The sequence below is a fragment of the Dactylosporangium sp. NBC_01737 genome (assembly GCF_035963215.1).
Classification (GTDB): Bacteria; Actinomycetota; Actinomycetes; order Mycobacteriales; family Micromonosporaceae; genus Dactylosporangium.
Map to the genome: position 1 here is coordinate 6223808 of NZ_CP109153.1, position 229188 is coordinate 6452995.

The following is a 229188-nucleotide window of genomic DNA, read 5'->3' on the forward strand; positions in this document are numbered from 1 at the left end:
TGTCCGCGCAGGCCAGGCACGCGATGGTCGGCAGCAACATGACCGACTCGATGCGGCTGCTGCACGCCGACCTCGGGCTGCCCGCGAGCGTCAGCACCGACGCGAGCGTGGTGTGGCTGGAGACGAGGGTCAAGGAGCTGTTCCACGGCGGCGTCGAGTGGCGTCCAGGAGCCCAGGAGCTGCTCGCGGCGTTGCGTTCGGATGGTATACCCCTGGCGCTGGTCACCGCCACGCACCGGCACCTGGTGGACGTGGCGCTGCTGACGATCGGCGCCGACAACTTCGACGCGGTCGTCGCCGGGGACGAGGTCGACCGGACCAAGCCGCACCCGATGCCGTACCTGACGGCGGCGCGGCTGCTCGGCGCGACCGCGCCGCAGTGCGTCGCCGTGGAGGACTCGCCCAACGGTGTGCTCAGCGCCCGCGCCGCCGGCTGCGCCGTGCTCGCCGTGCCGTGCGAGGTGGCGCTGGACCCGCAGGGCGTCACGCTGGTCGACTCGCTGCTCGACGTCGACGTCGCCTACCTGCGCAAGCTCGTCGCATGACACAGAGGGGCGTCCTCGCGGACGCCCCTCTGCACATGGTCAGTCGTGCGAGATCGCCTGCAGCACGTTGACCCGCGAGGCGCGGATCGACGGCAGGACCGCCGCGACGACCCCCACCAGCGCTGCCAGGAGCAGGTAGGTGGCCATCTGGCTCCACGGGAACGCCAGCTTCGTGAAGCCGTCGTCCTTCAGGGCCCGCACCACCGCCGCGCCGAGGCCGGTGCCGACGCCCAGGCCGAGCAGGGCACCGAAGGTGGAGATGACGACCGCCTCGACGGTCACCATCCGCATCGTCTGCGCCCGCCGCATCCCGATCGCGCGGAGCAGCCCCAGCTCACGGGTCCGTTCCAGCACCGACAGCGCCAGGGTGTTGACGATGCCGAGGACCGCGATGAGGATCGCCAGCGCGAGGAGCACCTGGATCATCATCAGCAGCTGGTCGAACTGCGCGGCCTGCGCGTCGACGAACTCGGCCCGGTTCGCGACCGACACCTCGGGGTTGTCGACGAGCAGCTGGTCGACCTGCTTCTGGATCGTGTCGACCGAGGCGCCCTCGCTGACGCGCAGGTAACCCCATGACGGCTGCGCGGTGCGGAAGTCCTTCACCACGTCGCCGGAGACCACGAGGCCACCCATGACGTCGCTCTTCTGGTACAGCCCGACGATCTTCACCTGGTGCGGGTCGCCACGGGTGAACTGCATGGTCATCGTCGAGCCGAGCGTCAGGTTGCGCTTCTTGGCGTTCTCCACGTCGATGACGGCCTGGTTGTCACCGGTCCAGGCGAGCGTCCCCTCGGTCGCCTGGAGCTTGAACATGCCGGCGTAGGCGGCCATGTCCGGCGTGGCGGAGATGCCCCGGCCCTCGCCGTCGACCTGCGCGAAGTCCCAGTACTCGCTGGCGGCGCTGGACACGCCGGGCAGCTTCGCCGCGGCCGTCATCACGGCCGGGTCGAACTTCGCCGGCCCGTTGTCGTCGCCGTCACCGGAGATGATCAGGTCCACGGTCACCTGCGTCGACGCCTGCGAGGACAGGCTCTGCTTCGCCGAGGCGAGGATGACGTTGACGCCGGTGATCAGGGCCAGACCCACCATGAGCGCGGCCGCGGTGATCGCGGTGCGCCGCGGGTTGCGGCCCGAGTTGAGCCGGCCCAGCTTGCCCGGCACCGACCAGGAGAACAGCCGGCCGAGCAGCGACACCACCGGGCGGGCCAGCAGCGGCGTGAGCAGCGCGACGCCGATGAAGCTGACCAGGACGCCGCCGAGGATCAGCCACAGCGTGTTGTCGCCCTGCCCGGCCAGGCCGAGGCCGAGCATCGTGCCGCCGGCCGCGCCGATGAGCGCGCCGCTGACGGTGAGCTTGGTCAGCGGCCGGTCCGGGGTCGCGACCTCCTGCAGCGCCGCGATCGGCGGGATGCGTGAGGCCCGCAGCGCCGGCAGGACCGCGGCGACGACCGTCACCAGCAGACCGACCACGAACGCGCTGATCACCGCGGCGGCGGGGACGCCGACGCTGGCGAGGGCGACGCCGCTGACGTTGCCGAACACCCAGGCGAGCAGGACACCGACGCCGATACCGGCGGCCAGGCCCAGGACCGAGGCGATGAGACCGATGGCGACGGCCTCGATGATGACGGAGCCGAGCGTCTGGCTCCGGCTGCCGCCGAGGGCCCGCATCAGCGCCAGTTCCCGCGTCCGCTGCGCGACGATGATCGAGAACGTGTTCAGGATGAGGAAGGTACCGACGAACAACGCGACACCGGCGAACCCGATGAGGACGTTGTTGAAGAACGCGAGGCCCTCCCGGAACTCCTTGGTCGTCTCGTCCGTCAGCTGCTGGCCGGTCTTGACCTGGAAGTCGGCGCCGAGCGCGGCGGCGACGTCGTCGCGGAGCTTCTCGTGCGACACACCCGCCGCGGCCTTCACGTTGATGCCGCTGTACACGTCCTTCTCGCCGAGCATCAGCTCCTGCGCGACGGGCGTGGTGAACAGCACCTCCAGGGAGCCGCCGAGGGAGTCGCGGTCGCCGCTGTAGCCGAAGATGCCGACGAGCTTGAAGACCTGCTTGCCCGGCTGCAGGGTGAGGACACCGACGTCGTCGCCGACCTTGAGCCCACCGGCGCTCTTGGCCGTGGTCACGTTGACGACGATCTCGTTGTCGGCGGCCGGTGCGCGGCCCTCGCGCAGCTGCAGCAGGTCCGACGTGCCGATCCAGTTCCCGCCGAGGCGCGGCGGGCCGAACGTGGTGACGACCTTGCCGTTCTTGCCGATGACCCGGGCGCCGTCGGCGGTCGCGTCGCCGGTGACGCTCGCGACCCCGGGCACCGCGCGGATCCTGTCCAGCGTCGCGGCCGGGATGTTGCCCTGCTGCGACGGGCCGAAGTCCTGGTCGCCGACCTTCGGCTTCTGCGTGACGTTGACGTCGGTGCCCTCGTACACGGAGGCGAACAGGCTGTCGAAGGAGCGGCCCATCGTGTCGGTGAGCACGAACGCCCCCGACACGAACATCACCCCCAGCACCACGGCGAGGCCCGACAGGACCAGCCGCAGCTTGCGGGAGAGCAGGCTCTTGAGTGTGGCGCGCAGCATCGTCAGACCGCCTTGTCGAGGCGCTTGAGACGGTCGAGGACGGCGTCGGCGGTCGGCGCGTACAGCTCGTCGACGACGTGGCCGTCGGCGAGGAAGATGACCCGGTCCGCGTACGAGGCGGCGTTCGGGTCGTGGGTGACCATGACGATCGTCTGCCCGAAGTCGCGGACCGAGTTGCGCAGGAACGACAGCACCTCGGCACCCGACTTCGAGTCGAGGTTGCCGGTCGGCTCGTCGGCGAAGATGACCTCCGGCCGCGACACCAGCGCCCGGGCGCACGCGACCCGCTGCTGCTGGCCGCCGGACAGCTGGCTCGGCCGGTGCTTGAGCCGGTCCCGCAGCCCCACGGTGTCGATGACGGTGTTGAACCAGGCCGCGTCCGGCTTGCGGCCCGAGATCGACAGCGGCAGCAGGATGTTCTCCTCGGCGGTCAGCGTCGGCAGCAGGTTGAACTGCTGGAAGATGAACCCGACCTTCGTGCGGCGCAGGTTCGTCAGCCCCCGGTCCGACAGGCCGGTGATCTTCGCGTCGCCGATGTAGACCTCACCGCGCGACACGGCGTCCAGGCCCGCGAGGCAGTGCATGAGCGTCGACTTGCCGGAGCCCGACGGACCCATGATCGCGGTGAAGCGGCCCTTCTCGAGCTCCACGGACACGCCGCCGAGCGCGTTGACCTGCGCCTCGCCCGAGCCGTAGACCTTCCATACGTCGACCGCCTTCGCGGCCACCTCGGTGCGCGTCGCAACCGATGCAGTCATGATTCCCCCTGGTGAATGGTGTGCCTTCATCCTCGGGGCTTCCTGAGCGCGTCTCGTCCGCCCGCAGGGCGAGCTGACCACCGGTTTTTCGCCGGGGAATGGCCCGGAGCCGATCTCAGGGTGAACCCTTAGCCCACTTTCTCAGCCTTCACAGAAAGGGCCCCGGGAAAGCAGAAAACCGGCCGGGGACGACCCCGACCGGCTGTATCTGTCTGCTGTTCTGCCTATTCGTAGGCGATGGCGTTGAGCACGTTGAGCCGTACCGCCCGGATCGCGGGGATGAGACCGGCGACCGCGCCGACGATGACCGCCCCGATGATGTAGGCGATCATGTACCCCCACGGCAGCGTGACCGCGCCGAAGCCGATCACCGACTTGAGAGCGGTGACCGTCGCCGCGCCGAGCCCGGCACCCACGACGAGCCCGAGCACCGTGCCGAACAACGTGATCACCACGGACTCGATCGTCACCATCGACCACGTCTGCCGCCGCCGCAGGCCGATCGCCCGCAGCATGCCCAGCTCCCTGGTCCGCTCGATCACCGACAGCAGCAGCGTGTTGATGACCCCGAGCACCGAGATGCCCAGCGCGATGAACAGCAGCACCTGCACGATGACCAGCGCCACGTCGAACTGCTGCTGGCTGGAGCCGACGAGCTCCTCCTTGGTCTGCACGCTGACCTCGGGGTTGTTCTTCAGCACCCCCTCGATCGCGGTTTTCGCGTCGCCGATCGCGACCCCGTCCTTCGCCTTGACGAGAGCCTGGATCGGTTGCGGGAACGAGAACCCGGCCTGCGCGTCGGTGTTGGAGACCACGACGCCGTTGCCGTTGACGGTGGAGTTGGTGATGCCGACCAGCGTCAGCGTCTTCGTCATGCCCTTGGCGAACGTCACCTGGATGGTGCTGCCCACCGTGTACTTGCGGTCCTTCGCCGTCTTCTCGTCCGTCGTGAACTCGCCGCTGTCGACGTGGTCGATGCGGCCCGCGACGGCGTGCAGCTTCAGCACCTGGATCACGGCCGGCACGTCGTCGTAGGCGAGCACGAAGTCCTGCTTGCCGTTGAGCGACACGACGTCGTAGGTCACCGACGCCACCGTCTGCAGCTGCGGCAGTGCCTTGATCTGCTTGAGCTCGTCGGGCTGGATGATCGGTGGCACGTCCGACGTCTGCTGCCCGTAGATGATCAGGTCGGCCTGCAGGTCCTTCTCCACAGAGTCGCCGATCGCGGTCGACAGCGACGAGAAGATCGTGCTGATCATCGTGATGATCGCGATGCCGACCATGACCGCGCCGGCGGTGATCGCCGTGCGCCGCGGGTTGCGCGACGAGTTGCGCCGGCCCAGCTTGCCCGGCACCGACCAGGAGAACACCGCGCCGAGCCCGGCGACCAGCGGCCGGCTGACCAGCGGGGCGAGCAGCGCCACCCCGATCAGCGTCAGCAGCACCCCGCCGAACACCAGCAGCAGCGTGGCGCTGCCGGCGCCGGCCAGACCCCACGACAGCGAGCCGACCCCGATCGCGGTGACGACCCCACCGGCGATGGTGATGCCGGTCAGCGGCTTGTCCGTGGCCGCCGCGTCCCGCATCGCCGCGATCGGCGCGACCCGGGCCGCCTTGATCGCCGGCAGGACCGCCGAGATCATCGTGACCAGGATGCCGATCGTGAACGACGTCACGATCGCCGCCACCGGCAGGCCCAGCCCGGCGGAGTCCATCTTCGCCAGGGACGTGAACGCGCTCGCCCCGAGCGCGCCGAGCCCCATGCCGACCAGGAACCCGAACAGCGACCCGACGATGCCGATGAGCAGCGCCTCGATGAGTACCGACCGGATGATCTGCCAGCGGCTCGCGCCCATCGCCCGCAGCAGCGCCAGCTCCTGCGTGCGCTGCGACACGATGATCGAGAACGTGTTCAGGATGAGGAACACCCCGACGAGCAGCGCGATCGCGCCGAAGCCCAGGAAGAAGTAGTTGAAGTACTTCAGCAGGCCACGGATCGCCTCGCTGGACTCCTTCGACAGCTCCTCACCCGTCTGCACCACGTACGACGGGCCGAGCGCGGCCTTGACGTTGTCGCGCAACTGGTTGTCGGAGACGCCGGCCTCGCCCTTGACGTCGATGAGGTTGAACACGCCGGTCTCGCCCAGCATCGCCTGCTGCGCGGTCGCCACCGTGAACAGCACGGTCGTCTCGCCGGCCATCGAGTCACGGTTGCCGGTGTACTGCATGATCCCGGCGACCTTGTACGTCTTGCGTGCCTCCGACCGGGCGATGACGTCGATGGCGTCACCGACGGCGAACTTGCCCTGCTTGGCCAGCCCGTTGTTGATGACGACCTCGTCGGCCGCCGACGGCGCCGCACCGGCGATCAGCTTGGTCGTCTCGTCCTCACCGTTCCAGCTGCCGCCGAACTGCCCGGACTGGCTGACCACGATCTTGCCGTTCTTGCCGACGACCCGGGCGCCGGTGACGAACACCGCCCCGGTCGCCTTGCGCACCCCGGCGACGCCGGCGACGCGCTCCACGTCCGCGGCCGGCATCGGCAGGGCCACGGCAGGGTTGCCGGACGCGTCGTTGGCCGTCTCCGACTTCGCCGTCACCTGCACGTCGGTGGAGCTGTAGATGTTGGAGAACACGTTGTCGAACGTGCGGCCCAGCGTGTCGGTGAGCACCAGCGACCCGGACACGAACATCACCGACAGCACGACGGCGAGGGTCGACAGGATCAGCCGGAGCTTGCGCGCCAGCAGGCTCTTGAGGGTCGCGCGCAGCACGGCTCAGCCCGCCCGCTCCGCGTCGGCGGCGCTCTCGACCTTGGCGTCCAACCCCTTGAGCTTGTCCAGCACCGCGTCCGCGGTCGGCGCCAGCAGCTCGTCGACGACCTGACCGTCGGCCAGGAAGATGACCCGGTCCGCATACGAGGCGGCGTTCGGGTCGTGGGTGACCATGACGATCGTCTGCCCGAACTCCCGCACCGAGTTGCGCAGGAACGACAGCACCTCGGCACCCGACTTCGAGTCGAGGTTGCCGGTCGGCTCGTCGGCGAAGATGACCTCCGGCCGCGACACCAGGGCCCGGGCGCACGCGACCCGCTGCTGCTGGCCGCCGGACAGCTGGCTCGGCCGGTGCTTGAGCCGGTCCCGCAGCCCCACCGTGTCGATCACGGTCTCATACCACTTCGGGTCCGCCTTGCGGCCCGCGATCGACAGCGGCAGCAGGATGTTCTCCTCCGCCGTCAGCGTCGGCAGCAGGTTGAACTGCTGGAAGATGAACCCGACCTTGGTCCTGCGCAGGTTGGTGAGGTCACCGTCGGACATCCCCGTCAACCGGGTGTCACCGATGAAGATCTCACCGCGCGTCACCGAGTCGAGCCCGGCGAGCGTGTGCATCAACGTCGACTTGCCGGACCCCGACGGGCCCATGATCGCGGTGAACTGCCCGCGCTCCAGCTCGACGCTCACCCCGTGCAGCGCGATGACCTGGGCCTCGCCGCTGCCGTACACCTTCCACACGTCCACCGCGCGGGCGGCGACCGCCTGCCCGGTCGTGACTGTCGTGGTCACGCTCGATCCCCCTCTGGTTTCGTGAATGTCCTCACGCTACGGGGTGATCGTGGGCGTGCCGTCCTCCCGGGGTGCCGGTCGGGGCTACTCCCTGCGAAGGATGGCTACGACCCCGGTCGGACCAGACCGGTCTCGTACGCGAGGACGACGGCCTGGACCCGGTCGCGGAGACCGAGCTTCGTCAGTACGTGCCCGACGTGGGTCTTCACCGTCGTCTCGCTCACCGACAGCGCCCGCGCGATCTCCGCGTTGGACAGCCCCCGGGCCAGATGGACGAGGACCTCCCGCTCCCGGTCGGTCAGCACCCGCAGGTCCCGCGGGGGAGCCGCGTCCGGGTCCGGCAGCGCGTCGGCGAACTTGTCCAGCAGCCGCTTGAGGATCCGAGGCGCCACGACCGCCTCACCGGCCGCCACCGTCCGGATCGCCGTGACCAGGTCGTCGGCGGGCACGTCCTTCGCCAGGAACCCGCTGGCGCCGGCCCGCAACGCGCCCACCACGTACTCGTCGAGGTCGAACGTGGTCAGGATCAACACCCGCACCGGCAGTTTCGCCTCGACGATCGCCCGCGTCGCGGCGACCCCGTCCATCCGCGGCATCCGGATGTCCATCAGCACCACGTCGGGCAGCAGGCGCCGGGCCAGCTCGACGGCCTCGACCCCGTCACCCGCCTCGGCGACGATGTCGAGGTCGGTCTCGCCGCCGAGCACCATCCGGAACCCGGTGCGCAGCAGCGGCTGGTCGTCCACGAGCAGGAGCCGGATCGGCCTCGGGTTCAAGCTGGCTGCCTTTCCGTCGTCGACGGTGAGGTGCTGTCGACGTGCTGTTCGATCGGGATCCTCGCGTGCACACGGTAGCCGCCACCCGGGCGCGGACCGGTGCGCAGTGTCCCCCCGTACAACATCACGCGCTCCCGCATCCCGAGCAGCCCGTGTCCGATGGCGGCGGTGCCCAGCTGCGGCCCGCGGCCCGTGTCGCACACCTCGACGACCACGTCCTGCCGGCTGAACACCATCCTGACCTCGACCGTCGCCGCGCCGGCGTGCTTCAGCGCGTTCGTCAGCGCCTCCTGCACGATCCGGTAGATCGTCAGCGCGATGCCCGGGTCCAGCGGCCCCGGCACCCCCTCGACCTTCAGCACCGCCTGCAGCCCCGCCTCGCGGATCTGCTCGACCAGCCCCTCCACACCCGCCAGCCCCGGCTGCGGCGCCAGCTCACCGGCCGGCTCCGCCTCCGTGCGCAGCACCGTCAGCAGCCGCCGCATCTCCCGCAACGCGGTGCGACCCGTCTCCTCGATCGTGGCCAGCGCCTCGTCCGCGGCCCCCGGGTCCCGCTGCAGCATCCGCCGCGACCCGGTCGCGAGGACCCCCATCACGCTCACGTGGTGCGCGACGACGTCATGCAGCTCCCGGGCGATGCGCCGCCGCTCGTCGGCGACCGCCTGCTCCGTCAGCGCCCGCTGGCTGGTCTCCGCGGTCCTGGCCCGGTCCTCCAGGGCCGCGACGTACGCCCGTCGCGTCGCCATCGTGCGGCCCACCGTGAAGCACACCAGGGCGCTCATCGCGTTGAACAGCAGGAAGATCCGTGGCTCCAGCACGAACGGCTCGTCCTCGGTGCGCCCCATCACCGTGGCAAGGGCCATCGCCGGCGCCCAGATCAGCAGCCCCGCCACCACCGCCTGCCGCAACGGCAGGTACGCCGCCGCCGTGTAGGTGATGACGATCACCGCGAACCCGCCGTTGGCCAGCGGGAACGTGCCGAGGAACGGCACCACGGTGTGCGCGGCGGTGAACCACACCGCCACCCACAGCCACTTCCGCCGCACCGCCACCGCCGCCAGCCCGACCGTGTCGAAGATCAGCTGCAGCGTCAGGTTCCTGGTGCCGAACTCGTCCTGCGCGACGGCGGTCGCGCTCGCGCTGACCACCGCGAGCACGACCGCGAGGGCGATGTCCTGCACCAACGGGTCCGCTCGGCGGCTCAGCACGCGCTTCAGCACACTCCGAACGGTATCGGCTCCGCGACCCCGCGGATTCGTCGCCGCGTCCGAGGTCCACCTCATGCTTGAGGATGAGACGCGCTCACCGGCGTAGGCTCGCGACATCGGAGCCGGAGAGGAGCCGAAATGATCGAATTGCCAGACGGCGGCACGGAAGTCCGTTTCAGCTACCGGACCCACGCCAGCACCCAGAACGCGGTCGGCGTCATCGTGCGGGAACAGTCACTGCCGGTCGGCATGGCGATCAGGAACCCGGACGGCGCCACCCTGTTCATCCCGTGGCCCCAGATCACGTCCCTGGTGCTGTCCACCGGCGCCTGATCAATGAACCGATCCGGCCACCCCAGCGACCCCGCGGCGACTTCGATCACGGAGACAAGATCGAACCCGGGTGCACACGTGCATGAAGGCCGCCCGTTCCGGCCGGCGTCCCGGGGTGCGCACGCCCCATCACCGTGATCACAGAACTTTCGGTGGCGCCCGGCCCCAGTGACAGATATCGATGACCGGACCTGGAAGAACCACGTGCCGGACGGTGATCTTCCGCCCCGGCGCATGATCGAAGGACGGCCCTGGCCGTCCAGACAACCATCCCGGTCCTTCGATCATGCGCGCGGACGGGTGGATCCTGGCGCGGGCGAAGCCAGCACCGCGATGTGGGTGATTTGTCGTTCTTTTGAACCAGCGGTGGTGTGGCACCACCGAATGACGACCGCGACGGCGCCGGATCATGTGAGCGCGGACCTGGCTTGGCATCACCGCAACTACGGCAGCCGCGCCACCCGTCGCGCAGCCGCCGGGCCGCGCGGAACCACAAACGGCCGCAGCCGTGCCGGATTTTCTATTACGGGCATGCCAAACCCGCACGCGAACCGCGACACAAGGCAACCAGCGCACCGGCAAACCGACGACGGATCAGCGAGCGCCCGCCGGCCGAGCGCCCGCGAACCCCTACTCGTCCCGCCCCGTCGCCGGCTCGGCCTCCGTCGACAGCGGCGGCGCCGGCACCGCGGCCGGCTCCGGGAACGGCGGCGGCGTCCCCCCATACGCCGGGCACAGCGCCTGATGCGCGCACCACCCGCACAGCCGGCTCGGCTGCGCCCGGAAGTCCCGCTCCGCCGTCGCCCGCTCGATCGCCTGCCACAGCGCCAGCAGCGTCCGCTCGAACCGCTCCAGCTCCTCCGCGTCCGGCGAGAAGTCGCAGACCTCCCGGTCCTTCAGATACATCAGCCGCAGCACCCTGGGCACGACGCCGCGGGTGCGCCACAGCACCAGGGCATAGAACTTCAGCTGGAACATCGCCCGGGCCTCGAACGCCTCCCGGGGCGCCCCGCCGGTCTTGTAGTCCACGACCCGGATGTCGCCGGCGGGGGAGACGTCGAGGCGGTCGATGTAGCCACGGATGACGAGCTTGCCCTCGACCTCCGCCTGGACGAACGCCTCCCGCTCGGCGGGCTCCAGCCGGTTGGGGTCCTCGATGGCGAAATAGCCGCCCAGCAGCTCACGGCTGGACTCCAGGAACGCCTCCGTGTCCGCGAACAGCTCGGCGAGGCCCTCCTCGGTCTCCACCAGGCGCTGCCACTGCGGCGCGACGAGCGCGGCGGCACGCTCGGGGGTCCGGGTGCCGCTCGGCTCCTCGAACAGCGCCTCGAGGACGGCGTGCACGAGGGTGCCCCGCATCTGGTCGGGCGTCGGGCGCTCAGGCAGGCGGTCGATGCTGCGGAACCGATACAGCAGGGGGCACGTCTTGAAGTCGGCGGCGCGCGACGGCGACAACGTAGGAAGGGTGGTGATGGTCTCCGTCATGCGTGGAAGGTTAGGGCACAGGTACGACAGTTTTCGCCGACCGTCGTCCCGGCGCGGACTACCCGTAGCATCATGGGCAATGGACGACTACCGCTCGGCACCCGCGCCGGCGTCGTCGGCTGCCCGGACCCGGCCGCCTGAGCGCGGTTCCGGGATCCCGCTGGGTCGGCTGTTCGGCGTCCCGATCTTCCTTGCACCGTCCTGGCTGCTGCTCGCCGCCCTGATCACGCTGACGTATAGCCAGTTCCTCACCTCGCGCCGGGAGGAGCTGCCGCTGAGCACCGGGTTCGCGGTCGGCTTCGGGTTCGTGGTGTGCCTGCTGGTGTCGGTGCTGCTGCACGAGCTGGGGCACGCCATCACGAGCCGGCAGAGCGGCATCGGTGTGAGCGGCATCACTCTGGAGATGCTGGGCGGCTACACCGAGATGGAGCGGGAGGCGCCGCGGCCCGGGGTCGAGCTGTTCGTGTCCCTCGCCGGGCCGGTCGTGTCGCTGCTGCTCGGGCTGCTGTCCGGCGCCGCCGCGCTGATCCTCCCGGCGGGTGGGATCGCCGAGACGTTCGCGTTCCAACTGGCGTTGAGCAACATCGTGGTCGCCGTGTTCAACGCGCTGCCCGGCCTGCCGCTGGACGGCGGGCGGGCGCTGCAGGCGATCGTGTGGAAGATCAGCGGGGATCCGAATCTCGGCCGCCGGGTCGCCGGCTGGTCCGGCCGGCTCGTCGCGGTCGCCACCGCCGGCACCGTGATCGTGCTGTTCATGGGGGGCGTCCTGGACGGATACTTCGGGCTGATCTTCACGCTCCTGGTGAGCATCACGATGTGGGTCGGCGCGGGCCAGGCGATCCGGCACGGCAAGGTCGCCGCGAGCCTGCCGCCGTTCAACGCCAGAGAGCTGGCCAGGCCGGTGGTCGCCGTCGCGGCCGCCACGCCCCTGGCCGAGGCGGAGCGGATCGCGACCGAGCGCGGCCAGCACCTCGCCGTCGTCGACGGCGCCGGGGCGATGCTCGGGTTCGTGCACGGCGCGTCCGCGCGGGCGGTGCCGCCGGAGCGCAGACCGTGGGTGCCGATCGGCGACGTGACCCGCCGGCTGGACGAGCACCACGTCCTACCAGGCGATCTTCGGGGCACCGACCTGCTGCACGCCATCCGTGACGACCCGGGCGGCGACTACCTGGTGGTCACGGGTGAGGATGTGCACGGCGTCCTGCGCGGCGCCGAGCTGCTCTCGCTCGTCGAAACACGCCGACCCGACGGCCGGCCCACCAGAAGGAATCGCACGTGACTGTGTCCCTCGACCTGCCAGCGACCCGCAGGGGACCGTTCCAACCGGGTGACCGGGTCCAGTTGACCGACCCCAAGGGCCGGATGCACACGATCGTGCTCGAGGCGGGCAAGGAGTTCCACACCCACCGGGGCGCGCTGCCGCACGACGACCTGATCGGCGCCCCGGACGGCAGCGTCGTCACGTCCGCCGGGGGCACCGCGTATCTCGCGCTGCGGCCCCTGCTGTCCGACTACGTGCTGTCGATGCCGCGCGGTGCGCAGGTCATCTACCCGAAGGACGCCGCGCAGATCTGCGCCATGGGTGACATCTTCCCCGGCGCCCGGGTCCTGGAGGCCGGCGCCGGGTCCGGCGCGCTGACGTGTTCGCTGCTCAGGGCGGTCGGACCGGCCGGCACGGTGACGAGCTACGAGATGCGCGAGGACTTCGCGGCCATCGCCCGGCGCAACGTCGAGGCCTTCCTCGGCGGCCCCGTCGAGGGGTGGACCTTGCGGGTAGGTGACGTAGCCGGCTGCGAAGATGTCGGTTTTGATCGGATAATCCTAGACATGTTGACCCCCTGGGAGATCCTGCCGCTCGTCTCGCGGGCGCTGATCCCCGGCGGGGTGTTCATCGGCTACGTGGCGACCACGCCACAGCTGTCGGAGCTGGTGGAGGCGCTGCGCGAGGACGGTGGCTACACCGAGCCCCGCGCCTGGGAGAGCCTGGTGCGCGACTGGCACGTCGAGGGACTCGCGGTGCGCCCCGATCACCGGATGATCGCGCACACCGCGTTCCTGGTCAGTGCCCGCAAGCTGGCACCCGGGGTGACGGCGCCGCCGCGGCGGCGCAAGCCGAGCAAGGGCGCCGAAGCATATGCGGCGCGGCGGCTGGCGGCCGCCGCGGTCGCACGGGAGGAGGAGGCAAAGGATGAGCCGTCCGAGCTTCAGTGACCTACCTGCCGTTTTTCCGGACTGGTCGCCCTATCCGGACCTCGAGTCGGCGGCCAGGGCCTACCTGCGCGACCCCGACATCGCCCTCGACGCGATGGCCGGGGTCCTGCGGGGGCAGAGTGTGCTCGGTTTCACCCTCGAACGGTTCGTCAACGACGTCAACGGGGTCTGGCAGGAGGTCGTCGTCTGCGACGGCACCCGGCTCATCCTGTGGCACGGCGAGGACATCCCGCCGGAGGAGGCCCCGCCGGGCTCGATGACGTCGTCGCTGCGGGTGGTGGCGCTGTCCGCGGTGACCGAGGTCGGCTGCCGCCGCCGGCTCAGCCGCAACCCCAACGGGCACGCCCGGGTCGACAGCGTGGACGTGTACCTGCTGCTGACCTCGCTGGACGAGGCCAACGTCGCCGCCGAGGAGGCCGGCTCGGTGATCCGGCACGACGCGCTGCGCTTCGGCAAGACCCTCGACGACGGCGGCGCGGGGCAGATCGCCCGTTTGGAGGAGTTTGCCCGGCTCGTCTCTTCTCTCGTGGGCAAGCCGATGCTGTGACGAATCAGTCGGCGTTGGGTCCGGCGACAGGCACGCCGTCGGCCGCCCGGTGCACGTGGATGCAGTCACCGGGGCACTCCTTGGCCGCGTCGATGACCTCGAGCCGGAGGTGTTCTGGCACGTCGACACGGCTGCCAGGGGCCAGTAGGAGCTCTCCGTCGGGCTGCTTCACGTAGGCCAGGCCATCGACGTCGAACTCGAAGACCTCAGGCGCGTACTGCACGCACAGGCCGTCGCCAGTGCACAGGTCCTGGTCAACCCACACCTCAAGAGCGCTCACGCTGCAACATTACAGGGCTGGTGGAAAGTGCCTCCAGGCCGCACGATTTGTAAAAGCCCTGTGGCGCACGGGTTCGAAGGGGCCCAGACCGGCGAACAGCAGTTAGTGTTAGAGCACAACGTTCAAAGCCCCCGGGGAGGTGGGACGTGGCACGCAGCGACGACGCGGAGACGCGCGCCGCACGATGGGAGAAGGACGCCCACGATCTCTCCACGCAGGTCGCCTTCCTCCAAGAGGAACTCGCCCTGGTGCGGCGCAAGCTGACGGAAACCCCGCGACACGTGCGACAGCTCGAGGAGCGGCTCGCCGCAGCGCAGGCGCAGATTGCCCGGCTGACCGAAAACAACGAGCGGCTCGTGGCCACCCTCAAGGAGGCCCGCGCCCAGATCGTGACGCTGAAGGAGGAAGTTGACCGCCTGGCACAGCCGCCGAGCGGTTACGGCGTCTTCCTCGCCCGCCACGAAGACGGCTCTGTCGACGTCTTCACCGGCGGGCGCAAGCTGCGCGTCGCGGTATCCCCGGCCATCGAGGTCGAGGAACTGCGCCGAGGCCAGGAGGTCCTGCTCAACGACGCCCTGAACATCGTCGACGCGCTCGGGTTCGAGCGCTCCGGCGAGGTCGTCATGTTGAAGGAGATCCTGGAAGGTGGTGACCGCGCACTCGTCATCTCGCACGCCGACGAGGAGCGGATCGTCCACCTGGCCGACACCCTCACCGACGCGCCCCTGCGCGCCGGCGACTCGCTCATGATCGAGCCCCGCTCGGCGTATGCCTACGAGCGGATCCCGAAGAGCGAGGTCGAGGAGCTGGTGCTGGAGGAGGTGCCCGACGTCGACTACACCGACATCGGTGGCCTCTTCTCGCAGATCGAGCAGATCCGCGACGCCGTGGAGCTGCCCTTCCTGCACGCGGAGCTGTTCCGCGAGCACCTGTTGCGCCCGCCGAAAGGCGTCCTGCTCTACGGCCCTCCCGGCTGTGGCAAGACGCTGATCGCCAAGGCGGTCGCCAACTCGCTGGCGAAGAAGATCGCCGAGCGGCGTGGCGAGGAGCGCAAGACCAGCTACTTCCTCAACATCAAGGGTCCCGAGCTGCTCAACAAGTATGTCGGCGAGACCGAGCGGCACATCCGGCTGATCTTCCAGCGCGCCCGTGAGAAGGCGAGCGAGGGCACCCCGGTCATCGTGTTCTTCGACGAGATGGACTCGGTGTTCCGCACCCGTGGCTCGGGGGTCTCCTCCGACGTCGAGAACACGATCGTGCCTCAGCTGCTGAGCGAGATCGACGGCGTCGAAGGCCTGGAAAACGTCATCGTCATCGGCGCATCCAACCGGGAAGACATGATCGACCCGGCCATCCTGCGCCCCGGCCGGCTCGATGTGAAGATCAAGATCGAGCGACCGGACGCCGAGGCGGCCAAGGACATCTTCTCCAAGTACATCCTCACCACAGTCCCGCTGCACAAGGACGACGTCGCCGAGCACGGCAACTCGCCCGACGCGACGGTCGCGGCCATGATCGACGCGGTGGTCCTGCGGATGTACTCCGAGACCGAGGAGAACCGGTTCCTCGAGGTGACCTACGCCAACGGCGACAAGGAGGTCCTGTACTTCAAGGACTTCAACTCCGGCGCGATGATCCAGAACATCGTCGACCGGGCCAAGAAGATGGCGATCAAGGACTTCCTCAGCAACGGCCAGAAGGGCATGCGCCTCCAGCACCTGCTCGACTCCTGCGTTGACGAGTTCCGCGAGAACGAGGATCTGCCCAACACCACCAACCCCGACGACTGGGCCCGCATCTCCGGCAAGAAGGGTGAGCGGATCGTCTACATCCGCACGCTCGTCTCCGGCGGCAAGGGCGCTGAGGCCGGCAGGTCGATAGAGACCGCGACCAACACCGGCCAATATCTGTAGGACCGCGACACTGGCGGGCGGTGGCCTCAGGGCCGCCGCCCGCTTCGCGTTGCGAACAAGGGCAAGGGCAAGGACAAGGGCATGACTCGGGTCCGTCGTGGGCGCGACCGCCGCTCCCGCCAGGCACCGGTCAGGCCGTGAACGGCCTTCCCTGCCACCTCCGCCGACAGTCACCCTCCGCGGCCGTTGCCGGCCGCGCCGCGACCTCCGGCCGCGACAAACCAGGTACCCCACCGCGTCCGGACGCCGATCTTCGAGCCGCGCCCATGATCAAAGGACGCCCGTGGCCGCCCGGACGACCACCCCGCTCCTTCGATCACGAGCGGACGCCGTGGACGTCAGGACGCGCGCAGCGCGGCCTCGACCAGGACGGACTCAAGCGTCATCAGTACCGTGGACGCCTCGGCCAACGAGACGTGATGGGTATCGGCGTAGCACGTCAGGACCGTCGCGCCCGCAGCGTCGTCGGCGTGCACGAACACCCGGCTCGACGCCGTGTCCTTGAACGGCATCCAGTCCAGCGACCGCCGGGCGAGCGCCTGCGACAGCGTCCCCGCCACCACCGGCAGGTCCGGACCGCGCCGGTCGTTGAGGTGGAAGTCGACCCGGAACTGCGGGCCACGCTCGGCGGCGACCCGCGCCACCAGGGACTCCTTGCCGGCCGTGTCGTAATACGCGTGCTTGTACGCCGCCGTCGCCGCACGGCGCGCCCCCTCCAGTACACCGGCGAAATCGGCGTCGGCGACGTCCACGAGGCACAACCCCGGCTGGGCGACCGGCGCCACGACCTCCGAGAGCCCCGAGCGGAACCGGTTGCTGGTCACCAGCAGCATCGGCACCGGATCGACGCCCGCGCACCGGCGTACCGCGACCGCGAACGCCGCCAACAGGGTCGTGGCCGGGTCCGCGCCGGAGCGCTCCACCAGCATCCGGGTCGCGAGCGGGATCGCGGGGGAGACCAGGCGGCCCTTCCAGTGCCGGGGCCGCTCGCGCCGCCGCGACGCGACCGGCCACGGCGGGGGCATCGCGCGCAGGACCCGCTCCCAGTGCCGCAACGCGCTGCGGCTCTGCCGGGCGCCCGCCTCCGACGCCTGCCAGCCGGCCTGCTCCAGCGGCTGCATCCCGGTGACCGGGTCCTGGACCCTGGCGGCGACCTCGCGCAGCATCACCGCGGCCCCGGACCGGTCCATCGCGAGGTGCCAGATCACCGCGCACAGATGGGTGGGCCTGCCACGGTGACGCACGACACCCATCCGGATCGGCCAGTCGCCGGTGAAGTCGACGGGTTCGCGGCGGTACCGCGCCAGCACGCCCGCCGCGTCCTCGTCGTCGACGACCTCCAGGAAGGCCGTGCCGGCCGCCGCGACGACCTGCCGGGGCGACCCGTCATCGGCGAACCGCAGACGGGTCCGCAGGACCTGGTAGCGGCTCATCAGATACCGCAGCTCGCCGGCGACGTCCTGCACGGTCGCGCCGGCCGGCAGCGGCGTCACCCCACCGAGCGGCAGCTGCTCGCCGAACCTGGTCATCGACGCCCAGATGTCCTGCTGCCCCCACGTCAGCGGCGCCTCACCCGCGCCGGCACCCTCAAAAGCGACAGCGATCTGCATTCGTGGATGTTACGGGCAGCAACCGCCTCACAACAATCGGACATCATGTAAACCTGGCGCGCCGCGGTGGAGGCAGACTGTCGTACCTTGCGACTAGGGTTGTGGGCATGAGTGTGCGGCGCGTGATGGGCACTGAGGTCGAATACGGCGTGTCTGTGCCCGGCCAGCCGGGAGCCAACCCGATGGTGACGTCATCCCAGGTGGTCAACGCTTATGGCGCACGGCCCGAGCTCACCAAGGGCGGCCGGGCCCGGTGGGACTACGAGGAGGAGTCCCCGCTGCGCGACGCGCGCGGATTCACCTACTCCGGCGCCCTCTATGACCCCGCAGAGGCCCTGGCGGACGAGGATCTCGGCCTGGCCAACGTCATACTGACCAACGGCGCCAGGCTCTACGTCGACCACGCCCACCCCGAATACTCCACCCCGGAGTGCACCAACCCGCGCGACATCGTGTTGTGGGACAAGGCCGGCGAGCGGGTGATGGCCGAGGCGTCCCGTCGCGCGGCGACGATCCCGGGGACGCTGCCGATCCATCTGTACAAGAACAACACCGACAACAAGGGCGCCAGCTACGGCACGCATGAGAACTACCTCATGCGCCGGCAGACCCCGTTCGCCGACATCGTCATGCATCTCACCCCGTTCTTCGTCACCCGCCAGATCGTGTGCGGGGCGGGCCGGGTCGGCATCGGGCAGGACGGCTCCGGCCCCGGCTTCCAGATCTCCCAGCGCGCCGACTTCTTCGAGGTCGAGGTCGGCCTGGAGACGACGCTGAAGCGGCCGATCATCAACACCCGCGACGAGCCGCACTCCGACGCCGACAAGTATCGGCGCCTGCACGTCATCATCGGCGACGCTAACCTGTCGGAGATCTCCACCTACCTCAAGGTCGGCACCACCTCGCTCATCCTCGCGATGATCGAGGACAAGGCGCTCTCCGCCGACCTGGGCATCGCCGACCCGGTCAGCGAGCTCAAGGCGGTCAGCCACGACCCGTCCCTGCAGCACCTGATCCGCATGCGCGACGGCCGGCGGCTGACCGCGCTGGACATCCAGTGGGCGTTCTACGAGCGGGCCCGCGCCTTCGTGGACTCCCGGCAGGGCTCCGACGTCGACGAGCAGACCGCCGACGTGCTGGAGCGCTGGGAGAGCGTGCTGGACCGGCTCGGCCGCGACCCGATGCTGTGCGCCGGCGAGCTGGACTGGGTCGCCAAGCTCCGCCTGCTCGAGGGCTATCGCGAGCGCGAGTCGCTGGGCTGGTCCTCGCACAAGCTGCAACTCGTGGACCTGCAGTATTCCGACGTCCGCGCCGAGAAGGGCCTCTATCAGCGCCTGGTCGCCCGCGGTTCGATGGCGACGCTGTTCACCGAGGACGAGATCCAGCGCGCGATCGTCGAGCCGCCGGACGACACCCGCGCCTACTTCCGCGGCCGGTGCCTGGCCAAATACCCCGCCGAGGTGGTTGCGGCGAGCTGGGACTCGGTCATCTTCGACGTGGGCCGCGAGTCGCTGGTGCGGGTGCCGATGATGGAGCCCGAACGAGGGACCAAGAAGCACGTCGGTGCACTCTTCGACAAATGCCCGAGCGCGAAGGATCTGCTGGAAGCGATCACTTCCGGGTAAGTTCGATGCAGCGGTTGTTTGGTGGTCCCCCCGAGGAGGATGAGACATGGCTACGAGGGATACGGGCGGGCAGTCCCAATCCGGTAAGTCCCGGCGCGACGAGGAAGAGGAAGTCGCCGCGCCCGAGGTCAACCCGGAGACAGCCGAGCGGGTCGAGCAGTTGGGTGAGGACGTCGACGACCTCCTCGACGAGATCGACTCGGTGCTCGAGGAGAACGCCGAAGAGTTCGTCCGCGGATACGTGCAAAAGGGCGGCCAGTAACCGTCACTGAGAAGGTCCCGTCGGTCCGGACGCATCCGGGCCGACGGGCGTATTGTTTGGTCAACTACAGTCGATCATCCTGTGAAGGGAGCTCCGTTGCCGACGGGTCTTGACCACCTTGGGCGTCTGCCGGCCGCGTTCCACGCCGCGGGGACCTCGTCGTTCACCGAGTTCCTGTCGGCGGTCGCGCCCGAGATGCTCCCGGGTCGCCGGCCGTTGCCGCCGGGGATGGCCACCGAGGTGAGCGCGCACGCCACCACGATCGTCGCCATCACCTGCTCCGACGGTGTGCTCATGGGTGGCGACCGGCGCGCCACGATGGGCAACCTGATCGCCCAGCGCGACATCGAGAAGGTCTTCGCCGCCGACGCGTATTCACTGGTCGGCATGGCCGGCACCGCGGGCTTCGGCCTGGAGATGCTGCGCCTGTTCCAGGTCGAGCTGGAGCACTACGAGAAGATCGAAGGCACGATGCTCTCCCTGGAGGGCAAGGCCAACCGCCTCGCCACCATGGTCCGCAACAACCTCGGCGCCGCCATGCAGGGTTTGGCCGTGGTGCCGCTGTTCGCCGGGTTCGACGTGCACGCCAAGTCCGTCGACAAGGCCGGCCGCATCTTCAGCTTCGACGTCGCCGGCGGCGTCTACGAGGAGCGCGGCTACGACTCGATCGGCTCCGGCTCGCTGTTCGCGAAGTCGTCGATGAAGAAGCGGTACAAGCCCGGCATCACCACCGGCGACGCCGTGAAGATCGCCGTCGAGGCGCTCTACGACGCCGCCGACGACGACACCGCGACCGGCGGCCCCGACCTGCTCCGCGGCATCTTCCCGGTCATCATGACCGCGACCGTCGAGGGCACCCACCGCCTCACCGACGAGGAGACCCGCGCGGTCGCCGAGGCGGTCATCGCTGAGCGCGCCGACAACCCCGGCGTCTGAGCCCCCTGCCCCCTGCCCTCCGCCCCTAACACCAAAGCCGAAGGAGAACCCGCCCCGTGGCCATGCAGTTCTACGCCTCGCCCGAGCAGATCATGCGGGACCGCTCGGAATACGCGCGCAAGGGCATCGCGCGCGGTCGCAGCGTCGTGGTGCTCAGCTACGAGGGCGGCGTGCTCTTCGTCGCCGAGAACCTGTCGACCGCTCTGCACAAGGTCAGCGAGATCTACGACAAGATCGGGTTCGCCGCCGTCGGCCGCTACCCGGAGTTCGAGAACCTGCGCTCGGCCGGGGTCCGCCTCGCCGACCTGCACGGCTACTCCTACGGCCGCCGCGACGTCACCGGCCGGCAGGTCGCCAACATCTACGCCCGCACCCTCGGTGCGATCTTCACGCAGGAGCAGAAGCCGTACGAGGTGGAGATCTGCGTCGCCGAGGTCGGTGCCACCGCCGAGGACGACGAGCTCTACCGCATCACCTACGACGGCTCCGTCCAGGACGAGCCCGGCCTCGTCACCATGGGCGGCCAGTCCGACACCATCTCCGGCGCCGTGAAGACCCGCCTGCGCCCCGACCAGACGCTCGCTGAGGCGTTGAAGCTGGCGGTCGAGGGTCTGAGCAGCGTCGGCGGCGAAAACGGCCAGCCGCGGAAGCTGGCGGCCAACCAGCTGGAGGTCGCGGTCCTGGACCGGCACCGCCAGGGCCGCACGTTCCGCCGCCTGACGGGGCTCGCCCTCACCGCGATCCTCGAGGACCCGGCGAAGGCCACGGCCCCCGAGGAAGGCCTCGAGGACAAGCCGCAGCCCCCGTCGGCCCCGAACACTCCGGCCGACAACGCCAGCGGCCCGACCCCCAGCGGCGAGGGCGACAAGCCGGCCGACGAGAGCGACAAGCCCGCCGAGGGCGACAAGCCCGCCGAGGGCGACAAGCCCGCCGCGGAGTAACGCGCCCCGCTGCCGCCCGGCTTTTGTCCGGCGCGGATCGGCGCAGGTCGCGGGGGAGTACAGCAGGACCGGACGATCGGGCCGGGGTTCAGCGATCCGCTGACCCCGGCCTCGTCATGTCAGCCGGCGCTTCCCACCGCAGGCGCGGCCCAGATCGAGCACCGGCAAGGCGCACGCGCTCGTCACCGTGATCGCAGAGCTTGAAGCGACCGGCAACAGGTCAGGATCGCGCGTGCTGGGCGCCTCGAAGTGAGCACCTGGGCCCGCGCCCGTCTGCCGATGTCCGGTCCGGCGCTTTGTGGGTTGCTTGTCTTGCACGTCGGATCTTGCGGTTGATCGAAGTCGTGGACTGGTCGCGTGGACGGCCATCCGGCGACTTCGATCACGGATGGCAAGATCGAACCCGGGTGAGCGCTGGGGCGCATGCCTGTCCGGGGGGAATTTTGGTGGCGTCCCAGCGCCCGGTCGTGGGGGGTGTCCGTGGTGCGGAGGCGCCCGTGTCGCGCCGGAGGTCGCCGCGTAGGGCTCAGGCGGGCGGGGCGCCGGGAGCGCCGTACGCCAGGTAGCGCAGCAGCAGGATCACGCCGAGCGCCTGGAACGTTCATACGCGCCAGGGCCGGAGCCGTACCGTTGGCGGTGCGCCCGCACGGTCCCTGACCGGTGACGCATCGGTGTTGCCGGGGGCGGATCGTAGACGGAAGTCTTACGCGCGTCGTACATTGGAGTCATGCCGTACCGCTGGTGGCCGGCAACGCTCGCAGCACTCGTCGGGATCACCGACGCCGAGGTGCTCCAGGCGTTGAACGCCGAACGGCGACGCCCCCTTCCGGGCTTCGCGCTCGGCATCCCGGCTCTCAGCATCTGGGCACGCACCGACACGGGACGACCTCTCATCGTCGTCGTGAAGCAAGAAGGCCAGTTCAGCTGGGGCATCCTCGGAGCACGGGACATGACCCCCGACGAGCTCGCCGAGTATGAGAAGTGGGAGGCGAGCGCAGCATGAACACCGACCCGCTCACCGAGCAGCAGATGGACGCCATGGTCGCGGCCGTCGCCGCCGGAGAGTTCACGTTCGACCGGGCGGCGCCGGTCCCCGCGCTGCCACCGAAGCCCGACGCGGAGGTCATGGCCGTCTATTCGATGCGGCTGCCGTCCGACGTGGCGCAGCGCCTCGCCGCGGTCGCGAAGAGCAAGGGCGTCAAGCCCTCGACGCTGATGCGGCAGTATGTCGAGTGGTGTCTCGCCACGGAGGTCAGCGACCGCCCGATCTCCCTCACCGACGCGGTGCGCGCCCTCACCCAGCTGCGCCCCGCAGCCTGACCGCCGGCGCCGGGGCGCGGACCCCGGAGGATCCGCGCCGCCGACGCGAGGGTCAGGTGCGGATCAGCGCCAGGAGCAGCACGATGCCGGCCCGGCCCAGGTAGATCGTGGACTTCATCGGTGAGTTGCTGGGCGTGCCCGCCATGCGGGGGCGCATCGCCACCGGGATCTGCGTGATCTTGTAGCCGGAGCGGGCGACCCGCACCAGCACCTCGATCGTGTCGCCGAGGTACTCCGCGGGATACCAGTGCGCGAAGAACTCGATGAGCCGGCGGTTGCAGGCCCGGTGCCCCGACGTGGTGTCGGTGAGCTTCGTCCTCGACAGGCGCGACAGCACCGCCGACAGCATCCGCATCGCCCACTTGCGGGGGCCGGTGACGCTGTAGCCGCCCTCGCCCGCGAAACGGGCGCCGATGACCAGGTCGTGCTCGTCGAGGGCGTCGACGAGCTTCGGGATGTACCGCGGGTCGTGCTGGCCGTCCGCGTCGACCTGGATCGCGACGTCGTAACCGTGGTCGCGGGCATACCGGTACCCGGTGCGCATGGCACCCCCGACACCGAGGTTGAACGGCAGCCGGGCCACGATCGCGCCCGCGGAGGCGGCCCGCAGGGCGGTGTCGTCGGCGGAGCCGTCGTCCACGACGATGATGTCGACGCCGGGCAGCTCGCCGTGGACCTCGCCGACGACGTCGGCGATCGAGGCGGCCTCGTTCCACGCCGGGATGATGATCAGGACCTTCTTACCGTTGATCATCAGGCGCCCGTTCAGGAAGGTCCGACGAGGTGGGGGCGGGCACCGCGGAGGAGTCGCGGGGCCGGCCGAGCTCGCTGCGCAGCAGCGCCAGGTCCTCCGCGAGGGTCCGCGTCTCCTCCTCCAGCCGGCTCACCTCCCAGCTGAGGTGCACCGTGACGAGCAGCAGGAACACGATGCCGAGGAAGAGCACGAGGCTCACCCCGGACGCGATCCCGATCGCCTCGGCCACGTTGTCCGTCAGCTTCGGGAAGAACGCCATCGGCACGATCACGATGCTGACGAGCAGCCAGAGGATCGCGTACTTCTCCTGCAGCTGCCGCCGTCGCAGCAGCTCGACCATGAAGACCAGCAGCGCGATGGCGGTCAGCCCTGTGACGATGGTCAGTTGTGTCACCCGGCACCCCCCAGGACGGCTGCGAACGCTGGGTCGTGCAGCGCCGCGGTCAGCATGGTATGCCAGTCCCGCATCGGCGCCATCCCCGCCGCCGCCCACCGGTCGTGGCCCAGCACGCTGTAGGAGGGCCGGGCGGCCGGTGTCACGTAGGCCGCACTGGTGGTCCGGCGGACCCGCTCGGGGTCCAGTCCGCTGAGGGCGAAGACCGCCTGCGCGAGCCCGTGCCACGTGGTCTGCCCCGACGCGGTGCCGTGGTACACCCCGGCGGGGGCGTCCGAGTCGGCCAGTTCGACCAGCCGGGAAGCCAGATCCCGCGACCAGGTCGGCTGACCCACCTGGTCGTCGACCACGTCGAGGAACTCCCGGGTGGCGGCGAGGCGCAGCATCGTCTTGACGAAGTTGCGGCCCTGCGCGCCGTACAGCCACGCGGTGCGCACCACGTACCCGGAGTCCGGCAGCACCTCCAGCACGGCCTGTTCGCCGAAGAGCTTGCTGTGCCCATAGGCGTTCAGCGGCGCGGTCGGCGCGTCCTCCGGATACGGCGAGGTCCCGGCGCCGTTGAACACGTAATCGGTCGAAACGTGCACAAGCCGCGCACCCTTGGCGCGGCATGCCTTGGCGAGCACCGCCGGGCCCGTGCCGTTGACCGCGAGCGCGGACTCGTAGGCGGTCTCCGCGCCGTCCACGTCGGTCCAGGCCGCCGCGTTGAACACCACGTCGTGACCGTCGACCAGCGCGTGGACCGCGTGCGGGTCGGTGATGTCCAGGTCGGCACGCTTCGCCGCGGTCACCGCACGGCCGTCCAGCGCCGCGAGGAGGTCCTGGCCGAGCATCCCGCCCGCGCCGGTGACCAGATACCGGGTCACAGCGCCGCGCGCGTCTTGAGAGGCTCCCACCAGGAGCGGTTGTCCTTGTACCAGGCCACCGTCGCCGCGATGCCGTCCTCGAACGTGACCGCGGGCGCGTAGCCGAGCTCGTTGCTGATCTTCTCGTGGCTCAGCGAGTACCGCCGGTCGTGGCCCTTGCGGTCCTCGACGGGGCGCACCGCGGACCAGTCGCGGCCGGTCGCCTCCAGGAGCACCTCGGTCAGCTCCCGGTTGGTCAGCTCACGGCCGCCGCCGATGTTGTAGACCTCGCCGGCGCGGCCCTTCTCCAGGGCCAGCTGGATGCCGGCGCAGTGGTCGGAGACGTGCAGCCAGTCGCGGATGTTGCCGCCGTCGCCGTACAGCGGGACCTGCAGCCCGTCGATGAGGTTGGTGACGAACAGCGGGATGACCTTCTCGGGGAACTGGTAGTGCCCGTAGTTGTTGGAGCACCGGGTGACGACGACCTCCATGCCGTGGGTGCGGTGGTAGGCCAGCACCAGCAGGTCCGAGCCGGCCTTCGACGCGGAGTACGGCGAGTTGGGCTGCAGCGGCCACTCCTCGGTCCAGGAGCCCTCCTCGATCGAGCCGTACACCTCGTCGGTCGACACGTGCAGGAAGCGCCCCACGCCGGCCCGCCGCGCAGCGTCGAGCAGGACCTGGGTGCCGATGACGTTGGTGGTCACGAACGGCCCGGCGCCGAGGATCGACCGGTCGACGTGCGACTCGGCCGCGAAGTGCACGACCGCGTCGTGGCCGGGCATCAGCTGCTCGACCAGGTCGGTGTCGCAGATGTCGCCCTCGACGAAGGTCAGAGCGGAGTCATGGGCAACGGGCGCCAGGTTGTCCCGGTTGCCGGAATAGGTGAGCTTGTCGAGCACGGTCACGGCCGCCCCGGCATGGGCCGGGTAACCGCCTCCGAGGAGGGTGCGGACGTAGTGGGAGCCGATGAACCCGGCACCGCCGGTGACGAGGATTCTCACGGGATCGGGAGTCTAGTCCACCCGGGAAGGCGCTGAGTCGACCGAGGGTGTCCACAACCCGTAAGGTGGCCGGGTGCGTGGCATCATCCTCGCCGGTGGCACCGGCTCCCGCCTCTGGCCGCTGACGAAAGCGGTGTCGAAGCAGCTCATGCCCGTCTTCGACAAACCGATGATCTACTACCCGCTCACCACGCTGGTGATGGCCGGGGTCCGCGAGATCCTCGTCATCACCACCCCGGAGGACCAGGACCAGTTCCAGCGACTGCTCGGCGACGGCACCCAGTGGGGCCTGGAGATCAGTTACGCGGCGCAACCACGCCCCGAGGGGCTCGCCCAGGCGTTCATCATCGGCGCCGACTTCATCGGTGACGACACCGTCGCGCTGGTGCTCGGCGACAACATCTTCCACGGCGCGCTGCTCGGCCAGCGCCTCGCCGACAACGGCGAGCTCAAGGGCGGCCGCGTCTTCGCCTACCCGGTGGCCAACCCGCAGGACTACGGCGTGGTCGAGTTCGACGACGACGGCAAGGTGCTCTCGATCGAGGAGAAGCCGACCAGGCCGAAGTCGCGGTACGCGGTGCCCGGGCTGTACTTCTACGACAACCGGGTGGTCCAGATCGCCCGCGAGCTCAAGCCCAGCGACCGCGGCGAGCTGGAGATCACCGCCGTCAACGCCGCCTACCTGGAGCGCGACGAGTTGCACGTCGCGATCCTGGATCGCGGCACGGCGTGGCTGGACACGGGTACGTTCAACACGATGGTCCAGGCCGCCGAGTTCGTCCGCGTGATCGAGGAGCGGCAGGGCCTCAAGATCGGTTGCGTGGAGGAGGTCGTGTGGCGTGCGGGCTTCATCGACGACGCACAGCTGCGGGCACTGGCCGAGCCGTTGCGCAAGAGCGGCTACGGCGAGTACCTGATCCAATTGCTGGATTGGGAAGGCTAGGCACCGCCCCCACAATGAGCCGACCGAGCAATACAACGACATCGCGACGGGTGGGGCCGCACACGTGAAGTTCCGACAGCTGTCGATCGCCGGTGCCTGGGAGATCACCCCGGTGCAGCACGGCGATCCCCGCGGGCTGTTCCTGGAGTTCTACCGATTCGAGCAGCTCAGCGCCGAGGTCGGCCACCCGCTGCGGCTGGCGCAGGGCAACCTGTCGGTGTCCGCGCGAGGGGTCGTGCGGGGCATCCACTTCGCCGACGTGCCGCCGGGCCAGGCGAAGTACGTCACCTGCACCAGGGGCGCAGTGCTCGACGTCGTCGTCGACATCCGGGTCGGATCCCCGACATTCGGCCGCTGGGAGGGCGTGCAGCTCGACGACGTCGACCGCCGGGCCCTCTACCTCAGCGAGGGCCTCGGGCACGGGTTCTGCGCGCTCACCGACGACGCCACGATCACCTACCTGTGCTCCGAGAGCTACAACCCGACGGGGGAGCACGGCATCCACCCGCTCGACCCGGACCTCGGCATCGTGTGGCCCGTCGACGACCCGCAGCTGTCCGCCAGGGACGCCGTCGCGCCGTCGTTCGCGGAAATGCGCGACGGCGGGCGGCTGCCTGACTTCGCCACCTGCGAGGCATACAGGCAAAGTCTGGGCACGCAATAGGGTCGGATCGGCGTTCAGGCGGCTAATGTTCCTACATGGACCGGCGAATTTTCGGCCTTGAGACCGAATACGGGGTCACGTGCACCTATCGGGGACAGCGCCGCCTGTCACCCGACGAGGTCGCCCGCTATCTGTTCCGGCGCGTCGTATCGTGGGGCCGTTCCAGCAACGTGTTCCTGCGAAACGGCGCGCGCCTCTATCTGGATGTCGGCTCCCACCCGGAATACGCGACGCCCGAGTGTGACTCGGTGCCCGACCTGGTCGTGCACGACCGGGCCGGCGAGCGGATCCTCGAAGGCCTGCTGGTCGACGCTGAGCGCCGGCTGCACGACGAGGGGATCGCGGGCGAGATCTACCTGTTCAAGAACAACACCGACTCCGCCGGCAACTCGTATGGCTGCCACGAGAATTACCTGGTCAGCCGCCATGGCGAGTTCGGACGTCTCGCCGACATCCTGATTCCGTTCCTGGTCACCCGCCAGCTCATCTGCGGCGCCGGCAAGGTGCTGCAGACCCCGCGCGGCGCCGTCTACTGCCTGTCGCAGCGCGCCGAGCACATCTGGGAGGGCGTCTCCTCGGCGACCACCCGGTCCCGCCCGATCATCAACACCCGCGACGAGCCGCACGCCGACGCCGAGCGGTACCGGCGCCTGCACGTCATCGTCGGCGACTCCAACATGAACGAGGTCACCACGCTGCTCAAGGTCGGCACCGCCGACATCGTGCTGCGGATGATCGAGGCCGGCGTCGCCATGCGCGACCTGTCGCTGGAGAACCCGATCCGCGCGATCCGGGAGGTGTCCCACGACATCACCGGCCGCCGGCGGGTCCGCCTGGCCAGCGGCAAGGAGGTCAGCGCGCTGGAGATCCAGCAGGAGTACTACGACAAGGCCACCGAGTTCCTCGACCGGCGCGGCGCCGACGCGGCGACCAAGCGGGTCATGGAGCTGTGGGGCCGGGTCCTCAGCGCCGTGGAGAGCGGCAACCTCAAGGAGGTCGAGCGGGAGATCGACTGGGTCACCAAGCTCGGTCTGATCGAGCGCTACCAGAGCAAGCACGACCTGCCGCTGTCTCACCCGCGGGTCGCGCAGATGGACCTCGCCTACCACGACCTGCGCCGCGGCCGGGGGCTCTACGGCCTGCTCGAGCGCCGCGGCAAGGTCGACCGGGTCGCCACCGACCTCGACATCTTCGAGGCCAAGGAGACCCCGCCGCAGACCACGCGGGCCCGCCTGCGCGGTGAGTTCATCCGGCACGCGCAGGAGCGCCGCCGCGACTTCACCGTCGACTGGGTCCACCTGAAGCTCAACGACCAGGCGCAGCGCACCGTGCTGTGCAAGGACCCGTTCCGGGCCTACGACGAGCGCGTCGACCGGCTCATCGCCAGTATGTGAACGTTGGGTTAGGCTGGCCGGCGCTATGGATGACATTCCCGCCGGCCAGCCCGCCCCCAAGCCCAAGGCGAGTGACAACCCGGACAAGCCGCGGTCCAACCGGCACGGCCGCCGGTTGCAGCGCATCCGCGAGGAGATCGAGCGCAACCGCACCGACGGCCCGGCGATCCCGACCTGGGTCCTTGCGCTCATCCTGGTGCTCATCATCGCCGCCGTGACCGCGCTGGCGGTGTTCTCATGATCCTGAAGAAGGCCGCGATCGGCGCGGCCGCCCTGATGCTGCTCGCCGGCTGCACCGACGACGGGGAGCGCCGCACCCCGATGCCCGTCGCGCCCACCGCCACCGGCGAGGCGCAGGCGCTGCCGCTGCCCTCGCCGAGCCTCCCGCCGGTCGTCAACTCCGACGGCTGCCAGGGCCTGGTCACCGCCGCCCAGGTGCAGAAGGCCACCGGGCTGTCCGTGCAGGCCAGCGCGGGTGACGGCGCCGCCGCGGTCGCGCAGTACGGCCAGGCGGTGCAGAGCCTCGGCCTCAACGCCCGCGCCCGGATGTGCCCGTTCGGCAACGGCGGCGGCGACCAGGTCACCGTGGTCGCGCTGACGTTCCCCGACGCGGCCCAGTCGCAGAAGCTCTGGACGACGATCAAGTCCCTCGAGGCCGTCGGCGGCGTCGGTGAGGCCGCGCTCAGTGACAAGACCAAGACGCTGCTGGCCCGCCGGGGCAAGGCGATCGTCGCGGTCTACCTGGTCGCCGCCGCCGCACCCGACGCCAACCACCTCGGCCAGCTACAGTCCGTCGCCAACGCCGCGCTCGCCAAGGCCTGACGCGGCGACCCGCCCGGCGGCCGCCGCGCTGAGGAAGTAGGCCCGGTCCTCGGCGTAGCCGCGCCCCATCGTCGACAGCTTCACCGGCAGGGCCAGCAACGCCTGCTCCAGATCCTGCGACGGGGCCGTCACGATCCTGTGCGGCGGGCAGATCTTCCGCAGCTTCTCGTGTACGTCCAGCGAAAGGCCGGCCGGCAGATCCGACGGCACGACCAGGTCCGCCGGCGCGAGGGCGACCCGCCCGAACGCGGTCATGCTGTGGTGCGACACCCCGCGGTGCCGGGGCCGGGGGTCCGCGTCGGAGATGCGGGGCGCGGCGACCGGCCGGCCGGCCAGCGCCGCGACCGCGTTGACCGCCTCGCCCGCGGCGACCCCGGAGAAGCCCCACGACGTGCCGGTGCCCAGGTTGCCCGGGCCCTGGGTGACGATCGCCAGGTCGGCGCCGAGACCGTGGCGGGCGGCGAGCAGGCCGCTGTGCACGTTGGTCGACTCCAGGTCGCCGCCGAACGCCTGGCCGGTGGTGACCGTGCCGGCGAGCAGCGGGCGCAACGCGTCCAGGGTGCGGGAGAACCAGGCCGGCAGCGCGCCGCCGTCGGTCATCACGTACGCGACCCTGGCGTCCGGCCGGTCGGCGAGGACCCCGGCGAGGATGGCGGGCAGCGCCGAGTGCAGGTCGGCGATCACCACCGGCATACCCGAGACGTCGGTCCTGTCGACGAGGGCCGCGCGCAGCGGTGACGCCTCCTCGTCGGCGGCCAGGACGACCGCCTGCAACGGCGTGTAGCGCGCCTTGACCACGTGTCCAGGAACGTCGACGTCGTCCGGCAGGCGATCCGGAATGGCGACGATCAAGGCGTACCCCCCGGTGCCCAGGCCCAACGCGAGCGCGTTGACGTTGAGCAGCACCCGGTCACCGACCTGCGGCGTGCCGACCAGCGCCGGATGGGCCAGGGCGCGCACCTGCTCCGGATCGTCCGGCCGGCGCGCGTCCACGGCCACCTGGACCTCGACGCTGCCGTGCCACGAAGTGCGGGGCGCGACGACCGTCCCCCAGCGCCAGCGGATCATCGGCACAACCTATCGCGTCAGCTTCCCGTGTTCGCGCTGTGACGCTACGTTCGGTCACCGAGTGGGCGACGCCATTTGGGCGTTCGGGCTGGTAGGTTCGCTGGCGTGTCGCGCATCCGAACCGAGCGCCTGGTCAATCTGGTGATCTGCCTGCTCTCGACGCGCCGCTTCCTGACCGCCGGTCAGATCGCCACGATCGTGCCCGGCTACGAGCACGACCCCGAGGACGAGCGCGACCACGAGGCGTTCCAGCGCAAGTTCGAGCGGGACAAGGCCGAGCTGCGCGAGCTCGGCGTGCCCCTGGAGATCGGCACGCCGTCGGTGTGGGACAACGAGCCCGGCTACCGCATCGCCCGCCGTGAATACGCGCTGCCCGACATCCCGCTCGCGCCGGACGAGGCGGCCGCCGTCGGCATCGCCGCGCGGCTCTGGCAGCAGACCGGTCTTGCCGCCGCCGCCTCGTCGGGGCTGGCGAAACTGCGCGCCGGCGGCATCGACGTCGACCCGCACGCGACCCTCGGCGTCGAGGCCGTCGTCACCGTCGACCCGGCGTTCGAGCCGCTCACCGCCGCCGTCCGCGACCGGCAGGCGGTCACCTTCGACTACCACGTGCCCGAGCGCGACGCCGCCCGCACCCGCAAGCTCCAGCCGTGGGGCGTCGTGTGCTGGCGCGGCCGGTGGTATGTCGTCGGCCACGACCTGGAGCGCGGCGCGGAGCGCTGCTTCCGGCTGTCCCGGATCGTCAGCGGCATCCGCCGGGTCGGCCGGCGCGGAGCCTACGAGCCGCCGAAGGTCGACCTGATCGCCTACGTCGCGAAGACCAGCGGCCCGGTCGAGCGCACCAGCCGCGCCACCGTCCTCGTGCGGCCCGGCCGCGCCGCGGGGGTGCGCCGCTGGGCGGAGACGTGCGTGCCCGGCCCCGGGGGCGACCGGCTCATGCTGCGCTACGCCGACGTCGACTTCTTCGCCGGCTGGCTGGTCGGCTACGGCGCCGACGTCGTCGTGCTCGACCCGCCGGAGCTGCGCGAGGAGGTCGTCAAGCGGCTCAAGGCGATCGTCGCCGGCGCGCCGTCGTTCACCGGGCCCGACGTCGCCTCGCCGGACCGGACCGAGGTGGCGGTATGACCAACTCCGTGGACCGGCTCGGCCGGCTGCTCAACCTGGTGCCGTATCTGCAGGCCCGGCCCGGCATCACGCTCGCCGAGGCGGCGTCCGACCACGACATCACCGAGCGGCAGCTCCGCGACGACCTCGAGCTGCTGTGGCTGTGCGGCCTGCCCGGCTACGGCCCAGGCGACCTGATCGACATGGCGTTCATCGGCGACGGCGTCACCGTCACCTACGACGCAGGCATCGACCGGCCGCTGCGCCTCACGCCCGACGAGGCCCTCGCGCTCATCGTCGCGCTGCGCATGCTCGCCGAGACCCCCGGCGTCGCCCAGCGCGACGGCGTCCACCGTGCCCTCGCCAAGATCGAGCACGCGGCCGGCGACCTTGCCGACGCGCCCGTCGCCGTCCGCCTGCCCGGCAACGCCGACCGCCTCGAAGAGCTCCGCGGCGCCGTCGAGCGCCGCCACGCGCTGCGTATCACGTACTACACAGCGACCCGCGACGAGACCTCCGAGCGCGTCGTCGACCCGATGCGGGTCCTCGTCGTCGGCCGCTGGGCCTACCTGGAGGCATGGTGCCGCCGTGCCCTGGCGGTCCGGCTGTTCCGCGTCGACCGCATCGACGCGTCCACCGAGCTGGATGAGCCCGCCCGCGTGCCCGTCCAGGCCCAGCCGACCGACACGCGCACCGGCACCCTCTTCCGCCCCACGCCCGACCTGCCGCTGATCACGCTGCGGGTCGGCCGGGGCGCCCGGTGGATCACCGAGCAGTACCCGTGCGAGGAGGTCGTGCGGGGGCCTGGGGAGCACTGGACGGTCTCGCTGCGCGCCTCGGACCTGGACTGGGCCCGCAGGATGGTGCTCGGCCTCGGCGCCGAGGTGTCGGTGGTGTCGCCGCCGGAGCTGGTCGCGTCGGTCGCCGACACGGCCCGGGCCGCCCTGGCCGCCTACGACGCCCCGGTGCCCGCCCTGCCCTGAGCCCGGCTGCCGTGCGCCGCGCTGCTGGGAGGATCGGGGTGGACTAAGGTCGGTGCGTGCTCTGGTGGATCTCGGGCGGCATCGTCCTGCTCTCGCTCATCGTCCTCGGCGTGGCCGTGATGTCGACGGCGGCGCGAGTGCGTCAGTTCGGTAACACCGCACTGTCGCTGCAGCGGCGCCTTCTCGACGGCGAGAAGCGACTGCAGCCCCATCTGGCCCGCCTGCAGCAGACCGCGGAGGCGATGCAGCCCCGCCTGGAAGCCATGCAGGAGCAGGCACTGATCATCCAGGCGCGCCGCGGCGAGCTCGAAGACGCTGATCAGCGCCCCGCCACCAGGTAACAGTTAAGAAACTTGGCGGATCAACCGGGCAATTAACGCCTTTGTCCGGACGGATGGTTGACGATCGGGCAGTCCAGCGTCAACACTCGTCAGGACTTCAGCGGCCGGACCCCTTCCCGCAACCCGGCCTCTGCCCGTCACCCGATGTCACCAGTACGATGGGTCGGGCAATACAAGACTGTGAGGTGGCTTCACATGGGTGCACTCAAGCCGTGGCACATCATCGTGCTGGTGGTGGTGCTGATCCTGCTGTTCGGCGCCAAGCGTCTGCCCGACGCGGCGCGGTCGCTGGGTCGATCGCTGCGCATCATCAAGGCAGAGACGAAGGGTCTCGCCGACGACGACGTCGACGCCAAGGCCGAGGCCCAGTCGGGTCGCGCGCCGCTGTCCGGCACGATCGACGACAACAAGCCGTCGCCCGCGCCGACCGTCGACCCCGTCAACCGCGTTCACGAGCGCTGAGGCACTAGAGCGTCGTGAGCATCCTCGCCGGGCGGCGCCGCAACAAGGCGCCGTCGCAGTTCGAACGCGCCGCAGACGGCTCCATGACCCTCATGGAGCACCTGCGGGAGCTGCGCAGCCGCCTTTTCAAGGCGTGTCTCGGCCTGGTCTTCGGGTTCGGCATCGGTTACTGGCTGGCCGACCGGGCGATCGTGCTGGTTCAGCAGCCGGTCTGCAAGGTGATGAAGTCCCGCGGCCGCGAGTGCGACTTCGTGCAGCTGGGCGTGGCGGACTTCTTCATGCTCGAGCTGAAGGTCGGCCTCTGGCTGGGCCTGCTCATCACGGCGCCCTGGTGGATGTATCAGCTGTGGGCGTTCATCGCTCCCGGCCTGCACCGCCACGAGCGCAAATATGCCTACATCTTCATCTCGATCGCGGCACCGCTGTTCGCGCTCGGCGCGTTCCTCGCCTGGTTCGCGCTCGGTCACGGCCTGGAATACCTGCTGCCTGAAGAGGACGTCGTCCACACCTCGCTGGACATCACGCGCTACGTCAACTTCATCACCACCGGCATGCTGGTGTTCGGCGTCGCGTTCGAGTTCCCGCTGGTCGCGATGATGCTCAACTTCGCCGGTGTGCTCAGCGGGCGCAAACTGCTCGGCTGGTGGCGCACCGTCGTGTTCATCTTCTTCGCCTTCGCCGCCGTTGCGACCCCGACCCCGGACCCGTTCACCATGTCGGGCCTGGCGGTGGCGATGTCGCTGCTGTATTTCGCCGCGGTCGGCGTTGCGCTCATCAACGACAGGCGCAAGGGCCGCAACCGCTCCGTCTACGCCGACGTCGCCGACGACGAGATCTCCTCGCTCGACGACTACACGCCGGAGCCCGTCGCCGCCGCGACCTCCGTCGGCGGCTACGACCCCGTGGAGGCGCCGACCCCCGTGGACGGTCCGACCCCGGTGGAGCGACCCAGGTCCCTCGACAGCCGCTACGACGACATCACCTGACCAAGAAGCGACCGTCACCGCGCCCGCCGCAGCGAAAGCCCGGCGGGCGCGGTGCTGTCCAGGCGCCGAACCGCGAGCGCTCGTCAGCCGGTGTCCAGTCTGGAGCTCTTCGCGGGGTTGCCCCGCGCTGGGAGCGGACCTTTCAGATCGAAGTCGCGGGCTGGCCGCCCGGACGGCTGGCCGCGGCGCAGCCGCGGGGTGGTGGCCCGCGCATGGGAGTTTCCTGCCGGTGGCCGCGGTTCGGTGCCGCCGGACGATCTTGCGGGCGTGATCAAAGGACAGCAGTGGCCACCCCGGCGACCACGGGCGTCCTTCGATCAAGCGGTGGACTGAAGATCGGCGACTTCGATCACGGCAGCAGGAACGGCGCATGCCCGTCTCCGGGATCACGGAACTTCGGCGGTGGCCCAGGCCCGCGAAGTTCCGTGATCACGAGACGTCGTGCGCGGCGGCGGGGTGCTGTTCGCGGCCCGGTGCAGGCCCTAGCATCCAGCGCGTGAACATTGCGTTGCTCGCCAACCCGACCGCCGGTAAAGGGCGCAAGGCCGCACTGCTGCCAGAGGTCGTGACGCGGCTGCGGGCCGGCGGGCACACCGTCGACGTGGTCACCGCCGGCACCCGCGACGGCATGGTCGAGCAGGGCAAGGCGGCCGTCGCCGAGGGCAGGGCCGTGGTGGCGATGGGCGGCGACGGCACGGTCCACCTCGGCCTGCAGGCGGTCGCCGGGACCGGGGCGCCGTTCGGGATCGTGCCCGCCGGCACCGGCAACGACTTCGCGGTCAGGCTCGGACTGCCCGGGGACACGCTCCAGGCCGCGGACGCGATCGCGGCCGGCGTGGGAACAAGAGATGTGGACCTCGCGCGCGTCCAAGGGGCAGACGGGACGACGGCGTGGTTCGGGGCGGTCATGGCCGCCGGGTTCGACGCGTTCGTCAACGAGCGGGCCAACCGCATGCGCTGGCCACGCGGCCCGCAGCGCTACAACCTCGCCATCGTCGCGGAGCTGCTGGCGTTGCGCAGCCGGCGGTACACCATGAGCCTCGACGGCAAACAGCGCGCCTTCGACTCGGTGCTGGTCGCGATCGGCAACACCGAAAGCTACGGCGGCGGCTTCCGGATCGTGCCCGGCGCCGACCCCACGGACGGACTGCTCGACGTGGTCGTCGCCGAGCCGCTCGGCCGGGGCACCCTGATGCGGCTGCGGCCGAAGGTGTTCAAGGGGACCCACGTGCTCGACCCGCGGGTGTCGACGTTCCGGGCCACGACCGTCGAACTGGCCGCCGAAGGGGTCACCGCATACGCCGACGGGGAGCGGATCTGCCCGCTCCCCGTGACGATCACCTGTGTGCCAGGCGCGCTGCGGCTGATCGGTTAGGCGGCGTTGTGGATCCGCACCGTGACGCCGTTGGCGGACGGGGTGGTGGAGACGTCGGACTCGGTGACGCCGTCGGGCAGGGAGAAGCTGCGGCTGAACGAGCTGGAGCTCGACGAGCTGGAGCTGAACGTCGCGCCGCCCTCGGAACGGTGCTCCGAGGTGCTGGTACCGCCGCCGCCCTTGATCGTGAGGCGGCCGCCGGAGACCTGGACGTGGACGTCGGACGGGTCGACGCCGTCGACGGTGATGACGAGGTCGTCGCCGTCGGTGCTGGTGTTGACTGAGGCTGAATGGGCGTGGGACGCGGCGTTGTCCACCTCGGACTCGATGCGGGCGAGGGCGTCCGACGGGTTCCAGCGGCTTAACGGCATGATGATCCTCCGGGAAGTCAACGGTCTGTGTCTCTGCACTGTCGCCGCCTGGCGGGGAGCCGACAAGCGCACAGGCGGTGTTGCGACAGTGGTTCCCACCGACGGCAACATTTAAAGCAGGCGCAGCACCGCGCTGAGGCCGTGAACCTTGCCAGGGTCACTCTCAGGCAGGACAAGGACGCTGCAGCCGGCCGCGGCGGCGCCGGCGTCCGCGGGGCTGTCACCGACCATCAGGGTCCGCTCCGGGTCGGTGCGCAGCGCCGCGCACGCCTTCCAGAAGATCGCCGGATCCGGCTTGCAGCGGCCGACCTCGTAGGAGAGCACGAACTCGTCGACCAGGTCGGCGAAGCCCAGCTGGGCGGCCAGGTCGCGCAGGTCGAAGCCGATGTTGGAGACCACCGCGACCGGTACGCCACGCGCACGCAGCGCCTGCAGGGTGGGGATGGTGTCGGCGTACAGCTGCCAGCCGTCGGCGATGAGCAGCCGGTCGTAGAGGGCCTCGGCCAGGTCGGCGTCAACGGTGGCGGCGAGTCCGGAGTACGCGGCCCGGTGCGCCTGCATGGACAGGTCCCGGTCGGCCCAGACCTCGGCGAGGTGCGCCGGCACCCGGTGCGGCTTCGGCCCGCCGGCCCGGCCCGCGGTCGTGAGCCGGTCGGCGAGCACGGTGGCCCGGCCCCGGTCCAGGGTGGCGCCGAGGCTCGAGGCCGCTGACGTCACCCACCTGACGGGGTCCTCCACCTGCGCGATCGTCCCGTGGAAATCCAGGAGCACGGCCTCGACGGGCCGCCATGTACTTGGTGGTTCAGCGCTTTCCGGCACGCCAGCACGATACCCATGAGCGGATCCGGGCATCTTTCGCCTAGCCTTGGGGTCATGACCACCCCCGCCGAGCGGTACGAAGCGGCCCAGAGGCGGGCTGAGCGTCCTGCGCTGACCGACTTCGTCGACGAGCTGGACTTCGTGCTCGATCCGTTCCAGGCCGAGGCGTGCGACGCCCTGGAGCGCGGCACGGGTGTGCTGGTGTGCGCGCCGACCGGTGCCGGCAAGACCGTCGTCGGCGAGTTCGCCGTCCACCTGGCGTTGCGGCAGGGACGCAAGTGTTTCTACACGACGCCCATCAAGGCACTGTCGAACCAGAAGTACAACGACCTCGTCCAGCGCTACGGCGCCGAGCGCGTCGGCCTGCTCACCGGCGACAACGCGATCAACGGTGACGCGCCCGTGGTGGTCATGACCACCGAGGTCCTGCGCAACATGCTGTACGCCGGCTCAGCGACCCTCGAGGGCCTCTCCTTCGTGGTCATGGACGAGGTGCACTACCTCGCCGACCGGTTCCGTGGCGCGGTCTGGGAAGAGGTGATCATCCACTTGCCGGAGTCGGTGACGCTGGTCTCCCTCTCCGCGACCGTGTCCAACGCGGAGGAGTTCGCCGACTGGCTCGTCACCGTGCGGGGCGAGACCACGGTCGTGGTCAGCGAGCACCGGCCGGTGCCGCTGTGGCAGCACATGCTGATCGATCGGCGGATGTTCGACCTGTTCCACGACGCCGAGGCGGCACAGAAGCACGACGTGCATCCGGAGCTGCTGCGGTACCACCGCGAAATGCTGCGCCGCGCCGAACTGGCCGGCAACCGCAACGGGCGGCGCAAGGGCCCCTACCGCCCGGAGATCGTCGAGCGCCTCGACCGGGAGGGGCTGCTGCCGGCGATCCTGTTCATCTTCAGCCGCGCAGGGTGCGACGCCGCCGTCCAGCAGTGCCTCGCCGGCGGGCTGCGCCTCACCGCGCCCGACGAGCGGGTCGAGATCCGCACCATCGTCGAGTCCCGCACCAAGCACATCCCCAGCGAGGACCTGCAGGTCCTGGGGTACTGGGAGTGGCTCGACGGCCTCGAGCGGGGCCTCGCCGCGCACCACGCCGGGATGCTGCCGGCGTTCAAGGAGGTCGTGGAGGAGCTGTTCGTCCGCGGCCTGGTGAAGGCCGTCTTCGCCACGGAGACCCTCGCGCTCGGCATCAACATGCCGGCCCGCTGCGTCGTCCTGGAACGGCTCGTCAAGTACAACGGCGAGGCGCACGTCGACCTGACCCCGGGGGAGTACACCCAGCTGACCGGCCGCGCCGGGCGCCGCGGGATCGACGTCGAGGGTCACGCGGTCGTGGTCTGGGCGCCGGAACTCGACCCGCGGCACGTGGCCGGGCTCGCCTCCACCCGCACGTATCCGCTCAAGTCGAGCTTCCGGCCGTCGTACAACATGGCGGTGAACCTCGTCGGCAGCGTCGGCGTACCCGAGGCCAGGGAGCTGCTGGAGAGTTCGTTCGCCCAGTTCCAGGCGGACCGCTCGGTGGTCGGGCTGGCTCGGCAGGTGCAGCGCAACGTCGACACCATCGCCACCTACGGCGCGGAGACCACCTGCCACCTCGGCGACTTCGACGAGTACTTCGGCTTCCGGGTCGCCATCGCCGAGCGGGAGCGCGCCATCGCCCGGCAGGGCGTCCAGCAGCGCCGCGCGGCGGCCCTGGAGTCCCTGGAGCGGCTGCGCCCCGGCGACGTCATCCGGGTGCCCACCGGCCGCCGGGCCGGCCTCGCGATCATCATCGACCCGGGCGTCGGCGGCCGCGGCTTCGGCGAGCCCCGCCCGCTCGTGCTCACCGAGGACCGCTGGGCCGGGCGCATCTCCGGCGCCGACTTCACCGCCGCCGTCGAGTCCCTCGGCCGGGTCAGGGTCCCCAAGCAGTTCAACTACCGCTCCGCCCAGGACCGCCGCGACCTCGCCGCGCAGCTGCGCCGCCTCGACCTGGACCCGCCCTCCCGCGGGCGGGCACGGAAGTCCGCGGTCGTGGACGACCACGAGCTGGACCAGCTGCGCGCCTCGATGCGCCGGCACCCCTGCCACCAGTGCCCGGAGCGTGAGGAGCACGCCCGCTGGGCGGAGCGCCGGTGGCGCCTGGAGCGCGACACGGAGGCGCTGCGCGGCAAGGTCGCCAACCGCACCGGCTCGCTGGCCCGCACGTTCGACCGGGTCTGCGGCCTGCTCACCGACCGCGGGTACCTCTCCGCCGGCGGCACCGTCACCGACGCCGGCCGGATGCTGGCCCGCATCTGGTCCGAGACGGATCTGCTCGTCGCCGAGTGCCTGCGCAAGGGCGTGTGGGACAAGCTCGGCGCCGCCGACCTCGCCGCCGCCGCCAGCGTCCTGGTCTACGAGGCCCGCCGCGAGTCCGACGACCGCGCCTCCATCCCGCGTGGCGAGGTCTCCGACGCCATCGACGCCACCCTGCAGCTGTGGTCCGAGGTGCGCGAGGACGAAGACTCGCGGGGCCTGCAACTGACCCGGGAGCTGGACCTGGGCTTCGTCTGGCCGGTGTACCGGTGGGCCCGCGGCGAATCCCTCACCAAGGTGCTCGGCAGCGTGCACGGACTGGAAGGCGACATGCCCGCCGGGGACTTCGTGCGCTGGTCCCGCCAGGTCCTCGACCTGCTCGGGCAACTCGCCGACGCACCCGGCGCCTCCGACACCGTGCGCCGCACCGCCCGCCAGGCGATGGCCGCCATGACCCGCGGCGTTCTGGCGTACAGCGTCATGGCGTGATCACGCAGCGATTTTTCACCCCATCGGATTAGAAAAATTCGTTTGGATCCGCAATGATGCTCTCGCCGGTAGGGCGTTTCCGGCGCGGGAGGAAGCATCGTGGGAGAGCTGCACCACTTCACGTACGGTCCGATCACCCCGATCTTCGCGTACGCGATGTCGTTCCTGGGTTCCCTCCTCGGTCTGGTGAGCACGGCCCGTGCCCGTGCCGCTACAGACACCCGCCGCCGAGCGTGGCTGCTGGTTCTGGCCGCGTGGGCGATCGGCGGCACCGGCATCTGGGTCATGCACTTCATGGCCATGATCGGCTTCAGCGTGACCGGTTCGCCGCTGCGCTATGACGTCGGCATGACCGTCGCGAGCTTCTTCATCGCCGTGATCATGGTCGGCATCGGCCTGTTCATCGTCGGCCTGGGCAAGCCGTCGATCGCGAAGGTCCTCATCGGCGGCCCGATCACCGGCGTCTCCGTCGCCTTCATGCACTACACCGGCATGGCCGCGATGCAGATCAACGGCTCGTTCGACTACCAGAGCAACCTCTTCTACGGCTCCTACGCCATCGCGGTCGTCGCCGCGACCGTTGCCCTCTGGTTCACCGTCGTGGTCCGCGGCATCCCCGCCACCATCGCGGCGGCCGCGGTGATGGGCGTCGCCGTCTGCGGCATGCACTACACCGGCATGGCCGCCATGCACGTCAACATCACCACCGACAACATCGCCACGGTCCCCGGCGTCGACGTCAACTGGTTCCTCGCCCCGATCGTCCTGTTCGTCCTGGTCGTGGTCATCGCCCTCGCCAGCGCCGTGATGGCCGTCCCCTCGGAGCGCGAGCAGGCCGAGGCCGCCGCGGTCCGCGACAAGATCGCCGCCGGCGAGGCCCTCCGCACCGCCACCGCCGGCCCGGTCTTCGGCGGCGGCTCCAACACCACCCCCGCCGCCCCCGGCACCGGCCAGGCCTTCTCAGCCCGCGCCGCCAACGGCATCGCCGACGCCCGCCGCCAACGCGGCCGCTGACCCCGCTCGCACTCCGCTGCCGCCGGCCTTCTGCCCGGCGGCAGCGCTGTTTCCAGGCGTTGCCGGTGTGGTCGTCCGCGGTGGCTCCGGCAGCATCCTGGCTGCCCCAGGCTTTTGGCCAGCGCCTCGGCCTGCACCGACGGCGTCCGCGGACGCCCGCCGCCAACGCGGTCGCTGACCCCCTGCTCGCCCTCCGCTGCCGGCCCTTTCGCCCGGCGGCAGTGCTGTTTCCAGGTGTTGCCGCGGGTGTGGTCGCCGGCGGCATCTTGGCTGCCCTGGGTTTTGGTCAGGTGTCTCGGCTTGCGCCGACGGCGTCGCGGACGCCCGCCGCCAACGCGGCCGCTGACCCTGCTCCTCCGGTGCCGCCGGTCTTTCCGCTCGGTGGCAGCGCTGTTTGCAGGTGTTGCCGGTGTGGTCGTCCGTGGCGGCTCCGACATGATCTTGGCTGCCCTGGGTTTTGGTCAGGTGTCTCGGCCTGCGCCGACGGCGTCGCGGACGCCCGCCGCCAACGCGGCCGCTGACCCCGCTCGCCCTCCGCTGCCGCCGGTCTTCCGCCCGATGGCAGCGTTGTTGCAGGTGTTGCAGGTGTTGCCGGTGTGGTCGTCCGTGGCGGCTCCGACAGCATCCTGGCCGCCCCGGGCTTCGGCCAGGTGTCTCGGCCTGCGCCGACGACGGCGCGGACGCCCGCCGCCAACGCGGCCGCTGACCCCGCTCCTCCGCTGCCGCCGGTCTTCCGCCCGATGGCAGCGTTGTTGCCGGTGTTGCCGGTGTTGCCGGTGTTGCCGGTGTGGTCGTCCGTGGCGGCTCCGACGGCGTCCTGGCTGCCCCCGGGCTTGGCCGGGCGTCTCGGCCTGCGCCGACGACGGCGCGGACGCCCGCCGCCAACGCGGTCGCTGTTCGTCCTTCGGCTGCGGCCAGCCATCTGCATGGAGCCATGCTGACCTCGCGGAGCAAATCGCCACAAAGCGCCCACCGTGCGTACCGGGCCAACCGCCGCCGTCCGGGCCGATGTGTTGCGACGGCCCGCGCCCACCTGTTGATGTCCGGGTTTGGGCTCTTTGTGGTTTTGCTCATCCCGGGAGTAGATCTTGCTTTTGATCGAAGTCGCGGGCCGGCCGTGTGGACGGCCACTGGGCGACTTCGATCACGGCAGCAAGATCGAAACTGCCCGCTCCCGTGATGGAGTCGATGGCTGGACACAGGCACTGCGAAGGCGGACGCGATCGTGCGGCGAAGATCGGCCTCCGACGCCTGGCGTGCCTCGGTCATCGGTGCCGATCGTTGCTCCGTGACCACCGAGACAGGCATGCGGAGAGGATCATGTGGTAATGAAACTGCATAAAGTGGGATTATGTGCCCCTGCAGCCGGGCGGAGTGGTGAGATCTCGGGAGACAGTCGCTGCGGGGTGATCGGCTGGCGGATACTTGGCGGGTGACCGAGGCAAGGCCCCGACTCAGGCGCACTGTCGGCGACTCGCTCGAGGACTTCGAGCGGGACCTGATATCCAACCTCTACTACCAGCGTGGCACGACGATCGAGTCGGCCAGCGGGCCCGACGGGTTTCACACCCTGGCGGTGACCGTGCGGGATCGGCTCGTCGATCGGTATGCGCGCACCGCGGCGGCGCACTACGCGGCCAACCCCAGGTTCGTCTACTACCTGTCGGCGGAGTATCTGCTCGGGCGGCAGTTGCGGCAGAACCTGCTGTACACCGACACCGAACGCTGGGTCAGGCCGATCGCCGAGGATCTCGGGGTGTCGCTCGAGGCGCTCGAGGTGTACGACGTCGAGCCCGGCCTCGGCAACGGCGGGCTCGGACGGCTGGCGGCATGCCTGCTGGACTCCATGGCCACGCTGGACATCCCGGCCGTCGGCTACGGGATCCGCTACGAGTTCGGCATCTTCAAGCAGACGTTCCGCGACGGCAGGCAGGTCGAGCGGCCCGACGACTGGACGTTCTACGGCAACCCGTGGGAGTTCCCCGCCCCGGACGACCGGCAGCTGGTCGGCTTCTACGGCTCGACGGCGCCCGATCCGAAGGACCCGACCGGGCTGAAGAAGCACTGGGTGCCGGGGGAGACGGTGCGGGGCGAGCCGAGCCACATGCTCGTGCCCGGGTACGGCACGCAGACCGTGAACATCATCCGGCTGTGGCAGGCGCGGGCCAGTCGCGAGTCGTTCGACCTGGCGCGGTTCGGGGTCGGGCAGTACGTGGAGGCCGTCGACGACATCGTGAAGGCCGAGAACATCAGCAAGGTGCTCTACCCGGACGACAGCACCGAGCTGGGGCGGGAGCTGCGGCTCAAGCAGCAGTACTTCCTCGTCGCGTGCTCGCTGCGGGACATCATCCGGCGGTACCGGCTGCGCAACAGCGGCTGGGAGGGGTTCGCCGACAAGGTGGTGATCCAGCTCAACGACACGCACCCGGTCATGGCGATCACCGAGCTGATGCGGCTGCTCGTCGACGAGCACGGGGTCGGGTGGGACGAGGCGTGGACGATCACCCGCCGGACGTTCAACTACACGTGCCACACGCTGCTGCCGGAGGCCCTGGAGACGTGGCCGGTGCCGCTTCTGGAGCGGCTCCTGCCCCGGCACATGGAGATCATCTACGCGATCAACCACTTCTTCCTGGAGGAGGTGCGGGCGGCGTACCCGGGCGACGTGGACGTGCTGCGCCGCATGTCGATCATCCAGGAGGGGGACGAGCGGCGGGTCCGCATGGCGCATCTGGCGGTCATCGGCAGCACGGCCGTCAACGGGGTCGCGGAGCTGCACACGAAGCTGCTCGCCGAGACGACGCTGCACGACTTCGCGACGCTGTGGCCGGAGCGGTTCCACAACGTCACCAACGGCGTCACCCCGCGGCGGTTCATGCGCATGGCCAACCCCCGGCTGTCGACGCTGATCACCGACACGCTCGGCGACGAGGGGTGGCTCACGGACCTGGAGCGGCTGCACGGGCTCGGCACGGCCGCCGACGACCCCGCGTTCCGCGCCGCGTGGCGTGACGTCAAGCGGCAGAACAAGGTCGAGCTCGAGGCCGCCGTCGAGCGCTCCACCGGCGTCCTCATCGACCCCGGCGCCCTCGCCGACGTGATGATCAAGCGGTTCCACGAGTACAAGCGGCAGCAGCTGAAGCTCCTGCACGTGATCACGATGGTCAACCGGATCAGGGCCGACCCGCAGGCGACCTACGTGCCGCGCACGGTGCTGTTCGGGGGGAAGGCGGCGCCGGGGTACCACGCGATGAAGCTGCTGATCCAGCTCGTCAACGCCGTGGCGGACGTGGTCAACACCGACCCGGTGCTCGCCCGGCACCTGAAGGTGGTGTTCCCGCCGGACTACAACGTGACGAAGGCACAGTTCGTCATCCCGGCCGCGGACCTGTCGGAGCAGATCTCCCTGGCCGGCAAGGAGGCGTCCGGGACCGGCAACATGAAACTCGCCCTCAACGGCGCACTCACCATCGGTACCCTCGACGGCGCCAACATCGAGATCCGCGACCGGGTCGGCGCCGACAACTTCTTCCTGTTCGGGATGGACGCGCCGGCCGCGGCCGCACTGCGGCGGTCCGGGTACTCGCCGCGGTCCTACTACGAGTCCGATTTCGAGCTGCGCCTGGCCGTGGACACGATCGCGTCGGGCACGTTCGCGAAGGGCGAGCGCAGCGTGTTCGCCCCGATCGTCGACGCGATGCTCGGCCGCGACGAGTACATGGCCCTGGCCGACTACCGGGCGTACGTCGACTGCCAGGACACGGTCGCCGAGGTGTGGACGGACACCGAGCGCTGGACCAGGATGTCGATCCTGAACACCGCCCGGTGCGGCTTCTTCTCCTCCGACCGCACGGTCCGCGAGTACTGCGAGCAGATCTGGAAGGTGGACCCGGTCCGCGTCAGTTCCTAGCGTGACGCTCCTGCGCTTCGAGGACCGCGTCGCCGTACCGCAACGCCCAGGCGCCCATCGCCCGCATCGGCTCCAGCAGCGCCGCCCCGGCCTCCGTCAGCTCGTAGTCGACGCGGGGCGGCGCTTCGGCGTACCGGCGTCGCTGCACGAGGCCGTTGCACTCCAGGCGGCGCAGCGCGTCGTTGAGGACCTTCGGCCCGATCCCGCCGATGCGCTCGGCGAGCACCCGCGGGCGGGCCGGGCCGCAGTCGGCGAGGGTGAAGACCACGACGCTGTCCCAGCGGTTGGCCAGGACCTCGAAGGCGACCCGCGCCCGGCAGTCGGCGGTGTACATGGCTGCCATCCTGCCCGTCCCGACGCACACCGTGTGGTGTGCATCGGCCCGCCTACCGTGGCGTGGCAGTCGGAGACGGGAGCGGGACGATGCGCATCGGCATCCTTGGCACGGGCAACATGGCGGCGGCCCTCGGCGGCGCGTGGGCCGGCGCGGCGCACCAGGTGCTGATCGGCGGGCGTGACCCGGCGAAGGCGGCCGCCGTGGCGCAGCGGATCGGCGCGGCCGGGCACGGCACCTCGCGGATGCGGCGCGCTTCGGCGACGTCGTGCTGGTCGCGGTGCCGGCCGGCGCGGCCGTCGCGGTGACCGCCGCCCTCGCCGGGCATCTCGCCGGCGGGACGGTCGTCGACTGCACCAACCCGCTGCAACCGACCGGCGACGGGCTCATGGTGACGGCGCCCGTCGCCCACCGGCTCGCCGGCGCCGCACCCGCCGCGCATGTGGTGAAGGCGTTCAACCTGTGCCACGAGAGCATCTGGACACTGCGGCCGCCGGTGTACGAGGACCGCCCGCTCGTCGTGCCGTTCTGCGGCGACGATCCCGGCGCGGTGGCGACGGTGCGCGACCTGATCGCCTCGATCGGCTGCACCCCGGCGCACTGCGGCGGCCTGGCCCGCGCGACCTACCTGGAGGCGACGGCGGCCCTGGCGATCGGCATGTGGTTCGCCGGCGCCGAGCCCCGCTGGGCGTTCCCCGCGCCGGCAGCAGCGCCGGCGGAGGCTTAGGCAGCGGCCAGGGCGTCCACGATGCGTTTCGTGGCGCCGGCGAGGCCCCAGCGCTCGGCGAGGGCGAGCAGCGCGTCCGGGTCGGCGGGGGAGGCCGGCAGCTTCGTCTCCAGGTCGCCGAGCGGGATCGTGCGCGCCACCGCCACCACGTCGCGGGCCGAGGTCAGGTACTCGCGGCCGGCGACGATCTTCGCGCGCAGGCCAGGGGCGAAGCCCGACGCCGGGTCGTCGAGGGCGGCGAGGATCCCGTCGAGGTCGCCGTACCGGTCGACGAGCCGCGCCGCGGTCTTCTCCCCGACGCCGGCGACGCCCGGCAGGCCGTCGGACGGGTCGCCGCGCAGGGCCGCGAAGTCGGCGTAGCCGGCGGCCGGCACCCCGTACTTGGCGTGCAGGGCGGCGTTGTCGAGGACCTCGAGCTTGGCGACGCCGCGGCCGCAGTACAGCACGGTCACCGCGCGGGCGTCGTCGATGAGCTGGAACAGGTCGCGGTCGCCGGTGGCCACCTCGATCGGGCCGGGCTCGCGGGTGGCGAGGGTGCCGATGACGTCGTCGGCCTCGTAGTCGTGGGCGCCGACGGCGGTGATGCCCAGCGCCGCCAGGAACTCCAGGATGATCGGGACCTGGACGGACAAGGCGTCGGGGACCTCCTCGCCGCCGGCCGGGGTGAGCCGGTGCGCCTTGTACGACGGCAGCAGCGCCACCCGCCACGCCGGGCGCCAGCTTTCGTCGAGCGCGCAGACCAGCCGGTCGGGGCCGCGGCCGCGCACCAGGGTCGACAGCATGTCGAGGAACCCGCGCACCGCGTTGACGGGGGTGCCGTCCGGGGCGAGGGCGGCCTTCTCGGGTACACCGAAGAAGGCGCGGAAATAGAGGCTGGCGGAGTCGATGAGCAACAGGGGACGGGCCACCCGGCCAGCCTGCCATGAACCAGCGATCTAGCGCAGCACGTGCACGCGGGTCGTGGTGCCGGTCTGGCTGGTGTGCCGCTGGACCAGGTCGGCGAGGAAGTGCACCATGACCAGCCCGCGCCCGTCGCCACTGCCGTCGGCGGGGCGCAGCCGGCCGGCCATCACGTCGGTGAGGCTGCCGAAGTCGCGGACCTCGCAGACCACCCGCGCGTCGTCGCGCCAGGTGCGCAGCGTGCCGGAGCCGCCGGCGTGCATGATGCTGTTGGTCGCCAGCTCGTTGACCGCGCTCTGCAGGTCGCTGATGCGGTCCGGCGGCAGGTCCGCATCGAGGCCGAGCTCGACGACGGTGCGGCGGACCTTGACCAGGTCGCCGACCTCGAAGCGCAGCGTGGTCGCGCCGAACGGCGGCTCGGACAGCGGCACGTTGTAGACGTCGGTGACGCCGTACGGGTCGTAGCCGTCGCTGGCCGCCTTGCCGTTGGCGTCGACCACGATCGGGTGGGTCGCGTAGGAGTCCTTGACCATGTGCGGCTCAAGAAGGCTGGTGTCGTAGGGGCACAGGATCGCCGCCTCACGGCCCGTGAACGCCACGTTGATCATCGCCTCGTGCTGGACGCAGGCGGGATACTCGTCCTCGGAACGGCCCTTCCAGATCGGCTCGCCGATGATGCGGACCCGGCGGCCGGGGTGCGCGTCCATGAACCTCGACAGCACCCACGGGATGATCCGGCCCGGGTTGCGGCCCGCCTCGGTCATGTCGTGAAACGTGACGACCTCGGCGAACGCGCCGAGGCGCTCCCGGATCAGGCGCACGTTGGCGGGCGGCGCGGCGACGGCGACGGGCTCACCGAGGGCGACGCCCTCATAGATGAAGTTCATCGTGCCATCGAGATACGTGGCATGGTCGTGATAAAGCAACGCCTCATGGACGAACGGCTCGTCGGGCCGGCCGCCGGGCGTGGAGTCGCTGCGGGCGCTCATGAGATGCGCTGCTCATCTCGATTCGGAAACAGCTCGGGTCCTGGCCTTTACTCAAGCTCCGCTTGCAGACTACGCCACGCCACGCCACGCCGGGTCGGCCGACACCCTGTCCGTTGGTATCGACGCCACGCGGTCGACTCAAGACCCAAACGAACGTTAAGCTTGCTCACGTGTCCCAGAAGGAACAGCGACTCCGTGCCGCGCAGCTCGCCGCCACCGCGGCCGGGCTCGACGCGCTGCTCATCCCGCCCAGCGCTGACCTGCAGTATCTCACAGGTTACGACGCGCACGCACTGGAGCGGCTCACGCTGCTCGTGCTGCCCGCCGACGGCGAGCCGACCCTGATCGTGCCGCGCCTGGAGCGGCCCGCCGCCGAGGCCGCCGATCCGCGCGGCGTGCGGATCGTCGATCACGCCGACGGCTCAGACCCCTACGACCTCGTCAGCGCCGCGCTGGCCGGCAAGCCCGAGACCGTCGGGCTCGGCAACCGGATGTGGGCCGAGCAGGTCCTCGCGCTGCGCGCCGCGCTGCCCGGCGCCGAACAGCGCCTTGCCGGCGCCGTCCTGGCCGCGCTGCGCGTGCGCAAGTCACCCGACGAGGTCGAGGCGCTGCGCCGCGCCGGGCAGGCCATCGACGCCGTGCACGCCCAGATGGGGCAGTGGCTGCGGGCCGGGCGCACCGAGAACGAGGTCGCCGCCGACATCGCCGCCGCGATCCGTGCCGCCGGGCACGCAACCGTCGAGTTCACCATCGTCGCCGCCGGCCCCAACGGCGCCAGCCCGCACCACGGCACCTCCGACCGGGTCATCGGTGCCGGCGAGCCCGTCGTCGTCGACATCGGCGGCCGGATGCCCGACGGCTACTGCTCCGACTCGACCCGCACCTACTGCGTCGGCGAGCCGCCCGCCGAGTTCGCCGACTACTACCAGGTGCTGTTCGAGGCACAGCGCGCCGCCGTCGCCGCCGTGCGGCCGGGCGTCACCGCCGCGTCCGTCGACGCCGTCGCCCGCGACCTGATCGCCGCCGCCGGCTACGGCGAGGCGTTCCTGCACCGCACCGGCCACGGCATCGGCCTGGACGGGCACGAGGAGCCGTACATCGTCGCCGGCAACGACACCCTCCTCGAAGCGGGCATGGCGTTCTCGATCGAGCCCGGCATCTACCTCGCCGGCCGCCACGGCGCCCGCATCGAGGACATCGTCGTGTGCACGCCCGGCGGCGTCGACCGGCTCAACACCGTGCCGACCGAGCTGGTGATCCTGTGAACCGCGTGGAGCGGGTCCTGCCGACCGAGGAGGCCGCCGACCTCATCGGCCTGGTCCGCGAGATCGCCGACGGCGAGCTGGCGCCCCGCGTCGACGACTTCGAGGCCCGCGCCCAGTTCCCCCGCGAGCTGTTCCGGCTGCTCGGCCGCGCCGGGCTGCTCGGCCTGCCGTTCGACGTCGAGCACGGCGGCGGCGGCCAGCCGTACGAGGTCTACCTGCAGGTCCTCGAGGAGCTCGCCGGTCGCTGGCTCGCCGTCGCCGAGGGCGTCTCCGTGCACAGCCTCGCCTGCTACCCGACCGCCGCGTTCGGCACCGAGACACAGCGCAAGCGGCACCTGCCCGACATGCTCGGCGGGGAACTGCTCGGCGCCTACTGCCTGTCGGAGCCGCAGAGCGGCTCCGACGCCGCGTCGCTCACCACCCGGGCGGAGCCTGCCGGCGACGGCTACACCGTCAGCGGCACCAAGGCCTGGATCACCCACGCCGGCAAGGCGGACTTCTACAACGTGTTCTGCCGCACCCCGGAGGGCATCTCGTGCCTCCTGATGGACGCCGGCACCCCCGGGCTGCTGCCACAGGCACCCGAGCGGACCATGGGCCTGCGCTCCTCCACCGTGGCGCAGATCGTCCTGGACGGCGCGCACGCCCCCGCCGACCGGCTCCTCGGCGAGGCCGGCGGCGGATTCAAGATCGCGATGAGCGCCCTGGACGGCGGCCGGCTCGGCATCGCCGCCTGCGCCGTCGGCCTCGCCCAGTCCGCGCTCGACTACGCCGTGCAGTACGCCAAGGACCGCGCCCAGTTCGGCCGGCCGATCCTGGAGTTCCAGGGCGTCGGCTTCATGCTCGCCGACATGGCCACCCAGATCGCCGCCGCGCGGGCCCTGTACCTGTCCGCCGCCCGGCTCCGCGACGCCGGCCGCCCGCACAGCGCCGAGGCGGCCAAGGCGAAGCTGTTCTGCACCGACACCGCGATGCGGGTCACCACCGACGCCGTCCAGGTCCTCGGCGGCGCCGGTTACGTGGCCGACCACCCCGTGGAGCGGTACATGCGCGAGGCCAAGGTCCTGCAGATCTTCGAAGGCACCAACCAGATCCAACGCCTCGTGATCGCCCGATCGCTCTGAGGATCACGCCTGCGACGAAGTTGCCGGGCAGGTTAGGGTTCCAGCCGTGGAAGAGACCGATCGCGCGATCGTGGCGGCCCTGGCCGTCGACGGACGCCTGTCATACACCGACCTCGCCGAGCGGGTCGGGCTGTCGGTGTCGGCGGTGCACCAGCGGGTGCGCCGCCTCGAGCAGCGCGGCGTCATCAAGGGCTACGCCGCACGGCTCGACCACGACGCGATCGGGTTGCCGCTGACGGCGTTCGTGGCGATCCGGCCCATCGACCCGTCGCAGCCCGACGACGCGCCCGACCGGCTGGCGAAGCTGCCGCAGATCGAGTCGTGCTACTCCGTCGCCGGCGACGACTTCTACCTGCTGCTCGTCAGGGTCGAGAGCCCCCTGGCGCTGGAGCGGCTGCTGCAGGAGATCCGCACCGCCGCCAACGTCATCACCCGCACCACGGTCGTGCTGTCCACGCCCTACGAGAACCGGTCACCCAAGATCTAGGCCGCGGCGCGGGCGACGGCCTCGACGACGCCGGCGGTGTCGGACAGGTCCGGCAGGACCACGTGCGCCCCGGCCTGCTCCAGCACGGCGACCGAGTAGCGGCCCGTCGCCACCGCCACCACGCCCGCACCCGTCAGCAGCGCCGCCTCGACGTCCAGGGGCGTGTCACCGACCAGGACCGTCCGCCGGCCCTCGAACGACCGCTCGTACCGCTGCCGCGCCGCGCCTCTGGCGATGTCCACCAGGTTCGCCCGCACGGCGTGGCTCCAGCCGTAGGCGCCCGCGTCCAGGTCCAGGTGCTCGACCAGGCCGAACGGCCCGAGCTTCACCTCCGCGATCCGCCGCAGGTTGCCGGTCAGCACCGACTGCACCCCGGCCACGGAGGTGAGCGCGTCCAGGGCACCCGGCAGCGCCCGGCCCCGCACCGGCAGCAGGTGCGCCAGCTCGTCGAACGCGGTCTCCGCCGCGGCCCGCAACGCCTCCAGCTGCTCCTCACCGGCCGGCGCGCCGTTGAGGTGCAGCACGTCGTGGGCGATCGCCCGGTCGGTGCGCCCGGCCATCGGCGGCTGGTGCACGATCGGCCGGCCGAACCGGCGCAGGAACGCCAGATCGTACGCCTCACGACCGAGCCCATCGACGTCGACGAGTGTATGGTCAACATCCCAGAGCACCAGAACCTCGTCCACGAGACGCACTGTAGCGAAACGAGGCAGAATGAGGCGGATGGGCGACATCGTGGTGGTGCGGCACGGCCAGACCGAGTGGAGCGCCAATGGGCGCCACACCTCCAGGACCGATCTCGACCTCACCCAGGAGGGTGAGGAGCGGGCCCTCGCGCTGAGCCGCGCGTTCGTGACGGCGGGGTTCGTCGCCGTCATCAGCAGCCCCCGCAAGCGGGCCCTGCGCACCGCCGAGCTCGCCGGCCTCACCGTCACCACGGTCGACGCCGACATCGCCGAGTGGGACTACGGGACCTACGAAGGGCTCACCACGGCCGAGATCCGGGCCGAGCAACCCGACTGGGACCTGTGGACCGACGGCTGCCCCGACGGCGAGTCCCCGCAGCACGTCACGGACCGGCTCGACCGGTTCCTGGCCAGGGTCGCGCCGATGCTCGTCCTCGGCGACGTCGCCGTCGTCAGCCACGGCCACGCGTCGCGGGCCCTCGCCGCGCGGTGGATCGGCGAGCCGGTCACGTTCGGCGCGCGGCTCAACCTGGACACCGCGACCGTGTCGATCCTCGGCCACGAGCACGACCGCCAGTCGATCCGGACCTGGAACGCGACCGTCCACTGAGGACCCGGTACCCCCGCGGGGGTACGGCCGCCGCCCCGCCTGACCCCGGACTGGCCCGGCTGAGCGGCCGCGAGCTGGAGGTGCTGCGGCTCATCGGCGAGGGCCACAACAACGCGGAGCTCGCCGACCTGCTCGGCATCGCCGAGTCCACCGCCAAGACCCACGTGAAACGCATCCTCGCGAAGGTCGACGCCCGCGACCGCGCCCAGGCCGTCGTCATCGCCTATCAAAGCGGCCTCATGAGAATTCGATAAATAGGGTTGTCGTCGTCGCGGACGCGGCCTATCGTATTCAACAACACCGGATGAAACACGAAGCGACAGGAGACAGGCCATGAAGCGGCTCCCCTCGAATGCACCGCAGCGGCGCCAGCCGCTCGGCGGCGGGGAAGCCGTGCTCGAGGGCGGTTTCCTCGGCTATCGCGGATGTCGTCTTGAGCGACTTCTGGAGCACCAGGGCAGGTGGAGCGGCTAGCGTCCCGCTGGCAGCGCACCCACCGCCCTTCCCGAACCGGGAACCGGGCGGTTTTTCTTTGCCCCTCCTCGGCGGTTGAATGCTGTTCTTTGAAAACTCCAGAGTGGATGACGCACGTCTATATGACGTGCAATTTATCGCCCGTGAGGCTGAGGAAGGTAGACCACCGGACTCTCAATCCGGCAGACCGGGTTCAACCCCCGGACGGGCGACGAACCTGTCGTGCACCTGTGCGACGGGGGTGAGCCGGACGTTTCAACGATCGGGATGCGGGTCGCAACTGCCGACGGGGGAGTTCGCGATCGCGAAGTGTGGTCATCTGCGCGCGGTAGTCGTCCAACAGGTAGGACACCTGCCTTCCAAGCAGACCGTTGACGGGGTTCGAGTCCCCGCTACCGCTCCGGGTGCCGGGGCGCCGACAGTGCCGGGGGGACTGTCAGCGTCCCGCTCCACCCCCCGCACGTCCAGGCAGTGCTCAAGGAATGTCCATGCGGTTGTAGCTCAGTCAGGTCAGAGCGTCGCCTTGCCATGGCGAAGGTCCCGGGTTCGAATCCCGGTTGCCGCTCCGTTCTTCCGCCCGGGTGGGCCATCACCCCGCCCGGGCCCTTGCAGGCTGGTGTAACCCGGCAACACATCCGGCTCTGAACCGGACATTGGGGGTTCGAATCCTCCGCCTGCAGCGCGGCCCCGGCAGGGGCGGCCACGCCCTCGTGGTCCAAAGGTAGAGGCACGGCGTTGAGGTCGTCGTAGGTGCGCGTTCGAATCGCGCCGAGGGCACGCACAGCACGTCTTCGTAGCTCAGTGGAGAGAGCGCCAGGTTGCGGACCTGAAGGTCGCTGGTTCGAGTCCAGCCGAGGACACGTAGGTACATGTGCCGCTAGCTCAACTGGTAGAGCTGCTGACTCTTAATCAGCGTGTTCGGGGTTCGAGTCCCCGGCGGCGCACAACGGGGTAGAGGAGTTCGGTCGTCCTCATCGGTCTCATAAGCCGAAGATCGTGGGTTCGAATCCCACCCCCGTAACGATGGCGCGGTGGACGAATTGGGAGAGTCGCCCGGCTTTCACCCGGGACACTGTGCGGGTTCGAGGCCCGTCCGCGCTACGCAGAGAGCCGATCCGGCGTCGCCCAACTGGCAGGGCACACGGCTGTTAACCGTCCAGGTCCCGGTTCGAATCCGGGCGCCGGAGCAACACCACCATCATGCGGGTGCGCCGACGTCGGAGAGTCGGGCTTGGCTGTAACCCAGGTGCCATCGCGCTCAGGGGGTTCGATTCCCTCCACCCGCACGCACGTCACACGCCTTCGTAGCTCAGTGGAGAGAGCACCAGGTTCCGAACCTGACGGTCGCTGGTTCGAGTCCAGCCGAGGGCACGCTCGTGATCAGCCTTGTGATCAGCCTTGTGATCGGCCCGGTCGAATGCCCGAGAGGCAAGGGGCCCGCCTGCAAAGCGGTATACGCCGGTTCGAGTCCGGCTTCGGCCTCAAGCACACGTCATCCACTGTGGAGCAGCTTCGCACCGACCACGCCGGCGTGGTCGGTGCGAAGATCGTTGTGCTGGGCGTGTCGAAAACGCCGGGCCGGCTCCGTTCCCATGGTGACTGCGCCCGCCGGTGCGCAGCGTGACGTGAGGAGACGGGGGATGGCGAAGTACCTGCTGATCGTGGACTACAACGGTGGTGTCGTGGACACGCCGATGGAGCAGTGGGCGCCGGAGGAGATCAGGGCGCACATGGACTACTACGCGGCGCTGCGGCAGGAGCTGCTCGACAGCGGCGAGCTCGTGGACCAGCACGCGCTGACCGGGCCGGAGCACGCGAAGGTGGTCACGTCCGACGGGGTCGGCGCGCCGGTCGTCACCGACGGGCCGTTCGCCGAGTTCAAGGAGATGCTGGCCGGGTTCCAGCTGGTCGACGTCGACTCCGAGGCCAGGGCGATCGCGATCGCCGCGAAGATCTCCCAGGTGCCCGCTGCCGGTGGGGTCCCGCAGCAGCAGCCGATCTGGGTCCGCCGGGTCATGGACGCGGCCGACTTCGAGCTGCTGACCTCCGAGGTCTGAGCCGGTGGCCGACCGGGTCGAGGATCTGCTGCGCGAGCTGGCGCCGCAGGTCCTCGGTGTGCTCGCCCGCCGGTTCGGTGACTTCTGCGACGCCGAGGACGCCACCCAGGAGGCGCTGCTCGCCGCCGCCACGCACTGGGACGCGGTCCCGGACAACCCGCGGGGCTGGCTGATCCAGACGGGGTCGCGCAAGCTGCTCGACCAGCGGCGCGCCGATCGGGCGAGGCGACGACGGGAGACGCTCCCGATGGAGCCGCCGCCGGTGGTGTACGACGAGGACGACACCCTGATGGTGCTGTTCCTGTGCTGCCATCCGGGGCTGGGGGAGGCGTCCGCGATCGCGTTGACGTTGCGGGCGGTCGGCGGGCTGACCACCGGCGAGATCGCCAGGGCGTTCCTGGTGCCGGAGGCGACGATGGGTCAGCGGATCAGCCGCGCGAAGCAGCGGATCCGCACCCTGGAGGCGCCGTTCCGGATGCCGGAGCGCCCGGAGTGGGCCGACCGGCTGCGCTCCGTGCTGCACGTGCTGTATCTGATCTTCAACGAGGGGTACGCCGGCAGCTCCGGCCCGCTCGTCCGCGTCGACCTGTCCGGTGAGGCGATCCGGCTGGCCCGGATGCTGCACGCGCTGCTGCCCGGCGACGGCGAGGTCGCCGGGCTGCTGGCGTTGATGCTGCTCACCGACGCCCGCCGGCCGGCCCGCGTCGACGACGACGGCGACCTGGTGCCACTCGCCGAGCAGGACCGCGGGCGGTGGCTGCGGCCGCTGATCAGGGAGGGCACCGCCGTGCTGGACGCGGCGTTCAGTGCCGGGGCCGTCGGGCCGTACCAGCTGCAGGCCGCGATCGCCGCCCTGCACGACCGGGCCGCCGGCGTGCAGGACACCGACTGGCCGCAGATCCTCGCCCTGTACGGGCTGCTCGAACGCATGACTGGTAGCCCCGTCGTCGCACTGAACCGGGCGGTCGCGGCGGCGATGGTGCACGGCCCGGCGGAGGGGCTGCGCCTGCTCGACGCCCTCGACGACCGGCTCGGCGCGGGTCACCGGCACGACGCGGTCCGCGGGCACCTGTGCGAGCTGGCCGGTGACGCGCAGGCCGCGGTCGTGCACTACCGGGCCGCGGCGGCCCGCACGGCGAGCACGCCGGAGCGCCGGTACCTGACGATGCGGGCGGCCCGGCTCAACGGCGGAATTGTCGTACCCCCGTCGTAGCGTGTGTGCATGGCTGACACGAACATCACCACGCCGGGCGACGGCGACGTCGGCGCATTCGTCGACGGGGTCACCGACGAGCGGCGCCGCGCCGACGCCCGGCATCTCGTCGAGCTCATGGGCGCCGTCACCGGGCAGCCCGCGGTCCTGTGGGGGCGGGCGATCATCGGTTTCGGGTCCCGGCACTACCGCTACGAGTCCGGCAGGGAGGGCGACGTCCCCGCGGTCAGCTTCTCGCCCCGCAAGGCGCAGACCGTGCTGTATCTCAACGGCGGCCTGGACGCCTATCAGGATCTGCTGGACCGGTTAGGCCCGCACACGACCAGCAAGGGCTGCCTGTATCTGAAGCGGGTCGGTGACGCCGACGACGCCGTCCTGCGCGAGCTCGTCGGCCGCTCGTTCCGCATGACCTTGTAACAAGGGGTTCACCAGACATTCATACCCTGATATACGTCGATGCGTGGCGTTACCCGCCACGGATGGACCCAGTCAGGGAGGGCCAGTGAGAAAAAGCATCGCGGCGCTGATCGGCGCCGCGCTCGTCATGCCTGCGACGGCGACCGCCGCGTTCGCGGGACCCACCGTCGAGGTGTCGGGCAGTGCGGTCACCGTCGCCGACCGGGCGCTGCGGCTGCACGCCGCGGACGCGAAGGTCGCGGGCGGCGACGCGTTCCAGGTCTACCGCACCGAGGTCGACGCGACCGGCGCGGCCCACGTGCGCTACACCCGCACGTATCACGGCCTGCGCGTGTATGGCGGCGACGTCGTCGTGCACACCGACAGCAGTGGCGGCTACGCGGGCACCTCCAACAGCCTCGACGCGCCGCTGCAGCTCAGCGTCGCCCCGGCCGTCGCGGCCGTCACCGCGCAGCGCGCCGCGAAGGCGGCCTTCGCCGGCCAGGTGACCGCCACCCGCTCGCCGCAGCTCATGGTCGACGCCTCCAGCGGCACCGGCCGCCTCGCCTGGGAGAGCGTGGTCGAGGGCTGGGCGCCCGACGGGCAGACCCCGTCCGTGCTGCACGTCGTCACCGATGCGACCAGCAACGCGGTCCTCGGCTCCTGGGACGAGATCGAGACGGTCGCCGGCACCGGCAGGACCATCTACTCCGGCAACGTCAGCATCGACACGACGCTCAGCAGCGGCACCTACCGGATGAGCGACCCCTCGCACGGCAACAACACCGCCTGCGACATGAACAACCGGACCTCCGGCACGTGCACCGTCTTCACCGACGCCGACAACACGTGGGGCACCAACGCCAACGGCAACCGGCAGTCCGCCGGCGCGGACGCCTACTTCGGCGCGGCAAAGACGTTCGACTACTTCAAGAACGTCCACGGCCGCAACGGCATCTTCGGCAACGGTGCCGGCGTGCCGAGCCGCGTGCATTACGGCAACGCCTACGTCAACGCGTTCTGGGACGGCAGCCGCATGACCTACGGCGACGGCTCCGGCAACGCGCGGCCCCTGGTCTCCCTCGACGTCGCCGGCCACGAGATGAGCCACGGCGTCACCGCCAACATCGTCTCCGGCGGCCTCACGTATTCCGGCGAGTCCGGCGGGCTCAACGAGGCGACCAGCGACATCTTCGGCTCGATGGTCGAGTTCTACGCCAACACCGCCAGCGACCCGGGCGACTACCAGATCGGCGAGAAGATCAACATTCGGGGCAACGGGACGCCGCTGCGCTACATGTACAACCCCTCCCTGGACGGCTCGTCGCACAGCTGCTGGTCCTCCAGCACGAAGAACGTCGACGTGCACTACTCCTCGGGCGTGGCCAACCACTTCTTCTTCAACCTCGCCAACGGCACCGGCAGCACCTCCTTCGGCACGTCGCCGGTGTGCGGCTCCGCGCCCGCGGTGGTCGGCATCGGCCGGTCCAAGGCGGAGCTGATCTGGTTCCGTGCCGTGAACCTGTACTTCACGTCCAACACCTCCTACGTCAACACCGCCAACCCGGGCAACACCGCCCGCGCGTACTCGCTGCGCGCGGCGTCCGACCTGTACGGCAACTGCTCGACCGAGTACAAGGCGGTCAGGGCCGCGTGGACCGCGGTGAACGTCGCCGGCAGCGACGCCGCCTGCCCGTGACCTTGCTCCAGTGACGCATTGCCCGGCCACACGTATGGCCGGGCAATGCGTGTCCGGGCCATGTGTGTGGGCGTTCGGCCCGGGGAGCCGATTCCGCCCGTCCGTGCGGCGCCGCGGTGCAACGTCGCCGGCAGCGACGCCACCCGCCCGCAGGCTGTTCCAGCGACGCGGAGCCCGGGCAGGTGCGCGGCCGGATCATCCCGTGGGTGGCCGTTCGATCGGGTAGCCGATTCCGCCCGTCCGTCGGGGCGGTACCGCAGATGATCACCGGTACCGTACGCGCATGGACGGTGGCGGTGCGACGCTCGGGGTCGACTTCGGTACGTCGCACACCGTCGCGGTGCTGCAGCGGGAGCGGTTGGACACGCTGCTGTTCGACGCGTCGCCGCTGCTGCCGTCGGGTGTGTTCGCCGAGTCCGACGGGCGGCTGCTCGTCGGGCGGGACGCGCAGCGCAGCGCCCGGCTCGACCCGGCGGCGTACGAGCCGAACCCGAAGCGCCGCATCGACGAGACCGCCCTGCTGCTCGGCTCGGCGGAGCTTCCGGTCGTCGATGCCGTCGCGGCCGTCCTGGGCCGGGTGCGGGCCGAGGCGGAGCGGGTGCTGGGCGCCGCGCCCGCACGGGTCGTGCTGACGCATCCGGCCGGCTGGGGCGGCCACCGGCGCGGGCTGCTGGTCGACGCCGCCGCGGCGGCCGGCCTGCCGGCGGTGACGGCCGCTCCCGCCGTTGCCGCACCTGCCCCGGGAACGGCGCCGCCGAGTGCGCCACCGTCGGCCCCGCCGAGTGCGCCACCGTTGGCCCCGCCGAGTGCGCCGCCGTCGGCGCCGCTGGTCACGGCGCCGGTTGCCGCGCCTGAGCCCGCCCTGGCCCCGCCGCCGGTGACCGAGCCGTTGTGGCCGCAGGACGCCCACGTGGTGCTCGGTCCCGTCGCGGAGTCCGGCCGGCTGTTCCGTCGCCTGCCCCCTGCCGCCCGAGGCCGCGCGGAATCAGCCGGTGTGTGGCTCCTCGCCGCCGTGGTGCTGGTGACGGCGCTCACTGGTCTCCTCGCCCCTCTCGTCGGCGGACCGGACAACGACATCCTGGTTCTCGCGTTCTTCACGGCGCCGTCTGCGATCGTGCTGGCGTATCGGCTCGCCCGCCGGCGCTGGTCCGGCAGGTGGATCGTGGACGCGGTGGTCGTGCTCCCTGTCATCGGACTGCTGGTGTTCGCAGCCGGCACCTCCTTCGACGCCGCGAACGGCTACGTCGACCCGGCGCTTTCCACCGGCATGGCCGTGACGGCCGCGCTCACCGCCGCCGCCGCCGGTGTGTGGGGTACCAGGGCGGTGCGTGACCTGCATCGCTGACAGCACATATCGTCTGTGTGGCAGAATATCTGCATGACCGACTATGGCCACGAGTTGCGCTTCGGGACGTTCCTGCCGGCGGAGGCCGCGACCGCCGGTGAGACGGTCCGGCTCGCCGTGCTCACCGAGGAGCTCGGCCTGGACCTTGCCAGCGTCCAGGACCACCCATACCAGGCGCGGTTCCTGGACGCGTGGACGCTGCTGTCCGTCATCGCGGCGCAGACCAGCACGCTGTCGGTGTTTCCGAACGTCGCCAACCTACCGCTGCGCCCGCCCGCCGTCCTGGCCAGGGCCGCGGCCAGCCTCGACGTGCTCACCGGCGGCCGGGTCGAGCTCGGCCTCGGCGCCGGCGCCTACTGGGACGCGATCGCCGGCATGGGCGGCGACGTCCTCACCCCCGGCGCCTCCGTGGAGGCTCTCGAGGAGGCGGTACAGGTCATCCGCGCCCTGTGGAGCACCGAGCGCAGCGCCCGCGTCGACGGCACCCACTACCGGCTGCGCGGCGCCCACCCCGGACCGCCCGCCGCCCACCCGATCGGCATCTGGATCGGCGCGCTCAAGCCCCGGATGCTCCGGCTCGTCGGCCGCGTCGCCGACGGCTGGCTGCCCAGCGCGCCGTACGTGCCCCCGCCGCAGCTCGCCGACAGCAACCGCCACATCGACGAGGCGGCCCGCGCCGCCGGCCGCGACCCGGGCGACGTCCGGCGGCTGTACAACGTGGTCCCCGGCCAGGCACCCCTGTCCGGACCGCCGAAGCTGTGGGCGTCGCAACTGGCCGACCTGGTCCTGAACGAGGGGATGAGCACCTTCATCCTCATGGTCCAGGCCGGCGGCGACAGCGACCTGCGGCGGTTCGCCCTGGACGTGGCGCCGCAGGTGCGCGAGCTGGTGTCCGCCGCCCGTTCGGGCACGGCTACCGAACCCGCGCCGCCGCCGGCCGCCGTGCCCGTGCCCGCCGGTGCCGAGCGGCGTGCGGTGACGGTCTGGGACGAGTCGCGACGGCCGACCGGCCCCGCAGCGGACCCGGCGGCCCCCTTGACCGCCGCGCAGCGCGCGTCCGGCCAGCACCTCGTCGACGTGCACAACCACCTCCGCCAGGAGCTGGAGCAGCTGCGCGACCTCGTCGAGCAGGTCGCCGCCGGCGCCGTCGACCTCGGCGACGCCCGCTCGATGATCAACACCATGACGATGCGCCAGAACGCCTGGACCCTCGGCACCTACTGCGAGAGCTACTGCCGGGTCGTCACCACGCACCACACCATCGAGGACGTGAACCTCTTCCCCCGCCTGCGCGCCGCCGACCCGCGGCTCGTCCCGGTCGTCGACCGCCTCGAGGCCGAGCACCACGTGATCGCCGAGGTGCTCGAACGCGTCGACGCCGCCCTCGTGGCCATGGTCTCGCACCCGGACGGCATCACCGCCGTCCGCGAGGCCGTCGCCCTGCTCACCGACACGCTGCTGTCCCACCTGGCCTACGAGGAGCGCGAACTCGTCGAACCCCTCGGCCGGCTGCGCATCCTGTGATCCCCGGCTCCCGGGTCAGTGCAGCAGGGTGGCCTCCGTGACCCTCCACAGGTGGGCGGCGGAGTCCGGGTCCAGCGCATACGCGGCCACCCCGCGCCGGCTGTTGCCCTCCTCGACCGGCCCCGCCTCGGCGCAGTCCTCGAAGTAGCGGCCGCCGATGCCGTCGAGCACGGGCGACGTGGCCAGCAGCACCGACGTGGCGGCGCCCTGCTCGGTGGTCTTCCACCGGAAGTCGCCACCGCCGGCGGCGGCGCGCAGCCGGCCGAGCTCCTCCTCGGTGACGTGACGCTGCAGGGCGGTGCGGATGCTGCCGGGCATCACCGCGTTGACGAAGACGCCGTCGGCGGACCAGCGGCGGGTCGCCTCGACGGCGAACAGGACGTTGGCCGTCTTGGACTGGCCATAGGCCGACCACGGCTCATAGGGGCGGCGCTGGAAGTGGATGTCGTCGAAGACGATGTCGGAGCGCAGGTGGGCGCTGGAGCTGACGCTGACGACCCGGGCGCCCTCCGCGGCCAGGGCGGAGTGCAGGCCGGTCGCGAGCGCGAAGTGGCCGAGGTGGTTGGTGGCGAACTGCAGCTCCCAGCCCTCGGGCGTGCGCGTCAGCGGTGCGGCCATCACGCCCGCGTTGTTGACCAGGATGTGCAGCGGACCGTCCCACGCGGCGAGGAACGCCCGCACCGACGCCTGGTCGGCGAGGTCGAACCGGGCCACATGGACCTGCTTGTTGCCGGTCGTCGCGACGATGTCCTCGGCGGTGCGGTCGCCGGCGGCGGTGTCGCGGACGGCCAGGGTGACCTCCGCGCCGGCGCCGGCGAGGGCCCGGGCGGTCTCGACGCCGATGCCGGACGCGCCGCCGGTCACGATCGCGCGCCGGCCGGTCAGGTCGATGCCCTCGATGACCTGCGCGGCGGTCGACTCCCGGGTGAACGCCGTGGTGATGCGTGCCATGATTCCCCCTGTAGGATCGGATAGTGGAGGAGCCTCCACTATCCGCTTCCCAACGATAAGCGGAGCTTCCTCCGTTTGCCAACACTCCGGGGGTGTGATGTCCGAGCGACCGCTGCGGGCCGACGCGCAGCGCAACCGTGCCCGCCTCCTGGACGTCGCCGTCGTCGCGCTCGCCGACGCCCCGGAGGTCACCCTCGACGCGATCGCCAAGCACGCGGGCGTCGGCATCGGCACGCTCTACCGGCACTTCCCGACCCGTGAGGCGCTGATCGAGGAGGTGTACCGCACGGAGCTCGCCCGCCTCTGCGACGCCGTGCCGGAGCTCCTCGCCGCCGAGCCGCCCGCGCCGGACCGGGCGCTGCGCATCTGGATGGACCGGTTCATCGACTACATGGCCACCAAGCGGGGCCTGGCCGACGCGTTGAAGATGGTGATCGCCGCGGGCGGCACCCCGTTCGCGCACAGCCGCGAGCGGCTCGTCACCGCCGTCGGTGACCTCCTCGCGGCCGGCGCCGCCGCCGGAGCGCTCCGCGCCGACGTCGACCCCCTCGATCTGCTGACCGCGATCAACGGCATCTGCCTGGCCACCGGCGAGCCGGCGCAGCGGGAGCAGGCGGGCCGGCTGCTGGACCTGCTGATGGACGGCGTGCGGGACCGGTAGAGTCGCCGCATGTCACCGGACGCCACGTATTCGATCGCCGTGCGGGTCCGCCGCGTGACCACGGAGGACGCCTACGTCCGCGTCCCGGTCACCGACGAGGTGATGGCCGCCGGCCTGGACGCCGACGGCCACCAGCATCTCGACGGCGGCAAGGTGATGACACAGGCCCGCCGGCTCGCCGAGGCGGGCGACGCCGGGTGGCAGGTCCAGGAGCAGGACATCGACCTCCACCCGATCCAGAACGCCCCGCCCGACGGCCGCTGACGCCGCGCCGTCAGTCGTCCTGCTGCTCCGCCTTCTTCTCCTTCTCCTCGTCCTTCTCCCGCTGGGTGGCCAGCTCCAGGGCCAGGACCGCGGCGAGGATCAGCACGTGGTTCTCGTTGTCGGCGATACGCACCGCGTAGCTGTCGCGGATGCTCAGCCAGCGCTTCGACACCGACGCGACCTCGCGGCCGTCGCGCTCCACCGTGTACTCGTGGTCGAACAGGTCACCGGTCATCGTCAGGTCGTCATCGCCGGGCAGGTCGATGGTGAACTTCTCGCGGAACGGCGTGAACAGCTTCTTGCGCACCTCCGCGGCCTTCTCGCCACCGATCTCGATCTGGTACGTGGGACGCAAAGCGATCAGCTGCCGATGCACCGACGCGACCTCGGCGCCGTGCGGGTCCTCGATGACGAACTTGTCGCGCAGGCTCAACACCTTGCCGTCGACGTGCAGCACCACCCGGCCCGAGTCGTCGGTGATGTCGAAGTCGTCACCGACGTCGAAGAACCGCTCCTTGATGACATACATGCCCCCGATTGTCCTCCGCTCAGCCCGCCGCCGCCCGGCCGGACGGCGCTCACCCTCCCGACCCGGCCCCGATCAGCGCGGCGAAGGCGTCGCGCACGCCCGGTGACGCTGCGGCGACCGCGCTCCACAGCGCCGTGCCGCCCGCGACGGCGACGGCGACCCGCGCGGGCCCGCCGAACCGGTGGACCGCGTCGCACGACTGGTTCATGGCCCACCCGTGCGTGGTCGGCAGCACCGTGAGCCGCCGCCGCAGCCCGTCGAGCGCATCCGGCGGAAGGGGATGGTCGAAGTCCGCGGACACCTCTGCCTTCCACAGCGTCGCGTCCCACGCGGCCGTGAACGTGTAGTCGGAGAAACAGCCCGCATACCGGCTCCGCGTCGCGCAGGCGTCGTCGTCCGGGTCGATCAGGTACACCGGCGGGTCGTCGTAGGCCGCCGAGACCGGCACCACCCACCGGCAGCAGGCCTGGCTGTCGGTCTCCAGCAGCAGGAACCCGTGCTCCAGGAAGCGGCCGGCGAGGTCCTGCACCCCGGTCACCAGGTTCGAGCTGACCGAGGCGAGGAGGCGGTCACCGCCGAGCAGGAACCACTCGCGGACCGCCCCCGGCAGGCCACCGCCGACCCACCGCTCCAGCGCGGCAAGCTCGTCGCCCGCCGGTGCCCGCGCAACGCCGCCGCCGAGCACATCGAACGCCGCCTGGTTCCACGCAACGAAGTTCCGCGTCACGAACCAAGCACACCACACGGACCCGCCCGCCGCGCATCGCCAACTAGGGTGCGCGGCATGGCCGGTGGAGCGGACGACGGGGTGCCCGTCGCGGTGGCGGCGCTGCTGCGGGGACTCGCCGACGCGCGCGAGCGGCACCCATGCTTGCACCGGTCCGAGCCGTGGAACGCGGAGATGCTGCTGGCGACGGTGCTGCAACGGCAGGGCCGGGTGGACGAGGCAGTCGCGGTGCTGCGCTCGTCCTACTCCCGTGGCGGCGTCATGCACGTGAACCTCATCGAGCAGCTGGCCGGCATCCTGGCGTGGCACGACCCGGCGGCGCTGGTGGCGTTCGTGGCGGGTGACGGCTGTGAATATGCCGCGGACCGGCTCGCCGGCGAACTCGAACGGCAGGGCCGGGTCGACGAGGCCGTCTCGGTGCTGCGTCCCTTCGCCGCGGACGGCAACGGCAATGTCGCCGAGCGTCAGGCGGAGATCCTGGCGGAGCTGCTGGTGCGGCAGGGCCGGGTCGACGAGGCGCTGGCGGTCCTGGCCGGGCGGGAACGGGTGGCGCCGCCCGTGGCCGACGACCCTTCAACGGCGGACGCACCGCCGTGGTAGGCCGGTACCGGCCGGGAACCAGGCCGGTGCGGCGGGGCTCGTGGTGTGCGGAGGTGGTGCACGATGCGAACACCGCGCATGCTGGCCGTGCTGGCCGCGACGCTGGTAGGGCTGGCCGGTGGACTGGTGCTGGCGCCGGCGCCGGCGTACGCCGGCAACTGGGCGGTCACGGTCCTCGATCCGCTGCCGGACCGGCTGGAGGCCGGGAAGGGGTACACGATCGGGATGTGGGTGCTGCAGCACGGGTTCCACCCGTATGAGGGCGACGACCTCGGGCCGGTCGGGCTGCGGCTCGTCGACGGCAAGGGCGCGGCGCTCACGTTCCCGGCGGTCGCGCTGCCCGAGGCGGCGCACTACGCGGCGGCGGTCGCCGTGCCGCACGACGGCGAGTGGGCCGTGGTCGGGGTGCAGGGGCGCTTCGCCGAGTACCACGTCGGCACGCTGACCGTGCCCGGTGGGCTGGCGGTGCTCGGGGTGCCGCCGCCGCTGGAGTCGTCGCAGGCGGACAGGTACTGGCCGGGTGCGATCCGGCCGCCCGCCGTGGCGCAGGACGCCGGCCGGGATCCGTTCGGATCGGCGTACACCGCGCCGGCCGCCGCCGTGCAGGCGACGCCGACAGCGGTGTCCAGGGCCGCGCCGGCGTCGGCCGGGACGCCGCGGCTGACCCTGCTGGCCGCCGCCACGGTCGCCGTCCTCGCCGTGGCGGTATTCCTGAGCTACCGCCGGGCGGCCCGCCGCCGGTCGTAGCGCAGCAAGGCGGTCACGGGGTCACGACCAGGCGGATCCACGCCTCCGGCGAGGGGTGCGCGCGGACCGTGTCCCATCCGCCGCCGGGCGCGCGTATGCCTCTGCCTGTGGTTCCCGCACGTGCCCCCGTTGCCCTCTCGCCGTCACCTGCCGCATGCCCTGCTGCTTATGGGTACGGGCGACGCGGGCGGCAGGTTGCAGCGTGGTGGGGAGTTCTCAGTGCGGGCTCACGGGCCCCAGACGCACAGCACGAACAGCACGACCGCGACGACGACGCTGACGATGACCGTGACGTACGGGAATCCGCCCGTCATGGCCCGTTCCCAGCCGCGCTGGTCCTCCGGTGACGGCTCGTCCGGCAGCCGCTCGACGCCACGGCCGGTGCCCAGCCGGGCGAGCAGCTCGTCGACCGCCTCGGTGGTGGCCCCGCGCTCGGCGAGCCAGGTCACGACGCCGGGTGGCCCCGTGCGCACCAGGGCGGCCAGGAGGTGCTCGGTGCCGATCTGCTGCGCTCGTGCGGCCCGCGCCGCCTGCGCCGCCTGTTTGAGCACCCTGCGCAGTGCGCCGTCGAAGCGCAGCCGCGGCGCGGAGACGGCGGCGGCCGGTTCCGCAGCAGGGGCGGCCCAGACGCCGGCGGTGTTTCCCGTCGGTACGGCCAGCGCCGCCGCCAGGTCCGACGGGGTCATCCGGTCGCGCTTCGCCGCGGCGGCCTGGTGCCTGGTGGCCAGGATCACCGACCGCGCGTCGGTCGTCATGCGCTGGAACACCGCTGCCCTTCCCGCCCCGGTGGGAGTCGGCGGGTGCCGCCGGGGACGCGATGATCGTTTCACACGGCGCCGGCGGCCCGGTCCAGCCACTCCGCCAGCAGGGACCGTTCGGCGTCGCTGAGGCCGGTGAGCTGCGGGGCGACGGCCCGGAACGCGACGGCGGCGGCGGTCGCGTCGCCGGTGGGCAGGGCGGGTGCGTCGGTGAGGATCGCGCGCAGCACCGCGTCGTACATGGCGGCGGACAGGCCGGGGTCACGCTGCTGCGGCGGGGTGGCGAGCAGGGTGAGCACCGCGCCGGTGCCGGCGGCGTGGATGAGCTCGACCGCGCGGCGCTCCGGGACCCGCAGCCGGCCGATCGCCGCGACCCGCCGCACCCGGGCCTGCAGGACGGCCAGGCCGGCCGCGGCCGCCGGTGAGCCGCCGCCCCGGGCAGGGTCGATGAGCAGGCCGAACAGCGCCGCGTTGGTCAGGCCGAAGTCGATGTGCGCGTCCCAGCCGGCCCGCAGGTCCGCGACCGGGTCGCCGCTGTCCTCGGCGAGGGTCTTGCTGCTGACGTAGGTGGCGAAGACGTGCTCGGCGACGGCGTCGAGCAGCGCCTCCTTGTCCTCGAAGAACCGGTAGATGGTCGGCGCCTGCATGCCGGCGGCCTGCGCGACCGCGCGGGTGGTGACGGCGTCGGCGCCCTGCTCCCGCAGCAGCTTCGCCGCGCTCTCCACGATGCTCGCGCGGGTCCTGCTCCTGCTGTCCACCACCATGCTTCCAACGATAACGCACTCTTGCTATCCGCGTTGCTAACACTGGTAGCATGTTGCTGGTTCCATTGTTAGCAAACCGAGAGGGCAACCATGATCATCGTTACCGGCGGCACCGGTCAGCTCGGCTCCCAGATCGTCGAGCGGCTCCTCGAGCGGCTCCCGGCGGACCACGTCGGCGTCAGCGTCCGCGACCCCGGGCGGGCCGGCGACCTCGCCGCCCGCGGCGTGCGGGTGCGGCGCGGCGACTTCACCGACCCCGGCTCGCTCGCCGCCGCCTTCGAGGGCGCCACCCAGGTGCTCATCGTCTCCACCGACCGGACCGGCGAGGCGGCGCTCGCCCAGCACGTCGCGGCGATCGACGCGGCACACGACTCGGGCGCCCGGCGCATCCTGTACACCAGCCACCAGGGCGCCGCGGAGGACTCCCGCTTCGCGCCGATGCCCGACCATGCCGCGACCGAGCTGCACCTGTCCAAGACCGGCACCCCGTTCACGGCGCTGCGCAACGGGTTCTACGCCGGCACCGTCCAGCACCTGCTCGGCCGGGCCCTGCAGACCGGCGAGCTGGTCGCGCCCGCCGACGGTCCCGTGTCGTGGACCGCGCACGCCGACCTCGCCGAAGCGGCGGCGGCGGTCCTCGCCGACGAGGGCGGGTTCGACGGCCCGACGCCGCCGCTGACCGCACCGGTCGCCCTGGACCTCAACGACGTCGCCGCGGTCCTCACCGAGCTGACCGGCAGCAAGGTCCGCCGCGTCGTCGCCGGCGACGAGGAGTGGGCCGCCTCGCTGGTGGCGCATGGTGTACCGGCCGAGCAGGCGACCCTGCTGCTCGGCATGTTCCACGCGGCCCGGGCGGGCGAGTTCGCCGCCACCGGCTCCGCCCTGGAGGATCTCATCGGCCGCCCGGCGACCCCGCTGCGCGACCTGCTGGCGCCCCTGGCCACGGCCCGCTGACGGGCGGCTCTCAGGACGGGGCGACGGCGGAGAAGCCGCCGGTGAGCGCGGCGAGGGCCCGGCGGATCCCGGCGGGCCCAGCGGGGCCGGGATCCGCGGTGAGCGCGACGTGGTGCAGCACGCCGACAACGGCGAGGGCCAGGGCCCCGGTGTCGGCGCCCGCCGGGACCCGGCCGAGCCGTTGCTCGGCGGCCAGGTAGGCCGCGGCGGCGCGTTCGACGGCCTGCAACCCGCCGGTCCCCTCGCCCAGCACCGCCTCGACGCCGGCGGTGAGGCCCGGCCGGCACGCGGTCAGCCTGGCGAACGCCGTCAGGGTGTCGAGGGGCGTGGCGAGCAGCGCGTCGCCCAGGTTGCCGGCGGGGGTGCCGGTCCCGGCCCGCTCGGGCAGGCCGGCCACCGCGCCGGCGAGCTGGAAGGCGCGGTCCACGGCATACCCGGTCAGGAAGGCGTCGAAGTCGGCGAAGTGGGTGTAGAGCAGCCCGGTGGCGACCCCCGCCGCGCGGGTCACGGCCCGTCCGGTGAGCCCGCCCGGGCCCTCGGCCGCGATCACGCGTTCGAGGGCGGCGAAGAGCTGCTGCCTCGGCTCGGGGATGGCGACTCCACGCGGCATGCCCGCAGTCTAGCGCCCATTGCGCCGAGAATGAACATCTGCTCATACTGGTTTGAGCAAGTGTTCATTCTGGCGTTGGGAGGCCGCGATGCGGCGTGCGGTGATCGTCGGCGCGGGCGTGGCGGGGCTCGCCACCGCGCTGCGGCTCGGCCGGGACGGCTGGGACACGGTCGTGGTGGAGCGCGCCCCGGCCAGGCGCACCGGCGGCTACGTGGTGAACCTGCTCGGCCCCGGCTACGACGCCGCCGAACGCCTCGGCCTGCTGCCCGCCCTCGCCGCCCACGCCCTGGGCCCGTTCACCACGGTCCTGGTCCACGCGGACGGACGGGCCAAGCTGACCGTCCCGGCCGCGCTCGCCGAGGCCGCGCTCGGCGAGCGGACCGTGTCGGTGTTCCGCGGCGATCTGGAGTCCACCCTGTACGAGGCGGTCCGCGACCACACCGACCTCCGCTTCGGCACCACGGTCACCGCCGCCGGTGAAGGCCCCGACGTCCTCCTCAGCGACGGCACCACCCTGACCGCGGACCTCCTGGTCGGCGCCGACGGCGTGCACTCCGCCACTCGGCCGGCCGTGTTCGGCGACGGCCACCGCGTCGACCTGCCGTACGTGGTCGCCGCGTTCCCGGTCGCCCACGCGTCGCCGGAGCGCTCCGCCACCACGTTCATCGGCCCGGGCCGCACCGCGGCACTGATCGATCTGGGACCCGGCCGGTCGTGCGCGTTCTTCGCGTACCGCTGCGAAACGCCGCTCGAAGCGCTGTGTCGTGGACCGGTTGAGGCGCTCGGCGCCGCCTTCGGCGACCTGGGCGGCGGCATCCCGGACGCGCTGCGCCACCTCGGCCGCGACCCCGGCGGCGCCTACTTCGACACGGTCAGCCAGGTGGTGCTGCCTCGGTGGAGCAGCGGCCGGACCGTCCTGCTCGGCGACGCCGCCTGGTGCGTCACCGTCTTCGCCGGGCACGGCGCCGGCCTCGCCCTCGCCGGCGCCGACCGGCTCGGCACCGCCCTGCGCGAGCACGGCACGGACGTCACCGCCGCCCTCGCGCAATGGGAGACGGGCCTGCGCCCCGCCGTCGTGCGACGTCAGGCGCAGGCCCGTCGCGGCATGCTGCAGTACGCACCGCCGACCAGGTTCCACGTCTGGCTGGGCGACCTCATGGTCCGTGCGGTCACCCTGCCGGGCGTGCGCGGCCTCGTCCGCCGCGCCGCCGCCAGGACCTAGATACGGACGGCGACCACGGTGTACGGGGTGGTCGGGGTCGGGGGAGTGGTGAAGCGGGCGTTGGGCAGGTACAGGCGGTTGCCGAACTTCGCCACCGTCGTCGGCACGTCGAATCGCGGGTCGGTCACCGTGCTGCGCAGCGTGCCGTCACGGCCGTCCTTGGACAGTTTCACGGCGTTGAGCTTGTTGTCGCGGTTCTGCACCACGTACAGGGTGCGATCGACCGTCAGCAGCCCGTCGCCGTTGACGAGGACCAGGTCGCCGATGCGGTCAGTGACGCCGGTCTTCTCCTCGACGCGGAACAGGAACCCGGTGCTGGACTGGACCGCGATGAGGGCACGGCCGTCGGGGGTGAGGGTGATGCCGTTGAAGTTCAGGCCGTTGGGGTTGAGCACGAAGTCGCCGGACAGCGGCAGCGTCTGGAACGTCGCGGGCAGCTCACCGTGCCGGCCGAGCTCCAGCTTGTAGATGACGGCCTTGTTGGAGTCGGTGAAGTACGCGGCACGCGAGGTGAGCACCACGTCGTTGACGAACGTGGGGGCGGTGGCGAACTGGTAGGAGCGCAGGACGGCACCGGTGCGCACGTCGATGACGCGGGCGTTGCCGGCGTTGCCGCCCGCGACGAAGAGCCGGCCGCGGTGGTCGGTCTTCATGCCCAGCGACTGGGTGCCGACGGCCGGGCTGATCACGGCGCCGGCGCCGGTGATGAGGTTGGCGCGGTAGATGCGACCGTCGGCGCGGGAGCCGAAGTACGCGAACGGCCCCGGCCCCGTCGCGATCCCCTCGGGCTGGAACCCGTCGGGGAGGTTGAGGGTCGTGGGCAGCGGGCTGGTCGAAGCGTGCGCCGGTGCGGACACCAGCACCGTCGCCAGGGCGACGGTCAGGATGGCTGTGACGCGCAGGTATTTCGACATGTCGTGGTGTACCCCGAATTCAGGTGGTTGCGTTCACGTACCGCTGGATCCGCTCGGCGACGTCCGGCGGCGGCGCCAGGAACTGCAGCCCGAGCTCGGTGTGCCCGCCCTGCGTGACGCAGTGCACGACCTGGCAGTGCATGCGCAGCGGCGCCCGGTCGAGGGTGAGCTCGACGTCGAGGGTGTCGCCGGTCCGCAGCGGCACGGTCCCCTCGGCCTGGCAGCGCATCCCGCCGTGGCTGAGGTCCTGCAGCTCGGCGGGCACGATGTCTCGGCCGCCGGCGAGGCCGAGGCGCACCGGCCCGGTGGCGGCGATGCGTTCGGCGTGGCGGCGTTCGAGCTTCTCGGCGAGGGCCGACATCTGCTGGATACGGTCCATCGCCCCGTCGACCTGGCGGTCCAGGACGTCGACCACGCCGTGCTGCTCGACGGCGACGTCGCGCAGCACGCCGGTCGCCTCGCCGATGCCGCCGACCCCGGCGACCATCGCGGCGATGGTGGCGGTCATGTCGGTGGCGCTGCGTTCCAGGGTGGTGAGGGTGGAGGCGATCTGTTCGGTCGACTGCGCGGTGGTGCCCGCGAGGTCCTTGACCTCGTTGGCCACGACGGTGAAGCCGCGGCCGGCCTCGCCGGCCCGGGCGGCCTCAATGGTGGCGTTGAGGGCGAGCAGCCGGGTCTGCGCCGCGATGCCGGCGATGAGCTGGGTGGTGCCGTCGACCTGGCGGAGGCTCTCACCGAGGGCGGCGACGACCTGCTCGGCGCGCTGCGCCCGCTCCACGACCGACGCGGTGGCGCGGTCGGCCTCGGTGACCCGTTCCTCGATGGTCCGGGCGGCGTCGCGCACGGCGTCGACCTGCGCGCGGACGTCGTGCAGCTCGCGGGAGATCTCGCCGACGGACTCGTCCACGACGCTCTGCGCGCGTTCCCGGAGCTGGCGCTGCGCCTCGCGCTGCTGCTCGAACGAGGCGTGCAGCTGCTCCTCCCGGACGCGCTGGGCCCGGCGCAGCTCCGCGTCCTGCTCGGCGAGCCGGGTGCGGGCCTTGTGCAGCGCCCGGCCGAGGTCGCCGAGCTCGTCCCGGCCGTCGGGCAGCTCCCGCTCGGCGAGGTCACCGTCGGCGGTGGCGATCACCCCGGCGCAGGCGAGGTTCACGTCGTGGCGGGTGCGCCACCAGACGGCGGCGGCCAGCCACAGCGCGATGACCAGCCCGACGGTGGTGACGGTGAGGTTGACGGTCCGGTCGAACTGCAGGTGCTCCAGCCGGGTGTCCAGCAGGCGGCGCAGCGCCGCGGTGGCCGGTTCGACGGCGGCGGCCACGGCCGCGGCGCCGTCGAACGTCGCGGGGCCGGGCGTGGCGATCGTGTCGGTGAGCTTGCCGCCGAGCGCTTCGATGGCGTCGGCGGCGGGGCCGAGCGCGGCGAGCCGCCCGGCGAGGGTCGTATCGGAGGTGCTGCGGGCGGAGGTGGCGACGCCGTCGCGGATCGCGGTGGCGACGCCGTTGAGGGTGCCGGCGAGGACGGCCTGCGCGGCGATGCGGTCGTCGGACGCACCACCGGTCTCCGGGGCGGCGGCGCCGGCGGCGGCGAGCAGCGCCCTGGGCAGCTGCACGATGAGGATGTCCATGACGTAGAACGAGTCGAGGTCCGGATCGAGGATGAGGTTGGACGTGTTCCCGGTCTCGGTGACGAGCGCGGCGAGGGCGGCGGCCAGGGGGACGGTGCCCTGCGCCGCGGCGACGGCGTCCAGCTTCGCCGTCAGGGCCAGCTCCGGATGATCGGCGACGGCCGCGCGCAGCGGCGCGAGGTCCGGGGTGCGTCCGGCGCCGAGGTCCGCGAGGGCGTCCAGGGCCGGGCGGACCACGTCGGTGCCGCCGCGTTCGGCGCCGGTGAAGTCCAGCTGGGCATTGACGGAGCCGGTGTACGCCCAGGTCGCGCCGAGCCCGGGGATCAGCAGGACCACGCAGAGCACCGCGAGACGGGTGCTGGTGCGGACACGGTCCGCCAACCAGAGCGCGGGCGCGAGCAGTGCCGGCCGGCCAGATGCGGTCACGCCGGTTGCATCGGCGGTGCGAAACGGTTCCTGAGGGTTTCGAACACGGCGCCCGAAACCCTCAGGAACACCGCTGGGACTACAGGAAGCGGTACGCCGTGCCGCCGCGCACCGGTGCGACCCGCACACCGGAGCTGGGGTTGGCGGCCTCGACCATCTTGCCGCCGCCGATGTAGATGGCGACGTGGCCGGACGTGTGGATGACGTCGCCCGGCATCCACTGCCCGGACGGCACACGCCTGCCACGGGCGGCGATCTGCTCGCTCTGGTGCGGCAGCTTGATCCCGACGCGGGCGTAGGCCGCCGCGACGAGGCCGCTGCAGTCGTACGTGTTCGGGCCGGACGTGGCGTACACGTACCCCTTGCCGACCTGCGCGAGGGCGAAGGAGACCACGGTGCCGGCGGCGCCCGACGGCGGCTTGACGGTCGTGGTGGACCCGCTGGAGCCGGTGGTCTTCTTCGGCGCCGGCTTCTTCGTGGTCGCGGGCTTCGAGGTGCCCGGGACGGCGACGGCGGGACGGGTGTCGGCGTCCGGGACGCTGGGCGCGGTGCGGGCCGTGAGCCGGATCGTCCGGTACGCCTTGTCGGCGCGCTCATAGCCGGCCAGCTGCGCCTCCTGCGCGGCGAGTGTGACCGCCGGGTCGAGGCTTTCGTTCGGTGCCGGTTGGGCCGCGGCCGCGGATGGTCCGAGCCAGACGGCGGTGAGGGCGAGAGCGGTGGTGCCGGCTGCGATGCGGTGCAGCGGCTGGCGTGCGTTCAGGATGACTCCACGGTCGGCCCGGTGCTCTCGTGCGTGTCTCGGGGATGCCTTCCGCTGTGGTAGCCGGCCGGGCCCCGAAGTACCGGGCGAAAAACGGACGATGTGGTTGCCGGCCGTCATGAGGGCCGTGGGCGACGCTAACCAACCGACCCCCCGGACGTTGTCGAGCGTGAAATCATTCACAGCCGCGATTGCCCGCCTGGGCACTGGTATCGCCGGAAATGTCCGAGCCGAACGGCCCTCGCGTTCCGGCCGGACGAACGACCGCTACCGGCGACCCCGCCTGCCTGACCGAATCAAGCGCATATGCTGCATTCATGGGGATTCTGCGGGCGCTGCGCGCCGCCACCCCGCTGCTGCTGCTCGCGGCCTGCGCCGGCGGCGGCACGGACAGCCCGGCGGCCTCCGCCAGCTGCGCGCCCTACGCGGACTACCAGGGCCACCGCGGCAGCACCGTCAGGGTCTACTCCTCGATCCGCGACGTCGAGGCGGACAAGCTCGCCCGCGCCTGGGAGGGGTTCCAGGCCTGCACCGGCATCTCCATCGACTACGAGGGCTCCGCCGGCTTCGAGGCCGACCTGCCCGGCCGGGTCAAGGCCGGCGACGTGCCCGACCTGGCGCTGTTCCCGCAGCCGGGGTTGCTGACCAGCATGGTGCGCGCGGGCGCCGTCAAACCCGCCGGCAAGGAGGTGGTCGCCAACGTCGACCGCTGGTACTCCGCGGACTGGAAGCGCTTCGGCAGCGTCGACGGCGTCCTGTACGGCGCGCCCGTCGACGCGAACGTGAAGTCGTTCGTCTGGTACTCCCCGAAGTACTTCGCCACCAAGGGCTACACGGTGCCCAAGACGTGGGCGGAGATGCTCGCCGTCAGCGACCGCATCGCCGCCGACGGGGTGAAGCCGTGGTGCGCCGGCATCGAGTCCGGCGGCGCGACCGGCTGGCCCGTCACCGACTGGCTCGAGGACACGCTGCTGCGCACCGCCGGCCCCGACGTGTACGACCAGTGGGTCGAGCACCGCATCCCGTTCGACGACCCCGCCGTCGTCGCCGCACTCGACCGCGTCGGCGGCATCCTGCGCAACCCGGCCTACGTCAACGGCGGCTACGGCGGCGTCGACAGCGTCGCCACCACCTCCTTCCAGGAGGGCGGACTGCCGGTCCTGCAGCACACCTGCGCCATGCACCGCCAGGCGTCCTTCTACAGCTCGTGGTGGCCCGAGACCGCGAAGGTCACCGAGGACGGCGACATCTACGCGTTCTACCTGCCCCCGGTCGATGCCGCCGCCGGCCGGCCCGTCCTCGGCGCCGGGGTCTTCGCCGGCGCGTTCACCGACCGGCCCGAGGTGCAGGCGCTCGCCGCCTACCTGACCACCCCCGAGTTCGCCGACCACCGCGCCGTCAGCGGCAACATCGTCAGCGCCAACAAGGGCCTGGACCGCAGCCTGCTCGCCACGCCGATCGCGAAGCTGTCCGCGGACCTGCTCGCCGACCCGGACGTCACGTTCCGCTTCGACGGCTCCGACCTGATGCCGGCCACGGTCGGCGCCGGCACCTTCTGGACCGAGATGACCGCATGGGTCAAAGGCACCGCCACGGCAACCGCGTTGCACCGCATCCAGGGCACCTGGCCACCGAACCAGCCCTCCAAGCCGTCTTAGCTTCCGCCGCCGCGGGCCGATGTCTGCAGTGTGTACAAGCGGGTGCGGCGCTGGGCCGGAGACCGCCGGATCGCCACGAAGATCATCAGCGTGTCGCTCGTCGTCACCGCGATCTTCACCGCGTCCGGCGTCGTCGGCCTGCTCAACCTGCGCCGCCTCGTGCAGGAGCAGGACCGCGAATACCGGGTCAACGTCGTGGCCCTCGCGCGGATGACCGCCGTGCGCTCCGCCGTGGGCTCCCAGCAGGAGTCCGTGCTGTCCTACATCCTGTCCGAGCCCGGCTTCTACCGTGACAGCTACGCCGAGACCATCGCCGAGACCGACAAGGCCATCGACACCGACGTGCAGGCGCTGACCCGCATCGGCCTGCCCGCCGCCGAGCACGAGAGCCTGCGCTCGTTCGCCGCGACCATCACCATGTGGCGCACCGCCCGCGACGCCGCCCTCGAGGCCGCCCGGTCCGGCGACCAGCGCAAGGCCGCCTCCGTCGTCCTCGTGCGCTCCGAGGCCATCGCCCGCGCCGTCAAGGACCGCGCCAGCAGCTTCCTGGACCAGCTCGTCGACGCCGTCGACGACGGCGCCCGCCGGGCCAGGGCCAACAGCGTCCGCACCGCCCAGCTGATGGGCCTGCTGCTCGGCATCGGCGCGCTCACCGCCGTGGTGCTCTCGGTCCTCGCCGCCCGGACCATCTCCCGGCCGCTGCGCGAGGTCGTCGACGTCCTCGCCCGGGTCGCCCGCGGCGACCTCAGCCGCCGCGTCGAGCTCGACCGCGACGACGAGGTCGGCCAGATGGGCCGCTCCCTCAACGAGACGCTCGGCGTGCTGCGCAGCGCGTTCGAGGAGGTCCACCACCGCGCCTCCCACGACGGGCTCACCGGCCTGGCGAACCGGGCCCTGCTGCGCGAACGTCTCGGCGCCGCCCGCGACAACGCCCGGGCGGGCCTGCCCGTGGCGATGCTGCTGGTCGACCTGGACGGCTTCAAACAGGTCAACGACGCGCACGGGCACGTCGCCGGCGACCACCTGCTCACCGTCGTCGCCGAACGCCTCCTCGACGGCGTGCGCGCCTGCGACACCGTCGCCCGGCTCGGCGGCGACGAGTTCGCGGTCCTGCTCGACGGCATGGACGCCCGCGACGACGTCCACGCCGTCGCCGGCCGGCTCCTCACCGCCCTGCAGGTCCCCACCGACTACCACGGCGCCACGCTCACCCCGCGGGCCAGCATCGGCGTGTCACTGTGGGACGGCGAGATCCCCATCGACGCGCTCATGCACGACGCCGACGTCGCCATGTACCGCGCGAAGACCGGCGGGAAGGGCCGCGTCGCGCACGCTCACCTGAACGCGTCGGCGGGGTCCGCGTAGGCCATCATCAGCACCACCCGGCCGTCCTCGACGGTGAACACGTCCGCGACCGTCGCGTCGTGTGCTGTGCCGTCGCGCAGCACCCCCCACACCCGGTGCACGACGACGACCTGGTCGCCGCGGCGGTGCGCGACCGGCTCCGAGTGCAGCTGCTCCCACCCGTCGTAGGAGTTGCGCAGGTACGCCGCGACCGCCGCCGGGCCGCGGAGGTGCCCGCCGCCCGGGAACTCCTCCGGCTCCACCCAGTCCACGTCCGGCGCCAGGTCCCGCACCGCGGCGTCGATGTCGCCCCGCGCGAACGCGGCATAGGCGCGCAGCACCAGCGCCGTGTCCGGGTCCAGCTCCTCCTCGGTGTACGAACTCCCACCGTCGCTGTGCTGGGGTGCGGGCAGGTCCGGGGTGCGCGAGTACACCTTGCCGCGGCCGTGCAGCCCGGCCCTCGCCGTCACCGGCAACGCGACCAGGTGCACGCCGTCGGGGACCGCGAGGCGGCCCGGCCCCCACCGCACCCACACCGCGAACCTCCCGGCGGCGGCCTCCGCGGCCAGCTTGTCGACCGTGCGCCGCCGGTCGCCGTGGTCGACCTCGACCACCACCGGGGGACCGCCCGGCCGCGCGCAGGCGACGTCCAGCACCGAGTGCTGCCGCTCGTACGGCGGCGGCAACGGGACCACACTGGCCGCCCGGCGATACGTGCGCCACCCCTGGCCCTCACCCCACGCCACGACCGCGTCGACGAGCAGGCCGGTTACCTCGTCGGCGCCGCGGTCGGCGAAGGTGACCGCCTCCAGGGCCTCGGCGAGGGACGCGGCGATGTCCATCATGGAAATCTACAAGGCAGACGCGAGCGGACGCTCAAACGTTGGCTGCACGGCAGATGGGATTTGTCATGTTGAATCGGTCATGGCGCGTCGATACGGTCCGAAGCATGACGAACAAGCTCACCCGCCGCGCCGCCATCGCGCTCGGCGCCGGTGCCGCGGCCGTCCCACTGGTCGGCACGCCCGCCGTCGCCGCCGCCTCCTCCTCATCGCCTGCCGCTCGCATCCGTCAGGTGTACGAACGGCAGAAGGTCCGTGCGGGCGGCACCTGGCACTCGCACATCGCCCTGGTCGACGCGTCCGGGGTGCCGCAGCCGATCGTCCAGGACGACGCCGACCACGTCACCAAGGGCTACAGCGTGCAGAAGCTCGCCGTCGCCACCGCCGTCATGGACAAGATCGACCGCGGCGAGCTGTCGCTCGGGCAGAAGCTCGACCTGCAGGCCGACATCATCCTCGGCGGCACCGGCATCTACTTCCTGCACACCGTCTGGGGCGACGACATCACCGTCGCCAACTTCCTCACCGCGATGCTGCTGGTCTCCGACAACACCGCGGTGCGCATGTGCGGCCGGGTCGTGCCGGCCCTGGAGATCAACGAGATCCTCGCCGCGAAGGGGTTCGTGCACACCCGCGTCGAGCCGGTCGCCAACCCGAACCGGTTCTTCCTCGGCGACACCACCCCCCGCGAGATCCACGACCTGCTGTGGCGCCTGGCCACCAAGACGCTGCTCACCCCGGCGTCATGCGACTTCCTGCTCGGCATCCTGCGCTGGATCAACGGCTACCACGACGGCATCCGCCGCAACATGTCCTCGGAGGAGCGCAGCCGCGTCGCGACGAAGTACGGCCAGGACTTCAACACCCTCGGTGCGTCCCGCCACGAGGCCGGCGTCATGTTCGGCGCCGACGGCGCGCCCGCCCTGGTCTACGGCCTGTTCGCCGAGGGCCTCGGCGACCTGGACAACTATGGCGCGACGCACCCCGCGGTCGAGGCGCACGCGGTGCTCGGCCGGACCATGTTCGACGTCGTCAGCCGCGTGACCAACCCGGCGATCAAGGCCAAGCAGCCGCTGAAGCCGTTCACCGCGGTCGACGGGGGCTGACCCGCTCCAGCACCGCCTCCAGCAGCGGCTCCGGCGCCTCGTCGGGAATCCAGTGGCTGACGTTTGCGAGGGTCACGAACCGGTAGTCTCCGGTCACGTACGCCGCGCACCTGCGGGCGGCGTGGCCGGAGATCGCCACGTCACGGTCGCTCCACACGAACGTGGTGGGCACCGTGACCGGGCCGAGCCCGTCGAGGTCGTCGCCGGAGATCGCCCGGTACCAGTTGAGCGCCCCCGTCAGCCGTCCCGGCTGCAGCATCGCCTCGCCGTGCGCGACCCTGCGCAGCAACGCGCCGTCCCGGGCGGACAGGACCCGCTCCGGCAGCCACGGCGTGCGGAAGAACAGCATGTACGCCGACTTCACCAGCTGCGCGGGGTCCCGCCGCACTGACGTCGCATAGGCCCGGGGGTGCGGCACGGAGACCGCGGTCAGCGTCCGCACCCGCTCCGGGTGCCGGGCCGCCAACTGCCACGCGACCGCTGCACCCCAGTCGTGCCCGACGACGTGCGCGGACCTGACCTCCAGGGCATCCAGGACGGCGACGGCGTCCGCGACGCACTCGGCCATCCTGTACGCCTGCTTGCCCGCCGGCCGTGCGCCGGGGGAGTAGCCGCGCTGGTCGAGGGCGTACGTACGCAGGCCGGCGTCGTGCAGCCCGCCGAGGATCCCGTCCCACTCGCGACTGTCCTGCGGGAACCCGTGCAGCAGCAGGATCGGCTCGCCGCTTTCCGGTCCACCGGCGCGCACGTCGAAGGCCAACCCGCGAACGTCGATGCGCATCGGGTGACGGTACATTGAGGCGCATGGTCGATCGGTACCGGTCGCAGTCCGCCTACAGCGACCCGGGTCCCCATGCCGCGCTGCTCAACCACCTGCCGACGGACATCCCCGGCCTGGTCGGCGTCGTGCGCAACGTCATCGTGCACTACTACGCCCAGGGTCTGTCGTTCGTGGACGAACGACTGGCCGAGGTCGACTCCCGCTGGGTGTCACGGATCTTGGCCGCCGACCGCTCCCGGCACACCCGCCCCCTCGGCGCCCCCCGCGAGCCCAAGACCCGCGTCGTCGGCTGCGCCCGCGACTTCACCCTGCTCATGGTCGCCGCACTGCGCCACCGCAGCGTCGCCGCCCGCAGCCGCATCGGCTTCGCCGGCTACTTCGGCGACGCCTTCCACTACGACCACGTCGTCACCGAGTACTGGAACGGCGAACGCTGGGTCCGCGTCGACGCCCAGCTCGACCCCGCCCAGGCCGACTTCGACACCTTCGACGTGCGCCACTTCATCACCGCCGCCGAGGCCTGGACCGCCCACCGTCGCAACGAGATCGACCCCGACAACTACGGCGCCGACCCGGTCGGCCCGTACCGCGGCCACCGCTTCCTCCTCGACCAGGTCCGCCACGAACTCGCCCACCGCCAGCGCGACGAACTGCTCCTGTGGGACGAGTGGGGCGCCCTCGACGAGGATCTGGCCGACTGGGTCGCCGAACGCCTGCTCGCCGCCGACGCCGGCTCCGCCGAGGCCGAGCAGGAACTGACCGACCGCTACACCACCGACCCCGCCCTGCACCCGGGCGGCCGCGTCCACTGCGTCTCCCCGAGCGGCCTGGACGCCTGGATCGACCTCTGACCCACCCCGCCGCGACCCGTGAACAAGCAGGGCCATCGTGATCACCACCTGCGGGTCTGTTCCGGTGCTCCCTGGTCAGTGGTGCGGCAATGGCCGGTCCAGCAGCGCCCGGCAGGTGATGAGGCGGGTGGCCAGGTCCGGGTCGACCTGCTGCAGGGCGGACAGGTCGGTCCGGGTGTCCAGCAGCTGCGTCCATAGGACGCCGCGGGCGTGCTCGACGGCCTCGACAGCGCGGGGCGCGGCGGCTGCGGCCACCGCGGCGGCCGCGGCGTCGCAGGCCAGGTCGGCGACGTAGCGCCGCAGGAGCTGGTGCTGGTCGGCGAGGGGTGCCGCGCCAGATGAGCAGTGGCAGTAAGGCGATCGCGGCCAGGTAGTGGGTGCCGCGTCGGCCGGGCCGCGTGCGTTGGCGACGGCGCGGGCGGCGTCGCGGGCGGCGCGGACCCGTTCGGCGACCGGGCCGGCGCTCGTGTCGGTGGCGGCCTGCCAGAGCTGCACGGCCTCGTCCAGATCGTTGAGTGTACCGCTGCGACGGTGGCGGACGCCGAGTGTGGTGGCCAGGTTCGCCAGGAACGTGGAGCGTTCGGGGCGTAACGGTGCGACCCCTCGCACCACGTCGCGGAGCAGATCCACGGCCTCGTCCAGGTCGGCGCGTTCGGCGGCCCGTCGGCGCAGCAGCTCCTGCACCGAGTACCGGCCGGCGGGCATGGTCGTAGCGCGGGTGCGCAGCGCGATGGCGAGGTTCGACTTGTACAGCGCGCGGTATTCGTAGTCGGCGGGGACCTCGGCGATGGCCTGCCGCAGCTGCTCGATCGCCTCGTCGAGGTCGGCGGGGGAGCCCACGGCATGACTGCGGAAAACCAGTGTCGCTGCCAGATTCGCGCGCTGGCCGGGCCGGGTGGTGTCGTCGCTGAACCGCAGCCCGCTCCGGCTGGCGGCAACAGACGCGTCGAGGTCGGCCGGATCGTCCGTGTGTTCGTAGCGCAGCCGCAGCGCATTGCTCAGATTCATCAGCCAGCCCGGGTGCCCGGGATCGTCGGCAGCCGCCCGCCGGTGCAGCTCGACCGCCCGTTCGATGTCGACGGTGGCGCCGGTCAGCCGGTGGCGCATGGTGTACGCGTTGCCGAGGCTGCTCAACGTACCCGGATCGGCCGGCCCGCGTTGCCCGAAGGCGATCGCCTGATCGAGGTCGCCGGGCGCGCTCGTCAGCGCGTACCGGTGCTGGAACAGGCTGCCGACGAGGGAGGCGTTTTCGTCGGGCAGCAATGCGACGGCGGCGTCGATGGCGAGGCCGAGCGTCGCCGGATCGTCGCAGGTCGAGTTGATGGCCCTCAACACGTCGGTGAGCAGGACGAGCCGGCGCGGACGGTCGGGATGACCGGTTGGCGTGCCCCGCAGCGCTGCACAGGCCGCATCGAGCCCGGCGGTCGGCTCGCCCCGGGCCAGTCGGACCGTGGCCAGACCGGCCAGAAACAGCGGCCGCTGCGGATCGGCGTCGACGGCCCGCTGCGCCTCCTGCAGCGCCGCGTCGAGGTCGGCCCGGTTCCCGGCGGTGTCGAAGCGGGCCAACAGCATGATCGCCTGGTTCAACGCGATGGTCGCCCGTGTCTCGCCGGTCGCCGCGAGCGCTGCCCTGCTGTTCACCTGCAAGGCCCGATCGAGGTCGCGACGCACGCCGGTCTCCGCGTGCAACAGCCGCAGCGCGTTGCCGAGGTTCACCAGGGCCGAGACGGCATCGGGGCGCAGTTGCGCCGCGCCTTCACCCGCCGCGACGGCCTGCTCGATGTCGGCCCGGTCGCCGCCGCGTTCGTATCGCATCAGGTACGCGTAACTCAGGTTCGACAGCACATCGGGAAGCGTTTCGGCCGCCTGCGACAGCGCGTCGACCGCCTCGGTGAGTGCGTCGGCGTCGTCGGCCCGCTCGAGATGGGACAGCATCGCGGTCCCGATCCGTGCCCGGCGCGCCGGATCGGCCCGGTCGACATGGCAGCGACGGACCTGACCGGGGACCGCCATCGGATCGTCTTCGACCATGGCGCCGAACAGTCCGACCGCGATACTCAGATCCTGCTGGCCCGCACCCTCGGGCAGCGCGTTCCAGCGATGCCAGTGCAGCCAGGCCAAGGTCCGAACAACACGGGCCTCCATACGCCGGTCGGGTGTCAGCGCGAGGTGACGCAGGCGCAGGGCCTCGGACGCGGCGGCGTCGTCGAGCACCGCGGCGGCGTCACCGGACTCGTAGGCCCCGATCCGCGCGTCGAGGGCGGCAATGAGCGTCGCAAGCTCGTCCATGGCAGACACACGTTACGCCGCCGAACGGACCGCGGCTGCGACGCTGTGATGACGGATGAAGCCGGACGTGACCATCGTCTGGTCCTACACCTCTTGAACTGAGCGTGCACCCGGGGAGCGCGGCCACGCGCACCTGATCAAAAGGGTGTTGTGTCGTCGGCCCGCCTGATAGATCGCCTTCTCTTAAGGCGCCGGAAGAGCACTTCCCCGGGCTGGAGAAGATCGACCCGACCCGGCGCACCGATCCGGACCGGCGACGGGTCCGGATCGAGCAGCCCGACCTGGAGGCGATCCTGCACCGGCACGCCACCGTGCTCGGCGTCGAGGCGCGCCGCGAGCAGGAGGTGGTCGGGATCCGGCAGGACGACCACGCGGTCACCGTCGAGGTCCGGACCACCGGCGGCGTGCGGGAACTCAACGCACGGTACCTCGTCGGCTGCGACGGCGCGGGCAGCACCGTCCGCGGGCTCGCCGGCTTCGACTTCGCCGGCACCGACGCGACCGTCACCGGTCGGATGGCGGTGCTCGACATGGTGGACCAGGAGAAGCTGCGGCCAGGATTCCACTACACGCCGTACGGCGTGTACGTGCACGGGCTCGGGGTGAGCCGGCTGTCCACAGTGGAGTTCGACGGCCCGCCGCGGCAGGCAGAGCCGCTCACCGTCGAGGAGCTGCAGGACAGCATCCGGCGGGTGAGCGGCACCGACGTCACGATCACCACGATGTCGTCCGGCACCCGCTGGATCGACACGGCGCGGCAGGCGACCACGTACCGGGCCGGCCGGGTCCTGCTGGCCGGGGACGCGGCCCACGTGTATGCGCCGGTCGGCGGCCAGGGCCTCAACGTCGGCATCGTCGACGCGGCGAACCTCGGCTGGAAGCTGGCGGCCGTGGTACGCGGCCGGGTGGGCGAGGACATCCTCGACACGTACACAGCGAACGGCATCCTGTCGCGGCGCGCCTGCTGCAGAACAGCCGGGCTCAGATCGCCCTGATGCGACCCGACCCGCAGACCAGGGCGCTGTGGGAGATGTTCTCCGACCTGATGGACCTCGACGACGCCCACCGGTACGTCGCGGACATGCTTGCCGGCATGGACGTCCGGTACGACCTCGGGGACTACCACCGGCTCGTCGGCACCCTGTGCCCGGACATGAAGCTGACCCTGGAGCAGCCCGGTCCGGACGTCGTCACCGCGGTGACGCGGGCGGCGGACCTGCTGCGTGACGGGCGTGGGCTTCTGCCGGACCTCGTCGACCGCGCGGAGGTCCGCGACGCCGCGGCCGCGTGGACCGGACGGGTCAACACCGTCACCGCCCGCACGGACCGGGTGGACGTCGACGCGTTGCTGATCCGGCCCGACGGCTGCGCCGCCTGGGCCTTGCCCACCGGGCAGGACCTGGACGCCACCGCGCTGGTGCGTGCGCTCGGCACCTGGTTCGGCCACCCGGCCTGAGCGGCGCATTAACCGTCGTCTCAGGTTCGCTCGCTACGAAGTACCCAGCAGGTCGGTGCGAAGTACGCAGCAGGCCGCTACGAAGCAGGCATGAGACAAGCGTGGAATCCGTATGTAGGAGGCTAGTGATGGCAGTCAACGCAGCGCCGCCCGGGGAAGCGCCGGCCGGTTGGTTGGCAGGCCGGTGGGTGCCGTGGTTGGTGATCGGGTTGTGGGTGGCGCTGGCGGCGGTCATGGTGCCGCTGAGCGGGAAGCTGAGCTCGGTCACCACCGACAGCGCCGTGGACACCCTGCCGGCCAGTGCCGAGTCCACCAAGGTGGCGGTGCTGGAGGACAGTCTCCCCGGCGGTGAGGACAACACGTTCGTCTTCGTGTACCACCGCGCCGGCGGCATGACCGACGCCGACCGAGCGACGGTCGAGCGCCACTACAACACCCTTGCCAAGCGGTACCCGCCGAAGGTGACGGCGGCGGGCGAGGACGACGAGGGCTCACCGACGAGGCCCTCCACCGACGGCAAGGCGATGTTGTTCACCCTCGAGGTGAGCACGACCTACGGCGCGCCGGAGGCCATCGTCGGCCCGTTGCGTGAGGCCGCGAAGGACCGCCCCGCCGGCCTGGAACTCGACGTGACCGGCCCGGCCGCGGTCGACGGCGACATGGACGCCGTCTTCGACGGCATCGACCTGCAGGTCTTCCTGACCACCGTCGTCGTCGTCACGCTCCTGCTCATCCTCACCTACCGCAGCCCGGTGTTGTGGTTCATCCCGCTGGTGGCCGTTGGCGCGGCCGCACTGACCGCGATGGCGACCGTCTATCTGCTCGTCAAGGGCTTCGGCATCGTGGTCAACGACCAGAACTCGGCGCTGCTGACGATCCTGGTGTTCGGCGTCGGCACGGACTACGCGCTGTTGCTCATCGCTCGATATCGGGAGACACTGCACCACCACGAGAACGTCCGGGTTGCGATGGTCCACGCGCTACGCGGCGCGGCGCCGGCCATCGTCGCGTCCGCGGCCACCGTGGTCGCCGGCCTGCTCTGCCTGCTCGTCGCGGACCTGAACAGCACCAGCGGGTTGGGCCCGATCGGTGCGGCCGGCATCCTGTGCGCGCTGATCGCCATGCTGACGCTGTTCCCGGCGGTGCTCGTGGTGCTCGGCAGGCGGATCTTCTGGCCGGCCATCCCGCGGTTCAGCACGACCGTGGAGGAGAAGGCGGGGCTGTGGGGACGGCTCGGCACCGCCATCAGCCGCCGCCGGTGGGTGGCGACGCTCGGCTCGCTCGGAGTCCTCGGCGTGCTCGCCATCGGGCTGGCGGGCAACACCGGCGCCCTGCGGGAGCAGGACCAGTTCCTGTCCGCGCCGGAGTCGGTCACCGGCTTCACCGTCCTCCGCCAGCACTTCCCGGAGCTCGGCGGCCAGCCGATGACGATCTTCACGCGGCCGGCGTACCAGGAGCGGGTGCTCGACATCGTCAAGGGCACTCCCGGTGTGGCCCTGGCCATCCCGGGTCAGACCAGCGGTGGCTGGGCCGACATCTCCGTGTTCCCGACCGACGCGCCGGACACCGTCGCAGAGTACGACACGATCAAGCGGGTGCGCACCGCCGTGCACGCGGTGAGCGGGGCGGAGGCGATCGTCGGCGGGCCGAGCGCGGAGAACCTCGACACCGAGGTGACCACCAGCCGCGACGAGAAGCTGGTGATCCCGCTGGTGCTCGCCGTCGTCCTGATCGTCCTCGGGCTACTGCTCCGAGCGATCGTGGCCCCGCTGGTCCTGATGGCCACCGTGATCGTCTCATTCGCCGCTGCCTTCGGCGGCAGCGTGTTCGTCTTCGACACGGTCCTCGGGTTCAAGGGTATCGACTATTCGGCGCCGCTGCTGGCATTCCTGTTCCTGGTGGCGCTCGGTGTCGACTACAACATCTTCCTGGCCAGCCGGGCCCGGGAGGAGACCGTGCGTCTCGGCACCAGAGAGGGCATGCTCAAAGCCCTCTCCGCCACCGGTGGCGTCATCACCTCGGCAGGCCTGGTCCTGGCGGCCACGTTCGCGGTCCTCGCCACACTTCCGCTGGTGATGCTGATCGAGGTCGGGTTCCTGGTCGCCTTCGGCGTGCTGCTCGACGCCCTGCTGGTGCGGTCGGTCCTGGTGCCCGCCCTCACCCTGCTGATCGGCCGGCGGATGTGGTGGCCGAGCCGGCTGTCCCGACCGGTGGAGCTGCCGGACGGTCAACGGCCGCTCGTGGACGATGAGGAGCCCGCGCTGCAACGGTGAGCGCGGCGGCACGGTCGAGATCCGGGACGGGCTCAGGCCCGTCCCGGATCTTTGTCATGACCCGGCGGCCGTCACCGTGTCCGCCGCCCTTGTCCTGGCGCCGCGCGCCGTGGCGGTCCTGGCGCCGCGCGCCGTGGCGGTCCTGGCGCCGCGCGCCGTGGCGGTCCTGGCGCCGCGCGCCGTGGCGGTCCTGGCGCCGTGCCGCGGCGGGTCAGCGCACCGCCGTGTCCTCCCCGGCGGTGGGCCGTGTGATCCGAGCGGGCGAGGCGGCGGCCGGAAGGCTGACCCGAAGCAGCGCGCCACCGCGTGCGGAGCGGGCGACGGTGGCCCGGCCGCCGTGGGCGTCGACGACCCGCTGCACGATCGACAGCCCCAGACCGGATCCCGGCAACGCCCGGGCGCTGTCGGCACGGTAGAACCGGTCGAACACCCGCGGTACGTCGGCGGCGTCGATGCCCGGCCCGGCGTCGTCGACCTCGAGCACCGCCGACGCGCCCTCGGCACGGAGCCGGACCTGGACCGGCTGGTCCGCGGGGGACCACTTGCCGGCGTTGTCGATGAGGTTGAGCACCGCCCGCTGGAGCGCAGCGGGACGCCCGCTCACCCACACGGAGGTCACGTCGAGCTCGACCTCGATGTCGGGCACGCGGGAACGCGCCCGGGTCGCGGCGGCCACCACCACGTCGGCGAGGTCGAGCAGCTCGGTGCTCTCGTCGCTGACGTCACCGCGCGCCAGGTCGGTCAGCTCGGCGGCAAGGGTGCTCAACTCGGCCACCTGGGCGCCGAGATCGTTGAGCAGCCGGGTCCGGCTCTCCGCCGGCAGTGCGCTGTCCAGGGTGCCGCGCCGATCGAGCCGGATCAGCAGCTCGACGTTGAGGCGCAGGCTGGTGAGCGGGGTCTTGAGCTCGTGGGCGGCGTCCTCGGCGAGCAGCCGCTGGGCGCGCCGGGAGTCCCGGAGCGCGGCGAGCATGTCGTTGATCGACTGGATCAGCCGCCGGATCTCCCCGCCGCCCTCATCCGGGATGTCGGCGTCGAGATCCCGGGTGTGCGCGACACGGACCGCGGCGGCGGTCAGCCGGTCGATCGGTGCCAGCCCGGTCCGCGCCACGGTCCGCCCGACAAGGGCGCCGCCGACCACGCAGAGCAGCCCGATCAACAGCATGCCCAACCCGAACCGGTTGATCGGGCTGTCGTCGGCGACGCGGGCCACCTGGACCGCGCCGTCGCCCGCCCGCAGCGTGTAGATGAGGTAGCCGTCCTCGTCGCTGTCGTTCGACTCCATCAGGTCCGCCGACGCGCCCTGCGCCACGCGCCACGCGTGCTCGCTGACAGGGGGCAGTGCGGGTTGGCCGGCCGGCGTCCGGGTCGAGCCGTCGGGCAGGATGACCCGCACCAGCCGACCGGATCCGGGATACGGCGGTAGCTGGACCTGCGCCAGACCGGCACGCTCCGCGCTCGTCGCCAGGACGCGGGAGTCGGCGCGTAGCTGATTCTCGGCGGTGTCCCGCAGCTCCCAGTCCAGTAGCTCGCTGGCCACCTGGAAGGCCACGAACACGCTGACCGCGATGGCCGTCGCCGCGATCACCGTCAGCCTGGTCCGCAGGGACCGCCGACGCCACCATCGGGTCAGCCGACGCGGTTCCCGGCCGGCGGGCCTGCTCACGGAGGAGTCTCCCGCAACACGTATCCCAGGCCGCGCAGCGTGTAGATCAATCGCGGCTCACCCTCGGCCTCCATCTTGCGGCGCAGGTAGCTCACGTACACCTGGAGGTTGTTGGCGGTGGCGCTCATGTCGAAGCCCCAGATCGCCTCGAACAGCGCGTCGCGGGTCAAGACCCGGGTCGCGTTGCGCACGAGGACCTGCAGCAGGGAGAACTCGGTCCGGGTCAGGTGCAGCGGCCGCCCGCCCCGCCACGCCTCGAACCTGTCGGGATCGAGCCGGACGTCGGCAAACGACAGGATCTGCGACTCCCCGTCGCCCGGCGCGCGCCGGCGCAGCAGAGCCCGCACCCGGGCCAGCAACTCCTCGGTGGCGAACGGCTTGGGCAGGTAGTCGTCGGCGCCCGCGTCCAGCCCCGCGACCCGGTCGGACACCTGGTCACGGGCGGTCAGCATCAGCACCGGCAGATCCCGACCCGCGGCCCGCAACCGCCGGCAGGTCTCCAACCCGCCGAGGCGGGGCATCATCACGTCGAGGATCAGCAGATCCAGCGTGTCACCGCCGGCCCCACCAATCCCGTCGAGCACGGCGAGACCGTTGGCGACGGTGCTGGTGTCGTAACCCTCGACCTGGAGCACCCGCTCCAGCGACTCACGGATGGCCGCCTCGTCATCCGCGATCATGATCCGCACGCCGGCCCGCCCCCTCCAGTCGATGCTTTGCCGCTCATTCTCCCCGATCAACCTGAGGCCAGGATTAGAGTCGTCGCCGCTCCCGGTAGACCGCCTCCCACGAATGCGGCAGAAACGGCAAGCCGTCCTCGGCCAGCCACAACCACAGCGGCTCCAAACCCTGCTCACCCTGGACGCCTCGCCACCTGGCCATCGCCCAGCCGGCAGTGCAGCACCCGACCGGCCTGGCCGGACCGGTCCACCACCACCACCACCATCTGTTCAGCGCCGAGCTCGTACCGACCGTGCGCCTGGGCTCGCCGCACCGCGGCCCGGCGCGTGGTGTTCACGTACGCCCACACCGCGCGCAGCGCGTCCGCGGACACGTAGAACGTGCGTTCGCGGCGGCTCTTCGTGGCCTCCCTGCCCAGCCGGGCGTCGAAGTACAACCGGTCCGAGGCGGCCATCTCTGGCACCTCGATGGTCAGCAGCGAGCCGCCCTCCGAACGGCGCATGCCCGAGGAGAACAGCACGTCGGAGTACGCCGCATTGCGGTCGTCGTTGCGGCCCCGCCACCGCGGATCACGCCGGCCGTCCGCGTCGTAGCCGCGCAACCCGACGTCACGCCACAGCCGATACGCCCGCGGCGTCAACCACTTCACGTTGCTCGACCGGGCGGCCTTCGCCCGCGCCGCCGGCACCCGGAGCAACTCGCCGTGCCGCCCGCGTACCTCACGCTCCGTCACCGGCCTCTCGGGCAGGAAGCCCTGCCGGACGGCCCAGCCGTAACGTCAGCCGGGCGTCAACCCGCTGGTCAGGATCGACCAGAAACACATCGCCGGGGTCGATCCGGAACTCTGCCTCACGCTCACCAAGATCGGTCCACCGCTGGAGCACGGGGTGATCACTTGCTACCACGGCGCCGTTCCTCGGCACCCAATGCATACGCCACTTGGAGATCAACGCGGCAACACTCAGAGTCTTCACACGAAGATCTGATAGGGAACCCCAGGTACCAAGACCACGGATCGAGGATTGTTTGATCGCAGGCGGTGGCGATGTTCCACCATGCCTTCGCAGCCGATATATTGGTGCGCGTGGAAACCCCACTGCGTGAACCCACATTCCTGATCCTCATCGCCCTCGCCGGCGAGCCGATGCACGGTTACGGCCTGATCGCCGAGGTGGCCCGGCTGTCCGACGGCCGTGTCTCGCTGCGGCCCGGCACGCTGTACGGCGCGCTGGACCGGCTGGTCGACGCGGGCCTGGTGGGCGTCGACCACGAGGAGATCGTCGACGGCCGGCTACGCCGCTACTACCGGCTCACCGAGCCGGGCGGCGAACTGCTGGCCGGCGAGACCGAACGCATGCGCCGCAACGTCAAGGCGGCAACCACCCGGCTGCGCGCCGCCAAGGTCGCGCCCCGACCGAGCCGGAGATTCGCATGAGTCTGCCGCAAAGCCGTCCGGACCGCCCGGAAGGGCATCACCAGGGACGTCCTGCGATGAGCGATCTCGAGCGGCGCTATGCGCGCTGGACGGCGCTGTTCTATCCGGCCGACTATCAGCGGACGCGTGGCTCGGAGCTGGTGGACACCTACCTGTCCCTGGCCGCGCCGAACCGTAGGAGACCCTCGCGGGCCGACATCGCGGACCTCGCGGCCGGCGGGCTGCGCCAGCACCTGCGGACCGCACTCGGCCTCGCCCCCGGCTTCCGGCTCGCCGGCCTGTTCGCACTGACGACCACCAGCGTGTTCGCGAGCGGGTGGGCGATCTTCGAGGCGCTGGCACCCACGGTGTATCCGTCTCGGTATACCGGGCCTTTCATGTCCCTCGGGGTAGCGGCGTGGGCGGTCTGGTTGCTGACGGCCGTCGTGTACGTCGTCGCTCCCGGCCGGTGGTTTCGTCGCCTGGCGGTCCTCGCCGTGCTGGTAACCGCCGGTGTCGTGCCGGCCGCGATGCTGACCGGAATACCCCGCCCACCGCTGAGCGTGCTGCTGCCCCAGCTCGTCCTCGGTATCGTCGCGGTGGGCGCCGCCACACGGCACCGCTGGTGGGTTCGGCTGACGCCGCTTGCCGCCGCAGCATTGACCATGCCGGTCACCGTTGCCGCGGAACTGCGCCTGGACTTCTACGGCGACTACTATCTGCCCGCCGCTACAGCGTTGCCAGCCGTCGGGGCGACGCTGCTGATCGGCGTGACGCTGCTCGCGCTCGGCCTGGCCGCCCGGCACGACTACCGCGGTGTCTGGGCGCTGCTGATCCTGCTCACGCCGATCGGCATGCTCGCACTGAACCCGCTCGGTGCGATGCTCGACGACACCGGCCCCGGCCGGCCCACCGTCCCGATGTGGTCGTCCATGGCCGCCGCTGCGACACTGGTCGCCGTGGTGGGATCGGCACTGCTGGTGCTGGCCCTCGCCGCAAGAGGTCGACGCTCGGCAGGTGGCCGGTCGCTGCCCGCCGAGGCGGTCCATTGCCCAGCCTGCGGCGCCCCGTCAAATTTCCGTGTAGTCCACGACACCTGAACCGGACGGTGGTCGGAGGCCAATTGGCGCGACCTCGGACCATGCGCGACTCGCGGCTACGAGCGGATGCCTGAGCTGCACGGCGCCAACAGCAAAGACACCGACAAATGTGCTTTAGCGCCGCATGATCGGCAGCCTGGGCTTCCGTGCAGTCAGCGCCAGCGTTTACAGCGTGGATCATAAACGGCCGCGGCGGCGAACGGCATCAGTGAAATCCGCGTCGTCATCGTTAGCATTGACGAAGTCGCACTCGGTTAACCATGCTCTGTTGAATGATGTTCCGGAAAGAACAGCACCCGAGAAGGAGGTCCTTTTCAGCACAGTGCCGGCAAAAGATGCATTCGACAGGTCAACGCGGGTGAAGATAACGTCAGTCAAGATGGCTTCTCGATACCGCGCTTCCGGTGCGCTCGCCCGATAGAAGGTCGCCTCTCGAAGATCGGCCTGAACGAAACTGGCGCGCTCCGCTACCGCCTCGGTGAACTTCGCCTCGCGCAGAACCGCCCGATAGAAATTGGCTTCGGTCAGCACTGCGAGACGGAAATCCGCACCCGCCAGGTCCGCTTCCCGAAAATCGCATCCTGCGAGGTATGAGCCGCGGAGATTCAACTCACGCCGAGTCACGGGCCTCCAAGACCGCCGACGGCGGTAGCTCAACGCCTCCACCGCGGATTGGACATCGACTGATGGTTGATTCGCCCAGCCTAGTCGGTATTGGTCCGACGCGGTTGTCGACCTTACGAAGGCACAAAGTGTCGACAGGGCAGTGTCATACTCGGCCGAACTGCGGTCCAGGAAACTGCCGAGCACGGCGATGGCACCCACCCGACGCGCCTCAACGTCACTGCCCAGCCCTTCCAGGGCCATCGCGAGACGTTCGCTCGACTGGGCCAAGCGCGACAGTACGATTGTCTTACCCGAGAAGTACAGACCGGCAAGCACGAACGCACCGCCGAAGAGCTGGGTGAGTGTCCGGAAGCTTTCGTTCTCCACCTGGACGCGCTGCATGGTGTCGGACATGTGACCGGCCATGCTGACCCATGAGTGTGCGCGGTACACCACCACCACGGCCAGCACTACACCACACACGAGCAAGACCGGCACAATGAGTATTTCGAAGAGCCGAAACGTGACGTGAAACGCCGTGCGCATGGAAACGACGGTGGCTCGCGCCTTGTGTCGGGTGATGACTCGCAGGAGTCGGTAGATCGCTGATCTGCGTATTGGACGTCGCATGGCAGCCGAACCCTAGGCCGTCGTTACGCCGTCAGCTTCGATCATCTCCTCGATTTGCCGGTCGCTATAGTTGAATTCCGAGTGGTGATCATCGACGTGTTGGCGGACCACAAGGAACAGGTCCTCGTCATCGCGTGCTTGCATCCAATGTCCGCATGGGCAACGGATCCCGCGCTTTGCCATGGAGCCCTCCCGGCCGAGGAGCCTACGCCGTTCGGCGACCTCACGACTATTAAGTATCAGACTGGTCGAGTCGTTCGCCAGTGGTCTGGCGGTCATAACCCGTCGTACGATCGGACCGGCACGCCTGGGCCTCAACTGTTCCATCAGGCACGATGTCATGGCGAGAACCATGATTCTGCGGAGTATCCGTATTGGCACATCTGTAGGCGAGTCAGACCACGCGGGCCAAGATCATATCCTTGGCTCTGGCCAGTCGAGGCGGACGATCGACTGATCGTAGCCCGTTACACCTACTTGACGGACCGCAATCGGCAAGCCGCAATCCAAGTTCGACGATGCGCGAACGTGCGATCATCGGCAGATGAGTGCGGCGATGCCGAGTCGGTGAGGCGATGCAATGAGGCGAGGGGATCGGTTGGTCGCCGTTCCACGGTCACCGCAACGAGATCGACCCCGACAAGTATGGTGCCGAGCTGGTAGGTCTGTGCGTGGCCTGGACCGCACGCCGCGTCCGGGTCGGCGGCGGGCGGCTTGTCCGTCAGTGGGTCGGTGACGGGGTCGGCCGGGTGGGAGGAGTGTGGCGATGGTGCGGCGGGCGTTGCTGGTCGGGGCGGAGACGTTCGAGCTCGTAGGCGTCGGCGAGGACGTGGCGGTCGTCGAGGCCACGCTGCGGGGGCGGGGGTTCACGGACATCCGCACGTGTCAGGGGGATGCGGCGACCCGGGACGGGATCATCGCGGCGTACGAGAAGCTCATTGCGGACACGCAGGACGGCGACGCGGTGATGGTCTACTACAGCGGGCACGGTGGGTACGTGCACCCGCTGCCGGGTGAGGCCGTCGAGGTGGCGCGGACCAACCGGCAGTTCATCGTGCCGACGGACTACGGCGAGTCGAAGCCCGGGGACTTCCGGGGGATCACGGCTGTGGAGCTGTCGGTGCTGCTGGGGCGGCTCACCGAGCGGACCGACAACGCCGTGGTCGTACTGGACTGCTGTCACTCGGCGATGATGTCGCGCGACCCCGGGGCGTTGCTGGCCAAGCAGGTGCCGGACGCCACGATGGTCGATCTGCAGGCGCATGTGCGCAAGCAGGTCGAGGCGGGGCTGGCGGTCGATCTGGCCGAGCCGGAGGGCAACAAGAAGGCGGTGCGGGTGGCCGCGTGCGGGCAGGACCAGTTTGCGTACCAGCAGCGGCAGGCCGGCGTGACCGGGGCGTACGGGCTGCTCACCGAGGCGCTGGTCACTGCGTTGCGGGAGGCCGCCGGGGTGCGGGTGAGCTGGGCGCGGCTGATCGTGCGGGTCAGGCAGCTGGTGCAGTTGAACTTCGCCCATCAGTGGCCGTCGGCGGAGGGGCCGTCGGAGCGGGTGCTGTTCGAGACCCGGGCCGACGATGCCGTCGGCTCGCTGCCCGTGGTCGTCGTGGACGACGCCACGGCGCGGATCGACGGGGCCGCGGTGCTCGGCGTGCAGGTCGGCGACGAGTTCGCGGTGGTGCCGGGGACCGTCGCAGAGTTCGACCCAGCGGATGCCGTCGCCGAGGTGCGGATCGAGCGGCGGACGCCGACGGACGCGAGCGGGCCGCTCACGTACCTGACGCGCGGGGGTGAGGTGCCGGCGGGCGCGCGTGCGTACCGGACGAAGGCGACCACGCCGCAGGTGCCCGTGCGGGTGCCGGCGGAGCTGGCGGACGTGGTGCGCGCCAGCATGTTCGCCCGGGTCGCCGACCCGGGTGAGGACGCGGCGATGGAGGTGGTCGTCGACGAGGACGGGCTGCTGTGCCTGCACGACTCGATCGGTCCGCTGCACCGGCCGCGCCGGCCAGGGCCGGAGGCGCTCAGGGGTCTCCTCGATAACATCGACCGGGTTGCCCGTGCCACCGTGCTGCTGCAGATCCGCGATCAGGACGGCTGGACGTTCGACGCGCCGGTGACCCTCGAATGGGGGCGGATCGCCAATGGTGTGCGGCACCCGGCACAGGTGGACGGCCCCACCGTCCACATCGGTGATGCCATGTACCTCGAAGTGCGCAACACCGGCGACGTCGACCTGTACGTGTCACTGGTCGATGTCGGGCTCGCCTACGCGGTCACGCCGCTGACCCCCTTCGCCCCGTCCGGTGTGCGGCTGCCACCGCAGGGCCGGTATCCGCTCGGTGGGACGAGCGTCGTGCAGGAGTCACCGTACGCGACCCGCGACCTGGGCGCCGCCACGCTCGAGTGGCCCACCGGGCTCGACGCGACCGCGCCGCGGCCCGAGACGGTCCTCGTCCTCATCAGCACCATGCCGCACGACATCAGCGCGCTGCGGCAGAGCAGCGTCAAGAGCGTGGACAGGAAGCAGTCGCCGCTGACGGCGCTGCTCCATCACCTCTGCAGCGGACAGACCCGTGACCTGCGGCCACCGCCGAGGGCGGCGGGTCAGTACTGCGCCCTCGCCGCCGAGTTCATGGTCGTCCCGCAGTGGCGGTGATCCGGTCCGTCAGTAGGAGACATGACTGACGTGACGACGGGCTGGCCGGTGATCGACAGCCCGGAGATGCTCACCGGGATGCTGGCGGACCGGCAGTACCTTGCGGGAGAAGGGCTGGCCGCGGCGGCCTTCCTGGCGTTGCGGATGGGGCGGCCGCTGTTCCTGGAGGGCGACCCGGGCGTCGGGAAGACGGACTTCGCCCGCAAGATCGCTGAGGCGCTCGGCGCCCGGTGCATCCGCCTGCAGTGTCACGCCGGTCTGGACGTCTCGCAGGCGCTGTACGACTGGAACTTCCCGAAGCAGATCCTCGCGCTGCGCGCGGCCGGTGAGGAGGCCGGCGACCGTGCGGCGCAGCTGCGGGGGCTGTACACGGAGGAGTTCCTGCACCGCAGGCCGATCCTGCAGGCGCTGGAGGGCGGGCGCACCGTGCTGCTGATCGACGAGATCGACCGGGCCGACGACGAGTTCGAGGCGCTGCTGCTGCAGGTGCTGGAGGACTACACGGTGGGCATCCCGGAGCTCGACGACGTCCGGGCGCCGTTCCCGCCGCTGGTGATCCTCACGTCGAACCGGACCCGGGAGGTGCACGACGCCCTCAAGCGGCGCTGCCTGTACCACTGGATCGCCCACCCCGAGCCGGAGCTCGAAGAGCGGATCCTGCAGCGGCGGGTCCCGGCGCTGCCGGAGGAGCTCGCCCGGCAGATCGCGGCCGGCATGCAGCGGGTGCGGGCCGCCAAGAACGTCGCGAAGCCTCCCGGGGTGGCGGAGTCGATCGACTTCGCCGAGGCGTTGACGGCGCGCGGGGCGGCCACCCTGACGCCCGCGACGGTGGACGCGGCGGTGTGCACCGTGGTCAAGCACCACGAGGACCTCGGCGTCGTGCGCCAGTTGCTGCTGGTGCCGACCCAGCGGGAAGCCGCATGAGCGCGGGAAGCGGCACGAAGGAGCTGTTCGAGCTCGTCGCGCAGCTGCGCGCGGAAGGCCTGGCGGTCGGGACGGACCGGGTCGTCCTCGCCGCTGAGGCGCTGGCCGGCCTGCCCGCGGATCCGTACCGGTCGCTGCGGGTCACCCTGTGCACCCGCGCGAGCGACCTGCCGATCTTCGACGCGGTGTGGGCGTCGCGGTCCGCCGCCGAGCCCGTCCCGGACGAGGTCGCGGCCGGGACGGTCGAGCCCGGCGCCGGCACCGCGGCCCCCGGCGCCGAGACGGAGCCGCCCACCGGTCAGCCCGCGGCCGCGGGCGGCGAGGACGAGCTGACCCGCCGGGACGTGGTGCACCTGACACCGGCCGAACGCGAGGAGATCCAGCGGCTCATCGCCCTGCTGGTGCCGGCCGCGCCCCGCAGGCCCGCCATGCGGCGCGTGCCGTCCAGGACCGGCCGGATCGACGCGCCCGCCACGATGCGGCTGATGCTGCGCAACGGCGGCGAACCGAGCCGCATCCTGCGCAGCCGCCGCGCCCAGCGGCCCAGGCGGCTGCTCATGCTCATCGACGTGAGCGGCTCGATGCGGGCGTACAGCGACGTCATGCTGCGTTTCGCCCACGCCGCGGTGGCGGTGCGGCCGGGCACCACCGAGGTCTTCACCGTCGGGACCCGGTGGACCAGGCTCACCGTCGAGCTGCGGGCCCGTGACGCCGACGCGGCGATGCGGGCGGTCGCCGAGGTCGAGACCGACTGGGGGCGCGGCACCAGGCTCGGCCCGGTGCTGCGGGACTTCCTGCGGCACTGGGGCGGCCGGACCGTGGTGCGCTCATCCGTGGTCGTGATCAGCTCCGACGGGGTGGAGTACGGCAACATGGCCGTCCTGCCGCAGCAGGTGGCCAGGCTGGCGCGGCTCGGCCACGTCGTCATCTGGGTGAACCCGGCGCTCGGCGATCCCGGCTACCGCCCGGTGAACCCGGCCCTCGACAACAGCCTGCCGCACGTGGTGGCACACCTGCCCGGCCACAGCTTCGAAGCCCTCCGCGAGCTCGCCGGGGTGATCGCGCGATGACGGGCGACGTGGTGGTCTCCGAAGCTGTGCGGCGCGTGCTCGCCCGCGACGACCTGCTGATGATGGCCGTAGACGTCGACAAGGCGGTCGGCATCGTGCGGCAGCGCGAGGCGCTGTCGAGGCTCACCAAGGACGAGAAGAGCCTGTTCTCGATCGCCCTGGAGCACTACCTCGCCATCGCCAACGGCACGGAGGGCTGGGCGACGAAGGCGCAGGCGTGGAAGCACGCCGGCGTCATCGTCCGGTTCTGCGAGATGGTCGGCATCCCCGTGCAGATGCCGGACGGCACGGCGTACACGACCCGGCAACTGCACGCCGCGTCGCTGCGTGAGCTGGGCGACGTGGAGGCGGACGGCTACCCGGACCAGCCGGCCCGTGACCTCACCCTGCACGCCTTCCACCGGCACGAGATGGCCCGCGACCTGCGCATCACCGGCAGGTTCGACGAGGCTCTGGGGCTGGCGCAGGTGAGCCCGGAGACGTTGAACGCGGCGGGGGCGGACCCCCACATGGCGCACCTGATGTACGAGACCGGCGCCGTCTACATCCTGCGCGGGCAGGCGGCCCAGGTCGAGCGGGTCATGGCCGAGATGGAGTCGTTCTGGTCGGGGCGGGCGGAGGTGCCCACGCGGTACCGGGCGGACCTCATCAACGCCGCGGCGCGCCGGGAGACCGGTGACGCCAGAGCGGAGCACGACCTCAGATCCGCCCTGGCCCGGGTGCGGGCGGTGGACAGCACCGACGCCCCCGACCGCGGCATCGGCGACCTGTCGGTCACGCTCGCCCTGGCGGAGTTCCTCGCGGAGCGCGACGGGTCGGACCAGGACCGTGCCGAGGCCGTGGAGTTCGGCCGGCACGCGCTGGGAATCGCCGACGACGTGCGGGGCCGGTGGCGGGTGATCGCCCGGTCGCGGGCGCCGCTGGCCGTCGTGTTCCAGCGGATCTACGGCGACATCGCCCTGCTCGCGTCCCGCCTGGACGGTCCGGACGCGGCCAGGCTCGGGCTGCGGGTCGCGCTGTCGGCGAAGCAGACCGGGTTCGCGGCCCGGATCAGGACCGGGCGCGCGCTGATGAGCCCGCGGGTCGAAGGCATCATCAACGACATCGTCGACGCCGAGGACGGACCCCGCCTGGGCGGCGGTGCCGGCACCGGCGGTACCGGCGGCAAGTCGCTGGAGACGCTGCGGTTCGAGCTGGAGCAGGCGGTGTCGCCGATGCTCGCCGACACCGTGCTGCCGCCGCCGGCGGACCTCAGCAAGCTGACCGACGTGATCGGCGACCGGCACGCGCTGGACTACCTGGAGGTGACCGACAGCCTCGCCGAGACGTCGACGCTGTTCCGGACCCTCGTCACGCCGGACGGCCGGATCAGTTTCGAGCGGTTCATGCCCGACCCGTTCCACGCCGCCTTCTTCGCCCTCGCCCGCGACAACGCCAACCTGGCGACGCTGCTCAACCTGGCGCTGGACCGGAAGGCCGAGGCCGCACGCGACTTCAACCTCGCCGGGACGGCGCTGGACGCCGGTCACGGACTGGACCTCGGCAGGTTCGACTGGGGCACGCTCGCCCGCAGCGTCCTGCCCGCGGCGCTGCTGCGGGACCTCGCGGTGGCGGGGCCGCCGATCAAGCTGTTGATCTCGGCGCACTCGTGGCTGAGCCTGATCCCCTGGCCGGCCCTGGACGTGAGCCCGGACGTGAGCCCGGACGAAGGCCCGGACGAAGGCCCGGACGAAGGCCCGGACGAAGGCCCCGGCGAGCGGCCGGTGCGGCTGGTCGAGCGGGCGGTCATCACCCAGACGCCGGCGTTCACCTGCCTGCAGCACCGGGAGCCGCCGCTGGTCACCGGGCGGGCGCTCATCCGGCTCGTGGGCCGCGACGAGGACGGGGTCGACGTCAGGGCCGAACGGGCCGCGTGGGGGCTGCCGGAGAGCACCGACGGGGTGCGGCTCAGCGACTGCCCCGTCACGGCCGGGCAGCCCACGGGCAGGGAGGGCAGGCTGGCCGAGGCGCTGCGGGACGAGGGCCGGTGGGGCTTCGTGCACATCGCGTCGCACGGCGCCGGGACGGGCCTCACGCAGTACCTCGACATCCCGGGCGAGACGCTGTCCTTCGGTCGCGCGCTCGGCCTGAAATGGCCCGGTTCGGTGCTCATGGCCTCGTGTTACGTCGGGCAGGTCATCAACGTCACGGAGGCGGAGCCGATCACGCTGGTCATGGCGCTGCTCAACGGCGGCGCCCGGTGCGTCGTGGCCGGCATCGACTCGGTGCACGACGGCGGGACCGGTCAGGCGGCGAGCCACATCGTGCGCGCGATCCGGCGGCACCCGGTGTCGCTGGACCACGCGCTGCACGACGCTCAGCTCGCCGCCGTCAGGGACGGCGCACCGGAGCAGGAGTGGGCCCTACTCGGTGCGTACACCCAGTGACGGGCGGGCCTCGGAGACCCGCAGGGCGGCCTCGACGCGAGCCTCGCGGCCGCTCTGCTCGGAGTAGCGGCCGAGCTTGTACCACCGGCGGCGCCACGGGTAGTAGGCCGGGCCGTTGCCGGTGAACGACCGGAGCGCGACCACGGACTGGTTGAACAGCGGCAGCGTGGCGGCGCCGATGATGTTGCCGTGGTTGGGGCCGCCGCCGCTCTCGTGCTGCAGCAGCCAGCTCGACAGGCCCGTCACCGCCTCGTCGTCGAGCGGGTCCGGCGTGAGGCAGGGGTCGAACGGGTCCTGCGAGGGCAGCGAGTGGCCGGGGACGAGCAGCGCCAGGTTGAGCCGGAGCTGCACCAGCGCCCGCTGATGGTCGCGCTTCATCGGCATCGGCGTGCCGTCGGCGTTGCTCACCGGCTCCTGGATGGCGTTGTACGCGTGGGTGACCTGCTCGATCAGCAGGGCGCGCTCGCCTTCCCAGGTGGCGGCCGCGGCCGGCATGCGCTGCAGGTGCTCCATCGCCGGGCACAGCGCCAGGGCGAGCAGCGCGGCGCGGGCGGTCATGATGCCGGGGTTGCGGTACCCGGTCACCAGCGCCAGCCGCCTGAGGGTGACGACGTGGACGAGGCCGTGCTTGTCCTTGATCGTCCGCGCGGTGTCCAGGGCCCGGCGGCCGATCTCGACCGCCTCGAAGAGCTGCTTGTACATCCGCTGGACCCAGCGCTCCTCGTCGTCGGTGCCCGCGCCGGCGAAGTCCTCGCTCCAGCGGCAGATGACCCGCTCGGCCGTCCGGCACGCCGTGCCGGTCTCGGCCAGTGCGAGCTGCAGCAGCACCTCGTCGAGGGCGAGGAGGAAGTCCTCGCGGCCCGCCAGGTCGCCGTGGGTGCCGCAGTAGCTGCGGTACCTGTCCCGCGCCTCCTGGTGCACGATGTACGCGGCGTCGTAGCCGGCCTCGGTGTCCCGCTTCGACTCCGCCAGGGCCTGCGACCGGATGGCGCCGAGGGCACGCGGGGCGAACTCCGGCCAGACCAGGCCGCGGGCGGCGTCCGCGAGCCGCCTGATATACCCGTACGCCCGGGCGCTCTGCTCGCGCTCCTGCTCGTCCATCGCCTCGAACGCCGCCTGGACCTGCTGGACGGCGTTCCACGACGCCTCGTAGATCAGCCAGCCCATGAGTGGCAGCAGCTCGGCCAGCGGCGCCGGGGGCAGCTCCGGCACCGGCTCCACGTAGTACGCCGCCTTGTACCGCTCGACGTCGCGCCCGATCCAGGTCACGACGTCGTCGTCGACGTCGCGGCCGCGGTGGCGGAAGTCCTCGCAGAGCTCCAGCAGCCTCGCGGTGTCCATCATGTCCGTCACGTGACGGTCCCCTTTCGTGTGGCCGGTCCGTCAGAAGCTGACGGACCGCAGCACGCACCAGGAGGCCGATCATGATGAGCGCCGATGAGCTCCGCACGCTCAGCACGGGGATCCGGGCCCGCAACGCGAAGGGTGGGCCGCCGCCCGGCAGCCCGGAGGTGGACACCGCGCTGGTGGGCCGGATCGAGGCGGACGTCGAGGAGTACCGGGCGAGGTTCCTCGTCGAACCGGTGCCCGCGGACCCGCCGGAGCCGCTGCGGGAGCTGCTGCCACTCATGGGCTGGCTGATCTTCGAGGCCTCCCTCGACCGGCTCTGGGAGGTCAAGGCCCAGTTCGAGCGGCTCGAAGGCCCCGACGGCGAGACGTCACGGGAGGCCGCCGCCCTGATCCGGCGCCTGGCGAACGCCGGCCGCGCGCTGGTGTGGCCGGAGTTCGCCTCGCGGCTGCTCGGCGCGATCCGGGCGGAGGCCCTCGTGGAGTCCAAGCGGGACACCGAGGCCGGGTACGACGCCGCCTACATCCTGCACCAGGAGGCCCGGGAACGGCACAGCAGCTACGAGGGCACGCTCGGCGGGCGCCTGACGCTGGAACTGGACGAGGTGCTGATGACGCTCGCGCTGGCCGAGACCGGCACCGCCTGCCGGACGGCGGAGCGGGTCATCGGCCGCTGGGACCAGGACTTCCGCCAGGAGGACCCGGGCCTGGACGAGGACCAGAGCCAGCGCTGGACCCAGCGCCTGTTCAAGCAGCTCGTCGACGGCATCGAGATCGGCGCGCACGCGATCGCCGACGGGACACGGATCAGGGACACCCTGGGACTCGTCGACGAGGTGACCGAGACCCGGCTGACGCTCGTCACCGGCCTGCGCAACCCCACGATCATGACCTGCCGCGCGATCCTGCTCGCGTACTCCATGTGTCCCGAGATGGAGCGGCTCGGACGGGTCCCACCGGCACCCGCCGAGACGTGGCCCGACTACCAGCGGCAGCTGCTGGAGCGGTTCGACAAGGCGTTCCCGACGCTGCTGCTGCCCGTGCTGAAGCCCAACGGTGACGTGTGGCCGCTGAACGCCGAGCACTCCCGCGCGCTCGTGCAGCTGTGCCTGCACCTCGGGCTCGTCACCCCGCGGCACCCCCTGCGCGAGCCCGTGCGCGTCGACGACGAGCTCACCCTGACGGTCCTGGACGACGACGCGGTCGAGCGGATGTCGGCGTGGCTGGCCACCGAGGTCGACGGCAGGCAGCGCGGCGACGGTAACACCATCGGCACCGCGTCCAAGCCGGACTTCATCCGCTCGGTCGAGGCGTGCCGGCAGGACTCCGGCGCCGCCGCGCGCTACCGGGAGTGGCGGATCCGCTGGTTCGAGCTGGACCGGTACGCCAAGGATCCCGGGCGACGCGACCGCATCGACGAGATCCTGCGCGGCCACGACGACGAGGGGTGAGCCGCGCTCAGCGGGCCGACGGCTCCAGGCAGGCCTCCGCGAGCCGGTTCATGGCCAGGATCGAGGAGCGGACCTCCTGCAGCAGCGCCGTGTGCGTGTTCGGCCGCAGCCAGCGGGTGTAGTCGTCGGTGGCGAGCCCGACCGTCTCGACACCGCAGCCGTACCGCAGGCCGAGCAGCCGCACCGAGTCGGCGTGCTGGAACGGCACGAAGAGGTCCGTGGTCACCACCAGCAACCGGTCGGTGCCGGCCGGGGTGTGGACGAGCTCGGCCCAGCCGGTCAGCGTGTCCGCCGTGTTCGCCCGGCGCCCCGGGGTCGTGGACGCCGCGGCGATCACCGACAGGGTGCGCCCCGAGGCGGTGTAGGTCAGCGTCCACCAGGGCTCGCCCTCGCCGGTGGCGCCCTCACGGCGCACGGGGGCGGCGTCGGCGGCGAACGCCCGGACCATGCCGGCCGCCATGGTGTCGGCCTCGAACGCGATGCCGGGCATGCCGAACGAGGCGGCGAGCCCGATCTCGGGGTCCTCCAGCTTCCGCAGGCTGCTCAGGGCGGAGACCGCCGGGGCCTCGACCCCGCCGCGCAGCAGCCGGGCCGCGAAGTCGGGACGGGCGAGCGCGGACCGCGCCCCGCCGCCGAGGACCAGCACGTGGTCGTACCGCGTCGAGGAGGGCCGCTCGCGGCCGGAGAGCCCGAGCGCCAGCACGGCCGCGTTGACGATCTCGCCGATCTCCTGCGAGTACTCCAGGACCTGGATCTCGCCTCGCTCCAGCGCGCCGCCGCGGTAGTCCCAGGCCGCGGAGAACGCCACGAGCTGCGCGAGCGCCTCATCCGCGGTGCCGCTCGGCGCGGTCCCGCCGAAGCAGCGGACGAGCCCCGCGACGGCGTCGGAGCGCACCCACCGGTCGATCGCCGACCGCACGGTCGTGGGATCGGCCCCGCCGACCGGCCACTGCGGCAACGCGACGGTCTCGAAGATCGGCGACATGGGGGTCCTCTCGTGGCGGGGTGCGCGGCGTCCATGAATGTATGCCCGCGACGGCGGTGGGCGTACCAGCCGGTCGGCGGTCTCCGCAGGATCCCGCGGGTCAGGGCGTGGCGGGCTGGTCCGCGTAGAGGGCGTCGAAGACGGGCAGCGGGTTCAGCGTGGTGTACGAGCGTGCCCGGTCGCCGGCGATGAGCGCCGAGCACGCCGGGTCCACGACGACCACCAGGGGCTGCTGCTCGGGGAGCGTGAACACCAGGCTCAGCTGGACCGGCATGGTGATCGGCAGGCACGCCTGGTCGGGGGGTACCGGCGGCAGCGCGTTGAGCACGGCGGTGAGGCGGTCGACGCCGGTGGTGAGCACCTTCGGGGCCGCGACCCCGGCGGCGGTCGGGGAGCCGAAGGCGCGGCGCGGGCCGGCCAGAGGTGTCTCGCATCTGGTGACCGTGGTTGCGCCCGGCGGGACCAGCGGGCCGCCGGCGTCGGTCGGCGGGGTGCCGCCGACCCGAAGGCGCACCTCGGCGCAGTTCACCGTCGTCCAGGCGGCGCCGGACGCGAACGGTGAGGCGCCCGCGGACGGCGTCGCCATCGACGGCGGCGCCGCGGCCGTGCCCGGCCCGGATGGGAACAAGGACGCGGACGGGAACACGGACGCGGACGGGAACACGGAGGCGGACGGGTCGACCGGCATCGCCCGCGCGGGTCGGCCGGGTGGCGGCGGCGCGGCCATCGGGGCGACCAGCGCGGCCGGCGCCGGGGCGGCCGGACCGTCGCCGGCCGGTGCGTCACGGTGCGCACCGGCCAGCATCGCGGCACCGCTCGCAACGACCGCCGCGACAAGCGCCGCAGGGACCGCCCTGACGGCGGCGGGCGGGGCTGGAGCGGCCATGCCTCCAGGCTAGGCGGGCGGCTCGGCGCCGGTGGCGGGTTGCCAGGGCTGCACCCAGGGCGTCGCCGGCCAGCCCTCGGCGGCGGCCATCAGCGGCCAGCAGGTGGCGCCGTCGACGGCCTCGCGGACGATGTCGGCGTGGCCGGCGTGGCGGGCGGTCTCCTCGATGAGGTGCAGCAGGACCCAGCGGACCGACCAGGCGTCGACGTCGTCGGGGAACCAGGGCACGCCCTTCGGCACCGGCACCGGCCGGCTCATGTCGGTGATCCCGGCGACCGTCGCGGCGGTCTCCTCGGCGGCCTTGGCGTAGTCGGCGAGGACGTCGGCCAGGGTCTCGTCCTCGCGGAGGCGGAAGCCGTCCTCGTAGTCGGCCTGCTGGCCGGGCGCCTGCACCATGATGGCCGCCCAGTTGCGCTCCATCTGGGCGAGGTGCTTGACGAGGCCGCCGACGGTCAGGGTGCCGGCGGTCGGGGCCAGCCGGGCCTGCTCGTCGGTGAGGCCGTAGGCGGCGTTGCGCACGCCCTGGCGTTGCTGGTCGAGGAAGGCGAGCAGACCCTCGCGTTCGTCGGCGACGGGCGGCACGTTTCCCGGCATGGCTGGACCCCTCTCGGCACGGGTCGACAGGAACTGTCGAGTCCCATCATGCCGAGGGTTGCGGTCAGATGCTGTCCGCAATCCCGAACGGGGTCGGCGGCAGCGGCAGCGGCAGGCCGGGCAGCCCGTCCAGGCTGACCCCGACGTGTTCCTTGCTCTCGAAGTACGCCCCGAGCGACGCGTCGTCCTCCCGGGCGAAGCGCTTCGCGTGCAGGTCACGGTCGGCGTCGTACGTCATGAACGGCACCGCGTAACCGCACGTGTCGCGGATCAGTTCGGCGTGCACGACGATGATCGCGCGCAGGCCGTGCTGGGTCGTGTCGATGGTGGGGAAGTGCGCCACGAGGTCCGTCCAGCGGGGGTCGTCGCGGAACACCGGCTCGCCGCGCCCGTGCACGCGCACGATGTTGGGCGGGCCGTCGAACGCGCACCACATGAGCGTGATCCGCCCGTTCTCCCGCAGGTGCGCGACGGTCTCGGCGTTGCTGCCGGCGAAGTCGAGGTACGCCACCGTCAGCTCGTCGAGGATCACGAAGGACCCGGTGAGCCCCTTCGGCGACAGGTTGACGGTGCCGTCGCCGGACAGCGGCGCGGTCGCGGTGAAGAAGATGTGCTGCGCCTCGATGAAGGTGCGCAGCCGGCCGTCGATTCGTTCGTACACCTTGCCCATGCAGCCCATACTCCCGCTGCCGCAGGGGTCCCGTCAGCCCCGTTTCACATGACGGTCGTTACAGCGGCAGCAGCGCCGGCGACGCGGTGCTCTCCCGGACCACCAGCCGGGTGGCCAGCTCGATGCGGGTCGACTCGATGCGCTCCCCGGCGATGATGCGCAGCAGGGTGCGGGCCGCTGCGACCCCCATCTCGTGCAGCGGCTGGCGGACCGTGGTCAGCGGCGGCGCCGTCCACTCGGCGAAGTTGAGGTCGTCGAAGCCCACGACGCTCACGTCGTGCGGGACGCTGCGCCCGCCCTGCCGCAGTGCCTCGTAGACACCGGTCGCCTGCTGGTCGCTGCCGGCGAAGACGGCGGTCGGCGGATCGGGCAGTGCCAGGAACCCGGCCATCGCCCGCAGGCCGCCGTCGTGATGAAAGTTTCCGTACCGCACCAGCTGCCGGTCGGCGGGGATCCCGGCGGATTCGAGGGCGGCGCGGTAGCCGGCGATGCGGGCGCGGGTGCACTGCAGCTGCTCGGGGCCGCCGATCGCGCCGATGCGGCGGTGCCCGAGGCCGACGAGATGCTCCGTCGCGGCGTAGCCGCCGGCGAAGTTGGTCGCGCCGATCGACGGCACGTCCGGCGGCGGCTGGCTGACGCCGTCGACGACCACGAACGGCATGCTGCGGCGGGACAGCTCGGCCCGTTGGTGCTCGCTGAGCTCGGACAGGACCAGGATGGCGCCCTGCGAGCCGCGGGCCAGCAGCGACTCCAGCCAGCGCCTGGTCAGGCTCTCCCGGTTGTGCACCGCGGAGACGACCAGGCCCAGGCCGGCGGCCTCGACGACCTCCTCGACGCCGGTGAGGATCGACAGGCCCCAGACGCTGTCGAGCTCGTTGATGACCAGGTCGACCAGGTCGCTGCGGCGGCCGGGGCGGCGGGAGGCGTGCGGCCGCTGGTAGCCGCGGTCGGCGAGGAGCTGCTCGATGTGCTTGCGGGTGGCGACGGAGACGTCGGTGTGCCCGTTGAGCACCTTCGATACGGTCGAGATGGCCACGTTGGCCTCGCGGGCGATCTCCGCCATGGTCGGGCGTTTCGTCACCATGCCGCGCCCCTCAGCTCACTCGGGGCGGTGTTTCGAAACACCCGCCGCACCGTTTGTCTGATCGGGACCGTACACCTCCTCACCCCACGTTCGAAATACCCGCGAAACTTTCGAAACTTCAGGAGCGGGTCGCCTCGGTGCGCAGGCCCTCGCCCTCCATCGCCATGTACCGGCGGACCAGCCCTGAATAGAACAGCAGCGTCGGGCGCGCGAGGGGGCCGGCGAAGGACAGCGTCAGCTCGGCCACGCAGGTGCCGTCGCCGGCGTCGGCCGCCCAGTGTCCGGCGACGTTGCGGATGCCGGGCGAGCGTGACGCCCACTCGAATCCGGTCGGGCCGACCTTCGTCACGGTCCACGTCGACGGCGGCAGCTTCGGCTGCTTCACCACCACCGTCTCGCCGACGGTCAGCGGGCCCGTCGCGGTGCGCTCCACAGTGGACACCGACGCCGTCCACTGCGGCCAGCGGGCCACGTCGCACATGATCCGGCCGACCACGTCGGCCGGGGCGCCCACGGGCACCCGCTCGGAGAAATCGATCGCCATGCCCGACAGCCTAAGCCTGTCCGGGACGGGACAGCCCGCCGCGCGAACCGCCCGGTGGCGGGCCACGTGATTCCACGCGACAATCTGTCCAGTGAAAAGGAGGGGACCGATGCGCGTCCTCGTCGTAGGCGCCGGCCCCGCCGGTCTGACCACCGCCGTCACCATCGCCCGGTACGGGGTCCCGGTGCTGCTCGTGGAGCGCCGGGCCGACACCACCAGCCTGCCCCGCGCCACCGCCGTCAGTACCCGCACCATGGAGCTGTTCCGCTCGTGGGGCATCGAGGAGCGGGTCCGCGCCGCCGGGCCCGACGTCAGCTGGCAGGCCCGCGTCGCCCGCAACCTGACCGCGCCCGACGGCGTCGTGGCCGACATCGGCTTCCCCACCCGCGAGCAGGCCCTCGCGGTCAGCCCGACCTGGCCGGCGTGTGTGCCGCAGGACGCCCTGGAGGAGGTCCTGCTCGAGCACCTGCGCGGCTTCCCGAACGTGCGCGTCCACCAGGCCACCGAGGTCACCGACCTGCACGACGGCCCCGGCGGCCCCGGCGGCACCGTGCTCGCCCGGCTGCGGGACCGGCGCACCGACGTCTCCCGAATCGTCGCCGCCGCGTACGTCGTCGGCGCCGACGGGCCGCGCAGCGTCGTGCGCGACGCGGCGGGCATCGGCACCGAGGGCCCCGGCGTGCTCGCCGACTACTCCTCCACGATGTTCCACGCGCCGCTGTGGGAGCACCTCGGCGAGCGCCGCCACGGCATCTACCCCCTCACCGACCCGGCCGTGTCCGGCGTGCTGCTGCCCGCCGGCGGCGACCGCTGGGTGTACGGCCGGGAGACCGACGGCCGCGACGGCACCGTGGACCTGCTGCGGGCCGCGACCGGCGTCGCCGACCTGCGGCCGCGGATCACCCGCGAGGCCCGGTTCACCTTCACGGTGCGCCTGGCACAGCGGTACCGCACCGGCAGGATGTTCCTCGCCGGCGACGCGGCGCACCAGATCACGCCGCGCGGGGGTACCGGGATGAACACGGCGATCCACGACGGCCACGACCTGGGCTGGAAGCTCGCGTGGGTGCTGCTGGGCTGGGCCGGTCCGCAGCTGCTGGACACCTACGAGACCGAGCGGCGGCCCGTCGGGCTGCGCAATGCGGCACGCTCCGCGCAGCCCGACGGCAGCTACCGCGCCGCCGCCGGCGAACTGGCCAACGACCTCGGCGGCCGGCTGCCGCACGCATGGCTCGACCGGGACGGCACCCCGGTGTCGACCCTGGACCTGCTCGGCCCCCGCAGCACGCTGCTGGTCGGGCCGCGGTACACGGGATCCGTCACGGCCGGGGACGCACCGCCTGGACGCGGCGACGGCCGGCCTGCTCGGCGTGGAGCCGGCCGGCGCGCTGCTGCTGCACCCCGACGGCCGGCCCGCCGCCGCGCGGGGTCTACTTCTCCAGGAGGCCGGCGCCGGGAACCTTCGGCGCTAGCGGCGGGCAGTGCGTGTGGGTGGCGGCGGCCAGGCCGCCACACTGCGCCGGCAGCCCGACGAGCAGGTTGTGGTCGTAGATCAGCAGCGCCCACCGGCCGAAGTCGTGCCGCTCGACCGGCGGGCCGAACTGCGCGAGCGCACCTTCGACGGTGCCGTACCGGGCGTGCTTCAGGTCCACGACCAGGAACCGAGCGTCGTGCTTGGCGGCGTCGTACCAGTCGGCGTCGGACTCCCACCGGAACGAGCGGACGTCCGGCCCGATGACCGGCGCCACGTGCGTGCGCCCGCCGCTGGCGACGGTGATGTTGTTGGAGCCCCAGTAGCTGCCGAGGCCGTAGCGCAGGTCGTGCGCGACGAGGTACTCCGCGACCGCGTGTGCCTCCGGCGGCTCCGGCCGCGCCGACGCCGCCTGCGTGCCGAACGCCACGACCAGCACCACGGCCGCGGCCGCCATGACGCGCTTGGCGGCCGGACCGGCGGCGAGCAGCCGCTCGCCCCACAGCCGCCCGGCCAGGGCCGCGCCGAACGGCAGCACGGTCACGATCTGCCGGGCGCTGCCCATGTCGCCGGCCTGCGTCGAGGCGATGAACGCGGCGAGGTTGACCAGGATCGCGGTCGTCATGACCTCCGCGACCCGGTCGCCCTGCGGCGCGCGGAAGAACCTCGCGACGGTCGTGCCGGCCGCCGCCACCGCGAGCAGCAGCAGCGCCAGGTTGACGATCCCGGCGGCGAGCGCGACCGGCCCGTCCAGCGCCGGCAGGTACGCCCCGAAGTTGTGCGCCGTCGCCGTCGCCGCCGTCACCACGTGGTCGCCGAGTTCCCCGGTCGGGCTGAACCGGGCCACCGGCGAGTGCACGGAGAACCCGCCGCCCCACCAGATCAGGGCCAGCAGCCCGTGCGCGAGCGCCATCGAACCGGCCGCGGCCACCAGCAGGTGCGCGTCCGGCCCGCGCCACGTGCGGCCCTTCACCAGCCGCGCGGCGCTGACCAGCGTCAGCGGCACCGCGCCGACGAACATCGCGAGCGGGTCGGCGACCTGGGCGAGCGCCAGGACCACGAGCACGCCCACGGGCCACCACCGCCGCAGCGGCGTGCCACCCCGCCGGTCCACGATCAGCCACGCGAGCAGCAGCGGCACCGCAGTGCCGGTGTGATCCGGCGCATACAGCACGATCGCCCACCCGCCGTGCGGCTGCGGCACCAGCAGGGTCGCCACGACCACCGCCACCCGCGCCCACGCCGCACGCCCGGTGGCGTCACCCTTCGCGACCAGCGCCGCGAACAGGATCAGCAGCAGATACGTCATGGCCGACGCCACGTGCACGACGTCCTGGTCGAGGCCGTAGAACACCTCGATGAGTGCGTACTGGACCAGCTCCGTCGGGTAGAACGACACGTCGCTGAGCGTCCAGCCGCTCAGCAGTACGTCGCCGTGCAGCATGTCCCACGCCTGCAGCGCGTTGGCGGCCGCGTCGCTGTTGGTGGGCGTCGCCCGCGCCATGCGCAGATAGCCCAGCAGCAGCACCGCGACCCCGGCCAGGACGGCTCCGACCGTCGCGAACCTGACCTTGCGTTTCCCTGGTGCCTCCGGTGTACCGACACCGCCGGCTCTGACACGTTGACGCGGAATGGTGGGCAGGGTCGCCCGCTGGGCGGGCCCCGTCACCCCGCCGAGAGTTGGGCTCACACAGCCTCCGACGCTTTCCCCCCGCCGCGTGGTTGGCGGCACCCAGTGAACGTGATCTACCTGTGATCACGCCGCCCGCCATTCTCCAGCACCCCCGCCACCCCCCGTTGCCCGCTCGCCCCCGATGTGTCGCATCCCTCTGTTGTGCCAGTCAAGCGATGTATGAGTCTCGATGCCCGTCGGAGAAGCTCCAGGGCACGGGAATGAGCCGGTCTGAGAAGTCGTAGGCGTAGTGGTCCGGCACGGCGACCGGCGCCGGCACCAGGTGCCGGTAGATCACCATGGTCACGACCTCGATGGCTCCCCGGCGCTGTACTTCTCGGATCGCCAACCACACCCATCGCGAACGATGCAACCTCCACGGAACGCTCCAGTCTGAGTCGGCCGCACGGGCTCAACGCCGTCGTTTGCGTCGGCGCGTATCCGACCCGGCGTTGCGGGACGCGGACCGGCAGGGGAGGCGCAGGACGGGGAGATTCGGTGAAGCATCGGCGGAGTGGATGGCGGGCCGGTCGGGCCGGGCCCGATCATTGCGGGCATGTGGCGGGCGGGGCTGCGGCTCGGGTGGCAGATCGTGGTGCCGGTGCTGGTGGCGGCCGTGGGCTGGGGGCTCGTGGCGGGGGTGTACCTGTTCGGGATCTGGCTGGCGAACCTCTGGCTGCTCGCCTGGCCCGTCATCATGCTGGCGTGGGCGGTTGCCGCCGTGTGCACCGCGGTCGCCGTGGGTGTGCTGTGGCGGCGGCCCGGGCCGTGGGTGGCGGTGCCGGTGCTCGGGCTGTGCCTGCTGGCGCCCGTCGGCATCCGGGCGGTCGACTGGGCGTCGGTGTTCGTGCACGGGTACTACCGGGTCAACCGGGACGACTTCGCGGCCGTGGCGGCGCTCGCCCGCGACGGTGCGTTCGGCGCCGACGACTATTACGGTGACCGGCTCCCACCGGAGCTGGAGCACCTGTCGATCAACAAGAAGGCGGCCCGGATCGGGCCGGGGGCGACGGCGGTGTTTCTGCCCGCCTGGGCCGGGATACCGGACGGCGCGGTCGGCTACGCGTACCTCGGGGACGGGCCGACGGGCGGGCGGTTCGACTGCTTCGCGGACCCGTGCCAGGTCCGGTGGTCGCTGGGCGACGGCTGGTACTGGCTGGATTGAGGCCGACCCAGCGCCCGGGGCGGATGAACGCCGCCCCGGGGCGGGACCGTCAGCCGAGTTTCAGCCAGAGGGCGCCGAGCGGGGGGATCCGCAGCTCGGCGGAGGCCGGCAAGCCGTTCCACGGCACGGCGGTGGCCTCGACGGAGCCCATGTTGCCCACGCCTGAGCCGCCGTAGGTGTCGGCGTCGGTGTTGAGGATCTCGGCCCAGCGGCCGGTGAAGGGCAGGCCGACGCGGTAGCCCTCGTGCGGGTGGGCGGCGAAGTTGACGATGACGGCGACCGCGGAGCCGTCGGTGCCCCAGCGCAGGTAGGAGAAGACGTTGCCGCCGGAGTCCTCGTTGTTGATCCAGCGGAAGCCGTCGGGGGTGATGTCCTGGCTCCACAGGGCCGGGGTGTGGGCGTAGACGGCGTTGAGGTCGCGGACGAGGCGTTGCAGGCCGACGCGCTGCGGGTCGTGCAGCAGGCCCCAGTCCAGGCCGCGCTCCTCGCTCCACTCCTGCTCGTCGCCGAGCTCGCAGCCCATGAAGAGCAGCTGCTTGCCGGGGAAGGACCACATGTACGCCAGCAGGGCGCGGGCGTTGGCGAGCTTCTTCCACAGGTCGCCGGGCATCTTGCCGATGAGGGAGCCCTTGCCGTGCACGACCTCGTCGTGGCTGATCGGCAGCATGTAGTTCTCGCTCCACGCGTACACCGTGGCGAAGGTCATCTGGTTGTGGTGGTACTGGCGGTACACCGGGTCCTTGGCGACGTAGGTCAGGGTGTCGTGCATCCAGCCCATGTTCCATTTGAAGCCGAAGCCGAGGCCGCCGGAGTCGGTGGGGCGGGTGACGCCGAGCCACGCCGTGGACTCCTCGGCGATCATCATGATGCCGGGGTGGTGCTTGTAGACGGTCGCGTTCGCCTCCTGCAGGAAGGAGATCGCGTCGAGGTTCTCGCGGCCGCCGTACTGGTTCGGCGCCCACTCGCCGTGCTCGCGGGAGTAGTCGAGGTAGAGCATGGAGGCGACGGCGTCGACGCGCAGGGCGTCGGCGTGGAACTCCTCGCACCAGTACAGGGCGTTGGCGACGAGGAAGTTGCGGACCTCGGAGCGGCCGAAGTCGAAGATGAGAGTGCCCCAGTCGGGGTGCTCGCCGCGGCGCCAGTCGCCGTGCTCGTACAGCGGGGTGCCGTCGAAGCGGGCCAGGGCCCAGGAGTCCTTCGGGAAGTGCGCGGGGACCCAGTCGAGGATGACGCCGATGTTGGCCTGGTGCAGGCGGTCGACCAGGTAGCGGAACTCGTCGGGGCTGCCGAAGCGGGCCGTCGGCGCGTAGTAGCCGGTGACCTGGTAGCCCCAGGAGCCGCCGAAGGGGTGCTCCATGACCGGCATGAACTCGACGTGGGTGAAGCCCAGGTCGCTGACGTACTCGGTCAGCTGGTCGGCGAGCTCCACATAGGACAGCCCGGGGCGCCACGAGCCGAGGTGGACCTCGTAGACGCTGACCGGCGCCTCGTGGGTGCGGCGCTCGGCGCGCTGGGCGAGCCAGTCGGCGTCCTTCCAGTCGTAGCCGGAGCGGTGCACCACCGACGCGGTCGCCGGTGGGACCTCGGTGTGCTGGGCGAGGGGGTCGGCCTTCTCGACCCAGCCGTCGTCGGGGGTGAGCAGGCGGAACTTGTACCGATGGCCCGCCTGCGCGCCCGGCACGAAGATCTCCCACACGCCGCTGCCGCCCAGCGACCGCATCGGCCAGCCGGCGTGCACGTCCCAGCCGGTGAAGTCGCCGACGACCCTGACCCCGCGGGCGTTGGGCGCCCACACCGCGAACGCGACCCCGCCGGGGCGGATCTGCGCGCCGAGGACCGTCCACAGCCGCTCGTGCCGGCCCTCCTGGATCAGGTGCAGGTCCAACTCGCCGACCGTCGGCAGGTGCCGGTACGGGTCGTCGGTCAGCACCCCGTCGGCGTCGATGCGGTAGTCGGTGACGACGCCCGGCAGCTCGGCCTCGAAGACACCGTCGCCGTGGACCTGGCGCATCGGGTGGCGCTCGTCGTCGGCGACGACCGTGACGGTGCCCGCGCCGCGGCGCAGCGCCCGGATGACGGTCGTGTCGCCGGCGGGGTGGGCGCCGAGGACGCCGTGCGGGTCGTGCGACCGGCCGGCGATGAGGTCGTCGAGATTCATAAGCTCCGTCACCTGGGTTCCGTCAAAGAGCCCTTGACCAGCCGCTCGATGGACTGCAGGGGGATCCGCAGCCAGGTCGGCCGGTGCCGGGACTCGTAAGCGGTCTCGTAGACCGCTTTGTCCAGCTCGTAGGCGCACAGCAACGCCTGGTCCTCGCGGGGGTCGTAGCCGGCGGCGGCAGCATAGCCGTCGCAGAATGCGGTCCGGTTACGCTCCACCCACTGCCGGGCCCGCTCAGCGAGGGCCAGGTCCTGCTCCTCGCCGACGAGCAGCTGGTAGGCCGCGTACTCGTAGGAGCGCAGCATCCCGGCCACGTCGCGCAGCACGGAGTCGGGGCGGCGGCGCTGCTCCACCGGTACACCTGGCTCACCCTCGAAGTCGATCAGCAGCCACGACTCGGGGGTGCGGAGCACCTGGCCCAGGTGCAGGTCGCCGTGGATGCGCTGCACCTTGATCGGCTCGTCGCCGGCGTTGCGGAACATCGCCTGCGCGCCCGGCACGAACTCGGCCAGCTGCGGGACCGCCTGGACCGCGGCGTCCAGCCGGGCCAGCATCGCCTCGGCCGGCGCCGGCGCCGTGGACGTGCCCAGCTCGACGGCGAGGGTGCGGTGCACGTGCGCGACCGCCTCGCCGAGCCGCCACGACTCGCCGGCGAAGTCGCCGCCGACCTCCTCCGGGTTCAGGTCGTGCTCGGCGAACAGGTCCCGGGCGCTGGTCGCGGCCATCGCCCAGCCCTCCGCGGAGTTCTGCGCATACTCGGCGACCATGGCGAGGGTCACGGGCGCGCCGTCGGTGTCGGTGCTCTCGACCGCACCGAGGAGCCGGGCCACGTTGGGGCAGCCGGCGCGGGCCAGGACCCGGTTGAGCTCCAGGTCCGGGTTGATGCCGGGCGTCACCCGGCGGAAGACCTTGAGGATCGCGGCGCTGTCGAACACGACGCTGGTGTTGCTCTGCTCGGCGTCCACGACCCGCGCCGGCGCCTGCACCGGCAGCGCCACCCCCGGCTCCGGCACGAACCGGATCCCGTCGACGGTCGCGCCGGTGTCGATGAGTCCGAGCAGCCGCTGCGCGGACTGCTCGTCGTAGAGCGCGTCGGAGCCGGTGCGGTCGCCGTCGGCGCCGATCAGCGCCGCCGCCTGCAACTCGCTGATGACGTTGAGGTCCCAGCCGACGAACACCTGGTAGCGCTCGGTGCCACCGTCCTCGTAGTGCGCGTCGAGCAGCACGTGGTCGACCTGGTCGGGCAGCGGCGTGACCGCAGCCGGCCGCACGTCGGTCAGGGTGCGGTTACGGCCCGCGTACCACCGCTGATGCGGCAGCCAGTCGGTGAACGGCAGGGCAGTCATGACGAAGCTCTCTCCTCAGCTCTGCTCAGCCGGGCCACACAGCTGGAACCAGTAGAAACCGTGGCCGGGCAGGGTGAGCAGATAGGGCAGTTGGCCGATGTTCGGGAACTGGACGTGACCGGTGAGCTCGATCGGGGTGTATCCGGCCCACTGCTGCAGGTTGAGCTCGATCGGCTGCGGGAACCGCGACAGGTTGTTGACGCACAGTACGACGTCGTCGCCGTGGACGCGCACGAAGGCCAGCACCGACGGGTTGGACCCGCCGAGCTCCCGGAACGTGCCGACCGCGAACGCCTCATGCCGGCGGCGGACCGCGAGCATCGTGCGGGTCCAGTTCAGCAGCGACGTCGAGCTCTCCTTCTGCGCCTCGACGTTGACCGACTGGTAGCCGTACACGTGGTCCTGGATCGCCGGCAGGTACAGCCTGCCCGGGTTCGCCTGGGAGAAGCCGGCGTTGCGGTCGGGGGTCCACTGCATCGGGGTGCGCACCCCGTCGCGGTCGCCGAGCCAGATGTTGTCGCCCATGCCGATCTCGTCGCCGTAGTACAGCACCGGCGACCCGGGCAGCGACAGCAGCAGCGCGGTGAACAGCTCGATCTGGTTGCGGTCGTTCTCCAGCAGCGGCGCCAGCCGCCGGCGGATGCCGACGTTCGCGCGCATCCGCGGGTCCTTGGCGTACTCCGCGTACATGTAGTCGCGTTCCTCGTCGGTGACCATCTCCAGGGTCAGCTCGTCGTGGTTGCGCAGGAAGATGCCCCACTGGCAGTTCGCCGGGATCTCCGGCGTGTGCGCCAGGATCTCCGAGATCGGGAAGCGCGACTCGCGGCGCACCGCCATGAAGATGCGCGGCATCAGCGGGAAATGGAACGCCATGTGGCACTCGTCGCCGTCGCCGAAGTACTGGACCACGTCGGCCGGCCACTGGTTGGCCTCGGCGAGCAGGACCCGCCCGGGGAACTCGTCGTCGATCACCTTGCGGCAGCGGCGCAGGAACTCATGCGTCGCCGGCAGGTTCTCGCAGTTGGTGCCCTCGTCCTCGAACAGGTACGGCACCGCGTCGAGCCGGAACCCGTCGATGCCCAGCCCGAGCCAGAACCGCAGCACGTCCAGCATCTCCCGCTGGACCTCCGGGTTCTCGTAGTTGAGGTCCGGCTGGTGGTGGAAGAACCGGTGCCAGTAGAACTGCCGGCGCACCGGGTCGAACGTCCAGTTGGACTCCTCGGTGTCCACGAAGATGATCCGCGCGTCGGCGTAGGCGGCGCTGTCGTCGCTCCACACGTAGTAGTCGCCGTACGGCCCGGACGGGTCCCGCCGCGACTCCTGGAACCACAGGTGCGAGTCCGAGGTGTGGTTCATGACCAGGTCGGTGATGACCCGGATGCCACGCTTGTGCGCCGCGTCCAGCAACGCCACGAAGTCATCGACGGTGCCGAAGTCCGGCAGCACCTTGTAGAAGTCGCGGATGTCGTAGCCGCCGTCACGCAATGGCGAGTCGTAGAACGGCGGCAGCCAGATGCAGTCCACGCCGAGCCACTGCAGGTAGTCCAGCTGGTTGATCAGCCCCTGCAGGTCCCCGGAACCGTCGGCGTTGGAGTCGGAGAACGCTCGGACGAGGGCCTCGTAGAACACCGCGCGCTGATACCAGGTGGTGTCGGTCGGCACGAGCCGCGCCTGACCGAAGTCACTCGCGGAAGGATGCTCGACCGTGCCGTCGGTGACGTGGGTGCCCTCGACCGGATCCGTCATGCTGCCACCTACCTTGCTTGTTACCGGTGACGGTGCACCGTGAACACGTGCGCCGGCTCGTAGAGAGGGTCGAGCCGGATCGCGTTGTGCTGTCCCCAGTCGAAGGTCGCACCGGTGAGCTCATCGCGCACCGTGAACCGCTCGTGCCAGTCGAAACCGAGCGCGGGCATGTCCAGCGTGGTGTTACCCCACTGGACACTGTGCGAATCCAGCGACACCACGACCAGGACGGTGTTGTCGCTGTCCGGGTCCCGCTTCGAGAAACACAGCACCTGCTCGTTGTCGATGCCGTGGAAGACCGTGTTGCGCAGCCAGTGCAGCGCCGGGTTGTCCCGCCGCACATGGTTGAGCTTCTTCAGGTACGGCGCCAGGGACTCCCCGGCAGCCTCGGCGGCGGCCCAGTCGCGGGGCCGCAGCTGATACTTCTCGTTGTCCAGGTACTCCTCGGAGCCCGGCCGGTGCAGGTGCTCGAACAGCTCGAAGCCCGCGTACATGCCCCAGGACGGGCTGAGCAGGCTCGCCAGGACCGCCCGGATCTTGAACATCGGTGGGCCGCCGTGCTGCAGGTGCTCGGGCAGGATGTCCGGCGTGTTCGGCCAGAAGTTGGGCCGCATGTAGTCCGCGGCCGCGATCAGCTCCTGCACGTACTCCCGCAGCTCCCACGCCTGCACCCGCCACGTGAAGTACGTGTAGGACTGCGTGAAGCCGTGCTTGCCCAGGCCGTGCATCATCGCCGGGCGGGTGAACGCCTCCGCCAGGAACAGCACGTCCGGCTCGACCGACTTGATCTCGTTGATGATCCAGTGCCAGAACCCGACGGGCTTGGTGTGCGGGTTGTCGACCCGGAAGATCTTCACGCCGTTCTCGACCCAGTGCAGCACGACCCGCAGCACCTCGTCGCGGATGCCGAGGGGGTCGTTGTCGAAGTTCAGCGGGTAGATGTCCTGGTACTTCTTCGGCGGGTTCTCCGCGTACGCGATCGAACCGTCGGCGCGGGTGGTGAACCACTCGGGGTGCTCGGTGACCCACGGGTGGTCCGGCGCGCACTGCAGCGCCAGGTCCATCGCGATCTCCACGCCGGCGTCGTGCGCGGCGGCGATGAACGCCCGGAAGTCCTCGAGGGTGCCCAGGTCCGGGTGGATCGCGTCGTGGCCGCCCTCGGCGGCGCCGATCGCCCACGGCGAGCCGATGTCCTGCGGGCCGGCGACCAGGGAGTTGTTCGGACCCTTCCGGTTGACCCGGCCGATCGGGTGGATCGGCGGCAGGTACACCACGTCGAAGCCGAGGTCGGCGACCTGCTGCAGCCGCGGCGTCGCGGTCGCGAACGTGCCGTGCTTCACGGGCTTGCCGTGCTCGTCGACGACGGCACCCTCGGACCGGGGGAAGAACTCGTACCACGCGGAGAACAGCGCCCGCTGCCGGTCGCACCAGATCGGCAGCTCCTTGGACCGGGTCACGTGCTGGCGCACCGGATACCGCCACAGCACGTCGGTCAGGCCGAGCGCGGGGGAGATCCGCGCGAACAACGGAATCGTCGCGTCCGCGAGGGCCAGCGCCGCGCCGGTGACCCTGCTGCGCTCCGCGGCCGGGACGCCGGTCGCCGCCTGGTTGAGCAGCGCCGCGCCCTCGGCCAGGTCGTTGCCGAGGTCCTGCAGGCCCTGCCCGGCGCCGATCTTCTTCGTCACCGCGTCGTGCCAGGTCAGATACGGGTCGGAGAACGCCTCGACCGCGAACGTCCACGCGCCGACCGCGTCGGGCCGCACCGTGCCGTGCCAGCGGTCGGTGCCAGGTGCACCCGGACCCATCCTGCTGAACGGGCCCTCCTTGCCTTCGGGGGAGATGAGGACCACGTTGCAGCCCATCATCGAGTGGCCCTCACGGTAGGCGACCGCGGTCACCGGGACCAGCTCGCCGACGACGGCCTTCGCCGGGAACCGGCCGCCCTCGACCTGCGGGGTGACCTGCTCGATCGGGAACCGGTCCCCGGTCGGGACGCTCGGACCGGTGGCGGGCTGCCAGGTGCCGGCGGGCGTGTCGGCGACCACGACCGGATCCTCGCTGGCCAGCGCGGTCTCGGTGTCGGTCCTCGGGATGGCAGGCACCACGGGGGGCGCGGTGTCGGTCGCTTCGGGCGTCGGGGTACCCATGATCCTCACCGTATCGAATCCGCGCGGGGTTGGCAGCGTTAGCGTCGTCTTCCTACGGTTCGATGCGTTGACCCTTGCCGATGACCACGATCCCGCCGTCGGAGACCGTGTACCGGGTCCTGTCCTTCTCCAGGTCGACGCCGATCTCGGCGCCCTCCGGCACGATCACGTTCTTGTCGAGGATGGCGTTGCGCACCACGGCGTGCCGCCCGATGTCCACGCCCTCCATCAGCACCGAACCCTCCACGTGCGCCCACGAGTGGACCTTGACGTTGGGGGACACCACCGAGTTCTCGACCAGGGCACCGGAGATCACCGCGCCGGGGGAGATCATGGAGCCGACCGCCCGGCCGACGCGCTCGCCCCAGCCGTGCACGAACTTCGCCGGCGGCCACGGGCTGTTGCCCGTGTAGATCGGCCACTCGAAGTTGTACAGGTTGAACACCGGCTGGACCGCGATGAGGTCCATGTTGGCCTCGTAGAACGAGTCGAGCGTCCCGACGTCGCGCCAGTAGCCCTTGTCACGCTCGGAGCTGCCGGGCACGACGTTGTTGCTGAAGTCGTAGACCGCCGCCTCGTGCTTCTCGACGAAATACGGGATGATGTTGCCGCCCATGTCGTGCTTGCTGGACGGGTCCTGCGCGTCGCGGGTGACCGCCTCGATCAGCGCCGCGGTGGTGAAGATGTAGTTGCCCATCGACGCGAAGATCTCATCCGGCGCGTCCGGCAGCCCCTTGGCGTCGCGGGGCTTCTCACGGAACGCGGAGATCTGCCGCCCGTCGTCGGCGACCTCGATCACCCCGAACTGATCGGCGCTGGACAGCGGCTGGCGGATCCCGGCGACCGTCACCGCCGCCCCCGACTCGATGTGCTGGCGCATCATCTGCTCCGGGTCCATCCGGTAGATGTGGTCCGCGCCGAACACGATCACGTAGTCGGGCCGCTCGTCGTTGATGAGGTTCAGGCTCTGGTAGATCGCGTCCGCGGACCCGGCGAACCAGCGCGGGCCGAGCCGCTGCTGCGCGGGCACCGGGGTCACGTAGTTGCCCAGCAGCGTCGACATCCGCCACGTCTTGGTCACGTGCCGGTCCAGGGAGTGCGACTTGTACTGCGTCAGCACGACCATCTTCAGGTAGCCGCCATTGGCCAGGTTGGACAGCACGAAGTCGATCAGGCGGTAGATCCCGCCGAAGGGCACGGCCGGCTTCGCCCGGTCAGCGGTCAAGGGCATCAATCGCTTGCCCTCGCCGCCGGCGAGGACGATCGCGAGGACTTTTTTGGCGGCCATGGTCGAGACGCTAAACGTGTCCGGCGTGTTGCGCCAGACGAACTGCTAGAAGCGCGAAGCGTGGGGGTGTGGGGAGGCGCAGCCCCCCACGGAACCGTCGGGCGCCAGCCCGGCGGAGCTGGAAACAGCTTAGTCTTTGCAACGTGCGTGTAGACCTGCTCACTCGAGAGTATCCCCCCGACGTCTACGGTGGAGCCGGCGTTCACCTGGAGTATCTGGCGCGTGAACTTCGCCGGCTGCCGTTGGATGTGCGCGTCCACTGTTTCGGCGCCCCCCGCAGCGAGGCCGGCGTCGTCGGCTACCAGGACCCGCCCGGTCTTTCGGGGGCTAACGCCGCCCTGCGGACCATGGGCGTCGACCTCGCCATGGCCGCCGGCGCGGCCGGCACCGACCTGGTGCACAGCCACACCTGGTACGCCAACCTCGCCGGGCACACCGCCAAACTGCTGCACGGCGTGCCGCACGTCATCACCAGCCACAGCCTCGAACCGCTGCGCCCCTGGAAGGCCGACCAGCTCGGCGGCGGCTACGCGCTCTCGTCGTGGTGCGAGCGCACCGCGATCGAGGCCGCCGACGCCGTCGTCGCCGTCTCCGCCGGGATGAAGGCAGACGTGCTCAAGGCGTACCCCCGCGTCGAGCCCGACCGCGTCCACGTCATCTACAACGGCATCGACACCGAGCAGTACGCCCCGGACCCCGCCACCGACGTCATGACCCGGCTCGGCGTCGACCCGTCCAGGCCCAGCATCGTGTACGTCGGGCGGATCACCCGCCAGAAGGGCCTGCCGTACCTGCTGCGCGCCGCCCGCAGGCTCCCCGCCGACGTGCAACTCGTCCTGCTCGCCGGGGCCCCCGACACCCCGGAGATCGCCGCGGAGGTGACCGCGCTCGCCGACGACCTGCGCGTCACCCGCTCCGGCGTCATCTGGGTCCAGGAGATGCTGCCCAAACGCGAGGTCATCCAGGTCCTCACCCACGCCACCCTGTTCGTCTGCCCGTCGATCTACGAGCCGATGGGCATCGTCAACCTCGAGGCGATGGCCTGCCAGACCGCGGTCGTCGCGACCGCCACCGGCGGCATCCCCGAGGTCGTCGCCGACCGCGAGACCGGCCTGCTGGTGCCGATCGAACAGATCACCGACGGCTCCGGCACCCCCCTCGACGAGGCGAAGTTCGTCGCGGACCTCGCCGACGCGATGAACGAGCTCCTGGAGGAGCCCGCCCGCGCCGCCGAGTTCGGCCGGGCCGGACGGCAGCGCGCCCTCGACCACTTCTCCTGGTCGGCGATCGCCCAGCAGACCCTGGACGTCTACCGGTCGGTGTCGTAGTCGTCAGCTCCGGCAGTGGTGCTGGACCGCCCACGCGAGGCGGTCCAGCCAGCTGTCGGGGTCGTGCACCGGGTGGCTGGACCAGTCGACCCGCATGACCCGGACCAGGTCCGGGTCCAGCGGCGGCAGCAGTCGGCGCAGCCGGGCGGGCAGCTCGACGCCGTCGAGCTCACCGAGCAGGACCGCGTCGTAGACGTCCTTGCCACGGGCGGCGCCCTCACGGGTCTGGTCGTCGGCGAGCCACTGCAGCTTCCACAGCAGCGACAGCTCACGGCTCGCCGTCCACGTCGCGGTCGCGGCGCCGCCGGCGCCACGCGGGACCGCGGTCAGCACCGGCGGCTCCGGCAGCGGCTCGTCGTAGGCGAAGTCCAGCTGCACGGTGCCGGTCAGCTCACCGGCCCGCCACGGCACGAGGACCCGCGCGCCCGCCGAGCCGCCGTACTCGCGGCGGAATCCGGCGTAGTTCCAGTCCTGGTCGGGCTTCGCGTTCCTGACGTCGAGCACCGCGCCGCCCGGTGTCCGCGGGTCCTTCTCCAGCAGGTCCAGGACCATCGCGTGCGGCTGCGTCTCGGGGTCCTCGGCGTCGAGCTCCTCGGCGTACATCCAGCGCAGCCCCTCCGGCGGCAGCAGCGCCCGCACCCCGCCGGTGTCCTCGTCCTGGAACGTCCACGGCTGGGCGCGGCCGGCGCCCTGCGTCGCCTCCGGCCAGTACTGCACCGGGTCGATCCGCTCCAGGTACGGGTGCGGGTCGCGGGTGTCCAGCCCGGCGACGACCGGTGGGCGGACCACCCAGTCGAGGTCGCCCGGCGGGCGGGCCCGGGCACCGACCCACGCGGGCATCGTCATGCTGCCCCGCAGCACCAGGGTGTCACCGACCGGGTCGGCGGCGACGACGGCCAGGACGTGGTCGAGGACGTCCCGGTGCGCCCTCAGCGGATCCATCTGCACCGCGGACATGGTCTCGTCAGCCGCGGACGTGGTGTCTTCATCCGCGGATGTGGTCTCTTCATCCGCGGACGTGGTCTCTTCATCCGCGGACGTGGTGTCTTCATCTGCGGGCATGGTCTCTTCATCCGCGGACATGGTCTCTGATGAGCTGGCCGATGGCGTCGGCCTGCTCGACGTTGGCGAGGTGGGCGGCGCCGGGCAGCACGACCAGGCGGCTGCCGGCGATCCCCGCATGGATGCGCTCACCGTGCTCCGGCGGCGTCGCCGGGTCGTCGGCACCCGCGATGACCAGCGTCGGCGCCGTGATCCTCGGCAGGTCGTCGCGCAGGTCCATGCCGCCGATCGCCTCACAGCAGCCGGCGTACCCCTCCGCCGGGCACGCCGCGATCATCGCCCGGTACGGCGCGACCTTCGCCGGCAACGCCGCCCGGAACCGGGGCGTGAACCAGCGGCCGAGGACCGCGTCGGCGATGCTGCCCATGCCCGCGGAGCGGACCTGCCCGGCGCGGGCGGCCCAGCCGTCGGCGGGCGGCAGGTGCGCCGCCGTGCAGATCAGCACCAGCCGCTCGATCCGGTCGGGGGCGTTGGCGGCCAGCCACATGCCGACCATCCCGCCCAGCGACAGCCCGCAGTAGGAGGCCTTCGCGATACCGAGCCGGTCGAGCAGCGCCAGGACGTCCCGGCCCAGCTCTTCGATCCGGTACGGCCCCGGCGGCGCGGGCGACGCACCATGACCACGGTGATCGAAGCGCACCACCCGCAGGTCGGCGAGCGCGGGCAGCTGGGGGCGCCACATGTCGAGATTGCTGCCCAGCGAACCGCCGAGCAGCAGGACCGGCGCGCCGGGGGGTCCACTGGTGCGCTGGAACAGCGTCGTTGCCGTCACCGCGTCGTTGTACCACGCCCGCCCCTTCCCCGGCTCCGGCCGTCGGCGCGTCAGCGTGTGAACAATGCCGCTGCGAACACCGCGACGATCCACGTCCACAGCAGCGTGAACCCCACGTACCCGGCCCGGTACAGCCGCGACCCGCGCCACGTCTGCGGCGGGAACGCGACGAACTGCGCACCCCACCGCAGCCCCCAGAACACGCACTCCGCGCCGAGCACGGCCGCCGGGACCCGCCCGGGCGCGAGCAGATCCGGGGCGAGCAGCAGCGGCGCCAGCCCGAGCAGGACGCACATGACCCCGATGAAGAAGGTATGGGTGTACAGCACGTGCCTGGTCAGCGGCTGCAGCGGCGCGAACTGCGGCCCCCAGGCCAGCACCCGGGGCAGCGCCACGTGGGCGACACCGAGCCCGACGAGCACGGCGCCGACGAGCCGCAGCTGCAGGTCGAGGCTCATCGCTTGAACACCAGGGCCCGCACCAGGGGTGTCATCGTCGCCTCCCCGGCAGGAGCGAGCCGGGCACCGCGGGCCAGCCGCAGCCATTCGCGGCGCGGGTAGAAGTGCCAGGCCCCGGGCCCGTACGCGGCGACGGTGGCCGCGTCGCGGCAGTGCTCGACCAGCACCAGGTACCCACCTGGCCGCAGCACCCTGGCAACCTCGGCGAACAGGGCCCGCCGCTGCGCCGGCACCCGCAGCTCGTGCGCGGCGAACGCGAGGAACACCGCGTCCTGCCCGGCGTCCCTGACGGGCAGGCAGGCCGCGTCGGCGCGCACCGAACCGTCCGGCGGCGGGTTCAGCCGCCTCGCCCGCCGGACCGAACCCTCCGTCATGACCACCGGGTCGTAACAGTCCAGCAGCGTCGGCTCGGCACCGGGCAGCAACTCGCGCAGCGCCGGGCTGATCTCGTCGAGCCCGGTGCTCACCACCGCGTACCGCTGGGGCTCGGTGTTCGCGGGCAGCAGGTCGAGGGCCCAGCGCCAGTCGTACAGGCGGCTGTGGTCGTATGCCCACCAGGTGGCGGCGAGACTCACGGCGACCCCGGCGGCACCCGGCACGGTCAGGAGCGACCACGGCCACGGCAGGACGGCGACCACCAGCAGCGTGGCGGCGGCGGTGGCGTACTTGGGCCAGTTGTAGCGGACCATGCGCGCGACGCCGGCCACCTGATGCCCGCGCCTCACCGGACACTCCCGTCGAGTGCGCGGCGGACCCCGCGGTGCCAGCTGTAGTCGAGGCCGGCGACGTGGAATGCCTGCGCCAGGACCGGCCGCGTCCCGGCGAACGGCCCGCGCTCCAGGAACGTGCACCGGCTGACGTGGACCGCGACCGGCTCGGGCGTCCAGTCGCTGCGGTGCGCCTTGACCACGACGATCGATCCCGTCGCCGCCTCATAATCAAAGGTGTACGGCAACGGCCCAGCAAACCGCCGCGCCGCGCCCGCGTCACTTTCGACGGAGCGTGAGTGGGTGGTGACGCCACTGGAGATCAATTTGTGGCGTTGCGGTACGGTGCCTAGGAGGCGGTCGGGCAGCGCCGAGCCCGGCCGGTCGCTTTCCGTGAACGACGAATCCGGCTCGCTCCCCACGGCCGACGAACCCGGCTCGCTCCCCACGGCCGACGAACCCGGCGACATCCGCGCGGACCGGGAGCCGACCGCCGAACCCGCCGGCAGCGACGCGCCCCGCCGCGCGACCGGCGAGCCAAGCGCCAGGAGCTCGGAACCCGGCGTGAACGCTGAGCCGGACGGCAGCGGCTCGGACCGCCGCGCGACCGGTGAGTCGAGTGGCTGCGGGTCGGACCCCTTTGCGGCGAACTCCTGCGCGACCGGTGGGCCGGCCGTCAGCGACTCGGACCCACGCGCGAACGGTGGGCCGGGCGGCAGCGGCTCGGACCCACGCGCGAACGGTGAGCCGGGCGGCAGCGGCGCGGGCCGGGAGCCCAGGTCGGCGGTGACGGTGAGGTCGGCGCCCCCGTCGCGGCTGTCGACGGTGGCGGTCAGCCGGTCCCCGTCGAGCGTGAGCCGGACCCGGGCCAGGCGGTAGTGGTACCTGGTGAGCAGGTTCCCCGCGGCGGCGAGCGCGACCCGGTGCGTGTCGCTGCGCAGGATGTACAGCCCGCGCATGGTCCTCCCGCCGGGGGTCGGGAACCTCGCGAAGATCCGGTAGCCCGTGAGGACGACGTCAATCCCGAACGCGGATGGCAGCGGCGCGGGTCGCAGGCCCTGGGTCGACACGATGCCGACCGCGACGAAGCCGTGCGTGGAGCCGTCGGCCGCGGTGTACGTGTCGAGCGCCAGGCCGGGCGGCAGCAGCGGCTCCAGGACGGCCGGCGGTAGTGCGTACGTGAGGACGAGGGAGTGCCCGAACCGGGTGCGCATCGGCAGCGGGTGCCGCCGCAGGGCCTGCAACATGGTCACCTTCTCCAGCTGTGCGGGTGGGGGAGCCGGTCCAGGAGGCCGGGCCGGGGGAGCCGGGGGTCTGGGGCGAAGTCAGGTCTGGGGATGGAGGCGGACGACGGCGCCCCAGAGCAGGGAGCGGTCCGGCAGTGGGGCGCCGGGCAGCTGTGGCGTGTCGCTGAACGTGCGCAGCACGACCGGGCCGCCGGGGCGGACGCCGTGGCGGAGTGCGTCGCGCAGGTCGTCGGCGAAGGCGGGCGGGGGGCCGTCGAGGACGTTGGAGAGGGTGGCGGCGTCGTACCAGCCGCGCGGCACCGACCGCAGGTGCTCGACGACGTCGTCGTGCACCCACTCGACGCCGCCGACCGGGGTTTCGTCATGGGCGTCAGGGCACTCGCGGCCCAGCAGCAGGCGCCAGGCCCACGGGTTGGTGGCGTTGGGGTGGCGGGACAGGCCGGCGGCGAGGCGGCGGCGCAGGACCAGGTCCATCCTCGGTGGCAGTGATCGCCACAGGTCCCTGCGCACGAGGCCGGCCGAGGCGAACGCGAGCCGCATCAGCGCCGCGAGGCGGGGTCTGTCCAGGTGGCGCTGCCAGTGTTCGCGCTGTGCGTCGGGGTCGTTGAGCTGCAGGAACGCGGTCATCGCGGCGGGGCGCCAGGCCGGTTGCACGGCGCCGGCGGCTCGGCGGGCGACGGCCTGCAGGCGTTCGGCGGTGCCCCTGGTGGCGGGTGCGCCGGCGAGCCTGGCCTGCGCGTACGCGAGCTGGGTGGCGCTGATGTCCACGGCCGTGACCCGGTGCCCGGCGCGGGCGAGGGCGGCCGTGGTGTCGCCGGCGGAGGCGATCGCGAGGACCCGCCCGCCCGCCGGGAACACGCTGAGTTCCGCGGCCGGGTCCTCGTACATGCGGCCGAACATCACCTGCGGACGGCGGCCGACGGTGAGCCGGCCCCGCTGCCACGGGTTAGCCATGAGCGCGGGAGGCCGGCACGTCGCGGGCCAGCAGCCAGACGAGGGCGAGCAGCACCGCGTTGGCGGTCAGCATCCGGCCCGCGTCGCTGATCCGGTCGCCGGCGAAGACCAGTCCGCCGGCGTTGAACGCGACCAGCAGCACCGTCTGCGTTACCGCGGCCGCGCGGGGGAACCGGCCGGTGAGCACCCACGCCGCGACCGCGACCTCCGCCACGCCGATCGCGGTCACGGCCGAGGCGGCAAGCGCCGGCGGCAGCTGCGGCACGGCGGCGACGATCGCCTGCTGGTCGGCGTCGCCGCCGAGGATCTTGCACCACAGTCCCTCGTACAGCCAGACCGCGGCGACGGCGGCGCGGGCCGGCCACGTCGTCATCGGGCGGCCTTCGTGTCGGCGCGGCGCAGGGCGGACCGCAGCGCACGGCGGGCGACCGGGCCGAGCCCGTCGACGACCTCGACCAGGACGGCGAGGCGCTCCAGAGCGGCGACCGCCGTGCCGGCACCGGCGGGGTCGACGCCGCCATACAGCTCCAGGCCGATGAACGTGGACGCGACGATCCTCGCCAGGCCCGGCACGTCGACGAGGTCGGCGACCGGGGAGGCGGCGGTGAGCCGGCCCAGGACCGACTCGATCTCGGTGATCCACAGGTCGAGGCCGGCGGCGACGGCCGGGGCGAGCCGCTCGTCGGTCTGCGCGCCGGCCAGCAGCTGCGCCAGGATCGCGATGTTGCCCTCGGCGCGCTCGGTCTGCTGGAGCTGGCGGCCGACGTCGAGGAGCTCGGCGATGCTGGTCACGGCCGTGAACCGCGCGCGGTACAGCGCGACGCGGCGCTCGGTCGCCTGCCTGCAGGCGACCGAGAGCAGCTGGTCCACGGTGCCGAAGTGGTAGAAGACGAGCGCCTGGTTGACGCCCGCCGCCGTCGCGATCGCCCGGGCCGACGCGCCGGCCAGGCCCTCGCTGCCGAGGACCTTGACCGCCCCGTCGACCAGGCGCTGTTTCGTGTCGGCCACTGCCCACCCCCGTTTATTTGAGCAGTCGCTCAACGAGGGTTATTTAAGCACTCGCTCAAGCTCCCGGGAAGTGGTGAACGTGAGACCGCCGTCACCGCCGACGTCGATGGTCACCGTTTCGCCGGGGCGCAGCGTGTCGAGCAGGATCCGTTCCGACAGCGGGTCCTCGACCTCGCGCTGCACGGTGCGCCGCAGCGGCCGGGCGCCGAGCACCCGGTCGTGGCCGTGCTCCGCGAGGTGCCGCCGGGCCCGCGGCGTCACCACCAGGCCGATGTCGCGCACGGCGAGCCGCGCCGCCACGTCGAGCACCAGGCGGTCGACGATCCCGCCGACCTCGTCGGGGCCGAGCTGGTGGAACACGATGGTGTCGTCGATCCGGTTCAGGAACTCCGGCCGGAAATGCCGCTTGAGCTCGTCGTCGACCTTCTGCCGCATCCGTTCGTACACCGGGACCGCCGAGGACTGGAAGCCCGCCTGCAGCTGCAGGTCGCGGGTGCCCAGGTTGGTCGTGAGGATGAGCACCGTGTGCTTGAAGTCGACGACGCGGCCCTGCCCGTCCGTGAGCCGCCCGTCCTCAAGGATCTGCAGCAGCGTGTTGAACACGTCCGGGTGCGCCTTCTCCACCTCGTCGAACAGCACCACCGAGAACGGCCGGCGGCGCACCCGCTCGGTCAGCTGGCCGCCGTCGTCGTAGCCGACGTAGCCGGGCGGCGCGCCGACCAGCCGCGACACGGTCGCCCGGTCGTGGAACTCCGACATGTCCAGCTGGATCAGCGCGTCGGAGGTGCCGAACAGGAACCCCGCCAGGGCCTTCGCGAGGGACGACTTCCCGACGCCGGACGGGCCGGCGAAGATGAACGACCCGGCCGGCCGTCTCGGGTCCTTCAATCCGGCGCGGGTACGGCGGATCGCCCGGGACACCGCCGCGACCGCCAGGTCCTGCCCGACCAGGTCCTCGTGCAGCGTCTGCTCCATCCGCAGCAGCCGGGCGCTCTCCTGCTCCGTGAGGCGCTGCACGGGGATGCCGGTCCAGCCGGACAGCACCGCGGCGATCTCGTCCTCGCCGACCTCGGCCACGCCGAGCGCGCCGGCCTCGTCGAGCAGGTCGATCGCCTTGTCCGGCAGGTGCCGGTCCGCGATGTACCGGTCGGACAGCAGCGCCGCGGCCCGCAGCGACGCGTCGGTGTAGGTGACGCCGTGATGCTGCGCGTAGCGCTCCCGCAGCCCGTGCAGGATCAGCACGGTCTCCTCGGCGGTCGGCTCCGGCACCGCGACCGGCATGAACCGGCGGTCCAGGGCGCCGTCCTTGCTGATGAACCGGCGGTACTCCTCGTCGGTCGTCGCCCCGATCGTGCGCAGTTCGCCACGCGCCAGCAACGGCTTGAGCAGCGACGCCGCGTCGATGGCGCCCTCGGCGGCACCCGCACCGACCAGGTTGTGGATCTCATCGATGAACAGGATGATGTCGCCGCGCCCGCGGACCTCCTTGGTGACCTTCTTCAGCCGCTCCTCAAAATCGCCCCGGTACCGCGAGCCGGCCACGAGCGCGCCCAGGTCCAGGGTGTACAGCTGCTTGCCCTGGAGCGACGCGGGCACGTCACCGGCGACGATGCGCTGCGCGAGCCCCTCGACCACGGCGGTCTTGCCGACGCCGGGCGCACCGGTCAGCACCGGGCTGTTCTTGCGGCGCCGGGACAGCACGCGGATGATCCGCTCCACCTCGGCGGACCGGCCGATCACCGGGTCGAGCAGCCCTTCGCGGGCGGCGGCGGTCAGGTTCACCCCGAACTGGTCGAGGACCGTCGAGGACTCCGGCGCGGCCTTGGTGCCGCTCGCGGGTGCCGACGGGTGACCGGACAGCAGCTGGATCACCTGCGCCCGCAGCCGGTTGAGGTCGGCGCCGAGGCGGATCAGCACCTGCGCCGCGACGCCCTCACCCTCGCGGACCAGGCCGAGCAGCACGTGCTCGGTGCCGATGTAGTTGTGGCCGAGCTGCAGCGCCTCCCGCAGCGCCAGCTCCAGGACCTTCTTGGCCCGCGGCGTGAACGGGATGTGCCCGCCCGGCGCCTGCGAGCCCTGGCCGATGACCTCTTCGACCTGCCGCCGCACGTCGTCGAGGGACACGCCGAGCGCCGCGACGCTCTGCGCGGCCACGCCGTCGCTCTCCTGCATGAGCCCCAGCAGCAGGTGCTCGGTGCCGATGTAGTTGTGGTTGAGGATCCGGGCTTCCTCCTGGGCCAGCACGACGGCGCGTTTGGCCCGGTCGGTGAACCGCTCGAACATGACGATCACGCCTCTCGGCGGGGCCCCACGCACCCAGCATCCGCACGGAATCGTCGGATGCGCTGAGTCGGAGCCTCTTGGCCGCCGGCGGAGGCGTGGGCTCCGTCGGTCCGCGGCACGGGCAGGCGCGCTGCCACCATCACCATAGCGCCTGCGCGCTCAGACCTGCAGTGTGGCGGCGTCGGACTCCTGCCCCCGCAGCACCACGAGCTCCTCGGGGCGCATCGCCTGCATCCGGCCGGTCACGTCGTCGCGCACGTCATAGCGTACCGGCGGCCCTGACGGACCCCAGTGCGCGCCGATGATCGTGCCCTGTGCGAGCGAACCGGCCGCGCGGACCCGCGTGCCCGGCGCGTGCCCGTCGTCGGCGACGACCAGCAGCGCGTCCAGGATCTGACCCGCGCCGTCCCAGGGGGCGCGCAGCACGTACGGATCCCCGTCCGCCCCCTCGACCGGCATCGTGAACCTCCGGCACACCAGCGTCAGCCGGTCCGCGTCGTGCCGCACCGCCGGGCTGTCGTCGTCCTGCCCGCCGCGCAGCGCGTCCTCGACCCGCCCCCAGAGCCCGGCGACGCCCCCGGCCAGCACGAGGCGCGCGGCCCGGTCCAGGTCGGCGCACTCCATGTCGACCGCGGTCTCCTCGCCGAGCTCCGCCGTCCAGGCAAGGTCCAGCCCCGCCGGCACGAGACCGGGCGCCTCCCGCACGACCACCAGGTATAGCATCGCGAGAAGATCCTCGAGCCCGTCCCCGGCGTAGCACGGCCCCGCGTGACCCTCACCGGCCGGGAACCGCTCCACCAGGTGCGCGGCCCGCCCACCGGCCAGCCGCGCCGCCCGCCGGGTGTCGCCGAGCTTCACGTGTGCGGGGCGCCGCTCGCGTGCTTCGAGGGTCCATCTGCCGGGCACACCGGCCGGATACACGGTCCTGCCGAGACTCGCCAGGCTCTCACCCGGCCCGACCCCGGCGAGCTGCCGCGCCGCGACCGAATACGCGACCCCGGCCCGCGCGGCGTGCGCCCTGATCGCTCTGCGCCGCTTCCGGTCCCGCCGCGCGCCGCCGCCGGCGGGCTCCTGGGTGTCCTCTGCTTCTGCCATCACGAGACCTCCGGCGTCGACCCACGCCCGCACCGATCGGACGGCGGATCTCCCGCCGGGCAGCCTGCACCGCCGCGCTGAGTCAGAGCCTCTTGGCCTCGGGTCACGACCGGCGTGGGCGGCCGTGTCGGGGCGCGGGCAGGCGCACTGCCCACCCTGACGATACCGCCGCCGCCCCCTGCGGTCCCGCCCCGTTCTGTTCGCCGTCAGCGCACAACCCGGTGGATCGTTGCAACCCGGTGGATTACTGGTCCGCTGATCCCTGCGATCCACCGGGTCACGAGGATCCACCGGGTAGTTTGCAGCGGGGGCCGCAGCGGGTGGGGTGGGCGCGCCAACCGGCGCGCAGGAGGAGCACGGCGACTGCGGCGGCGCTGTCGCACGGGCGGCGGTGCACGTCCGCCCAGCCGAAGCGCAGCGTCACCCGGCCACGCATCGCGCCGGCCTGGTCGCGGCGCTGGTCGCGGCCGGAATCTTCGTGCGCCGCCCGGCCGTCGAGCTCGACGACCAGGCCGAACGGCTCATACTCGACGTCGCTGTACGTCGTCGCGCGCTGCTGCCGCCTGCGTTGCCGGGTGCCGGTGGGCAGCCCGTGCGGTCGTTCGACGTCGCGCAGGTAGCGCAGTTCGAGCACCGAATGGCAGCCGGCCGCCACGTCGGCGACGGCGGCGGTCAGCGCGTCGCGCCAGTGCAGCCGGCGGCGGGCCGCGAACGCTGTGCGGAGCCGCTCAGGGGTCGTCAACCGCCGGGCGCAGGCCTGCGCGATCCAGCCAACGGCCGTGTCGACGTCCTTCGCGGTCTGGGTCAGGTCGACGACGGTGTCCTCCGCGCCGGTACGAGCGGGCTCCCTCGACGGCGCGGCGACCGGGCTGCGGTGCCGTCGGTGCAGCCAGACGCCGGCGACCGCCTTGACGTGCTGCTGCGACGGGACGCTGACGTGGATCGGCGACTCCGGACGGTCGATCAGGCCGATGAGCTCCGCGGCGGTCTGATGGGTCAGCACGGCGGCCGGGCCGGCGGCCAGCAGCGCGGCCCACAGTACGGCGGGCCGCGGCGGCTCGCCCGAGAAGGTGTAGTACACCCCGGCGGACGCCCTCTGCCACCGGCCCGAGCGCAGCCGGAAGCGGATCTGATCATCGGTCAGGCCGCTGGCGAGCGCCTGCCGGCGGGTGAGGACGCCGGCCTGTTCGTCGCTGTGCACCGTCTGAGAATGGGACCGTCCCGGCCGGTATGCCAGTACGAACTCGTGCCTGTGGATAACCGGACGTCAGAGGGTGATGAGGGACCGGACCGCCAGGGCGGAGCCGACGAGGAGGACGAGGGCGGCGGTGCCGGTGGGCGCGAGCCTGGTCAGGCGGCCGGTGATGCGCAGCCTGGCCGGCCACTTGTCGCGGATCTTGATGAGCAGCAGGCCGGCGGCGGTGAGGGTGGCGGCCATGCCGAAGCCGTACGCGAGGACGAGCAGGACACCGAACCACGTCCTGCCGAGCGCGACGGCGCCGAGCAGCACGATCAGGGCCGACGGGCTCGGCACCAGGCCACCGGCGATGCCCATGCCGACCACGGCGAGCCGGCTCGGCCGCCCCACCCCGTGCCCGTGCCCGTGGTCATGGTCGCCGTGTTCGTGGGGATGCGGGTGGTCGCCGTGGTCGTGGTCGTGGTCGTGGGAGTGAGTGTGATCGCCGTGATCGTGCGGCCCGTGGGAGTGGGCGTTGTGTGGGCCGGCGTCGTGGGAGTGTGCTGCCGGGCCGGGGGGGTCGGTGTCATGCGAGTGAGCTACCGGGGCGTGGTTGTCCGGCGTGTGATCGTGCGGCGCGTGGTCGTGGTCGTGGGAGTCGTGGTCGTGCGGCGTGTGGTCGTGGGCGTGGTCGAGCGAGTCGTGGTCGTGGTCGTGCGGGGCATGGGAGTGGGTGGTTGGGCCGTGGGAGTGGGTGTGGCCCAGCGGGCCGTGGGTGTGGGTGTGCGGGCCGTGGGTGTGGCCGTGGGCGGCGCCGCGGCGGCGGGACAGCAGCATGCTCACGCCGATCGCCGCCACCAGCACCCCGCTCGTCACCCCGAGCCAGCCGAGCACCGTCTCGCCGGCCAGGCCGGCGGCGGTGGTCAGCAGCAGGCCCAGCAGCAGCACGCCGCCGGTGTGGGTGAGGGTGACGGTGGCGCCGACGGTGAGGGCGTCGCGGGGGCGGCCCTGCCGGCCGGCGAGGTACGCGGCCATGACCGTCTTGCCGTGCCCCGGCAGTGCGGCGTGCGCGGCGCCGAGGACCAGGGCGAGCGCGACCGCGAGCAGCCCCACCCACGGTGTCAGCTCGCGCTGCGCGACCCAGCCGCGCAGCGTCAGCTCCGCCTCGCCCGCCCAGCCGGGCAGGACCGACGCGGGCAGGGCCACCGGCGGGCGCGGGGACGGGGAGACGAGCGCGCCGGTGCTGCCGCCCGGTGCGAGGCGCAGCGTCGCGGTCCGCACCGACGGCGGCGAGCTGAGCAGGTCGTCAGGGTAGGTCCGCAGGCCGTCGCTGCGGGACACGGTCGGCAGCGGCGAGTCGACGATGTGCATGCCGGACGCGGTGGCGGTGAGCTCCCGCCAGCCGACCCGGTCGGCGTCGAAGTCGTTGACGACGTCCACAGTGGACTCGCCGGACAGGTCGGCGGGAGCGGACAGGTCGCATTCGAGGCGGCTGGTCCGCAGGCCGGCCGCGCCCGGCGAGTAGGTGAACAAGGCCCGGTCGACCGTCCAGCTGAGCGGGCGACCGCCGGCGGTGACCCGGAAGGCGGGCGCCACCGCCGTACACGACGGCTCGGACTGCAACGTCGGCAGCTCGGCGAGGTCCGCCACGTAGGCGACCGTCACCCGGTCGGGGTGGAAGGTCAGCGCGCCCAGCTGGTTGACGGAGAAGTTGCCCAGCGGGTGCGCGTGGGCGCTGCCGGGCCACAGGAGCAGCCCGGCCGCGACGGCGCAGAGCAGGACCAGCAGACGGCGCATCAGGACTCCAGAGCGGTGAGGGTGCGCACCGCGATCGGCGCGTCCGTGGGCGAGAAGCGAGGGTTGAGGGCGAGGGCGAGGCGCAGCTGCAGGCGCGCGGTCTCCTTGTCGCCGGCCGCGTCGGCGACCATGCCGTAGTGGTACGCGAGGGTCGCGTCGACCTGGCCGAGCGCGTTGGCGTGGCGGGCGAACGGCAGCGCCGCGGCCGGGTCGCCGGCGGAGAACAGCGTCCAGGCGACCATGTCGGCGACCTCGCCGAACTGGCGGCGGTCCCATTCGGCGATCGCGAGCCGGGCGGCCGCGGCGGCGTCGCCGGCGGCGAGGGCGAGGGCCGCCGCGCCGAGGTCGTCGGTGCCGCCGTTGGCGGTGAAGAGGGCGTGCGCGGCGCGGGCGAGGTCCAGCGCGGGCGCGGGGTCCTTGCCGGCGACCCGCAGCAGGCGGGCCTGGTCGAGCAGCGCGTCCACGGTCGGGGTCCGCGCCACGACCTTGTCCAGGTCGGCGAGCGCGGCGGTCAGGTCGCCGGCGGCGGTGTCGAGCTTGGCCTTCACCTGCCAGAGGCCGACGGTGCCGGCGTCGGCGGCCAGGCCGAGCGACACGTGCCGGGAGGCGGTGGCCAGGTCACCCGTGGCCCATGCCAGGCCGGCGAGGTGCTGGTGGCAGAACGCGATGTCGGCGGGTTCGGTGGCGCTGGCCAGGGCCTGCTGCATGAGCGCGACGGCCTCGGTGCGCTTGCCGTGTTGTTCGAGGTCGTACGACCCGCGCGTGTACGAGCCGAGCCCGGGGCGCAGGTCCAGCATCCGCTGCACGGCGGCGGTGGCGGCGTCGGGGTGGCCGAGCTGGGTCTCGGCGTCGGCGAGGACGCCGTACGCGGTGTCGGACCAGGCGTTGACGGCGAGGGCCTGCTCCGCGAGGGTCTTGGCGGCGGCGAAGTCGTGCCGGGCGTTGGCGAGGGCGCCGAGGCCGGCGAGGGCCGCGGCGTTGCCGTCGGGGCGGACCTCGAGGGACCTGCGCAGCGCGCCCTCGGCCTTCGGGTAGTACGCCGGGTCGGCGAGCACCCGGGACTGCTCCAGGTACGCCTCGCCGAGCGCCGCCCACGCCGTCCAGTCGCCGGGGACCTTCTTCAGCCGCTCCTGCTGCGCGGTGATCGTCACGGCCAGGCGGCTGGTCCCCTGTGGACGGTCGGACGCGGCGGGAGCGGAGGCGGGTGCACCGCCCGAAGGGCGACCGGCCAGCGCGCCGAGGCCGAACAGCAGTGCGGCAGCCAGTACCACACCCAGAACGATGCGGACCCGCATGACTCCTCCTCCCAAGGGGGTGGGGCGCGTCCACCGTGGACGCGCCCCCGGTCGTGAGATCAGGGCTGGATCATGCCGCGGCGCCGCCGCCACCAGCCGACGAAGAGCAGGGTGCCGAGCCCGGCCGCGATGGCCGAGGTGCTGACCGCGACGGCCGTCATGCCCATGCCGGACTCGAACGCCGACGGCGTCGTGTCAGGCTGTGCCGCCTCGGCGGACGCCGACGGGTTGCCCGCCGCGCCGCCGGCCGCGCCACCCGCACCGGTGCCGCCGCCCTTGTTGACCGACTCGCTGTTCGGCAGGGCCACGTACGGGAAGGAGCCGCTGAAGGCGTTGTCGTTCGCGTCGACCTTGTCGCCTGCGGCGAGCGCGTCGACGAGCTTGCCGGTCTGCGCCGCACCCTCGACGGCCTGCACCGAGATGTCGACGACGTCGTCGGTGAGCCGTCGGCCGTTCGGGAAGCCCTGCAGGTCGCCGGCGAGGACACCGAGCCGGTTCGGCTGCGCGGTGACCGGCACGCCCAGGTTGAGCCGCAGCATCTCCGACGGCCGGAAGTTGGCCGCGACGACGTCGGCGTTGTTCAGCTGGGAGTTGAGGTCCGCCTTGATCGGCCCGTTCGCCTTGGTCGTGATGCCGGTCAGGAAGATCTCGACCAGGTCGTTGCGTGGTGTGGCGGGCGCGGGCACCTTGTAGATGCCCTCGATGAGCTTCGGCAGCTCCGGGTCGGTGACCCGGGCGACGACGGCGGGGATGCCGGCGTCCTTGTCGGGGCTGATCGAGTTGAACGCGTCCTTCAGCGAGGCCGGCACGACGACCTCGTTGACGAGCGGGTTGCCCAGCCGGGACACCTGGACCTTCTCGCCCGTGACGGGACCGGCCTGGCCGGTGACGCGGGTCTTCGCGCGTTCGGTCGTGGTCCAGATGCCGATGACCGGGTTGCGCTTCGCGTCGCCCTTGAGGGCAACGTCGGAGAACGGCACCTGCAGCGCGATCGTGTTGACGTTGTAGCCGGCGAGGGTGTCCTGGCCGACCTCGCTCAGGTCACCGCCGTAGAGCAGGTCGAAGACCCGCAGGTCGAGGTAGAAGGGGTCGTCGGCCTGGCCGGCGTAGACGTTCCAGCCGCCCGGGAGCCGCTTGTTGGCGTCGTTGCGCAGCTTCGCGTAGTCGGGCATCGTGGCCTTGCCGACCCGCGACGGGGCGACCGGCGCGCCGGTGACCCTGGTCTTGAAGGGCTCACCGTGGAACGACGACTCCAGGGTGTAGGTCTGACGGAAGAGCAGGTTCTCGTCGTCGAGCGAGGTGACCGGGCCGTTGGCGTACAGGAACGTGTCGCCGCCGCGGCGGTCGATGTTCTGGAACGTCCAGCGGAACACCGCGTCGGCCTTCGCGTCGCCGTCGCTGTCGACGTTGATGTTGTAGACGGCGTCGGTGGCGAAGGGGTAGAAGTTCGGGCCGCCGCTCGGCTCCTCGAACGGCTGCCAGTTGGCGATGAACGTGACATAGCCGGCCCGTTCGGGGCTGACGAACGCGTAGAGGTCGGTGTTGTCGACCGCCGGGTCGGCGGCGATGAGCGGCGCCTCCCGGTGGCTCGAGGCCGACGAGGTGCCGGGCCCGAGGCCGGCGAACGCCACACCGGCCGCCACGAGTGTGGCGGCGGCGGCACGCCACCGGCGACCTGCCCGGGTTGGAGTGGTCATCTGCGTGGTCCTCCCGCGTCTGGAGCGGTCCTGTGGTGGACCGCTGCACGAGAGGACTTCGCGTTCGGCTGGGCGGAGGATGGGTCGGTGTCGGTTAGCTGTCAGCGACCAATCCGCTCCTGCGTCAGCTCCGAAGAGCACGCACCCCGACGCCGCCGTAGCCGTGGGAGACCTGTGCCTCGCCGTCGTCGGGGCGCCAGTCGCCGAGCCACACCAGGCCGGGTTCGAGCAGGTCGTAGCCGTCGAACAGGGCCGCGATGCCGGCCTTCGTGCGGGGCACGATCGGGGCGCTGGACTGCCGGTACACCTGCTGGCCCGCCGCGGCGGGCGCGGCGGGGACACCGTCGAGGGTCAGGTGGGACACGACGAGGTGGCTGCCGGGTGCGGTCGCGTCCCGCAGCTGGGCGATGAGGTCGCCGGGGTGCGCCTCGTCGGGCACGAAGTGCAGGATCGACACCATCAGCACCGCGACCGGCTCGGTGAAGTCGAGGTGCCCGGCGACGTCGGGGTTGGCCAGCAGCGCCTCCGGATCCCGCAGGTCCGCGCACGCCACCGACACCCGGTCCAGGCCGTCCACAAGGGACCGGGCCTGGGCGACCGCGACGGGGTCGTTGTCGACGTAGACGACCTTGCCGCCGGTGATCTCGTGCACGTTGCCCTGCGTCGGCAGACCGGTGCCGATGTCCAGGAACTGCCGGACGCCGGCGTCGGCCAGGTGCCGCACCGCCCGCTGCAGGAACCGCCGGTTGGTCCTCGCCGCCGCGGGCGTGTCGGGGAAGATCGCCAGGATCTTCTCCGCCGCCTCCCGGTCGACCGCGAAGTTGTGATACCCGCCGAGGTAGTAGTCGTACATGCGGGCCACGTTGGGAACACTGGAGTCGACGTCGCCGAGACCGGTCATCCACCCACCCTAATGGGGTAGGTTGCGGACCGTGCTGGACGGACTCGACGACATCGACTGGGCCTCGCTGGAGCACGCGTACGGCCCGGCGACCGACGTGCCGGGTCACGTGCGCGGCCTGCTGGCCGGGTCGCCGGAGGAGCGCCGCCGCGCGCTGAGCGGGCTGTACGGCGGCATCTGCCACCAGGGCACCCGCTACGAGGCGAGCGCGCCCGCGGTGCCGTTCCTGCTGGAGGTGCTCCAGGACCCGGCGACCCCGGACCGCGCGGCGATCATGGGGCTGGTCTCGGCGATCGCGGTCGGGCAGCACGAGGCGTGGCTGCCCGGCGGCTTCCCGGTCGCCGAGCTGCGCGCGGCCGCGACCGGCGGTGCGCAGCTGCTCCAGGCCGCGCCGCCGCCGGCCGAGGACGACGAGGACGAGGACGACGAGGACTTCGAGGACGGGGATTTCGAGGGCGGCAGCCGCCTCGACTACTGGGAGAGCCTCGACGAGGCGCAGCAGCAGGCGTTCGCCGCGTACGTCGACGTCGCCGCCTACGACGCGGTCGGCGCCGGCCAGCCGGTGCTGCGGGAGCTGCTCGCCGACGGCGACGCGGCCGTGCGGGCCGGCGCGGCGTTCACCCTCGGCTGGTTCGGCGAGGACGCGTCCGCCAACGTCGCCGCCCTGACCGGCGCCGTCGGGGATCCGTCCCGGTCCGTGGCGGCGACCGCGCTCGTCGCCCTCGGCCTGCTCGGCACCGCCATGCCGGCCGCGCTGCAGGACCCGAAGGCGGAGATCCGCTGGGGTACGGCGATCGCGCTGGCCCGGCTGCACGGTGCCGGCACCCCCGCCGACGCCGTGGCGGAGCTGCTGGGCTGGGCCGGCGGGGCGAGCACCGCCCGGGCCGGCATCCCGTTCCTCGGCGGCGACCTCGCCGGGTACGCGGCGCTGTCCCTGCCCGGCCTCGGCGACGCGTACGCCGCGGCGGCCCTCGACGCGCTGCTGGCCCGGCTCGGGTCCGTCACCGGCGTGGAGACCCTGCCGGTCCTCGGCACCGCGCTGCGGGTCGTCTTCCCGGACGGTCCGCGGCCCGCCGGCGCCCCGCTGGACGCGGCTCAGCGCCGGCTCGCCGCCGCGCTCGCCGGTGCGCCCGCCGCATGGCAGTTCGACGGGCGCAGGTTCGGCAACGTGACCGGGCTGGTGCGGGCATATGGCCTGCCCGGGGACCCTGACGAGCTGCGCGTGCTGGCAGGCTGAGGCGCACCCGTCCGCGCGGGTCGACTGTTGTCACCCGGCAATTTGTTGTACGGTGGGGAAGTCGTCACCACAGGCGGCCCGCCCATGTTGCGTCAGCAGCGTGACCAGGTGGGTCACCGGCCGGGCCCGTCCAGACAGCGGCGGTCCACCCGGGGTGTGACGTTCTCGGTCTTACCGCCGGCGCTCAAGACACGGGCGCTGTGAGCGATCTTCTGACCGGTCCTGCGCCTCGTGCGCCCTGTTTCCAGGATGCCCGCTCGTCGTAGCTCCAAACGACGTCCTTATCCGGACGGACCGGTCATGCACCGAAAGGCTGACCCTGCCGTGAGCACTGACCTGTACACCGACGCCACCCTCATCGGGACCACCGACAGCATCAGCGTCACCGCCGCGCCGGCGCCCGAGGCGCACAGCGCCCCCGCCGGTCCGGCCGCCGGGACGCACCGCACCCGGGAGACCGACGCGCAGGCCAAGGCGCTGCTGTCCCTGCTCGGCGACCTGCCCGCCGGCGCCGACCGCGACCGCGTCCGGGCCCGGCTCATCGAGCTGTACATCCCCCTGGCCGAGTATCTCGCCCGGCGCTTCCGCAACCGCGGCGAGCAGTTCGACGACCTCGTCCAGGTCGCCAACCTCGGCCTGATCAAGTCCGTCGACGGGTTCGACCCGTCCCGCGGCGCCGCGTTCACCAGCTACGCCATCCCGATGATCGTCGGGGAGCTCAAGCGGCACTTCCGCGACAAGGGCTGGGACGTGCGCGTGCCCCGCCGCCTGCAGGAACTCCGCCTCGAGATCTCCAAGATCTCCGGTGACCTCGCCCAGGACCTGGGCCGCTCCCCGACCGTCGCCGACCTCGCCGCCCGCCTCGGCGTCAGCGAGGAGGAGGTCATCGAGGGCCTCGACTGCGGCCAGGCGTACCGGGCACTCTCGCTGGACGCGCCCGTCGGCGAGGCCGGCGACGGCGGCGCCACCGGCCTCGGTGACCTGCTCGGCGGCGAGGACCCCGACATGGCCAACGTGGAGAACCGTGAGGCGCTGCGCCCGATCCTGGCCAAGCTGCCCGAGCGCGAGCAGAAGATCATCGCGATGCGGTTCCACGGCAACCTGACCCAGTCGCAGATCGCCGCGCAGCTCGGCATCTCCCAGATGCACGTGTCCCGGCTCCTGGCCGGCGCCCTGAAGACGCTGCGCGCGTCGCTGACCAGGGACTGACAGGGACTGACCGCTGCACGGCCGGCCGGCCCGGGTGTCCGGGCCGGCCGGCCAGTCTTCCAGGCCGGCCGGCCGTCCGTCTCAACCCCGGAAACGTGGCGCGGGCAGTCCCCGGGCGTCCGGGTCGAGCAGCAGCAGGTGCCCCGAGCGCGGCGCCTCCGCACCCCGGCCCCGGCGGGCGCTGGTCACCGCGAGCAGGCTCAGGTCCGGCCCCACGAACGCGCACCGGGTCGGGCGGGGCACCGGCACCTCGACGACCCGGTCGACCAGGCCGTCGGGGGAGTAGCGCACGATCCGCCCTCCGTCCCACTTGCAGTTCCACACGTAGCCGTCCGCGTCGACGGTCACCCCGTCGGGGAACCACGCCTCGTCCTCGTCGGAGGCGAACGGCCGCCCGCCGCCGACGGCTCCCGTCGCCGGGTCGAACTCGTAGGCGGTGATACTGCTGCGGGCCGAGTCGACGTGGTACATCGTGCGCCCGTCGGGGCTCCACGCCGGTCCGTTGGACACGATGACGCCGCCGAACGCCTTCGTGACGCTCAGGTGCTCGTCGAAACGGTAGAACGCGCCGGTCGCGCCGGTCTCCGCGACGTCCATCGTGCCGAACCAGAACCGCCCGGCGGGGTCGACGGCGCCGTCGTTGCACCGGTTGCCGGGAAGCTCCGTCTCGACCTCCGCGACGACCTCGACCAGGCCCGTGTCGGCGTCGATGAACGCGACGGCGTGCCGCAGCGCCGCGACCAGGCCGCCGCCCTCCCGCAGCCCGACGCTGCCGGCCGTGGCCGGCAGGTGCAGCGTCGCGACCTCACGGGTCGCCCAGTCCAGCGTGAACAGCAGGTCCTGGTCGATGTCGACCCAGTGCAGGCGGCCCTTGACGTCGTCCCACAGGGTGCCCTCGCCCAGCTCGCAGGCGAAGTCATGCAACGTCTCAAGCATCGGCGCGCTCCCTGCCGTAGGTGAAGAGGATGGCGAGGATCACCAGGCCGTAGATGACGTTGCGACCGTACTCCGGCACGCGTTCGGCCTGCAGGAGGGTCACGATCGCGACCAGGGTGACGGAGCCGGCGACGACCCCGACGTAGTGGCCGCGGCCGCCGAGGATGGACACGCCACCGACGACGACCGCCGCGATCGACTCGAACAGGTACGGGTCGCCCAGCCCCAGCGACGGCTGCCCGCCGTAGGCGACCAGGGTGATTCCGGCCAGTGCCGCGAACACGCCGCTGAGCACGTACAACGCGATCGTGACCCCGCGCACGCCGACCCCGGCCAGGAACGCGGCGCGCGGGTTGTTGCCCACCGCGTAGACCCGGCGGCCGAACGTCGTCAGCGTCAGCAGCACCGTCACGAACAACGCTACCCCCGCCCACAGCAGTAATTCCGCTGGTACCCCCCACAATCGCCCGACGACGAGCCGGCGCAGTGGTTCGGGGGCGTACGACGCGCATGAGCCGCAGGTGAGCCCCTTGGACAGGCCGAGGGACAAGCCTTGCAGGACACCGTTCATCCCGAGGGTCATGACGACGGCGGGCACGCCCAGCCAGGCGACGCCGAGCCCGTTGGCCAGGCCGACGGCGGCGCCGGTGCCGAGCGCGAGCACGACCGCCAGGGGCAGCCGGTCGGCCTGCCCGAGGCTGCTGGTGGTGAGCACGATCGCGGCGCCGTTGAGCACCCACGGCATCGACAGGTCGATGCCGCCGACGAGGACGACGAGCATCTGCCCGGCGCCGACGAACCCGATGAAGCTGGCCAGGACCAGCATCGTGCGCAGGCTCGTCCACGACCCGAACCCGGGATGGATGACGGCGCCGGCGACGAGGACGGTGGCCGCGGCGGCGAACGCGTAGTACACCCGCCGGTGCGGCCCGGCCAGGATCGTCTGTCTCATGTCCGCCTCCAGCGCACCAGGCTGCTCAGGCTGCCCAGCAGGACCGCGACGACCAGGAACAGGCCCTGGAACAGCGACTGGTACAGCGGGTCGATGCCGGCGAAGAACAGCACGTCGATGACCAGGGTCAGCGCGAACGCCCCGGCGACCGCGCCCAGGGCGGAGCCGCGCCCGCCGGCGAACGCGATGCCGCCGACGACGACCGCGGCGATCGACGTGAGGATGAACGAGTCGCCGGCGTTGGGGTCCCCGGACGTCGTCGTCGACACGTAGAACACCGCCGCGAGCCCGCTGCACAGGCCGGACAGGGCGTACACGCCGACCTTCACCCACACTGTCGGCACGCCCACGGCGCGGGCCGCGGTCTCGTCGCTGCCGACGGCGTAGACGCGCATGCCGAACCGGGTGCGGCGCAGCACCAGCCAGCCGGCGACCGCGGCCCCGAGCCAGATCAGCGCCGTGGGCACGTCCGGGTCGGTGAGCACCGAGCGCACCGCGGGGGAGATCTCCCCGCCCGGTACCGGCAGCACCTTCAACGCCAGTCCACTGTAGACGGACAGGGTGGCGAGGGTGGTGAGGATCGGCGCGATGCGGCCCTTGGCGACGATGAGCCCGTTGACGGCGCCGCAGGCGGCCCCGGCGCCGACGGCGGCCAGCATCCAGCCGGCGGTGACGGCCGCGCCGCCGGTCGACCCGGCGGCGACGATCGCGACGCCGAGGCCGACCATCCCGCCGACGGACAGGTCGATGCCGCCGGTGAGCACGACCAGGCTCTGCCCGATCGCCACGAACACCAGTGGCAGCGAGGTGTTGAGCAGCGACAGGTAGTCGAACGGCGTCGGCAGGTGCCCGAGGCTCGTGGTGTACACGACGAGATATGCCAGGGCGGTCGCCGCGAGCACCGCGTAGCCGAGGGTGGCGGCCCTGAACTCAGACATGCTGGTGCTCCCGCATCGCGGCCGCGACGATCAGCTCGGCGTCGCCGACGGGCCCCGGCAGCTCCGCCGCGACCCGGCCCTCGCGCATGACGAGGACGCGGTGGCACAGGTGCGCGATCTCCTCGGTCTCGCTGGAGTACAGCAGGACCGCCCGCCCCTGCGCGGCGAGGTCGGCGACCAGGGCGTAGAAGTCGTGTTTCGTGGCGGCGTCCACGCCCCTGGTCACGTCGAACAGCAGCAGCACCTCCGCGCCGCTGAGCAGCCAGCGACCCATCAGCACCTTCTGCTGGTTGCCGCCGGACAGGGTGGCGACGGGGTGCCCGATGCTCGCGGTGCGCACCGCGAGCCGGTCCACGATGTCGCGCACCGCCCGGTGCTCGGCGGCCCGCCGGACGAACCCGGCGACGGACCGCCGCTCCAGGGTCGCCAGGGCCAGGTTGTCCCGCACCGACATCGGCAGCAGCAGCCCTTCGGCCTTGCGGTCCTCCGGGACGTAGGCGATGCCGATCCCGGCCCGGATCGCGTCCTTCGGCCGGCGGATCACGCGGGTCACGCCGCCGACGGTGACGGTCGCCGCCTTCTGCCCGGCGCCGAACAGGGCCAGGAACAGCTCGCGCTGCCCCTGCCCGGCCAGCCCGCCGATGCCCAGGATCTCGCCGCGGTGCAGCCGGATCCCGACCCCGCCGACCTGCCCTTCGAGGGCGACGTCGGTCCGCGGCGGGGTGAGCGGCGGATAGGTGGCCTCCAGGGTCCGGCCGCTCATCAGGGTCACCGCCTCGGACTCGGTGAGCCGTTCCCGGGTGGTGACGTGGGTGCCGTTGCGGAACACAGTCACCCGGTCGGCGAGGGTCTCGATCTCGCGCCACCGGTGCGAGGTGAACACCACGCAGCATCCCTCGGCCCGCAGCCGCCGCATGTGCGCGGCCAGCCACGCCACCTGCTGCTCCTGCAGCGCCGCGGTCGGCTCGTCCAGGATCAGCACCTCCGGCCGGGTGGCGAGGACCCGCACCAGTTCCACGACCTGCCGGTGCGCCACCGACAGGTCCCGGGTCACGGTGCGCGGGTCGAGGTCGTCGATGCCGTGCTCGTGCAGGACCTCCTGCGCCACGGGTACCAACCGGCGCCGCACGACCAGGCCGAGCCTCCCCCTGGGCGGGTCGTGCAGCAGCAGGTTCTCCGCGATCGTGAGGTCCGGCAGCAGCGACAGCTCCTGGAACGCGGTCGCCAGCCGCCCGCTGACGCGGACGCTGCCACGGTCGGGCCTGATGAGGCCGCACAGGACCTTGATCATCGTGCTCTTGCCGGCGCCGTTCTCGCCGGCCAGGGCGTGGATCTCGCTGGGACGCGCCGCGAACGACGCGCCCCGCAGAGCCCGCACCCCGCCGAAGGAGCGGTCGACTCCTTCGGCGTGCACGGCGTGCGTGTCCATCATCCGAGCTTCACCGCGAGCGTCTTGCCCGGGCACGGCGTGCCGTCGGTCGCGGCCTCCTGGCACAGCACGACGGTCGCGTTCGGCCCCGAGTCGGTGAAGTCGGCGAAGAAGCTGTCCGGCAGGTCCGGGAACACGGTCTCGCCGACCTTCACGGTCTCCGAGGTGACCATCGGGAACGGGATCGTGACGCTGCTCTTCGGGTGCTCACCCTTGATCACGGCCCGGGTCAGCTCCAGGGAGATCACCGACAGGAACGGCGGCTGCCCGATCGACATGCCGTTCACCTTCGGGGTCAGCACCCCGGCGAGGTACTTGCGGAAGCCGTTCTCCGCCTCGCCGCCGACGACCGGGACCGGCCGGTTCGCCTCCAGGAACGCCTTGATCACGCCGTCGGTGCCACCGGACACCCACACCCCGTCGACCTTCGACAGGCTCGGCAGCTGCGCCGCGGTCTGCCGCTGCGCGGTCGCGGAGTCCCACATCCCGCTGTACGTGGCGACGACCTTGATGCCCGGGTTGGCGTCGAACACCTTCTTCGCGCCGGCGTTGCGGTCGTTGTCGGCGCCGGTGCCGGCCACGCCGGTGACCATGACGACGTTGCCCTGGCCCTTGAGCTGGTCGACGATGAACTGCGCGAGCTGCTCGCCGAACTTGATCTGGTCGGTGTTGACGGTCAGCACGCATTTGTTGTCGACGGTGTTGTCGAACGACACGACCACGATGTTGCGGTCGCAGGCCTGCTGGACGACGCCGTTCAGGCCGCTGGTCGACGCGGCGTTGATGACGATGCCGTCGACGCCCTGGGCGATCAGGTTGGAGATCTGGCGGCTCTGGGTGGCGACGTCGTTGCCGGCGTTGAACACGCTGCAGTCGACCTGGTCCTTGTACGGCGGCATCGCGCACGCCGCCTTGAACACGTTCTCCATCTCGACCCGCCACCCGTTGCCGATGAACGAGTTGGACAGGGCGATCTTCAGCTTTCCCTTGCCCTCCTTGGGGCTGTCGGCCTCGGTGCTGCACGCAGCTGCCGTCGGCACCAGGAGCGCGAGGGCCAGAAGTGCTGTCACGGAACGCGGTAGAATCATGGTTGCTCCACCTTCGACGATCGGCGGCGGACGGCAATCCGCTGCCGGTTGTTTGTGCTGCATTGGCGTGCGGCAGGGCGGCCAGAGCCGTTTCGCTCTGGCCGTTTCCTCTTGTTCGGGCGCGCCCGTATCAGCGCTGTTTTTCTTCTTCCGGGCGCGTTTGTCTCAGCGCCGCGATTCTTGTTTCGGGCGCGCTTGTCTCAGCGTTGCGCCGTATCGGCGCTGCGCTCTTCTCGGGTGTGCGCCGGCCGGACGACGGGTTGGGAAGGCCGGCCGGCGGGTCGGCGGCCGCCTGGAACGGCGGCGGTGGGGTGTCAGCCGCCGGGAAGCCGGCGGCGGGTGTCAGCGGACTGGGAGCGGAAACCTGGTGGCGTCACGGAGCACGGCGGCGGCCGCACCCACGACGACGACCACGTCGATACCGATCTCACCGGCGACGACATCGGGGACGGCCTCCCCGGCGTGGATCGCGCGGCGCATCATCGACTGGCGCAGCGGCTCGATGAGGATGTCACCGGCCGGCGCGAGACTGCCCCCGAGCACGATCAGCTCGGGGTCGAGCAGGTTGTACATGTTGGCCATGGCGACCCCGATGTGCCGGCCCGCGTCGGCGAGGACGCGGCGGCACCCGGCGTCACCCTCGTGCGCGAGGGCGATCACCTCGCCGATCGACGGCCGGCGCCCATGGCTCTGCCACAGCTGATCGGTGATGGCGTCCGGGTTGGCCAGGGTGTTCAGGCATCCCCGGCCGCCGCACGCGCACACCAGGCCGTCCTCGTTGATGGTGGTGTGGCCGATCTCGCCGGCCGTGCCGTTGGCGCCGACGTAGAGGCGTCCGTCCATGACGAAGCCCGCGCCGATGCCGGTGGCGGTGTAGATGTAGGCGTAGTCCCGCAGCCCCCGCGCGGCGCCCCAGGTCATCTCGGCCAGGGCGGCGAGGTTGGCGTCGTTGCCGGCGTGCACCGGCAACCCCAGGACGTGCTCGGCGAGCAGCCTCGGGTCCAGGCCCACCCACGGTTTGAGGGTGCACGCGCGGCCGGTCAGCCCGGTCCGCCGCTGGATCGGCCCCGGCATGGCGACGCCGACCCCGATCACCTCGTCCCGGCGGAACCCGGTCTGCTCCAGCAGCCCGTCGATCAGCCGGTCGACCAGCAGGAGGGTGTCCTCGGGTGAGGTCTGCTCGTCGACCTGGACCGCCTCGTGCCGCAGCAGCTCCTGCGCCACGTCACAGACCGCGATCCGCACGATGCCGTTGCCGATCTCGACACCGATGGCGGCGCCGAGCCCGCCCTTGAGCCCGATCAGCGTCGGCGGCCGGCCCGCCTTCGCCGCACCGTTGCGGGCGGCACCGTTGCCGGCGGGCCGCGGTCCGTCGCCGCCGATCTCGGCGACCGCGCCGGCCTCGATCAGCTCCCCGACGACGCTGGCGACCGTCGAGCGCGACAACCCGATCTCGGCGAGGGCGGCCCGGCTCATCGCACCGTGCTGCCGCAGCGCGTGGATCACACGGCTGCGGTTCGCGCTGCGTTGTGCGGATCCCGAGTCGAGCGGCGACATGACTTGAGTATTCGCATTCCTCATGGTCCAGTCAATAGACACAACGGTAGAGCGCTTCCCCGACCACAGTTCTGACTGTTTCAGTCAAAATAGACGCGCTGGAGTGATGATGGAACTGCACCCGGCAATGACCGCCATGAATCACTGGATCATGGGCGCGGCCACCGGCGACTGGACCCGGCTCATCGCCATGCTCGACCCCGCCGTCACATTCCACGTCCCGGTGGACGGTTTCGCCGGGGTACGCCACGGCGCCGCCGACGCGGTCCGCTTCTTCGACTGGCTGACCGCCACCGTCCGCGCCGACCTGGTGGTCCACGCGACCCTGACGGGGGAGTCCGGCACCGCCTTCGAGGTCCGGGTCACCGGCGCCATGGCCGGCGAGCCCTTCACCCAGCGCCTGTGCCTGGTCTTCGAGACCCGCGACGGTCTCGTGACCGGCTTCCGCGAATACCTCGCCTGGCCCGGCGGCCTGCGCTGAGCGCTCGCCCGCGGGCGACTTCGATCTGTGAGGGGTTGTGTCAATCGGTGACTGGATCGGGGAGTACCGCGCTCCAGGCGGCGATCTTCACTTCGCCGCCTGATCGAAGGACGCCTGTGGTCGCCGGGGTGACCACTGCTGTCCTTTGATCACGTTTGCAAGATTGCCCGTCGGCGCCGAACCGTGGCCGCCGGCAAGAAAGCTTCCGTGCGCGCCCCACCACCTCGCCGCCGCGCCGTGATCGACGCCGCGTGGTGGTCGTCCGCGCGGCCGTGGGGCGACTTCGATCTGTGAGAGGTTATGTCCGGCGGGGTGGCGTCTCCGCATCGCGGAGAAGTCGGGGCTATCGGTGACTGGACCGGGGAGTGCCACGCTCCAGGCGGCGATCTTCACTTCGCCGCTTGATCGAAGGATGCCTGTGGTCGTCGGGGTGGCCACTGCTGTCCTTTGATCACGTTCGCAAGATCGTTCGCCGGGCGCCGAACCGCGGCCACCGGCAGGAAACCTCCCGTGCGCGGGCCGCCTCCCCGCCACCTCGCGGCCGCGCCGTGATCAACGGCGCGGGGCAGGGCGGCGTTGAAGGTGCGGTCGCCGTTGCGGTTGAGGCGGTGGCGTCTGGCGGGGCCGGAGTTGGCTTCGGGGGCGGGCTGGTCCCGGCGAACGCGGCTTCGCTGCGGACGCGGCTGTGGTGGGAGCCGTGATGGGCCGGGCGGCGCACCCCGAGCGGCGCCCGGGCGGCGCGATGCCACGTAGCGACCCCGGCGACGCCCCCGTCGGGCGATGCCAACTAGCGACCCCGGCGGGGCGATGCCGAGCGGTGGCCCGGTGGCGGGGCGATGCCGAGCGGCGGTCGGGGGCGCGATGCCAAGCGGCGACCCCGGCGGGGCGATGCCAAGTGGCGACCCCGTGGGGCGATGCCGAGCGGTGGACCGGTGGCGGGCAGGGCATGGGCCTGCCGCCGAACGCCCGGTGCGTCGGCTGGCTGCCGCACCACGTGCTGCTGCTGAGCGCGAGGGGGCCCGCGCCGGTGCGGTGACGGCCGAACGGCCGCATCTCACTCACACGGGTGCCCCGCCCGCAGGGTCCGCATCGGGGCGGCTCCCCACCCGTTAGCCTCGGACGAGGGGGTGGGCGAAATGGGTAAATCGCCGGAATTGAAGTGGGTCCTGCGACCGGACCGGAACGGCGTGCACCACGCCGAGCTGGCCCCGCACGACGGCAAGGAGATCTACGCGTTCGGCGACACCGACGTCAACGGCCGCGTCGAGATCACGCTGATGGACGGCACGCGCGTCCGCGCGCGGCGGGGCGAGCTGATCCCCTGCTGAACCGTGCCGGCCGGGGCGCGGCGGGCGCCGCGCCCCAGCGGCCACGCCGCCGTGCTCCGCCGGGCGTGCCGCGGTGCGCCGCCGCCGCACGCGGGCGGGGTCAGCGGTGGAAGACCTGCCGGTAGGTGGTGGGCGTGACGCTGGTCTGCCGGGCGAAGTGGGCGCGCAGGTTGGCCGGGGTGCCGAGCCCGGTCCGGTGCGCGATGCGTTCGATCGAGTCGTCGGTGGTCTCCAGCAGTTCCTGCGCCAGCCGTACCCGCTGACCGAGCAGCCACTGCAACGGGCTGGTGCCGACCGACTCGCGGAAGCGGCGGGCGAACGTGCGCGGGCTCAGCCTGGCCTGCCGGGCCAGGTCGGCGACCGTGAGCGGCTGGTCGAGGCGGGTCCTGGCCCAGTCGAGGGCGACGCCGAGCGTGTCCGGGGTGCGGGGGCGCTGCGGCGGATGGGCGAACTGGGACTGGCCGCCGTCGCGGTGCGGCGGCACGACCATGCGGCGGGCGACCTCGTTGGCGACGGCGGCGCCGTGGTCGAGGCGGACCAGGTGCAGGCACAGGTCGATCGCGGCGCCGGTGCCGGCCGAGGTGAAGATGGTGCCGTCGCAGGTGTAGAGCACGTCGGGGTCGAAGGTCACCGCCGGGAAGCGCTGGGTGAAGTCGAAGGCGTTCATCCAGTGGGTGGTGGCGCGGCGCCCGTCGAGCAGGCCCGCGGCGGCGAGCACGTACGCGCCGGTGCAGATCGCCACGATCCGGCGGCCCCGCTCGTACGCCTCGCGCACCACGTCGACCAGCGCGGCCGGCGGTGCCACCTGGGTGGCGCGGGCGAACGCGGGCACGATCAGCGTGTCGGCGTCCAGTAGCGCGTCCAGGGGGTGGGGCGCGGTGATCGTCATGCCGGAGCGGGAGGGCAGCACGCCGGGGGTGACGGCGGCGAAGCGCAGCTCGTACCAGGGGTCGGCGAGGTCGCTGCGGTCGATGCCGAACACCTCGCACGGCACGGCGAGCTCGAAGACCGGCATGTCCTCGGTGGCGGCGACGCCGACGATGTGACGCGGGCTCATGGCTCGAATCTTACCCAACATGGCATTCCTGCCACTCGCCCGTGGCGGCGGGACCGTGTCGAATGAACGGCATGTTGAACGTGCCGCAAGGGGCGGCCCTCTCGATCGGTGCGGTCCTCGGCACCGGGGTCATCGCGCTGCCGGCCCTCGCCGCGCAGACCGCCGGGCCCGCGTCGCTCGTGGCCTGGGGTGCCCTGATCGCGCTGTCGGTGCCCCTGGCCGCGACGTTCGCGGCGCTCGGCGCCAGGTTCCCCGACTCGGGCGGCGTCGCCACGTACGCGCGCAAGGCCTTCGGGGAGCGGGCCGCCGCGGTCGTCGGCTGGTGCTTCTACCTGGCGGTGCCGGTCGGCGCGCCCGCGGCGGCGCTGTTCGCCGGGGCGTACGTGGCGGCCGCGCTCGGCGGCGGCACCCGCACGGAGCTGCTGACCGCCGCCGGGCTGATGCTCGCGGTGACGGCCGGCAACCTCGGGGGCGTGCGGGTGTCCGGCCGGCTGCAGCTCGGGCTGGCGCTGCTGCTGGTCACGCTGCTGCTGACGGCCACCGTGACCGCGCTGCCGCACGCCGATGCGCACCACCTGCGACCGTTCGCGCCGCACGGCTGGTGGGCGGTCGGGTCGGCGGCGGCGCTGCTGGTGTGGGGGTTCGCCGGGTGGGAGGCGGTCACGTCGCTCGCCGCCGACTTCCGCCGGCCCGAGCGGGACCTGCCCCGCGCCACGGCGATCGCGCTGGTCGTCGTCGGGGTGCTGTACTTCGGCATCGCCGCGGCCAGCATCCTTGTGCTCGGCCCGGCGCCGGGCGACGCGCCCCTGGCCGAACTGCTCGCCCGCGGCGTCGGTGGGCAGGTCAAGGTCCTCACCGCCGGTGCCGCGGTCCTGCTCACGCTCGGCACGATGAACGCCTACTACGCCGGCGCGGCCAAGCTCGGCGCCGCCCTCGGCCGCGACGCGGCGCTGCCCGCGTGGTTCGGGCGGGGCAGCGGCGCCGGTGAGGTGCCCCGGCGCAGCCTCGCCGTCGTCGCGGGGCTGGGCGGGGTGTCGCTGCTGCTCGCCACGCTCACCGGCACCGGCACCCGCCCGCTCGTGCTGCTCACCAGCGGTGCGTTCGTCCTCGTGTACGTCCTGGGCACCGCCGCCGCGCTGCGCCTGCTGTCGCGCCGCACGCCGGTCTGGTGGTGCGCCGCGGTCTCCTTCGCCGCGTCGCTCGGGCTGCTGGTGCTCAGCGGCTGGTACGTGCTGGGCACCGCCGCCGTCGCGGGCTGCGCACTGGCCTACCAGAAATTCGTGGGAAAAAAGTTCGCCCGGCCTGTCGATCCGGCAGACGTCCCGATTGACGTAGGAGTGTAAGAGGACGTCTGCCCTTGAAGGAGCCCACGATGGCCCAGTACCTGATCCTGATCTACGAGAACGAGGCCGACTACGAGAGCGCGGACCAGTCCGTGTTCCAAGAGGTGATGGACGCGCACAACCGCTTCTCGGAGCAGGTCGGCGAGAAGCTGCTCGGCGGCAACGCCCTGCAGCCCACCCAGACCGCCACCACGATCCGCGGCGACGTCGTCACCGACGGCCCGTTCGTGGAGACGAAGGAGGTCCTCGGCGGCTACTACCTCATCGAGGCCAAGGACCTCGACGAGGCCCTCGCGATCGGCAAGCTCTGCCCGGCCCGGTTCGGCGGCGTCGAGGTCCGCCCCGTGATGGTGTTCGAGTAGTCGCCTTGGAGCCTGCCGCCGTCCGTGAGGCGGTCGCCGACGCGCACCGTCGCGAGTGGGCCAGGGTGCTCGCCGCGACGGTGCGCGTCGCGCGCGACCTCGACCTCGCCGAGGAGTGCGTGCAGGACGCGTACGTCGCCGCCATGGACGCATGGCTGCGACAGGGCGTGCCGGCCAACCCCGGCGCGTGGCTGACGGTCGCCGCCCAGCGCCGCGCGCTCAACGCCCACAAACGGGCCGCGACGCTGCGTTCGAAGCTGCCGCTGCTCGTCGTGCCCGACGCCGAGGAGCCCGAGGAGCCCGACGAGATCCCCGACGACCGGCTCCGGCTGGTCTTCACCTGCTGCCACCCGGCCCTGGCGCGGGAGGCGCAGCTGGCCATCACGCTGCGGCTGGTCTGCGGCCTGACCACCGCCGAGATCGCGCACGCATTCCTGGTCAGCGAGCCGACGATGGCGGCCCGGGTCACCCGGGCGAAGAAGAAGATCGCGGCGGCGGCCATCCCGTACCGGGTGCCGCCCCTGGAGGACCTCCCGGACCGGCTCGACGCGGTGCTCACCGTCGTGCACCTGGTCTTCACCACCGGTCACGCCGCCCCGACCGGCCCCGACCTGCTGCGCCCCGACCTCGTCGAACGGGCGATCGACCTGGCGCGGATCCTGTGCGAGCTCATGCCCGACGAGCGCGAGGCCCAGGGCCTGCTCGCCCTCATGCTGCTGCACGACGCCCGCCGCGCCACCCGCGTCGGCGCCGACGGCCGGCTGCTCCTGCTCGAGGAGCAGGACCGCACCCGCTGGGACGCCACCCAGATCGCCGAGGGCCTGCGCCTGGTGCGCGGCTGCCTGCGCGGCGGCCGCCCGGGCCGCTTCGCCCTGCAGTCCGCGATCGCCGCCGTCCACACCGAGGCACCCACCTACGCCGACACCGACTGGCGGCAGCTGCGCGGCCTGTACGACCTGCTCCTGCTCGCCTGGCCGTCACCGGTCGTCGCGCTGAACCGCGCGGTCGTCGTCGCGATGTCCGACGGCCCCGCGGCGGCGCTGCCGCTGCTGGACGCCCTCGCCGAGGACCCCCGCCTGGCCGCCTACCACTACCTGCCGGCCGCCCGCGCCGACCTGCTGCGCCGCCTGGACCGCGACACGGAGGCCGAAGTGGCGTACCGGACGGCGATCGCCCTGTGCGACAACGCCGTCGAACGCAGCTTCCTCGAATCCCGCCTGCACGAGCTGGGCCGGCCCTGACGTCGGGGCATGGGCGACACGAACGGGCCGGTCCCCTCCCACAAGAGGACCGGCCCGCCCGTCGGTGTCGCTGAGCCCGTGGCGTCACCCAGCGACAGGTTCCTCCGCGGCGTCCGGGCGGCGGGCGCCCTTGACGAGGGATGCGAGTGCGCCGACGACCGACATGCCGATCGCCATCCAGAACACGATGACAAGGCCGTCGTGGAAGGGGCCGGACACCAGGTGCGGGAAGAACTCGCGGCCGGTGAGGGTGGCGGCGTTCGCGGCCGGGAGCTGGCCGAGCAGGTGCGGGCCGAGCAGCGCCGCGATCGGGTTGTAGCCGAGGAACGCCGCGAAGAGCGTGCCGACCGGCGGCAGGTTGGCGATCGTGTGCGCGGCGGGGGCGGGGACGCCCTGGGCGGTGAGGCCGCCGTCGAGGGTGGCCGGCAGGGAGGTGGACAGCCCGGCGACCATGAGGGAGAAGAAGACGCCGATCGACAGGACCATGCCGGCGTTCTGGAACGTGGCCCGCATGCCGGACGCGGCGCCGCGCAGGTGGGCGGGGACGCTGGACATGATCAGCGACGTGTTCGGGGCCGCGAACAGGCCGCCGCCGAGGCCGTTGAGGAAGACCAGCGCGGCGAAGGCCCAGTAGCTGAAGTCGGTCGGCAGGATCAGCAGGCCGCCGAAGGACAAGGCCATGACGAGCAGGCCGCCGGCGGCGAAGAGGCGCGGGCCGTACTTGTCGGAGAGGTGCCCGGCGACGGGGCCGGCGGCGAGGAAGCCGACGGTGAGCGGCAGCAGGTAGATGCCGGCCCACAGCGGGGTCTCCTCGTACCGGTAGCCGTGCAGCGGCAGCCAGATGCCCTGCAGCCAGATGATGAGCATGAACTGCAGGCCGCCACGGGCGACGGAGGCGAGCAGGCCGGCGATGTTGCCCGAGGCGAACGCGCGGATGCGGAACAGGCCCAGGGGGAACATCGGGTCGGTCACGCGGGTCTCGATCCAGGCGAACAGGCCGAGCATGAGCACGCCGCCGATGAGGCCGGCGAGGACCCACGGGTTGGTCCAGCCCTGGGTGTGCCCGCCGTAGGGCTGGATCCCGTAGGTGATCCCGGCCAGCAGCGCCGTCAGGCCGGCCGCGAAGGTCAGGTTGCCCCACCAGTCGATGCGGCCGGGGCGGCGCAGGCCGGTGTCGTGCAGCGACCGGTACGCCCACAGGGTGCCGATGATGCCGATGGGGACGTTGACCCAGAAGATGGCGCGCCAGTTCCACTCGGCGAGCAGCCCGCCGAGGACCAGGCCGATGAACGAGCCGGCGATGCCGGCGACGATGTTGACGCCGAGCGCCATGCCGCGCTGGGCGGCGGGGAACGCGTCGGTGAGGATCGCGGCGGAGTTGGCCATGAGCATGGCGCCGCCGACGGCCTGCAGGACCCGCCAGCCGATGAGCCACATCGCGCCGCCGCCGCCGTCGAACGGGTCGAGGGACAGCGCCACCGAGGTGACCGTGAACAGGGCGAAGCCCGCGTTGTAGATGCGGACGCGGCCGTACATGTCGCCGAGGCGGCCCAGGGTCACCACCAGGACGGCGCTGACGAGCATGTAGCCCATCAGCATCCACAGCAGGTAGCTGACGTTGCCGGGGCTGAGCGGGTCGAGGTGGATGCCGTTGAAGATGGCGGGCAGGGAGATGAGCACGATCGAGGAGTTGATCGTGGCGATCAGCATGCCGAGGGTGGTGTTGGACAGCGCCACCCACTTGTAGTGCGGGTGGTCGGTGCCGCCGGACAGGGCGCCCCGGAAGCCGCCCCGCTCAAGGGTGCCGGTCACGCCGCCACCTCCGCTGCGCTGCGGCGCCGGCCTGACCTGAAGGCTGCGCCCATGGTGACCGCCTCCTCGCTCCGCTGCGGGCCGGTCACGGTGCCAGCCTCTCCAGCGCCGGCAGCGCGGCCGCGATCAGCGCCTCGTCGTCCTCGGACAGCCTGTCAAGGAGCGCGGCGAGGTGCTGCGCCCGGACCAGGCGGCGGCGGGCGAGCAGGTCGCGGCCCGCCTGGGTGACGCGGACCAGCACGACCCGGCCGTCGGTGGCGTCGGTGGTGCGCTCGGCCAGGCCGTCGCGCTCGAGGCGCTGGGCCAGCTGGGTCATCGCGGGCTGGGTGACGCCCTCGGCGGCGGCGAGCTCGGTGAGCCGGCGCGGGCCCTCACGCTCCAGCCGGCGCAGCGTCGAGGCGGCGGTCAGGCTGATGTCGTTGGGCGGGTTTCCGTGCCGGAGCAGGCTGAACAGCCGCTCGACAGCGGCCGTAAGCCGCGCGGGATCCAGCGCGGTCGTCGAGGCGGGCATGGCCCCATTTGTATCACGCACTTATAAAAGCACGTTATGTATCAGGTCACAGCAAGCGGTGGCGCCGGCCGCAGCCGACGCCACCGCGCATGGCCCTAGATGCAGTTCTGGTTCTCGACGATGGTCAGGCCGTCGACCAGGTTGCCGTAGCCCTCGTCGGTCGAGGCGCTGTCCACCGCGGTCAGGGTCACCCGGGTCGAGGTCTGGTTCGAGCCGGTCTTGTACCAGCCGTACAGCCGCTTCCACGACACGTCGCTGGCCGAGTTCAGGTACGCGAACGTCGAGCCGACCCCGTTGACGCTGCCGCCGTTCTTCGGCGTCCTGCCGAAGTGGATCTGGGTCGCGTCGACGTCCTTGCCGTCGGAGGTGTCCCGGGCACGGATCCAGAACGACCAGTAGATCTTCGTGTTGGGCTTCGTCTTGATGTCCTGATAGATCGAGTTGCCGGAGCCGGTGGCGTTGAGCTCGGCGAACTGCTTGCCGAAGCGGGCCGGCACGCCCATGCCGCCGTTCCAGAGCTCGATCTGGCCCTCCGGGTCGTCGGTGCCCCACGCCGGGACGTCGTCCTCGTCGAACAGCTTCCAGCCGGCGTTGCCGATCTTCGGCAGCTCGAAGCCACCGTTCGCGGTCAGCTCCTTGCAGACCGGCGCCGGGCCGGGTTTGGCCTTGTGCATCCCGGCCATGCCCGCGTTGCCCGTGCCGCCCGGGCCGCCGGCGCCGTTCGCGCCGGCGGCGGACGCCGGCGGCGCTGCGACGAGCGTGGCGAGCAATGCGGCGGCCCCGATGGCCGGCAGAAACCTTGTGCGCTGCAACATGGTGATCCCCCTGTCCGCCACGGCTCCGTTGCCGTGGCAACCTCCGCGCAGAGCCAAACACGCTGACCTGCGCAAAGGTGGACAGTTCGAAGAAATTCCGTATTTCGGTCAGACTTGTTGAGCTGTTTCTTCCGCTGCGGCTGTTTCTTCCGCTGCGGGCTGTTTCTTCCGCTGCGGCCTTCGGCCGGAAGAGCAGTGGGGGATTCTCACCCCACACCCCCAATGCTCGCTGCGCTCGCACGCCCTGCGCTTCGCGCGGCCGAAACACGCGCGTGCGCGCTGCATCCGAAGGGCCGGTGGTCCAGGTTGCGGCTCAGACAGGTCTGTCGTCCGACTTGCCTGCCCTTCGCGCGAGACGCGTAGGCAGGACCGTCCGCAGGAGGGCCGCGCAGGGACGGTCACCACGATGTGATCCTCCCGGCACGGTGGCTGGTTGTTACGTGGTTGCCGGTTTGGTGCGGTGGCGCAGGTAGAGGCGGACGAGGGGTTCTGCGCCGCGGGCGGCGAGCGGGCCGGCGATCGCGAGGATCAACACGTAGGCGGCGGCGAGCGGGCCGAGCTTGGCGTTGGTGCCGGCGGCCACCGCGAGCCCCGCGATGACGATGTTGAACTCGCCGCGGGGCAGCAGCGCGGCGCCGGCGCGGACCCGGCCGGTGATCGCCACCCCGGCCCGCCGGGCCGCGAGCCAGCCGGTCGTCATCTTCGACGCGATCCCGGCGACTGCGAGCAGCGCCGCGATCCCCAGCACCGGCGGCAGCGCCCGCGGGTCGGTCTGCAGGCCGAAGAAGACGAAGAAGACCGCCGCGAACAGGTCCCGCAGCGGCGTCAGCAGCTCCCGGGCGGTGTGCGCGAGGGGGCCGGACAGCGCGATGCCGACGAGGAACGCCCCGACCGCGGCGGAGACCTGCAGCAGCTCGGCGACGCCCGCGACGAGCACGGTCAGGCCGAGCACCTTGAGCAGCAGCACCTCGTCGCTGTCGGAGGCGACGAACCGCTCCACGATGCGCCCGAAGCGCAGCGCGACGATCAGGATCACGCTGACCGTGGCCGCGGCGACGGCGAGGGTCGCGGCGCCGCCGAGCACGCCGACGCCGGCCAGCAGGGCGGTCAGGATCGGCAGGTACAGCGCCATCATCAGGTCCTCGAAGACCAGCAGCGACAGCACGACCGGGGTCTCCCGGTTGCCGAGCCAGCCGAGGTCGCCGAGGACCTTCGCGGTGATGCCGGACGACGTGACGTAGGTGATGCCGCCCAACGCGACCGCGGCGACCGGGCCCCAGCCGAGGATGAGCGCCGCCGCGACCCCCGGCGCGGCGTTGAGCACCAGGTCGATCAGGCCCGCCGGGGCGGAGGAGCGCAGCGTGCCGACCAGCTCCGGCGCCGTGTACTCCAGGCCCAGCGTGAACAGCAGCAGGATCACGCCGATCTCCGCGCCCGCGGAGATGAACTCCGTGCTGGTGGTCAGCGGCAGCACCCCGCCGGCGCCGAACGCGAGCCCCGCGAGGAGATACAGCGGGATGGGGGAGATGGAGAACCGCAGGGACAGGGCGCCGAGCAGGCCGAGCGCCAGGATGACCGCACCGAGTTCGATGAGGATCGTGTCGTGATGCACGCCGCCCCCTATCCGTCGGTGAGGAGCGTCGCGACGCCCTCGGTCCCGGCGGCGGTGCCGACGACGACGATGAGGTCGCCGGCGCGCAGGCCGAAGTCGGGCCGGGGGCTGGCATGCACGTCACCGCCGCGCAGCACGGCGACGATCGACGCGCCGGTGCGGGTGCGGGCCTGGGTGTCGCCGAGGGTGCGGCCGTCGTACGGCGAGCTGGGAGCGATCACCAGCTGCTCGGTGACCAGGCCGGCGACCTGCCGCTGCAGCTCTGCGAGGTGCTCGACGATCCGGGCGGTGCCGAGATACTCGGCGAGCGCGTTGGACTCCTCCGCGGACAGCGCCACGGAGACCACGCTCGTATCGGGGTCTTCCTTGTCGTAGATGACCAGGTCGCGACGGCCGCTGCGGTGGGAGACGATGCCGATGCGGCGGCCTCGTGCGGTGGTCACCACGTGGCTCGTGCCGATGCCGGGGAGGTCGGTGCGCTCGACGTTCATACCCCATGGTATCGGAGATGGATCAATGCACCGTCAGCGGCGCAACGCCTCGCCGAGGTCCTGCGTGGTGCGGACCAGGTTGGCGGCGATCTCGACGGCGTGGTCGTCGGTCAGCCGGGCGAGCGGCACCCCGACACTGATCGCGTCCGACGTGCCGGGGACGGACACCGCGACGCAGCCGACGCCGGGCTGGAACTGGCCGCGCTCATACGCCCAGCCGCGCGCCCGGGTCTCGGCGAGCTCCTCGAACAGCGCCGCCCGGTCCACGACGGAGTCGATGGTGTGCGCCTCGACGCCGTGGTCCAGCAGCGCCACGACCCGCTCGTGCGGCAGCCCGGCGAGGATCGCCTTGCCGCTGGCGCTGACGTAGGCGGGCATCCGCCGGCCGACCGCCGAGCCGATCGTGTCGTGCGGCGCCTCACGGCTGGCGATGCAGACGATGCCCGGCGGGTCGAGCCGCACCAGCCGCACCGCCTCGCTGAGCCGGTCCCGCAGCTGCGCCATCAGCGGCCCGGCGATCCGGACCGTCCGGTCGGTCAGCAGGTACGCGCTGCCCGGGCGTAACGCCCCGACGGCGATCGTGTAGGTGTCGTCGGGCGCGGCGTGGACCCAGCCCCGGTCCACGAGGCTGCGTAACCGGCCACGGAGTACTCCCTCGGGCAGCCCGAGTTGCCGTAGGAGGGACTCGAAGGTCATCCGGTCCGTAGCAGCCGACAGCCGCTCGAGCACATCGAGGGTGGGGCTGTCATCAGTGATGGGCATTAGGTTGGCGTTTCCCATCTGCGAGCGGGTTCAAACATCCAAATCTCAGGTTTTCTTCACAAGAGGAAATGGCAGCGTCTCGCGGATCGAACGCCCGGTCAACAGCATGACCAGGCGGTCCACGCCCAGGCCGAGCCCGCCGCTGGGCGGCATCGCGAACTCGAACGCGTCGAGGAAGTCCTCGTCCAGCGACATCGCCTCCGCATCGCCGGCCGCGGCCCGCAGCGACTGTGCCGTCAACCGGGCCCGCAGCTCGACCGGATCGACCAGCTCCGTGTACGCCGTGCCGAGCTCCATGCCGAACGCGACCAGGTCCCAGCGCTCCGCCAGTCGCGGGTCGTCGCGGTGCGCGCGGGTCAGCGGTGACACGTCGACGGGGAAGTCGGTGTAGAACGTGGGGCGCACCGTGGCGCCCTCGACCAGGTGCTCGTACAGCTCCAGGACCAGCTGCCCGTGGGTCCAGCCGTCCTGGTACGCGACCCCGAGCCGGTCCGACAGCGCCCGCAGCGCGGCCACGGAGTCGGACGGGGTGACCGGGGCACCCGCGGCCAGCGACACGGCCTCGTACACGGGGACCACCGGCCACTCCTCGCGCAGGTCGACCTCGATCCGGTCGCTGCCGTCGCCGCGGGTCAGCACGGGACCGGGGCCGGCGAGCGCGGCGGCGAGGATCAGCGACCGGGCCAGGTCCCGCATCGAGGTGTAGTCGCCGTAGGCCTCATAGGCCTCCAGCATCGTGAACTCGGGGTTGTGGGTTGCGTCCACGCCCTCGTTGCGGAAGTTCCGGCCGATCTCGAAGACCCGTTCGACCCCGCCGACGGCGAGGCGCTTCAGGTACAGCTCCGGCGCGATGCGCAGGAACAGCCGCATGTCGTAGGCGTTGGAGTGGGTGACGAACGGCCGGGCGTTGGCGCCGCCGTGCACCGGCTGCAGCACCGGCGTCTCCACCTCGGCGTAGCCGCGGCCGTGCAGGGCGCAGCGCAGCGCGAAGCCGACCGTCGAGCGCAGCCGCACCATGTCGCGGGGCGCCTGGTTGACGATCAGGTCGACGTGCCGCTGCCGGACGAGGGCCTCCGGGTCCGCGAGCCCGCGATGCTTGTCGGGCAGCGGCCGCAGGCACTTCGCGGTCAGCCGCCACGCATCGACGAACACGGACAGCTCGCCGCGCTTGCTCGTACCCACGACGCCGCCGACACCCACGTGGTCGCCGAGGTCGACGGTGGCCCCGAACGACGGGTCCGCCGTCAGCAGCACCTGCAGGTCGCCGGTCCAGTCGCGCAGCGTGGCGAAGCACAGCGTGCCGTGGTCGCGCAGCCGCACCACCCGGCCGGCGACGCTGACCCGCTCACCGGTGCGGGTGTCGGGGGGCAGATCGGGGTGCGCGGCGCGGACCTCGGCGAGGCTGTGCGTGCGCGGGAACCCCGGCGGATACGGGTCGATCCCGTCGCGGCGCAGCGCCTCGAGCTTGGCCAGCCGCACCCGGACCTGCTCCGGCCTCTTGCGGTGCTGCGCCGGCGCCGGCTCCGCAAGGGCGGGGATCAGCTCCCGCGGGGCGTCCGCCGTCGCCGGGGTGCCGCGCCGCAGCAGGGTGCGCAGGTTGGGCACGACCAGGAACCCCTCGGCCGCCGCCGACGCGAGGCCGACCTTCGCGAGGTCCCGCACGTCCTCGAAGCACAGGAACCGGGGCAGCCACTGCGGGTTGTACTTCACGTTGGAGCGGTACAGCGACTCCAGCTGGAACCAGCGCGACGCGAACAGCAGCAGCGCCCGCCACAGCCGCAGCACCGGCCCCGCGCCGATGCGGGCCCCCTCCTCGAACACCGCCCGGAACACAGCGAAGTTCAGCGACACCCGCTCCACGCCGAGACGCGGCGACTCGCGCATCAACGTGGCGACCATGTGCTCGACGAGGCCGTTGTCGCTGGCCCGGTCGCGGCGCATGAGATCGAGGGACAGCCCGTCGGCGCCCCACGGCGTGAACGACAGCAGCGCGACCTCGCGCCCGTCGCAGTCGTGCGCCTCGACCAGGACGCACCGGCCGTCGTTGGGGTCGCCGAGCCGGCCCAGCGCCATCGAGAAGCCGCGCTCGGTCTCCGTGTCGCGCCACCGCGCGGCGAGCTCGATGATCCGCACCATCTCCTCCGCGCCGATGTCCGCGTGCCGGCGGATGCGCACCGTGTACCCGGCGCGCTCCACCCGGTGCACCGCCTGCCGCACCTGCCGCAGCCGGGGCGAATCGAGGTCGAAGTCGCGCACGTGCAGGATCGCCTCGTCGCCGAGCTCGATGACCCGCAGCCCGGCGCGGGCGTACGCGGTCGCACCCTCCTCGCTCGCGCCCATCACCGCCGGGGTCCACGCGTAGTCACGGGCCTCCCGCAGCCACGCCTCGATCGCCGGCGGCCACGCGTCCGGCTCCCCGAGGGGGTCGCCACTGGCGAGGGAGACACCGAAGACCACCCGGTACGTGACGGCGCCGCGCCCGGTGGGGGAGAACACGACCTCCTTGTCGCGGCGGGTGGCGAAGTAGCCCAGCGAGTCGCGGCGGCCGTGCTCGGCGAGCAGCTGCCGGACCCGCCGCTCCTCGTCGGCGTCCAGCGACGCGGTGGCCCGCTGCGAGCGCAGCAGCGCGAACACTGCGGCGAACAGCGCGACCGCCCCCAGCGCGCCGAGGATCAGGTTGACCCAGCCCGCGGCGCGGCCCTGCCGGCCGACGTCGAAGCCGAACGCGCCGCCGAGGACGGTCTTCGCGCTGTACGCGAGCCGCCCGGCCCGTGTCTCCAGCGATCCCGGGAACATCTCGACCAGTCCCCAGCCCAGCACCGTGGACACGGCCAGCAGCACGCCGAGCGTGAGCAGCGCCTTGGGCAGGCTGGCCCGCTGCACCCGGGCGGAGAACCCGCCGCGCGCCAGCCACAGCAGCCCCAGCAGGACCACGGTGACGACCGCGTTGGCCAGGCCGGCCGCCGCACCGTGCCACGGCAGCCGCAGCTCGCGCGCCTCCTCGCCGCGTTCGGCGCCGCCGAGCAGCACGAACACGTCGAACAGGCCCTGCAGGGCGAGGAAGCCGACCAGGACCCAGTAGATGACGCGCTTGCGGTTGTGCACGGCGGCGGCGAGGGTGGCCAGGATCGCGGCATAGCCGAGGTTCGCGGGCGCCGGCAGGAGCAGCGCGTCGACGGTGACCCGGACCGGGTGGACCCGCGACCCGAGCGCCGCGGAGACGGCGGCGACGGCGCAGATGGCCGCCACGGCCAGCAGCCCGCCCGCGAGCCAGTCGGGAAGCCTCTCACGCAGCGTCTTCACCGGCACATCATCCTTGTGCGGTTTCAGAACCCCCGCGCCGGGTGATGATGCGGGTATGGACGACATCACTGCGCTCATCCTGGACGACCACGCCGCGTTCCGCCGGGGCTTCGCCCGCCTCGACGACGCCCGCGGCGAGGAGCAGCTCACCGCCGTGTGGGAGGCGCTGGCCCTGCACCTGGAGATCCACGCCGAGGCCGAGGAGCGGATCCTGTACCCGCACCTGCTCAAGCGGGGCTCCTCGGAGACCGCCGAGGAGGAGACCGACGACGCGATCCGCGACCACAACAAGATCCGCGACGCGATCCAGGCCGCCGCGGACCTGAAGGTCGGCTCCGACGGCTGGTGGAAGGCGGTCTGGGAGGCGCGCACCGAGAACAGCGAGCACCTCGCCGAGGAGGAGGACGAGGTGCTGCCCGACTTCCGCAAGCACGCCGACATGGAGTTGCGGGCGTCACTCGGCGCGCAGTGGCTCAGGTTCTACGGCGAGCACCCCAGCGGCAAGGGCCTCACGTTCCACGACAAGGACCCGCAGCAGTACATCCGGGAGAACAGTTGAGGCATACCGGTGCCGTTCCCGGGGATCTACCGGCGCATGACAACTGTGCTGATCACCGGTGGTCTCACCGGCATCGGACGGGCCACCGCGTCGGCGTTCGCGGGACAGGGCGCGGACGTGGTGGTCGCCGGCCGCCACGACGCCGACCTGCCCGCCGGGGCCGTCTTCATGCACGCCGACGTGCGCCGTGAGGACGACGTCCAGCAGCTCGTCGACGACACCGTCACGCGCTTCGGGTCCCTCGACGTCGCCGTCAACAACGCCGGGACGGAGGGCGCGCCGGGCACCGTGCTGGACCAGTCCGCCGAGACCTACGCCGACACCTTCGACACCAACGTGCTGGGCACGCTGCTGAGCATGAAGCACGAGCTGCGGGTCATGCTCGGCCAGCGGCACGGCAGCATCGTCAACGTGTCCTCGGTCCTCGGCCACCAGGGCGCGGCCGGCACCGCGATCTACTCGGCCAGCAAGCACGCCGTCGACGGCCTCACGCGCTGCGCGGCGCTGGAGGCGGCCGGCAGCGGGGTGCGGATCAACGCGGTGGCCCCCGGGCCGATCGAGACCGCGATGCTGCAGCGGTACGAGTCCCACGGCGCCGAGACGGACCTGAAGGCGATCGTGCCGATGGGCCGGATCGGCACGCCTGACGAGATCGCGAAGGCGGTGCTGTTCCTCGGCTCCGACGCGGCCAGCTTCATGACCGGCGAGGTCATGTTCGTCGACGGCGGCGCCTCAGCCGGGTAGCTGCATCCCGTGGCGGCGCAGGGCCTCCTCGACCGCCGCGCACACCGTCTCCACCACCAGCACCCGGGCCGTGGGCTTGTCGTCGCCGGGGATGACGTGCCACGGCCCGGCCGGGTGATCGGTGCGGGCCAGCATCTCCTCCACCGCCTTCTTGTACGCGGGCCGCTTCTCCCGGTTGCGCCAGTCCTCATCGGTCAGCTTCCACGAGCGCAGCGGGTCGTCCTGCCGGCTGCGGAACCGGCGCAGCTGCTCCTTGCCGGAGATGTGCATCCAGAACTTCACGATCACCATGCCCTCGGCGGCCAGGGTGCGCTCGAACTCCGTGATCTCGTCGTAGGCCCGGCCCCACTGCTCCTCGGTGGCGAAGCCCTCGACCCGTTCGACCAGAACCCGGCCGTACCAGGACCGGTCCAGCACCGCCATCCCGCCCCAGCCGGGCAGCACCGGCCAGAACCGCCACAGGAAGTGGTGCCGCTTCTCGTCGAACGTCGGCGCGGCGAACTGCGACACGCGCACGTGCCGCGGGTCGAGGTGGTCGACGAGCCGCTTGATCGAGCCGCCCTTGCCGGAGGCGTCCCAGCCCTCGAACACCACGCACAGCGGCGGCCCGAGCTTGCCCTCTCCGTCGTGGTGATCGCCGCCGATCTGCCCGCCCAGCCTCAGCCGGAGCCGCAGCAGCCGCTCCTGGGCCGCCTCGAGGCGGCGCAGCGCCTCGTCCTTGGGCAACGTGTCGTCGAGGTCGACATTCGACAGCCGCTTCATGGCCATCAGCCTGCCATGCCACGGCAGCACCTGCGTGATGAGCACAACTCACTTCGTGATGAGTTCGCTGGGTGCATCGCCCGGCTGAGGTGCGACAGTACTTGGTATGAGCACGAAGCGGGCGTTGCGGGTCGCCGCATTGCTCGTCGTGCTGGGCGTGGCCGTGCTCACGCTCAAGGACAAGCTGCCGGACCCGGCGACGATTGCCGCCACCATCGCCTCGGCGAACCCGTGGTGGCTGCTCCTCGCCGCCGCGGCTGAGATGACCTCCCTGCGGCACTTCGCCCTGCAGCAGCGCCGCCTCCTGGCGGGCTTCGGGGTCCGCATGTCGGTGCCGCGGGCGGTCGCCGTCACGTTCACCCGCTCGGCGATCTCGTTCAGCCTGCCGGCCGGCTCGGCGATGTCGGCCGGTTTCGCGTTCCGCCAGTTCCGCACCGCCGGCGCGAGCCGCCGCACCGCCGGCGCCGTGGCCGTGCTCTCCTCGGTGCTGTCCGGTGTCGCGCTGATCCTCATGTACGGCGCGGTCGTGCTGATCCCGCGCGGCGGCGCGACCGGCAACGCCGACACCCTCGTGCTGGTGCTCGGGTTGCTGGTGATCGCCAGCGTGGTGTTCGGCCTGGACTTCCTGCTCTCCCGCGCCGGCGCCCCGTCCGGCCCACCGGCCGGTGACCACGCCGACGAGGAGGAGCGACCGGGTCCGCGGCCCGGGCTGATCGAGCGTGGCAAGGCGTCGGCCGGGCGGATCGTGGCCGACCTGCGCCGCCTGCCGCCCCGCTCCTGGGTGCTGTCGCTGGTGCACGCCACCGTCAACTGGGGCCTGGACTTCGCGTGCCTGGCCGCGACGGCGGCGGCGTTCGGCATCGACGTGAGCCCGGCACTGCTGGCCACGGTGTACCTGACGGTCCAGCTGGTCCGCCAGGTGCCGATCAGCCCCGGCGGCATCGGCGTGGTCGAGGTGGCCCTGCTCGCCGGCCTGGTCTCCGCCGGCGCCGAGCACGGCCCGGCCGCCGCCGCGATGCTGGTCTACCGCCTGCTGTCCTGCTGGATCATCATCCCGCTGGGCGCGCTGACCTATGCCACCCTGCGCCGCCGCAAGACCCCCGCGTCGCAACCGGCCCCCCGCCACCCGACCCCGGTCGCCTAAACTTCACACAGATCTTTCAAACTTCACAAGATCCTGTTAGATTCGGTCCGTGCACGTACCGGATCGACTCGACCTCACCCTGCGCCTGGTCCGCGGCAGCGGCCGGCTGACCCTGGCGGAGCTCGCCACCCGCCTCGGCGTCTCGGAGATGACCGTCCGCCGCGACCTCGACCAGCTGCAGGAGCAGGGCCTCGTCCGCCGGGTCCGCGGCGGCGCGGTCGCCCTCGACGTGCCGAGCGACGAGGCCGGCTTCACGGTCCGCGAGCAGTGGCGGAGCGCCACCAAGGCCCGCCTCGCCCGCGCGACCGCCGACCTGATCGCCCCCGGCAGCACCGTCCTCCTCGACGCCGGCACCACCACCGCGGCGGTCGCCGCCGCCCTGGCCGCCCGCTTCGCCACCGCGCCCACTGCTTTCACTGCATCCGCCGCTTTCACCGCACCCACCGCGTTCAGCACACCCACCGCGCCCGCCGACTTCTCAACACCCACCGCTTTCACCGCCCCCGCTGCCTTCGCGGCGGGCGGAGGCAGCGGGGGCGGGAGCGGTGGTGCTGCCGACTTCACTGCTGGGCGAGGTGCTGTCTCCGAGGAGGGTGCCGCTCCCTCCGCGGGGCGAGATGCTGCCTCCGGGCGAGGTGCTGCCTCCGGGGGCGGTGCCGCTGCGTCCGCCGGGCGAGATGCTGCCTCCGAGGGAGAGGCCGCCTTCGCCGCTGGGGGAGGGGGTGCCGCCGCCGGCGGAGCCGGCCGGGCCGGTGGCAGGGGCGCCGGGCCGCTGACGGTGGCGGTGCTCAGCCTGCAGGCGGCGGTGCGGCTCGCCGACCAGCCAGGCATCCGGCTGCTCATCCTCGGCGGCGAGTCCCGCGCCGGCGAGCGCAGCCTGGTCGGCCCGCTGGCGCTGAGCGCCCTGGATCAGCTGCGCTTCGACACGTTCATCATGTCGATCGGCGCCGTGCACCACGACCTCGGCTGGTCCGAGTTCGACCTCGACGACGCCGCCGTCAAGCGGGCCGCGCTGCGCCGCGCCGGCCGGACCGTCGTCGTCGCCGACGCCTCGAAGCTGGGTGTCCAGGCCTTCGCCCGGGTCGCTCCGCTCGAGGCCGCCGACACGTTCGTCACCTCCGACGCGGCGCCCTCGGGCGAGGCCGCCATCGACACGCTCGCAGCGCTGCGAGCGGCCGGCGTCGAGGTCATCACCACCGACAACCCCGAGGAGATCCCGTCATGATGATTCTGGTAGCCGGCCCGTACCGCTCGGGCACCGGCGACGACCCGGCCAAGCTGCGCGCCAACGTCGACGCGATGAACGACGCCGCCGTCCACCTCTTCCGCGCCGGCCACCTCCCGGTCACCGGCGAGGCCCTGGCCCTGCCGCTGATCGAACGGGCCGGCTCCGCCGGCGTCGGCGACCCCGTCTTCGACGAGATCTTCCACCCGATCTCCGCCCGCCTGCTCACCCACTGCGACGCGGTCCTGCGCATCGGCGGCCCGTCGACCGGCGCCGACGAGATGGTCGCCCAGGCCCGCTCGGAGGGCAAGCACATCTACACCACGCTGACCGATATCCCCGCCGCGTGATCCGCCTGCCGCGCTGGGCCGATCCGGCTCGTCGCGCCGGGCCGCTCAGGTGCGTCGCCGCGGCGCCCGTGGCAGCAGCGCGTCGGGGTCCAGAGTCACCTCGAACGGTGTTGTGAGCGTCAACGTCTCACCCGGCCCCGCCGTCGCGTCCGCGACGTAGTGCTCGCCTTCCAGGCGGTGCAGCCGCATCGTGACGGCTCCTGGCGGCTCCTGCTCGACGAGCAGATACCAGCCGATCCGTGCCGCGGCATATAGGCCCATCTTGACCAGCCGGTCCGTGCCGGCGTTGCCCGGGGAGACGATCTCGACGACGAACGCGACCTCGTGGGCGTCGACCACCGGGTCGTCGTCATCGTCAGTGTCGGCGATCACCAGGTCGGGAATGACTATCCTGCCGGTCTGAAGGCGGACGTTGACCGCCTCCAGCATCAGCAGCCCGGCATCGGCGGCAGGTTCGTCGAGGGTCGTCGCCAGGAGCCAGGACAGCCGTTGGTGTCGCTTCCTCGGCGCCGGGCTCACCAGCAGACTCCCGTCAAGCAACTCGATCCGATGCCCGGTCGGCTCGAGGGCGAGGTAGTCGTCTTCGGTCCAGACCCCTACATGGTCGAGCGCGCCAAAATCCATGCGGTCACGCACCTTCCGACGGCTGCTGTCACCAGCCTGCCATGCGGCGGGGCCATCGACGACGCGCACGTCCTGAAGGGTCACCCGTTCAACCTCGCACATGACACCTTATGACGTCAACTTGTGGATCACGGGGTTGCCGCGGGGACGCCGACGGTGCGTTCGGGGCGGGCGGGGCGGGGGACGTCGGCGAAGGAGATGAGCTTGAACCAGGCCGGCACGCCGCGGCGGAGGTCCTCGGGGCCCTGGATGTCGACGGCGCCGCTGCGCAGGGCGTCGGACCACTCCAGGTCGCCGAGCCAGACCTCGATCATGCTGCGCAGGTCGGCGGTGACGCGCACGGCCACATCGAAGCCCGGGTCGGCGTCGCACACGTCGGCGTCGGTCGGGGTCAGGACCAGCCACCAGTTGCGTTGCGCCGCGGCGACGGCGGGGAACTGGAACTGGATCACGGTCCGGCCGGCGGGCACCGCGTCGTGGTCGACGCGGTGGTGCATGTCCCACAGCAGGATCTTCGGGTCCAGGTCCTGGTCGCCGAGGTGGCCGATCCAGCGGATGCCCCACTCGCCGAGCGCGCTCACGATCGGGGCCAGCTCCCGCCCTGCGGGTGAGAGGCGGTAGCGGACCTCGGCGCCGGCCTTGTGCCGCTCGGCGACACCGGCGGCGACGAGGTGCTGCAGCCGCTTGGACAGCAGTGTCGGCGACATGCGTGGCAGGCCGCGGCGCAGGTCGTTGAAGTGCCGGTCGCCGCCGACGAGCTCGCGCACCACGAGCATGGTCCAGCGCTCGTCGAGCAGTTCCATGGTCTTGGCCACCGGGCAGAACTGGTAGTACGACGCACCCATGCACGCACCGTAAGCGTCTGTCGCCTCGCCGACTAGTACAGATCCTGTACTAGTCCCGTGCCGGGGACCGTTCCTACGGTCGAGACATGCAGACAGTAGAGATGACCGCCGACCAGGCGTTGAAGAGCAAGCACCGGGCGATGTGGGCGCTGGGGGACTACGCCGCCGTCGCCGCCGATGTGATCCCGTCCCTCGGGCCCGTCCTCGCCGAGGCGGTCGCCGCCGGCCCCGGCACCCGGATCCTCGACGTCGCCGCGGGCTCCGGCAACGCCGCGATCCCGGCCGCCCTCGCCGGCGCGGACGTGATCGCCACCGACCTGACCCCCGAGCTCCTGGAGATCGGCAAGGGGCTGGCCGCGGCGCAGGGGGTACGGCTGGAATGGCAGGCCGCCGACGCGGAGGCGCTGCCGTTCGACGCCGGTACCTTCGACGCCGTCATGTCCTGCGTGGGGGTCATGTTCGCCCCGCACCACCAGGTGTGCGCCGACGAGCTGGTCCGGGTGTGCCGGCCCGGCGGGACGATCGGCCTGGTGAACTGGACCCCGCAGGGCTTCATCGGGCAGATGTTCGCCACGATGAAGCCCTACGCGCCGCCACCGCCGCCCGGTGCGCAGCCCCCGCCGCTGTGGGGCAGCGAGGAGCACGTCCGTGCCCTGTTCGGCGACGCGGTCACCGGCGTCGTGGCGCAGCGGCGGATGCTGCGCGTCGAGGTGTTCGCGACCGCGGAGGCGTTCCTGGACTTCTTCAAGCGCAACTACGGCCCGACCATCGCGGTGTACCGCGCCAACGCCGGCAACCCGGAGGCCGTCGCCGCGCTTGACGCGGCCCTGCTGGACCTCGCCCGCTCCCACGATCTCGGCGGCGGGGCGATGGACTGGGAGTATCTGCTGTTCGTCGGGCGTACCCCGGCGGAGAACGGCTAGACGAAGCGCTGTCGCTGCCGGCCCAGGCCGTCGATCGACAGCTCGACCACGTCGCCGGCGCGCAGGTAGGGCTGGCCGGGAAGGCCCATCGCCACCCCGGCCGGCGTGCCGGTGTTCACGACGTCGCCGGGGTGCAGCACCATGAACTGGCTCAGGTACCAGATCAGGTGCGGCACGTCGAAGATCATGTCACCGGCGAGCTCGTCCTGGCGGGCCTCGCCGTTGACCCACGACCGCAGCCGCAGCGCCGGCACCGTCACGCCGGCGGCCGGCACCAGCCACGGGCCGAGCGGGTTGAAGGTCTCGCACGACTTGCCCTTGTCCCACTGGCCGCCGCGCTCCAGCTGGAACTCCCGCTCCGAGACGTCGTTGCTGATCGCGTAGCCGGCGATGCGGGACGCGGCGTCGTCGGGGGAGTCCAGGTAGCGCGCCTGGCGGCCGATGATCACGGCCAGCTCGACCTCGTAGTCGGTCTTGACGCTGTTGCGCGGGATGCGGACGTCGTCGTCGGGGCCGACCACGGTGTCGGACGCCTTCATGAACACGACCGGCTCGGCGGGCGGCTCGGCGCCGGACTCGGCGGCGTGGGCGCGGTAGTTGAGGCCGATGCAGACGACCTTGCCGGGCCGGGCGACCGGCGCGCCGGTGCGGGCCGGCGGGTCCGTGAGCACCGGCAGGGTGCCCGCGTCGAGGGCGTCGCGCACGCGGTCGATCCCGCCGACGGCCAGGAACACGCCGTCGATGTCGGGGGTGAGCCCGGACAGGTCCCGCGCCACGCCTTCGGCGTCGAGCACCACGGGTCGTTCCGCACCGAAAGGTCCCAGCCGGGCAAGTCTCATGGGCTGCCACGGTACGGAGCAAGTGGCCAAGTGGTCAAGCCAATGTCGCGGCGATCCGTTCCAGGTGGGCGGTCATCGCCGCGCGGGCGGCATCCGGGTCGCGGCGCTCCACGGCGACGACGATCGCCTCGTGGTCGGCGGCGGTGCGCCGCCGCACGCCCGGCCGGGCCGAGGTGATCGACCGGCTGGAGCGGCCCAGCGTCGACAGTGACTCGAGCATCGCGGCGAGCAGCGCGTTGCCGGACGACTCGGCGATCAGCCGGTGCAGCCGCACGTCGGCCTCGATCTGCTCGGCGCCGCCGATCGCGGCCCGCATCGCGGCCACCTGCGCGTCGGTGGCCCGCTGCGCGGCGAGGGCGGCGAGGGCCGGTTCGAGCAGCAGCCGCGCCTCGAACAGCTCCCCGAGCGTGCGCTCGTTGAGTGCCATCACGAACTGCATCGGCTCCAGCAGCGTCGCGGTGTCCAGCGCCGCGACGAACGTGCCGGCGCCGTGGCGGCTCTCCAGGATGTTGAGGCCGACGAGGGAACGGATCGTCTCGCGCAGCGTCGGCCGGCTGATCCCGAGCAGCTCGCTGAGCTCACGCTCGGCCGGCAGCCGCTGTCCGGGCGCGAGCCGCCCGTCGACGATCATCTGCTGGATGCTGCGGGCCGCGTCCGCCGCCGCCGACGTGCGTTGCAGCTTCGCGAAACCGGTGCCGCTCACCGGCACCACGCTACGGCAGCCACCGCCGCCCTGGCCCGCTCCCGGACCCGCGAGTCCGCGCCGGCGACCCGCGCGCCGGGGCCGGCCACCATGAGCGCGCGCTGGATGAGGGCGCCCGCGCCTGCCGCGGCGAGGTCGTGTCGGCTGGAAGCGGCCCGAGCCCCGCCCGAGCCCGTGAGTCCGCCCCGACGGCCGCGTCAGGGCCGGCGACCGCGAGCCCGCGCCGGACGAAAGCGCCCGCGCCCGTCACTGCGAGTCCGTGTCGGATGAAAGCGCCCGCGCCCGTCACTGCGAGTCCGTGTCGGATGAAAGCGCCCGCGCCCGTCACTGCGAGTCCGTGTCGGATGAAAGCGGCCCGCGACGCGCCGGATAAAGGTGGCCCGCGCCCGCCCCGCGGCAAGCCGGCGCCGGCTGACGGCGCCGGCTGACGGCGCCGGCTACGGCAGGCCGGCGAGCGCGAACCCGCCCGGCTCGACGCCGGCCCGGGCGATGGCGGCGCCGTCCGGTGCCCAGATCGTGGAGCGGCCGGCGGTGTCCGCGTAGCCGTCGCCGGTCGGCCCGGCGAAGCTGGCGAACGCCACCCACACCCCGTGCTCCGTGGCGATCCGGGTGCCGCGCTCGTCCTGCTCGGCGGTCTCGTCGGCGAACATGAGGGTCCCCGCCACGTATCCGTCGATGCCCAGCGCCGCCGTGCGCGCCTGGTGCTCCGGCACGCCGGTGTCCTTGCACACCGCGAGCCCGAGCCGACGCCCGTCGACGGTCAGGACCACGGGCTCGGGCCCCGGCCGGAAGCGGTGCTGCTCGGAGGAGCCCAGATACAGCTTGCGGTAGACGACGCTGACCGTGCCCGCGACGCCGTCCACGGCCAGGATCCCGATGTGCGGCCCGGCCACGGGCGCACCGGCGAGCGCGAGGGTCCCCGTCTCCCGGCAGGCCGCGACCAGCGGCGCGAGCGCCGGATCGTCCTCCGGCACGACGGGGGCGTCCAACTCGTACCCGGTCAGCGACAGCTCCGGGAACACCACGACCCGCGCGCCCGCGGCCCGGACCAGGGCGGCATGGGCGGCCGCGTTGGCGGCAACGTCATAGGGCACGCACACCGGCTGCGCGACGGCGACGGTCAGGAGCATGGCCGGATCCTACGTGCAAGGCAGGTTGCCCTCGAGGGACTGCAACGCCCGCAGGGCGGCGCGCTGCTCGGCGGGGCTCATCGCGCCGACCGTGTCGGCCTCCAGCCGGGACCACAGCAGCTCGATGCGCTCCCGCAGCACCAGGCTCGCCGGGGTCGGCTCGACCAGGGTGGCCCGGCCGTCGGCGGGGTCGGCGACGCGGCGCACGTAACCGGCCCGCTCCAGGCGCTGGACGCTGCGGGTCATGCTCGCCGAGTCGGTGTCGAACTGGGTGGCCAGCTCGCTCTGCCGCTGTGGGCCGCAGTCCCACAGCATCATCAGGATCAGCTCCTGCCCCGGGTGCAGGCCGACCTCGCGCAGCAGGTGCCGGGCGTGGGCCTTGTGCGCCTTCGCCAGCCGGACGATGGCATGGCTGATCGGCCCGCAGATCGCGGCCGCGGGCCGGGTCCTGGGTTCGGCGGCCATTATCGGAGTTTACCTGTTCGGGCCAGTGTGGGTCCCGTCACCACGTACCGCCGGAATGAACGACGTCCACAGCGGATTTACCTGTGCGGAACAGTTAACCGAGAGGGAGCCTGCGATGAGCACAGCGTTCGAACCGGTCCGTATCGGCCGGCACACCGCACGCAACCGGGTGGTGATGGCGCCGATGACGCGCAGCCGGGCGTACGGGCCTGGTGGCAGCCCGACCGAGCTGATGGCGACCTACTACGCGCAGCGCGCCGGTGCCGGCCTGATCGTCACGGAGGGTACCCAGCCGTCGCCGATCGGGCAGGGCTACCTCAACACGCCCGGCCTGCACGCGCCCGAGCAGATCGCCGGCTGGAAGGCGGTCACCGACGCGGTCCACGCCCGCGGCGGCCTCATCTTCGCCCAGCTCATGCACACCGGCCGGATCGGCCACCCGAGCCTCAACCAGCTCGCCGCGACCCCGGTCGGCGCGTCCGCGGTCCGTGCCGACGGCACGGTCCTCACCGCCGACGGCCCCGCGGACCTGGTCACCCCGGAGCCCCTGGACGACAAGGGCATCCAGCAGACCGTCGAGGACTTCGCCGAGGCCGCCCGCAACGCGGTCGAGGCCGGGTTCGACGGCGTGGAGCTGCACGGCGCCAACGGCTACCTGCTGCACCAGTTCCTGGCCACCGGCACCAACCGCCGCGACGACGAGTGGGGCGGCGGGCCCGAGGGCCGCATCCGCTTCCCGGTCGCGGTCGTCGAGGCGGTCGCGGCGGCGATCGGCGCCGACCGGGTCGGCCTGCGCATCTCGCCGTCCAACCCGTACAACGGCATCGTCGAGGACGACCACCGCGAGACCTACGCGCTGCTGCTGGACGCGATCGACCCGCTGGGCCTGGCCTACCTGCACGTCGCGGAAGGCCCCGACGTGGACTTCACGCCGCAGCTGCGGCAGCGCTGGAGCGGCACGCTGATCCTCAACCCGTTCACGCCCGGCGCGTACACCGGCCCGGACGCGCTGCGGCACGTCGAGACCGGGGCGAGCGACCTGGTGTCCTTCGGTGCGCTCTTCCTCGCCAACCCGGACCTGCCGGACCGGCTGCGGGCCGGCGCCGGCTTCAACGCCCCCGACTACAGCAAGGCCTACGGCGGCGACGACGCCGGCTACACGGACTACCCGGCGCTGGGCTGAGCGAGCAGCCGCTCCAGCAGCCCGCCGAGCTGGTCGCGCTCATCCGCGCTCAGCGGGGCGAACGACGCCCCGATCACCCGGTTGACGAGGACGTCACCGGCCTCCTTGAGCTGCAGGCCGCGCGGTGTCAGGCGATGCCGCACCGCGCGGCCGGGGCCCGGCGTCCGCTCGATCAGCCCGCGGTCCGCCATCCGGGTCGCGAGGGACCCGAACGACTGGTCGGTCTGGAATGTCAGCTGGGCCAGGTCGTGCAGCGACGCGTCGGGGTGCCGGGAGAGGTGCCGCAGGGTGTCCCACTGCACCAGGGAGACGCCGAGCTCGGCGAGTGCGGCGTTGAGCGCCCGGTGGTGGCGGTGCTGCAGCCGCTTGACGAGCAGCGCGACGTCCTGGTCGGTCCGCATGCCGCCATGGTACCGGCGGCAGATCAGCTTGTTTGTATAAGGTTCCTTGTATAAGCTTCCTTGCATGAAACTGACCTATGACGACCTCGGCGCCGGCCGGACGGTGCTGCTGCTGCACGGCGGGGCGGGCCCGCGCTCGGTCCTGCCGTTCGCGCACCGGCTCGCGGGCCGCGCCCGCGTGATCGTGCCGACCCATCCCGGCTTCGACGGCACGCCCGGCGGGCCGGACGGCGTCGGCGACCTCGCGGAGCGGTATCTGGCGCTGCTCGACGAGCTCGGCCTGCGCGGCGTCGCGGTCGTCGGCAACTCGATCGGTGGCTGGATCGCCGCGGAGATGGCGGTCCGGGACACGGCGCGGCGCCTCGACCGGCTCGTCCTCGTCGGCGCGGTCGGCATCGCCGTGCCGGAGCACCCGGTCGCGGACTTCTTCGCGCTGGACTTCGACGAGCTCGCCCGCCGCTCGTACGCGAACCCGGACGCGTTCCGCATCGACCCCGCCGCGCTCACCGACGCCCAGCGCGACACCATGGCCGGCAACCGGCGGGCGATCGCCCACTATTCGGGTCCGCACGGGATGGCGGACCCCGGGCTGCGGGCCCGCCTGGGGGACGTCGCCGTGCCCACGCTCGCGCTGTGGGGCGAGAGTGACCGCATCGTCGACCCGGACTACGGCCGTGCGTATGCCGCCGCGATCCCGGGCGCGGTGTTCCAGCTGCTGCCCGGCACCGGGCACATCCCGCTGATCGAGACCCCTGACCAGGTTCTGGAGGTATTCGACCGGCACCTATGACGTCCGGGCGGTCCGCCACAGGCCGGCCCGGCCGTCCGTGCCGACGCAGACCAGGCGCAGCCCGGTGCGGTCGGGCCCGCCGGCCAGGCAGCGGGTCTGCGGGCCGGGCAGGGTGCCCAGGACGTCGAGCCGCCCGGCGGTCAGGTCGACGACGCCGGTGGTGGCGCCCCGCTGCACGACGGGGGCGGCCGAGCCCTCAACGGGTGGCAGGAGCCGCCAGCCGGGCAGCGACCGTTCCTCGCCGTCGCGCCACCGCACCAGTCGCGCGCCGTCCCCGATCACATAGGACCGTCCCGGGCTCGGCTGCCCCAGGGCCCGGGTCGTCCACCGGGTCCGGCCGGTCGCCGGGTCCAGGGCCCTGGTCACACCGCCGCCGGTGACGCACAGCCAGGGGCCGCACGCCGCCGCCGTGCCGTCGAGGGGGGCGCTCCACGCCGGGCCGGACCCGTCGTGCGGCACGCCCGTGAGGCGGCCCGGCCTGCCGGGGTCGGGCTGGTCGGCGGCGATCACACTGGAGCCGGCGGCCAGCACGATCGACGTCTCCGTCACCGACGCGCCGCCGAGGCGCCGGCCGTCCATGGCGTACGTGTCGACGCCGCCCGTGTCGCCGACCGCCGCGAACCAGCCGTCCCCGACGACGACCGGCCGCCCGTCCGGGAACCGCATCGTCCAGCGGGGGACTCCGTCGGCCGGGTCGACGGACGTCAGCCTGGTCACGTGCCGCAGCTCACCGCAGCCACCCCCCTCGACCAGGAGCAGGTCGCCGCCGGGCAGCACCGCGCCGGGTGCGCTCCACAGTGGACGGCCGGTGGCCGGGTCGAGCCGGTCGACCGACGGGGCGTGCTGCGGGTCGCACGGCTGGTGCGTGACCAGCACCGCGCCGGCGGCGATCATGAGGTCCGGGGCCGGGCCGGCGAGAGGCCGGCGCCATCGTTCGGCGCCGTCGGACCAGGCATACGCGGTCACGTTCCACGCGAGCGTGCCGTTGCCGCGCAGCACGTAGAACGCGTCGCCGGCCCCCATCAGCCGCATCGTGCCAGGTGGCAGCCAGGCCACCGGCTCCATCGGCGCGGCCGCCGGCAGCTGGACGACGGCGGGCACGACGGCGGCCAGCACGAGCGGCACCGCCCACCAGGGCGCGCGCCGGCCACGGGCGGCGGCCGGCGGCGGCGCGGTGACGTCCAGGTCGATCACGGATCCACGGTAGGCGCAGACCCGGCCGGCGGAATCAGTGTATTGATGGCACTGAATGCAGACCGATCCCTCGTCTACACCCTCGCCCTTCGATGCGACCGTTGCCGATGGATACGGCGGCGATAGTGTGCGTTGTCAATATCATCACGGGTTCGGTCTGCCCGTTTCCGGTCGCGGTCATCCCGCCCGGACGGCGGATCGACTTGAGGAGGCTTCATGGTGCGAACACGCCTGGTCACGACCGCGGTCGTCGTCCTCGCCGCGCCGGTGCTCGTCGCCCTGCCGGGTTCCCCGGCGTCGGCGGCCCCGGTCAAGGCGCCTGCGGCGTCCAGTGCGAGCAAGACGTCCGACACGCGGCACATGACCCGCACGCAATTCACGTTGGACGGCAAGCTGGTCGACACGTCGAAGATGGCCAAGCCGTCGCAGCGGCGCGCGCTCGCCGCGGGGGAGACCCCGACCGTCGGCACGGTCCGTCAGTGGCTGGGTTCGGACGACTACCAGGGCCGGTTGTACCGCAAGGACTACGTCCTGCGCGGTGTCGGCGAGCACATCGAGGTCTGGGTCGCGGTCGACACCTCGTTCCCGGCGGGCGACTGCCGTAACGCGGTGCCGAACACGACCACGGTCACCGACGCTCAGGTGGCGAACTTCATCCACGAGTTCGACACGAACATGTACCCGAAGGAGACCGCCGCCTTCAGTACCCCGCCGAACCGGGACGGCAGCAACGCGCTGCTCGGCCCGGACGCCAACGGCAACGGTGGCGTCTACACCGGCGGCGGCGAGAAGACGGTGACGCTGGTCGACAACGTCCGGGACGACAACTACTACACGTTCCCGGCCGCGACGACCTACATCGCCGGCTTCTTCTCCACCCAGTTCAACGAACTGTTCGACCGCAACGTCATGACGATCGACGCATTCGACTGGGAGCACCGCACCGGTGCCAACCCCGTCGACGCGCCGTCCAGTGACGTCTGCACCAGCCGCCCGGCCCGGCCGACCCTCTACGAGGGCACGTTCGCGCACGAGTGGCAGCACCTGCTGCTGTCCTACGTCGACCCGAACGAGACGACGTGGCTCAACGAGGGTCTCGCGGACTTCGCGCAGACGCTCACCGGCTACGTCGACGGCACCAAGACGGTCTTCGACAAGGGCAGCGACAGCCACCTGTACTGCTTCCAGGGTTACGGCCCGGTGCAGACGCCCTACAACCCCAACCCGCGTGACTGCGGTGGCTCCCAGAACTCGCTCAACCTCTGGGGCGAGGGCGGCAGCGGCGCCGGTGTGCTCGCCGACTACGGCAACGCATACCAGTTCATGCTGTACCTCTACGACCACTACGGTCAGGACATCATCGAGAAGCTGCACCGCGATGGCGGCCTGCAGGGTCTCGCCAGTGTCGACGCCGCGGTGAAGGCCGAGGGTGCCAAGGACGTGTACACGGTGCTGCACGACTACCAGTCGTCGGTGCTGCTGGACAAGCTCCTGGACGACTCGCGCTTCAGCATCGTGCTCGGCGCGGACAAGAAGAAGGTCACGTCGAAGAGCGTCCGCTCCTCGGTGAACCTCGCGAACACGCAGAGCTACAGCGTGCCCGGAGCGGCGCCCAACGGTGCCGACTACGTGCTGCTGCAGAAGAACGGCACGGCCATCAAGGGCAAGGACCTGCGGTCCTTGAAGTTCACGGGCGCCGCCCAGCTGCCGGCACTGCCGTTGGCCTGGACGCTGGTGAACAACGACCCCGACCGGCCGGGCAACTCGGTGCTGTTCTCGGGCAACGCCAACAACACCGACGCCACCGCGGTCATCCCGGTGACGGTCCCCGCCGCCAACGCGACGCTGTCCTTCCAGGCGAAGTACGGCGCCGAGCTCGGGTACGACTACGGCTACGTCGTGGTCTCCACCGACGGTGGCACGACCTACACCGCGATCCCGGGTGACCGGACCGTCGACGCGCCGCTCGGCCCCGGCCTGAACGGCACGACGACCGGCTTCGAGGCGCACAGCTACGACCTGTCCGCGTACGCGGGCAAGTCGGTCCTGCTGGGCTTCCGCTACGTCAGCGACGGCGGTGTCAACGAGGGCGGCCTGCTCATCGACGACATCACCCTCGGCGGCACGCTGCTGAGCGACGGGTCCAGTCTGGCCCCGTTCGACTCGCCGACGGAGATCAACCCGGTCGAGGTCAAGAACTGGCACGTGAAGCTCATCGGCATCGACGAGGGCAACCACCTCGCGTGGCAGTTCGAGTTCACCGGGAAGAACACCGTCTCGCTGAACTGGATCCAGCTGGCGCTGCTGTCGCTGTTCCCGAAGGTCGTGGCGGTCGTCGCCTACGACGAGCCGACGGAGCAGGTCCAGCAGTACGCGCCGTACACCCTCACGGTGAACGGCGTCGTCCAGCCGGGCGGCAGTTCCTGACGCACCACCCGTAGCAACAGTGGCGGGCACCCCCGTTCCCGGGGGTGCCCGCCACTGCGTGGGTCACCAGCCGACGGCCACCAGCAGCCACTGCGGGTTGCCGTGCGAGACGAACGAGGACTGGCCGGCGTAGTCGTCGTACGGGAACCCGTACGCGAGCCGGTCGATGGCGTGGTCGTGCCAGAACTTCGCGTAGTAGTTGGCGGGTGCGGCCTGGTAGTACAGGCTCGGCGTCGACCACTGCGACTGCGGCAGCTGCCGCACGTGCCGGTTGAGCGCGGCGCAGTTCGCCGGGTCGTTGGCCAGGACCCCGGCGCAGCCGAAGACGTCGGAGGTCGGGGCGTTGATGCCGTACTGCGTGGCGTAGGCGGTGAAGTAGTTCGCGTTGACGCCGCCGGCGCGGAACGTCGGGTCGCTGCCCGGCGCGATGATCCGGTACGGCGCCTGCGACTGTGCCAGGACGTCGAACTGGGCCGGGACCTCGTCGATGAAGCGCTGGAACGTCGCCGCCCGGCTCTCCGCGAACGTCGCCTGGTCCTCGCCGACCTGCACGTCGTAGCCGTCGCGGGCGTGCAGCCGCATCGCCAGCTTGAGACCGAACGCGTCGACGCGGGTGGTGTTGCCGTTGAAGACGGCCGGCCCGACGGTGAACTCGATGAAGTCGTAGTACTGGCTGTTCGGGCTGCCGAGGTAGAAGTACATGCGGCCGGCGGAGTTGGCGGGCATGTCGAGGTACGGCTGCTCGGCGATGCTGTGCGTCTGGCCGTTGAAGCTCCAGTACACCTGACTGTCGGGGTACTGGCCGTTGGTGCGGTTGAGCACCTTGACCATGACGACGTTGCTCGGGTTCGGGATCGTGCTGGTGTCACCCCAGAACGTCCCCGGCGGCTGCGACGTCGGCGGCTGCGACGTCGGCGGCTGGGAGACCGGCCCGGTGGTGTTGACCGCGAACTCCCACAGCGAGTAGCCGTAGGCGGTGGCCCGCACGGTGCCGTTCATCCGCACGTACCGGCCGCTGCCGGACACCGCGAGGGTCTGGTTGCCGCCAGCGCCGGTGGTGGTCGAGTAGACCGTCGTCCACGTGGTGCCGTTCGGTGACGTCTGGATCGTGAAGGACCGGGCGTAGGCGGCCTCCCAGTTGAGCACGACCTGGCAGATCGTGGCCGTGGCGCCGAGGTCGACCTGGATCCACTGCGGGTCGCTGAACGCGCTCGACCAGCGGGTGCCGGTGTTGCCGTCGAACGCGGCCGACGCCGGCGACGCGGCGTTCTCCGTCGAGGACGCGGTGGCCGGGCGGCCCTGCGCGGCGTTCGCGGTCCCGCAGCCGGCCGGGCCCGTCGTGCCGTAAACCTGGAACTCCCACAGCGAGTAGCCGTAGGCGGTGCCCCGCACGGTGCCGTTCATCCGCACGTACCGGCCGCTGCCGGACACCGCGAGGGTCTGCACGCCGCCGGCGCCGGTGGTGGTCGAGTAGACCGTCGTCCAGGTGGTGCCGTTGGTGGAGGTCTGGATGGTGAAGGACCGGGCGTAGGCGGCCTCCCAGTTGAGCACGACCTGGTCGATGGTGGCGGTGGCGCCGAGGTCGACCTGGATCCACTGCGGGTCGCTGAACGCGCTCGACCAGCGGGTGCCGGTGTTGCCGTCCGTGGCGAGGGCGGCGCCGGACGCGGCGTTCTCCGTCGACGACGCGGTCGTGGGCCGGCCCTGTGACAGCAGGCTGCTGGCGGCGCTGGCGGAGGTGACGGTGAAGGCGGCGTAGCCGGCGACGAGCGCCGCCACGAGCAGGCCGGCGATGCGCCGGCCCCGTGTTGCTGACATGGGTTCTCCCTGCGTGGAGGGTGTGATGGACCGTCGCCGCACCACGTCGATGCACCGGGAGGGCGGGTGGCCGGTGCTGGTGGGCGTTCGGTCGCGGGGGAGAAGAGAGCGCTCTCTCAGACTCAGCGTCGTCGATCCGGGGGTGCCCGTCAAGGCCGGGTTTTGACGCCCGCCGATGCGGGCACGGGGCTGGGAGGGAATCCTGGGAGGTGCACCTTGTCCGACACGCAATCCGCCCCGGCGCCGACCGGTGGCATCATCCGCAGCCTCATCCCCGCCCGGATCGACCGGCTGACCTGGGCCCCGTTCCACACCAGAATGGTGCTGGCGCTGGGCACCGCCTGGGTCCTCGACGGTCTGGAGATCACCATCGCGAGCGCCGTGGGTGCGGTGCTCAACAAGGAGGAGACGCTCGGCCTGAGCAGCACGCAGGTCGGCGCCATCGCCACCGTGTACCTGCTGGGCGAGGTGTTCGGCGCGCTGCTCTTCGGCCGCCTGTCCGACGCCCTCGGCCGCAAGAACCTGTTCGTCGTCACCCTCGGCGTGTACCTCGCGGGCAATGCGTTGACGGCGTTGACCTGGGGTAACAGCACCCTGAGCCTGGTGTTCCTGTACCTGACGAGATTCGTCGCCGGCGCCGGCATCGGCGGCGAGTACGCGGCGATCAACTCGGCGATCGACGAGATGATGCCCGCCAGGTACCGCGGCCGCGTCGACATCGGCGTGAACGGCACCTACTGGGGCGGCGCCATCATCGGCACCCTCGGCACGTACGTGCTGCTCAACCACATCTCGCTGAACATCAGCTGGCGGCTGGGCTTCCTGATCGGGCCGATCATCGGCCTGGCCATCTGGAACCTGCGCAAGCACCTGCCGGAGAGTCCCCGCTGGCTGATCATGCACGGCCGGGAGGAGGAGGCCGAGGCGAGCATCGCCGGGATCGAGCGCGACGTCGAACGCTCCGGGCAGACCCTCGCCCCGGTCGACGAGGGCGCCGCCATCGAGGTCCGCCCCTCCGCGTCGCACGGGTACCTGTCGCTGCTCAAGGTCCTGTTCCGCCACTACCCGAGCAGATCGGCCCTGTCCGCGACCCTGATGATCACCCAGTCGTTCCTGTACAACGCGATCTTCTTCACGTACACGCTGGTCCTGTCGAAGTTCTACGACGTCGACGCGGAGAAGACCCCGATCTACCTGATCGCGTTCGCCCTGGGCAACCTCGCGGGCCCCCTGCTGCTCGGGCACCTGTTCGACACCATCGGCCGCCGCAAGATGATCACCGGCACGTACATCCTGTCCGGGGTGCTCCTGGCGATCTCGGCCTGGATGTTCGACGCGGGCATGCTCAACGCGTTCACGCAGACCCTGGCGTGGTGCATCATCTTCTTCTTCGCCTCGGCCGGTGCCAGCTCCGCGTACCTGACCGTCAGCGAGATCTTCCCCCTCGAGGTCCGGGCCCAGGCGATCGCGGTGTTCTTCGCCATCGCCCAGTGCTTCGGCGCGATCGGCCCGATCTTCTACGGCTGGCTGATCGGCGAGGGCGAGGATCCCGGCAAGCTCTTCATCGGCTACCTCATCGGCGCCGCGGTCATGATCATCGGTGGGGTCGTCGAGTGGATCCTCGGCGTCGACGCCGAGGGCAAGTCCCTGGAGGACGTCGCCGTCCCCCTGTCCGCCGTCACGACCAGGCCCCGCGCCACGGGCTGAGGTGGTCCCGGTTCCACCGCAGTGCTGGTACCGTTCAGTACCATGAGCGGAACGGCGCTGCGGTGGGCCACCAAGCACGGCTTCGCGCGGATGGGGATCAGTGCCGCGGCCCGCAAGGGCGACATCCAGGCGCGGTACTTCGTCGATCCCGAGGTGCGCGAGGACCCGTACCCCTTCTACGACCGGATCCGCGAGCAGGGCCCGCTCGTGCGCGGCAGCCTCATGTGGGCCACCGCCCGGCACGACGTCGCCTCGGCGGTCCTGCGCAGCGACGCGTTCGGCGTCGGCTTCAGCGACCGGCGGCTGCCGACCCCCGTGGCGCTGCTGTGGCGGCTGAGCCGGCGCACCGCACCGATCGGTCCCGTCGACCCGCCGTCGATGCTGGTCATCGATCCGCCGGACCACACCCGGTACCGCCGCCTGGTCTCGAAGGTCTTCACCGCCAGGGCGATCGAGGCGCTGCGGCCCAGGATCGAGCGGACCGCCGAGGAACTGCTCGACGGGCTCGGGCCGCGGTTCGACCTGGTGGACCGCTACGCCGCGCTGCTGCCCGTCACCGTCATCGCCGACATCCTCGGCGTGCCCCTGGACATGCGGCGGCAGTTCCTGGACTGGGGCACCATGTCCGCGCCGACGCTGGACCTGGGGCTGACCTACCGCCAGTACCGGCGCACCGAGATCGGCATCCGGCGGAGCAACGCGTGGATGCGCGGGCACTTCGAACGGCTCCGGAAGGCGCCCGGCGACGACCTGCTCAGCCAGCTGGTGCACCTGGAGGGTGAGCAGCTCACCGACGACGAGCTCCTCGCCACCGCGGGCCTGCTGCTCGCCGCGGGCTTCGAGACGACCGTCAATCTCCTCGGTACGGGTGCCGCGCTGCTGATGCACCACCCGGACCAGCTCGCGACCCTCAAGGCGGATCCGGGGCTGTGGCGGGGCGCCGTGGAGGAGATGCTGCGCTTCGACTCGCCGGTGCAGAACACGGCCAGGGTCTGCCAGCGGCCGGTCGAGATCGCCGGCACGACACTGCAGCCCGGGCACGTGGTGGTGCCGATGCTCGGCGGCGCGAACCGGGACCCCGCCGTGTTCACCGACCCGGGCCGCTTCGACGTGACCCGGCCCAACGCGCGGGAGCACCTGTCGTTCTCCGGCGGCGTGCACTACTGCCTCGGCGCCGCCCTCGCCCGCCTGGAGGGCGAGGTGGGCCTGAAGACGCTGTTCGACCGGCACCCGGACCTGGTCATCGACGGCACCCCGCGGCGCCGGCGCACCCGGGTGCTGCGCGGTTACGCATCGCTACCGGTGGCGTATCAATGACCGGCTGACCTCAGGCGTGTTTCCGCCAGAACAATTGCGCCGCATTTCTGTGCGACTGCGAAATGAACGGCGGCGGCGAAACAATGCCGACGCAATTTCGTCACCGTTCATTCGATGAATTGCTATTGCCGCATCACATGGCGACCCGAGGATTCACACCGAGGGACGACTGTGGGGTGGGACGTTGCGCAAGTGCCTGGCTTTTGTCGCATTGCTGACACTGGTGGCATCACTGGTCGGTCCAGTGCCACCGGCATCCGCCGCGACCCCACCCGGATTCACCACGCAAATCGTGCTCGGATCGGGACTCGACGGCCCTTCCGGATTTGAGATCGCCCCCGACGGGCGCATGTTCATCCTGGAGCGCACCGGCAAGATCAAGATCTTCAAGGACGGCCACCTCCTCCCGGAACCCTTCGCTGACCTGCCCTCGGAGGCGTCAGGGGACCGGGGTCTCATCGGCGTCGCGTTCGACCCGGCGTTCGGTGTCGCCAACCACTACGTCTACTTCTATTACACCGGCCACGACCTGCTGAATCATCTCGTGCGTTTCGACGCATCCGGAGACATCGGCACCGAAGGCCCGTACACCATTTTTCAGACACAATCGCCTTCACAACTGCTCCATGTAGGTGGAAGCATCAGGTTCGGACCGGACGGAAAGCTCTACTTCGCCGTCGGCGACAACGGCTATCCACCGAACGCACAGGATCTGACCAACCCGCACGGCAAAATTCTGCGGATCAACCCGGACGGCACCATTCCGCCCGACAATCCATTCGCCGGGCAGCCCGGAAAACTCGGCGCGATCTGGGCATACGGCTTCCGCAACCCGTGGCGGTTCCAGTTCGACAGCGCCACCGGCCGGCTGTATGGCGGCGACGTCGGCGACTACACGTGGGAAGAGCTCAACCTCATTGTCAAGGGCGGCAACTACGGCTGGCCGGTCAACGAGGGCCGCTGCGCCGCCACCTGCGCCGGCTATCGCGAGCCGCTGCACGCCTACAACCACGACGGCGGCAGCGGCGCGGTGACCGCGGGCCCGGTCTACCGCGGCACCCAGTTCCCCGCCGAGTACCAGGGCAGCATGTTCTTCGGCGACTACTCCCGCGGCTTCATCAAGCAGGCGCTGCTCGACGACGCCGGCCAGATCACCCAGGTCAAGGACTTCGACCCGGAGGCCGGCAGCGTCGTGGACCTGAAGGTCGCACCCGACGGCTCGCTGTACTACATCACGTACTTCCCCGGCCAGCTGTACAAGATCTCCTACAGCCTCGCCGGCAGCGCCCCGGTCGTGAAGGCGGCATCGGACTCCACCGGCGGGCAGCAGCCGCTGACCGTGCACTTCAGCAGCGCCGGCACCGGCGACCCGGACGGCGACGACCTCACATACCACTGGGACCTCGGCGACGGCAGCAGCAGCACCGCGGCGAACCCCACGAAGACCTACACCGCGATCGGCGTCCACACCGTCACGCTCACCGTGTCCGACGGGCAGAACAGCGTCACGTCCAGGCCGATCGTCGTGCAGGTCGGCTCGCCCCCGACGACCCGGGTCGCCGCGCCCGTCGACGGCGCCCTGTACAACTCCGGCGACACGATCACCTACAACGCGTTCGGTACCGACGCCGCCGGCTACGACGTCAGCGACGGCGACATCAAGACCGAGGTGTTCCTGCACCACAACACGCACGTCCACCCGTTCGTCGGGCCGCTGACCGGCCGGGTCGGCACGTTCACGATCCCGGTCACCGGCGAGGCGTCCGCGGACACCTGGTTCGAGATCAAGGTGACCGTCACCGACCGCAACGGGCTGACCAGCACGAAGCCGGTGTTCATCTACCCGCGCACGTCGGTGATGACGTTCGCGACGAGCCCGCCGGGGCTGGGGCTGACCCTCGACGGGGTGCCGATCGCGACCCCGGACGCGGTGCACGGCGTCGTCGGGTTCAAGCGGGAGATCGCCGCGCCGCCGACGGCGCAGGACGCCAACGGCAACCAGTACCACTTCACCGGCTGGTCCGACGGCGGCGCGATCCGCCACTTCATCACCACCCCACCGGCGAACGGGACGTGGACGGCGAACTATGCGCCGTCGGCGCCGTTCCTCGGCGAGTACTTCAACAACCAGGACCTGGCCGGGGTGCCCGCGCTGACCCGCCAGGACCAGCGCGTCGACTTCATCTGGTCGGTCGAGCCGCCGGGCCCCGGGGTGAACGCCGACCACTTCTCCGCCCGCTGGTCCAAGACGCAGTTCTTCGCCGCCGGTCGGTACCGCTTCACGATCGCCTCCGACGACGGTGCCCGACTGTACGTCGACGATCAGCTCGTCATCGACCAGTGGCACGACCAGGGCCCGACCGCCTACGAGTACGTCGCCGACCTCGCCGCCGGGCAGCACAACGTCCGGATGGAGTTCTACGACAACGTCGTGGACGCCAGCGCGAAACTGTCCTGGGAGACCACCCCGGACCAGCCCCGCGACGTGTTCACCGCGGAGTACTGGAACACCCCGGGCGCCGGCACCGCGCCGACGGTCCCGGCGACCCGCCCACAGCTGACCCGCGACGAGGCGGTCGTCGACCACGACTGGGTCCTCGGCTCACCCGACCCGTCGATCGACCAGGACCATTTCGTCGCGCGGTACACCCGCTCGGTGACGCTCAGCGCCGGCTACTACGACTTCACCACCACCTCCGACGACGGCGTGCGGCTGTGGGTCGACGGGCAGAAGGTCATCGACCACTGGGGCGACCAGGGCGTCACCGCCTACACCGCCCGGCTGGCGCTCGGCGGCGGCGCGCACACGATCGTCATGGAGTACTACGAGAACGCCGCCGGCGCCCTGGCCAGGCTCGCCTGGAACCGCGCGGGCGACCTGCCGCCGGCGCCGCCGTGGACCGCGAGCTATTGGAACACGCCAGGCGCGGGGTCGCAGCCGTCGATCCCGTCGCGGGCACCGGACCTGCTGCGCACCGAAGCGGCCATCGACCACCCGTACGGCGACGGCGGCCCCGGCAACGGCATCGGCGTCGACCACTTCGTCGCCGTGTACACCCGCACCGACGTGCTCCCGTCCGGCCTCTACCGGTTCAGCGGCGCCAGCGACGACGGCATCCGCGTCTACCTCGACGACCAGCTGATCCTGTCGAAGTGGCAGGAGCAGAACGAGGAGTTCACCGCCGACAAACTGATCGCCGACGGCGGGCCGCACACCATCCGCGTCGAGTACTACGAGAACGCCGCCGGCGCCCGCCTGCTGCTCGGCTACCGGCGCGTCGGCGACGTCACCTCACCCCCCGGCTGGGACGGCGCCTACTACCTCGGCACCGACCTGGCCGGCGCGCCCGCGATGCTGCGCCAGGACGCCGCCGTCGACTTCGACTGGGGCCTCGGCTCACCCGGCCCCGGGCTGCCCGCCGACGGGTACTCCGCCCGGTGGACCCGCACCGACAACCTCGCCGCCGGCGTCTACACGTTCAAGCTGCTCGCCGACGACGGCGCCCGGCTCTTCATCGACGGCGTGCTCGTCCTGGACGAGTGGCGCGACCAGCCGCCGACGACGTTCGTGGTCCAGCGCAACCTCGCCGAGGGCGCCCACGTCATCGTCGTCGAGTACTACGAGAAGGCCGCCGGGGCCATCGCCCGGCTCAGCTACGACAAGACCGCCGACCCGCCACCACCCACCCCGTGGACGGCGTCCTTCTACAGCAACACGACCGCCACCGGAGCACCCGTACTGACCCGGCAGGACCTGGCCATCGACCACGACTGGGGCCTCGCCGGCCCGGCCGAGGGCCTGCCCGCCGACGGGTTCTCCGCCCGCTGGACCAGGACCGATCACCTGGCCGGCGGCACGTACCGCATCACCGCCACCAGCGACGACGGCATCCACGTCTCGATCGACGGAGCCGTGGTGATCGACGGATGGTCCGACCACCCGCCGACCACGTACACGTTCGAAATCGCCCTGGCTGAAGGTGAGCACACCTTCACCGTCGAGTACTTCGACAGCGGCGGCGGCGCACTGGCGCGCTGTTCGGTCATCCGGTTGTGAAGTTTGAAGGAGATCACGTGACCCCCACGGCCACGATCGTCATCCCCTGCCGACATGAGGAAGACAACGTCGGTCCTTTGATCGAACGGCTCTCGGCCGTCCTCACCGACGTCGAACTGCTCTTCGTCGACGACAGCGACAACGAGCACACCGTGGACGCCATCGCCCTCGCCGCGGCCAGGCTGGAACGCGACGACCTGCGGGTCCGGGTGTTCCACCGCACCGGCGGCCAGCGGGTCGGCGGCCTCGCCGGCGCGGTCGTCGACGGGTTCCGGCGGGCCCGCACCCCGAAAGCGCTCGTCATGGACGCGGACCTGCAGCACCCGCCGGAGCTCGCGCCGGCGATGCTGGCCGCGCTCGACGAGCACGACCTGGTGATGGCCAGCCGCTACCGCGAGGGCGGCAACAGCGGCGGCCTCGACGGGCCCGTGCGCCGCATCGTGTCGACCGGCTCGACGCTCCTGGCGCGCGTCGCGTTTCCGTTCGCGTTGCGCGGCGTCACGGACCCCATGACCGGATTCTTCGCCGTTCGCCTGGACAAGATGGACATCGAGCGGCTGCGGTCGCGCGGCTTCAAGATCCTCCTGGAGATCCTGGCCAGGTACCCGAGGCTGCGCCGCACCGAGCTGCCCCTGGACTTCGGGCAGCGCCACGCCGGCGCCAGCAAGGGCGACCTGCGCCAGGGCATCCTGTACCTGCGGCAGCTGCCGTGGCTGCGGCTGGCCACCTGGCTCGCCACCCCGGTGCTGCGCTGGGGCGCCCTGCTCGCCGTCATCGGCGCCGTCACCGTCGCGCTCGCCGTGTCGCCGCTGTCCGGCGCCGCCGTCCTGGCGCTGCTGGTGACGCTGGTCGCGTCGTACAACACGGTCGTCGGCGCTCTCGAGGTCCGGTGGCGGCTGTACGGCTGGCGAACCCCCGAGGCCGTCGAACAGATGCGGTGGCCGGCCGCGGTACCCGACGAGATCAAGGAACGCTTCACGATCATCGTCCCGGCACTCAACGAGGACCTCGTCATCGCCGGTACCCTCCGGCACCTGCTGCAGCAGGACCACGACGACTACGAGATCCTCGTGTCGCTGTGCGACGGCGACGACGCGACCATCGCCGAGGTCCAGCGGGTCCAGGCCAACTACGACCCGCACGGCAGGGTCCGCACCGTCGTGCGCGCCTACACCAGGTCCAACAAGCCGCGGCAGCTCAACGCCGCCCTCGAGGTCGCGACCGGCACCGTCATCGGGGTCGTCGACGCCGAGGACGACGTCGCGCCGCAGCTGCTGACCCGGGTCAACACCCTGTTCGGCAGCACCGACGCCGACGTCGTGCAGGGCGGCGTCCAGCTCATGACGCTCGGCACCCGGGTCCGCGACTGGTTCAAGGTCCACAACGTGATGGAGTACTTCTTCTGGTTCACCAGCCGCATGTTCTACCAGGTGCGGACCGGGTTCGTGCCGCTGGGCGGCAACACCGTGTTCATCCGCCGGCAGATGCTCGAGCAGGCCGGCGGCTGGCCCGACAACCTCACCGAGGACTGCGCGCTCGGCGTGCTGCTGTGCACGCGGTACAACGCCCGCGTGGTCGCCGCGTACGAGCCGGAGCTCGCGACCCGCGAGGAGGTGCCGCAGACCATCGGCAGCCGCCGGTCCGGTTCGCTGTTCTGGCAGCGGGTCCGGTGGAACCAGGGCTTCCTCAGCATCCTGCTCGAAGGCCGCTGGGCGACGCTGCCCACGCTGCGGCAGCGGGCCCTCGCCGGCTACATCCTGGCCACCCCGTTCCTGCAGGCGTTCTCCGCGCTGCTGCTGCCGCTGTCGATCGTCACCATCTTCTGGCTCAAGGTGCCCGTCTTCGTGGCGATGCTCATGTACGCGCCGTTCGTGCCGATCATCATCACCCTGGCGACGCAGATCGTCGGGCTGCGCGAGTTCGCCCGCGCGTACCGGCAGAAGGTGCTGTGGCGGCACTACGCGTTCCTGCTGTTCGGCGCGCCCGTCTACCAGTGGGTGCTCATGGGCGCCGCGTTCTGGGCCGTGTGGCAGCACGTCGACGGCAACACCACCTGGCACAAGACCGCCCACGGCGGCCACCACCGTCCGCTCGTCCTGGAAGGTTCCGCCGCATGACCGCCGTCCTCGAGATCGAGCGCAGCCCGGTCCGTTCAGCGCCGGTCGTCGCGGCTCGTCCCTCGCGCTGGCGTCACCACCGCAGGTCGCTCGCCGTGCTCACCCCGCTGCTGGTCCTCGCCGGGTTCGTCAACGGCTGGAACCTGCACGGCTGGCCCGGCCGCATCAACGACGACGAAGGCACCTACGTCAACCAGGCGTGGGCGATGCTCGACCACGGCGGCCTGTCGCACTACACGTACTGGTACGACCACCCGTTCCTCGGCTGGGCCATCATCGCCGGCTACGCCGGGGTCACCGACGGCTTCGACCGGGCACCCAGCGCGGTCATGGTCGGCCGGGAGGTCATGCTCATCTCCGCGCTGATCAGCTGCGCCCTGCTGTTCCTGCTCGCCCGGCGGCTGCGGCTCAACCGGGCCTGGTCCGGCGTCGCCGTGTTCGTCTTCGCGATCAGCCCCCTCGCGGTCTTCTTCCACCGCATGGTGTTCCTGGACAACCTCGCCACCATGTTCATCCTCGCCGCGTTCGCCGCCGCCGCCTCACCGCGGCGCAGCGTCGGCGCGGCCCTGTGGAGCGCGATCTGGTTCGCCTCGGCCGCCCTGTGCAAGGAGACCATCGTCATCCTCCTGCCGGCACTCGTCTGGCTGCTCGTCCAGCACACCTCCCGGCGTACCCGCGTCTGGAACCTCGGCGTGTTCTTCGTGTCCTTCGGTGTACTGGTGGCCTCCTACCCGGTCTTCGCCCTGCTGAAGAAGGAACTGCTCCCCGGCGAGGGCCACGTGAGCCTCGGCTGGGCGCTGTGGTGGCAGGTGTTCGGCCGCTCCGGCAGCGGCAGCCTCCTGGACCCGTCGTCCGGCACGTTCAGCCTCGCCAAGTCGTGGACCGAGCTCGACCCGTGGCTGCTGCTGCCCGGGGTCGCGCTCATCCCGGTCGGCCTGGCCGCGCGCCGGTTCCGGCCGATCGGGCTGGCGCTGCTCATCCAGGTCGTGATGATGTGCCGCGGCGGCTACATGCCGTTCGCCTACGTCATCGCCATGCTGCCCTTCGCCGCGTTGCTCATCGCCGGCGCCGGGGATGTCCTGTGGGCTCGCCTCTCCGCCGTCCGCCTTGGCAGGCTGCGCACGCCGGTCGTCGCGGTCGCCGGTGTCCTGGCGGCGCTGCTCGTCCTGCCCGGCTGGGTCACCACGCTGCGCGACCAGGCGTCGTTCGACGGCAGCGCCAACTCCCGCGCGGCGACCCGCTGGGTCATCGACAACGTCGGCCGCGACGCGGTCGTCGTCACCGACGACTACATCTGGATGGACCTGAAACTCGCCGGCTTCACGAAACCGGTCTGGCTGTGGAAGGTCGACACCGACCCCGCCGTCATGGCCGACATCCTGCCGGCCGGCGCCGCCAGCATCGACTACATCGTCATGGCGGACCAGGCGGTGAGCACCCTCGCCGACCTGCCCACGCTTCGCCGCGGTGTCGTCGAGTCGACCGAGATCGCCCGCTTCGGGGAGGTCATCGTCCGGAAGGTGCACGCGTGAAGCCCCTGCCACCCGTGGCGCGGTTCGGTGCCGTGCTGCGCATGGCGGGGTTCGGCGCCGTGGGTGCCTCCGGTGTCCTGCCCAACCTTGCCGTCATGTGGCTGCTCGTCGACCACTGGCACCTGCACTACCTGCCGGCCGCCGTGGCCGCGACCGAGGTCGCCATCTGCTGGAACTTCGTCCTCGTCGACCTGGTGGTGTTCCGCAGCCGGCGCGGCCGGCACTGGGCCGGACGCTTCGGCCGGTTCGTGGTCCTCAACAACCTCGACCTGGCCGTCCGCCTGCCACTGCTGGCGGTCCTGGTCTCCTGGGCGGGCGTCAACGAGCTGGTCGCCAACCTGGTGACCCTGGTCCTGGCCTTCGGCCTGCGCTTCGGCATCACCGACCGGTTCATCTACCGCCCTGCTTCGCTCCCGTCACCGGTTGCTGAGTCTGTTTGAGATGGTTTCGTGCCGCGGCCCCCGGATGCGGATCCGCCGGGGGCTGCGGCATGCTGTTGCCGTGGTCTTCGAATTGGGCACGGACGGCCCGAAGGTCATCGTCGTCGGTGTCGACGGCTCCGACACGTCACTGCGCGCCGGCGCGTACGCCGCCGGCCTCGCCCGCCGGCAGGGCGCCCGGCTCGTCGTGGTCTATGTGGCCGGCGTGCCCGCCGCGAGCGTCTTCGCCCCGGGCGCGTACGCCGCCGTCGAGCAGGCCATCACCGAGGCAACCGAAGACATGCGCCGCCAGGTCGAGGCGGGCTCCGTGCATGCCGGCATCCGCGCGGAGTTCAAAGCCGTGCGCGGCGACCCGTACGCTGAGATCGTCCGGGCGGCGACGGAGCTGCGTGCCGACGCGGTCGTGGTCGGCGCCTCGTCCCGCCTGGGCCACCGGTTCGTCGGCTCCTTGGCGGTCCGCCTGGTGAAGGCCGGCAAGTGGCCCGTCACCGTCGTCCCCTGACCTCGGCCTGGCGAAGGAGGACGTGGTGACCGCTTATGTCGCCGACGCCCGCGGACTGACGCCGCACGGCTTCCAGAACGCTCCGGCTCCTCGATGTCGCCGGGTTCAGCAGCGGCGCAGGCCGTCGAGCACGAGGCTGATGACACTGTCCGCGTCGGCCGGGCCGTCCGGATGGTCGTAGGCCGCGGAGATGCCGTGCAGGGCCATCATGATGGGGCCGACGCCCACGTCGTCGCGGATCGTGCCGTCCTCGACGGCGGCGGCCAGCAGTTCGCCGATGGCCTGCGCCAACGCCTCGCTCCCCGCGGCGAGGGCCCCTGAACGCGTGGCCATGAGCGAGGCAAGCGTGCGAGCGAGGCCCTGGTGGGCGTGCAGATGACGCACGAAGCCGCGCAGGAATGCCGCCAGCGCCTCGTCCGGTGGGAGCGTGTCCCGCAGGACGCCGGCGTGGGCGCACATCGTGGCCACCTCTTCGCTGTAGACCGCCTCAGCCAGCGCCTCCCGGGTGGGGAAATGGCGATAGAGCGTGCCGGTGCCCACGCCGGCCAGCCGGGCGAAGTCGTCGAAGCGCAGGTCAAAGCCGCCCGCTTCGAAGATCTCACGGGCCTTGGCGAGCAGGGCGTCGCGGTTGCGCTGGGCGTCGGCGCGCAGCGGCTTGGCGGTGGTCACGCGCAGCTCCTCCTTGACAAGTGGAAACCATCTCCATATTTTGCAAGTGGAGATGACCTCCAATTATAGGCCACGAGGTGCTGAGTGAAGATCCTGATGTTCGGCCGAGGCGTCATCGCCACGGTGTACGGGTGGGCCCTGGAGCGGGCCGGGCACCAGGTCGAGTTCTACGTCCGGCCGGGTCGTGCCGCGGTGTACGGGGACGCGATCGACCTCGAACTGCTCGACGCCCGACGCCGGCTCCGAGGGCAGCGCGTCACCGAGAGCTGGCCGGTGCGCTACCGCGAATCGCTGGAGCCGGACCACGACTTCGATCTGATCGTGGTGAGCGTGCAGCACTACGGCTTCGCCGAGGCCGCCGCCTTCCTGGGCCCGCGCCTGGGCCGGGCCACGGTGCTGGTTTTCAACAACCTGTGGGCCGAGCCGGCCTCGGCGGCCGAACCCTTCCCGTCCGACCAGGTGGCCTGGGGCTTCCCCGGCGCCGGCGGCGGCTTCGGCGACGATGGCGTGCTGCGCGGGGCTCTGCTGCCGACGGTCTTCTTCGGCACCCTCGGCCGACCACCGACCGAGCGGGAGCGAGCCGTCCGCGCGGCGTTCCGGCAGGCCGGATTCCGCTTCCGGGAACAGCCCGACTTCCGGGGCTGGCTGTGGATCCACTTCGTGCAGAACGCTGGCCTGCACACGCAGAGCCTGAAGCTGGGCTCGCTGGCCAAGCTGGCGGGTGCGCCGGGCAGCGTACGCGAGGCGGTGCTGGCCATCCGCGAACTCCTGCCGCTCGTCGAGGCCCGCGGCGTCGACCTGCGGCGGCATCGGGGCGACGTGCTGCCCGTCCGGGCGGCCGCCTGGCTGACGGCACCAGTCCTCGCCTGGCTGCTCGGTCACTTCCCGCCGGTGCGCCTGCTGCTCGAGGCCCACGCCAACCCGGAGGAACTGCGTGCGGTCGGCCGCGACACCCTGGCGGAAGCACGCCGGCTGGGCGTGGCAGTGCCCAGGCTGGAGGCCGCCGAGCCCTACTTCCTGGGCGAGGCAGCAACGGGTCCGTCCCGAAGCTAGATCCGTGACCACGAACGTTCGAGTTGCTGGGGTCAGGCCGCTCACACACTGGTCAGTGGGCCGGGTCAGTGGGGCGTGCTCAGGTGCGGGTCGGCGCCGTGGCGGATCAGGAGCTCGGGGGTGTCCTGCTCGGCGAGGCCGTGCAGCAGCAGCGCGGCGGTCGCCTGTTCGAAGGCCTCCGGGACGGTGCGGCCGAAGCCCAGGGCGGAGTAGAAGGCGGCAGCCAGGACGGTCGTGGCCTGGTCGGTGACCGGTTTGCGCATGCCGAGGACGTAGTCGACGTGTTGGCCGATTGCCTGGGCCTGGACGGCGGACCAGCAGGCGTTGAGCACCACCACGCGGACCATGTTCCCCGTCACCCGGAAGAGCTCGCCCAGCGCCGCCGCGTCGACCAGGCGGCCGGTGCCATCGTCCGCGGCGAGCACGATCTCGCCGGGCCGGCGGCCGTGGCCGCTGAAATGCACGATCTGCGGGGTGTGCCGGTTGAGGTGCTGGAGCAGGTCGGAGGGGCGCACGGCCCAGCAGGTGACCAGGTCGAACCTGTCGCGGTCCCGGGACAGGCGGAGCTTCTCGGTGATCTCGCGTTCCTCGACGTCGATGGCGAGCGGGCCGGTGCCGCGCGGGTTGGCCGCCAGCAGCAGGATGCGGATCCGGTCGCCGGCGGCAAGGCCAGGAGGGCGCCAGGAGAAATCGCCCGCAGGAGCGCCGGAACCTGGGCGTTGCAGGACCCGCAGCAACGCCGCGACGCGGTCGTCGTAGGCGTCGGGGGTGCGCAGGTCGACCGGCTGGCGGATGGCGGCGAACCGGGGCAGGTCCGCGTCGGTGATGTCGCCGACGAGGACCGGGACGAACCGCCGGCCGGCGCCGGTGCGGGCGTGGCCGACCAGGGCGGCATACTCCTCCCGCACGGCAGGATCGGCCATCGTCGCGCGGCTGATCAGCAGCAGGCCATGGGTGGCGGTGGTGAGGGCATGCTCCTGTTCCAGCACGGTGACCAGCCCGGGCTCGACCCACTCCAGCAGGAACACCGCGACCCCCGCCGCCGCGAGCCGGGTCGCGAGCCGGGCGGCGGGGGTGGCGTCGGCGGCCGCGTGGGAGATGAAGACGCGGGTCACGCCTGGTCGCTGGGGTCGAGGCGCTGCTGCGGCGCGAGACCGTCCTTGTGGTTTGCGATGAGCTGGCCGAGCATGTCGCGGGCGTTGGTGAAGGGCATCAGCCCGAGGATCTGCTGGGCGAGGTCGCCACCGCCGCCGATGTACTGCGGGACCGGCATCCGGGCCAGCTGCGCGGCGACCCGCTCGATCGCCACCTGCTGCGGGCCGAGCAGTTCGATCATCTCCCGCAGCTCGGCCGCGTGGCGTCTGCCCTCCATCTCGATGCGGAGCCGTTCGGCGGCCATGTCGGTCCTGGTGTGTTCCAGGGTGAACTCGGAGATGGCGCCCTGTTCGCGGGCCTGGACGCGGCGGCGGCGCAGGTTGTTGATCTCCTCGTCCTTGGACTCGAACTCGGCCAGGACGGTGAGGCCGGCGATCACGTCCCACTCGGCGAGGGCCTCGGTCACCTGATGCTGCAGCTCCAGCCGGACGTTTTCGTACTCCTCCATGAACTGCAGGATCGTGTACCGGCCGACGAGTGCGGTGAAGTAGCCGGCCACGGCCGCGCCCAGCACCCGTTCGACGAACCGCTGAACCGGGGCGGGCTTGACGCTGATCGAGCCGGCGGGCTCCGGCTGGTTGTCGGCCTCGCCGAACCGGCGGACCAGCCGCGGCGCGGCGCGGGCCGGAATGCGCAGGATCTGCGACATCTCCAGCGACAGCACGTGCCCTTCGATGTTCACCACGATCTGTTCGAGTGCGGAGTCGAGGTTGCCGGCCGTCTTCGTCGCCTTGTTCGTCCACTCCAGGTACAGCTCCCTGGTCGGGATCAGCACCACCCGGGCGAACCAGGGGTTGATCGCATACCGGCTGCCGCCGTGCAGCGTCTCCTCCTGCACCCCGAGGTGCCCGCCGTTGGCCAGGAACACCCACGGCAGCCGGAAGCTGTCGTGGCCCGGGATGACGGGGTTGACGGCGTCGGGCGCGTCGCTGGGCGGCGTGCCGTGCTGGGTGATCACCACTCCGGTGCTGCCCACCGGCACGTCGACCTCGCGCAGGTCCGCCTCGGTCAGCCTGGCGGCGTCGGGGTGCACCGGGCCCTCCGCGAGCGTCAGCACCGTGAACACGGCGAACAGCTCGGTGTTGATGGCGTAGTACGCGCCGCCGGGCAGCACGCCCAGCTGCCGGCCCTGTTCACCGCCGCTGAGCAGGAACCGCCGGCCGTCCTGGAAGTAGTCGCACTCCACGTAGCGGCACAACCGGCGATCCAGCGGCCGCACCGGACCCCCCAGTGACGTGACCAGCCCGATCGTGCCGTCCGGGACGAACGTCTGCGGCACGAATCGCACGGTCGCCAGCCACGGCGGCCGCCAGTACCAGCGGTTCGCGGCCAGTGTCACCGCCTGCGGACCGGCGGAGCCGTAGACGCTCACCCGGTAGCGGTCCTGGACGTTGCGGCCGAAGCGGCGGTACTCGATCCCCACCATCCGGTCGGGCACATGGTGCATGCCCTTCACGGCGAGATACCCGCCGCCGCCCAGCGCCGCCAGGAACAGCACGACCGTCAAGAACTCGAGCATCTTGGTCACCCCTCGATCGGCCACGAACGGAGCTGCCGGTGGACGGCGAGCACGGTCATGCGCCAGCGCGCGTGCCAGCCCGGGTAGTGCTCGGCCTGCGGGTTGCGCAGCGTCGGGAAGAAGCCGGGCGGCGGTCCGTCCGGCCGGACGAACCGGCCGTACTTCGGGGTCGCCGGTTGCTCGCCGTACGTCGGCCGCCCGTCGGGCCGGGGACGCCAGCCGTACGCCGTGGCCAGGACCGCGAAGTCGCCGCCGAACTCGTGCTGCAGCCGGTACAGCTGCCGCTGGCGACGGAATCCGTGCCGGCCGCCGGTCGACTCCGCCCACGCCGCGTCGATGTCGCGCAGCAGCCCGGCGGGCAGGTCGCCGGCGGCGGTCTCGGCCAGCCAGCCGCACCCGAGCCGGCCTGCCGCGGCGAGCACCAGGTTGGTGGTCAGCAGGTCGGCGTGCTCCAGCTCGCCGTCGGCCAGCGACGCGCGCAGCCGGGCCAGTTCGAGGCCGCTCGGCGTGCGTGTCGCCGTGACGGCGGGCTGCCGCGGCGGCGGGAGCTGGGCGACCCGGCCGGCCACGTGCTCCCGGTACACCCGCTGCAGTGTCCGCAGCTGCGCCGGTCCGGGCAGTGCGCCGTCGCGGGCGTCGACGTACCAGGTGCTGGCCAGCAGGAAGTTGGGTGCGCCCTCGGTGAGCACGGGGAAGAGGATCCGGTCGTGCCGCTGGCCCTCGAGGATCTCCCGGATGACGTCGGGCGACTCCTCGGCGGCCGGCGACATCAGCACCACCAGGGCGATCGAGTGCCGGATCCGCGCCCGGATCTCCCGGGTGTACTCGCTGCCCCAGGTGAGCCGCGCGATCGACCAGACGGGCAGGTCCGCACCGGACAGCCAGGAGACCAGGCGGCCGCCGTAGTCGGCATCGGCGCGGGCGTAGACGACCACGAAACTGGCCGGGGCCGGTCCGGCGGCTGCGGGTGGCGGGGCCGGCCGCAGCTGATCGAGGTGCTCGGGCGCGAGCCGCCACTCGCCGCGGACGATGGCGGCCAGGTCGCCGGCCTTCGCCGTGCGCTCGGCGGGGGACAGCCCGCGAAAGTCGGCCCACAGCCGGTCCGCGGCGAAGGGCGGCACCACGAGGCCGGCGTCGCCGCACAGCACCGGGATCACCCGCAGCCCGCGGGTCGCTGCCTCCCGCAGCAGCACGGCGTACTCCTCGTACGGCTGCGGGTCGGTCAGCGCCGTCGCGCCGAGCACGAGCACCGCGGTGCCGGCCCGGCCGATGGCGGCCTCCGTCTGCTGCAGCAACACGTCGCCCGGCTCCGGGTCGCGTTCCCGGAGGAAGGTGACCAGCCCGTGCCGCTCCAGCTCCTCGGCGAGGGCCCGGGTCCAGTCCCGGTCCTCGTCGAGGTAGGAGAGGAACACCTCTGCCATTTCCACCGCACCCGTCAGTCGCCGAGATGGCCGTCAGGATGCAACTGACGGACGGGCGGCGCGGGACGTCACGCGGCGGTCGCCGCCGGTCACCGTCGTGCGGCGACCGGCCTGCGACGCTCAGGCCTTGCGGAGGGTGAGCTCGGTGATCTCGCTCGGCGCGAAGATGCGGAACGGCGGGCCCCAGAAGCCGGTGCCGCGGCTGGTGTAGAGCTGGGTGCGCGCACCGTGGCGGGTCAGGCCCTGCACCACCGGCTGGTCCAGGCGCACCAGGTAGTGGAACGGCCACATCTGCCCGCCGTGGGTGTGGCCCGACAGCTGCAGGTCGATGCCGTGCTCGACGGCGTCGACGATCTGCTTCGGCTGGTGGGCCAGCAGGAGCACCGGCAGGTCCGGGTCGGCGCCGGCGAGGGCGGTGGCGTGGTCGGCGCGGTGGCCCTGCAGGCCGGTGCCGGCGGCGGTGCGGTCGTCGACGCCGGCCACGACGAGGCGGTCGCCGCCGCGTTCCACGACCAGGTGGCGGTTGTGCAGCGCCTCCCAGCCGAGCTCGCCCATGCGCTGCAGCCAGCCCTCGGCCTCGCCGTAGTACTCGTGGTTGCCGGTCACGTACACCCGCGCGTAGCGGGCCTTGACGTCGCCGAGCGGGGCGGCCTGCTCGGTGCGCTGGGCGACGGTGCCGTCGGCGATGTCGCCGGTGTGCGCGACGATGTCGGCGTCGAGGGTGTTGACGACCTCGGTGACGCCCTTCGACCAGCGGACCCGGTCGATCGGGCCGTAGTGGGTGTCGGTGAGCAGGACGACCTTCAACCCGTCCAGGCCGGCGCCGAGCCGGGGGATGGCGACGTCGACGCGGCGGACCCTGGGCACCTTCATCGCCTCGACGTAGCCCCACAGCAGCAGCCCCACCGCGACGACGCCGGTGAACCCGGCGACGACCCTGGAGCGCAGCGGGTCGTCGACCCCACCGGCGAGCAGGGCGAGGCGCAGCAGGTCGCCGGCGACCGCCCAGACGAACAGCTGCCACACCACGCCGAGGGTCGTGTCGGCGACCCGCGACGCCCAGTCGAGGTGCCGGCGGCCGTGCCCGAGCATCATCAGCACCGGGAACCCGACGAGTGCCACGGCGAACACGGCGGTCCCCGCGACGCGCACGCCGGCCGGCCACGCGTTGCCCGACTGCACCAGCGACCACCATGGCACGCCGAACAGCAGCGCCAGGACGCTGACGAGGGTCAGGGTGAACATCAGGGGGCGCAGCAGCGAACGGCGCCGCGCGACAGGGACCGCTTCAGTGGTAGCCACAGTTCAGCATGGCACGCAGTGCCATGCACCGGCCAAGCGGAACCTGTGACGGTTCTCAGTGATACTTACGAGCTGAATTGTCCCGGTTCGCCGCGCCCGGGGTGTCCTCCCAGTGCCGCCGCAGCAGCTCCAGCTCGTGCCGGCGCTGCTCGGTGACGTCGCGCATGGTGATGACCATGCCCCGCACGAGGCGGTCGCCGCGCAGGTCGCGGAACCGGACCTCGACGAGGACGCGGGTGCCGTCGGGGCGGCGCAGGCTCCAGGTGTCGCGGGTGCCGTCCCGGCCGCCGGTCAGGGCCACGCCCAGGGTCGCGTCGACCTGCTGCCGGTCGTCCGGGGCGACGATCTCGCGCAGCGTGGCGAACGGGGTCGGCCAGATGCCCAGCAACTCCGTCACCGACGGGCTGGTGTACCGGATCCGCTCGTCGTCGTCGAGGACCAGCACGACGTCGTTAGTGTGCTCGGCGACGGCGCGCAGGTAGTCGTCGCTGTCGCGGCGGCTGGCGGCCTCGGTGAGCGCGATGCGGGCGAGCGCGAGCGCGGCCTGCCCGGCCAGGACGGTGACCGCGTCCTGGACGGTGCGCAGGTCCCGGCCGTCGGCGGCGATGTAGAGCACGGCCGCGTCGAGCGGGCAGACCAGCACGCAGCCGAACTCACCCAGCCGCTCCTGCCACAGCGGCGGCGTCAGGTGTACCGGCACGATCCGCGGCGCCGACAGTTCGTTGAGGGGCAGCAGGTCGGTGAGGCTGGAGTCCACGACGATGATGTGCGGGGTGTCGGCCGGCAGCAGCTCGCGGACCGCGGTGCGCACGGCGACCGCGACGGCCCCGGCGTCGGTGACGCTGACCAGGACGGTGCCGGCGTGCCGCAGGGTCCGCTCGCGCCGCAGTCCTTCGGCGTGCCGGCGCACGGCGTCGTTGAGCCTGGTGACCAGCAGCGCGAGGCTGATGCCGAACGCGACCGCGATCACCGGCCCGTCGTGCACGGGGCCGGTCAGCGCCTGGCCCACCAGGACGACGGGCGCGACCGCGACGGCGGCGAGCAGCAGCACGATGCCGAGCCCGCGTACCGGAGCGTCACCGTGCGGCGGCGCGACCGGGGAATCGGTGAGGCGGGCCATCGACGGCAGCAGCGCCGCCGCGCCCCACGTCGCGTACAGCACGACGTAGGCGAGGTCGGCCGGGCCGCCCGGTGCGAGCCCGTCGCGGGACTGGGCGATGCCGTAGGCCACGTCGCCGGTGAGCATGCCGAGGGCGCCGACGGCGAGCAGGACCGCGGACGGGTTGCGTGGCGCGGCGCGGACCAGCCGGACGGTGACGACCAGGACGACCACGTCGCCGAGGGTGTACGCGGCCTGGATCGACCACTCGGTGCCGGTCACCCCGCCGGTGCCCAGCCGCGGGCTGACGATGAACACCCAGGCGGCGAGCAGCGCGGCGCTGCTGACGGCGAGCAGGTCCAGCAGGCCGGCCCGGCTGTCGAGAGCGGACGAGGCGCGGGTCAGGCCGATGAGCGCGGTCGCCACGAACGGGAACATCGCCAGGTAACACAGGTTCGCCAGTGGCGGCGGGTCGGCGCTGGCGTCGGCCATCAGGCCGTACAGATAGTCGCCGGCCATCATCGCCACCAGCGCGGCGGCGAGGGCCCACCAGGGGCCGGGTCGCCGCGGCCGGACCAGCCGGATGCCCACGACGATCGCGGCGGCGCCGAGCAGGCCGATCCCGGCCCAGGCAACGGAGTCCAGCTCGGGCGCGATGAACACCACGGAGCCCAGCGCCGTCATGAGCGCGCCATATACCGCCGTGATCAGGATCTGTCGTCTGCTCATCGAAACCCTTACCGTATGTAGCGTCCTCTATATCACATCGTGGTCGGTCATCCAAGATCCCGATGGTCGGCGAGCAGCTGCGGTGTCACCCACTCGTGGCGCTCGCGGGCCTCGTCGCCGACCATGCCGCGGCTGGGCATCTCGGTCAGCAGCAGGATCGCGAACTGCAGCCGGTACAGCATCAGGCGGCGGCGCTGCGCGGGGGTGAACCGGTGCGGGCCGGGCCCGCCGTGGTACCCGCGCAGCACCGGGTGCTCGGGCAGGTCCTCCATCCGGCGGCCGATGGCGGGGGAGACGAAGTCGTACAGCGGGTCGCCCCAGAAGTAGCGCTCGCCGTCGACCAGCCCGGTGAGGCGGGCGCCGTCGCACAGGACGTTGCCGTCCCACAGGTCGAAGTGCACCAGCGCGGGCCGTTCGACCTCGTCGAGGGCGTCGGCGTGCCGGTCGATGGTGGCCAGGACCTCGTCGGCCGGGACCGGCAGGGTGACGCCCCAGTCGGCGGCGTCGGCGAGGAGGTCGGCGGTCATCGCGGTGAACGCGGTCCGCCACGTCGCCCCGGACGCCCGCCCGTCACCGTCGTATCCGAACGATCCGCCGGTCACCGCGTGCAGGTGCCGCAGGGCCACGCCGAGCTGCTCGCGGACCGTCTCCGCGGCGGACCCGTCGGCCAGCTCGGTCAGCGGCCTGCCCGGCAGCAGCCCGACGACCACGACGTCGTCGTCCGCGTGCGGCACCGGCGGCACCGGTACGTGTGCCGTCGCCGCGCCGACCGTCCGGTAGTACCGCGCCTCGGCCGCGATGACGCCCCGCTCGTATCGCAGCAGCGGCACCCCGGCGGGCGGCCCGACCTTGACGGCGACGTCGCGGCCGTCGGACAGCGTCGCGCGCCAGACCGCGGCGAACGTGCCGCCGCTGAGCGGTCCACAGTGGACGGTGGTCAGCCCGAACCGCTCCCGCAGCAGGGCGGTCAGGTCGCCTTCGGTGAGCAGGCGCTGCGTGGGGCTGACGGCGTTCGGCACTCCAACACTCTAGGCGAGTCCCAAGATCGCCGGCACCTCGTGATCAACATAGGCGTTGATCATTGAATCTGTTAAATCCTGTATTGACAGCGGTTGGGGGTAGTGGAGACGACCTTGCAGGCCATAGCGTGCACGAAACGCCTGACTCAATGGGGAGGCCAAGTGAGGAAAAGGCTAGCGAGTTTCGCTGTCGCCGGATTGGTCGGTGCGGCACTGGTGGCGTTGCCACAGAGCCCCGCCGCGGCGGCGCCGTCCAAGGAACTCAGCGACGGGATCAAACGGCAGCTCGCCGCGGGCATCCAGGTGGTACCGAAGCAGCAGTCGATGCTGAAGGCGCCGCAGAACGCCGTCAACCCGTACACCGCGCTGCTGCGGGACAACAGCAAGGTCGACAAGTACTACTGGTCCGAGCTGGCCAAGACCCAGGCGGCGGCCCGCGCCAACCTGAAGAAGAACTCGCTGACGGCGGCGGCGACGTCACCGCTGCTGCATGACGAGGCCGAGCCGCGCGGCACGTTCGGCTCCAACGACAGCCACGCCACGGCGGAGCTGGTCAAGGGCTTCGGGACCGGCAAGAAGCTCAACAACCGGGCGCGCGTGCTCGGTCAGCTGTCACCGGAGACGGTCAGCCTGACCACGGTCGCCGCACCGGCCGAGGACAACGGCGCGATCCCGATCGCGTCGGACGTCCTGCTCGGCGCGGGGCGCAGGGGCGTCGCGACGAGCGGCGACATCGGTGACGGGCCGCACGGCAGCGCCGGCGACGACACCGGCGACTTCGACTTCATCAAGGTCACCGCGACCGCGGGGCAGCAGCTGATCGCCGGGACCGACACGCCCAGCGGGTCGCTGGACACCGTCATCGGCCTGTACGACGCCGCCGGTGTGCTCGTCGGCACCGACGACGACGGCGGACCGGGCCTGGACAGCCTGCTCAACTTCACGTTCACCACGTCCGGCACGTACTACCTGATGATCTCCGGGTTCGGCACCGGCACCGTGTTCCCCGCCGACCCGTTCGACTCCGGCAGCGGGCTCGGGTCCGGCAGCGAGGGGCCGTACCTGCTCAACACCACGCTCGCCTTCCCCGACCGGGACCTGTACGCCGTCGACCTGCTCGCCGGGGACGTCCTCGGCGCGTCGGTGACCGGCGTCGGCACCGTGCTCACCGTCCGCGACCCGTCGGGCCGCATCGTCTTCGGCTCCGACCAGGACGCGAGCTTCATCTACGCGCCGTCCTCGCCGCTGCCCGGCGGCGGCAACGCGGTCGTGTCGCAGGTCGCCGCGACCAACGGCCGGTTCACCCTGGAGGTCGGCGGCGCCGCCGGCCTGTACGACATCACCCTCGAGGCCTACCGTCCCGGCCCCGAGGCACAGGACAGTGGCACGGTCCAGACCCTCTACCTGGACTTCGACGGCGCCCGGCTCAACACCGCGATCTTCGGTGGTCCCGGGGTGCGCACCCTGTCGCCGCTCGCCGGCTTCCTGGGCAAGTGGGGCCTGACCGCCGCCGACGAGAACAAGGTGATCAACGAGGTCATCGCCGCGGTCAAGGAGAACATCATCACGGACCTGAAGGCCCGCGGCACCAACCCGCGCTTCGGCCTGCGGATCCTCAACAGCCGCGACGACGCGGACCCGTTCGGCCAGCCGAACGTGCACCGCATCGTCGTCGGCGGCACGATCGCCGAGTCGGGCATCGACACCATCGGCATCGCGCAGTTCATCGACCCGGGCAACTACGCCAACGAGGACAGCGCGATCGTCCTGCTCGACGTGCTCAGTGACCCGAGTGGCTCGGCGTCGCTCAACACGTACATCACCCCCGCCAGCAACAAGATCAAGTTCATCGGGCGGGCACTGGCCAACGTCATCTCCCACGAGGGCGGCCACCTCTACGGCAACTTCCACACCGACCCGCTCAACGCCACCCCCAACCTGATGGACGCCGGCGGCGCGTTCCCCGGCCTGTTCGGGGTCGGCCCGGACAACGTCGGCGGCACCGCGGACGACGTCGACTACGACTTCGGCGACGACGAGTTCTTCCCCAACGAGGGCCTCTTCGGTACCGAGGACACGCTGAACACCACGGCCTGGGGCCTGACCAAGGGCAAGGCGAAATGACCCGTTAGCTGGGTCACCAGCCGGAAGATCCGCGTCCACGGTGGGGTTCTGCCCATCGTGGACGCGGACTCGGGCGAGGGCATCGTCGTGATCGGCGCCGGGCAGGCGGGCCTGTCGGCGGCGTACCACCTGCGCCGGCTCGGCCTGGACTTCGCCGTCCTCGACGCCGACGCCACCCCCGGTGGCGCGTGGCAGCACCGCTCGCCGTCGCTGGGGGTCGGCGAGCTGCACCGCATCTTCGACCTGCCCGGCCTGCCGTTCACCGCCCCGCCGTCGGGCACCGCGGCGTCGGTGGTCGCGGCGTACTTCGCCGAGTACGAGCGGCACTTCGAGCTCGACGTGCGGCGCCCGGTCCGCGTCCGCGCGGTCACCCGGGACCTCGCCGGCTTCGCCGTCGCCACCGACGCGGGCGAGTGGCGGGCGCGGGCGATCATCAACGCGACCGGCACCTGGACGCACCCCTACATCCCGGCGTACCCGGGCGCCGCCGACTTCCAGGGCCGCCAGCTGCACTACGCCGCCTACCGCGGCCCGGCCGAGTTCGCCGGCCGGCGCGTGATCGTCGTCGGCGGGGGCAACTCCGCGGTCCACGTCCTGTCGGAGCTGCCCGGCGTTGCCGCGTCGACCCGCTGGGTGACCCGCCGCCCGCCGCAGTTCCACGACGGCGAGTTCACCGAGGACCGCGGCCGCGCCGTCATCGCCTCGGTCACCGACCGGGTCGCCGCCGGCCTGCCCCCGCAGAGCGTCGTCAGCGTCACCGGTCTCGGCTACACCACCCTGGTCCGCGCCGCCCTCGCCAAGGGCGCCCTGGACCGCCACCCCATGTTCGACCGCCTCGTCCCGGACGGCGCGATGTGGGGCGACGCGTTCGAGCCCGCCGACGTGATCATCTGGGCGACGGGGTTCCGTGCGGCGCTGAGCCACCTGGCGCCGCTGCACCTGCGGGAGCCGGGTGGGGGCATCCGGCTCGCCGGCACCGCCACGGTTCGTGAGCCTCTTGTCCACCTCATCGGGTACGGGCCGTCGGCCAGCACCGTCGGCGCCAACCGCGCCGGGCGGGCGGCGGCTGTGTCGCTTGCTGCTTCGCTGCATCCGAGCTCGCCGATGCGCTGATTGCCGTGCGGGCCTGGCTTGGCAACACTTCGACGCGGCGCGGGCCGCAACGGCGCCACCCGGTCGCGCCGCCGGAGGCTGTGCAGCCGACGCATCGGTCAGGCAAGGCCCGGCATCACAGCGGTGGTGCGATCGACGAGCGGGAGCGGAGGGGCATGTCGATCAGGTGTGTGCCGGCCTTGCGGTCCGGGTCGAGCAGCAGCTCCACCGCCCGGCGCCCCAGCTCGAAGTGCGGCAGCGCGACCGAGGTCAGCTGCGGCCGCAGCCACGACGCCAGGTCCGAGTCGTCGAACGCGACGACCGACAGGTCCTCCGGGATGCGCAGCCCGGCCTCCGTCACGGCCTGGTAGGCGCCCATCGCGAGCCGGTCGTTGAGGCAGATGAAGGCCGTCGCCCGGGCGCCGGAGGTGAGGAAGCCGCGGACCGCCTCGTACGCCGGTTCCGGCCACCACGCCGACTCGATCGTCCCGGCGACGCGGGTGCCCGCCGCCGTCAGGGTCTCGTCGATGCCGGTGCGGCGGTTGCGGGCCGCGTACACGTGGACCGCCGACTCGCCCACGATGTAGATGCCGTGGTGGTGGCCGGCGGACAGCAGGGCCGACGCGGCGGCGCGGCCGGCGGCGAGCTCGTCCGGGATGACGCTGACCGTGCGGCGGCCGGCGACGCAGTTGACCAGGACCAGGGGATGCCCGCGCAGCGCCGCCGGGATGCGGACCTGGCGGGTGTACATGGCGGCGTAGAGGAACCCGTCGACGCCGCGGTCGAGCATGTCCTGGACGAGGCGCTTCTCGGTGGCGGGGTCGCCTTCGGTCTCGCCGATGAAGAGCAGGTGCTGGCGGGTCAGGGCGGTGGCGGTGCTGCCGCGGATGATCTCGCCGGCGAAGACGTCGGTGGCGATCGTGTCGGAGACCAGGCCGATCGTCTGGGTGACGCGGGTGCGCAGGCTGCGGGCGGTGAGGTTGGGCCGGTAGTCCAGCTCGCGGGCGGCGCGCAGGACGCGCTGCTCGGCGTCGGCGGAGATGCGCATGTCGCGGCGGCCGGTGAGCACGAAGGAGGCGGTCGTGCGCGAGACGCCGGCGCGCTGCGCGACGTCGAGCAGGGTCACCCGGCCTGCCGGCATCCGCAGCACCTCCATTGAGACAACGCCCGTGATCAGTTTGACGTATCGGCGTCACCGCTTGACGGGAGCCACCGGCCGGCGCCCGGTCAACGGAGCTGCATGTGTTGGCACGACCACGTCGGCGGCAGGGAAATGGCGGCCGGGATCCGCAGCGGAGGACATGCAGGACGCCCGGCTCGCAGATCCTCGTGGACACCGGGCGCGTGCGCTGCTTCGACCCGATCACCGGCAACGCCGTCAGATCGCGATGTTCCCGGCGCCCTTCAGCGAGCGGGTGATCTTCTTCGGCAGGCTGAGGTAACAGCGGGCGTTGTGGTTGCCGGCCTTCCACTCGTCCTGGCCGATGACGAGCGGCCAGAAGCCGTAGGCCGCCTTCGCCTTGGCCAGGGCGCTGTCCGGCATCCCGGTGTACGAGCGGATCTTGTTCAGGCAGCCCGTGCTCCACGCCGCCGTGCGTGTCTTCGCATCCGTCGGGAAGACCGCGCTCACCGAGGTGACGTTGCCGACGAACTCGACGTCGTGCGGTGCGGTGCAGGCCAGCGGGTCCACGTCGGTCCAGGCGCCGCCCGTCTCGACCTTCGAGCCGCACCCGAGCAGCATGTCGCTGCCGGCCCGCAGGGCGTCCTTCAGCGTGCTCGTGCGAGGGTCGAGCAGCCCGCGCTCCGATCGCAGCGCGGCGACGTCGCATCGGAAGAACCGCGCGCCGCCTTTCCACTGGTTGCCGCTCGGCGGGTACACCAGCATCCGCACCCGGCCGACCTGCCACGACCCGCCGAGGAACTTGGTGAGCTCCGCGTCGCACGCCGCATACGCGTCGGCCATGTCCTCCAGCGACGGCGCCCGGTCGGCATCCGCGAGCGTGCCCGTGAAGTGTCCGACGTGGACCGTCTCCGCGACGTGGTTGAACTCGCACGGCGTCTGCACGACGGCGAGTGGCGAGCGCAGCAGCTCGATGACGTTGCCGGCCTGGGTCGTCCAGCAGTCACCGGCCTTGGGCTCGGTGACCTTGGCCTCGGCCATCATCGCCCATTCGTCGACGAGGTCCTTGTCGACGCCGGCGGGCACCTTCGTGCAGCCGGCGGCCGCGAGCAGCACGAGCGCCAGCACGGCGATCATCCTTGTCCGCATTCAGATCGCCGCGCTTCCGTTGTTCTTCAGTGACCGGCTGATCTTCTTCGACAGCATCACGTAGCACCGCGCGTCATGGTCGCCGGCCTTCCACCCGTCCTGGCCGGACAGTCCCCAGTACCCGTAGCTCACCTTCGACAGGGTGCTGTTGGAGCTGCCGGTGAAGGCACGGATCCGGTCCCAGCACGCGTCGTCGAACGCGGCCTCCATGGCCTTGCCGTCCACCGGATATGTGCCGATCGCCGAGGTGACGACGCCGGCGAACTCCACGTCGTGGGGCGCGGTGCAGGCGGCCGGGGTCAGGTCGTCCCAGCTCTCGATCGCGCCGACCCTGACCGAGCAGCCGAGCAGCATCGTGCCACCCGGCTGCAGGGTGTCCTTCAAGGTCTCCTTGCGCGGGTCCAAAACGCCCGCCTCGGTCCGCAGGGCGGCGAGGTCGCACCGGAAGAACCTGGCGCCGCCGTGCCACTGGCTGTTGGACGGCGGGAAGACCAGCATCCGCAGCCGGCCGTTGGCCCAGGGCGCGCCGAGGAACTTCGCCGCCTCGGCGTTGCAGGTCTTGTACTGCTCCGCCATGTCGGCCAGCAGCGGTGCCCGGTCGGCGTCGGCCTGGGGGCCGGTGAACTGTCCGACGTGGACGGTCTCCGCGAAGTGCGAGTAGTCGCACGGCGTCTGCGTCACGGCGGCGGGCGCGTCCATGACGTCGTAGATGTCGGAGGCGGCGCTGGTCCAGCAGTCGCCGACCTTGGGCTCAGGCACCTTCGCCTCGGCCATCATCGTCCACTCGTCGACGAGGTCCCTGTCGACGCCCTTGGGCACCTTCGCGCACCCTGCCGCCGCCGCCAGCACCAGCGCCAGCACGGCAACCATCCGTAAACGCACCACGTTTCTGCCTCCCCCGCGAGACGAGCGCGAGGGCAGTGTGTCAGCAGTCGATCATCCCCACAAGGCCCTTTTCGGTTCGCCGCCGCCCGCCGTGGCGGCAGCGCCTAGATGCCGGTGGTCGCGGGGAGCTTGCCGGCCGTGACGGCGCTGAGCAGGGCGGTGTGATCGGCCTCGGTCTGGTCGGCGTACGCCATGGCGAACGCGGCGAACCCGGCGTCGAACTCGTCGCCGTCGGCGGTGTCGGGGGCACCGCAGTAGCCGGACAGGGTGCGGGGGTCGATCGACTGGGCGTGGGCGCGGGCCAGGACGACGCCGCAGACGCGGGCGTAGTCGTCGAGCTGGCCGGCACGCAGGGTCGTCGGGTCGACCGAGCCCTTCATGTCGCGGAACTGGCGGACCAGGTACGGCCGGCCGTCGATGCTCGTCCAGCCGAGCAGGACGTCGCTGACCGTCTGCATCCAGCGCTGGCCGCGCACGACGCGCTCGCCGGCGTGCTGGTCGGGGACCGGGGGCAGGTAGGGGGCCAGGGCCGAGGCGCGGGCCTGCTTGACCTGCAGGACGAGGGCCTCGTCGCCGTTGCCGTGCAGGAGCACCACGTAGGAGCGGTACCCGACGCTGCCGAGGCCGACGATGCGGTGCGCCACGTCGACGACGGCGTAGCGGCCGAACAGGGTGCGGATCTCCTCCTCGAGCGTCGAGGCGTAGCCCTCCAGGGACTCGATGACGGGGTAGGCGTCGGCGGAGTCGAGGGGGACGAGGATCGGCGGTGCGGGGGTGAAGCGCCACGCGTCGTGTTCGAGGCGTTGCGTGAACTTCTGCGCCACGCGGCGGCTGGTGTTCTTCTTCGCCTTCTTGCGGACCCGGTCGAAGGTCTCGGCGACGTCGCCGATGCCGAAGTGCTCCAGCGTCGAGTGGTCGGTGGTGAGGTAGTACGCGTCCAGCAGCGGCATGTCGGCGAGCTCGGCAAGGGCAGTGCGGTAGCCGGTGGCGCAGTCGCGGGCGGCGTCGCGGCACTCGTCGTCGGGCAGGCCGGCTTCCCGGCCGGCGCTGACGAGGCTGGTCGCGAGGCGTTTGAGGTCCCAGTCCCAGGGGCCGACGACGGTCTCGTCGAAGTCGTTGACGTCCATGACGAGCCGGCGCTCCGGGGAGGCGAAGAAGCCGAAGTTGGCGGCGTGCGCGTCGCCGCAGATGTAGCCGTGCAGGCCGGTGTCGGCGTGCCCGGCGGCGAGGTCGGCGGCCATCACGGCCGCGGAGCCGCGCAGGAACGCGAACGGCGAGCTGATCATCCGGCCGATCCGGATCGGTACGAGGTCCGCGACCCGCTCGGCGTTGGAGGCGGCGACCGTGGCGACCGGGTCACGGCCGGCGGCGGCCCGCAGCTCGGTGAGCGACTTGACGGGGGTGCTGGCGCGGCGCTGGGTCCCCTCGGCGCGCAGTGCCTCGGGGGTCGACCATCCAGTGGAGCCGATCATGCTCCTACGGTAGCGGCCGGACGGGGTCAGGATGCTGTCGGATACAGGCCACGTTCCCGGGCGGCGAGCCTGGTCAGGCCCAGGAGCGCGTCCAGCGAGGGGGTCGGCGTGCCGACCGTGGCGGCGATCTCGCGCACGACGGTGAGCATCGCGTCGAGCTCGATCGGGCGGCCCGCCTCCGCGTCCTGCAGCATCGAGGTCTTGAACGCGCCGAGCTTGCGGGTCACCGCGTTGCGGTCGGCGGGGCTCTGGCCGACGGGGCAGCCGATCCGGGCGCCGATCTCGGCGGCCTCCCGCATGACGGCGTGGGCGAAGCCGTTGACCAGGTCGTCGTCGAGGATCTTGTCGGCGGTCGCGCCGGTCAGCGCCGAGATGGGGTTGACGGTCATGTTGCCCCACAGCTTGTACCAGATGTCGGCCCTGACGTCGGCGGACTCGCGCACGGAGAACCCCGCGCCGCGCAGCACACCCGCGGCCGGGCCCGAGTCGGGACCACCGGGCGCGGCGCCGAGGATCAGCTCGTTCTCGGCGTGCAGTGCGACGACGCCGGGCGTGGCCACGCTCGCGCTGAGGTGCACGACACAGCCGAGCAACGAGGAGACCGGGACGCTGGCGGCGATGCTGCCGGTCGGGTCGACGCTGTGCAGCCGCCGCGGGTGCAGGAACCACCACGGCACCCCGTTCAGCGCCGCGACGACCACGGTCCCCGGCCCCAGCAGCGGGGTGAGCGACGGTGCCAGGCCGGGCAGCGCGTGCGCCTTCACGGTGAGCAGCACCAGGTCCTGCGGGCCGAGCCCGGCCGGGTCGTCAGAGGCGGTGACGTGCACCGTGGCGTCGCCGAGCGAGGTCCGCAGCCGCCAGCCGGCGGACCGGATCGCGGCGAGGGTGGCGCCCCTGGCCAGCACCGACACGGGCAGCCCGGCGGCGGCGAGCCGCACGCCGAGGACCCCGCCGACGGCGCCGGCGCCGACGACGCAGACCTTCACGAGGGCTCCTCCAGCAGGTGCGCCTCCAGCGCCGCGAGGTGCGCCTCGGGCAGGCCCATCTCCAGCAGATACCCGTGGACCGAGCCGTGCCGGCGGCGCACGTCGCCGAGGAACAGCAGCATCGCTTCGGCGGGGGACACCAGATACCGCGCGGGCATCGCCGCAAACTCCGGGCTGACCCGGCGCATGTGCTCGGTGAACCGTTCGGTCGCGGCGGCGGTCAGCGCGTAGTCCTCGGCGATGTCCTGCTCGGCGACGCCGAGCGCGGCGAGCGTGAGGGCGGCCACGACCCCGGTGCGGTCCTTGCCGGCGACGCAGTGCACGACGACCGGCGCGTTGTCGGCCTCGGCGATGACGCCGACCGCGGCGACCATCGCGGCGGCGCCGCCGTAGGCGATGTCCAGGTACCGGTTGGCCAGCCAGCGCGCGTCGCTGGGCTCGTCGTGGTCGGTCGCGTCCTCCCACTCGGCGTGCTCGGGGTGCAGGTGGTGGTAGGCGAGGCCGTCGAACTGCGGCACCCGGCCGTCGCGGGCGACCTCCCGCGGCCGGCGCAGGTCGATGACGGTCCGCACGCCGAGCGCGGTGAACGACGCCGCGTCGGCCGGGTCGATCCGGCTGAGCGAGTCGGAGCGGAAGAGCCGCCGCCAGCGCACCGTGCGGCCGTCGCGGCCGGTGTAGCCGCCGAGGTCGCGGAAGTTGAACAGGTTCGGGTGGTCGTAGCTGCGCACGCTGCGACCCTATCGGGTGGGCCGGTAGGGTTTCGTCACGTGGATCCCGACCGGCCGAAGCCCTGGTCCAAGCCCCTCGCAAGGCCTCGAGCCCTGGTCACCGAGCCGCTCGGCACCCTGCTGGCCAGCGTGCCGAAGAGCCGGCAGAGCTGGCTGACCATCGTCAAGACCACCGTCGCGGCGACCACCGCGTGGGTGCTGGCCCGGCAGCTCGGCGACAACGCCGCGGTGCTGTTCGCGCCGATCGTGGCGATCCTCACGCTGCAGGCCAGCGTGTACGGGTCGATCGCCACCGGCCTGCAGCTGCTGTTCGCCAACCTCGTCGGCACGGCCCTGGCCGTCGGCTGGGTGCGCCTGTTCGGGCTCACCTGGTGGTCCCTGGCGCTCGCCGCGCTCGCCGCGCTTGCCCTGGCCCGGCAGGTCACGAACACGCCGCTCGCGCGCAACCAGCTCACCATCGCGATGCTGGCGGTACTCGTGCTGGCGCCGGTCGCCAAAGGGTACGGGCAGTGGCGCTTCGTCGACGTCGCCATCGGCAGTGTGGTCGGGCTGCTCGTCGCCGTGGCCGTGCCGGAGCGCCCCCGGATGCGGCAGGCCCGCGACGCCCTCGCCACCTGGGCGGCGCAGTGCGTCACGGTCCTGCACGCCATCGCCGACGAGCTGGACCGCCGCGACGGGGAACCCGTCCTGGCGCCGCCGGACCGGCACAACTGGATCCTCACCTCCCGGGCGCTGACCGACCTCAGCGCCGACGCCGCGGCCGAGGTCGCCGGGATCGAGGAGACGGTCCGGCTCAACGTCGCCGCCGGCCGGCTCCGGCAGCGGGTCGCCGACCTGCGCGACGAGCAGCTGTTCCTGGTCCGGATCACCCTGCAGGTGCGGGCGGTGTCACTGGCCACGGACCGGCTCTACGACCGGGCCGGGCAGCCGCCGGCCCTGGACCGCCACGCGCTCGCCGGGCTGCTGCGGTCCCTCGCAGCGCTGCTCAGGGAGCGCCTCGACGGCGGCGAGGACGTCGAGACCGACGACACCGAGCTGCGCTCGGCGCTGACCGCCGCCGTCGAGCGGGTCCACACGGTGTTCCCGAGCGCGGTCGCCGTGCTGGACTCCGTCAGCCTCCTCGGACGGCTCGATCAGCTGCGCCAGGACATCGGCGGCGAGGACGCGACCGCCCTGGTCGATCCGGACACCCTGCCGCGATCGTGACTCGCCGGGCCGCACCCGGCATGATAGGGCAGGCTTACCTGGGTTGGGCCGGGCTCTGGAGGACGTGGACGGTGCGCAACGGGGACGAGTCACTCGCCGACCTGCTCGGCGGGCGGCGGGCCGCGCTGGACAGCGTCGTGCCCGTCGCCGGGTTCGCGGCGGGCTGGCTCGCCGGTGGCCGCTCGATCGCGCTCGGCGCGGGGATCGCGGTCCTCACCGGCGCCGCCGTCGCCGTCTGGCGGCTGCGGCAGGGCCGGGCACCGGCCGCGACCGTGGTCAGCCTGCTGCTGGTGTGCCTCGGCGCGATCGTCGCGCTGCGCACCGGCCGGGCCGAGGACTTCTTCCTGGTCCGGCTGCTGACCAACGGGGCGAGCGCGCTCGCCTGGGCCGGCAGCGTCCTGGTGCGGTGGCCGTTCCTCGGGCTGATCGTCGGCACCGTGCTGGGCCAGAAGACCCGGTGGCGGCGTGACCCGGCGCTGCTACGGGCCTACCAGGCGGCCAGCTGGGTGTGGGTCTGCCAGTACCTGGTGCGCCTGCTGATCTTCGTGCCGCTGTGGTGGGCGGGTCAGGTGGTGTGGCTGGCCACCACGCAGGTGGCGCTCACCTGGCCACTGGTCGCGGCGTGCCTCGCGGCGAGCTGGTGGGTCTTCCGCCGCACCCTGCCGCCGCAGCACCCCGGCATCCGCCACCCCCTGCCGGCGCCGTCGGACGCCGGGGTCACGGGCCGTGACCTCAGGGCGCCTTGAGCGCGATCACGGCCTCGTCGACGGTGTCGGTCAGGGTGAAGACCCGGTCCAGCGCGGTCAGGTCGAAGATCCGCCGGATCCGGGCGTGCGGGCACACCACGGCGAATCCACCCGATTCCGTGTCCCTCAACCGCTTGTGCACCGACACGAGGACCCGCAATGCTGTGGAGTCGATGAACTCCACCTCCGACAGGTCCAGCACCAGCAGGGTCGCGCCTTCGTCCAGGCTGCGGTGGACCCACGTGTGCAGGGCCGGTGAGGTCGCCACGTCGAGGGCGCCGGTGGGCGTGACCACGACACAGCCGTCGACCGTCTCGGTCGCGATGGCTTCGGTCATGTCCGCTCCTGCAGTCGGTGCGTCAACGGTGGTCCCCCTCGGTGCCGCGCGGATGGTGCTCGTCCGTGAAGGGGCGGCCCGCGCTGTCGGCGCGTTACACCCGGTCGGTGACGCCGGTGCGTGACACCGACCTCGCCGCGCCGTTGCGGGCGGCGGCCGACGGTGACGAGACCGGTTTCGCCGTGCTGTGGCGGGCACTGCAGCCGGCGGTCCTACGGTACCTGCACGCCGTGTGCGGCGACGCGGCGGAGGACGTCGCGTCCGAGACATGGCTCCAGGTCGTGCGGGATCTGCCCCGCTTCGCCGGCGACGCGACCGCGTTCCGGGTGTGGCTGTTCCGCATCGCCCGGCACCGCGCCATCGACGACGGCCGGAGGGTGTGGCGCCGCCGCGAGGAGAGCCGCGACCACGTCGAGTCCGGCCGGCCGGCACCCGACGTCGCCACGGAGGTCATCGAGCACGCCGGCACCGAGTGGGCGCTGCGGCTCATCGGGGAGCTGCCGCCCGACCAGGCCGAGGCGGTCCTGCTCCGCGTCGTGGCCGGGCTCGACGTCGCCGGCACCGCCGAGGTCCTCGGCAAGCGCCCCGGCGCGGTCCGCATCGCCGCGATGCGGGGGCTGCGCCGCCTGGCCGCGCACCCCCAGGTCCGCGCCCGTCACGTCGCCGTCGGCACCGCCGGCGCCGACCTGCCCCACCCGCACCTGGAAGGCGCCTGATGCGCGGATGGTGGCAGCGCCGGACCCTGCCGAAGGCTGAGGCGCAGCGGCTGCTGGATGGCGGGTCCGGCGACTCCGCGGTGGCCGACCTGCTCCGCGCGGCGGCCGGCCGGCCCGGCCCGGCGAACTGGCCGGGGAGCGGGCCGCGGTCGCCGCGTTCCGGCAGGAGTACGCCGCCGGCACGGCCACGGCGGGCACCCGCAGCGACCCGCCGCGCCGGTCCCGCCGCACCACCCGCCGGGTCGGGGTCCTCGCCGCCGCGCTCACCGCCGCGGTCCTCGCCGGCACCGGCGTCGCCGCCGGTGCCGGGCGGCTGCCGGCGCCGCTGCAGCGGGCCGCGCACGACTGGATCGGCCAGGTCCCGGAGCCCGACCCGGCCCCGCAGCCGCAACGTACCGTCCGCGCCGAGTCGCCGACCCCACCGGCGACGCACCGCCCGCCGGTCACGCCCGCGCCGACGCACACCGGTACCCTCGCCGCCGCCGACGTCAAGAAGCTCTGCAAGGAATGGGAGAAGGTGCGCGACGAACCGCACCGCAAGCCCATGGACCCCGCGGACCTGCGGACGCTCACCGCCGCGGCCGGCGGCCCCGACCGGATCGAGGGCTTCTGCGGGCTCACCCCGACCGGATCCGCGCCCGGGCAGACGGGCCCGCCGCCGGGCACCAAATCGAAAAAGGCGACCCGTCGCTGAAACGCGTGACGTGATCGCGTGCCCGGCGTTGAGCACCACGACGACGGATGACCGCGACGGGATGGACGCCATGGACGGGACCACCGAACAGCTCAGCATGACCGCCGCCGAACTGTCGTTCCTGCTGGCGAGCGGGGGGCAGCCGGGGGAGGCACCCAGGCTGCTCGGGCTGACCGACGCCGACCGGGCCGACGCGGTGCTCAGCGCCGGCCTCGGCTCGCTGCTGCTGCGTCACCTCGCCGCGCCCGTCGACGGGCAGAAGCTGGAGCTGGCGCCGGCCGTCGCCGCGGTCGCCGCCGGGCTGCACCACCCCCGCGCGTTCGTCCAGGTCGGCCTGACCGCGGAGGACCACGCCGACGGGGCGCTGCTGTTCGAGGCGGAGATGACCCGGTTCCTGGTCGCGGCGCGGGCGTACCGCTGCTACGACATCACCCCGATCGGCGCCGACGTCGACGTGCGCGAGCCGCTGCTGGCGATCGCGGACCGCTTCCTGCACCGGTACCGCCCTGCCGTCGCCACGTTCAACACCTCGACCGTGCAGGCCGTCACCCGCGGCACCGCGCCCGCCCGGGCGACCCTCGCGTCGGCGACGGACGGCTCCTGGCGCTTCGTCGGCAGCGAAGGCACCGACGACGAGGCCACCGTCGTGGAGACCTTCGACGAGGCCGCCGCCCTCATGCGCGACGAACTGGCCAAGATGCTGCCGGTCTTCCAGCCGTCCCCCTGACCGGCCGCTGCCCCGGCGGCCGGTCCGTGGGCGGGGTCAGTCCCAGCCGTACGAGCCGCGCAGCCGCTCGGCGACGAGGTCGAAGCGCTGCCGGTCCAGCACGGCACCCTCACGCCGGATGCCGTGCTCCTCGACGGTCAGCACCCGGTCGAGGCGGACCCAGCTGGGCCGCTCGTCGCGGTCCCACGATCCGGGACCGAGGGCGAACCAGTTGCGCTGCCCGTCGCGCTCGCTCTGGCTGGACAGCATCAGCCCCACCAGGGACGTGCCCTTGCGGCCCACGACCAGGACCGGGCGGTCCTTGCCCTGGTTCGGGTCGTCCTCGTACTGCACCCACGTCCACACGACCTCACCCGGGTCGGCGGCGCCGTCCAGCTGCGGGGCGTACTGCAGCAGCTTGTCGCTCACATGCTTCGGCGGCGGCCCCGGCTTGTGCAGGGTGGCCCTGTTTGCGGGGGTCGGTGGTGCTTCTGCGGCGGGGCGGCCGCTCAGCCGCGTTGCGATTCCCTGAAGAAGTCGTTTCACGCGGACGACCATAGTCCCGATCATCTGGACGGGCCCGTTTCCGGCCTGGAGACTGTCGTTCATGTACGACTTCGATGTCCTCGTGCTCGGTTCCGGCCCCGGTGGGCAGAAGGCGGCGATCGCGGCGGCGAAGCTCGACCGTCGGGTCGCCATCGTCGAGCGGCGCAACATGATCGGTGGTGTCTGCATCAACACGGGCACCATCCCGAGCAAGACCCTGCGCGAGGCGGTGCTCTACCTGACCGGTCTCAGCCAGCGGGAGATGTACGGCCAGAGCTACCGCGTCAAGGACGACATCACCGTCGGCGACCTGGGCGCGCGGACCCAGCACGTGATCGGCCGGGAGATCGAGGTCATCCGCAGCCAGCTCGCCCGTAACCGGGTCAAGCTGCTGCAGGGCACGGGCCGCTTCGTCGACCCGCACACCCTCGCGATCGACGACGAGCACGGCCACTCGTCCCTGGTGTCCGCCGAGAAGATCATCCTCGCCGCCGGCACCCGTCCGGCCCGCCCCGACAGCGTCGACTTCGACGACACCACGATCATCGACTCCGACGGCATCCTCAACATCGACAAGATCCCCGCCTCGATGGTCGTCGTCGGCGCCGGCGTCATCGGCATCGAGTACGCGTCGATGTTCGCCGCCCTCGGCACCAAGGTCACCGTCGTGGAGCGCCGCGACCGGATGCTCGACTTCTGCGACCTGGAGATCATCGAGGCCCTCAAGTATCACCTGCGTGACCTGTCGGTCTCGTTCCGTTTCCGCGAGTCGGTCTCCTCGGTCGAGCGCCACGGCCGCACCGCCGTCGCCGTCCTGGCCAGCGGCAAGCGCATCGCCGCCGACGCCGTCATGTACTCCGCCGGCCGGCAGGGCGCCGCCGACCAGCTCGGCCTGGACAAGGCCGGCCTGGAGGCGGACAAGCGCGGCCGGATCACGGTCGATGAGCACTTCCAGACCGAGGTCCCGCACATCTACGCCGTCGGCGACATCATCGGCTTCCCGGCCCTGGCCTCGACGTCCATGGAGCAGGGCCGCCTCGCCGCCCACCACGCCTGCGACGAGCCGGTGCGCGGCATGCAGCTGCTCCAGCCCATCGGCATCTACACCATCCCCGAGATCAGCTTCGTCGGCCGCACGGAGGACGACCTCACCGACAGCAACATCCCGTTCGAGGTCGGCATCTCCCGGTACCGCGAACTGGCCCGCGGCCAGATCATCGGCGACTCGTACGGCATGCTGAAGCTCATCGTCTCCCCGGACGACCGCAGCATCCTCGGCGTCCACGTCTTCGGCACCGGCGCGACCGAGCTCGTGCACATCGGCCAGACGGTGATGGGCTGCGGCGGGACGGTCGACTATCTCGTGGACGCGGTCTTCAACTACCCGACGCTGGCGGAGTCGTACAAGGTGGCGGCGCTGGACGCCATGAACAAGATGCGATCGGTGTCTCGTCTCACTGCCTGATGCCGCTGGTTGCTCTTCGCGTGCGTGGTCGTCATCCAGCGCCGTCGAGCCCATCATTCGGTGCTACAACGCCGTCGCTGGTTCAAAGCAGGGACAAATCACCCATATCTTGGCCCTGGCTTCGCCCGCACCAAGACCCGCCGGTCCCGCTCTTGATCGAAGGCTCCAGGTGGCCGTCCGGGGCGTGGTACTCCTCGGTCTAGTGATCGAAGGTTGTGACTTCGTCCGAAATGGGGCTCGTCCGTTTCAACGAGTCGCAAATTGCCCGATTCGTGACGCCTGTCGATCCGCGTCCATGCTCGCTCGTGATCGAAGGATGGGGGTGGCTGTCCGGGCGGCCGGGGCTGTCCTTCGATCATGGGCCGGAACGGAAGATCGCCGTTCGAGTGCTGGTACTACCCGGTCTAGTGATCGATGGTTTTCATTTTTGACCAGCGACGGTGTTGTAGCACCGAATGATGCGCCCGGCGGCGCTGGATCATGTGAGTGCGGACCTGGCGTGGTAGAACCCCAGGCACGGCACGGACGGTGACCGCGCCACCCGTTCGCGCCGCCGGAGGCTGCGCGGAACCACCAAGGCCGCAGCCGTGTCGGATTTCTATTCCGGGCATGACGACCACGCAAATGTGGCGCGGACCACAGACTCCGGAACCAACCCCGGGCAAGGCCGATACGGTTCCAGAAGGATGGACAACCGGGGGAAGGCACGGATGCTGCAACACACGAGGCGAGCGCTGATCGGCGCGCTGCTGGTCAGCGCCGCCCTGGCAGGCTGCACGAGCGACCCGCCCGAGCCGGACCCGTTCGCCGCGTTCATCAGCGGCTGGCAGCGGGCCGACTTCACCGGCGTCGACCTGCGCACGCCCGCGGGGCAGCCGCTGTCCGCCGACGCGGCCAAGCAGCTGCTCGCCGACACCGAGGGTGACCTCGGGGCCAGGCGGCCGGTGGTGGCGCGGCACGGCACGGCGACGGTGCGCAAGAACGATGCCACGACGAAGGCGGGGGTCGACTGGACGTTGCCGGACGGGCGGCACTGGGCGTATGAGACGACCCTTGAGGCGCGCAGGATCGACGGGCGGTGGGCGGTGTACCTCGGCGCCGCGGTCGTGCACCCGGAGCTGCCCGACGGCAAGCGGATGACGCTGCGGTCAGGGGCGGCGGCGCGAGGGGTGGTGCTGGCCGCGGACGGCACGCCGATCGTGTCGGAGGTGCCGGTCGTGTACGTGGGGATCGAGCCCCGGCTGGTCCGCGACGTCGACGCCCTGGTGCAGCGGCTCGACATCGTGTTCCGGTCGGTGCGGGTGTCGGTGGACCTGTCGGCGCTGCCGGGGAGGATCAAGGCGGCCAAACCGGACGCGTTCGTCGAGCTGGTCACGCTGCGGCAGACGGACTACGCCGAGATCGAGCGGGACCTCGCCGCCACGGACGGGGTCGCCACGAAGCCGGGGACGTTGTCGCTGCCGCTGACCAGGACGTTCGGGCGGGCGTTGCTGGGCACGTCGGGGCCGGCGACGAAGGAGCTGATCGACGGCAGCGGCGGGGCGCTCAAGGCCGGCGACGTGACCGGCCTGACCGGGCTGCAGCGGCGGTACGACACGGCCCTGCGCGGCACGCCCCGCCTGGAAGTGGTGGCCGGGGACAAGGTGCTGTACACCGCGCCCGCCGTCGACGGGGCGAAGGTGCGCACGACGATCGACGTGAAGACGCAGCAGGCCGCGGAGGCGGCGCTGGCCGCGACCACGAAACGCTCGGCGCTGGTCGTGGTCCGGGTCGCCGACGGGGCGGTACTCGCCGCCGCGAACGGGCCGGACGCCGCCGGGTACAACCTGGCGTTCCAGGCCGAGGTGGCCAGCCCGCCGATCGGGGTCGACGGCACCGCCGCCGGGTTCGGGGCGGCGTGGAAGCTCGGCGCGGACATGTTCACCGGCAGGGTCACCGCGCAGGGCGTGGTCGGCTCGCCGCTGGTGTACGCGGCCGCCGCGGCGGGTGCCGCCAGGGGGCACTGGCGCCAGCCGGTGCTGGTCACGGAGCCGTCGCCCGGGCCGCCGGCCGCGGACGGGCCGGCGATGAGCGGCACGCTGACGGTGCAGGGGATGTCGGTGGGGGTGCGCGGCGACGTGGCGTACTGCGTCTACGTCGAGGGTGCCGGGCAGGACGTCACCGGGCCGATCGCGGACGCCCTGGCGAAATCCCTGAGCACCTGAGCGGGGCGCTTGGTAGCGTGCGCCGCATGCCGTTCGGTTGACGCCCTGCCGATCCGGCCGGCCGGCTCGCGAGGCGAGCGGTCGGGTGGGCCCTGCTGTCCGACGCGTTGCCGCTGTATCCGCTGTATGCGCTGCTGTTCACCGACACCGGGCTCGGCGACGGGCAGATCTCGCTGCTGTTCGCCCTGTGGTCCGGGGTCGGGCTGCTCGCCGAGGTGCCCACCGGGGCGCTCGCCGACCGGTTCTCCCGGCGGGGTGCGCTCGTCGCGGCCGGCGTGCTGCAGGCGGTCGCGTTCGCGGTGTGGACCGCGGCGCCCGGCGGGTGGGTGTTCGCCGCCGGGTTCGTGCTCTGGGGCGTCGGCGGTGCCCTGTCCAGCGGTGCCTTGGAGGCGCTGCTCTACGACGGGCTCGTCGCCGCCGGCGCCGAGGACCGGTACGCGCGGGTGTCCGGGCAGGTCGCGGCGGCCGGGCTGATCGCGCAGATCCCCGCGGCCGGCGCCGCCGTCGTGCTGTTCCCGCTCGGCGGCTACGCCCTGGTCGGCTGGGTCAGCGTCGGGATCTGCCTGTGCGCCGCCGCCCTCGCCCTGCGGCTGGAGCAACCCGGGAAGGCCCCGGACGACGAGGACGACGACCATTGGGGGTACTTCGCGACGCTCGGCGACGGCATCGGGCAGGCGGCACGCGCCCCGGCCGTGCGCGCCGCGATCCTGGCGCTCGCCGCCCTGGCCGGGCTGGACGCGATCGACGAGTACTTCCCCGTCATGGCGGCCGGCTGGGGGGTGCCGACCGGGCTGAACCCGGCCCTGGTCCTCGTCGTCACGCTCGGTGGGGCGGCGGGTGCCGGGATCGTCGCGTACACCGGGACCTCACGACCGGCGGTGCAGGCGACGCTGCTCGCAGTCGCCGGGGTGGCCCTCGCCGCGGCCGGGGTGCTGCGCCTGCCGGTGGGGGTCGTGCTCGTCGCGGTCTTCTACGGGTTGTACCGCTACGTGCTGGTCCTCGTCGACGCCCGGCTGCAGCACGTGATCGAGGGGGCGTCGCGGGCCACCGTCACGTCGGTGGCGGCCCTGGCCACGGAGGTGTCGGCGCTGGCGCTGTTCGGGGCGTGGGCCGCCGGGGGAGTGCTGCTGGTCGCCGCGCTGACCGCGCTGCTGGCGCTGATCCCGCTGAGCGCGGGAAGCGCGGGGAGCCGCCGGTGACGGCTCCCCGCGACACGGGTCAGGTGCAGGTGGTGCCGTTGAGCTTGAACGCGGCCGGGGCGGCGTTGGTGCCGGAGAAGCTCGCCTGGAAGCCGAAGCTCGCGGTGCCGCCGACCGGTAGCGTGCCGTTCCAGCCGCCGTCGCGGACGGTGACCGCGGTGCCGCTCTGCGACGCCGTCGCGTTCCAGGCGCCGCTGATGCGCTGGTCGCCGGCGAAGGCGAACGTGAGCGTCCAGCCGCTGACCGTGGCCGGGCCGCGGTTGGTGATGGTCACCGTCGCGGTGAAGCCGTTGTTCCACTGGTTGTCCACGCGGTACGCCACCGAGCACCCGGTGCCGCCCTGGGAGGAGGACGGCGACGACGACGGGGACTTCGACGGCGAGGACGACGGCGACTTCGAGGGCGACGCGGACGGCGACGCCGAGGGCGACTGCGATGACGGCTGCGTCGACGGTACGACACCGTTCAACGCCAGCTGGTAGGCAAGGTCGGGCACGAACTGCCCCGCGGCGGCGGCGCACCCGTCGGCCTCACCGGGCAGCTTGACCCACACGTACGCGTCGACGCTCGACTCGCCGGTGCTGGTCGTCGGGCCGACGCCCACGCCACGGCCGGCCGGGTCGCACCACTGGCTGCCGTTGGGCCCGCGGCCGTTGCGGCTGGTGTCGACGATCTGGTGCAGGTTCCCGGCGCCGATCGCGTTGAGGACATTGCGGCCGTAGGAGACCTCGTCCGCGGTCGTGCGGAAGTTGGACACGTTGCTGTAGAAGCCGTCGGCGTTGCGCACGCCCGCGGCGACGAGCCGGCCGGCCTGGTCGCCGGCGGAGTTCCACGCGGAGTGCCCGCCGTCGAGGTACACCTTCGCCGACGGGTTCGCCTGCTTGATGGTGGTGACGGCACTGGCCAGGGCGGCGGCGCGGGCGGCCACGCCGGCGCTGTCGAGGCAGGTCTGCAGGGCGAGGGAGTCCGGCTCCAGCAGCACGACGGCGGTGCGGCTGCCGAGGCCCGAGGCGAACGCGCGCACCCACGCCGCGTACTCGGTCAGGGTGGTCGTCCCGCCGGCGGAGGCGCCGCCGCAGTCACGGTTGGGAATGGCGTACGCGACCAGCACCGGGATCTGCCCGGCGGCGTTGGCGCCGCCGACGTAGGACTGCACGGAGGCCGTGGTGGTCGCGGTGTTCGGGGTGGTGAACCACCTGGCCTGCGGCTGCACGCCGATCCGGTCGCGGATCAGGGCGGCCCGCGAGTCGCCGGGGTTGGCCGCGAGCCACCGCAGCACCTGCGAGTCGGGGTCACGGTAGAACGTGCCGCTGATGGTGCCGGCGCTGGCCGACCCGCCACCGGCGAGCCACAGCCCGGCGGTGCCGATGGTCACGGCGGCGATCGCGGCGACGGCGGACCTGAGATGGGAACGGAGCACGATGCGTCCTTCCGGGGGTACGGGAAGGCCGACGGTAGGTGCCGTTGGAGCGCCTGGTCCACGGGTGGCGGCCACGCCGGACGCCGGCCAGCGTGGACGCGCGCAGATGGCGTGAAAGTTACCTTTTGCCGAATGAAGTGAATGAATTCGTGAACGATCGCTCAGCGTAGATCAGCCGACAGCGGGCCGTACCACGGATCCGGGCGTCCGGCGGAGCGAACTCCACAAACCTCTCGTTTGCCTTAAATAGCCTGGTCGACGCCACATGGCATGTGCATGCAAGGTATTCCTCATTCGGCAGCAAACAATCTACGGTGAGGGCAGGCCGATGGCTCCCCTCGCCAAAAAGCCTAAATGGGACGCGCCTCGTGCCGATGGGGCGTTTACGGGTGTCACTGGGTAGCGTCGGGGCGCCACCGTGACGGTCGGGAGGGATGCGTGTCGCCGCGTAGGGTGCTGGCCGGCTACTGCGTGATCATGGCTGCCCTCGTGGCGGCCAACTTCGCGCTGCCCGCGCTGCACCTGATCCTGTGGTCCGCGATCGGTCTCACCAGCGTCGCGGCGATCGTCACCGGCGTGCGCCTCAACAAGCCCCGCCGCCGCGCGCCCTGGTTCCTGCTCGCCGGCGCCGTCGCCTCGTTCATCACCGGCGACCTCATCGCCGACGTCCTCACCCGCGTGCTGGACCGGCAGGGCTTCCCGTCCATCGCCGACGGCTTCTACCTGGCCGTGTACGTGCTGATCGCCGCCGCGCTGGTGGGCCTGATCCGCATCGGGGTGGCCCGCCGCGACCCGAGCGGGCTGTACGACGCCGTCACCGTGACCGCCGGGCTCGGGCTGCTGTCGTACATCTTCCTCATCCGTCCCTACGTCGAGGATCCGGCGCTGTCGGTGCTGGAGAAGAGCATCTCGATCGCCTACCCCCTGGCCGACATCGTGGTGCTCGCGGTGGGTGCGCGGCTCATCACCGCCGTGCGGCGCAGCCCCGCCCTGCTGCTGCTGGCCGCCGGCGGCGTCGGGCTGCTCAGCGCCGACGTCGGCTACGGGGTCAAGCAGCTCAACGGCGTCTGGGAGACCGGCGGCCCGGTCGACATCGGCTGGGCCGCGTTCTACGCGCTGTGGGGCGTCGCCGCGCTGCACCCGTCGATGCGGGAGCTGACCGAGCCCAAGGTGCACCGCGCCGGCGAGGAGCACTTCGGCCGGCTGCTGCTGCTCGGCCTGGCCCTGTTCATCGCGCCGTGCGTGCTCTACTTCGAGATGCGCAGCGGCGAGGTGCACGACGCCACCGTCATCGCCGCGTCCTCGGCGCTGCTGTCCGGCATGGTCCTGCTGCGCCTCGGCCGGGCCGTCAACGTCCAGCGCCGCACCGTGCAGCGGGAGCGGCGGCTGCGCCGGGCCGGCGCGGCGCTGCTGATGGCGACCGACGAGGCCGGCGTGACCGCGACCGTGCGCACCGCGATCGCCGAGCTGCTGCCCCTCGGACGGGCGCACCGGGTCGTGGTCGCGCCCGTGGGCGACGGCGTCGTGTCGATGCCGTACACGCGGACGCTGGCACCCGCCCTCGCCGAGGAGCTCGGCGACTTCGAGGTCACCCTGTGCTGCCCCCTGGCACCGGTGGAGGGGCGCGAGTCCGGCCGGGCGCTGTTCATCGCCGCCGACGAGGTCGCGCTCGTCGGCGTGCAGGAGGCCGCGCAGATCCTCGCCACCCAGGCCGCCCTCGCCCTGGAGCGCATCGCGCTCGGCGAGGAGATCGGCCGGCGCAACAGCGAGGCGTACTTCCGCACCCTGGTGCTCAACACCGCCGACGTCATCCTCATCGTCGGCGACCACGACCAGATCCGCTACGCCAGCCCGTCGGCGCGGGCGCTGTTCGGCAGCGACCAGCTCGACGGCACCCCGCTGCCGATGGCGTTCGCGAAGGAGAGCCTCATCGAGGTCGACCGCCGGCTGCACGAGCTGCGCACCCGCGGCGTCGACCGGCCCGGCGACGACCTGCGCGTGACCGGCGCCGACGGCCGGCCGGCGCTGGTCGAGGCGACGTTCCGGGACCTGCGCGGCGAGCCGACCGTCGGCGGCATCGTGGTCACCCTCCGCGACGTCACCGAACGCAGCCGGCTGCAGGCGGAGCTGTACCAGCGGGCCACCTTCGACGCGCTCACCGGCCTGCCGAACCGTGAGGTGTTCCTCGGCCGGGTGCAGGAGGCGGTCAGCTCCGGCGCGGAGAACGGCGCGACCGTCGGCGTGCTCATCATGGAGCTCGACGACTTCAAGGTCGTCAACGACACCCTCGGCCACAGCGCCGGCGACGCGCTGCTCGTCGCGGTCGGCAAGCGGCTCACCGAGGCGCTGCGCGCCGTCGACGGCTCCTACGGCGCGGCCGGCACCGTGGCCAGGCTCGGCGGCGACGAGTTCGCGGCCCTGGTCCGCCGGGCCGGCAGCGCCGCCGACGTCGAGCGCGTCGCAGAGAAGGTCCTCGCCAGCTTCGCGACCCCGTTCGAGCTGCCGCACGGCGACGTCACGGCCACCTGCAGCATCGGCGTCGCCACCACCGCCGAGGCCGCCGACGCGCAGGACCTGCTGCGCCACGCCGACCTCGCCGTGTACGTCGCCAAGGACGCCGGCAAGGACCGCTGGCGGCGCTACGAGTCCTCGCTGCACAGCGCCGTCGTGGAGCGGCACAAACTGCGCGCGGACCTGGACCGGGCCATCGCCGACGGCGCGTTCCTGCTGCACTTCCAGCCGATCGTGGCCATCGGCGACGGCCGTACCCACGGCTTCGAGGCCCTGGTGCGGTGGAACCATCCGACCCGCGGCATGGTGTCCCCGGCCGAGTTCATCTCCGTCGCGGAGGAGAGCGGCCTGATCGTGCCGCTCGGTGCGTGGGTGCTGCGCAACGCGGTCGAGGCCGCCGCGCAGTGGCGCCTGCTGCACCCCGGCGAGGACGTGTACGTGTCGGTCAACGTCTCCGCCCGCCAGTTCCGCGGGCGTGAGCAGGGCTTCGCCCGGTGGGTCCTGCAGGAGATCGACCGGATGGGGCTGCCGCCGGCGAGCCTGCTGGTGGAGATGACCGAGAGCCTGCTGCTGCACGACGACGGCGAGGTCACCGCCGAGCTCGCCGAGCTGCGCGAGGCCGGCGTGCGCATCGCCATCGACGACTTCGGCACCGGGTTCTCGTCGCTGTCCTACCTGCGGCGCCTGCCCGTCGACGTGCTGAAGCTCGACAAGAGCTTCATCGACACCATCGCGTCCTCGGCCGAGCAGCACGCCGTCGTCGACATGATCGTGCAGCTCTCCGCGATCCTGCAACTGCAGATCGTGGCCGAGGGCATCGAAACCGAAGCCGAGCGTGACCTTCTGGTGACGATGGGCTGCCATCTCGGCCAGGGGTACTTGTTCTCCCGGCCATTGAGCTACGGTGACGCGAGTCAATGGTTGTTGGAGGAAGCGTCGGGGCTTCAACGGGGAAGTCGGACGGCGGCCTAAGGCCTTCGGAGGACTTGTGCTCAACCACCTCGCCGCCGCGGTCGACGACGATCCCCGCTACAGCGGCATCGCCGACCTGCGTGCCCGCACCCGCTTTTACGACGCCGTCATCGACGAGGTCGACGGCCGCCGGATCCGGGTCGGGCAGCACTGGCTCACCGACTGGGCCTCGTGCAACTACCTCGGCTTCGATCTCGAGCCGCAGATCATCGACGCCGTCGATGGGGAGTTACGCCGCTGGGGCACCCATCCCAGCTGGTCGCGGATGCTGGGCAATCCCGCGCTGTACCCGCGGATCGAGGAGCGGCTCGCCGACCTGCTCGGCGCCCCCGACGCGCTGGTGCTGCCGACGATCACGCAGATCCACCTGTCGGTGATCCCGGTCCTGGCGCAGCAGGGCACGCTGCTGGTCGACGCCCGGGCGCACAAGACGATCTGGGACGGTTGCGTGCACGCCCGTGGCCTGGGCGCTACGTTGAAACGGTTCAAAACGATCGACGAGCTCGCCGCGCTGCTGGCCACCGACCTGCCCGGTCCGGTCCTGGTGTGCATGGACGGCGTGAACAGCATGACCGGCAACATTCCCCGCATCGGGCAGTACCTGGACCTGTGCCGGGCGCACGGCGCGGTCCTGTACGTCGACGACGCGCACGGCTTCGGCGTCATCGGCGCCCGGTCGCCGGAGGAGACCAGCCCGTACGGCACCGGCGGCAACAGCATCGTGCGCTACTTCGGCGAGGCCTACGACGACGTCGTGCTCGTCGGCGGGTTCTCCAAGGCGTACTCGTCGCTGCTGGCGTTCCTGGCGGTGCCAACCGTGCTGAAGAACCGGCTGAAGGCGGCCGCGGCGCCCTACCTGTACTCGGGTCCGTCGCCGACCGCGTCGCTCGCCACCGTCCTGGCCGGGTTCGACGTCAACGCCGAGCGCGGCGACAAGCTGCGCGCCGACCTGCACCGCATGTCGGCCCGGGTGCTGCAGCACGTGCGCGGCCTCGGCGTCTTCACCCCCAACACCGATGACACGCCGATCATCGAGCTGCCGATCGCGCTGGACCGTGACCTGGTCGAGGTGTCGGAGCTGCTGTGGCGGCGCGGGCTGTTCGTCACGCTCGCGCCCTATCCGGGGGTGCCTCGCGACCAGGTCGGCTTCCGGGTGCAGGTCACGGCGGCCAACACCGACGAGCAGATCGACGAGCTCAACGCCGTCATCAGCGAGCTCGCCGCCGCCGAGGTGTTCCAGTCCGCCCGGGAGACCAGCGCGAGCTAGACGCTGCGGGTCACGAGGACCGGGCTGGCGGCGTGGTGGACGATGAGCTGCGTGCGGGGGTTCGGTCTGGGTTTCTCGAACCAGCAGACCCGGTGCGCGCCGACGACGAGCAGCAGGGCCTCGTTGGCGGCGGTGGTGAGCGCCTCCAGGACGGGCTCGTCCAGCCCGGCGAACCGGGCGTCGACGTCGCTGTGCCGGCGCAGCCACGGCGCCAGGTCCGCGTAGACGGTGCTGTGCGGCCGGGTGTGCCCGGCGTGCACGGCCACCAGCGGCACGTGCCGCGACCGGGCCTCGTCGTAGGCGAACTCGAGGGCGCGCCAGCCCGACGGTGTCCCGTCGACGCCGACCACCACCGGCGCGGTGCCGGGCAGCGCCGTCATCGGGTCGGCGCCCGGACCGGCATGGTCCGGGGCGGGCGGCCCCGGCCACATGCCCGACGGGTGCCGGTCCTCGGTCAGCCACCGCTCGCCCCGGTTGACCACCAGGACCGGGCAGTGCGCGAAGCCGGCCAGGTGCGCGCCGACCGAGGAGTTGAGCAGGCCGCCGTCGTGCGGCCTGCCGCCGATCACCACCAGGCTTGCGGTGCGGGACTGCTCCTGCAGGACCCGGGCGGAGGGCCCTCCGACGGTGACGGTCTCCACCGCGATGCCCGGTTGCCAGCCCCGCGCGTCGGCGGCCGCGTCGAGCACGACCCCCTGCCCGTCCGCGGGGCCCTCCCAGCTCATCGCGTGCACGATCCGCAGCGTCCGGTCGTGCCGGGCGGCCTCGTCGGCGGCCCATCGCACCGCGCCGAGACTCGCCACGGACCCGTCGACGCCGACGACCACTGGTCTGTCCATGTATCCAACGTCCCTCGCGGGACGGGCATCGACCAGCGGCGCTGGTCTCGGGTCAGTCCTCGGCCTTCTTGCGGCGGCGGGTGGTGCGCTTGCGGGGCTTCGGGTTGCCGGAGGCGAGCCTGGTGTACGTCAGCGTGTTGGCCAGCCCGATGCCGATCGCGGAGAACAGCACCTGGATGCCCAGCTCCCACCAGCTCCACTGGATCTTCCACACCTTGACGAGGGCGTCGTCGTCGAGGTTGACCAGCTCGGCGACGAGCGTGCCGAGCAGCGCCGCGCCGACACCGATCAGGAACGTGATGAACAGCCCGATCGACTGGCGGCCCGGCAGCACCAGCCGGCCCAGGACACCGATGAGCAGGCCGATCGGGATCGCAGTCAAAAAGTCGTTGATGTGCATGGCACCCGCGCTCCCCTCGCGTTGAATCAATCGACCGGCACCGTACACGCCCTCGGCCGGCCGCGCAGGGGTGGGAGTCGATCAGCGGCGGCCGCCCATCTGCCACGGGTGGATCTCGACCTCGTCGTAGCGTCCCGGCAGGACGTCCGCGGCCCGTACCTGTGGCGCCTCGACCAGGACGACGGTGCCGAGCCAGCCGCCGTCCTCGTGGGAGAACAGCTCACCGCGGGCGAGCGTGCCGCGCGCCGGCGCCGGGGCCGCGGGGGGCAGCGTGCCCGGTGTCGCGTGCCCGATGAGCAGGAATCCCTCGCCCGCGCCGGAGGCGTGCTGCCACATGGTGCCGCCGAGGGTGTCCTCGTACCGCAGCAGCAGCACGGGATCGTAGACGCCGCCCTGGAAGTTCGGCTCGTCGAACGCGAACGCCCGCGCGGCGGCGAGGTCCGGCAGCTCGACGATGTGGATGCTGCCCGTCGCCTCGGTCCTGTCCTCGTTCAGCGTCGGGCCGCGGGCGGTGAGCTGCTTGACGTAGCCGTCCATGTACGCCCAGTGCTTTTCGAGCAGCTCCATGCGCAGCGGGCCGGTGCCCGGGCGGTCCATGCCGTAAACGAAGTGCAGCATGGTGCGGGAGTCTCCCACGAGCTGACAGCCTGTGCGCTCAGGAGGGTAGGTGTGCGGCCAGCACCGTGGCGCCGCCGGCGTCGGTGTCGGTGCTCAGCCGGCCGCCGTGCCGCGCGACGATGGCCCGGCACAGCATCAACGCCGTCGAGTCGTGCCGCACGCCCTCGCCGGTGGCCGCCGACGACGTGAACAGCCGGTCA

207 protein-coding genes and 13 tRNA genes (2 of these 220 only partly in view) are annotated in these 229188 nt (G+C 71.9%); 112 read left to right on the forward strand and 108 right to left on the reverse strand.

Translation table 11 applies throughout. The features are described from left to right. A protein-coding gene (locus OHA72_RS28000) for an HAD family hydrolase (protein ID WP_327011675.1) crosses the window boundary here: on the forward strand, positions 1 to 545 show its 3' portion. It extends 91 nt beyond the left edge of the window; 545 of the gene's 636 nt are visible here — the last part of the coding sequence; the start codon falls outside the window, past its left edge; its stop codon occupies positions 543 to 545. A gap of 39 nt (positions 546 to 584) precedes the next feature. Here the strand turns inward: OHA72_RS28000 and OHA72_RS28005 are convergent, their stop codons facing one another. The 6 genes from OHA72_RS28005 to OHA72_RS28030 form a co-directional block, all read right to left on the reverse strand. Then, entirely contained in the window at positions 585 to 3131 is a 2547-nt protein-coding gene (locus OHA72_RS28005) for an ABC transporter permease (protein WP_327010781.1), read from the reverse strand. 2 nt (positions 3132 to 3133) lie between these two features. Further along, the gene (locus OHA72_RS28010) at positions 3134 to 3889 is read right to left on the reverse strand and encodes an ABC transporter ATP-binding protein (protein ID WP_327010782.1); all 756 of its coding nucleotides are present in this window, start codon (positions 3887 to 3889) and stop codon (positions 3134 to 3136) included. A gap of 224 nt (positions 3890 to 4113) precedes the next feature. Continuing rightward, positions 4114 to 6663 carry an ABC transporter permease gene (locus OHA72_RS28015; protein ID WP_327010783.1) on the reverse strand — a complete coding sequence of 850 codons (2550 nt, stop codon included), beginning with the start codon at positions 6661 to 6663 and terminating at the stop codon, positions 4114 to 4116. A 3-nt stretch (positions 6664 to 6666) separates the two neighbouring features. Continuing rightward, positions 6667 to 7452: an ABC transporter ATP-binding protein gene (locus OHA72_RS28020; protein ID WP_327010784.1), complete on the reverse strand. Its 786-nt coding sequence runs from the start codon at positions 7450 to 7452 to the stop codon at positions 6667 to 6669. A 104-nt stretch (positions 7453 to 7556) separates the two neighbouring features. Next, positions 7557 to 8162 (reverse strand): response regulator, encoded by a 606-nt coding sequence (locus tag OHA72_RS28025; RefSeq protein WP_327011676.1) that lies wholly within the window; start codon positions 8160 to 8162, stop codon positions 7557 to 7559. Positions 8163 to 8224: 62 nt separating this feature from the next. Then, on the reverse strand, positions 8225 to 9448 hold the full coding sequence (locus tag OHA72_RS28030; protein ID WP_327010785.1) for a sensor histidine kinase: 1224 nt from the start codon (positions 9446 to 9448) through the stop codon (positions 8225 to 8227). A gap of 126 nt (positions 9449 to 9574) precedes the next feature. On the opposite strand from OHA72_RS28030, the gene OHA72_RS28035 reads away from it, so the two are divergent. Beyond that, positions 9575 to 9769: a hypothetical protein gene (locus OHA72_RS28035; protein WP_327010786.1), complete on the forward strand. Its 195-nt coding sequence runs from the start codon at positions 9575 to 9577 to the stop codon at positions 9767 to 9769. A gap of 630 nt (positions 9770 to 10399) precedes the next feature. Here OHA72_RS28035 and OHA72_RS28040 read toward each other — a convergent pair. After that, positions 10400 to 11254, reverse strand: a complete 855-nt coding sequence (locus OHA72_RS28040; RefSeq protein ID WP_327010787.1) for a RecB family exonuclease — start codon at positions 11252 to 11254, stop codon at positions 10400 to 10402. Between the two features lie 169 nt (positions 11255 to 11423). Here OHA72_RS28040 and OHA72_RS28045 point away from each other — a divergent pair, with 169 nt between their 5' ends. Genes OHA72_RS28045 through OHA72_RS28055 form a run of 3 tightly spaced genes read left to right on the forward strand, consistent with a single transcriptional unit; the run spans position 11424 to position 14012 of the window. Beyond that, positions 11424 to 12533: a site-2 protease family protein gene (locus OHA72_RS28045; RefSeq protein WP_327011677.1), complete on the forward strand. Its 1110-nt coding sequence runs from the start codon at positions 11424 to 11426 to the stop codon at positions 12531 to 12533. Continuing rightward, positions 12530 to 13465 carry a tRNA (adenine-N1)-methyltransferase gene (locus OHA72_RS28050; protein ID WP_327010788.1) on the forward strand — a complete coding sequence of 312 codons (936 nt, stop codon included), beginning with the start codon at positions 12530 to 12532 and terminating at the stop codon, positions 13463 to 13465. The genes OHA72_RS28045 and OHA72_RS28050 overlap by 4 nt, the downstream gene beginning before the upstream one ends. Beyond that, positions 13443 to 14012: a hypothetical protein gene (locus tag OHA72_RS28055; protein ID WP_033362888.1), complete on the forward strand. Its 570-nt coding sequence runs from the start codon at positions 13443 to 13445 to the stop codon at positions 14010 to 14012. The genes OHA72_RS28050 and OHA72_RS28055 overlap by 23 nt, the downstream gene beginning before the upstream one ends. Before the next feature lie 4 nt (positions 14013 to 14016). On the opposite strand, the gene OHA72_RS28060 is transcribed toward OHA72_RS28055, so the two are convergent. Further along, positions 14017 to 14292: a ferredoxin gene (locus tag OHA72_RS28060; RefSeq protein ID WP_327010789.1), complete on the reverse strand. Its 276-nt coding sequence runs from the start codon at positions 14290 to 14292 to the stop codon at positions 14017 to 14019. Positions 14293 to 14438: 146 nt separating this feature from the next. Here OHA72_RS28060 and arc point away from each other — a divergent pair, with 146 nt between their 5' ends. Continuing rightward, the gene (gene arc / locus OHA72_RS28065; protein WP_327010790.1) at positions 14439 to 16205 is read left to right on the forward strand and encodes a proteasome ATPase; all 1767 of its coding nucleotides are present in this window, start codon (positions 14439 to 14441) and stop codon (positions 16203 to 16205) included. Positions 16206 to 16543: 338 nt separating this feature from the next. Here the strand turns inward: arc and OHA72_RS28070 are convergent, their stop codons facing one another. After that, positions 16544 to 17815, reverse strand: a complete 1272-nt coding sequence (locus OHA72_RS28070) for a condensation domain-containing protein (protein WP_327010791.1) — start codon at positions 17813 to 17815, stop codon at positions 16544 to 16546. Positions 17816 to 17922: 107 nt separating this feature from the next. Between OHA72_RS28070 and dop the strand changes: the two genes are divergently transcribed. The 6 genes from dop to OHA72_RS28100 all read left to right on the forward strand — a co-directional run bounded on the left by dop (position 17923) and on the right by OHA72_RS28100 (position 22899). Then, positions 17923 to 19440 (forward strand): depupylase/deamidase Dop, encoded by a 1518-nt coding sequence (gene dop, locus OHA72_RS28075; RefSeq protein WP_442788685.1) that lies wholly within the window; start codon positions 17923 to 17925, stop codon positions 19438 to 19440. Positions 19441 to 19486: 46 nt separating this feature from the next. Further along, on the forward strand, positions 19487 to 19702 hold the full coding sequence (locus tag OHA72_RS28080) for a ubiquitin-like protein Pup (RefSeq protein WP_327010792.1): 216 nt from the start codon (positions 19487 to 19489) through the stop codon (positions 19700 to 19702). A 96-nt stretch (positions 19703 to 19798) separates the two neighbouring features. Continuing rightward, positions 19799 to 20638, forward strand: a complete 840-nt coding sequence (gene prcB, locus OHA72_RS28085) for a proteasome subunit beta (RefSeq protein ID WP_327010793.1) — start codon at positions 19799 to 19801, stop codon at positions 20636 to 20638. A gap of 56 nt (positions 20639 to 20694) precedes the next feature. Beyond that, positions 20695 to 21579 carry a proteasome subunit alpha gene (prcA, locus tag OHA72_RS28090; protein ID WP_327010794.1) on the forward strand — a complete coding sequence of 295 codons (885 nt, stop codon included), beginning with the start codon at positions 20695 to 20697 and terminating at the stop codon, positions 21577 to 21579. A 727-nt stretch (positions 21580 to 22306) separates the two neighbouring features. After that, positions 22307 to 22582 carry a hypothetical protein gene (locus OHA72_RS28095; RefSeq protein ID WP_203846664.1) on the forward strand — a complete coding sequence of 92 codons (276 nt, stop codon included), beginning with the start codon at positions 22307 to 22309 and terminating at the stop codon, positions 22580 to 22582. Beyond that, positions 22579 to 22899 (forward strand): hypothetical protein, encoded by a 321-nt coding sequence (locus tag OHA72_RS28100; RefSeq protein ID WP_327010795.1) that lies wholly within the window; start codon positions 22579 to 22581, stop codon positions 22897 to 22899. Before OHA72_RS28095 ends, OHA72_RS28100 begins: the two co-directional genes overlap by 4 nt. Positions 22900 to 22951: 52 nt before the next feature. On the opposite strand, the gene OHA72_RS28105 is transcribed toward OHA72_RS28100, so the two are convergent. The 4 genes from OHA72_RS28105 to rfbB are packed head-to-tail and all read right to left on the reverse strand — an operon-like array spanning position 22952 to position 25893. After that, positions 22952 to 23653, reverse strand: a complete 702-nt coding sequence (locus OHA72_RS28105) for a glycosyltransferase family 2 protein (RefSeq protein ID WP_327010796.1) — start codon at positions 23651 to 23653, stop codon at positions 22952 to 22954. Then, positions 23640 to 24047 (reverse strand): DUF2304 domain-containing protein, encoded by a 408-nt coding sequence (locus OHA72_RS28110; RefSeq protein ID WP_327010797.1) that lies wholly within the window; start codon positions 24045 to 24047, stop codon positions 23640 to 23642. Before OHA72_RS28110 ends, OHA72_RS28105 begins: the two co-directional genes overlap by 14 nt. Beyond that, positions 24044 to 24913 carry a dTDP-4-dehydrorhamnose reductase gene (gene rfbD, locus OHA72_RS28115; RefSeq protein WP_327010798.1) on the reverse strand — a complete coding sequence of 290 codons (870 nt, stop codon included), beginning with the start codon at positions 24911 to 24913 and terminating at the stop codon, positions 24044 to 24046. The genes OHA72_RS28110 and rfbD overlap by 4 nt, the downstream gene beginning before the upstream one ends. Next, positions 24910 to 25893: a dTDP-glucose 4,6-dehydratase gene (rfbB, locus tag OHA72_RS28120; protein ID WP_327010799.1), complete on the reverse strand. Its 984-nt coding sequence runs from the start codon at positions 25891 to 25893 to the stop codon at positions 24910 to 24912. Before rfbB ends, rfbD begins: the two co-directional genes overlap by 4 nt. Before the next feature lie 73 nt (positions 25894 to 25966). Here rfbB and rfbA point away from each other — a divergent pair, with 73 nt between their 5' ends. The 5 genes from rfbA to OHA72_RS28145 all read left to right on the forward strand — a co-directional run bounded on the left by rfbA (position 25967) and on the right by OHA72_RS28145 (position 29716). Then, positions 25967 to 26836 carry a glucose-1-phosphate thymidylyltransferase RfbA gene (gene rfbA, locus OHA72_RS28125; RefSeq protein WP_327010800.1) on the forward strand — a complete coding sequence of 290 codons (870 nt, stop codon included), beginning with the start codon at positions 25967 to 25969 and terminating at the stop codon, positions 26834 to 26836. Between the two features lie 64 nt (positions 26837 to 26900). Beyond that, positions 26901 to 27500: a dTDP-4-dehydrorhamnose 3,5-epimerase family protein gene (locus tag OHA72_RS28130; protein WP_327010801.1), complete on the forward strand. Its 600-nt coding sequence runs from the start codon at positions 26901 to 26903 to the stop codon at positions 27498 to 27500. Positions 27501 to 27535: 35 nt separating this feature from the next. After that, positions 27536 to 28894 carry a Pup--protein ligase gene (gene pafA / locus OHA72_RS28135; protein ID WP_327010802.1) on the forward strand — a complete coding sequence of 453 codons (1359 nt, stop codon included), beginning with the start codon at positions 27536 to 27538 and terminating at the stop codon, positions 28892 to 28894. A 25-nt stretch (positions 28895 to 28919) separates the two neighbouring features. Beyond that, positions 28920 to 29135, forward strand: a complete 216-nt coding sequence (locus OHA72_RS28140; RefSeq protein WP_327010803.1) for a hypothetical protein — start codon at positions 28920 to 28922, stop codon at positions 29133 to 29135. Then, the gene (locus OHA72_RS28145) at positions 29132 to 29716 is read left to right on the forward strand and encodes a hypothetical protein (RefSeq protein ID WP_327010804.1); all 585 of its coding nucleotides are present in this window, start codon (positions 29132 to 29134) and stop codon (positions 29714 to 29716) included. Before OHA72_RS28140 ends, OHA72_RS28145 begins: the two co-directional genes overlap by 4 nt. On the opposite strand, the gene OHA72_RS28150 is transcribed toward OHA72_RS28145, so the two are convergent. After that, positions 29678 to 30784, reverse strand: coding sequence for a DUF3866 family protein (locus OHA72_RS28150; RefSeq protein ID WP_327010805.1), 1107 nt, complete (start codon positions 30782 to 30784; stop codon positions 29678 to 29680). The two genes, OHA72_RS28145 and OHA72_RS28150, sit on opposite strands and share 39 nt — an antisense overlap. Before the next feature lie 105 nt (positions 30785 to 30889). Here OHA72_RS28150 and OHA72_RS28155 point away from each other — a divergent pair, with 105 nt between their 5' ends. The 6 genes from OHA72_RS28155 (at position 30890) to OHA72_RS28180 (ending at position 36035) form a co-directional block, all read left to right on the forward strand. Then, positions 30890 to 31909, forward strand: a complete 1020-nt coding sequence (locus tag OHA72_RS28155; RefSeq protein ID WP_327010806.1) for a helix-turn-helix transcriptional regulator — start codon at positions 30890 to 30892, stop codon at positions 31907 to 31909. Beyond that, positions 31906 to 32871 (forward strand): helix-turn-helix transcriptional regulator, encoded by a 966-nt coding sequence (locus OHA72_RS28160; protein ID WP_327010807.1) that lies wholly within the window; start codon positions 31906 to 31908, stop codon positions 32869 to 32871. Before OHA72_RS28155 ends, OHA72_RS28160 begins: the two co-directional genes overlap by 4 nt. A gap of 56 nt (positions 32872 to 32927) precedes the next feature. Further along, a complete protein-coding gene (locus OHA72_RS28165; RefSeq protein ID WP_327010808.1) occupies positions 32928 to 33212 on the forward strand; it encodes a hypothetical protein in 285 nt (94 codons plus the stop codon). A 195-nt stretch (positions 33213 to 33407) separates the two neighbouring features. After that, positions 33408 to 33674, forward strand: coding sequence for a Sec-independent protein translocase subunit TatA (gene tatA, locus OHA72_RS28170; protein WP_327010809.1), 267 nt, complete (start codon positions 33408 to 33410; stop codon positions 33672 to 33674). An 83-nt stretch (positions 33675 to 33757) separates the two neighbouring features. After that, a complete protein-coding gene (tatC, locus tag OHA72_RS28175; protein ID WP_327011679.1) occupies positions 33758 to 34660 on the forward strand; it encodes a twin-arginine translocase subunit TatC in 903 nt (300 codons plus the stop codon). Between the two features lie 487 nt (positions 34661 to 35147). Further along, complete coding sequence (locus tag OHA72_RS28180; protein ID WP_327011680.1) at positions 35148 to 36035, forward strand: diacylglycerol kinase; 888 nt, start codon at positions 35148 to 35150, stop codon at positions 36033 to 36035. On the opposite strand, the gene OHA72_RS28185 is transcribed toward OHA72_RS28180, so the two are convergent. Continuing rightward, entirely contained in the window at positions 36032 to 36406 is a 375-nt protein-coding gene (locus OHA72_RS28185; RefSeq protein WP_327010810.1) for an Hsp20/alpha crystallin family protein, read from the reverse strand. The genes OHA72_RS28180 and OHA72_RS28185 overlap by 4 nt on opposite strands. A 111-nt stretch (positions 36407 to 36517) precedes the next feature. Further along, complete coding sequence (locus tag OHA72_RS28190) at positions 36518 to 37258, reverse strand: HAD family hydrolase (protein ID WP_327010811.1); 741 nt, start codon at positions 37256 to 37258, stop codon at positions 36518 to 36520. Positions 37259 to 37279: 21 nt separating this feature from the next. Here OHA72_RS28190 and OHA72_RS28195 point away from each other — a divergent pair, with 21 nt between their 5' ends. The 3 genes from OHA72_RS28195 (at position 37280) to OHA72_RS28205 (ending at position 44918) form a co-directional block, all read left to right on the forward strand. Then, positions 37280 to 39994, forward strand: coding sequence for a DEAD/DEAH box helicase (locus OHA72_RS28195; protein WP_327010812.1), 2715 nt, complete (start codon positions 37280 to 37282; stop codon positions 39992 to 39994). A 99-nt stretch (positions 39995 to 40093) separates the two neighbouring features. Next, positions 40094 to 41008 carry an MHYT domain-containing protein gene (locus OHA72_RS28200; protein ID WP_327010813.1) on the forward strand — a complete coding sequence of 305 codons (915 nt, stop codon included), beginning with the start codon at positions 40094 to 40096 and terminating at the stop codon, positions 41006 to 41008. Positions 41009 to 42440: 1432 nt separating this feature from the next. Next, positions 42441 to 44918: a glycogen/starch/alpha-glucan phosphorylase gene (locus OHA72_RS28205; protein ID WP_327010814.1), complete on the forward strand. Its 2478-nt coding sequence runs from the start codon at positions 42441 to 42443 to the stop codon at positions 44916 to 44918. Here the strand turns inward: OHA72_RS28205 and OHA72_RS28210 are convergent. Next, positions 44908 to 45252: a winged helix-turn-helix transcriptional regulator gene (locus tag OHA72_RS28210; RefSeq protein WP_327010815.1), complete on the reverse strand. Its 345-nt coding sequence runs from the start codon at positions 45250 to 45252 to the stop codon at positions 44908 to 44910. The genes OHA72_RS28205 and OHA72_RS28210 overlap by 11 nt on opposite strands. Positions 45253 to 45341: 89 nt before the next feature. Between OHA72_RS28210 and OHA72_RS28215 the strand changes: the two genes are divergently transcribed. Next, positions 45342 to 45560, forward strand: coding sequence for an NAD(P)-binding domain-containing protein (locus OHA72_RS28215; RefSeq protein ID WP_327010816.1), 219 nt, complete (start codon positions 45342 to 45344; stop codon positions 45558 to 45560). Beyond that, on the forward strand, positions 45521 to 45979 hold the full coding sequence (locus tag OHA72_RS28220) for an NADPH-dependent F420 reductase (RefSeq protein WP_327010817.1): 459 nt from the start codon (positions 45521 to 45523) through the stop codon (positions 45977 to 45979). Before OHA72_RS28215 ends, OHA72_RS28220 begins: the two co-directional genes overlap by 40 nt. Here OHA72_RS28220 and OHA72_RS28225 read toward each other — a convergent pair. Together OHA72_RS28225 and OHA72_RS28230 are read right to left on the reverse strand one after the other, a co-directional pair. Then, a complete protein-coding gene (locus OHA72_RS28225) occupies positions 45976 to 46887 on the reverse strand; it encodes a 5'-3' exonuclease (protein ID WP_327010818.1) in 912 nt (303 codons plus the stop codon). The genes OHA72_RS28220 and OHA72_RS28225 overlap by 4 nt on opposite strands. Before the next feature lie 27 nt (positions 46888 to 46914). After that, positions 46915 to 47868 carry an anti-sigma factor RsbA family regulatory protein gene (locus tag OHA72_RS28230; RefSeq protein ID WP_327010819.1) on the reverse strand — a complete coding sequence of 318 codons (954 nt, stop codon included), beginning with the start codon at positions 47866 to 47868 and terminating at the stop codon, positions 46915 to 46917. Between the two features lie 170 nt (positions 47869 to 48038). Between OHA72_RS28230 and OHA72_RS28235 the strand changes: the two genes are divergently transcribed. Genes OHA72_RS28235 through OHA72_RS28245 form a run of 3 tightly spaced genes read left to right on the forward strand, consistent with a single transcriptional unit; the run spans position 48039 to position 50744 of the window. Next, complete coding sequence (locus tag OHA72_RS28235) at positions 48039 to 49133, forward strand: M24 family metallopeptidase (RefSeq protein ID WP_327010820.1); 1095 nt, start codon at positions 48039 to 48041, stop codon at positions 49131 to 49133. A gap of 5 nt (positions 49134 to 49138) precedes the next feature. Further along, on the forward strand, positions 49139 to 50257 hold the full coding sequence (locus OHA72_RS28240; RefSeq protein ID WP_327011681.1) for an acyl-CoA dehydrogenase family protein: 1119 nt from the start codon (positions 49139 to 49141) through the stop codon (positions 50255 to 50257). 46 nt (positions 50258 to 50303) lie between these two features. Beyond that, a complete protein-coding gene (locus OHA72_RS28245; RefSeq protein ID WP_327010821.1) occupies positions 50304 to 50744 on the forward strand; it encodes an Lrp/AsnC family transcriptional regulator in 441 nt (146 codons plus the stop codon). On the opposite strand, the gene OHA72_RS28250 is transcribed toward OHA72_RS28245, so the two are convergent. Further along, a complete protein-coding gene (locus OHA72_RS28250; protein WP_327010822.1) occupies positions 50741 to 51430 on the reverse strand; it encodes a haloacid dehalogenase-like hydrolase in 690 nt (229 codons plus the stop codon). The genes OHA72_RS28245 and OHA72_RS28250 overlap by 4 nt on opposite strands. A 37-nt stretch (positions 51431 to 51467) precedes the next feature. On the opposite strand from OHA72_RS28250, the gene OHA72_RS28255 reads away from it, so the two are divergent. From OHA72_RS28255 to OHA72_RS28355, 21 genes are all read left to right on the forward strand, one after another. Further along, positions 51468 to 52040: a histidine phosphatase family protein gene (locus OHA72_RS28255; RefSeq protein WP_327010823.1), complete on the forward strand. Its 573-nt coding sequence runs from the start codon at positions 51468 to 51470 to the stop codon at positions 52038 to 52040. Between the two features lie 80 nt (positions 52041 to 52120). Next, entirely contained in the window at positions 52121 to 52294 is a 174-nt protein-coding gene (locus OHA72_RS28260; RefSeq protein ID WP_327010824.1) for a response regulator transcription factor, read from the forward strand. Between the two features lie 358 nt (positions 52295 to 52652). Beyond that, positions 52653 to 52726: transfer RNA gene (locus tag OHA72_RS28265), tRNA-Glu, on the forward strand. Positions 52727 to 52839: 113 nt separating this feature from the next. Next, positions 52840 to 52914 (forward strand) — tRNA-Gly (locus tag OHA72_RS28270). Positions 52915 to 53004: 90 nt separating this feature from the next. Continuing rightward, positions 53005 to 53079: transfer RNA gene (locus tag OHA72_RS28275), tRNA-Gly, on the forward strand. 42 nt (positions 53080 to 53121) lie between these two features. Beyond that, positions 53122 to 53194: transfer RNA gene (locus OHA72_RS28280), tRNA-Gln, on the forward strand. Between the two features lie 24 nt (positions 53195 to 53218). Next, a tRNA-Leu gene (locus OHA72_RS28285) sits at positions 53219 to 53291 on the forward strand. Positions 53292 to 53301: 10 nt separating this feature from the next. After that, positions 53302 to 53374, forward strand: a tRNA-Arg gene (locus tag OHA72_RS28290). An 11-nt stretch (positions 53375 to 53385) separates the two neighbouring features. After that, positions 53386 to 53458 (forward strand) — tRNA-Lys (locus tag OHA72_RS28295). A 1-nt stretch (position 53459) separates the two neighbouring features. Continuing rightward, positions 53460 to 53532 (forward strand) — tRNA-Met (locus OHA72_RS28300). A 7-nt stretch (positions 53533 to 53539) separates the two neighbouring features. Next, positions 53540 to 53615: transfer RNA gene (locus OHA72_RS28305), tRNA-Glu, on the forward strand. 13 nt (positions 53616 to 53628) lie between these two features. Then, positions 53629 to 53701, forward strand: a tRNA-Asn gene (locus OHA72_RS28310). A 15-nt stretch (positions 53702 to 53716) separates the two neighbouring features. Beyond that, positions 53717 to 53800: transfer RNA gene (locus OHA72_RS28315), tRNA-Tyr, on the forward strand. A 12-nt stretch (positions 53801 to 53812) separates the two neighbouring features. Next, positions 53813 to 53885 (forward strand) — tRNA-Arg (locus OHA72_RS28320). A 40-nt stretch (positions 53886 to 53925) separates the two neighbouring features. Next, positions 53926 to 53996 (forward strand) — tRNA-Cys (locus OHA72_RS28325). Positions 53997 to 54154: 158 nt separating this feature from the next. Then, on the forward strand, positions 54155 to 54571 hold the full coding sequence (locus OHA72_RS28330) for a YciI family protein (RefSeq protein WP_327010825.1): 417 nt from the start codon (positions 54155 to 54157) through the stop codon (positions 54569 to 54571). Between the two features lie 4 nt (positions 54572 to 54575). Continuing rightward, positions 54576 to 55784, forward strand: coding sequence for an RNA polymerase sigma factor (locus tag OHA72_RS28335; protein WP_327010826.1), 1209 nt, complete (start codon positions 54576 to 54578; stop codon positions 55782 to 55784). Positions 55785 to 55793: 9 nt separating this feature from the next. Continuing rightward, on the forward strand, positions 55794 to 56201 hold the full coding sequence (locus OHA72_RS28340) for a DUF1801 domain-containing protein (RefSeq protein ID WP_327010827.1): 408 nt from the start codon (positions 55794 to 55796) through the stop codon (positions 56199 to 56201). Between the two features lie 127 nt (positions 56202 to 56328). After that, a complete protein-coding gene (locus OHA72_RS28345) occupies positions 56329 to 57879 on the forward strand; it encodes a M4 family metallopeptidase (protein WP_442788748.1) in 1551 nt (516 codons plus the stop codon). A 283-nt stretch (positions 57880 to 58162) separates the two neighbouring features. After that, the gene (locus tag OHA72_RS28350) at positions 58163 to 59224 is read left to right on the forward strand and encodes an Hsp70 family protein (RefSeq protein WP_327010829.1); all 1062 of its coding nucleotides are present in this window, start codon (positions 58163 to 58165) and stop codon (positions 59222 to 59224) included. Between the two features lie 33 nt (positions 59225 to 59257). Then, entirely contained in the window at positions 59258 to 60748 is a 1491-nt protein-coding gene (locus OHA72_RS28355) for an LLM class flavin-dependent oxidoreductase (RefSeq protein ID WP_327010830.1), read from the forward strand. Positions 60749 to 60763: 15 nt separating this feature from the next. Here OHA72_RS28355 and OHA72_RS28360 read toward each other — a convergent pair whose 3' ends face one another. Beyond that, positions 60764 to 61699 carry an SDR family NAD(P)-dependent oxidoreductase gene (locus OHA72_RS28360; protein ID WP_327010831.1) on the reverse strand — a complete coding sequence of 312 codons (936 nt, stop codon included), beginning with the start codon at positions 61697 to 61699 and terminating at the stop codon, positions 60764 to 60766. Between the two features lie 97 nt (positions 61700 to 61796). Between OHA72_RS28360 and OHA72_RS28365 the strand changes: the two genes are divergently transcribed. Together OHA72_RS28365 and OHA72_RS28370 are read left to right on the forward strand one after the other, a co-directional pair. Then, on the forward strand, positions 61797 to 62360 hold the full coding sequence (locus tag OHA72_RS28365) for a TetR/AcrR family transcriptional regulator (protein WP_327010832.1): 564 nt from the start codon (positions 61797 to 61799) through the stop codon (positions 62358 to 62360). 9 nt (positions 62361 to 62369) lie between these two features. Beyond that, positions 62370 to 62624 carry a hypothetical protein gene (locus tag OHA72_RS28370; RefSeq protein WP_327010833.1) on the forward strand — a complete coding sequence of 85 codons (255 nt, stop codon included), beginning with the start codon at positions 62370 to 62372 and terminating at the stop codon, positions 62622 to 62624. 10 nt (positions 62625 to 62634) lie between these two features. Here the strand turns inward: OHA72_RS28370 and OHA72_RS28375 are convergent, their stop codons facing one another. Both OHA72_RS28375 and OHA72_RS28380 read right to left on the reverse strand, forming a co-directional pair. Next, a complete protein-coding gene (locus OHA72_RS28375) occupies positions 62635 to 63153 on the reverse strand; it encodes an LURP-one-related/scramblase family protein (protein WP_327010834.1) in 519 nt (172 codons plus the stop codon). Between the two features lie 49 nt (positions 63154 to 63202). Then, a complete protein-coding gene (locus OHA72_RS28380; protein WP_327010835.1) occupies positions 63203 to 63880 on the reverse strand; it encodes a hypothetical protein in 678 nt (225 codons plus the stop codon). A 57-nt stretch (positions 63881 to 63937) separates the two neighbouring features. Here OHA72_RS28380 and OHA72_RS28385 point away from each other — a divergent pair, with 57 nt between their 5' ends. Together OHA72_RS28385 and OHA72_RS28390 are read left to right on the forward strand one after the other, a co-directional pair. After that, a complete protein-coding gene (locus OHA72_RS28385) occupies positions 63938 to 64480 on the forward strand; it encodes a hypothetical protein (RefSeq protein WP_327010836.1) in 543 nt (180 codons plus the stop codon). A 63-nt stretch (positions 64481 to 64543) separates the two neighbouring features. Continuing rightward, positions 64544 to 65227 (forward strand): hypothetical protein, encoded by a 684-nt coding sequence (locus OHA72_RS28390; RefSeq protein WP_327010837.1) that lies wholly within the window; start codon positions 64544 to 64546, stop codon positions 65225 to 65227. Between the two features lie 227 nt (positions 65228 to 65454). On the opposite strand, the gene OHA72_RS28395 is transcribed toward OHA72_RS28390, so the two are convergent. Further along, complete coding sequence (locus OHA72_RS28395) at positions 65455 to 65982, reverse strand: Clp protease N-terminal domain-containing protein (RefSeq protein ID WP_327010838.1); 528 nt, start codon at positions 65980 to 65982, stop codon at positions 65455 to 65457. Positions 65983 to 66053: 71 nt separating this feature from the next. After that, the gene (locus tag OHA72_RS28400) at positions 66054 to 66749 is read right to left on the reverse strand and encodes a TetR/AcrR family transcriptional regulator (protein WP_327010839.1); all 696 of its coding nucleotides are present in this window, start codon (positions 66747 to 66749) and stop codon (positions 66054 to 66056) included. Positions 66750 to 66839: 90 nt separating this feature from the next. Here OHA72_RS28400 and OHA72_RS28405 point away from each other — a divergent pair, with 90 nt between their 5' ends. Beyond that, positions 66840 to 67703 carry an NmrA family NAD(P)-binding protein gene (locus tag OHA72_RS28405; RefSeq protein WP_327010840.1) on the forward strand — a complete coding sequence of 288 codons (864 nt, stop codon included), beginning with the start codon at positions 66840 to 66842 and terminating at the stop codon, positions 67701 to 67703. A gap of 10 nt (positions 67704 to 67713) precedes the next feature. Here OHA72_RS28405 and OHA72_RS28410 read toward each other — a convergent pair whose 3' ends face one another. Beyond that, positions 67714 to 68313 carry a TetR family transcriptional regulator gene (locus tag OHA72_RS28410; RefSeq protein WP_327010841.1) on the reverse strand — a complete coding sequence of 200 codons (600 nt, stop codon included), beginning with the start codon at positions 68311 to 68313 and terminating at the stop codon, positions 67714 to 67716. 88 nt (positions 68314 to 68401) lie between these two features. On the opposite strand from OHA72_RS28410, the gene OHA72_RS28415 reads away from it, so the two are divergent. Then, entirely contained in the window at positions 68402 to 69535 is a 1134-nt protein-coding gene (locus OHA72_RS28415) for an FAD-dependent oxidoreductase (protein WP_327010842.1), read from the forward strand. Here the strand turns inward: OHA72_RS28415 and OHA72_RS28420 are convergent. The 3 genes from OHA72_RS28420 to OHA72_RS28430 all read right to left on the reverse strand — a co-directional run bounded on the left by OHA72_RS28420 (position 69532) and on the right by OHA72_RS28430 (position 73376). Beyond that, positions 69532 to 70449, reverse strand: coding sequence for an NHL repeat-containing protein (locus OHA72_RS28420; RefSeq protein ID WP_327010843.1), 918 nt, complete (start codon positions 70447 to 70449; stop codon positions 69532 to 69534). The two genes, OHA72_RS28415 and OHA72_RS28420, sit on opposite strands and share 4 nt — an antisense overlap. Before the next feature lie 19 nt (positions 70450 to 70468). Further along, positions 70469 to 72496, reverse strand: a complete 2028-nt coding sequence (locus OHA72_RS28425) for a methyl-accepting chemotaxis protein (protein WP_327010844.1) — start codon at positions 72494 to 72496, stop codon at positions 70469 to 70471. 79 nt (positions 72497 to 72575) lie between these two features. Further along, complete coding sequence (locus tag OHA72_RS28430; RefSeq protein WP_327010845.1) at positions 72576 to 73376, reverse strand: C40 family peptidase; 801 nt, start codon at positions 73374 to 73376, stop codon at positions 72576 to 72578. Positions 73377 to 73573: 197 nt separating this feature from the next. Between OHA72_RS28430 and OHA72_RS28435 the strand changes: the two genes are divergently transcribed. Both OHA72_RS28435 and OHA72_RS28440 read left to right on the forward strand, forming a co-directional pair. After that, positions 73574 to 74914 carry an ABC transporter substrate-binding protein gene (locus OHA72_RS28435; RefSeq protein WP_327010846.1) on the forward strand — a complete coding sequence of 447 codons (1341 nt, stop codon included), beginning with the start codon at positions 73574 to 73576 and terminating at the stop codon, positions 74912 to 74914. Between the two features lie 30 nt (positions 74915 to 74944). Beyond that, positions 74945 to 76279 carry a diguanylate cyclase domain-containing protein gene (locus OHA72_RS28440; RefSeq protein WP_327010847.1) on the forward strand — a complete coding sequence of 445 codons (1335 nt, stop codon included), beginning with the start codon at positions 74945 to 74947 and terminating at the stop codon, positions 76277 to 76279. On the opposite strand, the gene OHA72_RS28445 is transcribed toward OHA72_RS28440, so the two are convergent. Continuing rightward, on the reverse strand, positions 76249 to 77100 hold the full coding sequence (locus tag OHA72_RS28445; protein WP_327010848.1) for a nuclear transport factor 2 family protein: 852 nt from the start codon (positions 77098 to 77100) through the stop codon (positions 76249 to 76251). The genes OHA72_RS28440 and OHA72_RS28445 overlap by 31 nt on opposite strands. Before the next feature lie 107 nt (positions 77101 to 77207). Here OHA72_RS28445 and OHA72_RS28450 point away from each other — a divergent pair, with 107 nt between their 5' ends. Next, the gene (locus OHA72_RS28450; RefSeq protein WP_327010849.1) at positions 77208 to 78206 is read left to right on the forward strand and encodes a serine hydrolase; all 999 of its coding nucleotides are present in this window, start codon (positions 77208 to 77210) and stop codon (positions 78204 to 78206) included. On the opposite strand, the gene OHA72_RS28455 is transcribed toward OHA72_RS28450, so the two are convergent. Continuing rightward, on the reverse strand, positions 78184 to 78987 hold the full coding sequence (locus tag OHA72_RS28455; RefSeq protein ID WP_327010850.1) for an alpha/beta fold hydrolase: 804 nt from the start codon (positions 78985 to 78987) through the stop codon (positions 78184 to 78186). The genes OHA72_RS28450 and OHA72_RS28455 overlap by 23 nt on opposite strands. Before the next feature lie 23 nt (positions 78988 to 79010). On the opposite strand from OHA72_RS28455, the gene OHA72_RS28460 reads away from it, so the two are divergent. After that, positions 79011 to 79838, forward strand: a complete 828-nt coding sequence (locus tag OHA72_RS28460) for a transglutaminase-like domain-containing protein (RefSeq protein WP_327010851.1) — start codon at positions 79011 to 79013, stop codon at positions 79836 to 79838. A gap of 75 nt (positions 79839 to 79913) precedes the next feature. On the opposite strand, the gene OHA72_RS28465 is transcribed toward OHA72_RS28460, so the two are convergent. After that, positions 79914 to 82127, reverse strand: a complete 2214-nt coding sequence (locus OHA72_RS28465; RefSeq protein WP_327010852.1) for a tetratricopeptide repeat protein — start codon at positions 82125 to 82127, stop codon at positions 79914 to 79916. 311 nt (positions 82128 to 82438) lie between these two features. On the opposite strand from OHA72_RS28465, the gene OHA72_RS28470 reads away from it, so the two are divergent. The 3 genes from OHA72_RS28470 to OHA72_RS28480 all read left to right on the forward strand — a co-directional run bounded on the left by OHA72_RS28470 (position 82439) and on the right by OHA72_RS28480 (position 85856). Beyond that, the gene (locus tag OHA72_RS28470) at positions 82439 to 83122 is read left to right on the forward strand and encodes an FAD-dependent monooxygenase (protein WP_327010853.1); all 684 of its coding nucleotides are present in this window, start codon (positions 82439 to 82441) and stop codon (positions 83120 to 83122) included. Beyond that, positions 83122 to 83583 carry an aromatic-ring hydroxylase C-terminal domain-containing protein gene (locus OHA72_RS28475; protein WP_327010854.1) on the forward strand — a complete coding sequence of 154 codons (462 nt, stop codon included), beginning with the start codon at positions 83122 to 83124 and terminating at the stop codon, positions 83581 to 83583. Before OHA72_RS28470 ends, OHA72_RS28475 begins: the two co-directional genes overlap by 1 nt. A gap of 200 nt (positions 83584 to 83783) precedes the next feature. After that, complete coding sequence (locus OHA72_RS28480) at positions 83784 to 85856, forward strand: MMPL family transporter (RefSeq protein WP_327011682.1); 2073 nt, start codon at positions 83784 to 83786, stop codon at positions 85854 to 85856. A gap of 211 nt (positions 85857 to 86067) precedes the next feature. Here OHA72_RS28480 and OHA72_RS28485 read toward each other — a convergent pair whose 3' ends face one another. From OHA72_RS28485 to OHA72_RS28495, 3 genes are all read right to left on the reverse strand, one after another. Then, positions 86068 to 87441: a HAMP domain-containing sensor histidine kinase gene (locus OHA72_RS28485; protein ID WP_327010855.1), complete on the reverse strand. Its 1374-nt coding sequence runs from the start codon at positions 87439 to 87441 to the stop codon at positions 86068 to 86070. Between the two features lie 74 nt (positions 87442 to 87515). After that, entirely contained in the window at positions 87516 to 88199 is a 684-nt protein-coding gene (locus tag OHA72_RS28490; RefSeq protein WP_327010856.1) for a response regulator transcription factor, read from the reverse strand. 173 nt (positions 88200 to 88372) lie between these two features. Next, positions 88373 to 88933, reverse strand: a complete 561-nt coding sequence (locus OHA72_RS28495; protein WP_327010857.1) for a hypothetical protein — start codon at positions 88931 to 88933, stop codon at positions 88373 to 88375. A gap of 351 nt (positions 88934 to 89284) precedes the next feature. On the opposite strand from OHA72_RS28495, the gene OHA72_RS28500 reads away from it, so the two are divergent. Then, positions 89285 to 89635 (forward strand): PadR family transcriptional regulator, encoded by a 351-nt coding sequence (locus OHA72_RS28500; protein ID WP_327010858.1) that lies wholly within the window; start codon positions 89285 to 89287, stop codon positions 89633 to 89635. A gap of 56 nt (positions 89636 to 89691) precedes the next feature. Then, on the forward strand, positions 89692 to 90714 hold the full coding sequence (locus OHA72_RS28505; protein ID WP_327010859.1) for a hypothetical protein: 1023 nt from the start codon (positions 89692 to 89694) through the stop codon (positions 90712 to 90714). A gap of 177 nt (positions 90715 to 90891) precedes the next feature. Here OHA72_RS28505 and OHA72_RS28510 read toward each other — a convergent pair whose 3' ends face one another. After that, complete coding sequence (locus OHA72_RS28510) at positions 90892 to 91866, reverse strand: pentapeptide repeat-containing protein (protein ID WP_327010860.1); 975 nt, start codon at positions 91864 to 91866, stop codon at positions 90892 to 90894. A gap of 850 nt (positions 91867 to 92716) precedes the next feature. Between OHA72_RS28510 and OHA72_RS28515 the strand changes: the two genes are divergently transcribed. The 4 genes from OHA72_RS28515 to OHA72_RS28530 are packed head-to-tail and all read left to right on the forward strand — an operon-like array spanning position 92717 to position 99023. Continuing rightward, a complete protein-coding gene (locus tag OHA72_RS28515; RefSeq protein WP_327010861.1) occupies positions 92717 to 94603 on the forward strand; it encodes a caspase family protein in 1887 nt (628 codons plus the stop codon). 21 nt (positions 94604 to 94624) lie between these two features. Further along, positions 94625 to 95527, forward strand: a complete 903-nt coding sequence (locus OHA72_RS28520) for an AAA family ATPase (protein ID WP_327010862.1) — start codon at positions 94625 to 94627, stop codon at positions 95525 to 95527. Then, positions 95524 to 96597: a vWA domain-containing protein gene (locus OHA72_RS28525; protein WP_327010863.1), complete on the forward strand. Its 1074-nt coding sequence runs from the start codon at positions 95524 to 95526 to the stop codon at positions 96595 to 96597. Before OHA72_RS28520 ends, OHA72_RS28525 begins: the two co-directional genes overlap by 4 nt. Next, entirely contained in the window at positions 96594 to 99023 is a 2430-nt protein-coding gene (locus OHA72_RS28530; protein ID WP_327010864.1) for a CHAT domain-containing protein, read from the forward strand. Before OHA72_RS28525 ends, OHA72_RS28530 begins: the two co-directional genes overlap by 4 nt. Here the strand turns inward: OHA72_RS28530 and OHA72_RS28535 are convergent. After that, positions 99000 to 100376: a hypothetical protein gene (locus OHA72_RS28535; RefSeq protein ID WP_327010865.1), complete on the reverse strand. Its 1377-nt coding sequence runs from the start codon at positions 100374 to 100376 to the stop codon at positions 99000 to 99002. The genes OHA72_RS28530 and OHA72_RS28535 overlap by 24 nt on opposite strands. Before the next feature lie 71 nt (positions 100377 to 100447). Between OHA72_RS28535 and OHA72_RS28540 the strand changes: the two genes are divergently transcribed. Beyond that, positions 100448 to 101821, forward strand: coding sequence for a hypothetical protein (locus tag OHA72_RS28540; RefSeq protein WP_327010866.1), 1374 nt, complete (start codon positions 100448 to 100450; stop codon positions 101819 to 101821). A 7-nt stretch (positions 101822 to 101828) separates the two neighbouring features. Here OHA72_RS28540 and OHA72_RS28545 read toward each other — a convergent pair whose 3' ends face one another. The 6 genes from OHA72_RS28545 to OHA72_RS28570 form a co-directional block, all read right to left on the reverse strand. After that, on the reverse strand, positions 101829 to 102806 hold the full coding sequence (locus OHA72_RS28545; RefSeq protein WP_327010867.1) for a hypothetical protein: 978 nt from the start codon (positions 102804 to 102806) through the stop codon (positions 101829 to 101831). Between the two features lie 100 nt (positions 102807 to 102906). Then, positions 102907 to 103692, reverse strand: coding sequence for a hypothetical protein (locus OHA72_RS28550; RefSeq protein WP_327010868.1), 786 nt, complete (start codon positions 103690 to 103692; stop codon positions 102907 to 102909). Between the two features lie 9 nt (positions 103693 to 103701). Then, positions 103702 to 104286, reverse strand: coding sequence for a DinB family protein (locus tag OHA72_RS28555; RefSeq protein WP_327010869.1), 585 nt, complete (start codon positions 104284 to 104286; stop codon positions 103702 to 103704). A 64-nt stretch (positions 104287 to 104350) separates the two neighbouring features. Then, on the reverse strand, positions 104351 to 104956 hold the full coding sequence (locus OHA72_RS28560) for a pyridoxamine 5'-phosphate oxidase family protein (RefSeq protein WP_327010870.1): 606 nt from the start codon (positions 104954 to 104956) through the stop codon (positions 104351 to 104353). Between the two features lie 58 nt (positions 104957 to 105014). Next, positions 105015 to 106040 (reverse strand): LacI family DNA-binding transcriptional regulator, encoded by a 1026-nt coding sequence (locus OHA72_RS28565; protein ID WP_327010871.1) that lies wholly within the window; start codon positions 106038 to 106040, stop codon positions 105015 to 105017. A gap of 118 nt (positions 106041 to 106158) precedes the next feature. Beyond that, entirely contained in the window at positions 106159 to 106584 is a 426-nt protein-coding gene (locus OHA72_RS28570) for an SRPBCC family protein (RefSeq protein ID WP_327010872.1), read from the reverse strand. Between the two features lie 109 nt (positions 106585 to 106693). Here OHA72_RS28570 and OHA72_RS28575 point away from each other — a divergent pair, with 109 nt between their 5' ends. Continuing rightward, entirely contained in the window at positions 106694 to 108322 is a 1629-nt protein-coding gene (locus OHA72_RS28575; RefSeq protein ID WP_327010873.1) for an FAD-dependent monooxygenase, read from the forward strand. Positions 108323 to 109896: 1574 nt separating this feature from the next. Here OHA72_RS28575 and OHA72_RS28580 read toward each other — a convergent pair. Then, positions 109897 to 110028, reverse strand: coding sequence for a hypothetical protein (locus OHA72_RS28580; protein WP_327010874.1), 132 nt, complete (start codon positions 110026 to 110028; stop codon positions 109897 to 109899). A gap of 255 nt (positions 110029 to 110283) precedes the next feature. Here OHA72_RS28580 and OHA72_RS28585 point away from each other — a divergent pair, with 255 nt between their 5' ends. Then, a complete protein-coding gene (locus OHA72_RS28585; protein ID WP_327010875.1) occupies positions 110284 to 110892 on the forward strand; it encodes a hypothetical protein in 609 nt (202 codons plus the stop codon). A 49-nt stretch (positions 110893 to 110941) separates the two neighbouring features. Here the strand turns inward: OHA72_RS28585 and glgB are convergent, their stop codons facing one another. Genes glgB through glgC form a run of 5 tightly spaced genes read right to left on the reverse strand, consistent with a single transcriptional unit; the run spans position 110942 to position 119577 of the window. Continuing rightward, positions 110942 to 113050 (reverse strand): 1,4-alpha-glucan branching protein GlgB, encoded by a 2109-nt coding sequence (gene glgB / locus OHA72_RS28590; protein ID WP_327011683.1) that lies wholly within the window; start codon positions 113048 to 113050, stop codon positions 110942 to 110944. Positions 113051 to 113058: 8 nt separating this feature from the next. After that, a complete protein-coding gene (locus OHA72_RS28595; RefSeq protein WP_327010876.1) occupies positions 113059 to 114396 on the reverse strand; it encodes a maltokinase N-terminal cap-like domain-containing protein in 1338 nt (445 codons plus the stop codon). A gap of 15 nt (positions 114397 to 114411) precedes the next feature. Continuing rightward, positions 114412 to 116142, reverse strand: coding sequence for a maltose alpha-D-glucosyltransferase (treS, locus tag OHA72_RS28600; protein ID WP_327010877.1), 1731 nt, complete (start codon positions 116140 to 116142; stop codon positions 114412 to 114414). 20 nt (positions 116143 to 116162) lie between these two features. Further along, positions 116163 to 118289, reverse strand: coding sequence for an alpha-1,4-glucan--maltose-1-phosphate maltosyltransferase (locus OHA72_RS28605; protein WP_327010878.1), 2127 nt, complete (start codon positions 118287 to 118289; stop codon positions 116163 to 116165). A 52-nt stretch (positions 118290 to 118341) separates the two neighbouring features. Then, positions 118342 to 119577 (reverse strand): glucose-1-phosphate adenylyltransferase, encoded by a 1236-nt coding sequence (glgC, locus tag OHA72_RS28610; RefSeq protein WP_327010879.1) that lies wholly within the window; start codon positions 119575 to 119577, stop codon positions 118342 to 118344. Between the two features lie 143 nt (positions 119578 to 119720). Here glgC and glgA point away from each other — a divergent pair, with 143 nt between their 5' ends. Further along, positions 119721 to 120905, forward strand: a complete 1185-nt coding sequence (glgA, locus tag OHA72_RS28615) for a glycogen synthase (RefSeq protein ID WP_327010880.1) — start codon at positions 119721 to 119723, stop codon at positions 120903 to 120905. Between the two features lie 3 nt (positions 120906 to 120908). Here glgA and OHA72_RS28620 read toward each other — a convergent pair whose 3' ends face one another. The 15 genes from OHA72_RS28620 to OHA72_RS28690 form a co-directional block, all read right to left on the reverse strand. After that, entirely contained in the window at positions 120909 to 121847 is a 939-nt protein-coding gene (locus OHA72_RS28620) for a nucleotidyl transferase AbiEii/AbiGii toxin family protein (RefSeq protein WP_327010881.1), read from the reverse strand. A gap of 127 nt (positions 121848 to 121974) precedes the next feature. Further along, the gene (gene pcaD, locus OHA72_RS28625; protein WP_327010882.1) at positions 121975 to 122739 is read right to left on the reverse strand and encodes a 3-oxoadipate enol-lactonase; all 765 of its coding nucleotides are present in this window, start codon (positions 122737 to 122739) and stop codon (positions 121975 to 121977) included. Between the two features lie 50 nt (positions 122740 to 122789). After that, on the reverse strand, positions 122790 to 123197 hold the full coding sequence (locus tag OHA72_RS28630; protein ID WP_327010883.1) for a hypothetical protein: 408 nt from the start codon (positions 123195 to 123197) through the stop codon (positions 122790 to 122792). Continuing rightward, positions 123194 to 123922 (reverse strand): class I SAM-dependent methyltransferase, encoded by a 729-nt coding sequence (locus tag OHA72_RS28635; protein ID WP_327010884.1) that lies wholly within the window; start codon positions 123920 to 123922, stop codon positions 123194 to 123196. Before OHA72_RS28635 ends, OHA72_RS28630 begins: the two co-directional genes overlap by 4 nt. Next, entirely contained in the window at positions 123919 to 125151 is a 1233-nt protein-coding gene (locus OHA72_RS28640; protein WP_327010885.1) for a DUF2071 domain-containing protein, read from the reverse strand. Before OHA72_RS28640 ends, OHA72_RS28635 begins: the two co-directional genes overlap by 4 nt. A 78-nt stretch (positions 125152 to 125229) precedes the next feature. Continuing rightward, positions 125230 to 126105, reverse strand: coding sequence for a BtaA family protein (locus OHA72_RS28645; RefSeq protein ID WP_327010886.1), 876 nt, complete (start codon positions 126103 to 126105; stop codon positions 125230 to 125232). Beyond that, positions 126098 to 126478, reverse strand: coding sequence for a DoxX-like family protein (locus tag OHA72_RS28650; RefSeq protein ID WP_327010887.1), 381 nt, complete (start codon positions 126476 to 126478; stop codon positions 126098 to 126100). The genes OHA72_RS28645 and OHA72_RS28650 overlap by 8 nt, the downstream gene beginning before the upstream one ends. Then, positions 126475 to 127113, reverse strand: a complete 639-nt coding sequence (locus tag OHA72_RS28655) for a TetR/AcrR family transcriptional regulator (protein WP_327010888.1) — start codon at positions 127111 to 127113, stop codon at positions 126475 to 126477. The genes OHA72_RS28650 and OHA72_RS28655 overlap by 4 nt, the downstream gene beginning before the upstream one ends. A gap of 39 nt (positions 127114 to 127152) precedes the next feature. Then, the gene (locus OHA72_RS28660) at positions 127153 to 129396 is read right to left on the reverse strand and encodes an ATP-dependent Clp protease ATP-binding subunit (protein ID WP_327011684.1); all 2244 of its coding nucleotides are present in this window, start codon (positions 129394 to 129396) and stop codon (positions 127153 to 127155) included. Positions 129397 to 129555: 159 nt separating this feature from the next. Beyond that, positions 129556 to 130491 (reverse strand): hypothetical protein, encoded by a 936-nt coding sequence (locus OHA72_RS28665; protein ID WP_327010889.1) that lies wholly within the window; start codon positions 130489 to 130491, stop codon positions 129556 to 129558. 277 nt (positions 130492 to 130768) lie between these two features. Then, the gene (locus OHA72_RS28670; RefSeq protein WP_327010890.1) at positions 130769 to 131692 is read right to left on the reverse strand and encodes a putative endonuclease domain-containing protein; all 924 of its coding nucleotides are present in this window, start codon (positions 131690 to 131692) and stop codon (positions 130769 to 130771) included. Between the two features lie 66 nt (positions 131693 to 131758). After that, positions 131759 to 133465 (reverse strand): hypothetical protein, encoded by a 1707-nt coding sequence (locus OHA72_RS28675; protein ID WP_327010891.1) that lies wholly within the window; start codon positions 133463 to 133465, stop codon positions 131759 to 131761. Beyond that, a complete protein-coding gene (locus OHA72_RS28680; protein WP_327010892.1) occupies positions 133465 to 134760 on the reverse strand; it encodes a tetratricopeptide repeat protein in 1296 nt (431 codons plus the stop codon). Before OHA72_RS28680 ends, OHA72_RS28675 begins: the two co-directional genes overlap by 1 nt. Before the next feature lie 59 nt (positions 134761 to 134819). Next, on the reverse strand, positions 134820 to 136457 hold the full coding sequence (locus tag OHA72_RS28685; RefSeq protein ID WP_327010893.1) for a DUF4331 domain-containing protein: 1638 nt from the start codon (positions 136455 to 136457) through the stop codon (positions 134820 to 134822). A 124-nt stretch (positions 136458 to 136581) separates the two neighbouring features. Continuing rightward, positions 136582 to 137358 (reverse strand): SAM-dependent methyltransferase, encoded by a 777-nt coding sequence (locus OHA72_RS28690; RefSeq protein ID WP_327010894.1) that lies wholly within the window; start codon positions 137356 to 137358, stop codon positions 136582 to 136584. Positions 137359 to 137389: 31 nt separating this feature from the next. Between OHA72_RS28690 and OHA72_RS28695 the strand changes: the two genes are divergently transcribed. Together OHA72_RS28695 and OHA72_RS28700 are read left to right on the forward strand one after the other, a co-directional pair. After that, the gene (locus tag OHA72_RS28695) at positions 137390 to 138595 is read left to right on the forward strand and encodes a HEAT repeat domain-containing protein (RefSeq protein WP_327010895.1); all 1206 of its coding nucleotides are present in this window, start codon (positions 137390 to 137392) and stop codon (positions 138593 to 138595) included. Between the two features lie 375 nt (positions 138596 to 138970). Beyond that, the gene (locus tag OHA72_RS28700; RefSeq protein ID WP_442788749.1) at positions 138971 to 139804 is read left to right on the forward strand and encodes an RNA polymerase sigma factor SigF; all 834 of its coding nucleotides are present in this window, start codon (positions 138971 to 138973) and stop codon (positions 139802 to 139804) included. 81 nt (positions 139805 to 139885) lie between these two features. Here the strand turns inward: OHA72_RS28700 and OHA72_RS28705 are convergent, their stop codons facing one another. The 6 genes from OHA72_RS28705 to OHA72_RS28730 form a co-directional block, all read right to left on the reverse strand. After that, a complete protein-coding gene (locus tag OHA72_RS28705) occupies positions 139886 to 140740 on the reverse strand; it encodes an SMP-30/gluconolactonase/LRE family protein (RefSeq protein ID WP_327010896.1) in 855 nt (284 codons plus the stop codon). Then, positions 140733 to 141692 (reverse strand): ABC transporter permease, encoded by a 960-nt coding sequence (locus tag OHA72_RS28710; protein ID WP_327010897.1) that lies wholly within the window; start codon positions 141690 to 141692, stop codon positions 140733 to 140735. Before OHA72_RS28710 ends, OHA72_RS28705 begins: the two co-directional genes overlap by 8 nt. Beyond that, positions 141689 to 142630 (reverse strand): ABC transporter permease, encoded by a 942-nt coding sequence (locus OHA72_RS28715; protein WP_327010898.1) that lies wholly within the window; start codon positions 142628 to 142630, stop codon positions 141689 to 141691. The genes OHA72_RS28710 and OHA72_RS28715 overlap by 4 nt, the downstream gene beginning before the upstream one ends. After that, a complete protein-coding gene (locus OHA72_RS28720) occupies positions 142623 to 144062 on the reverse strand; it encodes a sugar ABC transporter ATP-binding protein (protein WP_327010899.1) in 1440 nt (479 codons plus the stop codon). The genes OHA72_RS28715 and OHA72_RS28720 overlap by 8 nt, the downstream gene beginning before the upstream one ends. Then, positions 144059 to 145129, reverse strand: a complete 1071-nt coding sequence (locus tag OHA72_RS28725; RefSeq protein ID WP_327010900.1) for a sugar ABC transporter substrate-binding protein — start codon at positions 145127 to 145129, stop codon at positions 144059 to 144061. The genes OHA72_RS28720 and OHA72_RS28725 overlap by 4 nt, the downstream gene beginning before the upstream one ends. Positions 145130 to 145489: 360 nt before the next feature. Further along, a complete protein-coding gene (locus tag OHA72_RS28730; protein ID WP_327010901.1) occupies positions 145490 to 146704 on the reverse strand; it encodes an ROK family transcriptional regulator in 1215 nt (404 codons plus the stop codon). A 136-nt stretch (positions 146705 to 146840) separates the two neighbouring features. On the opposite strand from OHA72_RS28730, the gene OHA72_RS28735 reads away from it, so the two are divergent. The 3 genes from OHA72_RS28735 to OHA72_RS28745 all read left to right on the forward strand — a co-directional run bounded on the left by OHA72_RS28735 (position 146841) and on the right by OHA72_RS28745 (position 148513). Continuing rightward, entirely contained in the window at positions 146841 to 147185 is a 345-nt protein-coding gene (locus OHA72_RS28735) for a nuclear transport factor 2 family protein (RefSeq protein ID WP_327010902.1), read from the forward strand. Between the two features lie 895 nt (positions 147186 to 148080). Continuing rightward, positions 148081 to 148221: a hypothetical protein gene (locus tag OHA72_RS28740; RefSeq protein ID WP_327010903.1), complete on the forward strand. Its 141-nt coding sequence runs from the start codon at positions 148081 to 148083 to the stop codon at positions 148219 to 148221. Positions 148222 to 148321: 100 nt separating this feature from the next. After that, positions 148322 to 148513 (forward strand): SH3 domain-containing protein, encoded by a 192-nt coding sequence (locus OHA72_RS28745; RefSeq protein WP_327010904.1) that lies wholly within the window; start codon positions 148322 to 148324, stop codon positions 148511 to 148513. Between the two features lie 100 nt (positions 148514 to 148613). Here the strand turns inward: OHA72_RS28745 and OHA72_RS28750 are convergent, their stop codons facing one another. Further along, the gene (locus OHA72_RS28750; protein ID WP_327010905.1) at positions 148614 to 149570 is read right to left on the reverse strand and encodes a GlxA family transcriptional regulator; all 957 of its coding nucleotides are present in this window, start codon (positions 149568 to 149570) and stop codon (positions 148614 to 148616) included. Positions 149571 to 149632: 62 nt separating this feature from the next. On the opposite strand from OHA72_RS28750, the gene OHA72_RS28755 reads away from it, so the two are divergent. The 3 genes from OHA72_RS28755 to OHA72_RS28765 all read left to right on the forward strand — a co-directional run bounded on the left by OHA72_RS28755 (position 149633) and on the right by OHA72_RS28765 (position 152516). Further along, entirely contained in the window at positions 149633 to 150913 is a 1281-nt protein-coding gene (locus OHA72_RS28755; RefSeq protein WP_327010906.1) for an APC family permease, read from the forward strand. A gap of 29 nt (positions 150914 to 150942) precedes the next feature. Next, entirely contained in the window at positions 150943 to 151275 is a 333-nt protein-coding gene (locus OHA72_RS28760) for a YciI family protein (protein ID WP_327010907.1), read from the forward strand. A gap of 65 nt (positions 151276 to 151340) precedes the next feature. Next, positions 151341 to 152516 (forward strand): RNA polymerase sigma factor, encoded by a 1176-nt coding sequence (locus tag OHA72_RS28765; RefSeq protein ID WP_327011686.1) that lies wholly within the window; start codon positions 151341 to 151343, stop codon positions 152514 to 152516. Between the two features lie 84 nt (positions 152517 to 152600). Here OHA72_RS28765 and OHA72_RS28770 read toward each other — a convergent pair whose 3' ends face one another. The 7 genes from OHA72_RS28770 to lysX form a co-directional block, all read right to left on the reverse strand. Beyond that, on the reverse strand, positions 152601 to 154328 hold the full coding sequence (locus tag OHA72_RS28770; protein WP_327010908.1) for an MFS transporter: 1728 nt from the start codon (positions 154326 to 154328) through the stop codon (positions 152601 to 152603). Between the two features lie 85 nt (positions 154329 to 154413). Beyond that, positions 154414 to 154839 carry a MarR family winged helix-turn-helix transcriptional regulator gene (locus OHA72_RS28775; RefSeq protein WP_327010909.1) on the reverse strand — a complete coding sequence of 142 codons (426 nt, stop codon included), beginning with the start codon at positions 154837 to 154839 and terminating at the stop codon, positions 154414 to 154416. 95 nt (positions 154840 to 154934) lie between these two features. Next, positions 154935 to 155654, reverse strand: a complete 720-nt coding sequence (locus OHA72_RS28780; protein WP_327010910.1) for a hypothetical protein — start codon at positions 155652 to 155654, stop codon at positions 154935 to 154937. A gap of 436 nt (positions 155655 to 156090) precedes the next feature. Beyond that, positions 156091 to 157266: a cation:proton antiporter gene (locus OHA72_RS28785; protein ID WP_327010911.1), complete on the reverse strand. Its 1176-nt coding sequence runs from the start codon at positions 157264 to 157266 to the stop codon at positions 156091 to 156093. Positions 157267 to 157274: 8 nt separating this feature from the next. Further along, positions 157275 to 157757 carry a cation:proton antiporter regulatory subunit gene (locus OHA72_RS28790; RefSeq protein ID WP_327010912.1) on the reverse strand — a complete coding sequence of 161 codons (483 nt, stop codon included), beginning with the start codon at positions 157755 to 157757 and terminating at the stop codon, positions 157275 to 157277. 33 nt (positions 157758 to 157790) lie between these two features. After that, positions 157791 to 158519, reverse strand: coding sequence for an IclR family transcriptional regulator (locus OHA72_RS28795; protein WP_327010913.1), 729 nt, complete (start codon positions 158517 to 158519; stop codon positions 157791 to 157793). Positions 158520 to 158564: 45 nt separating this feature from the next. Then, the gene (gene lysX, locus OHA72_RS28800) at positions 158565 to 161900 is read right to left on the reverse strand and encodes a bifunctional lysylphosphatidylglycerol synthetase/lysine--tRNA ligase LysX (protein ID WP_442788686.1); all 3336 of its coding nucleotides are present in this window, start codon (positions 161898 to 161900) and stop codon (positions 158565 to 158567) included. On the opposite strand from lysX, the gene OHA72_RS28805 reads away from it, so the two are divergent. Both OHA72_RS28805 and OHA72_RS28810 read left to right on the forward strand, forming a co-directional pair. Beyond that, positions 161878 to 162381: a hemerythrin domain-containing protein gene (locus OHA72_RS28805; protein ID WP_327010915.1), complete on the forward strand. Its 504-nt coding sequence runs from the start codon at positions 161878 to 161880 to the stop codon at positions 162379 to 162381. The genes lysX and OHA72_RS28805 overlap by 23 nt on opposite strands. 36 nt (positions 162382 to 162417) lie before the next feature. Continuing rightward, positions 162418 to 163125: an SDR family NAD(P)-dependent oxidoreductase gene (locus tag OHA72_RS28810; RefSeq protein WP_327010916.1), complete on the forward strand. Its 708-nt coding sequence runs from the start codon at positions 162418 to 162420 to the stop codon at positions 163123 to 163125. Here OHA72_RS28810 and OHA72_RS28815 read toward each other — a convergent pair. Beyond that, positions 163114 to 163887, reverse strand: a complete 774-nt coding sequence (locus OHA72_RS28815) for a polyphosphate kinase 2 family protein (RefSeq protein WP_327010917.1) — start codon at positions 163885 to 163887, stop codon at positions 163114 to 163116. The two genes, OHA72_RS28810 and OHA72_RS28815, sit on opposite strands and share 12 nt — an antisense overlap. Before the next feature lie 106 nt (positions 163888 to 163993). Here OHA72_RS28815 and OHA72_RS28820 point away from each other — a divergent pair, with 106 nt between their 5' ends. Genes OHA72_RS28820 through OHA72_RS28830 form a run of 3 tightly spaced genes read left to right on the forward strand, consistent with a single transcriptional unit; the run spans position 163994 to position 166606 of the window. Continuing rightward, positions 163994 to 165031 carry a lysylphosphatidylglycerol synthase transmembrane domain-containing protein gene (locus tag OHA72_RS28820; protein WP_327010918.1) on the forward strand — a complete coding sequence of 346 codons (1038 nt, stop codon included), beginning with the start codon at positions 163994 to 163996 and terminating at the stop codon, positions 165029 to 165031. Positions 165032 to 165080: 49 nt separating this feature from the next. Continuing rightward, positions 165081 to 166256 (forward strand): DeoR/GlpR family DNA-binding transcription regulator, encoded by a 1176-nt coding sequence (locus OHA72_RS28825; RefSeq protein ID WP_327010919.1) that lies wholly within the window; start codon positions 165081 to 165083, stop codon positions 166254 to 166256. Beyond that, a complete protein-coding gene (locus tag OHA72_RS28830) occupies positions 166253 to 166606 on the forward strand; it encodes a DUF4406 domain-containing protein (protein WP_327010920.1) in 354 nt (117 codons plus the stop codon). Before OHA72_RS28825 ends, OHA72_RS28830 begins: the two co-directional genes overlap by 4 nt. A 45-nt stretch (positions 166607 to 166651) precedes the next feature. Here the strand turns inward: OHA72_RS28830 and OHA72_RS28835 are convergent, their stop codons facing one another. Together OHA72_RS28835 and OHA72_RS28840 are read right to left on the reverse strand one after the other, a co-directional pair. Beyond that, positions 166652 to 167314: a Uma2 family endonuclease gene (locus OHA72_RS28835; RefSeq protein WP_327010921.1), complete on the reverse strand. Its 663-nt coding sequence runs from the start codon at positions 167312 to 167314 to the stop codon at positions 166652 to 166654. Positions 167315 to 167358: 44 nt separating this feature from the next. Then, positions 167359 to 168075: a winged helix-turn-helix transcriptional regulator gene (locus OHA72_RS28840; RefSeq protein WP_327010922.1), complete on the reverse strand. Its 717-nt coding sequence runs from the start codon at positions 168073 to 168075 to the stop codon at positions 167359 to 167361. 86 nt (positions 168076 to 168161) lie between these two features. Here OHA72_RS28840 and OHA72_RS28845 point away from each other — a divergent pair, with 86 nt between their 5' ends. Beyond that, positions 168162 to 168998, forward strand: coding sequence for a class I SAM-dependent methyltransferase (locus tag OHA72_RS28845; protein WP_327010923.1), 837 nt, complete (start codon positions 168162 to 168164; stop codon positions 168996 to 168998). On the opposite strand, the gene OHA72_RS28850 is transcribed toward OHA72_RS28845, so the two are convergent. The 4 genes from OHA72_RS28850 to OHA72_RS28865 all read right to left on the reverse strand — a co-directional run bounded on the left by OHA72_RS28850 (position 168995) and on the right by OHA72_RS28865 (position 172135). Next, positions 168995 to 169837, reverse strand: a complete 843-nt coding sequence (locus tag OHA72_RS28850; protein WP_327010924.1) for a fumarylacetoacetate hydrolase family protein — start codon at positions 169835 to 169837, stop codon at positions 168995 to 168997. The two genes, OHA72_RS28845 and OHA72_RS28850, sit on opposite strands and share 4 nt — an antisense overlap. Positions 169838 to 169871: 34 nt before the next feature. Beyond that, a complete protein-coding gene (locus OHA72_RS28855) occupies positions 169872 to 170540 on the reverse strand; it encodes a FadR/GntR family transcriptional regulator (RefSeq protein ID WP_327010925.1) in 669 nt (222 codons plus the stop codon). 437 nt (positions 170541 to 170977) lie between these two features. Next, positions 170978 to 171670: a carbon-nitrogen hydrolase family protein gene (locus OHA72_RS28860; protein WP_327010926.1), complete on the reverse strand. Its 693-nt coding sequence runs from the start codon at positions 171668 to 171670 to the stop codon at positions 170978 to 170980. A 9-nt stretch (positions 171671 to 171679) separates the two neighbouring features. Next, positions 171680 to 172135, reverse strand: coding sequence for a MarR family winged helix-turn-helix transcriptional regulator (locus OHA72_RS28865; RefSeq protein WP_327010927.1), 456 nt, complete (start codon positions 172133 to 172135; stop codon positions 171680 to 171682). Between the two features lie 115 nt (positions 172136 to 172250). Between OHA72_RS28865 and OHA72_RS28870 the strand changes: the two genes are divergently transcribed. After that, entirely contained in the window at positions 172251 to 173318 is a 1068-nt protein-coding gene (locus tag OHA72_RS28870) for an alkene reductase (protein WP_327010928.1), read from the forward strand. Here the strand turns inward: OHA72_RS28870 and OHA72_RS28875 are convergent. After that, positions 173300 to 173719: a MarR family winged helix-turn-helix transcriptional regulator gene (locus OHA72_RS28875; RefSeq protein ID WP_327010929.1), complete on the reverse strand. Its 420-nt coding sequence runs from the start codon at positions 173717 to 173719 to the stop codon at positions 173300 to 173302. The two genes, OHA72_RS28870 and OHA72_RS28875, sit on opposite strands and share 19 nt — an antisense overlap. Positions 173720 to 173783: 64 nt before the next feature. On the opposite strand from OHA72_RS28875, the gene OHA72_RS28880 reads away from it, so the two are divergent. Continuing rightward, positions 173784 to 174509, forward strand: a complete 726-nt coding sequence (locus OHA72_RS28880; protein WP_327010930.1) for an alpha/beta fold hydrolase — start codon at positions 173784 to 173786, stop codon at positions 174507 to 174509. On the opposite strand, the gene OHA72_RS28885 is transcribed toward OHA72_RS28880, so the two are convergent. Beyond that, a complete protein-coding gene (locus OHA72_RS28885) occupies positions 174504 to 175703 on the reverse strand; it encodes an outer membrane protein assembly factor BamB family protein (protein ID WP_327010931.1) in 1200 nt (399 codons plus the stop codon). The genes OHA72_RS28880 and OHA72_RS28885 overlap by 6 nt on opposite strands. 216 nt (positions 175704 to 175919) lie before the next feature. On the opposite strand from OHA72_RS28885, the gene OHA72_RS28890 reads away from it, so the two are divergent. Then, complete coding sequence (locus OHA72_RS28890; protein WP_327010932.1) at positions 175920 to 178130, forward strand: choice-of-anchor J domain-containing protein; 2211 nt, start codon at positions 175920 to 175922, stop codon at positions 178128 to 178130. A gap of 63 nt (positions 178131 to 178193) precedes the next feature. On the opposite strand, the gene OHA72_RS28895 is transcribed toward OHA72_RS28890, so the two are convergent. After that, positions 178194 to 179948, reverse strand: coding sequence for a galactose-binding domain-containing protein (locus OHA72_RS28895; protein ID WP_327010933.1), 1755 nt, complete (start codon positions 179946 to 179948; stop codon positions 178194 to 178196). 216 nt (positions 179949 to 180164) lie between these two features. Between OHA72_RS28895 and OHA72_RS28900 the strand changes: the two genes are divergently transcribed. The 7 genes from OHA72_RS28900 (at position 180165) to OHA72_RS28930 (ending at position 191620) form a co-directional block, all read left to right on the forward strand. Then, on the forward strand, positions 180165 to 181655 hold the full coding sequence (locus OHA72_RS28900) for an MFS transporter (RefSeq protein WP_327010934.1): 1491 nt from the start codon (positions 180165 to 180167) through the stop codon (positions 181653 to 181655). 42 nt (positions 181656 to 181697) lie between these two features. Continuing rightward, the gene (locus OHA72_RS28905; protein ID WP_327010935.1) at positions 181698 to 182972 is read left to right on the forward strand and encodes a cytochrome P450; all 1275 of its coding nucleotides are present in this window, start codon (positions 181698 to 181700) and stop codon (positions 182970 to 182972) included. Positions 182973 to 183321: 349 nt separating this feature from the next. After that, positions 183322 to 187029: a PA14 domain-containing protein gene (locus OHA72_RS28910; RefSeq protein ID WP_327011687.1), complete on the forward strand. Its 3708-nt coding sequence runs from the start codon at positions 183322 to 183324 to the stop codon at positions 187027 to 187029. A gap of 17 nt (positions 187030 to 187046) precedes the next feature. Then, a complete protein-coding gene (locus OHA72_RS28915; protein WP_327010936.1) occupies positions 187047 to 189146 on the forward strand; it encodes a glycosyltransferase in 2100 nt (699 codons plus the stop codon). Then, positions 189143 to 190678, forward strand: a complete 1536-nt coding sequence (locus tag OHA72_RS28920; protein ID WP_327010937.1) for a glycosyltransferase family 39 protein — start codon at positions 189143 to 189145, stop codon at positions 190676 to 190678. Before OHA72_RS28915 ends, OHA72_RS28920 begins: the two co-directional genes overlap by 4 nt. Then, complete coding sequence (locus OHA72_RS28925; protein ID WP_327010938.1) at positions 190675 to 191118, forward strand: GtrA family protein; 444 nt, start codon at positions 190675 to 190677, stop codon at positions 191116 to 191118. Before OHA72_RS28920 ends, OHA72_RS28925 begins: the two co-directional genes overlap by 4 nt. A 25-nt stretch (positions 191119 to 191143) precedes the next feature. After that, complete coding sequence (locus OHA72_RS28930; RefSeq protein ID WP_442788687.1) at positions 191144 to 191620, forward strand: universal stress protein; 477 nt, start codon at positions 191144 to 191146, stop codon at positions 191618 to 191620. A 105-nt stretch (positions 191621 to 191725) separates the two neighbouring features. Here OHA72_RS28930 and OHA72_RS28935 read toward each other — a convergent pair whose 3' ends face one another. Next, entirely contained in the window at positions 191726 to 192289 is a 564-nt protein-coding gene (locus OHA72_RS28935) for a TetR/AcrR family transcriptional regulator (RefSeq protein WP_327010940.1), read from the reverse strand. Between the two features lie 84 nt (positions 192290 to 192373). On the opposite strand from OHA72_RS28935, the gene OHA72_RS28940 reads away from it, so the two are divergent. Further along, positions 192374 to 193342 carry a ketopantoate reductase family protein gene (locus tag OHA72_RS28940; protein WP_327010941.1) on the forward strand — a complete coding sequence of 323 codons (969 nt, stop codon included), beginning with the start codon at positions 192374 to 192376 and terminating at the stop codon, positions 193340 to 193342. A 65-nt stretch (positions 193343 to 193407) separates the two neighbouring features. On the opposite strand, the gene OHA72_RS28945 is transcribed toward OHA72_RS28940, so the two are convergent. From OHA72_RS28945 to OHA72_RS28970, 6 genes are all read right to left on the reverse strand, one after another. Next, positions 193408 to 194457 (reverse strand): TIR domain-containing protein, encoded by a 1050-nt coding sequence (locus tag OHA72_RS28945; protein ID WP_327010942.1) that lies wholly within the window; start codon positions 194455 to 194457, stop codon positions 193408 to 193410. Further along, entirely contained in the window at positions 194454 to 196016 is a 1563-nt protein-coding gene (locus OHA72_RS28950) for an SPFH domain-containing protein (RefSeq protein WP_327010943.1), read from the reverse strand. Before OHA72_RS28950 ends, OHA72_RS28945 begins: the two co-directional genes overlap by 4 nt. Positions 196017 to 196021: 5 nt before the next feature. After that, positions 196022 to 197437, reverse strand: a complete 1416-nt coding sequence (locus OHA72_RS28955; protein WP_327010944.1) for a TIR domain-containing protein — start codon at positions 197435 to 197437, stop codon at positions 196022 to 196024. A 120-nt stretch (positions 197438 to 197557) separates the two neighbouring features. Beyond that, positions 197558 to 198739 (reverse strand): metallophosphoesterase, encoded by a 1182-nt coding sequence (locus OHA72_RS28960; protein ID WP_442788688.1) that lies wholly within the window; start codon positions 198737 to 198739, stop codon positions 197558 to 197560. Positions 198740 to 198794: 55 nt separating this feature from the next. After that, entirely contained in the window at positions 198795 to 200567 is a 1773-nt protein-coding gene (locus tag OHA72_RS28965) for a PAS domain-containing protein (RefSeq protein ID WP_327010945.1), read from the reverse strand. Between the two features lie 47 nt (positions 200568 to 200614). Next, positions 200615 to 201586: a phosphotransferase family protein gene (locus OHA72_RS28970; RefSeq protein WP_327010946.1), complete on the reverse strand. Its 972-nt coding sequence runs from the start codon at positions 201584 to 201586 to the stop codon at positions 200615 to 200617. A gap of 216 nt (positions 201587 to 201802) precedes the next feature. Between OHA72_RS28970 and OHA72_RS28975 the strand changes: the two genes are divergently transcribed. Next, the gene (locus OHA72_RS28975; protein ID WP_327010947.1) at positions 201803 to 203710 is read left to right on the forward strand and encodes a PPC domain-containing protein; all 1908 of its coding nucleotides are present in this window, start codon (positions 201803 to 201805) and stop codon (positions 203708 to 203710) included. A 57-nt stretch (positions 203711 to 203767) separates the two neighbouring features. Then, positions 203768 to 204823 (forward strand): FAD-dependent oxidoreductase, encoded by a 1056-nt coding sequence (locus OHA72_RS28980; RefSeq protein ID WP_327010948.1) that lies wholly within the window; start codon positions 203768 to 203770, stop codon positions 204821 to 204823. Positions 204824 to 204938: 115 nt separating this feature from the next. Here OHA72_RS28980 and OHA72_RS28985 read toward each other — a convergent pair whose 3' ends face one another. From OHA72_RS28985 to OHA72_RS29010, 6 genes are all read right to left on the reverse strand, one after another. Then, the gene (locus tag OHA72_RS28985) at positions 204939 to 205943 is read right to left on the reverse strand and encodes a LacI family DNA-binding transcriptional regulator (RefSeq protein WP_327010949.1); all 1005 of its coding nucleotides are present in this window, start codon (positions 205941 to 205943) and stop codon (positions 204939 to 204941) included. Between the two features lie 237 nt (positions 205944 to 206180). Further along, positions 206181 to 207050: a septum formation family protein gene (locus OHA72_RS28990; RefSeq protein WP_327010950.1), complete on the reverse strand. Its 870-nt coding sequence runs from the start codon at positions 207048 to 207050 to the stop codon at positions 206181 to 206183. Between the two features lie 21 nt (positions 207051 to 207071). Continuing rightward, a complete protein-coding gene (locus tag OHA72_RS28995; RefSeq protein WP_327010951.1) occupies positions 207072 to 207941 on the reverse strand; it encodes a septum formation family protein in 870 nt (289 codons plus the stop codon). Positions 207942 to 208060: 119 nt separating this feature from the next. Then, complete coding sequence (locus tag OHA72_RS29000; protein WP_327010952.1) at positions 208061 to 209428, reverse strand: DUF2252 domain-containing protein; 1368 nt, start codon at positions 209426 to 209428, stop codon at positions 208061 to 208063. 26 nt (positions 209429 to 209454) lie between these two features. Continuing rightward, on the reverse strand, positions 209455 to 210414 hold the full coding sequence (locus OHA72_RS29005; RefSeq protein WP_327010953.1) for a 2-dehydropantoate 2-reductase: 960 nt from the start codon (positions 210412 to 210414) through the stop codon (positions 209455 to 209457). Continuing rightward, positions 210411 to 211142, reverse strand: coding sequence for a tyrosine-protein phosphatase (locus OHA72_RS29010; protein ID WP_327010954.1), 732 nt, complete (start codon positions 211140 to 211142; stop codon positions 210411 to 210413). Before OHA72_RS29010 ends, OHA72_RS29005 begins: the two co-directional genes overlap by 4 nt. Before the next feature lie 39 nt (positions 211143 to 211181). Here OHA72_RS29010 and OHA72_RS29015 point away from each other — a divergent pair, with 39 nt between their 5' ends. Beyond that, positions 211182 to 212348 carry an FUSC family protein gene (locus tag OHA72_RS29015; protein ID WP_327010955.1) on the forward strand — a complete coding sequence of 389 codons (1167 nt, stop codon included), beginning with the start codon at positions 211182 to 211184 and terminating at the stop codon, positions 212346 to 212348. 20 nt (positions 212349 to 212368) lie between these two features. Next, positions 212369 to 213094, forward strand: a complete 726-nt coding sequence (locus OHA72_RS29020; RefSeq protein ID WP_442788689.1) for a DUF3159 domain-containing protein — start codon at positions 212369 to 212371, stop codon at positions 213092 to 213094. Here OHA72_RS29020 and OHA72_RS29025 read toward each other — a convergent pair. Then, positions 213081 to 213431, reverse strand: a complete 351-nt coding sequence (locus OHA72_RS29025; RefSeq protein ID WP_327010957.1) for an STAS domain-containing protein — start codon at positions 213429 to 213431, stop codon at positions 213081 to 213083. The genes OHA72_RS29020 and OHA72_RS29025 overlap by 14 nt on opposite strands. A 65-nt stretch (positions 213432 to 213496) precedes the next feature. Between OHA72_RS29025 and OHA72_RS29030 the strand changes: the two genes are divergently transcribed. From OHA72_RS29030 to OHA72_RS29040, 3 genes are all read left to right on the forward strand, one after another. Continuing rightward, positions 213497 to 214147, forward strand: a complete 651-nt coding sequence (locus tag OHA72_RS29030; protein WP_327010958.1) for an RNA polymerase sigma factor — start codon at positions 213497 to 213499, stop codon at positions 214145 to 214147. 517 nt (positions 214148 to 214664) lie between these two features. Then, positions 214665 to 214841 (forward strand): hypothetical protein, encoded by a 177-nt coding sequence (locus OHA72_RS29035; RefSeq protein ID WP_327010959.1) that lies wholly within the window; start codon positions 214665 to 214667, stop codon positions 214839 to 214841. Between the two features lie 28 nt (positions 214842 to 214869). Then, positions 214870 to 215568: a hypothetical protein gene (locus tag OHA72_RS29040; protein ID WP_327010960.1), complete on the forward strand. Its 699-nt coding sequence runs from the start codon at positions 214870 to 214872 to the stop codon at positions 215566 to 215568. 36 nt (positions 215569 to 215604) lie between these two features. Here the strand turns inward: OHA72_RS29040 and OHA72_RS29045 are convergent, their stop codons facing one another. Beyond that, a complete protein-coding gene (locus OHA72_RS29045; protein WP_327010961.1) occupies positions 215605 to 216093 on the reverse strand; it encodes a type II toxin-antitoxin system PemK/MazF family toxin in 489 nt (162 codons plus the stop codon). 61 nt (positions 216094 to 216154) lie between these two features. On the opposite strand from OHA72_RS29045, the gene sthA reads away from it, so the two are divergent. The 3 genes from sthA to OHA72_RS29060 all read left to right on the forward strand — a co-directional run bounded on the left by sthA (position 216155) and on the right by OHA72_RS29060 (position 220961). Beyond that, complete coding sequence (sthA, locus tag OHA72_RS29050; RefSeq protein WP_327010962.1) at positions 216155 to 217558, forward strand: Si-specific NAD(P)(+) transhydrogenase; 1404 nt, start codon at positions 216155 to 216157, stop codon at positions 217556 to 217558. Between the two features lie 710 nt (positions 217559 to 218268). After that, complete coding sequence (locus tag OHA72_RS29055; protein ID WP_327010963.1) at positions 218269 to 219762, forward strand: NTF2-like N-terminal transpeptidase domain-containing protein; 1494 nt, start codon at positions 218269 to 218271, stop codon at positions 219760 to 219762. A gap of 107 nt (positions 219763 to 219869) precedes the next feature. Further along, positions 219870 to 220961 carry an MFS transporter gene (locus OHA72_RS29060; RefSeq protein WP_327010964.1) on the forward strand — a complete coding sequence of 364 codons (1092 nt, stop codon included), beginning with the start codon at positions 219870 to 219872 and terminating at the stop codon, positions 220959 to 220961. 19 nt (positions 220962 to 220980) lie between these two features. Here OHA72_RS29060 and OHA72_RS29065 read toward each other — a convergent pair whose 3' ends face one another. Then, positions 220981 to 222381 carry a glycoside hydrolase family 6 protein gene (locus OHA72_RS29065; protein ID WP_327010965.1) on the reverse strand — a complete coding sequence of 467 codons (1401 nt, stop codon included), beginning with the start codon at positions 222379 to 222381 and terminating at the stop codon, positions 220981 to 220983. 438 nt (positions 222382 to 222819) lie between these two features. Between OHA72_RS29065 and OHA72_RS29070 the strand changes: the two genes are divergently transcribed. Next, complete coding sequence (locus OHA72_RS29070; RefSeq protein ID WP_327010966.1) at positions 222820 to 225864, forward strand: EAL domain-containing protein; 3045 nt, start codon at positions 222820 to 222822, stop codon at positions 225862 to 225864. A gap of 16 nt (positions 225865 to 225880) precedes the next feature. Continuing rightward, a complete protein-coding gene (locus tag OHA72_RS29075) occupies positions 225881 to 227131 on the forward strand; it encodes an aminotransferase class I/II-fold pyridoxal phosphate-dependent enzyme (RefSeq protein ID WP_327010967.1) in 1251 nt (416 codons plus the stop codon). Here the strand turns inward: OHA72_RS29075 and OHA72_RS29080 are convergent. The 4 genes from OHA72_RS29080 to OHA72_RS29095 all read right to left on the reverse strand — a co-directional run. Continuing rightward, complete coding sequence (locus OHA72_RS29080; RefSeq protein WP_327010968.1) at positions 227128 to 227970, reverse strand: universal stress protein; 843 nt, start codon at positions 227968 to 227970, stop codon at positions 227128 to 227130. The two genes, OHA72_RS29075 and OHA72_RS29080, sit on opposite strands and share 4 nt — an antisense overlap. Before the next feature lie 52 nt (positions 227971 to 228022). Further along, positions 228023 to 228352 (reverse strand): GlsB/YeaQ/YmgE family stress response membrane protein, encoded by a 330-nt coding sequence (locus OHA72_RS29085; protein ID WP_327010969.1) that lies wholly within the window; start codon positions 228350 to 228352, stop codon positions 228023 to 228025. Positions 228353 to 228451: 99 nt separating this feature from the next. Then, the gene (locus OHA72_RS29090) at positions 228452 to 228988 is read right to left on the reverse strand and encodes a YciI family protein (RefSeq protein ID WP_327010970.1); all 537 of its coding nucleotides are present in this window, start codon (positions 228986 to 228988) and stop codon (positions 228452 to 228454) included. Between the two features lie 37 nt (positions 228989 to 229025). Then, positions 229026 to 229188, reverse strand: partial view of an ATP-binding protein gene (locus OHA72_RS29095; RefSeq protein WP_327010971.1) — the 3' portion only. 23 nt of this gene lie beyond the right edge of the window; 163 of the gene's 186 nt are visible here — the last part of the coding sequence; its start codon lies off the right edge, out of view; its stop codon occupies positions 229026 to 229028.

Coding starts and splice junctions, on each gene's coding strand:
- OHA72_RS28005 (WP_327010781.1), bottom strand. CDS start 3,131: ATGCTGCGCGCCACACTCAAGAGCCTGCTCTCCCGCAAGCTGCGGCTG.
- OHA72_RS28010 (WP_327010782.1), bottom strand. CDS start 3,889: ATGACTGCATCGGTTGCGACGCGCACCGAGGTGGCCGCGAAGGCGGTC.
- OHA72_RS28025 (WP_327011676.1), bottom strand. CDS start 8,162: ATGGTGCTCGGCGGCGAGACCGACCTCGACATCGTCGCCGAGGCGGGT.
- OHA72_RS28035 (WP_327010786.1), top strand. CDS start 9,575: ATGATCGAATTGCCAGACGGCGGCACGGAAGTCCGTTTCAGCTACCGG.
- OHA72_RS28040 (WP_327010787.1), bottom strand. CDS start 11,254: ATGACGGAGACCATCACCACCCTTCCTACGTTGTCGCCGTCGCGCGCC.
- OHA72_RS28055 (WP_033362888.1), top strand. CDS start 13,443: ATGAGCCGTCCGAGCTTCAGTGACCTACCTGCCGTTTTTCCGGACTGG.
- OHA72_RS28070 (WP_327010791.1), bottom strand. CDS start 17,815: ATGCAGATCGCTGTCGCTTTTGAGGGTGCCGGCGCGGGTGAGGCGCCG.
- dop (WP_442788685.1), top strand. CDS start 17,923: ATGAGTGTGCGGCGCGTGATGGGCACTGAGGTCGAATACGGCGTGTCT.
- OHA72_RS28080 (WP_327010792.1), top strand. CDS start 19,487: ATGGCTACGAGGGATACGGGCGGGCAGTCCCAATCCGGTAAGTCCCGG.
- OHA72_RS28095 (WP_203846664.1), top strand. CDS start 22,307: ATGCCGTACCGCTGGTGGCCGGCAACGCTCGCAGCACTCGTCGGGATC.
- OHA72_RS28100 (WP_327010795.1), top strand. CDS start 22,579: ATGAACACCGACCCGCTCACCGAGCAGCAGATGGACGCCATGGTCGCG.
- OHA72_RS28105 (WP_327010796.1), bottom strand. CDS start 23,653: ATGATCAACGGTAAGAAGGTCCTGATCATCATCCCGGCGTGGAACGAG.
- pafA (WP_327010802.1), top strand. CDS start 27,536: ATGGACCGGCGAATTTTCGGCCTTGAGACCGAATACGGGGTCACGTGC.
- OHA72_RS28140 (WP_327010803.1), top strand. CDS start 28,920: ATGGATGACATTCCCGCCGGCCAGCCCGCCCCCAAGCCCAAGGCGAGT.
- OHA72_RS28145 (WP_327010804.1), top strand. CDS start 29,132: ATGATCCTGAAGAAGGCCGCGATCGGCGCGGCCGCCCTGATGCTGCTC.
- OHA72_RS28150 (WP_327010805.1), bottom strand. CDS start 30,784: ATGATCCGCTGGCGCTGGGGGACGGTCGTCGCGCCCCGCACTTCGTGG.
- OHA72_RS28160 (WP_327010807.1), top strand. CDS start 31,906: ATGACCAACTCCGTGGACCGGCTCGGCCGGCTGCTCAACCTGGTGCCG.
- tatA (WP_327010809.1), top strand. CDS start 33,408: ATGGGTGCACTCAAGCCGTGGCACATCATCGTGCTGGTGGTGGTGCTG.
- tatC (WP_327011679.1), top strand. CDS start 33,758: ATGACCCTCATGGAGCACCTGCGGGAGCTGCGCAGCCGCCTTTTCAAG.
- OHA72_RS28185 (WP_327010810.1), bottom strand. CDS start 36,406: ATGCCGTTAAGCCGCTGGAACCCGTCGGACGCCCTCGCCCGCATCGAG.
- OHA72_RS28190 (WP_327010811.1), bottom strand. CDS start 37,258: ATGCCCGGATCCGCTCATGGGTATCGTGCTGGCGTGCCGGAAAGCGCT.
- OHA72_RS28195 (WP_327010812.1), top strand. CDS start 37,280: ATGACCACCCCCGCCGAGCGGTACGAAGCGGCCCAGAGGCGGGCTGAG.
- OHA72_RS28210 (WP_327010815.1), bottom strand. CDS start 45,252: ATGTACACCGCCGACTGCCGGGCGCGGGTCGCCTTCGAGGTCCTGGCC.
- OHA72_RS28215 (WP_327010816.1), top strand. CDS start 45,342: ATGCGCATCGGCATCCTTGGCACGGGCAACATGGCGGCGGCCCTCGGC.
- OHA72_RS28230 (WP_327010819.1), bottom strand. CDS start 47,868: ATGAGCGCCCGCAGCGACTCCACGCCCGGCGGCCGGCCCGACGAGCCG.
- OHA72_RS28255 (WP_327010823.1), top strand. CDS start 51,468: ATGGGCGACATCGTGGTGGTGCGGCACGGCCAGACCGAGTGGAGCGCC.
- OHA72_RS28330 (WP_327010825.1), top strand. CDS start 54,155: ATGGCGAAGTACCTGCTGATCGTGGACTACAACGGTGGTGTCGTGGAC.
- OHA72_RS28340 (WP_327010827.1), top strand. CDS start 55,794: ATGGCTGACACGAACATCACCACGCCGGGCGACGGCGACGTCGGCGCA.
- OHA72_RS28345 (WP_442788748.1), top strand. CDS start 56,329: ATGCCTGCGACGGCGACCGCCGCGTTCGCGGGACCCACCGTCGAGGTG.
- OHA72_RS28350 (WP_327010829.1), top strand. CDS start 58,163: ATGGACGGTGGCGGTGCGACGCTCGGGGTCGACTTCGGTACGTCGCAC.
- OHA72_RS28355 (WP_327010830.1), top strand. CDS start 59,258: ATGACCGACTATGGCCACGAGTTGCGCTTCGGGACGTTCCTGCCGGCG.
- OHA72_RS28360 (WP_327010831.1), bottom strand. CDS start 61,699: ATGGCACGCATCACCACGGCGTTCACCCGGGAGTCGACCGCCGCGCAG.
- OHA72_RS28365 (WP_327010832.1), top strand. CDS start 61,797: ATGTCCGAGCGACCGCTGCGGGCCGACGCGCAGCGCAACCGTGCCCGC.
- OHA72_RS28370 (WP_327010833.1), top strand. CDS start 62,370: ATGTCACCGGACGCCACGTATTCGATCGCCGTGCGGGTCCGCCGCGTG.
- OHA72_RS28375 (WP_327010834.1), bottom strand. CDS start 63,153: ATGTATGTCATCAAGGAGCGGTTCTTCGACGTCGGTGACGACTTCGAC.
- OHA72_RS28385 (WP_327010836.1), top strand. CDS start 63,938: ATGGCCGGTGGAGCGGACGACGGGGTGCCCGTCGCGGTGGCGGCGCTG.
- OHA72_RS28390 (WP_327010837.1), top strand. CDS start 64,544: ATGCGAACACCGCGCATGCTGGCCGTGCTGGCCGCGACGCTGGTAGGG.
- OHA72_RS28395 (WP_327010838.1), bottom strand. CDS start 65,982: ATGACGACCGACGCGCGGTCGGTGATCCTGGCCACCAGGCACCAGGCC.
- OHA72_RS28400 (WP_327010839.1), bottom strand. CDS start 66,749: ATGGTGGTGGACAGCAGGAGCAGGACCCGCGCGAGCATCGTGGAGAGC.
- OHA72_RS28405 (WP_327010840.1), top strand. CDS start 66,840: ATGATCATCGTTACCGGCGGCACCGGTCAGCTCGGCTCCCAGATCGTC.
- OHA72_RS28410 (WP_327010841.1), bottom strand. CDS start 68,313: ATGCCGCGTGGAGTCGCCATCCCCGAGCCGAGGCAGCAGCTCTTCGCC.
- OHA72_RS28415 (WP_327010842.1), top strand. CDS start 68,402: ATGCGGCGTGCGGTGATCGTCGGCGCGGGCGTGGCGGGGCTCGCCACC.
- OHA72_RS28420 (WP_327010843.1), bottom strand. CDS start 70,449: ATGTCGAAATACCTGCGCGTCACAGCCATCCTGACCGTCGCCCTGGCG.
- OHA72_RS28430 (WP_327010845.1), bottom strand. CDS start 73,376: ATGACGGCCGGCAACCACATCGTCCGTTTTTCGCCCGGTACTTCGGGG.
- OHA72_RS28435 (WP_327010846.1), top strand. CDS start 73,574: ATGGGGATTCTGCGGGCGCTGCGCGCCGCCACCCCGCTGCTGCTGCTC.
- OHA72_RS28445 (WP_327010848.1), bottom strand. CDS start 77,100: ATGGACATCGCCGCGTCCCTCGCCGAGGCCCTGGAGGCGGTCACCTTC.
- OHA72_RS28450 (WP_327010849.1), top strand. CDS start 77,208: ATGACGAACAAGCTCACCCGCCGCGCCGCCATCGCGCTCGGCGCCGGT.
- OHA72_RS28455 (WP_327010850.1), bottom strand. CDS start 78,987: ATGCGCATCGACGTTCGCGGGTTGGCCTTCGACGTGCGCGCCGGTGGA.
- OHA72_RS28460 (WP_327010851.1), top strand. CDS start 79,011: ATGGTCGATCGGTACCGGTCGCAGTCCGCCTACAGCGACCCGGGTCCC.
- OHA72_RS28465 (WP_327010852.1), bottom strand. CDS start 82,127: ATGGACGAGCTTGCGACGCTCATTGCCGCCCTCGACGCGCGGATCGGG.
- OHA72_RS28475 (WP_327010854.1), top strand. CDS start 83,122: ATGCGACCCGACCCGCAGACCAGGGCGCTGTGGGAGATGTTCTCCGAC.
- OHA72_RS28490 (WP_327010856.1), bottom strand. CDS start 88,199: ATGATCGCGGATGACGAGGCGGCCATCCGTGAGTCGCTGGAGCGGGTG.
- OHA72_RS28505 (WP_327010859.1), top strand. CDS start 89,692: ATGAGCGATCTCGAGCGGCGCTATGCGCGCTGGACGGCGCTGTTCTAT.
- OHA72_RS28510 (WP_327010860.1), bottom strand. CDS start 91,866: ATGCGCACGGCGTTTCACGTCACGTTTCGGCTCTTCGAAATACTCATT.
- OHA72_RS28515 (WP_327010861.1), top strand. CDS start 92,717: ATGGTGCGGCGGGCGTTGCTGGTCGGGGCGGAGACGTTCGAGCTCGTA.
- OHA72_RS28520 (WP_327010862.1), top strand. CDS start 94,625: ATGACTGACGTGACGACGGGCTGGCCGGTGATCGACAGCCCGGAGATG.
- OHA72_RS28525 (WP_327010863.1), top strand. CDS start 95,524: ATGAGCGCGGGAAGCGGCACGAAGGAGCTGTTCGAGCTCGTCGCGCAG.
- OHA72_RS28530 (WP_327010864.1), top strand. CDS start 96,594: ATGACGGGCGACGTGGTGGTCTCCGAAGCTGTGCGGCGCGTGCTCGCC.
- OHA72_RS28540 (WP_327010866.1), top strand. CDS start 100,448: ATGATGAGCGCCGATGAGCTCCGCACGCTCAGCACGGGGATCCGGGCC.
- OHA72_RS28545 (WP_327010867.1), bottom strand. CDS start 102,806: ATGTCGCCGATCTTCGAGACCGTCGCGTTGCCGCAGTGGCCGGTCGGC.
- OHA72_RS28550 (WP_327010868.1), bottom strand. CDS start 103,692: ATGGCCGCTCCAGCCCCGCCCGCCGCCGTCAGGGCGGTCCCTGCGGCG.
- OHA72_RS28555 (WP_327010869.1), bottom strand. CDS start 104,286: ATGCCGGGAAACGTGCCGCCCGTCGCCGACGAACGCGAGGGTCTGCTC.
- OHA72_RS28560 (WP_327010870.1), bottom strand. CDS start 104,956: ATGGGCAAGGTGTACGAACGAATCGACGGCCGGCTGCGCACCTTCATC.
- OHA72_RS28565 (WP_327010871.1), bottom strand. CDS start 106,040: ATGGTGACGAAACGCCCGACCATGGCGGAGATCGCCCGCGAGGCCAAC.
- OHA72_RS28570 (WP_327010872.1), bottom strand. CDS start 106,584: ATGGCGATCGATTTCTCCGAGCGGGTGCCCGTGGGCGCCCCGGCCGAC.
- OHA72_RS28575 (WP_327010873.1), top strand. CDS start 106,694: ATGCGCGTCCTCGTCGTAGGCGCCGGCCCCGCCGGTCTGACCACCGCC.
- OHA72_RS28580 (WP_327010874.1), bottom strand. CDS start 110,028: ATGGTGATCTACCGGCACCTGGTGCCGGCGCCGGTCGCCGTGCCGGAC.
- OHA72_RS28585 (WP_327010875.1), top strand. CDS start 110,284: ATGTGGCGGGCGGGGCTGCGGCTCGGGTGGCAGATCGTGGTGCCGGTG.
- glgB (WP_327011683.1), bottom strand. CDS start 113,050: ATGAATCTCGACGACCTCATCGCCGGCCGGTCGCACGACCCGCACGGC.
- OHA72_RS28595 (WP_327010876.1), bottom strand. CDS start 114,396: ATGACTGCCCTGCCGTTCACCGACTGGCTGCCGCATCAGCGGTGGTAC.
- treS (WP_327010877.1), bottom strand. CDS start 116,142: ATGACGGATCCGGTCGAGGGCACCCACGTCACCGACGGCACGGTCGAG.
- OHA72_RS28605 (WP_327010878.1), bottom strand. CDS start 118,289: ATGGGTACCCCGACGCCCGAAGCGACCGACACCGCGCCCCCCGTGGTG.
- glgC (WP_327010879.1), bottom strand. CDS start 119,577: ATGGCCGCCAAAAAAGTCCTCGCGATCGTCCTCGCCGGCGGCGAGGGC.
- OHA72_RS28620 (WP_327010881.1), bottom strand. CDS start 121,847: ATGGATCCGCTGAGGGCGCACCGGGACGTCCTCGACCACGTCCTGGCC.
- OHA72_RS28630 (WP_327010883.1), bottom strand. CDS start 123,197: ATGAGCCTCGACCTGCAGCTGCGGCTCGTCGGCGCCGTGCTCGTCGGG.
- OHA72_RS28640 (WP_327010885.1), bottom strand. CDS start 125,151: ATGTTGCAGGCCCTGCGGCGGCACCCGCTGCCGATGCGCACCCGGTTC.
- OHA72_RS28645 (WP_327010886.1), bottom strand. CDS start 126,105: ATGGCTAACCCGTGGCAGCGGGGCCGGCTCACCGTCGGCCGCCGTCCG.
- OHA72_RS28650 (WP_327010887.1), bottom strand. CDS start 126,478: ATGACGACGTGGCCGGCCCGCGCCGCCGTCGCCGCGGTCTGGCTGTAC.
- OHA72_RS28660 (WP_327011684.1), bottom strand. CDS start 129,396: ATGTTCGAGCGGTTCACCGACCGGGCCAAACGCGCCGTCGTGCTGGCC.
- OHA72_RS28665 (WP_327010889.1), bottom strand. CDS start 130,491: ATGGCAGAAGCAGAGGACACCCAGGAGCCCGCCGGCGGCGGCGCGCGG.
- OHA72_RS28675 (WP_327010891.1), bottom strand. CDS start 133,465: ATGCGCCGTCTGCTGGTCCTGCTCTGCGCCGTCGCGGCCGGGCTGCTC.
- OHA72_RS28680 (WP_327010892.1), bottom strand. CDS start 134,760: ATGCGGGTCCGCATCGTTCTGGGTGTGGTACTGGCTGCCGCACTGCTG.
- OHA72_RS28685 (WP_327010893.1), bottom strand. CDS start 136,457: ATGACCACTCCAACCCGGGCAGGTCGCCGGTGGCGTGCCGCCGCCGCC.
- OHA72_RS28690 (WP_327010894.1), bottom strand. CDS start 137,358: ATGACCGGTCTCGGCGACGTCGACTCCAGTGTTCCCAACGTGGCCCGC.
- OHA72_RS28705 (WP_327010896.1), bottom strand. CDS start 140,740: ATGCTTGAGACGTTGCATGACTTCGCCTGCGAGCTGGGCGAGGGCACC.
- OHA72_RS28710 (WP_327010897.1), bottom strand. CDS start 141,692: ATGAGACAGACGATCCTGGCCGGGCCGCACCGGCGGGTGTACTACGCG.
- OHA72_RS28715 (WP_327010898.1), bottom strand. CDS start 142,630: ATGTCTGAGTTCAGGGCCGCCACCCTCGGCTACGCGGTGCTCGCGGCG.
- OHA72_RS28720 (WP_327010899.1), bottom strand. CDS start 144,062: ATGATGGACACGCACGCCGTGCACGCCGAAGGAGTCGACCGCTCCTTC.
- OHA72_RS28730 (WP_327010901.1), bottom strand. CDS start 146,704: ATGTCGCCGCTCGACTCGGGATCCGCACAACGCAGCGCGAACCGCAGC.
- OHA72_RS28735 (WP_327010902.1), top strand. CDS start 146,841: ATGAATCACTGGATCATGGGCGCGGCCACCGGCGACTGGACCCGGCTC.
- OHA72_RS28745 (WP_327010904.1), top strand. CDS start 148,322: ATGGGTAAATCGCCGGAATTGAAGTGGGTCCTGCGACCGGACCGGAAC.
- OHA72_RS28750 (WP_327010905.1), bottom strand. CDS start 149,570: ATGAGCCCGCGTCACATCGTCGGCGTCGCCGCCACCGAGGACATGCCG.
- OHA72_RS28755 (WP_327010906.1), top strand. CDS start 149,633: ATGAACGGCATGTTGAACGTGCCGCAAGGGGCGGCCCTCTCGATCGGT.
- OHA72_RS28760 (WP_327010907.1), top strand. CDS start 150,943: ATGGCCCAGTACCTGATCCTGATCTACGAGAACGAGGCCGACTACGAG.
- OHA72_RS28775 (WP_327010909.1), bottom strand. CDS start 154,839: ATGCCCGCCTCGACGACCGCGCTGGATCCCGCGCGGCTTACGGCCGCT.
- OHA72_RS28780 (WP_327010910.1), bottom strand. CDS start 155,654: ATGTTGCAGCGCACAAGGTTTCTGCCGGCCATCGGGGCCGCCGCATTG.
- OHA72_RS28790 (WP_327010912.1), bottom strand. CDS start 157,757: ATGAACGTCGAGCGCACCGACCTCCCCGGCATCGGCACGAGCCACGTG.
- OHA72_RS28795 (WP_327010913.1), bottom strand. CDS start 158,519: ATGCCCATCACTGATGACAGCCCCACCCTCGATGTGCTCGAGCGGCTG.
- OHA72_RS28805 (WP_327010915.1), top strand. CDS start 161,878: ATGGACGACATCACTGCGCTCATCCTGGACGACCACGCCGCGTTCCGC.
- lysX (WP_442788686.1), bottom strand. CDS start 161,900: ATGAGCGCAGTGATGTCGTCCATACCCGCATCATCACCCGGCGCGGGG.
- OHA72_RS28810 (WP_327010916.1), top strand. CDS start 162,418: ATGACAACTGTGCTGATCACCGGTGGTCTCACCGGCATCGGACGGGCC.
- OHA72_RS28815 (WP_327010917.1), bottom strand. CDS start 163,887: ATGAAGCGGCTGTCGAATGTCGACCTCGACGACACGTTGCCCAAGGAC.
- OHA72_RS28820 (WP_327010918.1), top strand. CDS start 163,994: ATGAGCACGAAGCGGGCGTTGCGGGTCGCCGCATTGCTCGTCGTGCTG.
- OHA72_RS28830 (WP_327010920.1), top strand. CDS start 166,253: ATGATGATTCTGGTAGCCGGCCCGTACCGCTCGGGCACCGGCGACGAC.
- OHA72_RS28840 (WP_327010922.1), bottom strand. CDS start 168,075: ATGGGTGCGTCGTACTACCAGTTCTGCCCGGTGGCCAAGACCATGGAA.
- OHA72_RS28845 (WP_327010923.1), top strand. CDS start 168,162: ATGCAGACAGTAGAGATGACCGCCGACCAGGCGTTGAAGAGCAAGCAC.
- OHA72_RS28850 (WP_327010924.1), bottom strand. CDS start 169,837: ATGAGACTTGCCCGGCTGGGACCTTTCGGTGCGGAACGACCCGTGGTG.
- OHA72_RS28860 (WP_327010926.1), bottom strand. CDS start 171,670: ATGCTCCTGACCGTCGCCGTCGCGCAGCCGGTGTGCGTGCCCTATGAC.
- OHA72_RS28865 (WP_327010927.1), bottom strand. CDS start 172,135: ATGGCCGCCGAACCCAGGACCCGGCCCGCGGCCGCGATCTGCGGGCCG.
- OHA72_RS28870 (WP_327010928.1), top strand. CDS start 172,251: ATGAGCACAGCGTTCGAACCGGTCCGTATCGGCCGGCACACCGCACGC.
- OHA72_RS28875 (WP_327010929.1), bottom strand. CDS start 173,719: ATGCGGACCGACCAGGACGTCGCGCTGCTCGTCAAGCGGCTGCAGCAC.
- OHA72_RS28880 (WP_327010930.1), top strand. CDS start 173,784: ATGAAACTGACCTATGACGACCTCGGCGCCGGCCGGACGGTGCTGCTG.
- OHA72_RS28890 (WP_327010932.1), top strand. CDS start 175,920: ATGGTGCGAACACGCCTGGTCACGACCGCGGTCGTCGTCCTCGCCGCG.
- OHA72_RS28895 (WP_327010933.1), bottom strand. CDS start 179,948: ATGTCAGCAACACGGGGCCGGCGCATCGCCGGCCTGCTCGTGGCGGCG.
- OHA72_RS28905 (WP_327010935.1), top strand. CDS start 181,698: ATGAGCGGAACGGCGCTGCGGTGGGCCACCAAGCACGGCTTCGCGCGG.
- OHA72_RS28910 (WP_327011687.1), top strand. CDS start 183,322: ATGTTCATCCTGGAGCGCACCGGCAAGATCAAGATCTTCAAGGACGGC.
- OHA72_RS28920 (WP_327010937.1), top strand. CDS start 189,143: ATGACCGCCGTCCTCGAGATCGAGCGCAGCCCGGTCCGTTCAGCGCCG.
- OHA72_RS28930 (WP_442788687.1), top strand. CDS start 191,144: ATGCGGATCCGCCGGGGGCTGCGGCATGCTGTTGCCGTGGTCTTCGAA.
- OHA72_RS28950 (WP_327010943.1), bottom strand. CDS start 196,016: ATGCTCGAGTTCTTGACGGTCGTGCTGTTCCTGGCGGCGCTGGGCGGC.
- OHA72_RS28955 (WP_327010944.1), bottom strand. CDS start 197,437: ATGGCAGAGGTGTTCCTCTCCTACCTCGACGAGGACCGGGACTGGACC.
- OHA72_RS28965 (WP_327010945.1), bottom strand. CDS start 200,567: ATGAGCAGACGACAGATCCTGATCACGGCGGTATATGGCGCGCTCATG.
- OHA72_RS28985 (WP_327010949.1), bottom strand. CDS start 205,943: ATGCCGGCAGGCCGGGTGACCCTGCTCGACGTCGCGCAGCGCGCCGGC.
- OHA72_RS28995 (WP_327010951.1), bottom strand. CDS start 207,941: ATGGTTGCCGTGCTGGCGCTGGTGCTGGCGGCGGCGGCAGGGTGCGCG.
- OHA72_RS29000 (WP_327010952.1), bottom strand. CDS start 209,428: ATGATCGGCTCCACTGGATGGTCGACCCCCGAGGCACTGCGCGCCGAG.
- OHA72_RS29020 (WP_442788689.1), top strand. CDS start 212,369: ATGATAGGGCAGGCTTACCTGGGTTGGGCCGGGCTCTGGAGGACGTGG.
- OHA72_RS29025 (WP_327010957.1), bottom strand. CDS start 213,431: ATGACCGAAGCCATCGCGACCGAGACGGTCGACGGCTGTGTCGTGGTC.
- sthA (WP_327010962.1), top strand. CDS start 216,155: ATGTACGACTTCGATGTCCTCGTGCTCGGTTCCGGCCCCGGTGGGCAG.
- OHA72_RS29055 (WP_327010963.1), top strand. CDS start 218,269: ATGCTGCAACACACGAGGCGAGCGCTGATCGGCGCGCTGCTGGTCAGC.
- OHA72_RS29080 (WP_327010968.1), bottom strand. CDS start 227,970: ATGGACAGACCAGTGGTCGTCGGCGTCGACGGGTCCGTGGCGAGTCTC.
- OHA72_RS29090 (WP_327010970.1), bottom strand. CDS start 228,988: ATGCTGCACTTCGTTTACGGCATGGACCGCCCGGGCACCGGCCCGCTG.